Source organism: Ancylobacter sp. 3268 (genome assembly GCF_031456575.1).
GTDB lineage: Bacteria > Pseudomonadota > Alphaproteobacteria > Rhizobiales > Xanthobacteraceae > Ancylobacter.
The window spans coordinates 56,783-226,492 of the sequence record NZ_JAVDUX010000008.1 but is presented as its reverse complement, the minus strand read 5'-3'; the positions used below and the strand labels follow the sequence as shown (position 1 = coordinate 226,492).

Sequence of the window (169,710 nt, the reverse complement as noted above, 5' to 3'; positions counted from 1 at the left end):
GGCCATCCTGTCCCTGAAGCCCTGCCAATCAAGCCAGGCCGAAAGGCCCACTATGCATTAGAGTCAAACCGGACCACTCAATAGGGGCAGGCTAAACGCCGGCCTTGCGGAAGCTTCCGTGCTCGGCGGCCGCCAAGAAATAACGCAGATGGCGCAATTCGATCGAGGTGGAGGACGGCGCAGCCATCCGGGCTCCGGCGTGTTGAACGACTCCTGGATACTGAAACCCAAAGTTGCGATTACGTCGAGCGCCGCAGACGGATGGCATCGCTGCGGCTGAGACGCGCTGCTGGTTACTTGATGCCGAATTTTTTCGCCGCCAACAGCGATTTCCCGTCTATAATACGATCATGAGGCGTTGGCCGACTGAGATAAGCGGCCAAGCTGGTACGATAGCGTGCTTCGTGCGATTTCAGGGTGCTCTCGGGACTGTGCCGAGCACAAAAGAAAAGCGCGGAGAAGCGCACTTCACGTGCACACAAATTGCACACGCACCCCACTCAAGTCATTGAAAAATAAATATCATTTCTGCCATCCATCATAGGGGCCGTGGAAAATCTAAATGATTGATTTTTCGTCATTCTTTCCGCTACTTCAGAACGTCACGTCGCGGCGCGGGCAGTCGGTCTTCGCCACAATACGCTCCCGTTTTCGATTTTCGACGCGCGCATGCACCTGGTGCGCGCACGGATCGGGTAGCCTTCATTAGACTAAAATCCAGCTCCTGGAGAGCCTAGATCCGTCGGAAGGGGCAGTACGTCAACGAGACGTTCCTGCGCCGCAAGGATACCGAGGAAGGGGCGCTCGACATGGAGCGCCGCATCGCTCGCCAGGAGCCCGCCGTCACGCGCAGGTCGCATGACGCGAAACGCTTCCGCGTCTCGGACGTCCCTTGCGCCGGCGATTGTCGCCGTGAGGGAAAACCAAGCCGACGCGATTTGCATCCCGCGTCACCGCCGCCACCAGTGACATGCATCCATCCACCGGGAGCATCGACGTGAGACACCGTGGGCCTGAGCGGCCCCACGGTCTCGGAACTTTGCTTGGGCACAATGATCTTTGGCCGCGAGACGCGAAGCGCTAATTGCGACCAAGCTTCGGCAATCCGGTTACACATGCTGCGGGCGGTCGAGGACAGCATGGCGTGGCTGCGGTCACGGCGTCTGTCTAACTGATATTTCTATAAATATAGTAGATAAATATCCTAATCCGTGCGAAAGGAGAGTCTACCAAATCGTCGACCCGCCACGCAGAATGGAGGCGCCTATGAGCGGATTTAAGATCGTCGGCCTCAGCGGAGGCCTGTCGGCACCGTCGCGCACGCGCTCGCTGGTCGATCTCGTCACCTTGCGCATCGCGCAGGCCGCCGCAGCCGCCGACCTTTCCAACACCGTCGAGCTGATCGACATCGCGGCGCTGGAGGAGATCGGCCATCTGCGCGCCCGGCCCGGCAGCGCGGCGGTTGAGGCGGCGCTGCAGGCGGTGGAGGGTGCGGATTTCCTCGTCGCCGGCTCGCCGGTCTACAAGGGCTCTTATTCCGGCCTGTTCAAGCACTTCATCGACTTCCTCGACTATCGTGGCCTGATCGGCCTGCCGGTGGCGCTGCTGGCGACCGGCGGCAGCGATCGCCACGCGCTGGCGATCGAGCATCAGCTGCGGCCACTGTTCGCCTTCTTCCAGGCCCAGCCGCTCGGCACCGGCATCTTCTTCACCGAGCGGGACTTCGCCGACGGCGTGGTGGCACCGGGCGCGCCGGAGCAGCGCCTCGACCAGCTGGTGTCCGAGGCGGTGCGGGCGCTCGGCGCGCGCAGCCGCCATCGCCTCGCAGAAGCGACGGCGGCGTGAGATGGTGACCTGAGATGGCTCTGGCCGAACCGCATGCCGAAACCGAGGCGGGCGTTGTCGAAACGCCGAAGGCGCCACCGTCGGCCTTTCCTTTTGCCGCGGTCGAGGCGCGCATCGCCGGCTGGGTTCTCCCGGTGCTGCTGCTGGCGCTGTGGGAATATCTCTCCCGCATCGGCATGATCGCGCCCAATGTGCTGCCCGCGCCCTCGGCCGTCGCCGCAGCCGGCTGGACGGCGCTCAAATCCGGCGAACTCATCCGCAACATGTGGGTCAGCACGCTGCGCGCTCTTGCCGGGCTCGCGGTCGGCGGCGTCATCGGCCTGTTCTTCGGCATCGCCAACGGCCTGTCCGGCCTGTCGCGCCGCTATACCGACACCACCCTGCAGATGATCCGCAACGTGCCGCATCTGGCGCTGATCCCGCTGGTGATCCTGTGGTTCGGCATCGACGAGGAGGCCAAGCTCTTCCTCGTCGCGCTCGGCGTGTTCTTCCCGATCTACATCAACACGCTGCACGGTGTGCTCACCGTCGATCCGCAGCTCGTCGAGATGGGCCGTGCCTATGGCATGTCGCCCGCCATCCTGTTCCGGCGGGTGATCCTGCCCGGCGCCCTGCCCTCGATCTTCGTCGGGCTGCGCTTCGCGCTCGGCATCATGTGGCTGACGCTGATCGTAGCCGAAACCATCGCCGCCGATGCCGGCCTCGGCTACATGGCGATGCAGGCGCGCGAATTCCTGCTGGTCGATGTGGTGGTGCTGGCCATCCTCATCTACGCGCTGCTCGGCAAGCTCGCCGACGTGCTGACCCGATGGCTCGAACGGCTCTGCCTGCAATGGCACCCCGCCTTCCAGACGCCGCGGGAGTGAGCCTGATGACCATCGCTCCCTCCCCTTCCAGCTTCGCGCTGCCCGATACCCCGCGCGGCCTCGGCCTGCGGCTGGAACGGGTCGGCCGCCGCTTCGGCGCCAAGGTCGTGCTGGATCAGATCGACCTCGCCATCCCCGCCGGCCAATTCGTCACCGTCGTCGGCAAGAGCGGATGCGGCAAGTCCACGCTGCTGCGGCTGATCGCCGGCCTCGACCGGCCGAACAGCGGCCGTGTGCAGTTCGACGGATCACAGGAGAAGCCGCAGGACGTCGCGGCGACGCGTATCATGTTCCAGGAGCCGCGCCTGCTGCCCTGGGAGCGGGTGCTCGCCAATGTCGAAATCGGCCTGCCGTCCACGGTGAAGGGCGAGGCGCGCCATGCCCGCGCCCGCGCCATGCTTGCCGAGGTCGGGCTCGCCGACCGCGCCGGCGACTGGCCAGCGGTGCTGTCGGGCGGGCAGAGGCAGCGCGTGGCGCTCGCCCGCGCGCTGGCCAGCGGGCCGCGCGTGCTGGCGCTCGACGAACCGCTCGGCGCGCTCGACGCGCTCACCCGCATCGAGATGCAGGGCCTGCTCGAGCGGCTGTGGCGGGAGCAGGGCTTCACCGCCCTCCTCGTCACCCATGACGTCGCCGAGGCGCTGGCGCTGGCCGACCGCGTCGTGCTGATCGATCGCGGGCGGATCGCGCTCGATCTCGATGTCGATCTTCCGCGCCCGCGCCGGCGCGGCTCGACCGAACTCGCCCGGCTCGAAGGGCACATCCTCGACACGCTGTTTTCAACCTGATGTCCGAACGCCAACATCGAACGCCAACATCGAGAGACACCGATGACCGCCCTTACCCGCCGCACCCTTCTCGCCGGCACCGCCGGTCTCGCCGCCGCGCTTGCCGCCCCCGGCCTGCGCCCCGCCTTTGCCGCCGACACCGAGGTCCGGGTCGGCTTCCAGAAATACGGCACGCTGGTGCTGTTGAAGGGGCGCGGCATTCTCGAAAAGAAATTGGCGCCGCTCGGCATTTCCGTGAAATGGGCGGAATTCCCCGCCGGCCCGCAGATGCTGGAGGCGCTGAATGCCGGCGCCATCGACATCGGCCAGACCGGCGAGGCGCCGCCGATCTTCGCGCAGGCCGCCAGCGACAACCTCGCCTACCTGGCCAATGAGCCGCCGGCGCCGAAGGGCGAGGCGATCCTGGTGCCGCAGGACAGCCCGATCCAGTCGGTGAAGGACCTCAAGGACAAGACGGTCGGCCTCAACAAGGGCTCGAACGTGCACTTCCTGCTGGTCAAGGCGCTGGAGAAGAACGGGCTCGCCTATTCCGACATCACGGTGAAGTTCCTGCCGCCGGCCGATGCCCGCGCCGCCTTCGAGAAGGGCGCGATCGACGCCTGGGCGATCTGGGACCCGTTTCAGGCCGCCGCCGAGATCGCCATCAAGGCGCGCACCCTGACCACAGCGGAAGGGATCGTGCCGAACTACCAGTTCTATCTGGGCTCCCGGAAATTCGCCGAGGCCAATCCGAAGGTGATCGGCCAGCTCATCGAGGCGATCCGCGAGACCGACGACTGGATCCAGAAGGACCCGGCCGCCGCCGTCGCCGAACTCGCGCCCTCGACCGGCATCCCGGCGCCGGTGCTCGCCGTCGCGGTCGGCCGCCAGAGCTTCGGCGTCGCGCCGCTCACCGACAAGGTGATCGCCGACCAGCAGGCGGTCGCGGACACCTTCTTCGCCCTCGGCCTTCTGCCGAAGAAGATCATCGTCGCCGATGCGGTGCTGCGCAGCGGGCTCTAAGCCGCTGCGGCGAGGGCGCCGTTCGCGCCGCCCTCACCGCCAAGTCGCAGGATGCTGGAAGACCGGCCGCGCACGGCCCTGATAACGTCACGACCGGTTCAGGCGCCGCTCCAGCCACAGGCTGTAGCGCGAGCCGCCATAGCCGAAGGCGAAATAGATCACCGCCACGAACAGATAGGCCTCATCATAGAAGCCGAGCCAGGCCGGATCGGCGGCCGAGGCCTTGGCGGCGTTAAGCAGGTCGAAGATGCCGATCACCGCCAGCAGCGAGGTCGCCAGCAGGAAGCCGATGGCCTGGTTGACGAGGCCGGGAATGACGACGCGCAGCGCCTGCGGCAGCACGATGAGCTGCATGATCCGCCAATAGCCGAGGCCGAGCGTGGCGGCAGCTTCCCGCTGGCCGTCCGGCACCGCCTGCAACCCGCCGCGCACCACCTCGGCGATATAGGCGGCCCAGAACAGCGTGACCATGATGATCGCCCGCAGGATCTTGTCCATCGACTGTCCAGCCGGCAGCGCCAGCGGCAGGATCAGCATGGCGAAGTACAGGATCGCCACCATCGGGATGCCGCGCATCAATTCGATATAGGCGATGCTGAGCAGCCGCAGGCCGGCCATGTTCGACCGCCGCGCCAGCGCGAGCAGCACCGCCAGCGGCAGCGCCGTGGCGAAGCACACCGCCCAGATGATCAGCGACACCGGCAGGCCGCCCCATTGATTGGAGGAGACCGGCGCGATCACGCCCGGGAGCCCGGCCATCAGCAGCCAGCAGGCGATGATCACCGCCGGCCAGGCAATGGCGAGTTCCCGCCGCCAGCAGCGGGGCAGCGCGCTGGCGGCGAGCAGGCCGAGCATCAGCGCGCAGGCGAGCACCGGCCGCCATTGCAGCTCCGCCGGATAGAAGGCGAGCAGGATGAAACGGATCTTCGCCGAGATGAACGCCCAGCAGGCGCTATCGCCGGCGCGGCAATCGGCGGCATTCCCGCTCCAGGTCGCGTCGATCACCAGCCAGCGCAGCAGGGGCGGCACGAGGAGAGCCAGCAGCGCCACCGTTCCCAGCGTGACGAGGCTGTTGAACCAGGAACCGAACAGCCCGCGCCGCAGCATCGCGAGCACGGCGCCAAGCGAAGGTTCCGCCGTTCGCGGGCCGTCGAGATCGATCGCCGTCATGCCGGCGCCTCCCCGCGCAGGGCGATGCGGCGGTTGTAGAGGTTCATCAGCGCCGACACGCCGAGATTGATCGCGAGATACACCAGGATCAGGATCAGCAGCGCCTCGAAGGCCTGTCCGGTGGTGTTGGCGGTGGTGTTCACGATGCTGACGAGGTCGGGATAGCCGATGGCGACCGCGAGGCTGGAATCCTTGATCAGGTCGAGATAGTTCGAGGTGGTGAGCGGGGTGATGACCCGCAGCGCCTGCGGCAGCACCACCCGCCACATGATCTGCCCGTCGCGCAGGCCGAGCGCACGGGCCGCCTCCCACTGGCCGGCGCGTACCGACAGGATGCCGGCGCGCACGACCTCGGCGATGGCGGCGGAGAATTTCACCGTGAGCCCCGCGAGCAGCGCCGCGAATTCCGGCGTCAGGCTGGCGCCGCCGCGAATGTTGAAGCCCGACAGCGCCGGCGCCTCGAGGGCGACCGGCGCGCCCGACAGCAGCAGGATCGCCGCAAGGGCGGCCAGCATCGCCGCGCCCGAGCCGAGCACCGAGCGGAGCGTGTTGGTCGCCCGCCTGCGGCCGCGCAACAGATGGACGCCCCATCCGGCGAGGACGAGGATGGCCGCCGCCGCGCCCCACCCCGGCAGCCCGTCCACGACGAGGCGGGGCACGAACACCCCGCGATTGGTCAGGAACACCGCGTCGAACAGTACCAGCGCCTGCCGCGGTCCGGGCAAAGCGTGGGCGAGCGCGATCCACAGGAACAGTTGCAGCAGCAGCGGCGTGTTGCGCACGATCTCGACATAGACGCGCGCAAGGCCGGACAGCAGCAGGTTGCCCGACAGCCGGGCGACGCCCACCGCGACGCCGAGCACGGTCGCCAGCACGCAGCCGAGCACCGCGACCTTGAAGGTGTTCAGCAGGCCGACGAGGATGGCACGCGCATAGGTATCGCCGGCGCTGAAGGCGATCGGGCTCTCGCCGATCTCGAAATTGGCGGCGCGGTCGAGGAAGCCGAAGCCGGGACTGATGCCGATGCGCGCCATGCTCGCCACCGCGTTGGCGGCAAGCCCGTAGAACAGCGCGATGACGGCGAGGAAGACCGCGACCTGCGCGAGCGGTCGCGGCCCCCACCAGGTCGCGAAGTTCCTCAAGGCCCCGGCCTTCGCGAAGGCCGAGGCCGCTTTGACGACGCCGGTCACCGGATGATCAGCGGAACGGCGGCGAATAGAGCAGCCCGCCCTTGGTCCAGAGATTGTTGTAGCCGCGCTCCCAGCCCAGCGGCTTCAGGTGGCGGTCGAAGATCTCGCCATAGTTCCCGACCACCTTGATGATGGAATAGGCCCATTTCGGATCGAGGCCGATGGTCTCCGCCAGCGAGGGATCGACGCCGAGAAAGCGCTTGATCGCCGGGTCGTCCGACTTCAGGAACTCGTCGACATTCTTGGAGGTGATGCCCCACTCTTCGGCCTGGATGGTGACATTGACGGTCCAGTTGACCAGTTCCAGCCAGCGGTCGTCGCCGCCGGCGATGGCGGGGGCGAGCGGCTCCTTGGACAGGCGCTCGGGCAACAGGATGTAGTCGTCCGGCTTCTTCAGCTGGGTGAGCTTGCCCACCAGATCCGACGAATCCTGCGTGATCGCGTCGACGCGACCGGCTTCCAGCGCGGCAATGAATTCGCTGGTGTCCTCGATCGTCACTGGCGTGAACTTGTGGCCGCTCTTGCGGAAGAAGTCGGCAATGTTGAGCTCGCCGGTCGTGCCGCTCTGCACACCGATGGTGGCGCCGTCGAGCTCGGCGGCGGTCTTCACGCCGGTCTCCTTGCGGGCGAGGATCGCCTGCCCGTCATAGAAGATGGTCGGGCCGAAATGGAAGCCGAGCTTCAGCGCGCGGCTGATGGTGACGGTGACGCCCGAAAGCAGCACGTCGAACTCGCCGGCCTGAAGCGCCGGCAGGCGCTGCTGCGGCGAGGAGGTGGTGAACTGCGCCTTCTCCGGATCGCCGAACACGGTGATCGCCAGCGCGCGGCCATAGTCGATGAAGAAGCCCTGCCACTTGCCGTTGCTGTCGGGCGCGAAGAAGCCCGGCGTCGTGCCGACGCCGACTCGGATCGTGCCGCGCTCCTTGATCCTATCGAGCGTCGGCCCGGCGAAGGCCGCGCCCGAGGCGAGGCCGGTGGCGGCGATGAGCGTGGTGGCGACGAGCGCGCGCCAGCCGCGCGGAGAGGAATGCACTGCCATGATCGACCCTTTGGGGTTGGAGATCGGCCCGCCCTGCCCTGTCCGGGATCGGGCAGGAACGGACGGTCCCGTATTGGTGGAAAGACGTTTCGCTGCGGTCAGGCGGCCCGTTCGGTGCGCGCCCGGTCGGGGAACGGCAGGTCGTAATGGTCGCGCAGCGTCGTGCCCTCATAGTCGCGACGGAACAGGCCGCGCCGCTGCAGGATCGGGATCACGCCGTCGACGAAATCCTCGAGCCCGCCCGGCAGATAGGCCGGCATGAAGTTGAAGCCGTCGGCGGCGCCGTTGCTGAACCATTCCTCGATGCGGTCGGCGAGCTGGTCGGTGCTGCCGACGAAGGTCTGGTGGCCGCGTGCGCCGGCCAGCCGGTGCAGCAGCTGGCGGATGGTCAGCTTCTCGCGCTTCGCGAGCTCGATCACCAGCGCGGTGCGGCTGCGATGGGTCTCCACCGTCTCGGCATCGGGGAAGGCGTCGAGCGGCACCGGCGCGTCGATCGGATAGGAGGACAGGTCCACGCCGCTGAACTGCCGGAGCTGGCGCAGGCCATATTCCGGCACCGTCAGCTCGTTCAGCTCCTCCGCGAGTTTCTTCGCCTCCGCCTCGGTGCCGCCGATGATCGGGCTGATGCCGACGACGATCTTCACGTCGTCGGGGTTGCGGCGGTTCTCCACCACCTGCCGCTTCAGCTCGCGATAGAAGGCCTGCCCGTCCTCCAGCGTGCGCTGGGCGGTGAACACGACTTCCGCATGGCGGGCGGCGAAGGCGACGCCGGTCTCCGACGAGCCGGCCTGGATCAGCACCGGCCGTCCCTGCGGCGAGGGCGGCACGTTGAGCGGCCCGCGCACCTTGAAGAACTCGCCCTCATGCACGACGGGCCGGATGCGGCCGGTGTCGGCATAGATGCCGGCCTCGCGGTCGTGCACGATGGCATCGGGCTCCCAGCTGTCCCACAGCTTCTTCACCACCTGCACGAAATCCTCGGCGCGGCGGTAGCGGTCGCGATGGGCGAGCACGCCGTCGAGGCCGTAATTGCGCGCCGCGTTCTCGCTGCTGGTGGTGACGATGTTCCAGCCGACGCGCCCACCGCTCAGAAGGTCGAGCGAGGCGATCTTGCGGGCGACGTTGAACGGCTCGTTGAAGCTGGTGGAAATGGTGGCGGCGAGGCCGATATGGGTCGTCACCGCGCTCAGCGCGCCGTGCAGCGCCACCGGATCGAGTTGCTCGACGGGGCGCAGCTTCACATTGTCCGACAGCGCCGGCGTGTCGCCGAAGAACACGGCGTCGAGCTTGCCGCGCTCGGCGATGCCGGCGACCTTGCGCTGGTAGTCCAGCGAGGTGAGCCGCACCGGCTCGGAGCGCGGATGGCGCCACGCCCCTTCATGGTTGCCGCCGGTGGAGACATGGACGTTGAAATGCAGCTGGCGGGGACGTGAGCTCATAATGCACCTGTGAAAATTCGGAGCCGCACGCAGCGTTCAGGCGTTGGAGGTCGGCACCCGCCAGCGCGACAGCCGGCGCTCGGCGGTCACCAGCAGCTGGTTCACCGCCAGCCCGATCAGGGCGATGGTGAGGATGCCGGCATACATTTTCGGGATCAGGAAATTGAACTGGGCGTAGTTGATCAGGTAGCCGAGCCCGCGTGTGGCCCCGACCATCTCGGCGGCGATCAGCACGAGGATCGAGCTCTGCGCCGCGAGGCGGAAGCCGGTGAACACCGAAGGCACCGCCGAGGGCAGGATGATCTTGGTGAAGATCGACGGCGCCGGCAGCGCCAGCGAGCGCGCCGATTTGATCAGCAGTGGATCGACGCTCTTCACGCCGCTGATGGTGTTGAGCAGGATCGGGAAGAAGCAGGCGAAGGTGACGATGCCGATCTTCGAGGCCTCGCCGATGCCGAGGAACAGGATGAACACCGGCAGCAGCGCCAGCGCCGAGGTGTTGCGGAAAAACTCCAGCGCCGAGGTTAGGAAGTCGCGCACCCGGGCATACCAGCCGATCACCAGTCCGAGCGGCACCGCCAGCGACACCGCGAGGCCGAAGCCGATCAGCGAGCGGATCAGGCTGCCGGCGATGTGGTTCTGCAGTTCGCCGCTGCGCAGCATCTGGACGATGACGCCGAGCACCTGGGTGAAGGGCGGAAACCACACCCGGTCGACCAGCCCCAGCCGCGGCAACGCCTCCCACAGCGCGAAGACGGCGATCAGCGACGCCGATTTCCAGGCGAGGCCGCGCAGTGTGCGAAACCCGGCGGACAGGCGGGCGGCGGAAATCCCCACCGACGATCCGCGATCCTCATCCGTTGCGATGATCGACATCGGCCCCTCCCTGCGGGCGCGCCCGGCCGGGCGTCACTCGCCGCCCTTCCAGTAGGGGTTGAAGGCGTTGGAATAGACCTTGGTCAGGTCGAGCGCGCTGCCGTCGATCTCGCCGCGCGAATTAAGCCAGTCGACCCACATGGCGAAGTCCTGCTTCTTGATCCAGCCGCCTTCGGTCGCGATGCCGAGACTCTGCCAGTATTTCAGCGGCGCCAGGCCGGTGCCGCGCCCCTTGGCTTCGAGATATTTCGAATAGACCTCGACGACCTCGGCACGCTTGTCCTCCTTCTCCTTCTGCTGGCTCCAGGCGATGGCGCGGGCGATGCCGGAGACGAGGTGCTTGGTCGTATTGGGGTTCTTGGCGATGAAGTCGTTGCGCAGCACGCCGGTGTTGTCGTTGTAGCTGCCGAGCAGGTCGACGTTGCGGGCCAGCGCCTTGATGCCGCCGCGGGCGAGCGCCGCGTCGCGGAAGGTGAAGCCGAGGCTGGCGGCGCTGATCTGGCCGTTGCGCAGCGTCTGCTCGACATTGGGGGTGGGCAGCGGCACGAAGGTGACCTGCTTGATCTCCTCCGGGGAGAGGCCGCCCTTGACGAGATAGATGCTGCTCACCGCCTCCTGGTTGGCGCCGAGCGTGTTGACGCCGATCTTCTTGCCGATCAGGTCGCGGGCCGTGTTGATCTTGCCATCGTCGAGCGCATAGAGGCCCGGCGAGGTCAGCTCGTTGGTGCCGCGCCAGCTCACCACCGAGGTCAGCGGCGCGCCGGCGGCCACGATGTTGAGCACCGCGCCGTTGAACGCCGAGGCGATGTCGACCTGTCCGGTGGCCGCCGCCTGCAGGTTGGCCGGGCCGCCCTGCACGTCGCCGACCCGCTCCAGCGTGATCGGCGCGAGATAGCCGAGCGCATCGGCCAGCTCCAGCGGGCTGATGTCGGCGCCGGTGGACGACTGATAGCGGATCACCTTGGTTTCCAGCTCGTCCGCCGCCGAGGCCGGGGCGATGGAGACGATGGCCGATGTGAGGAGCGCTGCGGCGCTCGCCGCGAGAAACAGGCGGCGGCTTTGGATGACGCGCATCATATGTGCTTTCAGTTGGAGGACGCGGCCTGCGAACGCTGACGCGGCGGCGTCGGGTCGGACCAGAATGTCGGGGAGGTGGAGGCGCGGGGGCGGGCGACCTCGCCGCGCATGAGTTCCCAGACCTCGTGCCGATAACGGGCGAAGTCGGGATGCGAGCGGATGTCGGCGTCGAGATCGGCGCGCGGCAGGTCGACGTCGACCATCGCCTTGATGCGCCCCGGCCGCGAGGTCATCACCGCCACCCGCTGGCCGAGATAGACCGCCTCGTCGATGGAATGGGTGATGAAGACGACGGTGGTCCGGCTGCGCTGCCACAGCGCCAGCAGTTCCTGCTGAAGCAGTTCCCGCGTCTGCGCGTCGAGCGCGCCGAAGGGTTCGTCCATCAGCAGGATGTCCGGCTCGTAGACGAGGCTGCGCGCAATGGCCACGCGCTGCTTCATGCCGCCGGACAGCTCATGAGGGAATCGGTCCTCGAAACCCTTCAGCCCCACCAGTTCCAGCGCCGCGCGCGCCTTGTCCCGACGCTCGTGCCGGGATAACCCCCCGGCCGCCTCCAGCGTGAATTCGACATTGGCCTGCGCGGTGCGCCAGGGCAGCAATGCGTATTGCTGGAACACGATGCCGCGCGACAGGCTCGGCCCCGTCACTTCGCGCCCGTCGATGCGCAGCGAACCCGCGGTCGGCGTGGCGAGGCCGGCGAGGATCTCCAGCAGCGTGGTCTTTCCGCAGCCGCTGGGGCCGACGATGGTCAGGAACTCACCCGCCGGCACGTCGATCGCCACGCCGCTCATGGCGACGAACTCCTCCCCCGGCGCATCGCGCAGGGGAAAGGCGTGGCGATCGATGCGCAGGGCGATCTTGGGGGGCGCGGCGCCATCGGAGGAAGAAGCGAAAATCGTTGACATGGATCAGTACATTAAATCTATAGACTATAGAGTCAATGCACCTCTCCGCTATTTTCGCAAGGGAAGAAGACACATGGCGCGCCAGGGCCAGATGAAGCTGAACGCCTTCCTGCATCCGACCGGCCATCACGTCGCCGCGTGGCGGCATCCATCGGCGGTCGCCGATGCCGGCGTGAACTTCGACCATTATGTCGAGTTGGCCCGCACGGCGGAGCGGGCGAAATTCGATGCCGTCTTCCTCGCCGATTCGGCGGCGGTGCGTGACCGGAACATCGAATCCGCCAGCCGGACGGCCCGCTATGTCGTGCATTTCGAGCCGATCACGCTGTTGTCCGGCATCGCGGCGGCCACGCGGCATATCGGGCTGATCGCCACCGCCACCACCACCTATAACGAGCCGTTCCACATCGCCCGCAAATTCGCCTCGCTCGACCACATCAGCAAGGGCCGGGCCGGCTGGAACCTCGTCACCTCCTCCGGCGAGGCCGAGGCCGCCAATTTCGGCCGCGACAGCCATCCGGCCCATGCCGACCGCTACGACCGCGCCCGCGAATTCGCGCGGGTCGTCACCGGGCTGTGGGACAGCTGGGAGGACGACGCCTTCGTCCGCGACAAGGAAAGCGGGCTGTATTTCGAGCCGTCGAAGCAGCACGTGCTCAACCACAGGGGCCCGCATTTTGCGGTGCGCGGCCCGCTGAACGTCGCCCGCGCGCCGCAGGGCCGGCCGGTGCTGGTGCAGGCCGGTTCGTCGGAGGCCGGCCGGGAACTGGCGGCGGAAACCGCCGAGGTCATCTTCACCGCCGCCCAGACGCTCCAGGAGGCACAGGCCTTCTACACCGACGTGAAAGGGCGGCTCGCCCGCTACGGCCGTCGCCCCGACCATCTGAAGATCCTGCCGGGCGTCTCGCCGATCATCGGGCGCACCACCGAGGAAGCGGAGGAGAAGTTCGCGCAATTGCAGGAACTGATCCATCCCGCCGTCGGCCTGTCGCTCTTGTCGCAGATGCTCGGCGGCTTCGATCTGAGCGGCTTCCCGCTCGACGGCCCGCTGCCCGACCTGCCGGAGAGCAATGCCGCCAAGAGCCGGCAGAAGCTGCTGGTCGACCTTGCACGGCGAGAAGGCTTCAGCATCCGCCAGCTCTATCAATGGATCGCCGGCGCGCGCGGCCACTGGGCCATCCGCGGCACGGCGAAGGACATCGCCGACCAGCTGGAAGCCTGGTTCGAGGGCGATGCCGCCGACGGCTTCAACGTCATGCCGCCCACTCTGCCCGGCGGGCTCGACGATTTCGTCGATCTGGTTGTCCCCGAACTGAGGCGCCGCAAGCTGTTCCGCGGAGAGTATGAAGGGCGCACGCTGCGTGAAAATCTCGGCCTGCCCTATCCCCACCATCCCGCCGCCAGCGTGGGTCACCGCACCGCAGCCGTCGGCTAGATTTCCCCCGAAAGCCCCGCATAACCGAGCCCGGTCCCCGCATGAGCATCGCTTCCGAATTCCTCTGGTATATTCCCAACCAGGACAGGCCCGGCCATCGTGGCGACAACGCCGCCGAGGACCATAACAGCCTGGACACGCTGACTGAGCAGGCCAGGGCGCTGGAGGACCATGGCTGGACCGGCGCGCTGATCGGTACCGGCTGGGGCCGACCGGACACTTTCACGCTCGCCACCGCACTTGCCGCCCGCACCACCCGCTTCGAGCCGCTGATCGCCATCCGCCCGGGCTATTGGCGGCCGGCGCAATTCGCCTCCGCCGCCGCCACGCTCGACCATCTCACCGGCGGCCGGGTACGGGTTAACGTCGTATCAGGCCTCGACAATCTCGCCGCCTATGGCGACAGCGAGGGCGACCAGGCCCACCGCTACGGCCGCACCAAGGAGTTCATGCGCCTCGTGCGCCGGCTATGGACCGAGGAGGACGTCACCTTCGCCGGCGCGCATTTCCGCGTGGAGGGGGCGACCGTGGTACCACGGCTCGCCGCGCGCGGCGCGCGCCAGCACCCTAAGCTCTATTTTGGCGGCGCCTCAGAGGCGGCCGAACGGGTCGCCGCCACCGAGGCCGACGTGCAACTGTTCTGGGGCGAGCCGCGCGACGGCCTCGCCGAGCGCATCGCGCGTTTGAAGGCGCTGAGCCGCGACCTCGACCGCGATCTGCCGCCGCTCGAATTCGGCCTGCGCATCACCACGCTGGTGCGCGACACCACCGAGCAGGCCTGGGCCGATGCGGAGGCCAAGGTCGCCGGAATGGCGAAGACGCAGGGCGCCGGCTGGCACGATCACCGGCGGGCGGTGGCGGTCGGCCAGCAGCGGCTGCTCGATCTCGCCGCGCGGGGCGAGGTGCTCGACGACAATCTCTACACCGCTCCGGGCCGGTTCGGCGGCGGCGGCGCCGGCACGACGTGGCTGGTCGGCTCGGCGGCGGAGGTCGCCGGCTCGCTGGAGAAATACCGCGCGCTCGGCATCACCCAGTTCGTGCTCTCCGATACTCCCTATCTGTCCGAGATCCGCCGGCAGGGCGAGCAATTGCTCCCTTTGCTGCGGGACTGAACGCGCAGCACCGTCCGTTCGGGGGCGGCCGAGCACAGGGATGCAGCGAAAAGGCGGGCTTGGTGAACACAGCTGCCGGAACAGGAAAACAAGTCTCCAGAAACGGGCGCCACAAAAGAATATAAATCTTCCAATCCGAATTGATTTATACATGGCGACGGCAATGATGATGGGCTTCGGGGGATAGAAAATGACCCATCGCCGTCTGCTGCATCTCAACATCAACATCCTGCACGCGGGTTTCTACGCATCGGCGTGGCGTTCGCCGGAAGCCGATCCGCATGCGACCTTCGACATTGGCCACTACGTGCGCTGCGCCGAGATTGCCGAGCGCGGCACCTTCGACGCGGTGTTCCTCGCCGACCGGCCGGCGCTGGAGGACAAGCCCGACCTGCGGCCGTTCCTGTCGCTGGAGCCGACCGTGGTGCTCACCGCCATCGCCGCGGCGACCTCGCATATCGGGCTGATCGCCACCGCCTCGACCAGCTACAACGAGCCCTACAACATCGCCCGCCGCTTCGCGACGCTGGATCTCGTCAGCGGCGGGCGCGCCGGCTTCAATGTCGTCACCACCGCCGATCCCAATGCGGCGGCGAATTTCGGCCAGTCGCTGCCCGAGCACGGCGCGCGCTATGCCCGCGCCAAGGAGTTCACCGAGGTGGTGAGCGCCCTGTGGGACAGCTGGGAGGACGACGCCTTCGTCGGCGACAAGGCCGGCGCCCGCTTCCTCGATCCCGCCAAGATCCACCGCATCGATCACAAGGGGCGGTTCTTCGAGGTCGCCGGCCCGCTCAACCTGCCGCGCTCGCCTCAGGGCCGGCCGATCCTGGTGCAGGCCGGCGGCTCCGGCGACGGGCGCGACCTCGCCGCCCGGCATGCCGATGTGGTGTTCAGCGTCGGCGAGGACATCCCGCGCGCCCGCGCCTATGCTGACGACCTGCGCGCCCGCGCCGCCGCACATGGCCGCGATCCGCGCTCCATCGTGGTGCTGCCCGGCCTCGCCACCGTCATCGGCTCCACCGAGGAGGAGGCGAGGCGCCGGCAGGAGGAGCTCGGCGCGCTGATCCCGCTCGACTATGCCATCGCCCGGCTCGGCGTCACCTTCGGGCAGGACCTGTCGCATCTCGAACTCGATGCGCCGGTGCCGGACCTGCCGATCCCGGTCAATGGCAGCACCACCTTCGCACAGGCGACGCTGAATTTCGCGCGACAGGGCAACCTCACCTTCCGCCAGCTGCTCTACAAGCTCGGCGGCGGCATTGGCCATCGTGTGATCGTCGGCACGCCCGAGGCCATCGCCGATGACATCGAAGAATGGTTCACCGCCGGCGCGGCGGACGGCTTCAACCTGATGCCGGACGTGCTGCCGACCGGCCTCGAGGCCTTCGTCGACCATGTGGTGCCGATCCTGCGCCGGCGCGGCCTGTTCCGCACCCATTACGCCGAGACGACGCTGCGCGAGCGCTTCGGCCTGCCCCGTCCGGCCAACCGCTATGCCGCATCAGCGCAGGCGGAAGAGCGGCAGCGGGTGAGCGCGTGAGGGTGGAGAGCCTGATAAGCCAACCGATGGAACGGCGCGATGGAGAATGCGACGTCGCCCTTCCCAATCGGGATGACGAGAGCTTCACCGCTCTCGTCATCCCGGACGGCCGACAGGCCGATCCGGGATCGCGCAAACATGGCGAGCGATCCCAGCTCTGCGGCTACGCCGCCGGCCGGGATGACGGTCTTCTTCCTCCCTCTCCCCGTCGGGGAGAGGTGGCCCGCGCAGCGGGTCGGTGAGGGGGGACGACATGGGGAGGCAAAGAAGCCCCCTCACCCCAACCCTCTCCCCAATGGGGAGAGGGAAACTCGTCCGCCACAAGCCGGCGGTCGAGCGTGACGGCAAATCGGTGCCGGCTCCCAAAACCCGGCGCCCAACACAGGACCCCGCATGCACCAGTTCCTGCGCCTTTCCCGTGTGCTGCTGCGCACGCTGGCCCGTGCGGTGCCCACCGTGATCGGCATCGTCATCCTCGATTTCTTCCTGCTGCGCCTCGCGCCTGGCGACGCTGCCGATGTCATGGCCGGCGAATCCGGCGCCGCCACCGAGGAAACCATGACGGCGCTGCGCGCGCGCTTCGGGCTCGACCTGCCGGTGCTGGACCAGTTGCTCGCCTATCTGTCGAACCTCGCCCAGTTCAGCCTCGGCTATTCGCCGCGCTACAACATGCCGGTGGCCGACCTCATCCTGCAAAGGCTGCCCAGCAGCCTCGCCCTGATGGGGATCTCCCTTCTTCTGGCCCTCGTCATCGGCGTCGCGCTCGGTGTCGTCATGGCGACGCAGGCCGGGCGGTGGCCCGACCGCATCCTCTCAGTGCTGGCGCTGCTGTTCTATTCGGTGCCGAGCTTCTGGATCGGGCTGATGCTGATCGTGCTGTTCTCCGTGAAGCTCGGCTGGCTGCCGAGCGGCGGCGCCGGCGCCATCGGTACGGACGCCACCGGCATCGCCGCGCTGCTCGATCGGGCGCGCTACATGCTGCTGCCGGCCTTGTCGCTGTCGCTGTTCTATGTGGCGGTTTATGCCCGGCTCGCCCGCGCGGCGATGCTGGAGGTGCGCTCGCAGGACTTCATCCGCACCGCCCGGGCCAAGGGCCTGTCGCCGGCCGCCGTCACCCTGCGCCACGCGCTGCGCAACGCGCTCTTGCCGGTCACCACCATTGCCGGCGTGCATCTCGGCGGGCTGATGGGCGGCGCCGTGGTGGTCGAGACGGTGTATTCCTGGCCCGGCCTCGGCCGCCTGGCCTATGAGGCGGTGATGAGCCGCGACTTCACCGTGCTGCTTGGCGTGCTGCTGCTGTCTTCGGTGCTGGTCATCCTCGCCAATGTGCTGGTCGACCTTCTCCAGGCCTGGCTCGACCCGCGCATCGAGGCCGCGCCATGAGCCGCACGCAGCTCACCCTCGTCAGCGACGGCCTGGCGCTGCCTGACGTCGCCGCTCCGCCCGTGCCGCCGGCGCAGGCCCCCGTCCCCGCACGCCCGGCGCCGCTCGACGCCTGGAGCAACGTGCACGCCGCCGATGCGATTCGGGCGTCGAGCGCGCAGGCGCAGCGGATGCCGGCGGATTCGCGGCGGGCCCTCAAGGCCTTCCTCCGCAATCCGACGGCGATGACCGGCCTCGTCTTCCTGGCGCTGGTGGCCGCCGCCGCCCTCGCCGCGCCGGTGCTCTATCCGGACGATCCGCTCGCCATGGTCGCCCGTCCGCTCATCTGGCCGGGACAGGACCCGGACTATCCGCTCGGCACGGATTCGCTCGGCCGCGACGTCGCCGCCGGCCTGTTCCACGGCGCGCGGGTGTCGCTGATGGTCGGCCTCATCGCCACCGCCATCGGCCTCGCCGCCGGCACGCTGGTGGGGGCGCTGGCCGGCTATTTCGGCGGCCGGCTCGATGCGGCGCTGGTGCGGCTGATCGAGATCTTCCAGTCGATCCCGAGCTTCATCCTGCTGGTCGTGCTGGTCGCCATCGCCCAGCCGACCGTGGCCACCATCACCGTGGCGATCGGCCTCGTCACCTGGCCGACCATCGCCCGGCTGGCGCGCGCCGAGTTCCGCGCCATCCGCGCCAAGGAGTTCGTCGCCGCCGCGAAGAGCCTCGGCTATGGCCACACCCGCATCATCCTGCGCGAGATCCTGCCCAATGCGCTGCCGCCGCTGATCGTCACCGCCTCGGTCATGGTGGCGACCGCCATCCTCAATGAGAGCGCGCTCTCCTTCATGGGCATGGGCGACCCCAACGTGGTCAGCTGGGGCTCGATGATCGGCGCCGGGCGCGAATTGCTACGCACCGCCTGGTTCCTCACCGCCCTGCCCGGCCTCGTCATCGTGTTCACCGTGCTGGCGCTGAACCTGATCGGCGACGGACTGAACGACGCCCTCAACCCGCGCCTGTCGGCGGAGCGCTGAACGAGCTGCGAAAGACCATGGCCGCCATCCTCGACGTCCGCCACCTCTCCATCGCCTTTCCCCGCGCCGTGCCGGTGCCCGACCTCTCCTTCACCGTCGACGAGGGCGAGACGCTGGCGCTGGTCGGCGAATCCGGTTCCGGCAAGTCGCTCACCGCCCTCGCCTTGATGCGCCTGCTGCCGCCAAGCGCCCGCCTCGGCGGGGCGTCGCGGATCCTGTTCTCCGGCCGCGATCTCGCGCATCTGCCCGAGCCGGAGATGCGGCGGCTGCGCGGGCGCGAGATGGCGATGATCTTCCAGGAGCCCATGACCTCGCTCAACCCGGTGATGACCGTCGGCCGGCAGATCGCCGAGGTGCTGGAGCTGCATGAGGGCCTCTCCCGCCGCGCCGCCCGCCGGCGTGCCGCCGAACTGCTCGACCTCGTGCGCATCCCCGAGGCGCATCGCCGGCTCGACGCCTATCCGCACCAGTTCTCCGGCGGGCAGCGCCAGCGGGTGATGATCGCGGTGGCCATCGCCGCCCGGCCGCGCCTGCTGATCGCCGACGAGCCGACGACGGCGCTCGACGTCACCATCCAGGCGCAGATCCTCGAACTGCTCGACGAACTGCGCCGAGACCTCTCCATGGCACTGCTGCTGATCACCCACGACCTCGGCGTCGTCGCGCAATGGGCGGATAGGGTGATCGCCCTCTATGCCGGCCGCAAGGTGGAGGAAGCCCGCCCGCGGCTGATCTTCGGCACCCCGGCGCATCCCTACACGCAGGGCCTGCTCGCCGCCTCGCCGCGCCTGCGCGCCGACTATCACTACAGCGACGGCCCGCTGATCGAGATTCCCGGCAGCATCGTCTCGGCGGCCTGCGAGACCGGCTGCCCCTTCGCGCCGCGCTGCCCGGTCGCCCGCCCGGCCTGCCGCGCGGCGATGCCGCCGCTGCTGCCGCAGGGCGACGGCCATTTCGTCGCTTGCCCCGTCACCACGTTGCGGGAGGCGCCGCATGGCCATCCTGTCGGTCTCTGACCTCTCCACCCATTACCGGCAGTCCGGCGCCACGCTGCGCGCCGTCGACGGCGTGTCCTTCGCGATCGAGAAGGGCGAGACGGTCGGCCTGGTCGGCGAATCCGGCTGCGGCAAGTCGACCCTCGGCAAGTCGATCATCCGCCTCGTCGAGCCGAATGCCGGCAGCATCCGCTTCGACGGCGCGGAGATCACCGGCCTCTCCGCCGGGCAGATGCGCCCGCTGCGCCGCCGGCTGCAGATGGTGTTCCAGGACCCGTTCGGCTCGCTCAATCCGCGCCACACGGTGGGCGAGATCCTCACCGGCCCGCTCGCCGTGCACGGCATCGCCACCAAACGCGAGCGGCGGGAGAAGGTGCGCGACATGCTGCATCGCGTCGGCCTGCCGCCGGACGCGACGGGACGCTACCCGCATGAATTCTCCGGTGGCCAGCGCCAGCGGCTCGGCATCGCCCGCGCGCTGATCCTCGAGCCGGAGCTGATCATCTGCGACGAGCCGGTCTCCGCCCTCGACCTGTCCATCCAGGCGCAGATCCTCAATCTGCTGGTCGGGATGAAGCGCGCGCTCGGCCTCTCCTACCTGTTCATCTCGCACGACCTGTCGGTGGTGCGCTATTTCGCCGACCGCGTGCTGGTGATGTGTCTCGGCCGCATCGTCGAGACCGGCGACCGCCGTGCCCTCTATGAACGCCCGCTGCACCCCTATACGCGCGCGCTGCTCGCCGCCGTGCCGGACGCCTCGCGCGGCCGCGAGGCCACGAGCCTGCCGGGCGAGCTGCCGGGCGCCGGCAACCTGCCCTCCGGCTGCCGCTTCCATCCGCGCTGTCCGCTGGCGACGGAACGCTGCCGCCGCGAGGACCCGCCCTTGCGTGACCTCGCGCCGGGGCGCAGCGTCGCCTGCCACCATGCCGACATCTGAATGCCGCCTCATCGACTGGAGACTCCCATGCCCGCCTATCGCTATCTCGGCCGCTCCGGCCTCAAGGTTCCCCCGCTGACCCTCGGCACCATGATGTTCGGCGGCCCGACCGACGAGGCAACGGCTCAGCGCATCATCCGCAAGGCCTACGACGCCGGCTTCAACTTCCTCGACACCGCCGACGTCTACACCGGCGGGCGCTCGGAGGAGATCGTCGGAGCCGCGGTGAAGGCGGATCGCGACCGCTTCACCATCGCCACCAAGTTCACCAATCCTGTCGCCGGCGCCAACGGCGTCAACCAGAGCGGCTCCTCGCGCAAATGGATCTTCGAGGCGGTCGACAACAGCCTGCGCCGGCTCGGCACCGACTATATCGACCTCCTCTATTTCCATAAGGCCGTCGTGGACGAGCCGCTGGGCGAGGCGGTGCGGGCGGTGGCGGACCTGATCCGCGCCGGCAAGCTGCGCTATTTCGGGGTGTCGAACTTCCGCGGCTGGCGCATCGCCGAGGTAGCGCATCTCGCCGACCAGTTCGGCATCGACCGCCCGGTCGCCAGCCAGCCGCTCTACAACCTCGTCAGCCGCACGGCGGAGGTCGAGCAGTTGCCGGCGGCGCAGTTCTACGGGCTCGGCGTGGTGCCCTACAGCCCGCTGGCGCGCGGCATCCTCACCGCCAAATACGACCCGAGCCAGCCGCCGGCCGCCGACAGCCGCGCCGGCCGCAACGATCCCCGCATCCGCGAGACCGAGTGGCGGCCGGAATCGCTCGCCATCGCGCAGGAGATCAAGCGCTACCTCGCCAATCGCGGCATCGCCCCGGTGGATTTCGCCATCGGCTGGGTGCTGAACAACAAGCTTGTGAGCTCCGCCATCGCCGGCCCCCGCACCGAGGAGCAGTGGGACAGCTATGTGAAGGCGCTCGACTACGCCTTCACTGCCGAGGACGAGGCGCTGGTGGAAGGGCTGGTGGCGCCCGGCCACGCCTCGACGCCGGGCTATAACGATCCGGCCTATCCGATCGAGGGCCGGGTGCCGCTGATCGGCGAGGCGACGAGGCCGGAACGCCTCCCCCGCCCGCCGGTGCCGCTCAAGGCCGGCGCGGCGTGAGGGGCGCTGCTGTCCGCGCGGCGGCGGTCCGCCTCGGAGGGAGGACCTCCCACATTCCGATGCGGACGGTGTGGTCGAGCGCGGTGTGCCGAACGCGGTTGGGCGCATGTCGGGGCCAGCGCAAGCCGCCGCGCGTCCACTCTAATCGTCGTAGTGCCATTCGCGGAGCAGCATGTCGAGGAAACGCTGGGCGGCCGGCGACAGACGGCCGCTGCGGCGCTGCACGACGCCGATCGGACGGGAAACCTCGGGATCGATCAGCGGGCGGGTCATGATGAAGGGGTGGTCGGATTGCGGCGTCGCGAGACGTGGCAGCACGGAAACGCCAAGGCCGGCCTCCACCAGACCGAGCGAGGTCGACAGGTGGGTGACCTCGTAGAACCATTGCAGCCTGAGGTTTGACCGGGCGAGCGCGGCATCGAGCAATGTCCGGTTGCCGCTGGTGCGCCCCACGGTGATGAGCCGGTGCGGCTCAAGCTCCGACCAGCGCAGCGGTCCCTCCACCGCCAGCGGATGGTCGCGCCGGCAGGCGAGCACGAAGGGGTCGTCCATCAGCGGCGTGAACTGGAGCTGCGGGTCGGAGGAGGCCATGAGGCTGATGCCGAATTCGACCTCGCCGCGCGCCACGCTCTGCAGGCCGTCATTGGCGGTGAGGTCGAGGATGCGGAAGCGGATCTGCGGATAAATCTCGTTGAAGCGCTTGATGACTCCCGGCAGGAAATAAAACGCCGCCGTCGGCAAGCAGGCCATGGTGACGACCGCGTTCTGCCGCTGGCCGAGCTCGCGCACCGAAAATAGCGAGCTCTCGAACTCCTCGAGCATCCGCTTGACCAGCGGGATCAGCTCGCGCCCGAGCGCGGTGGGCGCAACACGGCGCGTCGTGCGCTCCAGAAGCGCGGCCCCGACCGCCTGCTCCAGCTTCTGGATGCGCCGGGTCAATGCCGGCTGTGAGAGATTCAGCGCCTCAGCGGCCTTGTGGAAGCCCTCGAGCTCGACCACGGCGAGGAAGGCGCGGAGATCCAGTATGTCGCAATTGATATTCAAATCACATCAATCCTGACGATCTTTGCATTTAATGCTGATCGAACCTGCCGATACAAGCATGAATAGCGACTATTCATGCGAGGATCGTATCAGATGCACAAGAGTTCCGACATGCGCATCCCCGCTGTGCTGATGCGGGGCGGCACGTCCCGCGGCCCGTTCATCCTCGAAAGCGATCTGCCCGCCGACCCCAAGCTACGCGAGTCCGTGCTGCTCGCCATCATGGGGTCGCCCGACACGCTGCAGGTCAACGGCATTGGCGGAGGCAACCCGCTGACCAGCAAGGTGGCCATCATCTCGCCGTCGCAGCGGCCGGGCGTGGATGTCGAGTACCTGTTCGCTCAGGTCTCGGTAGATCGGCCGATCGTGGACATGACGCCGAATTGCGGCAACATGCTCTCCGCTGTCGGTCCCTTCGCGATCGAGAGCGGGCTGCTGCCGGCGGGCTCGGGCCAGACCACGGTGCGGATCTTCAACCGGAACACCAGCAAGACGATCGAGGCCGTCGTCCAGACGCCCGACGGAAATGTTACTTATGGCGGCGACACCGAGATCGATGGCGTGCCGGGGCGCGCGGCGCCGATCAAGCTCACCTTCCTCGACGCCAACGGCTCGAAGACCGGCAGTCTCTTTCCCACCGGTCACGCGGTCGAGACGATCGAGGACACCCCGGTGACGCTGATCGACTATGCCATGCCGATGATGCTTATCCAGGCTGCGGAACTCGGGCTGGCCGGCACCGAAACGCCGGAGGAGCTCGACGCGAACCGGCCGCTCTTCCGCAAGCTGGAGGCGCTCCGCCGCGAGGCCGGTCGTCGCATGGGGCTCGGCGATGTCTCCAATGCGGTCGTGCCGAAGATCGGGCTGATGGCAGCGCCGGTCCGCGCCGACGGCACGATCACCTCGCGCTACCTCGTGCCCCACCGCACCCACCGCGCCCATGCGGTCACCGGCGCGCTGTGCGTCGCCGTGGCCGCCGCGACGCCGGGCACGGTCGCCCATGCCGTGGCGCGTCTGCCGGCTGCCGGGAAGCCGCTCATCATTGAGCATCCCAGCGGCAAGATCGATGTCGATCTCGAACTGGACGCGGCCGGCGAAGTGCGCCGCGCCAGCCTGATCCGTACCGCCCGCCGCATTTTCGAGGGCACGGTGATCGTGTCCATGGAGGAAGAAGCGGGTGAAGGCGAGCTTCAAGCCCACCGCGCCTGAACGCAGCTCTGCCACAATACCAACGATACAAGAACCGGAGGAAAGTCATGTTGAACCGTCGCCATTTCTCGCTGCTGCTGGCAGCCGGCTGCCTTGCCGCCACCCTTCCCGCCGCCCAGGCGCAGGACGCCTTTCCCGTACGCCCCGTGAAGCTGGTCGTGCCCTATGCCGCAGGTGGCGGCACCGACGCCATTGCCCGCCTTGTCGCCAACGGTGTGGGTGAAAAGCTCGGCCAGGCCATGGTGGTCGAAAACAACGGCACGTCCGGCGGCAATGTCGCTTCCCAGCGCGTGGCGAGCGCCGACCCGGACGGCTACACGGTGCTGATGGCCAATCAGGGGCCTATGGTCGTCAATCCGCATCTGTTCAAGAGCCTGAAGCTCGACCCGCTCACCGCCTTTGATCCGGTGACGCTGATCGCGCGCACACCGCTCGTGGTGGTCGTCTCCAAGAACTCCAAATTCAAGAGCTTCGAAGACATCATCGCCTTCGGCAAGGCAAACCCCGGCGCGCTCACCTATGGTTCGGCCGGCAATGGCTCGGCGAGCCATCTGGCGACGGCGCTGCTGCTGTCGCAGGCCGGCATCAGCGCGGTGCACGTGCCCTACAAGGGCGCGGGCCCGGCGCTCAACGACATGCTGGGCGGACGCGGCGACTTCATGGTGACGACGCTTCCCTCGGTGCTGGGCCTGGTCGACAGCGGCGAGATGGTCCCGCTCGCCGTGACCACCAAGGAGCGGGTCGCCAAGCTGCCCAACGTGCCGGCGGTCGCGGAGCGTGGTTACCCCGACTACGAGTCCGCTGCCTGGTACGGTTTCGCCGTGCCCAAGGGCACGCCGCAGCCGGTGATCGACAAGCTGCGTAACGCGACGCTCGAAGCGCTCGCCACGCCGGTGATCAAGGAGCGCCTGAGCGCCGAGGGCACCACCATCGTCGGCGACACGCCGCAGGAATTCGCCGCGATGATGAAATCGGAGAGCACCCGCTGGTCGAAGTTCCTCGGTGAGGCCGGCATCTCCATCGACTGACGTTGCGCGCCCCGGCTTGGACCGGGGCGCAATCACGCCATGCGGCGGGACGACGTCGCCGCGCCAACGACGAGCCCGGCACCGCATGGCGGAAAGGACCCGGCCGCCGTAACGCCACCACGCGCCAAGGGCTGGAGCCCGGCGAACGCTCAGGGAGGGCATCATGACGGAAGTGGCACGCGGGACCGCGGGCTCGGCCAAGCAGGCGGGAGCCGTTTCCCGCAAGGAACTGGGGGCTGCGGCGATCCTCGTCGCGCTCGCCGTGCTGGGCTTTGCCCTCTCCTCCGAATTGCCGCGCGGCACGCTGCGCTCGGTTGGCGCCGGGATGCTGCCGCAGGCGCTCTCCATTCTGCTCGGACTTTGCGCCATCCCCATCCTCGTCGGTGCGCGACGCGGCGCTGGCGGATCTGAGGAACTCACATTCTCGCTGCGCGGGCCGATCCTCGTGCTTTCGGCCACCGCGCTTTTCGCCCTGACGATCAAGAGTTCACATTTCGACGGCTGGAGCACGCCGGAACTCGGCCTCGTGGTGGCCGGACCGCTCGCCATCATCGTCGGCGGCCATGCCTCCCCGGAGGTCCAGCTGCGTCCACTGGTGACCCTGGCGCTCTTCCTCACACCCTTCAGCCTGGTGCTGTTCGGCGACCTTTTGAACCTGCCGATCCCGATCATGCCGCGCTATGTGCAGGAGGTGCTGCTGGCGGGCTGGAGCTATCGCGGCGCGCTGAGGCTCGCCGCCGTCCTGATGGTCGGCGCCGGCTTGCTGGTCCTGTTCACCGGACGCCGCGCCTCCGCCAAGGCCCCGACAGCGACGAAGGGAGGCTGAGTCATGTTCGATCTCATCGGCAATCTCGGCCTCGGCCTCGCCGTCGCCTTTTCGCTCAAGAACCTCGTCCTGTGCCTCACCGGCTGCCTGGTGGGAACGCTGGTCGGCATTCTGCCGGGCGTCGGGCCGATCGCCACCATCTCGATGCTGCTGCCCATCACCTTCGGGCTCGATCCGGTCGGGGCGCTCATCATGCTCGCCGGCATCTATTACGGTGCGCAATATGGTGGCTCGACCACCGCGATCCTCGTCAACATTCCCGGCGAGGCGACGGCGGTGGTGACGACGCTGGACGGCCACCAGATGGCGCGGCGCGGGCGGGCGGGTGTCGCCCTCGGCATCGCCGCCATCGGCTCCTTCATCGCCGGCACCTTCGCGACCCTACTGATCGCGGCGCTGGCCAAGCCTCTGACAAGCCTCGCTTTGGTCTTCGGTCCGGCGGAGTATTTCTCGCTGATGGTGATGGGCCTCGTCTTCGCCGTCGTGCTGGCGCACGGGTCGATCATCAAGGCCATCGCCATGATCCTCTTCGGCATCCTGCTGTCTACGGTCGGCATCGACCTCGAGACCGGCGAAGCCCGCATGACCCTCGGCATGGAATTCCTGGCGGATGGAATCGATTTCGCCGTGCTCGCCATGGGCGTGTTCGGCGTCGCCGAGATTCTGCGCAATCTCGACAATGTCGAGACGCGGGACGTGGTGAAGCAGGCCATCGGCCGGCTGTTGCCGGGCCGCGCGGAGATGCGCCAGTCGGCAGCGCCGATCGCGCGCGGCACGATCATCGGCTCCATCCTCGGCATCCTGCCGGGCAACGGGGCCGTCCTCGGCCCGTTCGCCGCCTACACGCTGGAGAAGAAAATCGCCAAGGATCCCAGCCGCTTCGGCAAGGGCGCGATCGAAGGCGTCGCGGGGCCGGAGAGCGCCAACAATGCCGGCGCGCAGACCTCCTTCATCCCTCTGCTCACCCTCGGCATTCCGCCCAATGCGGTGATGGCGCTGATGGTCGGCGCGATGACCATCCACGGCATCGTGCCGGGCCCGCTGGTGATGACCAATTCGCCGGACCTGTTCTGGGGCATGATCGCCTCGATGTGGATCGGCAACCTCATGCTGCTCATCATCAACCTGCCGATGATCGGCCTGTGGGTAAAGCTGCTGAAGGTGCCCTATCACCTCATGTTCCCGGCGATCCTGATGTTCTGCTCCATCGGCATCTTCTCGATCAATTCCGAGCCGGTGCAGGTGCTGCTGATCGGGCTGTTCGGCTTTGCCGGCTACCTCCTGGCTAAATTCGGCTTCGAGCCGGCGCCGATGCTGCTCGGTTTCGTTCTGGGCCGCTTGATGGAGGAGAATTTCCGGCGCGCCCTTCTGGTCTCGCGCGGCGACATGGCGACCTTCATAGAGAGCCCGATCTCCGCCGGCCTGCTCGCCATCGCGGCCATCATGCTGGTGGTGGTGCTGCTGCCGAGCTTCCGCCGCGGGCGCGAGGACGTCTTCGCCGAGTAGCCCTCACCGCCGGGCGGGGGCGCATCGCAGTTGCCCCCGCTCCGCATTCCCTGACGGATTTCGACCATGACCGCCAGTGCCGAGCCGCCGCCGAATTCGCCGGTCATCCGGACCATCGCCATGCCCGCCGACACCAACCCGGCAGGCGATATTTTCGGCGGCTGGCTGATGGCGCATATGGATCTCGCCGCCGGCAATGTCGGCACGCGCCGTGCCAAGGGACGCGTTGCCACCGTGGCGGTGGAAGCCATGAGCTTTCTCAGCCCGGTTCTGGTCGGCGACGAGGTGAGCTTCTATGGCGAGGTCCTGTCGGTGGGACGCACATCGCTCCGCATCCGCATCGAGGCCTGGCGTCGCCCCCGTGAAGGCGAGGCGTTGAACAAGGTGACGGAGGCGACCTTCACGTTCGTGGCGATCGGCACCGACCGCCGGCCGCGGCCGATCGACGGGCAATGAGCCCTATTGAGGAAGGCGCTGTGGACGCGAACCGGGCATTGCAAGCTCGATGATCGGCGGAACGCTGACTTAAGAATCCTCGACATCGATCGCACGAATGGCCTCACGCCTGTCGGCCCGAGTTCCTTCCTCTCCGCACTCCTGGATGAAGTCGAGAAAGGCCCGGACCTTCGCCGGCGGGAGATGCCGCGAAGGGTGGTAGGCATAGAGCGGATACGACTCCTCGGACCAATCCGGCAAAATCCGCACCAGGTCGCCGCGCGCCAGAAACGGAGACAGGCCAACCCGAAGGCCCTGGAAAACACCCTGGCCCGCCACGCAGGCGGACACCGCCACCGATGGATCGTCCAGCACCAGCCGGCCCGAGACCTTGACCTCCACGACCTTGCCGCCGCGATGAAACTCCCACGGGAAAGGCAGTCCCGTCTGTGGATCACGGAAAAGCAGCGCCTCGTGATGGACGAGATCGTGCGGCGAACGCGGCTCGCCATGGCGCGCGAGATAAGAGGGCGCCGCCACGGTCAAGACCTGCGTTTCCAGAAGCTTGCGCGCGATCAGCGATGATGCGTCAGGCGGACCGAAGCGCACGGCGACATCAACGCCCGCCATCATCTCCTCCCGATAGTTGCTGGTCGAGACGTCGACCGACAGCAGCGGATAGCGCGCGAGGAACTGCTGGAGGCTGGGCGCGAGCACCATACGCGCGAACCACGGGTCCACAGAAACCCGCAGCCGCCCGCGTACGACGGCCGCGGCACCGGCGGCCTCGGCGACGGCCTCATCGAGGCCGGCAAGAAGCGGCATCACCTGAGCGTGGAAGCGGCGCCCTTCCTCGGTGAGGCTGACTTCGCGCGGGTTGCGGTCGAACAGCCGCACCCCGACGCGGGTCTCCAGACGCGCGACGGCGCGGCTCACCCCGGAAGGCGTGAGGCCGAGCATTTCCGCCGCGCGGGCAAAGTTGCCCGCTTCGGTGACCGCAGCGAGGACGCCTACGCCGGTGAGCAGTCGCGTATCGAAACTCAAGCTGGTCCCCGCGCGAACGAGCCGTGATTTCTGGTCACCATAGCGCTGATATTTATGCGCGTGAATCACATCATCGCGCGACCTACAACGGCGTCGACAGAGTGGAGACGATCACCCGTCCACCCGAGGGAAGGATTTGGTCTCGTGACGGACGGATCGCTGCGCCTGAGCCCAGCCAGGACGCCATCACGGTATGTCATCTGCTCACCCGCATCGGTAACACCTTTCGATCTGGAGCGATCAGATCACCCGCTGCTAGCTATGCCGGGCTCGCCCGAGCACAGACATCAACCTGCTGTAACATCGAGAGAACACCATGTTCGCCATCACCGGAATCACCGGCAAGGTCGGCGGCGCGCTTGCCCGCTGTCTGCTCACCGAGGGCCTTCCCGTCCGCGCCGTCCTGCGCGATGCCGGCAAGGCAACCGATTGGACGGCGCTCGGCTGCGAAGCGGCCCTGGCCGAGATGGATGACGCGGCGAGCCTTGCCGCCGCGTTCCAGGGCGCCGAGGGCGTCTTCATCCTGCCGCCGTCCGAATTCGACCCCGAAACTGGTTTCCCGGAGGCACGGCGGGTCATCGAGGCGGTGCGTGCGGCGCTGGTCGAGGCGCGCCCCGGCAAGGTGGTCTGCCTCTCGACCATCGGCACCGACGCTCCCTATGAGAATCTGCTGACCCAGCGCACATTGCTGGAGCAAGCGCTGGCCGACATCGGCCTGCCGGTCACCTTCCTGCGCCCCGGCTGGTTCATGGAGAATGCGCAATGGGACGTCCCGGCGGCGCGGGACGAAGGTGTGCTGCGGAGTTTCCTGCAGCCGGCGGACAAGACCTTCCCGATGGTCGCGACACAGGATGTCGGGCGTACCGCCGCGGCCCTGCTGCGGGAGAACTGGAGCGGCATGCGCGTGGTCGAACTAGAAGGTCCCACCCGCGTTTCCCCGAACGACATCGCCCACGCCTTCGCCGCGGCGCTGGGGCGGCCGGTCTCGGTCGAAATCGTGCCGCGCGAAAGCTGGGAGCCGATTTTTCGGGCTCAGGGCACGCGCAATCCGCAACCGCGCATCCGCATGATCGACGGCTTCAACGACGGCTGGATCGCGTTTCATGACCAGGGCCGCTCGGCCGTGAAGGGCACGACCACGCTGGAAAGCGTCATCGCCACACTGGTCCGTGCCAGCGGGGACCCGGACGCGGCCTGAATCGGCGCTGCGAACCTCGGAAACAGGCGGAGGCCGCAGCCTGCAGGCTATCCGCGAGAGGATCGACATGGAAACGATCGTCACACGGGGTGTGAGACCATTCCATGATCGGCCTCTGCACCTTCCGCTCCGCTCGCCCAGGGTCGCGCCGCGAACGGTCCCGAGCTCGCCGGAGGTGCTCGCAAGCAGGGAGCGAGTGCCGCGCCGATCGCCCTCGCCCGGCTGCTCGATCGGCCCGGCGTCTGATCGCCGCCAGGGCCGAATGCCGGATCGGCGTGGACCGAAGCCGGAACACCACGGCGGCGGCCGGCGGCCGCCATGACAAATGTTTAGTTCAACTAACAAGTCGGCATGACTTTCTAAATAGCGCTAATGGCCGATTTCCTCCATGGTCGCTCTCGAGCAGCAAGAAAACAACGCTGCCGCGCCGCGAGCCGCAGGGTCATTCCTGGCTCCGGTGGAGGAGTTTACGCCGCTTCCGATGACCCGCATCGCCTCGACGCCGGCCGACCGGCCGCGCGACGGCGATCTGCGCAGAACGCAATGACGCCTCGGCACGGCCGCGGCGTGAGCGCGGACCCATGTCCGCCTCCATGGCCGCCCATGTCCGCAACGCCCAACAGCATCGTATTGAGGATCGCCCGATGAATCTCTCGTCCCTACTCAACGCGCGCGCCGCCAAGGGCCGCCCGGTTCGCGCCGGCCTGATCGGCGCCGGCAAATTCGGCTCGATGGTGCTGGCGCAGGCGCAGCGCATCGAGGGATTGCAGATCGTCGTCATCGCCGATCTCAATGTCGGCAAGGCGAAGGAATCGCTGGCCCGCGTCGGCTGGCCGGCAGAGCGCTACACGGCGACCAGTGCCGGCGACGCGGTCAAGACCGGCAAGACCTTCGTCACCGACGATGTGAACGCCATGTTCGCCTGCGACGAGATCGAATGCGTCATCGAAGCGACCGGGCATCCGATCGCCGGCACCCGCCACGCGCTGGGCGCCATCGACGCCGGCAAGCATGTGGTGATGGTGAATGTGGAAGCCGACGTCATGGTCGGCCCGATCCTCGCCGAGCGCGCCCGCAGGAAGGGCGTCATCTATTCGATGGCCTATGGTGACCAGCCGGCGCTGATCTGCGAACTGGTCGACTGGGCGCGCGCCACCGGCTTCGAGATCACCGCCGCCGGCAAGGGGATGAATTTCGAGCCGCGCTATCGCTACTCGACCCCCGATACGGTGTGGGGCTTCTTCGGCTGGACCGAGGAGGAGGTCAAGGCCGGCGACTTCAACCCGAAGATGTACAACTCCTTCACCGACGGAACCAAGGCGGCGATCGAGATGGCGGCGGTGGCCAACGGCACCGGCCTCGATTGCCCGGATGACGGCCTCGCCTTCCCGCCGGCGGGCCTGCACGACTTGGCCAAGGTGTTCCGCCCCGCAGCCGATGGCGGGCGCATGGCACGCTCGGGCCTCGTCGACATCGCCGCCAGCCAGGAGCCGGACGGGCGCGAGGTCTACAACAACATTCGCTACGGCGTGTTCGTCACCTTCAAGGCGCACAATGAATATGCCCGCGCCTGCTTCAAGCAGTACGGCCTGCTGACCGATCCCTCCGGTTGGTACGCCTCGATGTGGCGCCCATTCCACATCATCGGGCTGGAGACCTCGGTGAGCGTGCTCTCGGCCTGCCTGCGCGGTGAGCCGACCGGCTGCTCCAGGGAGTTCCGCGGCGATGCCGTCGCCACCGCCAAGAAGGACATGCAGCCCGGCGAGGTGCTGGATGGCGAGGGCGGCTATGCGGTGTGGGCGAACGCCATTCCGGCGGCGCGCAGCCTCGATCTTCGCGCACTGCCGATCGGTCTTGCCCATAACGTCAAGCTGAAGCGGCCGATCAAGAAAGACCAGATCGTGAGCTTCGACGATGTCGAGCTCACCGCCGATCTCGATGTGGTGGGCCTGCGCCGCGAGATGGAAGACACCTTCCGCGCGGGCACCAGCGTCGCCGCCTGATCCGGCCGCGCGGCGGGGATCCGGCCCAAGGATCCCCGTTCGATGCATGAGGACATGATGACCCGTTCCGCTCCCGATCACGCCTTCGTCGTCATCGCCGAATTCCGGGTGAAGCCGGACGCCATGGAATCGTTTCTCGCGGCAGCCGAGGACGACGCCAGCCATTCGGTCGCCGACGAGCCCGGGTGCCGGCAGTTCGATGTCGTGCGGCCGACGGGCGAGGCCGACAGCGTGCTGTTCTACGAGGTGTATGACAGCCGCGCCGCCTTCGACGCGCATCTGCAAACGCCGCATCTGGCGCGCTTTCGCGCCGCCTTCCCGTCGCTGATCGTCGAGGAGCGGCCTGTCCGCTTCGGCGGACGGCAATATCCTTGATCCCGGCGCGCAGGAGCCGCCCGCCATGCCCGCAGCGCTTCCATCCATCGGTTTTATCGGCACCGGCATCATGGGCGGCCACATGGCCCGCCGGCTGTCCGGGGCGGGCTACCGGCTCCGCGTCTGGAACCGCACGGCGGAAAAGGCCGAAGCGCTGGCCGGCCATGGCATCGAGATCGCTCCGTCCGCCTCCGCGGCGGCCGCGGGAGCGGACGTCGTGATCTGCATGCTCAGTTCCGGCCCGGTATGCGACGCGGTGCTGGGCGGACGCGACGGTGCCCTCGCCGCCATGCGTACCGGCGCGACGCTGGTGGTGATGAGTTCGATCCCGGTCGAGACGGCACGGGCCCAGGCCGATGCCTGCACGCGGCGCGGGCTCGGCTATGTCGATGCGCCGGTTTCCGGCGGCGAGCGCGGAGCGCGTGAAGGCACGCTCGCCATAATGGCCGGCGGCGACGCCGGCACCATCGAGGAACTGGCGCCGCTTTTCGCGCCGCTCGGCCGAACCACCCATGTCGGGCCGGCCGGCTCCGGCCAGCTCGCCAAGCTGGCCAACCAGCTCATCGTCGCCTCCAACATCTGCGCGGTGGCGGAAGCGCTGCTGCTCGCCGAGCGCGGCGGCGCCGACCCGGCGCGGGTGCGCGAGGCCCTGCTCGGCGGCTTCGCCGATTCGACCGTGCTGCGCCAGCATGGCGAGCGCATGGTACGCGGCGACTTTACGCCGGGAGGCCCGGCCAAATACCAGGTGAAGGACACGTCGACGGCGCTGCGCCTGGCCCGTTCGCTCGGCCTCAGCCTGCCCGTCGCCGACGCCGTCGACCGCCTATTCCAGAATCTCGTCGATCATGGCGGCGCCGACATGGACCACAGCGCCGTGCTCGTCGAACTGCGACGCGCCAATCGCTCGGCTGACACTGCCCTCGACGCCTGACAACGTTCAATAATGTCAACAAGCCGGGACACAGAATCCCGATACGGAGGAAACGACATGACGGCCTTTTCGATCCGCGGCCTGCTAATCGCCGCCTCGCTTGCGCTCGCCGTTCCGGCCGGTGCCGAGACGCTGACCCTATCCACCCCGGATGCCGATACGTCCGAGATCACCCTTGCCGCCAATCACTTCGCCGAGCTGGTCAAGCAGAAGACCAAAGGCGAGCTGGAAATCCGGGTATTCCCGAACGGCACGCTCTATGGCGGCGACCCGGCGGCGGGCGTGAAGCAGCTGGCGAGCGGCTCGCTCGACATGCTGTTCAACGCCACCTCGCTCTACGCCACCTTCAATCCCAAATTCACCGCGATCGCCGTGCCCTATCTGTTCGACGACGTCGAGCAGCTGCGCGCCTATCTCAACAGCCCCCTCGGCGAGGAGCTGCGCGGCGATCTTTCCAAGATCGGCATTATGGGGCTCGATTTGTGGTCGCGCCCGCTGCGGCAGATCACCAATTCCAAGCGGCCCATCACCAGCCCCGACGATTTGAAGGGGCTGAAGCTGCGGGTTCCCAACAACCCCCTCTGGGTCAAGTTCTTCGGCGCCATGGGCGCCGCACCCACTCCGATGGCCTTCGCCGAGGTCTACAACGCCTTGCAGCTCGGCGTGGTGGACGGGCAGGAAAACCCGGTCAACGTGCCGGTGAGCGCCCGCCTGTACGAGGTGCAGAAATACCTCACCATCTCCAATCACATCGCCGATGCATGGGTGGTGGGCATCAACCCCCGCCGCTATCAGGCGCTGCCGGAGCCGTTCAAGACCGCGCTCAACGAGGCGGCGGCTGAGACCGAGGAGTGGAAGGCGAAGAACGATGCGGCCGATATCGCCAAGTCGATCGCCACGCTCGAGAAGAACGGCATGACGATGAACGAGCTCACCGCCGAGCAGCGCGCCGCCTTCGTCGCCGTCTCCAAAAGCCTCTATCCGGTCTTCCAGGGCCTGGTGAAGGATCCCTCGTTCTTCGACCGCACCACGGCCTTCACCGGCAAGAGCTGACCCTGACGGCGGCCTGCACAGGGCCGCCCTCTCCCTTCCCAGTGGACACAGGGTGATCTCATGTCCCCCAGCCGTTTCACGCTTGGACGTTTCGTGCAGATCGTCGCCGACTACACCGCCGGCGCGGCCTGTGGCGGCATCCTCATCGTGGTGCTTCTCCAGGTGACAAGCCGCCTTGTCGGGCATCCGCTGCCCTGGACCGAGGAGGCGGTACGCTTCCTCTTCATCTGGATGGTGTTTCTCGGCCTGGCCGCCGGCTTCCGCACGGTCGAGAACGCACGGGTGATCGTGTTCCTCGCCATGGCACGCGAGGTAACGCGGTATCTGGCGGTGCCTATCTACGTCCTCTTCTGCGTCGGCTTCTTCATCCTGATCGGCTGGACGGGCATCGCCCTGGTCGAGCAGCAGATCATGATGAACGAGGAGGCCGCGACGCTGCCGCTGCCAATGTGGGTGATAGGCATCATCATGCCGCTGTCCTCCGCCATCGCCATCCTCGCCATCATCGAATCGGTACGCAGCCGTCGCGAGCTGATCGCGGTGCCCGAACCCGGCCTCATGCAGGACGAGTTCGCCCGCGAGATGCTCCATGCCGACGTTTCCGCGACCGGAGGGCACTAGCCATGATGAGCCTCATCCTGTTCGCCATCTTCATCGTGCTCAGCATGATCGGCGTGCCGCTGGCGATAGCGCTCGGCCTTGCCGGCGTGGCGACGCTGCTGATGTTCACCTCCATGCCGCTCGATCTGCTGACGCAGACCATGTTCTCGTCGATGAACTCGTTCCTGCTGGTCGCGGTGCCGCTGTTCATCCTGGTCGGCGCGGTGATGGAACGCGGGCGCGTCGCCGAGCGCATCTTCGACTTCGCCGAATCCATGGTTGGCTGGCTGCCGGGCGGGCTCGGCCATGTGAACGTGCTGTCCTCGGTGATCTTCTCCGGCGTTTCGGGCTCCTCGGTCGCCGATATCGCCTCGGTCGGTGCCATCGAGATCAAGGCCATGGAGCGCCACGGCTTTCCCAAGGGCTATGCGGTGGGCATGACGCTGTGCACCGCGACGCTGTCCTCCATCATCCCGCCCTCGATCCTGATCGTCATCGCCGGCTCCATCGCCAATGTCTCGATCGGCACGCTGCTGGTGGCGGGGCTGGTGCCGGGCCTGTTCATCGCCTTCGCCTTCATCGTGTTCAACCACTTCTATTCGGTGCGCTACGGCTACAACCCGCCCTCGAAATTCAACCTGCGCATGGTGTTCGTCACCGGCTTGCGAGCGATCCTGCCGATGCTGACGCCGCTGATCCTGATCATCGGCATCGCCAGCGGCGTGTTTACCCCGACCGAGGCGGCGGCGGTGGCGGTGCTCTATGTCGGCGTGCTCGGCGTGCTGGTCTACAAGACCATCCCGCTCTCCGAGCTGCCCGCGATCTTCATCTCGACCGCGCGCCTCTCCGGCAGCATCCTCTTCATCGCGGCGACCTCGCAGATCGCCGCCTGGGTCTTCGCCTATGAGGGGCTGCCGCAGCAGCTCTCCGCCGTCCTCGCGGCGATGGACCTCGGCCCGACCACCGGAATGCTGGCGATCTTCGTGTTCCTGCTGCTCATCGGCATCTTCATGGAAGCGATCCCGGCGATGTTCATCCTCATTCCGGTGCTGATGCCGCCGGTGGCGACGCTGGGCATCGATCCCATCCATTTCCTCATCGTGACGGTGATGACGCTGACTCTCGGCCTCGTGACGCCGCCGGTCGGCGTGTGCCTGTTCGCCGCGGCGCAGGTCGCGGAGATGCGGATCGAGGATGTGATCAAGGGCTCTCTGGCGCCGATGGCGGTGCTCACCCTCGCCATCTTCGCGCTGGTGCTGTTCCCGGTGCTGACGCTCGGGCCGATACGCGCCCTCGGCCTCTATTGAGCGCGGCGGAGCATGATGGACACAGCCGCAGAATTCATCGTGGTGATGGGCGTATCCGGCGCGGGCAAAAGCGAGATCGCCCAGCGGCTTGCCGGCGCGCTCGCAGCACCTTTCATCGAGGCCGACCGCCTGCACAGCGCGGAGAATGTCGCGCGCATGGCCCAGGGCATCGGGCTGACCGACGAGATGCGCTGGCCCTGGCTGGCGGCGGTCTGCGCCGCGGCGCGGGCGGAGCCGCAGCGCCCGGTGATCATCGCCTGCTCGGCGCTGCGCCGCGTCTATCGCGACTTCCTGCGCCGCCAACTGGGCGATGTGGGCTTCGTGTTCCTCGACGGTCCGCGTGAACTCATCGCCGAACGGCTTCGCGGGCGGCCGGCGCATTTTGCCACCACCTCGCTGCTCGAAAGCCAACTGGCGACGCTGGAGCCGCCGACCGGGGAAGCCGATACCTTTGCCGTCTCGCTTACCCTGGCGCCGGCGCAGATCGTCGACGCGGTGCTGCGGCGGGTGCAGCCGGCGGAAGCTCCGTCGCGCTGAGCGCGGCGCGGGCATTGCGACGGCGCATCTCCCATCCGGCCCGCTCGGCCCGCAGCCAATCGAGGAACAGCCGCACCTTGCGTTGCCGCAGATGCTCGTGCGGGCATACGATCCACTGCGTCACCAGCCGTATCGGCGGCGGGACCGCCACCGGGCAGATGAGCCGCCCGCTCTCCAGCTCGCGCTCCATCATCAGCGTGCTCTCGAGCGCGATGCCCATGCCGCCGGCGGCGGCGTCGATGGCCATGTGGCTGCGGTCGAACGACACCCGCGCCCAGCGCTCGCCCGGCTCCACCCCGGCAAGCGCGAACCAGCGCGGCCATTGCGCCTGCGATTTCACCGAATGGATCAGCCGGAAGCGCGGCAGCTCGGCGGCGGTGAGGCTGCCGGCCGGGGTGTAATCGGGCGAACAGGCCGGGAAGAAGTCTTCCTCAGCCAGGCCTTCGACGAACATGCCGGGCCAGCGCCCGTCGCCGTGACGAATTTCGATATCCACCACCTCGCGCCGGAAGGTGGTCGGCTCGTTGGTGCCGTCGATGCGGACGTCGAGATCGGGATTGCGGTCGAGAAAGGCGCCGAGCCGTGGCAACAGCCATTTGTTGGAAAGCGTCGGCGTCGCGCGCACGGTCAAGGTGGTGACCGAGCGATAGCCGCGGATGAGATTGGTCGCCTCGGCGATCCGCTCGACCTCGTCGGTGATGGTGGAGAAGTAGCGCTCGCCCGCCTCGGTGAGCATGACGCGGCGCCCGACCTTGCTCATCAGCGTCAGGCCGAGCTGGGTTTCCAGCATCTGGATCTGCTGGCTGACGGCGGAGGGCGTGACGCTCAGTTCCTCCGCCGCCTTGGAAATGCTGCCGAGGCGCGCGGCGGTATGAAACACGAAGATGGCGCGGATAGGCAGTTGCATCGCACACCGCTGGCTTTGATGACCCATCATAGAAGGCCCTGGCGGTTCCCGGCAAACGCCAACGAAACCCTCCGCCCGATGCTTCAGCGGCACGGCAGGAGATGCCGCGCCGACCGGAGCGGGCAGCCAGGCGTCTGCGGAAAGCGGGCATCGTCCGCGCCGCGCCCGCACGCCTCGCGCGACGCGCTTTACGAGCCGCGCCGCACGACGTCCGGCAACACCGCGCGGGCGCCGATCACGAATATCCGCACCGCATCAGCGATGATGTCGTCGAGATCCCGGGGCGCCGGCGCCTGGTACACATAGCGGCGGATCGCGATGTAGAAGATGCGGCCGTGCAGGCCCCAGAACATTTCCGTCTCACGCTCGGTGAGCGGCGCCTGCGCCACGTCCGGCAGGCCGAATTCGGCGCGCAGCTCGGCGCAGGCGGGCTCGATGACTTCGCGCCGGACGATGTCGAGGTAGCGGCTGGTGATGTCGACGGCCCGCAGGCCGGAGAACACGAAGATCCTCACCCAGTCATGGTCGAAGACCTGCTCGACATATTCCCGGTAGAACTGCTCCAACCGCTGGTCGAGCGGCCGTGACCGGTCGGCGATCAGCGGGCCCCAGGACGCCTTCCAGCGGCTGACATACACATGCTCGTAGACGCGCTCGATCAGCGCCTCCTTGCTGGGGAAATGGCGATAGATCGCCGAATGGGTAATGCCCATGCGCTTGGCGAGCTCGCGGGTCTGCCCCTCGAAGCCCTGCTCGGCGAAAAAGCGGATTGCCGCGTCCAGAATGGCCTGTTCGCGTTCCGGCGCCCGCATGTTGCGCCGGCGGGGGCGCGTCACCGTCAGCTCGTCCTCAGAAATCGTCATTCGCCTTCTCGTTATGCATTAACAAATATAACGATTTGATTTGCCTGCGCAATCTTGTGACCATTTGGTCATTTTATCTTGACGCCTCCCTCCTGTCGTGCGTTCATTTTGAGACCAGATGGTTACAAATCTGGACGGAAACGCAGCCAGGGAGTTCGGCGCCTTGAAAGCCCGAGCCTTCGATTATATCCGCCCCGCCACCGTCGCGGAGGCGCTTGCCGCCTTTGCCGAAGCGGAGGGCGACGCCAGCTATATCGCCGGCGGGCAGAGCTTGGTCCCGGCGCTGGCGCTGCGGCTGCAGGCGCCGGCGCGGCTGATCGACATCGGCCATATCGCCGCGTTGCGCGGCATCGCCGTCGAGGACGGCTGGCTGCGGCTGGGGGCGCTGACGCGCCATGTCGAGGCCCATGATCACCCGCTGATCGCGGCACATGCTCCGCTGCTGGCGCTCGCCGCCCCCCATGTCGCCCATCCGGCGATCCGCAACCGCGGCACGCTCGGCGGCAGCGTCGCCCTCGCCGACCCGGCGTCGGAATTCCCGGCGATGATGCTCGCCATGGAGGCGGAGATCGAGATCGCTGGGCCGGCCGGCACCCGGCGCGTGCCGGCCGAGACCTTCTTCCAGGATCTCTACCAGACGGCGCTCGAACCCGGCGAACTGCTCGCCGCGCTGCATATTCCCGTCGCGCAGCCGGAACATCGCTGCGCCTTCGACGAAATCGCCCGCCGCCGTGGCGACTATGCTCTGGTCGGCTGCGGCATCCGGCTCGCCCTGCCGCGGGACAGGGTGGAGGAGGCCCGCATCGCCTTCCTCGCCGTGGGGCCGACACCGATGCGGGCGCGGGCGGCGGAGACGGCGCTCGCCGGCGCCCGCCTCGACGCCGACGCCATTGCCCGGGCCCAGGCCGCGCTGGCGCAGGATCTCGATCCGCCGGAGGACAGCGAGGTGCCACCGGCGATGCGGCTGCATCTCTCCCGCGTGCTGCTCGGCCGCCTGCTCGGCCGGTTGCGCGGCCAGATCGCGGAGGCGGCATGAGCGCCCCCCTGCACGTCACCCTCACCGTCAATGGCGAGACGCTGAGCCGCCTTATCGAGCCGCGCGAGACGCTGGCCGATTTCCTGCGCCGAGATCTCGGCCTCACCGGCACCCATACCGGCTGTGAGATGGGGGTGTGCGGCGCCTGCCTCGTCCTGCTCGATGGCGTGCCGGTGCATGCCTGCCTGATCTTCGCGGTGCAGGCCGCCGGCGCCAACATCGCCACTGTGGAAGGATTGACGGAAAGCGCCGCCGTCACCGATCTCCAGCGCGCCTTCCATGAGCGCAACGCCCTGCAATGCGGCTTCTGCACACCGGGCATGCTGATCGCGGCGCAGGGGCTGCTCGACCGCACACCGATGCCGAGCCGCGCGGAAATCCGCGATGCCCTGTCGGGAAACTACTGCCGCTGCACCGGCTATGAGGCCATCGTCGACGCCATCGAGACCGTGGCGCGCAAACGGGCGGCGGGCGAGGCCGCGCCGCGCTTTGCGGAGGAGCCGGCATGAACGCCCCTCTCGGCAGCCTCGACCGCCCCAACTCCTATATCGGCCGCGCGGTGACCCGGCCGAACGCCAAGCGCCTGCTGGTCGGGCGCGGGCGCTATGTCACCGATCTCACATTGCCGCGCATGCTGCATGCCGCCTTCCTGCGCAGCCCCTATGCCCATGCCCGCATCGCCTCCATCGACGCGGAAGCCGCGCGCGCCATGCCGGGCGTGCGGCTCGTCGCCACCGGCGCCGATCTGGCGAAGCTGTGCGCGCCCTGGGTCGGCACGCTCGATCATTTCACCGGCATGAAGTCGGCGCCGCAATGGCCGTTGCCGCTGGAGGAGGTGCTGTGGTCCGGCCAGGCGGTGGTCGCCGTGGTCGCCGATACTCGCGCCCAGGCCGAGGACGCCGTCGAGGCCGTCCTCGTCGCGTTCGAGGAACTGCCGGTGGTCGCCGACATCGACGCCGCCCGCGAAGCCGGTGCCAACCGCGCGGCGGCCGGGATCGAGGACAATCTGTGTTTCCGCAGCCGTCTCGACACCGGCGGCATCGACGCCATCTTCGCCGGGGCCGCCCATGTGGTCGAGGAGGAGTTCCACTTCGGCCGCCATACGGCGGTGACGCTGGAGCCGCGCGCCATCCTCGCCGACTGGGACGCCAGCGAGGGCAAGCTCACCGTCCATCACGCCACCCAGACACCCTATCAGTTCCAGGACCTGTATTCCCGCCATTACGGCATACCGGAAGCCAGCGTGCGGGTGATCGCGCCCGATATCGGCGGCTCGTTCGGCATGAAGCTGCATGTCTATCACGAGGACATGGCGGTCATCGGCCTCAGCCTGCTGTGCCGCCGGCCGGTGAAATATGTCGCCGACCGCATGGAATCCTTCGTCTCCGACATCCACGCCCGCGACCACCGGGTGCGCGCCCGCATGGCGGTGGATGCCGGGGGAACCATCCTCGCCATGGATGTCGACGACGTCACCGCCATCGGCGCCTTCTCCGCCTATCCGCGCACCAGCGCGGTGGAGGGCAACCAGGTCATCCGGCTGATGGGCGCGCCCTACGGCTTCCGCAACTACCGGGCGGAGCTGGCGGTGGTGTTCCAGAACAAGGTGCAGACCAGCCAGTATCGCGCCGTCGGACACCCCATCGCCTGCACCGTCACCGAGCGACTGATCGACATGGCGGCCGTCCGCGCCGGCCTCGATCCGGCGGCGATGCGCGAGAAGAACCTCATTCCCGACGACGCCTATCCCTGCTCCTCGCCCACCGGCTACCGGTTCGAGGCGCTGTCGCACCAGGCGAGCCTCGCCAAGCTGAAAGCGCTGATGGACTATGACGGACTGCGCGCCGAGCAGGCGGCGCTGCGGGCGCGCGGCGTGTATCGCGGCATCGGCCTCGCCGCCTTCGTCGAGATTTCCAATCCGAGCCCGGCCTTTTACGGCATTGGCGGCGCCCGCATCTCGGCGCAGGACGGCGCCACCCTCAGCATCACCCCCTCCGGCGAGGTGCGCTGCCTGATTTCGGTGACCGAGCAGGGCCAGGGCACCGAGACCATCATCGGCCAGATCGTCGCCGATCAGCTCGGCGTGGCGCGGGAGAAGGTGCGGGTCGTCACCGGCGACACCGAGACGACGCCGCATGGCGGCGCGACCTGGGCCTGCCGAGGCGCCGGCATCGGCGGCGAGACGGCGCTGCAGGCCGCCCGCCGGCTGCGCGACAATGTGCTGGCGCTCGCCGCCGCCATCCTGCAGGCCCGGCCCGGCGATCTCGACCTGCGCGACGGGCTCATCGTCGATGCGCTCTCCGGCGCCGAGCGGATCCGCCTCGCCGAGGTGGCGCGCATCGCCTATTTCCGTTCGGATACGCTGCCGCCGGATGCGAGTGCGCAGCTGTCGATCACCCATCACTACGCGCCGCAGGGCTACCCCTTCGCCTTCACCAACGGCATCCAGGGCTGCCATGTCGAACTCGATGTCGAAACCGGCCTGGTCAAGATCCTGAAGCACTGGGTGGTGGAGGATTGCGGCCGCATCATCAACCCGCTGCTGGTCGACGAGCAGGTGCGCGGCGGCGTGGTGCAGGGACTCGGCGCCGCCTTCTTCGAGGAATGCCGCTACGACGCCGGCGGCCAGCTCACCAACGGCTCGCTCGCGGATTACCTCGTGCCGATGGCCGGCGAGATGCCCGACATCGTCGTCGGCCATATCGAGACCCCGACCGCCGACACCGCGCTCGGCGCCAAGGGCTGCGGCGAGGCCGGCACCGCCGCCGCCGCCGCCGCCGCGCTCAATGCCGTCAACGACGCCATGGCTCCCTTCGGGGCCAGCATTGCCCAGATACCGATGACACCGGCGCGACTTCTAAAGTCGTTCGGCAAGATCTGACGCCAAGCCACTGACAACGCACAAAACAACAATGACAAAAATGAAAATCCGCGGAGGAAACCATGACCAAGGGCCTGCCTACGCTTCCCATCACCCGCCGGCACGCGCTGGCCGGCTTCGCCGCCGGCACCGCCACGCTCGCCATGCCCGGCCTGCTGCGCGCGCAAAGTGAGACCATCCGCATCGGCTTTCCCACCCCGTTGACCGGCCCCTATGCCGCCGAGGCGAAGGACCAGGTGCGCAGCGCCGAGCTTGCGGTGAAGCTCGCCAACGACAAGGGCGGCATAGGCGGACGCAAGGTCGAGCTGCTGGTGCGCGACGACAAGATGAACGCTGGCGAGGCCGCCACCCGCACGCTTGAGCTGATCGAGAAGGAAAAGGTCCACGCCGTGGTCGGCTCGCTGTCGAGCGCGGTGCAGCTGGCGATCAACGAGGTCACCCGCGCCCGCGGCGTGATCTTCGTCTCGATCAGCCAGTCCGACACCATCAACGAGGTCAAGGACTTCAGCCGCTTCACCTTCCACGAGGCGCTGAACCCGCACATGACCACCGCCGCGGTCGCCAAGCACACCTTCAAGCCCGGCATGAAGATCGCCTATCTCGTCGCCGACTATGCCTTCGGCCATGAGATCCTGCGTGGCTTCAAGCGGGCGCAGGCGGCGATCGGCGCCACCAGCGTCGGCGAGATCCTGCACCCGATCGGCGCGCCCGACTATTCGACCTTCATGCCGCGGTTGCGTGCCATGAAGCCGGATATCCTCTGCATCTGCAATTTCGGTCGCGACCAGGCCAATTCGATCAAGCAGGCGGTGGATTTCGGTCTCAACAAGCAGGCCAGGATCGTGGTGCCGGTGCTGCTCTATACCCAGCGCCTCGGCATCGGCGCCGAGGCGTTCGAGGGAGTGATCGGCGGCGCCAACTACTATTGGCGGCTCCAGGACACCCTGCCCTCGGCGAAGGCCTTCAACGACGCCTACCGGGCCGCCTATAACGGCGCCTACCCCACCGATTACGGCGCCTATGGCTATACCGGCGTCTCCTCGCTGCTGCTCGCCATGGCGAAGGCGGGCGGCACCGACACCGACAAGGTGGTCGCAGCCCTTGAGGAGCTGAAATACGACGTCGCCAAAGGCCCGCAGCATTACCGCAAATGCGATCACCAGTCGGTGCAGTCGGTGCTGGTGCTGGAAGCCAAGGCCAAGGCCGATACGCCTGAGGAGGCCGATCCCTTCCGTATCCTCGCGGTGGAGCCGGCGTCGGAGGACATCCTGCGCAGCTGCGCCGAGCTCGGCTTCCCATCGTGAACCGCCACCTCGTCAGGGAGGCGCTGTGATGGATACCGAACTCATCGCCATGCAGTTGTTTTCCGGAGTCGCGCTCGGCGCGATCCTGGTCATGGTCGCGCTCGGCCTGTCGATCATCTTCGGCATGCTGGGCGTGGTGAACTTCGCCCATGGCGCCCTGTTCATGGTCGGCGCCTATGCCGGGCTCTGGATCGCTTCGCTCACCGGCAGCTTCTGGTGGGGGCTGCTCCTGGCCCCGCTGCTCGTCGGCGCCTTCGGCATGCTGATCGAGCGGGTGCTGATCCGTCCGCTCTACAAGCGCTCCATCGACGATCCGCTGCTGCTCACCTTCGGCCTCGCCTATGTGCTGGTGGAGGCGGTGCGCATCCTGTTCGGCAATGAAGGCATGCCCTTCCCCACCCCGCCGGAATTGTCCGGCGTCGCCGATCTCGGCATCGGCTACTTCCCGATCTACCGGCTGTTCGTCGTCGGCGTCGTCGCGGTGGTTCTCGTGCTGCTCTGGCTGGGGCTGGAGAAGACCAGGTTCGGCCTCATCGTTCGGGCCGGCGCCCGCGATCCCCAGATCATGCGGGTGCTCGGCGTCGATGTCGCGAAGGTGTGGCTCCTGGTGTTCGGCCTCGGCGTCGGGCTCACCGCGCTCGGGGGCGTGCTCGCGGCGCCGATGCGCAGCGTCGATCCGGAAATGGGGGCGCTGGTGCTGGCGGAGGCCTTCGTCGTCACCGTCATCGGCGGCATGGGCTCGCTGGTCGGTGCGGTGGTCGCTGGCCTGCTCATCGGCATCGCCATCAGCATGACGGCGCTGTTCGCCCCGGAAATGGCGACCATCGTGATGTTCGCCCTGATGGCCCTCGTGCTGCTGGTCCGCCCGCAAGGGCTGTTCGGCAAGCCCGGACGGGCATGAGGAGATGCCGGCATGACCGCTTCCGTCCACTCCGTCGCGCAGGTCATGGCCGGGCCTACCGGCCATCGCGGCTGGCGCGCCCGCCTCACCGCCTGGCGTGTGCCGCTCTCCATCCTGGTGCTGTGCCTGCTGCCCTGGGTGCTGCCCTCGCAGGCGCTGGCCGTCAACGTGCTGATCTACGGCCTGCTCGCCGTCGGCTACAATCTGCTGTTCGGCTATACTGGCCTGCTGTCCTTCGGCCATGCCGCCTTCTTCGGTGCCGGCGCCTATGCCGCCGGCATCGGCATCAGCCGGTTCGGCCTGCCGTGGTTCGCGGCGATCCCGTTCGGCATGCTGGTCGGCGGCGCCCTGGCCTTCGCCGTCGGGCTGCTGTCGATCCGCACCCGCGGCATCTATTTCTCGATGGTGACGCTGGCACTTGCGCAGCTCGTCTATTACGCAGCGCTGCAATCGTCCTCCATCACCGGCGGCGAGAACGGCCTGCGCGGCTTCACCGTCTCCCGGATCGAGTTGTTCGGCTGGTCGGTCGATTTCCTCGATCCGATCAAGAAATACTACGTGCTGATGGTGTTCGCCGCCGCGGCGCTGTGGCTGGTGTCGCGCGTGCTCGCCTCGCCCTTCGGCGCGGTGATCGAGGCCATCCGCGAGAACGAGACCCGGGCCCGCGCCTGCGGCTACGATGTCGAGCGCACCAAGGTGATGGCCTTCACCCTGTCGGGGCTGGTCTGCGCACTGGCCGGCACGCTGTTCGCGCTGCACCTCGCCATCGTGCCGCTGGATACGCTGGGCATCCAGACCTCCGGCATGATCGTGATGATGACGCTGCTCGGCGGCGCCGGCAGCTTCTTCGGTCCCTTCGTCGGTGCCCTCGCCTTCCTGCTGATGGAGGACGTGGTGGCGCTGTGGACGCCGCACTGGCAGATCGTCGTCGGCACCGTATTCATCCTGTTCGTGCTGTTCCTGCCCAAGGGCATCTGGGGCACGCTCCTCGCCTGGAGGGTCGGCCGATGAGCGCGCCGCTTCTCGCGGTCGAGAATATCGGCCGGCGCTTCGGCGGCTTCGTCGCGCTGGAGGGCGTCACCGCCGCCTTCGAGCGGAACAAGGTCACCGCGATCATCGGCCCCAACGGCGCCGGCAAGAGCACCTTCTTCAACCTGCTCTCCGGCGTGCTGGCGCCCTCCACCGGCGCGATCCGCTTCAAGGGCCGCGACATTACCGGCACGCCGCAGCACCGCTTCGTGCATCTCGGCATCGCCCGCTCCTATCAGATCACCAACATCTTCCCCGAGCTGTCGGTGCACGAGAATGTCCGCGTCGCCGCGCAGGCGTTCCGCAGCCGCTACAATATCTGGCGCAACCGCGCGGCGATGGCCGAGCTCGACGCCAGCGCCGATGCCGCACTGGCGGCGGTGGGGCTTGCCGGCCGGGGCGCGGTGACGGCGAAGTTCCTCGCCCATGGCCAGCAGCGGGCGCTGGAGATCGCCATCGCGCTGGTCGCCGATCCCGAATTGCTGCTGCTCGACGAGCCGACCGCCGGCATGGGACCGGAGGAAACCCGCGACATGGTCGCGCTGCTGGAGAAGCTGGCGGCCGATCGCACCATCCTGCTGGTCGAGCACAAGATGAAGATGATCCTTGGCCTCAGCGACCGCATCCTGGTGCTGCATCACGGCCGGCTGATCGCCGATGGCAGCCCGCAGCACATCCAGACGGACCCGGAGGTCCGCCGCGTCTATCTGGGACAGAACGATGGCTATGCTTGAGATCGAGGGCCTCAACGCCTGGTATGGCGCCAGCCATGTGCTGCACGGCCTGTCGCTGGCGGTGGAGCCGGGCGAGATCGTCGCGCTGGTCGGCCGCAACGGCGCCGGCAAGACCACCACCATCCGCTCCATCATGGGGCTGATGCCGAAGGCGACCGGCGCGGTGCGTTTCGCCGGCACCGAGCTCCTGGCGCTGCCCGCCCATGCCCGGTTCCGGCTCGGCCTCGCCTATGTACCGGAGGAGCGGCGCATCGTGCCGGGGCTGTCGGTGCGGGAGAACCTCCAGCTCGGCCTTCTCGCCGCCAGGGGATCCATCGACGAGCGGGCGGCCATCGACGAGATCGCCCGCACCTTCCCGCGGCTCAAGGAGCGGCTGGACCAGCAGGGTGTCACCCTGTCCGGCGGCGAACAGCAGATGCTCGCCATCGCCCGCGCCATGATCGCCGGCCCGCGCATGATCCTGCTCGACGAACCCTCGGAAGGCATCATGCCGGTGCTGGTCGAGGAGATGGGCGCGCTGTTCCGTCGCCTGCGCGACGAGGGCGTGACGCTGCTGCTGGTCGAGCAGAACGTCGAATGGGCGCTGCGGCTTGCCGACCGCGCCGTCATCATCGACCAGGGCGAGATCGTCCACCGCAGCACTGCGGCAGCGCTGCTCGCCGACAAGGCCATTCAGGAACGCTACTGCGCGGTCTAGAGCATTTTCGAGCGAGGAGGATACCGGATCGCGGCAGGAGACTGCGCTCCGGAAAAACGTGGACGGCTTCGGAGGACATCAATGGATATTACCGGCGAACACCGCATCGCGGCATCGCGCGAGGCCGTCTGGGCCACGCTGTTCGACGTCGAGGCGCTGAAGGCCTGCATTCCCGGCTGCAAGGAGCTTGAGCGCACCTCGCCGACCAGCTTCAAAGCCAAGGTGCAGCTCAAGATCGGCCCGGTCTCGGCCACCTTCGCCGGCACGGTCGAGTTGCAGGACATTGATGCGCCACAGGGCTGCCGCATCGTCGGCCAGGGCAATGGCGGCGTCGCCGGCTTCGCCAAGGGCGCATCGGAAGTGACCCTCGCCGCCGATGGAGAGGAAACCGTGCTGAGCTACGTCGCCAGGGCCGAGATCGGCGGCAAGCTCGCCTCGCTGGGCGGGCGCCTGGTGCGGGCGACCTCGCGCAAACTGGCCGACCAGTTCTTCTCAAGCCTCACCGAGCGGCTGGCCGCGCCATGACCGATGCGGACCTCCAGCGCTTCGTCACGGCTCAGGACCTGGTGATCGGGCAGGTCGAGGCGGAGCTGGCGGCCGGCGAGAAGCGGACCCATTGGATGTGGTTCGTCTTTCCGCAGCTGATCGGCCTCGGCTCCTCGCCGAACGCCCGGCGCTTCGCCATCGCCGATCTCGACCAGGCGCGGCGCTATCTCGCCGATCCCGTCCTTGGCGAACGCCTGCGGCGCCATGTGCGCGCGCTGCTCCGGCACCAAGGCATGCCGATCGGGGAAATCCTGGCCAAGCCTGACGATCTCAAGTTCCGCTCCTGCCTGACGCTGTTCCGGGCGGCGTCGACGGCGCCGGACGACACCCGGCTTTTCGACGCCGGGCTGCGCCAGTTCTATCAAGGCGCGCCCGATCCCGGCACGCTCGAACGGCTGCCCGCGTCCTGAGCGGCCTGCGCCCCCACGCAAAGGTATCCGGCGAGGCACCCGTGGCGAAGCGAGCGTGGGGGAGATCGACCAGGGTGCCGCCGCGCGCGGCGAAGCCGATAAGGCTCATCGCGCTGTCGACCGGCGGCGCCAACGCCGGCGAGGATTCACGGCAGGACATGTTTCAAAATGGCCTGCTGCCGCAGCACCACCTGGCGAAGGATGTGGCTCGCCTTCACGTGATCGGTATAGATCGCTGCCGAACCGGCACGGCCGGCCAGCAGGCGCTTGGCGAGCGAGGCATCGTCCCGCGTCACCCGCACCGCGAATGGCGCGGCCTCGACCGCCCTCGGCTCCAACGCGGTCCCCGACGGCGCCGTCTGCCCGCCGGCGATCGCCTGGAGCACCGTTTCCACCCGGCCGGCGAATAGCTGACCAAGGAGAAACCTGAAGCTCAGCTCGACCTCGTGCCCGGGCTCGACGGAGCGGCGTCCATCTGCGGCACCTCGACGACCATAAGCGTCTCCGACGCGTCGATGAATGCCATTGCCGACGATCGCGAGGTTGGGTCAACTTGGCCGGGACGTCTCGCCGCCCCCGGCTGGACTCTCGCTTTATTCATGCATATACAGTACCTGTTTAAAAAACAGGCGCACCGTGGCGTGAAAATAGCCATTTTCCCGACCGTGCGCCGCCTTCCGTCCACCCCTCGAGCGGGGCCGCTGATCCTCCCTTTCAGCGCAATGCATTTGGAGCAGGCCTTGTCAGCCTTTGCACGCCTGCGACTGTTTCGACCGATCCTGGCCGGTGCCACGCTGCGTGATCGCGCCCTGGCCTGCTTCGGTGCCTTGATCGGAATCGGCCTGTCGGCGGTGATCGGCGGCGTCGCCGCGGCGGATTTCAACCATCTGGTATGGATCGTCCCGCCGATGGGCGCGTCGGCGGTGTTGCTGTTCGCGGTGCCGGCGAGCCCGATGGCGCAGCCCTGGCCGGCCATCGGCGGCAACGTGATCTCCGCCGCCATCGGCGTCGCCGTCGGCCATTTCATGCCACTCACCGCGCTCTCGGCCGGGCTGGCCGTGGCGCTGGCTATCGGCATCATGTCGCTGCTGCGGTGCCTCCACCCTCCCGGCGGCGCCGCCGCGCTGGTCGGGCTGTTCATCGGCGGATCGTCGAGCCTGCTGTTTCCCTTCGTGCCGGTCGGGCTGAATGCCGTCGTGCTGGTGGCAAGCGCCTGGCTCTATCATCGGGTGTCCGGCCACAGCTACCCGCATGTCGCCGCCCCGCCGCAGCCGGCCCGCGCGCGGGATTTGCCCTGGACCATCAGCAAGGCCGACATCGCGGCGACGCTGGCAGAGTTCGGCGAGGCCTTCGATATCGGGGCGGAGGATCTCGAGGAGCTGGTCCGCCATATCGAAAGGCGGGCGGTCGCGCGTTCCTACCATCAGCTGAACTGTGCCAACCTGATGGTGAAGAACGTCATCAGCGTGCCGGAAGACGCCTCGCCCGACCAGGCCCGTGCCCTGCTGGTCAAGCGCGACATCCGCCGGCTGGCGGTGGTCGATGCCGAGGGACGCCTCGTCGGTTCCATCGGCCTGCGCGAGCTCGTGCGGCCGGCGGCACAGGTGCGGGAGGCGATGACCCCGGCGGCCGCGGCGGCGCCCGCATCGCCGGCGATCGATCTCTTGGAACGCTACGCCCGCGACCGGGTGCACGCGGTGTTCATCGTCGATGCGGACCGCCGGCCGGTAGGAGTGGTCACGGAGGCGGACTGGCTCCACGTACTGACGCGCGGCCTCGGCTAGGCTGCGGCCTCCGCGCACACCGGATGCTGAGGCGGGCCGCCCTCAGTTCGGCGCGGGCAGCGACAGCGAGGGTCCGCCGGCACCCTGTGGCGCGAACAACACCGATTGCAGGCTGTGGGCGATCCGCAAGGCTCGCAGCTTCAGGGCCTGCGCCGCTGCCGGTTCCATGAGCTCGTCGGCGGTCTGGCCCCACAGGGCGAGCCAGCGCCCGAACAGCGCGGGAGAGATGCGGTCGCGATGCTTGAAATGCGCCGGCACCGGCCGGCCCTTGTACCGGCCGCTGGCCAGCATCACCGAGGACCAGAAGGCCGCCAGCGTGTCGAGATGCGCCGGCCAGTCCGACACCGCATCGGCGAAAACCGGCCCGAGCTCGGCATCCGTGCGGACGCGGGCGTAGAATGCCTCGACCAGTGCCTTCAACCCCGGCTCGTCCAACCGACAAACCGTCATGATCCGCCTCACCATTACCGACACTTCATCTATATGCCGGCGGAAAAACATGCAAACATCGTACATCCTTTTCACGCGGAGCCGACATGCGCCTGACGCGCTACACCGATTACGCGATGCGGGTGCTGCTGTATCTCGGCTCGCACCCGGATCGGCTGTGCTCGATCGCCGAGATCGCCCGCGCCTACGCCATTTCGCAGAACCACCTGATGAAGGTGGTCAATGATCTGGTGAATGCCGACTATCTGCAGAGCGTGCGCGGCCGCTCCGGCGGCGTCCGGCTGGCGCGGCCGGCCGGCGACATCAATGTCGGTGCGCTGATCCGGCATACCGAGGACGATTTCGACCTTGTCGGCTGCGGCAGCTGCATCATCTCGCCGGCCTGCGGCCTGACATGCGTGCTCGACGAGGCCTTGCAGGCCTTCCTCGCGACTCTCGATCGCTATTCGCTAGCCGATGTGTTGAGCAGGCGCGGCGACTTCCGGCACCTTTTGAAGGCATCGTAGTCGTCGCGCCCGTGCCGGCCGACGGTGGAGGCGCCGCCGCCGATCGGGTTACGTCGGCGCGCAAAATGTAATCTGTAATTATTGATATGAGATGACTGATGCGATAACGTCGCCGCAATAAGGAGCGGACGCCACGCTCCACGCAAAAACCCATGGGAAGAGGAAAACGATGCCGAAACATGCCCTTACTGCGCTTGCTCTCTGCCTCGGCCTTGCGGTGCCGAGCGTGGCGCTCGCCGAGTGGAAGCCGAACCGTCCGGTGGAATTCGTGGCGGCGGCCGGTCCCGGCGGCGGCACCGACACCTTCGCCCGCGTGGTGCAGTCGGCGCTCAGCAAGAACGAGTTGCTGACGACGCCGATCATCGTCAGCAACAAGGCCGGCGGCTCGGGCGCCGAAACCTTCATCTACGCCAAGTCGAACAAGGGCGATCCCTACAAGCTGTATTTCGGCACCCAGGACGCCTATGTACTGCCGCTGGCCAACAAGCTTTCCTACGGCCTTAAGGACCTCACTCCCGTCGCGGCGATGGTGTTCGATCCCTTCATGCTGTGGGTGAACCCCAAGACCTCCGGCATCGAGGACGTGAAGGGCTTCATCGCCAAGGCGAAGGAAAATCCCGGCCAGCTCAAGCTCGGCGGCGCCAAGGCGAAGGAAGCCGACGAGACGCTGATGACGCTCGTCGAAAACGCGGCCGGCATCGACCTCACCTACATCCCCTACAAGAGCGGCAGCGAGGCGGCGATCCAGGTCGCCGGCGGGCACATCACCGCCAATGTCAACAATCCCAGCGAGAGCGTCGAGCAGTGGAAGGCCGGCGTTCAGAAGCCGCTCTGCGTCTTCGAAAACGAGCGCCTCGCCGACACCACCGTGATCGCCGACGGCATGTCCTGGCATGACATCCCGACCTGCAAGGAAGCCGGCATCGCTGTCGACAGCTTCGCCCAGCCCCGCACCATCTGGGCGGCGGCGGACCTGCCGCCGGAAGCACTGGCCTATTACACCAACCTGTTCACCAAGGCGGCGGCCGCGCCGGAGTTCAAGGCCTACCAGGAGCGCGGCGCCCAGATCCCGCGCCTGCTGACCGGCGACGCCTTCAAGGACTTCATCAAGAAGCACGAGGCGAGCTACGTCGAGATCTACAAGCGCAACGGCTGGCTGCGCGCCGAGCAGTGAGGCACTTCGAGGTCGTCCCGCGCTCGTTCCCCCCGCGGACGATCCCCTTGCGGACGGCGCTCAGTCGCCGTCCGTCCTTCCCTCCCGCCGCGTCGGAGTGAGGCATATGGATATTTCGCGCAGCACCATGGACATCGCCGCCGCCTGCGTCACCGCCGCCGTCGGCGCGGTGGTCTGCTACGGCGCCACGCTGAACGGCATCGCCTGGGGCGCTTCGGGGCCGGAGCCCGGCTATTTCCCCTTCTATGTCGGCTGCCTGATCATCATCGGCAGCGCCGGCACCATCGTGCAGACGCTGCTGCGCCGCAATGCGGCAGGGCACATGCCCGGACATGCCGACGCGGATTCCTTCCTCGATGGCGGGCGGCTGCGCACCATCGTCGCCTTCTTCCTGCCGATCGTCGCCATGGTCGCGGTCTCGGCCTGGCTCGGCCTCTATGTCGGCATGGCGCTCTACATCTTCTACGCCCTGCGCATCGCCGCCGGCTTCCGCACCCCCACCGCGCTGCTGGCGGCGCTGGCGGTGGTGGCGGTGAACTTCGTCATCTTCGAGAAGCTGTTCATGGTCCCGCTGCTCAAGGGGCCGATCCTCGAAGCCTTCGGCATCTACTGACGAACAAAAAACCGCGGCAAAAAACTCGAGGGACGCGCCATGGGCAATTTCGGGCAATTGATGGACGGCTTCGCCGTCGCGCTCACCGCCCATCACCTGATGATCATGGTGGTGGGCGTGCTTCTCGGCCTCGTGGTCGGCGTGCTGCCGGGGCTCGGCGCGCCGAACGGCGTGTCGCTGCTGCTGCCGCTCACCTTCACCATGGACCCGATCTCGGCCATCATCCTGCTTACCTCCATGTATTGGGGGGCGCTGTTCGGCGGATCGACCACCTCCATCCTGTTCAACATTCCCGGCGAACCGTCCTCCGTCGCCACCACCTTCGATGGCTATCCGCTGGCGAAGCAGGGGCAGGCGGCGCGGGCGCTCACCCTGGCCTTCACCTCGGCCGGCATCGGTGCGCTCACCGGCGTGCTGGTGATCACCCTGTTGTCGGGCTGGGTGGCGAATTTCGCGCTCCGCTTCGGCGCGGCGGAATATTTCGCCGTGTACTTCATGGCCTTTGCCAGCTTCATCGGCATGTCCGGCGGCTCGCCGTTCAAGACGCTGGTATCGATGATGCTCGGCTTCGCCGCCGCCACGGTCGGCATCGACACCATCTCCGGCGAAGCGCGCCTCACCTTCGAGTTCGACGAACTGATCGGCGGCATCTCCTTCCTCATCGCCGTCATCGGCCTGTTCGGCCTCGGCGAACTGCTGCTCACCATGGAAGAGGGACTGAAGTTCGAGGGCGTGAAGGCCAGGCTCGATCTCCGCGTCATCGCGCGCACCGTCGCGGAAGTGCCGCGCTACTGGGCGACGCTGGTCCGCAGCGCCCTCATCGGCTGCTGGATGGGCATCACCCCCGGCGGCCCCACTGCCGCGTCCTTCATGAGCTATGCGCTGGGGCGCCGCTTCTCCCGCCGCGGCCGCTTCTTCGGCAAGGGCGAGCCGGAAGGCATCGTCGCCCCCGAGACCGCCGATCATTCCGCCGGTTCCTGCGCGCTGCTGCCGATGCTGGCGCTCGGCATTCCCGGCTCCGCCACCGCGGCGGTGATGATGGGCGGGCTGATGATCTGGGGCCTGTCGCCCGGCCCGATGCTGTTCACCTCGCAGCCGGACTTCGTCTGGGGCCTGATCGCCTCCATGTATATGGGCAACATCATCGCCGTGGTGCTGGTGCTCGCCACCGTGCCGCTGTTCGCCTTCATCCTGCGCGCCCCCTTCACCGTCGTCGGGCCGCTGATCACCGTCGTCTGCGTCATCGGCGCCTATACCGTGGCCAACCACATGTTCGACGTCTGGCTGGCACTCGGATTCGGCCTCGTCGGCTACGTGTTCAAGAAGCTCGATTACCCGCTGGCGCCCTTCGTGCTCGCCATGGTGCTGGGCGACAAGGCGGAAGACGCCTTCCGCCAGGCCATGCTGACCTCGGACGGCTCGCCGGCGATCTTCTTCTCCAACGGCCTCGTCGCCACCATGATGGGCCTGGGCCTGCTGCTGCTGTGCCTGCCGGTGATCGGGCTGCTGCTCAAGGGCCGCAGCGCGACCACGCCCAAGGACGGCGCCGCCCCGGCGCCGGAAGGGAGGTCGGCGTGATCGACTTCCCGACACAGGCGGTTCCCGCCTATCCTGCCGCCGGGAAACGCACAGGCCCGCAGAAGCCGCCAGGAACAGACCGCATGTCCTCGCCCATCGTCCGTCATTCTCTCCACGAATCCCTCGTCGCGCCGTTGCGCGAGATGATCCTGCAAGGCGAACTGCGGCCGGGCGAGAAGGTGCCGGAAGAGCAGCTGTGCGAGCGCTTCGGCGTGTCGCGCACGCCGATTCGCGAGGCGCTGAAGGTGCTGGCGGCGGAAGGGGTGCTGCAGATCCTGCCGCATCGCGGCGCCATCGTCGCCCGCATCACCGAGGAGCAGATCGAGGAACTGTTCCCGATCATGGCGTCGCTGGAGCGTCTTGCCGGGCTGCTCGCCTGCCAGAATGCCACCGATGCCGATGTGGCGCGGATGCGCGCGCTGCACGAGCGGATGATCGCCTGCTACGAGGCCGACGACGAAGTGGAGTATCTGCGCCATAACCGGCTGATCCACGAGGGCTTCTTCACCATCGCCGGCAACGCTACCCTCTCCGCCTTCTATCAGCAGATCCTCACCCGCATCCACGCCTGCCGCTTCGTGGTGCGCAAGAGCCGCGAGCACTGGCAGGCGGCGGTGGCCGAGCACGCGCAGATGATCGAGGCACTGGAGGCGCGCGATGCCCCGCGCCTCGCCACCATCCTCGAAACCCATGTCACCGGCACCACGGTGGGCATCGCCCGCGCCTTCGTCGGCCGCCTCAAAGCCGGCGGCGAGGCGCAAGCCGAACCGGCCAGGCCGAAGCCGCGCGGGCGCAAGCCGACGGCCGCGCTCACCGGTTGAGCGCGCAGCCAGCCTTCCGGGGCCTGCGCTCGGCGCCATCTGTAATTATTGATTTGTTATGCGGGCTTCTCCCGCGGAAAGGCTCGAAACGATGACCGATGTTCTGGACCATTCGCGGGAAAAGCCGGCCACCCAGCGCCAGGACGACACCGCCGCGCAGCCGCGCCCGCTCCCCCTCGCCGGCGTGCGGGTACTGGATGTCAGCCAGGTGATGGCCGGCCCCTATAGCTGCATGCTGCTGGGCGATCTCGGCGCCGACGTCATCAAGATCGAACCGCCCGGCACCGGCGACCAGACGCGCGGCGCCATGGGGTTCAAGATGAAGGGGCCCGACAGCATGGGCTTCCTCAACATGAACCGCAACAAGCGCTCGGTGGCGCTGAACCTCAAGAGCGAGGCCGGCCGCGAGCTGTTCTACGAACTGGTCAAGAGCGCCGACATCCTGGTCGAGAACTATCGGCCGGGGGTGATGAAGAAGCTGAAATGCGACTACGAGACCGTGCGCCAGCGTAATCCGCGGCTGGTCTACGCCTCCATCTCCGGCTTCGGCCAGTCCGGCCCCTGGGCGGGACGGCCCGGCTTCGATCTGATGGCGCAGGCCATGTCCGGCGTGATGAGCGTCACCGGCCATCCCGGCGGGCCGCCGGTGAAGGCCGGCGTGCCGGTCGCCGATATCGGCTGCGGCCTGTTCGCCACCTATGCGGTACTCGCCGCCTATATCGGCGCCAAGGCCACCGGCGAGGGCCAGTATATCGACGCCTCGCTGTTCGAGGCGGCGCTCGCCTTCTCAGTGTGGGACATCTCGGAATATTGGGGCCGCGGCACCCAGCCGATCCCGCTCGGCACCGCCAACCGCATGAGCGCGCCCTATCAGGCGGTGAAGTCCAAGGACGGCTATTTCGTCATGGGCGCCACCAACCAGAAGCTCTGGCTGCTGCTGTGCGAGACGCTGCAGCGCCCGGATCTGGTCGAGGATCCGCGCTTCAAGACCAATCCCGATCGTCTCGCCCATCGCGAGGTGCTGATCGAGGAGTTGGAGAAGACCTTCGTCACCCGTACCTCGGATGAGTGGGTGGAGGCGTTGCTCGCCGTCGGCATTCCGGCCGGCACGATGTACACTTATCCCGAGGCGTTCGAGAGCGAGCACGGCCGCCATCGGCAGATGCGCATCGAGATCGATCATCCGAACGAGGGCAAGGTGTCGAATATCGGCTTTGCGGTGAAGCTCACCGGCACGCCGCAGCAGGTGCGCCGCCACCCGCCGCTGCTCGGCCAGCACACCGACGAGGTGTTGAAGGAGATCGGCCTCGACAGCGCCGCCATCGAAAACCTCACCGCTCGCGGAGCCTTCGCGTCATGAACGTCGTCGCCAAGCCCGAGGTTGCCAAGCCCGAGGCCGCCAAGCCCGAGGCCGCCAAGCCCGAGGCTGCCAAGCCCGAGGCCGCCAAGCCCGAGGCCGCCAAATCCGGTTCGGCCCGATCCGGGGCCGCCAAGCCCGAGGCCGCCCGGGCGGAGAGCGGCGAAGGCACCGTGCGCCTGTCCATCGAGGGGCCGGTCGCCCGTCTCACCTTCGATCGTCCCTCCGCCCGCAACGCCATGACCTGGCGCATGTATGAGGAACTCGCCGAGGCCTGCCGCGTCATCTCGGCCACCCGGCAGGTACGGGTCGCGGTGCTGCGCGGCGCCGGCGGCAAGGCCTTCATCGCCGGCACCGATATCGAGCAGTTCCGCGCCTTCTCCTCCGGCGGCGACGGCATCGCCTATGAGGAGAAGGTCGAGCACTATGTCGGCACGCTGGAAGCGCTCGCCGTACCCACCGTCGCGGTGGTGGAAGGCTGGGCGGTCGGCGGCGGCATGGCGCTGGCCAATGCCTGCGATTTCCGGCTGGCGACACCGGGCTCCCGCTTCGGGGTGCCGATCGCCCGCACGCTGGGCAACTGCCTGTCGGCCTCCAATGTGCAGCGGCTGGCGGCGACGCTGGGCGTGAGCATGGTCAAGCGCATGCTGCTGCTTGCCGAGACGCCGAAGGCCGAGGAATTGCCGCCGGACTATGTGACGGTGGTGCCGCCGGATGAGCTCGACGCCCGCGTCGAGGAACTGTGCGCCCGCCTGGTCTCGCACGCGCCGATCACGCTGCGCGTCACCAAGGAGATGTTGCGCCGCCTCGCCCACGATCCCGATGCCGCCGATGCCGATCTGGTGCGCGAGACCTATGGCTCGGCGGATTTCCGCGAGGGTGTCGAGGCGTTTCTCGGCAAGCGCCCGCCGGCTTGGCGCGGCGAGTAGCCGGCGCACCATACCGCGCGGCTGAACGCCCCCGCGGCGATTCGGCTCCCGTCAGACCAGCGATATGTCCGCGGCCCCGTCCGCGGGCTTTGTTTTTGCGGCTCCATCCGTCTTCGGGGAGGCCGGCAGCGCGGCGCCGCCACCCCGGTGCACCCCACAGGGCACGCGCCATGCAGTTTTCCTAAAGGAACATATTGTTCGCTTCCGGCGACGATGCTTTGATGGCGTCACATTGGGTCGGATCGCTGTCGGAGGCGCCGTGATGGACATGAAGACCGGCGAGGGCGACGGCGTCGATCTGGGCGGCCGGGTCAAGGGGCTGCGCAGCCGTGCCGGCCTCACCATCAAGGAGGTGGCGGCACGCTCCGGCATCTCGCCCTCCGCCATCTCGAAGATCGAGAACAACCTGCTCTCGCCGACATATGACAACATCATCCGCCTCGCCCAGGGGCTGGGGATAGACATCTCCGAACTGTTCTCCGCCGCCCGCAAGCAGGCGCCGCACGGCCGGCGTTCGCTGACCCGCGTCGGCCAGGGCGACTACATCCGCACCCGTGCCTATACGCTGGAAATCCTGTGCTCGGACCTCACCGCCAAGCGCATGCAGCCGATGAAGGCGCGGCTGCGCGCGCATGAGACGCGCGAATTCGGCGCGCTCGTCGCCCATGCCGGCGAGGAGGTGGTGCTGGTCTTGAAGGGACGGGTAACGCTGCTCACCGAATTCTACGCCCCCGTCACCCTCGACGAGGGCGACAGCGTCTATTTCGACAGCACTATGGGACATGCGCTGCTCAGTGCCGGTGCCGATGATGCGGAGATCTTCTGGGTCTGCGCCGCCGATCAGAATCTCGATTTCGCCGAAACTCCCCCCGAGCCCACTTGACAGTTTCGTATTAGGAATAAAAAATTCTTATAAGAAACGTCTCGTCAATTATCTACCAAACAAATATAGTTTTACCATCCAATTCCAGAGGATGTTCACATGACCGAACAGGTCGGCAGCCGCCGCGCCTTTCTAACCGCCGGCTCGCTCGCAGGAGCGACCGCGGCCCTCGCCGCCAGTTCCGTAGTCGCCACGCCGGGTTCGGCGCTGGCGCAGGAAGCCGGCGGATCGCTGAAGGCCATTCGCGACCGCGGCGAGCTGCGCATCGGCGTCGCCCCCGGTGAACCGTGGTTCTACAAGGACCAGCGCAGCGGCGAATGGTACGGCCTCGGCTGGGGCCTCGGCGTCGCGGTGGCCAAGGAGCTCGGCGTGAAGCCGGTGCCGGTCGAGACCACCTGGGGCAATGCGGTCGCCGCGCTTCAGGCCGGCCAGTTCGATGTCATGTTCACCATGGACGCCACGCCGCAGCGGGCGCTGGCGGTGGATTTCCCGGTGCAGCCGATGTTCTGGTACGCCCAGGGCGTGCTGCTCGCCGATGGAGTCAGCGTCACCTCGTGGGAGGAGATGAACAAGCCGGAATTCCGCATCGGCGTCGTGCTCGGCACCTCGCCCGACCGCGACATCACCGTGCGCCTGCCCAAGGCCACCATCGAGCGCTTCCCCAGCGCCGACGAGACCGGCGCCGCCTTCATCGCCGGCCGCATGGACGGCGTCTCGCTGTTCCACCCGGCGCTGGTGATGCTGCAGTCGCGCCTCAAGCGCGGCAAGGTCATCCTGCCGCAGCCGCTGCGCGAATCGCCCTCCTCCGCCGCGGTGCCGAACGTCGCCGACAAGAGCTGGCGCGATTGGCTCGGCGTCTGCCTCGGCTATTTCTACGCCACTGGCCAGACCCAGAAGATCTTCGAGGACTACCTCGCCTTCCGCGGCATCGACCCGGCCGCGACGCCGGCGATCATGCGCGAGCGCTGGAAGTCCTGATCATCCGCCTGCCCCGGTCGGCGCGCCGCGAGACATCGGCGCGCCGATCTGCTTTTGCGCTTCCCCGATCCCGGCAAGGCGGATCCGAATGCAATATGTATGGGACTTCCGACCGGTCTGGCTCAATTTCGGCGTGCTGCTGGAAGGCCTGGTCAACACGCTGAAGCTCTCCGGCTTCTCGATCGGCCTCGGCCTCGTCATCGGGCTGGTTCTGGCGCTGGGACGGCTGGCGCCGACGCGCTTCCTCTCGCTGCCGGCGACCGTGATCATCGAGTTCTACCGCAACACCCCGCCGCTGGTGCATTTCTTCTGGTATTTCTACGGCCTGCCGATCCTCACCGGTATCAGCCTCTCGCCCTTCGCGGCGGCGGCGGCGGCGCTGTCGGTGCAGTCCGGCGCCTTCTTCGCCGAAGTGTTCCGCGGCGGCATCATCTCGGTGGAGCGCGGCCAGTGGGAGGCCGGACGTGCCATCGGCATGGGCCATGCGCAGCTGATGCGCCGGGTCATCCTGCCGCAGGCCTTCCGCCGCATGATCCCGCCGCTGATGGAGCGCTCCTTCGAGCTGGTGAAGACCACGTCGCTCGCCGCCACCCTCACCTATGGCGAGCTGGTCTACAAGGCGATGGTGCTGGCGACCCAGACCTACCGGCCGATGGAGATCTACTCGACCGTCGCGGTGATGTTCTTCACCGTCCTGTTCCTCGCCAGTCTCGGCATGCGGGCGGTGGAGCATCGCCTCGCCCGCCGAACGGCACGGTGAGCGCCATGAATTATTCCTTCCAGTTCGGCGAGATCCTGGCGAACGGCGATCTGCTGCTGCGTGGGCTAAAGCTCACCGTCCTGCTGTTCGTGCTCGCCTTCTCCGGCGCGCTGATGTGCAGCCTGTTCATCGGCCTCGCGCGCGGCTCCTCCCGCCGCCTGCCGAACCTGATCGCCACCGCCTATATCGAACTGTTCCGCAACACCCCGGTGTTGGTGCAGCTGATCTGGTTCTACTACGCCCTCCCCGCCTTGTCGGGCTGGCAGCCCACCGCCTTCACCGCCGCCGCGCTCGGGCTGTTCCTCAACACCTCCGCCTATTGCGCCGAGATCTGGCGCGCCGGGCTGCAATCGCTGCCGGCCGGTCAGTGGGAGGCCGGGCGCGCCATCGGCATGAGCGAGTGGCAGCTGCTGCGCCGCGTGGTGGTGCCGCAGGCGCTGGCGCGCATGGTGCCGGCCTTCACCAATCGCGGCGTCGAGCTCGCAAAAATGACGTCGATCGCCTCCACCATCACCGTGCAGGAGCTGATGTACGAGGCGAAGATGCTGAGCACGCAGACCTTCCTGCCGCTCGAGACCTTCACCGTCGTCGCGGTGATCTATTTCGTCCTGATCTATCCCGGAACGCTGGCCGCCTATGCGCTTGAGCGTCGCCTCAACTCGAAGGGAGCCTGAGCGCCATGGCAAACGTCCCACCGGCAAACGTCCCACCGGCAAACCTCCTACCGGCTGACGCCGCACCCGTCCTCGCCGTCGGAGGGCTGCGCAAGAGCTTTGGTACCAATGAGGTGCTGAAGGGCATCGACCTGAAGGTCGGCGCCGGCGAGCGCATCGCCATCCTAGGCTCCTCCGGCTCCGGCAAGAGCACCTTCCTGCGCTGCATCAACTTCATGGAGACCCCGAGCGCCGGCCGCATCGCCCTCGACGGCACGCCGATCGGCACCGCGGGCCGCGACGGCACCCTCACCGCCAGATCGGGCGAGCTGCGCCGGCTGCGCACCCGCGTCGGCATGATCTTCCAGCAGTTCAACCTGTTCCCGCATATGACGGTTCTGGAGAACGTCATGGAAGGCCCGGTGACGGTGAAGGGCCTTCCCAAGGCCGAGGCCCGCGCCAAGGCACAGGACTATCTCAAGCGCGTCGGCCTTGCCGACAAGGCGGACCAGTACCCGCAGCGCCTCTCCGGCGGCCAGCAGCAGCGCGTCGCCATCGCCCGCGCGCTGGCCATGGAGCCGGAGATCCTGCTGTTCGACGAGCCGACCTCCTCGCTCGATCCGGAGCTGGTCGGCGAGGTGCTCGACGTCATCCTCGGCCTCTCCAAAGAGGGCCGCACCATGCTGCTGGTCACCCACGAGCTCGGCTTCGCCTATCACTTCGCCACCCGCGTGCTGTTCCTGCATGAGGGGCGCATCCATGAGCAGGGCACGCCGGACGAGGTGCTGAAAAACCCGCGCGAGGAGCGCACGCAGGCCTTCCTGCACCGCTTCTCCGCCTTCCATTTCTGAGTGAGAGCGACAATGGCCGAGGAAAAGGGCGCGCAGACCCCCGTCGAGGACCCGCGCAACCATGATCTGTGGATCTGGCTCAATGGTCGGCTGGTCAAGCGTGCCGAGGCGCTGGTGTCGATCTTCGATGCCGGCTTCGGCCTCGGCGACGGCGTGTGGGAAGGCATCCGCATGGCCAAAGGCCGGCTGGTGCTGGTCGACGACCATCTCGACCGTCTCTATGAGGGCGCCAACACCATCGCCCTCGACATCGGCCTGACCAGGCCGCAGATGAAGGCGGCGCTGGAAGAACTCTGCGCCGCCAACGCCATCACCGATGGCGGGCATATCCGCCTGATGGTGACGCGCGGCGAGAAGCACACTGTGCATCAGGACCCGCGCAACGCGCTCGGCCGGCCGACCATCGCCATCACCGCCGAGTTCAAGCTGCCGGACCCGGAGATCAAGAAGGCCGGCATCAAGCTGTTCACCTCCAGCTTCCGCACCTCGGGACCGGACAGCTTCGACCTGCACCTCAATTCGCACAGCCGTCTGAATTTCATCCGCCCGCTGCTACAGGCGATCGCCGCCGGCGCGCATGAGGCGCTGATGCTGGATCCCGCCGGCTTCGTGGCCAGCTGCAACTCGACCAACTTCTTCCTCGTGAAGCGCGGCGAGGTGCTCACCTCCACCGGCCGCACCTGCTTCAAGGGCATCACCCGCCGCAAGGTGATCGAGCTCTGCGGCAAGGAGGGCATCGCCTGCCGCGAGACCGACTTCACCCTCGCCGAGGCCTACAATGCCGACGGCGCCTTCGTCACCGGCACCTTCGGCGGCATCACCCCGGTGCGCAGCCTCGACGGCCGCGCCATCGGCGCCGCCCTTCCCTGCCCGTTGACCGCCCGCCTGTCGGACCTTTATGACCGCACCTTCCTCGGCTGAGACGATGGCGGACACCGGGCCCACCGCCGCCGTCTGCCGCTTCGCCGCCGGTTTCGACGGCGCGGCGATCCCGCCGGCGATGCGGGCCAAGGCACGGCTGCACATCCTCGACGCCATCGGCTGCGGCCTCGCCGGCGCGCCGACCGGCATGCAGCAGGCCATCCTCGCCGCGACGCGGAGCGAGGCACGTCCCGGCCCGTGCCGGGTATTGGGCGAGCGCGAGAGCTTCGGCCCTGTCGCCAGCGCCTTCGTCAATGCCGCGGCGATGAACGCGCTCGATTTCGACGACGGGCTGGAGGACGAGCACGGCCGCGGCATGGGCCATCCCGGCGCGAGCCTGGTCGCCGCCGCGCTCAGCGCCGCCTTCGAGCGGCCGGTGTCCGGCGCCGCCTTCGTCACCGCCGTGGCGCTGGCCTATGAGGTGAACAACCGGCTGATCCGCGCCATGCAGCCGAGCCTCGAGCGCTTCCGCCTCGTCTATGGCGTGTGCCAGCACCAGGCCATCGGCGCCGCCATCGCCTATGGCCGGCTGATGGGCCTCGACGCCGAGGCCATGGAGAACGCGCTCGGCTTCGCCGGCAGCTTCGCCAATGTGCCGAGCCTCAGGAAATACAACTGGGAGCACCGGCCGCTCATCACCTTCAAGGATTTTCTCGCCCCGGCGGCGGAGGCCGGCGTGCGCGGCGTCGCCCTGCACCGCGCCGGCCTCGTCGGTGCCAAGGCGGTGCTCGACGGTCCCTGCGGCCTGTGGCGGATGCTCGGCTCGGACCAGTTCGAGCCGGAGCGACTTGCCGACGGCCTCGGCGAGAGCTGGACGCTCGGCTTCAACACCATCAAGCCCTATCCCGCCTGCCGCTGGATGCACGCCACGCTCAGCGCCTATGAGACGCTGCTGACCGACCACGCGATTCCCCCAGAGGCGATCGAAGCCGTCACCGTGCACACCGACGCGGCGCTGCTGCGCGATTTCATGGACGCCGCTCCGCTCAGCATCAACGACGCGCAGTTCTCCTTCCCCTACACCATGGCCGCGCTCGCCTTGCGGCTCGAGCGCCCGCACTGGTACGACGCCGCCAACAGGGCCTCGCCGGAGCTCAGGGCTCTTGCCGCCCGCGTCACCGGCGCCGTCGATGCGGAGGCGAGCGCGCTGATGAGCGGCCAGCGCCGCCCTGCCGGCCGCGTCGACATCCAGTTGAAGGACGGCACCCGGCATCGCTCGCCGCTGGCGGTCGATGCGCCGGGCGGGGTGCGCCTGCCGCTGCCGGACGCGGCGGTGAGGGACAAGTTCCGCGCCAACGCCGCCGTCACCCTCGGTGCCGAGGGAGCGGACGATCTGCTCGAACTGATCGACCTCATCGAGACGGTGCCGGATTTCGGCGCCGCCCTCGCCGCCCGGCTCTAGATCGCTGGACTGCCCGTTCCACCGCGGCTTCCGGATGAAAATCGGCACGGCATCGACGAATTCTGTCGCCTGATCGGCATGGAACGCGGTATCGCGGCCCGGCCGCAAGGGCGAGGGTCGGGGCGGCGCGCGACGAGGTGGATTTCCAACGATCCCACCGGCAAACCGGGCCGGCGGGACGGCCAGCAGGGATGTTGCCGCCATGACGGAGAAGACCAGGATCGGCATTCTGAAGCCGGGCCGCGCGCCCGAGCAGCTGCTCGCGGCGCAGGGGGATTACGACGCCTGCTTCCGCCGGCTCCTGGCCGACGAGGCCTTCGTCTTCTCCACCTACGATATCGAGAACGGTGCGTTCCCCGATGGGCCCACCGCCGCCGACGCCTGGATCATCACCGGCTCGCGCCATGGCGTCTATGAGGATCATGCGTGGATCGCGCCGCTGGAACAGTTGATCCGCGATATCCGCGCCGCCGGCCGGCCGCTGGTCGGCATCTGCTTCGGCCACCAGATCGTCGCCCAGGCCCTGGGGGGTCGGGTGGAGCGGGCCGCTGGCTGGATCGCCGGGCCGCAGCTCTATCGCGATGTCGACGGAAACACGTTTTCGATCAACGCCTGGCATCGCGACCAGGTGGTGGAGCCGCCGCCGGAGGCGGAACTGTTCGCCACCGGCGAGGGCTGCGCCTTCGCCGGCCTGCGCTATCCCGGCCCGATCCTCACCTTGCAGCCGCACCCCGAGTTCGGCAGCGACTATGTGCTCGGCCTGCTGGCCGAACGCGGCTCGACGCTGCCGGAGCCGTTGCAGGCGCATGTCGGGACCGCGAACCGCCGGCCGCCCGATCTCGGCTATCTGGTGCCGCTGCTGAAGGACGCGCTGAGGGCGGACACCGCCCGCAACCACGCCGCCGCTTGAGAGGCGCGACGTCTCCGCCGCCAGCGGGGTGACAGCGGATCGTCATCGCCCCGACATCGTTCCGCCGTATCGGAGCCTGTCGTCCGCCGATGCGGGAGCCCGCTTTGCCGCAACTCACCGCCCGCCACCTCACCAAGGCGTTCGATGGCGTCCGCGCCGTCGATGCCGTGAGTTTTTCGATCCCCGACGGTGCCTTCCTGGCGCTGCTCGGCCCTTCCGGCTGTGGCAAGACCACGCTGCTGCGGATGATTGCCGGCCTGGAAACGCCCGATGGCGGCGAACTCCTTTTCGACGACGTCGCCATCGCCGGTCCGCGCGGCATGCTGCCGCCGGAGGCGCGCCGGCTCGGCATGGTGTTCCAGTCCTATGCGCTGTGGCCGAACATGACGGTACGCGGCAATATCGAGTTCGGCCTCAAGGTGCAGAAGCTCACGCCGGACGAGCGCCGGCGGCGGATCGAGGAGGTGATGGAGGTGGTCGGGCTCGCCGGCTATGCCGCCCGCCGCCCGCACGAGCTGTCGGGCGGCCAGCGCCAGCGTGTGGCCCTCGCCCGCTCGCTCGCCCTGCGGCCCGGCCTGATCCTGCTCGACGAGCCCTTGGCCAATCTCGATGCGCATCTGCGCGAGGCGATGCTGGCCGAGTTTCGCCGCCTGCACTCGGTCTCGGGCGCCACCTTCATCTTCGTCACCCACGACCAGGAGGAGGCGATGGCGGTGGCCACCCATGTGGCGGTGATGCATCGCGGTCGGCTGGAACAGGTCGGCACGCCGGAGGATCTGTACCGGCGGCCGCAGACCGACGTCGTCGCCCGCTTCATCGGCCGCGGCCGCACCTTGCCGGTGGAGGTGCTGGCATCGGCGGACGGGCTCTGCACGCTCGATCTTGCCGGCACGGTGCTGAAGGTCGCCGGCCATGCCCCACCCGGCCCGGGCTGGCTGTGCTTCCATGCCTCCGATCTCGCGCGCGCGCCGCAGCGCGGCCAGCTCGCCGGGCAGCTCGCCGGGGAGGTGGTGAACCAGATCTTCCAGAACGGCGTCTATGCCAGCGAACTGGCACCGCTCGGCATCGATGTCGAGACCCTCAGCCTCGCCTTGCCCGAACGCCTCGCGCCGGGCACGCGGGTCGAGGTCCGGCTGTCCGGCGGCTGGGTGATCCCGCGCCGGCCCTCCGCCGCCCCGGCCCTCGCCGGCGGCCCCCCGGCGACGGCGCGCAGCCCGACCTGAGCGGCTTTGGCACCGGCGTCATCGAACCGCAACAGAACCGCAGTCGATCCGTCGTACGGCGCCGATATCAAGCCGGTTTCCGCGAAACGATGCAGAGTGATCGAGATGTCCCTTCGCGCCCTCCTCGCCGCCGCGCTCCTCGCCGGCACCGCGTTCGCCGCTCCTCTCGCCGCGCGAGCCGAGACGATCACCGTCTACACCTCGCAGCCGCAGGACCAGATGGCGGCGGTGATCAAGGCGTTCAACGCCGAATATCCCGACATCAAGGTCGAGCTGTTCCGCTCCGGCACCACCGAGGTGATGGCGAAGCTCCAGGCCGAGCAGGCCGCCGGCAGGAGCCCGGCCGACGTGGTGCTGATCGCCGATACCGTCGCCATGACGCAGCTGAAGAATGACGGCCGGCTCTACGCCTTCACCGACGCGCCGGTCGAAGGCATCAATCCCGAGGTGATCGACAAGGACCGCACCTATTTCGGCACCAAGCTGATCACCACCGGCATCGTCTACAACACCGATCTGGTGAAGACGCCGCCGCAATCGTGGAAGGATCTCGAAGCTCCCGAGGCCGCACGGGCGACGATCATGCCGAGCCCGCTCTATTCCGGCGCGGCGGTGATCCATCTCGGCACCATGCTGCAGCAGCCGGCCTTCGGCTGGGATTATTACAAGACCCTCGCCGACGAGGGCGCGGTGGCCGGCCAGGGCAACGGCACCGTCATCGAGGCGGTGGCACGCGGCGAGAAGGCCTATGGCGTCATCATCGAGTACATGGCGCTGAACGCCAGGGCGAAGGGCTCGCCGGTGGGCTTCGTGTTCCCGCAAGAGGGGGTCAGCGTCATCACCCAGCCGGTCGCGATCCTGAAGGACAGCGACTCCATCGAGGCGGCCAAGACCTTCGTGAAATGGCAGCTGTCGAAGCCGGCGCAGGAGCAGGCGGCGGCGCAGGGCTATTTCCCGGTGCGGGAAGGCGTCGCCCCGCCCAAAGGCTATCCCGACCCCAAAACGCTGAAGGTACTGCCGGCCGATGCCGCCCTGATGCTGAAGGACGACAGGAAGAACAAGGAAAGCTTCGCCGATCTCTATGGCGGCTGAGACGGCAATCCCCCGCATCCGCCGGGGACCGGGCACGGCGCCGGGGCCGATCGGCGGCGAGCGCCTGCTGCTCGGCCTCGTCCTCGCCTATGTGCTGTTCACCACCTTCTGGCCGCTGGCGGAGCTGTTCGCAGCGGCGCTGCAGCCTGGCGAGGACGGCCGTGCCCTCGGCCTGATGGCCGAGGTGCTGGCGAGCCGCGCCACCGCGCGGGCCCTGTGGGGCTCGCTGGTCACCTCCGGCCTCGCAATGGTGCTGTCGACCGCGCTCGGCGTCGCCCTCGCCTTCGCGGTCGGGCTGATCCGGCTGCGCAGCGCGTCGGCGCTGGTCTTCCTCATCCTGACGCCGCTGCTCGTCCCCTCCCAGACCATGGCGCTCGCCTGGATCGAGCTCGCCGGCGCCGGCTCGCCGATCCTCGGCGCGCTCGGGCTGGCGCCAGCGCCGGGAACCGCCAATCCGCTCTATTCCACCGGTGGCATCGCGCTGGTGATGGGCATCGAGCACATGCCGCTGGTGTTCATCGCCACCCGCGCCGCGCTGCGCACCGTGCCGGCCGATCTCATCGAGGCGGCGCGGGTGATCGGCGTGCCCCGCCACCGCATCGCCGCCGGCGTGGTGCTGCCGCTGGTCGCCCCCTCCATCCTCGCCGGCGCCCTGCTCGCCTTCACCGCCGCCATCGGCAATTTCGGCGTGCCGGCACTGCTCGGCATTCCCGGCCGGGTCTCGGTACTGACCACGCTGATCTATCAGCGGCTCAACGGCTTCGGCCCGTCCGCCGCCGGACAGGTGGCGGTGCTGGCCCTGATCATGACCGTGCTCGCCGCCACCGCGCTCGCCCTGCGCAGCCTCGCCATGCGCCGGCTCGCGGTGCCGCTGCCGGCGGGCCGGCCGTTCGAGCCGTCCCGTGCCTCGGCTGTCGGCGAGATCCTCCTCTGGCTGGTGGTGCTGGTGATCGCGGTGGTGCCGCTCGCCGCCCTGATGATGACGGCGCTGCTGCCGGCGGTCGGCGTGCGCTTCGGCCTCGATACCGCCAGCCTGGCGCAGTTCGCCGCCGTGCTCGCCAATGCCGCGGTACGTCGCGCCTTCGCCAATTCGCTGCTGCTCTCGCTCGCTTGCGCGCTGGTCGCGGTGGTCGTCGCGGTGCCGTTCGCCTATCTCGCCGTCCGCCGGCCGGGCGGGCTGGTCCGCGCGCTGGATGTGGGGGTGGAGGCGCCTTGGGTCGTGCCGGGCACCGTGGTGGCGCTCGGCATGATCCTCGCCTTCCTGCCGCCGCTGCCGCTCGTCGGCGTGTCGCTCTACGGCACGCTGGCGATCCTGCTCATCGCCTATCTCGCCCGCTTCCTGCCGCTGGTGCTGCGGCCGGTGGCGGCGGCGGCGCAGACGGCGGATCCGGCGCTGGACGAGGCCGCGCGCATCGTCGGAGCCGGGCTGGCGCGGCGGCTCGCCTGCATCTTCCTGCCCGGCGTGCTGCCGGCCGCCGTCGCCGGCGCCGTGCTGGTGGTGATGACGGCGCTGAACGAGCTCACTTTGTCGGCGCTGCTCTGGTCCTCGGGGCACGAGACCATCGGCGTCATGGTGTTCGCGCTGCAATATGAGGGCAATTCCACCGACGCCGCCGCTTTGGCGGTGCTGTCCACCGGCCTGGTGTTCGCGCTGTGCGCGGCGGCGAATGCCGGCGCCCGCTGGATGCCGGAGCGGATATTGCCCTGGCGGCAATAGGCACGCGGCGGCGCATTTCCGCCACCCGCTTCGCCGGCCGGCCATTTTTGAGGGAACCCCCGCCGCACTTCCCGCTTGTTCCAGGGATACGCCGTGATGTGCGAAATCAGCGAGAGGTACACGCATGCACCGTCGAGACATCCTGCTGGGAATGGGCCTTGCGGCCATGGCGCAGGCCCCCATTCTCGGGATGTTGATCACCGAGGCTCGGGCGCAGGCCGACCTCGGCAAGCCCACCGCCTTCGACGCCGAGACGGTGCGCCGGCTGGCGCGCGAGCTGGCGGCCAAGCCCTTCGCCGCCCCCAATCGTGATCTGCCGAAGGAAATCGACAAGCTCAGCTATGACGACTACCGCAACATCCGCTTCAACAGTGATCGCGCGCTGTGGCGCGGCCAGGGCACGCCGTTCGAAGCGCAGCTCTTCCATCGCGGCTTCCTGTTCCGCGACCGGGTCGACCTCTCCGTCGTCGCCGACGGCAAGGCGCAGAAGCTGCCCTACAGCCCGGACATGTTCCGCTTCGATCACGGGCTGAAGCCGCCCGATCCCAAGATCGACCTCGGCTATTCCGGCTTCCGCCTGCACAGCCCGATCAACCGGCCGGACTATTTCGACGAGATCGCCGTCTTCCAGGGCGCCAGCTATTTCCGCGCCGTCGGCAAGGGGCAGACCTATGGCACCTCGGCGCGCGGCCTGTCGGTCAAGACCGGCGACGCGGGCGGCGAGGAATTTCCCGCCTTTCGGGAATTCTGGCTCGAACAGCCGCGGCCGGGCACCGATTCCATCGTGGTTCACGCATTGCTGGACAGCCCGAGCGGCGCGGCCGCGCACCGCTTCACCATCCGTCCGGGCGACACCACCCTGATGACGGTTGAGATGACCGTCTACCCGCGAGAGGACATCGACCAGGTCGGCATCGGCTCGCTGACCAGCATGTTCATGTTCGGCCCCAATGACCGCAACGACATCGACGATTTCCGGCCGATGGTGTGCGACGCCAACGGGCTGTCCATCGCCACCGGCAATGGCGAGCAGCTGTGGCGCCCGCTCAGCAACCCGCAGCGGCTGCAGATCTCGTCCTTCGCCGTGTCCGATCTGCGCGGCTTCGGCCTGATGCAGCGCCAGCGTTCGTTCTTCGATTATCAGGATCTCGAGGCACGCTACGAGCGCCGGCCGAGCGTGTGGATCGAGCCGATCGGCGACTGGGGCAACGGCTCGGTGGTGCTGGTGGAAATCCCGACCCCGGAGGAGGTGCATGACAACATCGTCGCCTTCTGGCGCCCGCGCGAGCCGCTGCGCAAGGGACGTGAATACGCCTCCACCTACCGGATGCACTGGGGATGGGACGGGCCGAAGCTCTCCGAGCTCGGCCGCTTCGGCGCCACCCGCGTCGGCGGAACGTCGGAACGCCGGCTTTTCGTGCTCGATCTCGTCGGCGACAAGCTGAAGGACCTGCCGCCGGAGGGGGTTTCCGCGCGTGTGACCACCGACAAGGGCGAGATCAGCGACATCGTGGTGCAGAAAAACCCCGAGATCGAGGGCTGGCGCCTCTCCTTCGCCCTCGCGCCGGGCGGCAATGAGTCGGCCGAACTGCGGGCGGAATTCCTGCGCGGCGACGAACGCCTCGCCGAGAGCTGGGTCTATCGATGGACGGCGTGACCCCGCTCCGGCCGGAGCTGGAGGACGCCGCGCGTCCCGCCCCAGTCCCAGCCCCAACCTCCGCCCCCGCCTTGCCGCCGGACGCGCCGCTGGCCATGCCGGTGCAATCGCTGCGCACGGTGCCCAAGGCCGAGAAGCTGCCGCGCCGGGCCTCGCTGTTCGTCCGCCGGCTGCTGGTCATCGGCGGCGCGGTGGTGCTGACGGCGTTCGCCGCGCATGAAATGTATCTGGTGCTGGAGGTCGGCGGGCTGACGCTGCTGGAAAGCCTCGTCCTTGGCCTGTTCGTGGTGCTGTTCGCCTGGATCGGGTTTTCGTTCACCAACGCGCTCAGCGGCGCGCTGACCATGCTGGCCCGCCCCGAGGACGGCCTCGGCATCGATGCCGAGGCGCCGCTGCCGACGCTGTCGGCGCGCACCGCCATCCTGATGCCGACCTACAATGAGGACCCGTCCCGCATCTTCGCCGGCCTGCAGGCGACCTATGAATCGCTGCAGGCAACCGGGGCGCAGGACGCCTTCGATTTCTTCATCCTCAGCGACACCACCGATGCCGATGTCTGGATCGCCGAGGAAGCCGCGTTCCTCGCCCTGCGCCGACGCACCGGCGGCGATCGGCGCATCTTCTACCGCCGCCGGCCGCGCAATACCGATCGCAAGGCCGGCAATGTCGCCGATTGGGTGACCCGCTTCGGCGCCGCCTATGATCACATGCTGGTGCTCGACGCCGACAGCGTGATGACGGGCGACTGCATCGTCCGCCTCGCCGGCGCGCTGGAGGCCAGCCCCCGTACCGGCCTCATCCAGACTCTGCCGGTCATCGTCGGCGGCCGCACGCTGTTCGCCCGGCTGCAGCAATTCGCCGGACGGCTCTACGGGCCGCTGATCGCCTATGGCCTCGCCGGCTGGCACGGGCCGGACAGCAATTACTGGGGCCACAACGCCATCATCCGCACCCGCGCCTTCGCCGAATGCGCCGGCCTGCCGCATCTTTCCGGCCGCAAGCCGTTCGGCGGCCACATCCTCAGCCATGATTTCGTCGAGGCGGCGCTGATCCGCCGCGGCGGCTGGGGCGTCAACATGGTGCCGTGGCTGGAAGGCTCCTACGAGGAGGGCCCGCCCTCGCTCACCGATCTCGCGGTGCGCGACCGCCGCTGGTGCCAGGGCAACCTGCAGCACGCCGCCGTGCTGCCGACGCGCGGCCTCAACCCGCTCAGCCGGCTGCACATGCTGGTGGGCATCGGCTCCTATGCCACCGCGCCGCTGTGGCTGATCATGCTGCTCGCCGGCCTGTTCACCGCCTTGCAGGCCCGCTTCGTGCCGCCGGACTATTTCCCCTCCGAGTTCTCGCTGTTCCCCAATTGGCCGGCGCAGGATCCGATCCGCGCCGCCTGGGTGTTCGTCGGCACCATGGCGGTGCTGCTGCTGCCGAAGCTGATCGCCTATGCGCTGATGCTGTTCCGCGCCCCGCTGCGCCGCGGCTTCGGCGGCGGCATCCGCGCCTTTTTCGGCCTGCTGGTCGAAACGCTGATCGCCGGCCTGCTCGCCCCTGTCACCATGCTGGCGCAATCGGCGGCGGTGGCCAGCATCCTCGCCGGCCGCGACGGCGGCTGGCAGCCGCAGCGCCGCGACGACGGCAGCGTCGGCGCCCGCCAGACGCTCCTCCACTTCCTGCCGCATACGCTGTTCGGCCTCGTCCTCGCAGCCGCCGCCATCGCCATCTCGCTGCCGCTGTTCTTCTGGATGAGCCCGGTAGTGCTCGGCCTCGTGCTCGCGGTGCCGCTGGTGCTGTGGACCGGCGCGAGACGGCCGCTGCTCGCCGGGGTGCTGAAGACGCCGGAGGAGATCACGCCGCCGCCGGTGCTCACCCGCGCCAAGGCGCTGGCGCGCGAGCTCGGCACCGCCGGGCCGCCGGGCGAGGCGACGTCCCGTCTCGCCGGCGATCCCGTCCTGCTCGCCGCCCACCGCGCCATGCTGCCCGACTTCGGCGAACGCCCGCCCGGCGATTACAGCCCCGAGCGCCTCGTCGCCCGCGCCAAGCTGCACGATGCGCCCGATCTCGCCACCGCGCTCGGCCATCTCAGCCCGCGCGAGAAGGCCGCGGCGCTCGGCGATACCCAGGCGCTCGAGCGCCTGCTCGCCCTCGCCGCCCGCCCGGCTGCCATTGGCCAGCCGGCGGCATAAAAATCCGGGTGCCGCGAAGGAACAGGCAAGGGGGCACCGCCGTTGTCCAGCGTCCTTTCCCAGCGACGGTGATCCCCTTGACGCGCAAGATTCTTCCCGGCTCGGCCTTCCCCCTTGGTGTGACGGTCGACGGCAGGGGGACCAATTTCGCGCTGTTTTCCGACAACGCCACCGGCGTCACCCTGTGCCTTTTCGACCGCTATGGCGAGACCGAGCTGGAGCGCATCGACCTCCACGAATGCACCAACGGCGTCTGGCACTGTTACCTGCCCGGCGTCGGCCGCGGCCAGGTCTATGGCTGGCGGGTGCATGGCCCGTGGGCGCCGGAGGCCGGCCATCGCTTCAACCCCAACAAGCTGCTGCTCGATCCCTATGCCCGCATGCTGGTCGGCAACATCGAGTGGGACGACGCGCTTTACGGCTACACCATCGGCGCCGGCGACGACGCCGACCTGATCATGGATGAGCGCGACAGCGCCGCCTTCATGCCGAAGGCGCGGGTGGTCGCCGGCACGCCGCTCGCCGACACCCAGCACCCGCGCATCTCCTGGCCGAAGACGGTGATCTATGAGGGCCATGTGCGCGGCCTCACCATGCGCCATCCGCTGGTGCCGGAGGCGATCCGCGGCACCTTCACCGCGCTCGGCCAGCCGGAATTCGTCGATTACCTGCAAAAGCTCGGCGTCACCGCGCTGGAGCTGCTGCCCGTCCACGCCTTCGCCCAGGACCGCCACCTCGTTGATCGCGGCCTCTCCAATTACTGGGGCTACAACACGCTGGCCTTTTTCGCCCCCGAGCCGCGCTATCTCGGCGAGGACGGGCTCGATGCCATCGGTGAGGCGGTCGACCACCTGCATCAGGCCGGCATCGAGATCATTCTCGACGTGGTCTACAACCACACCTGCGAGGGCAACCATCTCGGCCCGACGCTGTCCTTCAAGGGCATCGACAACGCCTCCTACTACCGGCTGCTGCCCGGCAATGGCCGCTATTATGACGACATGACCGGCTGCGGCAACGCGGTGAACACCGATCACCCGCGCGTGCTGCAGATGGTGCTCGATTCCCTGCGCATGTGGGTCTCGGTCTATGGCATTGACGGTTTCCGCTTCGATCTCGCCACCACGCTCGGGCGCCGTCCCACCGGCTTCGATCCCGGCCACGCCTTCTTCCACGCCATCCTCCAGGATCCCACGCTCGGCGGGCTCAAGCTGATCGCCGAGCCGTGGGATGTCGGGCCGGGCGGCTACCAGCTCGGCGCCTTCCCGCCCGGCTTCTCGGAGTGGAACGGCGACTACCGCGACAAGGTGCGCGAGTTCTGGTGCGGCTCGGAGGGCGTGCTGCCCAGCTTCGCCACCCGCTTCGCCGCCTCGCAGGACATCTTCTCGGAGGGCAAGCGACGGCCGTGGTCGAGCGTGAACTTCATCACCGCCCATGACGGCTTCACCCTGCACGACCTCGTCACCTACAACGACAAGCACAACGAGGCCAATGGCGAGGACAACCGCGACGGCCACGACGACAATAAGAGCTGGAACTGCGGCGCCGAGGGCGAGACCGAGGATGAGGGCATCAACGCGCTGCGCCGCCGGCAGAAGCGCAATCTGATGGCCACGCTGTTCCTGTCCCAGGGCGTGCCGATGCTGCTCGCCGGCGACGAGCGCTCCAATTCGCAGTCCGGCAACAACAACGCCTATTGCCAGGACAACGACATCAGCTGGATCGACTGGTCGGACGAGGATCCGGAGCTGCCGAACTTCGTCTCCCGCCTCGCCGAACTGCGCAAGCGGCATTCCTCGCTGTCGCGGCCGGAGTTCCTCACCGGCTCGCGCAACGAGATGGGCCAGCCGGATGTCGCCTGGTTCAACACCTCGGGCGAGCGCATGAGCGAGGAGAACTGGGCCGATCCGCACTCGAAATGCCTCACCGTGCGCCTTGCCCCGGCTCTGGCCGAGGAAGCATCGCTGCTGATCATGCTCAACGCCTCCCATGTCGATGTCGATTTCATCGCTCCGGCGGTGCAGTCGGGCAGCTGGGAGGCGATCCTCGCCACCGGCGATGATCTCGAAGGCGCCAAGCTGGGCGGCGGCGCCACCTTCACCATGCCCGCGCGTACCCTGCTGGTGTGGGAATGGCGGGCATGACGCATCCGGCACGCCGCTTCGGCCCGCTGCGCGACGGGCATGACGTCACCTTCCGCCTCTATGCTCCCGATGCCCGCCGCGTCGATCTGCTCGTGGACGGCATGATCCCCCTGCCGATGACGCGGCGGGGCGACGGGTTCTTCGATGTCGAGCTGGCGGGGGTGGAGCCCGGCCACCGCTACCGCTTCCTCGCCGATGGCGTCCTCGTGCCGGATCCCGCCTCCCGCATGCAGGAGCGCGATCCGGATGGCTGGAGCGTTCTGGTGGCCGATCCGCCGCCGCGCATCGGCAACGCCATCCGCCCGTGGCACGAGGCGGTGATCGCCGAGGTGCATGTCGGCACCGCCACGCCGGAGGGCACGTTCCGGGCGCTGCTCGACCGTCTCGATCACTATCGCGACGCCGGCTTCACCGTCATCGAGCTGATGCCGGTCGCCGATTTCCCCGGCGCGCGCAACTGGGGCTATGACGGCGTGCTGCTCTATGCCCCCGACCGCAGCTATGGCACGCCCGACGAGTTGCGCGCGCTGGTCGACGCCGCCCATGCGCGCGGCCTCGGCATCATGCTGGACGTCGTCTACAACCATTTCGGCCCGAGCGGGAACTACCTGCCGGCCTATGCCTCATCCTTCTTCCGCGCCGATATCGCGACGCCGTGGGGGCCGGCGATCGATCTCGAGAGCGAGACGGTGCGCGACTTCTTCACCGAGAACGCCGCCTGTTGGCTGGCCGATTTCGGCTTTGACGGGCTGCGCTTCGATGCCGTGCACGCGCTGGCCACCGCCGGCGCCGAGATATTCCTCACCGAGATCGCCCATGCCTGCCGCGCCGTGCGGCCGGATGCGTGGCTGGTGCTGGAGAACCACGACAACATCGCCGGCTGGATGACGCGCGACGACAGTCTGTTCACCGCCCAGTGGAACGACGACTGGCACCATGCCTTCCATGTGCTGGCGACCGGCGAGCGCGGCGGCTACTACGCCCCCTATGCCGGCGATCCGGTCGCCGCCGCCGCCCGCGCACTGACGGAGGGCTTCGTCTTCCAGGGCGAACCCTATCCCGATGCCGAAGGCCAGCCGCGCGGCACGCCCTGTGCGACGCTGGCGCCCGACGCCTTCGTCAGCTTCGTGCAGAACCACGACCATATCGGCAACCGCCCGCTCGGCGACCGTCTCGCCGGCACCCTGGCGCCGGAACGGCTGGCCCTGCTGCGCCTCGTTCTGATGCTCTCGCCGGAGATCCCGTTGCTGTTCCAGGGCGAGGAAGCGCTGCTGCCGACGCCCTTCCCGTTCTTCTGCGATTTCGAGGGCGATCTCGCCGAGGCGGTGCGCACCGGCCGGCGCTCGGAGTTCGCCGACTTCTTCCGCGATCATGATGACGGGCAGTTTCCCGATCCGCTGGATGAAGACACGTTCCGTGCGGCGGTGCTGGCCCCCGAGGACTTCGCCACCGGTCACGCCCGGCGGGAATTGGCGGCGTTCCGCGCCCTCGCCGATCTGCGCCGGCAGCATGTCTGGCCGCTGGCCGCCAGCGGCTGGCGCGACGCACAGGCCTCCCGCACCGGCGACGCCATCGCGGTCCGCTGGCGCTTTGCGGCCGGCACGCTGGTGATGGTGCTCAATCCCGGTCCGTCTCCGGCGTCGCTCGCCCGGCCGGCCGGCACCGAGACCCTGGCGTCGCTCGCGGTCACCGGCACGGTCGAGCCGGCGGAAACCGCGGCATTGACCCTCGGCCCGTTCTCCGCCGCCGTCTGGCGGCTGCCCGCGGCATGAGGCCCCCATCATGAACCCGTCCGCCGCCGCACCGCCCGAGCTTCTCGCCACCTATCGGCTGCAATTCCATCGCGGTTTCACCTTCGCCGATGCCGAGGCGCTGGTGCCTTATTTCGCCCGGCTCGGCATCAGCCATCTCTATGCCTCCCCCATCACCATGGCGGTGCCCGGCTCGACCCATGGCTATGATGTCGCCGATCCGACCCGCATCAATCCCGAGCTCGGCGGGGAAGACGGGTTCGAGCGCCTCGCCGCCGCCCTCGCCACGCAGGGCATGGGCGTACTGCTCGACATCGTGCCGAACCACATGGCCGCCTCCAGCCACAACCCGTTCTGGATGGGCATGCTGGAATTCGGACCGTCCTCGCCCGACGCCCGGCTGTTCGATGTGAACTGGACATCGGGCCCGCTGCTGCTCCCGGTTCTTGGCGAGCCGCTGCAGGCCACCCTCGCTGCCGGCGCCCTGTCGCTGCGCGCGGATTATGATACCGGGCGCATCGTCGTCGCCTATGCCGACCGCGTCTTCCCGCTGAGGCCGGAAAGCGTCGCCGGGCTTCTGGATGCCGCTGCCGGCATGCGGCCGGGCTGGGCCGAGATGGCATCGGACTTTCGCGCGCTGTCGGCCGCATCATCCACCTCACTGCACCGGGCGCGCGAAGCCTTGCGGTCCCTCGACACCACTGAGCGCGCCGCCCTCGAGGCCGTACTCGCCGAGGCCGATCTTGCGGCGCTGCTTGAGGCCCAGCACTGGCGCCTTGCCTGGTGGCGCACCGCAGCACATGACCTCAACTATCGGAGATTCTTCAATATTACCGATCTTGCCGGCGTGCGCGTCGAGGATCCGGAGGTGTTCGAGCTCGTCCACCGCCTGCCGCTCGACCTGCTTCGCCGCGGCCTGATACACGGCCTGCGCATCGACCATATCGATGGCCTCCTTGACCCTGGCGCCTATTGCGAACGGCTGAGGCAAGCAGTCGGTGAAGGTATTCCAATCTTCCTGGAGAAGATCCTCGAACCCGGAGAGACCCTGCGCCCATGGTCCGTCGACGGCACGACAGGCTATGAAAGACTGAACGATATCAACGGCTTGTTTATTGACGCGCAAGGGTATGCAGCACTGGAAGACGATTTGCGCGCCCGGCATCTCCTCATCGGCACGCCGGCCAGTCGCCTCGCCGACGCCAAGCGTACCGTGCTGGAAACCAGCCTCGCCGCCGAGGTCGATGTGCTCGTCGGCTTGGCCCGTGAGGGCCTCGATGCCGACATCCATGCCGGAGACATCACCGAGGCCGCGATCCGGCAAGCGGTGCTGGCCCTGCTAACCCATTGTCCTGTCTATCGTTCCTACGCCACCTTCGATGCCCATGACGATGAGGACGAAGCCGTCTGGGACGCCATCCGCACCCGGATCGAAGCGGTCGAGGATCCGCTCACCGCCGCCGCCGGCCGCCTGCTGGTTGATCGGCTGAAGCAGCCCCAGAGGGAGAGCGACCGGCTGTTCCGCCTGCGTTTCCAGCAGCTTAGCGGGCCGACGCTGGCAAAGGGCTTCGAAGACACCGAACTCTATCGCACCCCGGTCCTGCTTGCCGTCAACGAAGTCGGCGGCAGCCTCGACCATCCTGCGAGGAACTTCGAGGAACTGCATGAAATATCGCGACAACGTGCCATCGACGAGGCCCGCGACCTCACCCCGCTCGCCACGCACGACACCAAGCGAGGACCTGGAACCCGCGCCCGCCTCGCGGCGCTGAGCTTCGCCCCAGAGCGTTGGCTCGACTTCCTCGAAGCTGCGAGGCCGGCATGCGAGCACCTGTCCGCCGGCAACGGCCACGACGCCGCTCCCGACGCTCTCGACCGTCATCTGATCCTCCAGACACTGCTCTCCGCCTGGCCGATAACAGCGGAACGGATGGCGACCTATCTCACCAAGGCCCTGCGCGAAGCCAAGCGCCACACCAGCTGGGAGCGGCCGAACGAAGCCTATGAACGTGCCGGCATCGATCTCGCCTCCCGCTTGATCGAAACCTCCGAGGCGGCGCCCTTCCGTGCCGATCTCGAGCGTCTGCTCGCCGCGCTGAACCCGGCCGCACGGATCGTCGGCCTGGCCCAGCTCGTGCTGCAGCACACCCTGCCGGGCACGCCGGATATTTATCAAGGCACTGAATTGCCAGATTTTTCTCTGGTCGACCCCGACAATCGGCGCCCGGTCGACTGGCCGTCCCGCTCGGCCTGTCTCGACGGCATCGGCACGCCCGATCCTGCCGATGCCGAGCATTTTGCCCTGTTGCGCCTGCTGCTCGCACAACGCCGCCGCAACCGGGCCTTCGCCCATGGCGACTATCGACCCCTCGAAACCGGCTCGTCGCCATGGCGCTGGTTCGGTTTCGAGCGGCGCCACCAGGGGCACGTCCTGCGTGTCATCGTCCCCACGCGCATACCCTGGCGCGATGCGCTGCCCGCGACCATCGCCCTCGAGACCGCGGAGATGTGGGACGGCGACTGGAACATCGCCGGGCCATGTTCCGTCGAGAAGGGTTCGCAACGCCTTGAGCTGCCGACGTCCTGGCCCTTTATCGTCGCCGAGAAGGCCTGATCCGCCTTACCCGCTCGGGTCCGCGCCATCGGCACGTGCTTGCCCCTTGGAGCGGCAAGCGCCCGATGTCGCGGCCTCAGGGAAGCGGATCCTCCCGCTGCCGGCCGCGGGAGGATCCCGCTGTCAAGCCCGGGCATAAACGGTGCGAAACTGCTCCTCGGTTATGAAGCCGTCCGCCATGTCCTCACGGATCAGCTCCAGATCGCGATCGGCCGGCGCGCCCCAGCCGCCACCGCCCGGCGACGAGATCTTCACGCGGTCGCCCGGCCGCACCGGCACATTGGCGAATTTGGAGGGAGAAACCTTGTTGAAAGCCTGGGTCGCGGTCAGCCACTCGTCGCTGCCCCGACGCTTGATGAACAACTCTGCCTTTGCGCCTTCGCCGCCCCCGTGGATGCCCCAGGGCGAGACCTTCTGGCGGTCGCTCATATAGCTGAAGGTCATGTCGGTATCGGTGCAGAGCAGCGTCTTGGTCAGCGCGAGACCGCCACGGAACTGCCCCGGCCCGCCGGAGCCGTCCACCAGCCGGAATTCCTCCATATGCCAGGGGAAACGGAACTCGAACACTTCGACCGGAATATGCGGGCAATTGCCGTTGATGCCGCCCACGGCGTCATTGCCATCGGCAAAGCTGCGCCCGCCCCAGCCGACCGGGGTCAGATCGTAGCAGCAGAAGAACTCGCCGGTCTCGGTATCCGTGCCGCCGAACAGGAAGTTTGAATGGCTCGCACCGTCGGTGGCGGCGGAGCGCTCCTTCACCGCCGGCGCCAGCGCGCCCATCACCGCATTGGCGATGCGGCAATGGCTCTCGGTATTGCCGCCGACCGAGGGACCGGGAAAGTTGACATTGAGCATGCTGCCAGGCTCGGCGAGGATCCTTATCGGCCGGAAGCAGCCGGAATTCTTGGGAATGGTGGAATCCGTCAGCTGCAGCAGCGCGTTGTACGCGGCGCCATGCGCCACGCCGAGGGTGGCGTTGATCGGCCCTTTCGCCTGCGGCGAGGAGCCGTGATAGTCGATGATGACATCGCTGCCGCTCACCGTGACCTCGACACGGATCGTGTAGGCCTTGTCCTCGATGCCGTCGTCTTCCATGACGTCCTCGAAGCGGTAGCGTCCGTCCGGGATCTTCTCGATCTCGGCACGCATGCGGCGCTCGGCATAGTCCATCAGCGCGTGCACGTGCTCGCCGAAGGCTTTGACGCCGTGCTTGGCGGCCAGTTCCTTCATGCGCCGCTCGCCGAGATCGATGGACGCGATCAGCGCGCGGAAGTCGCCATAATTGTAGCGAGGCGTGCGCACATTCGCGAGCAGCAGCCGCCAGACATCGTCGACGTCCTTGCCGGCGCGGATGATCTTGACCGGCGGCACCCGGAGCCCCTCGTGAAAGACCTCGGTCGCCTCGCCGGCGAACCCTGCGGGCGCCATGCCGCCGACCTCGCAGACATGGCCGATGGCCACGGCGAAGCCGATCAACTCGCCCTCGAGGAACACCGGCTTGAAGAAAGTGTGCTCCGGCGTGTGAAGCCCGCCGCGATAAGGGTCGTTGTGCAGGATGACATCGCCCGGCTCCAGCTCGTCGAGCGGAATCTCCTGCACGCAGGAGCGCAGCAGCAGCGGCATGCCGCCGATCATCGAGGGACAGAAGTCGCCGGTGGCGATCAGCTCGCCCGTCGGCAGGGCGAGACCGCAGGTGAAGTCCAGCGATTCCGAGAAGATGGTGGAATAGGAGGTGCGCATCAGCGTCACCCCCATGTCGCGGCAGATCGAAACGAGGATGCCGCCGACGATGTTCAGCGAAACCATGTCCATGTGCAGGGCCTCCTAGTTGGCCGAGATGAGGAGATTGCCGTAGCGGTCGACGCTGAGCGTCATGCCGGGATTGACCACGGTGACGGAGGCGTTCTCCTCCACCAGGGCCGGCCCCTCGACGAGATGCCCCTCCTTCAGGTCCGCCCGGTCATAGACCGGCGTGTCGCGCCAGCCGCCGGCGAACCAAACCGGGCGGCGCGAACGCACCGACGACGTACCGTCGGCCGACCCGACCTGGGGAAATTCCAGCGCCCCGGTGCGGGCCGTGCCGGTGACAAGGAAGTTGACGATCTCGACATGGTCGGCGAGCCGAAAACCGAAGCGCGCCTCATGCTGGGCGTGGAAGGTCTCGAGTATGGTGGCGACTTCCTCGTCGGAGAAGCTCTGCGCCTCGACCGGGATCTCCAGCTCGTAGTTCTGGCCGAGATAGCGCATCTCGACGCTGCAGGTGATGCCGGCATCCGCATGGCCCTGCGTCGCCAGCTCGGCGCGGCATTCCTCGATCAGCGAGGCCATCGCCGCCGCCGCCCGCGCGCGGTCAAAGCGTCGCGAGTTGAGCTGCACGGTGCGGTAGCGATCGACGCGCGCATCCGCCATGGTGAAGCCGAAGGCGGAGAACTGTCCGGGGAAGTTGGGCACCAGGCCGTTCGGAATCGAGGCCTCCTCCATCAGATCGCTGACATGCAGCGGCCCGGCGCCACCGAAGGTGACCAGGGTGAAATCGCGCGGGTCGAGCCCCTGTTCGGTCAGTACGGTGTGTAGCGCGCCCACCATGTTGTTGTTGGCGATGCGCACGATGGCGAAGGCCACCTCCTCGATGGACTGGCCCAGCGCTTCGGCGATCGGCTGCACCGCCTTGGCGGCCGCCTCGCGGTCGAGCGCCATCGATCCGCCGAGGAAATTGTCAGGGCTGATGCGGCCCAGCAGCACATTGGCATCGGTGACGGTCGGCAGCGTGCCGCCACGCCCGTAGCAGGCCGGGCCCGGATTGGCGCCGGCACTCTCCGGCCCGACCACCAGCATGCCGCCGGCATCGATCCGCGCGATGGAGCCGCCGCCGGCGCCGATGGTGCGGATGTCGATCATCGGGATCTGGATCGGACGGCCCCACTCGATCTCGAAATCGGTGGTGAACTTCTCCTTGCCGTCGACCACGGTGGAGACATCGGTAGAGGTGCCGCCCATGTCGAGCGTGACGAGATTGCGAAGGCCCAGCAGCTCGGAGGTGCGCTTGGCGGCGATCACCCCGCCGGTGGGACCGGACACCGCGATCTGGATCGGCCCCTCCACCGCCCCGGCGAGGCTCATCTCGCCGCCATTGGAACGCATCACCACCACCGGTGCGCGCATGCCGTTGGCGTCGAGCTCGGCACGCATCGAGCCGAGCTGGCGCGCCACCACCGGTTTGATGAAGGCGTCGCAGATGGTGGTGGAGGCGCGGAAATGCTCCTTCCACTTCGGCAGCACGTCGTAGGAAATCGACACCGGCACGCCCGGCAGGTGCTCGGCGAAAATCTCCTTCACCCGCCGCTCATGCACCGGCGTGAGGTAGGAATGCAGCAGCACCACCGCGACCGCCTCGATCTCGCCGGCTTCGCGCAGCTGGCCGGCGAGGTGCGCGACACCCTCCTCGTCCAGCGGCTCGGCCACGCTGCCGCTTGCGTCGATCCGCTCGCGGATCTCGTGCGCGTCGCGGCGCTTGAGGAAGGGTTTCGGCTTTACCCAGGCAAGGTCGTAGTGGTGCTTGCGGTTGCCGCGGCCGATGAAAGGGATATCGCGAAACCCCGCCGTGGTGACATAGGCGACGCGGGCTCCCTTGCCCTCTAGCAGCGCGTTGGTAGCGACCGTGGTACCCAGGCGCACCGCCTCGATGGCATCGAGATCGCCGAACGTCCGCAGCCCGGTCATGATGCCCTGGATCGGGTTTTCCGGCGTCGACAGGTTCTTCCAGGCCTTGAGGGTGCGGCCGACTTCGTCATAGGCGACGAAGTCGGTGAAGGTGCCGCCGATGTCGACGCCGAATCTGGTGCTCATCGTTTCTGCCCTTTGTCTCGAATATCGGAAGGATGGTGATCACGGCGACGGCGCGGCATCGCCTGCCAGCTCGGGGGATAGGGTGCGGCCGGCCAGGGCCTTTGCGGCCGGGGTGGCACGCGGCCAGACGAGCTCGCGCCCGTTGGAGAGGCCATTGGGACGGAAGATCAGGATCAGTGCCATCAGCACGCCGAGGCCGATCTCCTGGCTGCCCAGCGGCAGCCCGATATCGATGGCCCCGAGCGAGACGCCACGCTCGGCGACCCGCAGCAACTCGACGATGATGGTCACCGCGAACACCCCGGCCACCGCGCCCGACAGGCTCGACATGCCCCCCACCACCAGCATGGCGAGGGTGATGAAGGTGAGCCCGAGATAGAAGGGGTCGATGGTGAGGATGCCGAGGAACTGCGCATAGAGCCCGCCCCCGGCGCCGGCGATGGCAGCGCTGAGCACGAAGGCGACCAGCCGCATCCGCCTCACCTCCACCGCCGAGGCGCGCGCGGCCACTTCGTCGTCGCGCGAGGCGCGCAGCATCAGGCCAAGGCGGGAGACCTGGAACAGATAGGCGACGATCACGGCGCCGGCGGCGAAGCCGACCGCCACCCACGGCCCCACCACCGTCGGGATGCCGATGATTGAAGAGGAACCCGCGGTGACGGAATCCCAGTTGGCATAGACGCTGTTGACGATCATCAGCACCGCGAAGGTGGCGATGGAAGCGGCGGTACCGGAAAGCCGCATCAGCGCGATGCCAAGCAGCAGGGCGACCAGTGCCGGCAGCAGCGTCGCGCCGATGATGGCGAAGGCGAAGGGATACTGGTTTTCCTGCAGGAACACCGGCAGGCCGGACAGCATGATCTGCTTGAAGCCCGGCTCGGCCGAGGCCCAGGCGGCCGCATAGGCGCCGACGCCCATGAAGCCGATATGGCCGAAGGAGATGATGCCGGAATTGCCGATGAACACCCACAGCCCGACGACGACCACGAGGCGGATGAACATCTCGGTCAGCGTCACCTGCACCGTCTCGTTGCCGGTCAGCACGCCCAGCCCGGCGGCGACGGCCAGACCGGCGACCAGCAGTGCCGGCGTCTGGTGGCGGATCAGGAAATCGCGCATCGCAGCCGCTCCTCACACGCGCTCGAAGCTGGTGCGCGAGGGCACCAGCCCGGCCGGCCGCACCAGCAACACCAGGATGACGAAGGCGAAGGCGAAGGCATCGCGAAAGGCGCGCAGCTCGGGCGGCAGATAGGCCTGGAGCATGGTCACGATGATGCCGATGGTGAAGCCGCCCACCACCGCGCCGACCAGGCTGCCCATGCCGCCCACCACCACCGCCACGAAGGCGAACAGGGCGAGCGGCAGCCCCATGGTGTGGCTGAGCGAGCCGGATTGCGTGGTGTAGAGCAGCGACACCGCCGCGGCGAGGATGCCGCTGATGGCGAAGGCGAGGCCGATGACGAGGTTGCCGCGCACGCCGAGATAGGTCGCCATGCGGAAATCCTCGGCGGCGGCGCGCATCTGGATGCCGTAGGGAGTCTTCCGCAGGAACAGCGTCAGCGCGGTCATCAGTACCAGCGTGACCACGAGGATGATCAGCTGCAGCATCGGCACCCGGAGGTCGCCGATCAGGATCTGGGTGTTGGCGCCGCTCCACAGGTCCACCGCCTTGGGCCGCGCGCCGTAAAGCATCATCACCCCGTTCTGGATGATGTAGCTGACGGCGAAGGAGGCGATCATCAATGTCGGCGAGGAAGCCCGCCGCAGCGGCCGGAACACCAGCACGTCGGAGAGCAGCGCCGCCACGACGACGATGAGGCAGATCAGCGGCGTCATCACGACGAGCGGCAGATCGCCGATGAGCAGGCGCGCCGTCACGTCGGCGGAAGGGACGATCAGTGCATAGGCGCCGATGGTGATGTAGTCGCCATGGGCGAAGTTGATCAGCCGCAATATGCCGAACAGCAGCCCGATGCCGAGCGCGGTCAACGCATAGATGCTGCCGAGGCTGACGGCGTCGATGAGGTTCTGCAGGAACCCGATCATGGGGCCACTCCCTCCAGGGTCGCCGGGGAGCCGAAGCCGAAATAGGCGCTGCGGATCGCCTCGCCATCGGCGAGATCGGCGGCGCGGCCTTCCAGCTGGATGCGCCCGCCGCGCAGCACATAGATGCGGTCGGCATGCTTCAGGATGCGGTTCGAGCTCTGCTCGTTGATGATGAGCGTCAGGCCCTCGCGCCGCCGCAGGTCGAGCAGGATCTCGTAGATCTGGTCGACGATGCGCGGGGCGAGGCCGAGCGAGGGCTCGTCGACCAGCAGCAGGCGGGGCCGCGTCATCACCGCTCGGGCGACCGCCAGCATCTGCTGCTCCCCGCCCGACAGCCGCCCGGCGGGGAAGTTCAGTCGTTCGCGCAGCCGGGGAAACAGCTCGAGCAGCCGCTCATGGTCGGCCTTGGCCTCGGCGCGGCCCTTGTGGATGAAACCGCCGATCCTCAGGTTCTCGTCGACCGTCAGCGTACCGAAGATGTGCCGCCCCTCCGGCACCAGCGAAAGGCCCTGCCGGGCGACGAGTTCGGGCCGGAGACCCACCACCTCGGCGTCGCCGAAACGGATCGAGCCGCGCCAGGGCGCGACGCCGCCGGCGACCGCTGCCAGCAGGGTCGATTTGCCGGCGCCATTGGGGCCGATGACGCAGACCACCTCGCCCTGCGCTACGGTGAGCGACACCTCGCGCAAGGCGACGAGATCGCCATAGCGCACATGCACGTCGTCAACGGTGAGGAGCGCGCCCATCAGGCCTCCATGCCGAGATAGGCGGCCATCACCGCCTCATGTTTCTGGATTTCCGCCGGCGAACCCTCCGCAAGCGTCTTGCCGCCGTCGAGCACATGCACCCGGTGGCTGATGCCCATCACCACCCGCATATTGTGCTCGATCAGCAGCACGCCGGAGGTGAAGGTCCTGGGTATCGCGGCAACGAGGGTCATCAGTTCCTCGCACTCGGCGTCAGACATGCCGGCCGCCGGTTCGTCGAGCAGGATGAAGGCCGGCGACAGCACCAGCGCCCGGGCGATGCCCAGCCGGCGCTGATCGGTGTAGGCAAGGGTGCCGGCCTTGGCCCGCGCCTTGTCGGCAAGGCCGATCCAGCCCAGCATCGCCATCGCGTGCTCGCGCGCCGCCTTCAGGCCGAGGCCGAGACCGACGCCGGTAACCTCGACGTTCTCAGCCACGGTCATGTCCTTGAACAGCCGTCCCGCCTGAAAGGTGCGGGCGATGCCATGGGCGCGGAAGCGCGCCGCGGACCAGCCGGCGGTGTCCTCGTCACCGAGCATCACCCGCCCCTCGGTCGGCCTCTGGAAACCGGTCAGGCAGTTGACCAGCGTGGTCTTGCCGGCACCGTTCGGTCCGATCAGCCCGAGGATCTCGTGGCGCGCCAGCCGGATGGTGACATCCGAAATCGCCAGCAGGCCACTGAAGCGCACCGACAATCCCTCGGCGGCGAGCATCGCCGCATTGGTCAGCGCGCGATCGACGCCGAGCGAAGGCGGCTCGATGAAGGCGGGAATTTCGCTCATCCGGGCATCCTGCGGTTGCGGGCCGGCCGGCGGGGCGCCCGCCGGCCGGAAGCGGCGCGGCGGCTACTTCTTCAGGCGGTAGAGCACCGCGTCGGGAATGGCCTGGCTGATCGTCCACTCGCCGACCGAGGTCTCCTTGTCGCCGTCATAGGAGACGACGAACATCGGGTTCCGGGTCTGGATGTGCAGCTTGGGCGAGAAGGAGCGCGGACCGATCACGGTGGGGAAGTCGCCCATCTCGTTCAGCGCCCCCACCACGGCCTTGCTGTCGGTGGTGCCGGTCTTGACGGCGGCGGCCGCCCACATCTGCAGGAAGGCATAGATCGGGTAGGCATATTGCGTGGTCGGCGGCTTGCCGTATTTCTTCTCGAAGGCGGCGGTCAGCGCGTTCACGTCCGGGCGCGGATCGTCCTTCACCAGCGCCTGCACGGGCAGGTAGAAGTCCTTCAGTCCCGGCACCGAATTCACCCAGTAGGTGCCGTCCATCGCGGTCGCCGACAGCACCGGAATGGCGATGCCCGCCGCCCGCAGCTGGCGCAGCGCGCTCGCCGCCGCCGGGTTGGCCGAGCACAGCATCACATGGTCGACACCCTTGGTGCGGATCGCTTCCGACAGGCGGGTGACCTGCGAGGAGATGGTCGCGTCCTGGCTCTTGAAGGAATCCTGCCCGACCAGTTCGCCCTTCTTCAGCGGCAGCATCCATTCATAGCCGGCGCAGGCGGACTTGTTGTATTCGAGCGTCTCGTCGACCAGCATGTAGCCCTTGCGCAGGCCCTTCTTCTCATAGCCCCACTCAGCCATTACCGCGCCCTCGAGCTGGGCGGCATTGTTGGCGGTGAAGGAGAGCGGGCCGACGCCGAGCACGCCGGCCTTGGGGTCGGAAGCGCCGATGAACACCGAGATGATGCCCGCCTTCTGCGCCTGCAGCGCGGCGGGCGCGCCATAGTCGTAATCCGCAGAGACCAGCAGCATGTCGGCGCCGGCGTCGACCAGCTGCTTGCCGGCCTTGGCGCCCTCGACGCGGTCGGTCTTGGTGTCGGCGGTGATGACTTTGATCTTCTTGCCGAGCACGCCGCCCTTGGCGTTCTGCTCCTCCACCCAGAGCTGGGCCATCTTGGTGGCCTCGCCGTCATAGGCCTCCATCCAGCCGGAGAAGGCGACGGCCATGCCGAGGGTGATCTCGTCGGCGGCGCGGGCCGGCTGCAGGGGCAGCAGGGTGACCACGCTGCCGAGCAGCGCATAAAGCAACTTTCTCATCCGGTCTGCTCCATCAGCAACAGGGGGCACGCCCATGGCGCGCCGTTCACATCAAGGGGAACGTCATTTCACCGGAGGCCACCCATAGGCAGGCAGCGCTCCCCGCAGACGGAAGGGCGGAGCCGTCAGCCGGCGGGGGCAGATGCCCGCCGGGCCGCGCGGTCGGCCTGCCAGGTCACGCACCATTGCGAGCAATAGGTCTTGCCGTTCTGGATCACCCAGGAGGCGCGGGCGTCCGGGGTGTCGTAGAGCAGCACGCCGCAGTTCGGGCACTTCTCATAGGCTTCGATGTAGAGGCGGTTGGCCGAGAAACGCATGGTCTTCTCCTGGGTCCGGGTCCGGCTCTTCAGTTCGCCGGCGCGCGACGGGCGGCGGTCGCTTCGTGGTCGATGTCGAGCGTCTCGTCCTCGATGCTGCCGGTGAGCACGACGCCGTACAGGTCGCGGGCGCGGGCCTCGGTCTCGTAGCCTTCGAGGACGTCTTTCAGCACCCGGCGCGGATCGCGCTGCCGGGGGTCGCCATAGCCGCCGCCGGAGGTGTGGTTGCCGCGCACATAGGCGCCCTTCTCCAGGCGAAGGTTGACGATGTTGGGCAGCTCGGTCTCCCGGCCATCGGCCTCCACCCGGAAATGCCGGGCGCAGGTGCCGTCCTGCCCGCCACGCACGCCTTTCGGCGGGTAGTGGGTGCCGTCGCACGGCCAGAGCACATCCATGGCGAACCTGGTGGGGCCGTAGGCGAGTTCCATCGCCGGCGCGCCGCGAAAGCGGCCGGCCCCGCCGGTGCCCGGAAGGATGCGCAGGAAATGGAAGCGCATCGGATGCTTGAGCTCGTCGATCTCGACGCTGTCGCGGTACATCAGCCCGCCGACCACCGGCAGCGCGTAGGTCGGCCAGCCATCCGCCGCCGGCGCGCCCGGTCCGCCGGCGCCGGTGATGATCAGCTGGTTGACGAAGGCGCCGTCGTCGCTGCGGTCGTCCTTGCCGGAGATCACCGCAAAGCCCGCGCCCATGCCGACGCCCCCCTCCGCCAGCCCCCAGCCCTCGCCGATCTGCGCGAAGGACGACTGCACGATGTTGATCAGCCGATCGGCGATATTGGTGGTGGCGACCGAGCAGCTATGCGGGAATTTCGGCCGGCCGGCCACGGCGCCGTCCCGCAGATGCACGTTGATGCGGCGGAAGGAGCCGGAATTGCGCGGCACGGTGGAATCGATCGAGTTGAACACCCCCGCCACCGTCGAGGAGGTGGCACAGGCCTCGCTCTCGTTGAATCCGCAATCGACATTGTCGACATTGTCGGTGAGATCGAGATCGATCACGCCCTCATCGGGCTGGATCCTCACCGTCACCTTCAGCGGGATGCCGTCCGGCAGCAGGGTGCCGAACGGGTCATGCGCGCCGCTATTGGTCAGCGTCGCCGCCGGCAGCTTGCGGATCGCCTGCACCATGCGCTGCTCGGAATAGTCCAGCCAGTCGCGGATGAAGGTCTTGATGCGCTCCTTGCCGTATTTGGCGCAGAGCTCCTTCAGCCGCCGCTCGCCGACGCGGGCACAGCCGATGCCGGCCAGGAAGTCGCCATACCATTGCGAGGGCACGCGGATGCGCGAGCGGCACATGCGCACGACGTTCTCGTCCGTCGCGTAGTCGCGCTGCACCCGCACCGCCGGGAAGATGAGGGCGCCTTCCTCATATTGATCGCGGGCGGTCGCGGAGTAGGTGGTGGGCAGCGCATTGCCGATATCGGCCTGGTGCGCTTTGGCGACGGTGGTGAACAGATGCTCGCCCTCGAAGAATACCGGCACCAGAAAGGTGTGGTCGGCGGCATGGGTGTTGCCGGAATAAGGGTCGTTGTGCAGGTAGCAATCGCCCTCGCGAATATCGGCGCCATGGAAGTCGGCCATGGCGCGGGTCTGCATGTGGCTGCCGAAGATGTGGATCGGCAGGCCTTCGGCGGAGGCGAGCAGTTGATTGTCGCCGGTGCAGATCGAGCAGCTGAAGTCGCGGGCGCTGTTGATCACCGCCGAGCGGGCGGCGCGCAGCAGCGTATGCGTCATCTCGCGCACGATGCCGTCGACGCGGTTGGCGATGATCGCGGTCAGATAAGGGTCGAACTCGGCATGCGTACCGGCGGTCATGGGCGGTTCCCCTCTCAAGCGATGCGCAGCAGGTAGTTGCCGGTGGCGCTGACCTCGGCCGACATGCCGGGGTAGACGACCAGCGTCGTGGTCGGCTCCTCGACGATGGCCGGGCCGCTGATGAGGAGACCGGGCGCAACGTCGGCGGCCTTGTAGATGGCGGTGGGGAGCGGCGTGCGGTCGCCGAAGAAGCAGTCGCGCATCCCGGTCGGCGGCCCGGCGGCAAGGCGCCCGACGGCGGCCTCGGGCTCCGGCGGCTTGGCGAGGTTCACCACCAGCCGGGCCTTCCAGTTCACCACCTCGACCGGGCTGCCGGGATCGCGCACGGCGAAGACGCGCTCATGCACCTGGTGGAAGGCCTCGACCAGCGCGGCGCGATCGCCGTCGCTCTCGAAGCGCCGCACCGGCAACGACGTGTCGAGCTCCCACACCTGGCCGAGATAGCGGGCCTCGGCCACCAGATCGATGCGGTAGTCTCCCTTCGCGCCCGGCAGGGTGGCGCGAAATGTCTCCAGCCTGGCCTCCAGACCCGCCAGCACCTCGTTGACGCTGGCGGCATCGAAGCGATTGGTCAGCGTGACAAGGCTCGCCGTCTCCTCCGCGACGATGTCGGCGAACTGCATGCCGGAGGCCGAGAGCGCCGAAGCGACCTTGGGAAGGATCACCCGCTCGCAGCCGAGTTCCTTGGCGATGGTCATGATGTTGATACCGGCCGCGCCGCCGCCGGCGACGATGGTGCTCTCGCGCGGATTGACGCCCTCATTGACCGTGATGTCGGCGATGGCCCGCATCATCAGGTCGCTGGCGAGGCTGAGGATGCGGAACGCCGTCTCCTCGACGGAAAGGCCGATGCGCTCGGCCACCGTCAACACCGCGCGCCGCGCGGCGTCGACATCGAGCCTCATCCGGCCGCCGAGGAAATAATCGGGATCGAAATAGCCGAGCACCACGGCGGCATCGGAGACGGTCGGCAGCGTGCCGCCGCGCCCATAGCAGGCCGGGCCCGGCTCGGCGCCGGCCGATTGCGGCCCCACGCGCATCAGCCCGCCCTCGTCGATCCAGGCGATCGACCCGCCGCCGGCCCCGATGGAGCGCATGTCGACGGCGGAGATGCCGAGCAGGTCGCCGGTATAGGCCGGCCCCAGCCAGGTGTCGCGGGTGAAGGTCAGCCGCCCGTCGCGGACCAGCCCGACGTCGAAGGTGGTGCCGCCGGTGTCGCAGATGATGACGTCGTCGCCGAGAGTTTCGAGCGTGGAGAAGGTCAGCCCGGCGATCGGCGCCATGGCCGGCCCGGAGCCGACCGTGTAGATCGGCTTCTCGACCAGCGCGTCGATATGGTTGCAGCCGCCTTCGGTGGTGCTGACCAGCACCTGCCCGGCAAAACCTGCCGCCGTGAGATCCTTCTCCAGCCCGCGCAGGTGATCCTGCATCAGCGGCTTCAGCGAGGCGTCGATGGCGGTGGCCGACGCGCGGCGATATTCGCGCACCACCGGCACCAGCCGATGCGACAGCGTGTAGGGCACGCCCGGCAGCAATTCGTCCAGCAATTCGGCGAAGCGCATTTCGTGCGCCGGATTGGCGATGGACCACAAGAGGCACACCGCCACCGCCTCGAAGCCCCGCGCCTTGAGCTTGGCGATCACCTCGCGCGCCTGCGCTTCGTCAAGCGGGATCGTGGCGACACCGTCGGCGCCGACGCGTTCGGTCAACTCGAAAGTGTGGCGACGGGCGATATAGGGATCGGGGTAATCCTGGCTGAAGTCGTGCGGGTTGAACTTACCGCCCTCCTTCAGCAACAGCGTGTCGGGAAAGCCGGCGGTGGTGACGAAGGCGGTCTTCGCCACCGTCTTGGTGACGATGGCGTTGGTGGCGCGGGTGGTGCCGTAGATCAGCAGCTCGGCCTCGGCCAGCAAGGTCTCCAGCGATATGCCGAGCTGCAGCGCCGCCGACTCGATGGCGTCGCGCATGCCGAGGAAGATGCGGCTGCGCGTGGTCAGCGCCTTGCCGATGATAAAGCTGCCGGTACCGTCGCTGACGATGACATCGGTGAAGGTGCCGCCCGTATCGACGGAAATGCGATAGGCCATGAGACGTTCCTCGACACGGCGCGGGCGACGTGGGCCGGGCATCCAACTCGCCTCGAAACCCGGAGCGAGGAAAGTTTAGCCGGCACGTTCCGACGCGTTTGTCGCTGAACGAACAAAGAGCTGGACGAAACCGCCCTATACAGGGCAGGCGCCGAATCTGCATATTTTTTGTACAGTCAATGTCGGTAATGGCCGGCTTTGCCCATTGCCCGGCTTGGTCTTGCGCGAAGTTTGGCCTGTCCCGCCACCCGTGCCGGCCTTAGAGTCCGCATCCGGCCTGCCCCACGCTGCTTCACTGGGATGACCGCACGTGAACGAAGCCCCGATTGTCGTGAGCCGGTTCGACGTCGCCCCCCTGCATCCCGCCCGTCGAGGGCAGGCATGGGCCGAGGCTCAGCACGAATATTTCTACGCCGTCGATCTCAGCGCCGGCCCGGACTTCGCGAGAGGCTGGGTGCAAAGCATCGACATCGCCGGCATCCGGCTCGCCAGATACCATTCCGATCCGGTGTTCGTACGACGCACGGCACCGCTGATCGCCCAGAAGCCGGAAGACTTCTACTTTCTGCCGGTGCTGCTGGACGAGGGCCTGTCCTTCCGCCAGCGCGGCCGGCACGCCGATCTGGCGCCGGGGCGGTTTGCTTTCGTGAGCTCGCTGGAAGCCTATGATTATGATCAGCCGAAGACAGCGACCTTCCACAGCCTCCGCTTTCCCGGCCCCGCCATGCGCGAGCGCACGCCCAGCATCAATGATTGGACGGCGCATGATTTCGGCGACCACGTCATGGTGCGCCTCTTCCTGGATTTCGCCAATTCGTTCTGCAGCCACGGCATTTCCATCGACCCGGCGATCGGCCACCGCATCACCGGGCACATGCTCGATCTGCTGGCCCTCGTCATTGCCGGCGCCGACAGCAACTGTGACGAGACGGCGGTGCGCCTCGCCCATCGCCAGCGCGCGCTGCAGGTGATCGACGGCCGCTTCCGCGACCCCGATTTCGGCGCTGGCGACGTCGTGCGCGCGCTGAAGCTGTCCGAGCGCTACCTTCAGAAGATCTTCGCCGATCACGGCGAAACGCTTTCGGCCGCGATCCGCAGCCGCCGCCTCCTGGAAGCACGCCGGCTACTCGATACGCGCGATGTGACGCGCGCCTCGATCTCCTCCATCGCCTATGCGGTCGGCTTCGCCGAACCTGCCTATTTCAGCCGCGTGTTCCGCGCCGCGACAGGCATCTCGCCACAGGAATACACCCGGCGCGGCTAAGCCGCCCTACCCTGTCCGCGCGACCACCTGGCGCGGCAGCAGGACGAGCACGACACCGGCCAGGATAAGCAGCGTGCCCGCCAGCTTCAGCACCGGCACCGTCTCGCCGAAGACCAGCGCGCCGAGGCCGATGGTGAACACCGGGTTGAGCATGGAATAGGGCACGACGGCATTCACCGAATTGCGCGCCAGCAGACGATACCAGACACCATAGGCCAGCACCGACGACACCAGCGCACTATAGACCACCGCTCCCCAGCCGTGCCAGCCGACGCTTGCAAGGCCGGTCCAGGAATGGCGCTCGAACAGCAAGGTGGCGATCGCCAGCTGCGGAATGGTGAACAGCGCCGACCAGCCGGTCAGCGCCATCGCATCCAGCGGCGGCATCATCTTCACGACCAGATTGGTGACCGCCCAGCCGGCGGCGCTGGCAATCAGCAGGCCGAGCGCCAGCGGGCCGGGAAAAGTCGGCCCGAGGGCCAGTACCACGACGCCGCCAACCGTCATGGCAAGCCCCGCTGCCCGCACCACGCCGAGCGGCTCGCGGAACACCAGACAGGCAAGCAGGCTGGCCATGGGCGCGCCGAGCTGCACCAGCACCGCGCTGGTCCCGGCCTCGGTGAGGCCCAGCGCGATGAAAAGAAACCCGAAATGCATGGCCCCGAAAGTGACGGACACCAGCATGACCCACGGCAGATGCCGGCGGGTGATGCGCCGGAACGGCACCAGCAGCGCCGCCACCAGCGTGAACCGCAGCAGGCTCATCAGCAGCGGCGGGATTTCCGCCACGCCGAGCTTTACCAGCACGAGATTGGCGGACCAGCAGGCGACCACCGCCACCGCCAGGAGCTTGTCGATCGGGGACATAGCGGAAACTCGGCCGCACCGGGATGGCCGAGGCCGCCCCGCTTCGGCAGGCGCGCCCAGCGCGCCGGGTCAGCGCGGCAAGGCGGCGAGAGTGGCGTCGAGAGCAAGACGCAGGCGGCGGGTGAGCTCGCCGATCTCCGCCTCGGTGATGATCAGCGGCGGCGACAGCACGACGCAGCCCTGCAGCGGCCGCACGACCACGCCGGCCGCCAGCCCGGCCATATAGAGCTGCTGGCTGAGCCCGCCCGGTGCCAAAGAGGGCGAGGCCGCCGCCGGCCCGCCTTCCCCAGGCGGGGCGATCTGCACGGCACCGGCCATGCCGAAGCAGCGGGTCGCGGTCACCAGCGGGTGATCTTCAAGACTTGCCAGTGCCTTCTGCCAGACCGGCATGACCGCTTGCACATGGCCGAGGATGTTGCGCCGCTCATAGATGTCGAGGACCTTGAGGGCGACGGCGGCGGAGACCGGATGGCCGCCATAGGTACCGCCATGGTTGAAGATGCCGGCCGCGTTGGCCCCCTCTTCCAGCTGGCTGTAGAAATCGTCCGACATCACCACCGCCGAGATCGGCTGATAGGCGCCGGACAGGCCCTTGGCGCAGCTGATGCAGTCCGGCTCGATGCCGAGCGTCTCGCTGCCCCACATCTTGCCGGTGCGGCCGAAGCCGGTGACGACCTCGTCGGCATAGAGGCGGATGCCATAGCCGTCGAGCAGCGCCTTGATCTTGGTGAAATAACCCTGCGGCGGCGGGAACATGCCCGACGACACCGAGACCGGCTCGGCGATGAAGGCCGCGACGGTCTCCGGGCCGGCCGCCTCGATGGTCTGCCGCAGTTCCTCGACAAGGCGGTCGGCATAGGCGGTCTCGGTCTCGCCCGGCAGCGCCCCGATCGGCCAGGTAGGATGCGAGACGAACAGGCTGTCGCCGGTGGGGATGCCGAACGCCTCCTGCAGCGCCGCACTGCCGCCCAGTGCGGTGGTGGCGATGGTGCCGCCGTGATAGCTGGCACGGCGCGAGATGATCTTGCGGCGCGTCGGCTCGCCGGCAACCCGGTTCGCATACCAGGTGAACTTCACCAGCTGGTCATTGGCCTCCGAGCCGGTGGTGGCGAACATCACATGGCCGCCGCGTACCGGCGCCACCGCCGCCAGCCGCTCGGCCAGCTCCATCACCACCGGCACGGTGCGGTGGATGCCCGAGGGATACATCGGCAGGGCGCGCAGCTGCTCCACCGCCGCCTCGATGAGCTCCTCGTCGCTGAAGCCGAGATTGACGCAATAGAAGGTCGAGACCGCCTCGATATAGTCCTTGCCCTGCTCGTCGAAGGTGTAGATGCCCTTCCCTCGTACGAACATCAGCGGGCGTTCCTCGCGCAGCTTCTGCAGGTTGGAGAACGGCAGCAGGGCCAGATTGCCGGGGTGGTTGGTGCCCCGCGCCAGGACATTCATCGTCGCGCCTCTCGTTTTGTGTGATCACAGTCACGACAAGGCTATCGGCGCGGCGAGACGGCGGTCAAGAGAGAATGTCGTCATCAGTATTCGTCAGCGTAAAAACGGATGGAGCCGCGCCTTTCGACACACGGACCGCACCCAGCTCACCATCTGTGATCACGAACGAGGCCAGCTAGGAAGAGCGCCCATCCAGCGTCCAGCCGAGTCGCCGGTAGAGATAGCGCTGATAGGTGAGGATGTCGGAGCGGCGCAGGTCGCGCATGCGCTCGCCATCGCGCGAGCGGGCCACCCAGGCCATTTCCATCATGATGTGAGTGGAGAATTCGAGGAAGGAATAGTCCTCGTCAGCATCGCGGCACAGGGCAAGCGCCACCACCGGCGCCATGCGCACGCGCAGGCGATGGATCAGCGCCCTCATCAGCGGCGAGCCGCAGCGGTCTCCGACGAAGAACGACCAATCGTTGAAACCCTGGATATGCGCGCGCATGTGATCGGTGAAGGCCATGCCGAGCCGCTCCGGCCGCACCGCCTCCGAGAGAGCCTGCAACTTGGCGAACTCCTGCTCGCTTGCGCGCCGCACGAACAAAGCCGCCGCATCGCCCTCGATGAGCACCCGCATGCGGAAAATGTCGTCGCAGTTCTGACGGCTGAGCTCGGGCACCTGTATGACACGCGTCGGCGTGATCTCCAGCGCCTCCTCGGCCACCAGCGAGGAGACGGCATCGCGCGCCGGCTGCATGCTGGTGCCGAAGCTGGCAGCCAGCGAACGCAGCGACACCTTCGCACCGGGCAGGAGCTCGCCCATTAGCAGGCGCTGGCGCAAGGCGTCAGCGATCTGACCGGACAGCGTGTGGGCCGCCTTGCCTGCATCCGGATCCCTCATGACACCCCACCCCGAGACAACGCCGCGCCGCACCCGACCAATGCTGGCTATATCATGGATTTTGTTGAGGGAATGATCGACACCCCATTGCGCAGGCGATGTGATCACACGCGGACATCGATCAACCTGAACACTGGCGCGGCACAGCAGATGCTTGCTCAGCTTTGCATCCGCTATCGCATATTTTATGTTCACGAACAGTAATTGACACCGTTTTGAGCACCCGTATAGTTCGTCTCGACACCCTGTGATCACATAGGGGCTGCACCAGAGCACCCGTACTTTTCCTCTGCCGCCTTCTGGCGACGGTGCCCGCGATGTTGCGTGGCGCCGGGTCGGGCGACGTCAACACTCGTGCAAAGCGGACCGCGACATGAACCTCCCGATCCAGTCCCCCACGGCCTCGGACACGTCCGCCTTCGCCGCCGGCGCCGCCTATGTCGACGGCGCCTACATGCCGCTGAGCGAAGCCCGTATCCCGGTCACCGACTGGGGCTATCGCCGTTCGGACGTGGTCTATGACGTGGTCAGCGTCTGGGACGGCTCGTTCTTCCGCATCAACGATCATCTCAAGCGCTTCCGCGCCTCGATGGAGTTCTCGCGGCTGGTGCCGGCGGAGAGCGACGACGACATCCGCGCCATCCTGCACAGGCTGGTGGCGCTCGCCGGCCTGCGCGAGGCCTATGTCGCCATGGACTGCCTGCGCGGGCGCCCGGCGCCGGGCACCCAGTATCACCCGAAGAATGCCCGCCCCTATCTCATCGCCTATGCCATCCCGTTCATCTGGCTGATGAAACCGGAAATCATCGAGCGCGGCGCCCATATGGTCATCGCCTCGACGCCGCGCATTCCGGAATCCTCGGTCAATGCGCGGGCGAAGAATTTCCACTGGGCCGACATGACCGCCGCGCTGTTCGAGGCGGACGAACAGGGGGCCGACAACCCGATCCTGCTCGACGCCGCCGGCAACGTCACCGAAGGGCCGGGCTACAACGTCTTCTGCATCACCAACGGGGTGGTCGCCACGCCGGACCGCAACGTGCTCGGCGGCATCACCCGGCTATCGGTGATCGAGCTGTGCGCCGAGCTCGGCCTTCCCTGCGAAGTGCGCGATGTCAGCGTCGACGAACTGCGCGACGCCGACGAGATCCTGGTTTCCTCCACCGCCGGCGGGCCGATCGGCGTCAGCCGCCTCGACGGGCGCATCCTGAACAATGACCGCCCGGGCCCGCTGACCCAGAAGCTGCGCGAGACCTATTGGGAAAAGCGCAAGCAGGGCTGGCACGGCGAGCCGGTCGACTACACGGCCGTCTGACACCGAGGCCCTTTCCGGAACGAGCCGACAACAAGCCTTCCACACAGATTTTCCAAGAAACAAGACCTTTCCAACCTTCCAGAGGATTGCCGCCGTGACGAAAGCCCGCCGTATTCTTCTCGAGACCATGGCATTGCTTGCCGGAGGCGTGCTCATCGCCACCTCCGCGATGGCCCAGAGCATCCCCGCCCCCGGCCCGACGGTCGAGGCCATCAAGAAGCGCGGCGAGCTGAATTGCGGCGTCGATGCCGGCATTCCCGGCTTCGCTTTCCAGGATGCCAGCGGCGCGTGGAAGGGTTTCGACGTCGATTACTGCAAGGCGCTGGCGGCAGCGGTGCTGGGCGATCCCGCGAAGGTGAAATATGTCGGCACCACCGCCAAGGTGCGCTTCACCGTGCTGCAATCCGGCGAGATCGACGTGCTCGTGCGCGATTCCACTCTCACCTTCGCCCGCGACATCGATCTCGGCCTCACCGAGGTGGCGGTGAATTTCTATGCCGGCCAGGGCTTCATGGTGCGCAAGAGCCTCGGCGTGAACACGGCCGCCGAGCTCAGCGGCGCCACCATGTGCATGCTCACCGGCGCGACGCTGGAGCTGAACATCGCCGACTTCGCCCGCTCCAAGGGCACCGTGATCAACTCGCTGCTGTTCGAGAAGTCGGAAGAGGCCTTCGCCGCGGCGGAAAGCGGACGCTGCGACGGCTATTCCGACGACACCGGCTCGCTCGCGGCCGCCCGCTCGACGATGAAGGTGCCGGACGACTGGGTGATCCTGCCGGAAGTGATCTCCAAGGAGCCGCTCGGCATCCACACCCGCGATGGCGACTATCGCTGGTCGGACATCGTCTTCTGGGTCGATGCGGGGCTGAAGACGGCCGAGGAATTCGGCATCACCAAGGAAAATGTCGACGAGAAGAAGAGCTCGAACGACCCCTTCGTGCGTCGCCTGCTCGGGTTGGAAGGCGATTTCGGCAAGAAGCTCGGGCTCGACAACGAGGCTTTCGCGCGCGCCATCAAGGCGGTAGGCAATTATGGCCAGATCTACGACGCCTCGTTCGGCCCCAAGGCGCTCGGCCTGCCGCGCGGCATCAACAATCTGTGGAACCAGGGCGGCCTGCACTACCCGCTCCCGTTCCGTTGAGATCCGCGAATGGCCGGAAAGTCGCGTAAAGGCGGTTCTTCGCTCTGGCCGATGAAAGCCCCCCACGCCCTGCTGCTGCAGGGCGTGGCTGTCCTCATCGGGGGCCTCGTCATCGGCTGGTTCGCGCAGAACGCCGCCAGCAACCTCGCCCGCCGCAGCATGGAGCTCGACTTCGGCTTCCTCGGAAGCGCTGCCGGCTTCAGCATGCCGTTCCAGATCCTGTCCTTCGCGCCGACCGACACCTACTTCCTGGCGCTGGTGACCGCTTTCGCCAATACGCTCCTTGTGTCGGCACTGGGCGTGGTCACCGCCACCGTGCTCGGCCTCGGTCTCGGGGTGCTGCGCCTGTCGCCCAACTGGCTCCTCTCCACCGTCTCGGGCGCCATCGTCGAGTTGGTCCGCAACACGCCGCAGCTGCTGCAGATCGTGTTCTGGTATGTCGGCGTGCTGCAATTGCTGCCGCTGGCCCGGCAGAGCCTGTCCTTCGGCGACATCGCCTTTCTCAACATACGCGGCCTGTTCCTGCCGGCGCCCGTTGGCGGTCCCTGGAGCAGCGCCCTCATCATCGCCTTCTTCGCCAGCCTCGCGCTGGTGCCGCTCGCCCGTCGCCACCTTGCGCCGGAATCGCATCGGAGCGGGCTGTTCTGGCTGATCCCGCCGCTGCTGCTCCTTGCGCTCGTCCTGAGCGTTGATGGCTGGAGCCTGCCGGCGCTGAAGGGTTTCAACTTCGTCGGCGGCATGGTGCTGCCGCCGGAGCTGGTGGCGCTGTGGGCCGGCTTGTCGCTCTACACCGCCGCCTTCATCGCCGAGATCGTGCGGGCATCGGTGGAGGCCATCGGCAAGGGCCAGGTCGAGGCGGCGCGCAGCCTCGGACTGAAGCCATGGCTGACCCTGCGCCTGGTGGTACTCCCGCAGGCATTGCGGCTGATGATCCCGCAAATGACCAACCAGTATCTCAACCTGATCAAGAGTTCCTCGCTCGGCGCCGCCATCGCCTATCCGGAAATCGTGCAGATCTTCGCCGGCACGGTGCTGAACCAGTCTGGCCGCGCCATCGAGGTGATGGTGATCGTGATGGGCGTGTTCCTGATGATCAACCTTGCCGCCTCTGCCGCCCTTGCGCAGCTGAACCAACGCGTCGCCCTGAAAGAACGCTGAGCCATGACCGAGAACACTGCCGGAGCCGGCGCTGCGATCATCGACGGAGCGGCCATCGTTGGAACGGGCAAGGATGCCGCAACCAAGCGATCGGTGGGTAAGGCGTTCAGGAGCGGCGCGACGGCCACGGAGAGAACGCGCCGCTGGCTGCGCGCCAACCTGTTCAGCTCGCCGCTGATGGGCACGCTGACGGTTCTCACCCTGCTCCTGCTGGGGCTGACGCTACCGCCGCTGTTTCGCTGGGCGTTTCTCGACGCCGTGTTCGAAGGCCCCAACCGAAGCGTCTGCGGTGCCGGCGCCTGCTGGGCCTTCGTCGCCGACCGGCTGGAGCAGTTCGTCTATGGCCGCTACACCCTGTCCGAGCGCTGGCGGGTGGATCTGGCGCTGCTTGTCCTCGCCGGCTTTGCGGCAGCGGCGCTGTGGCCGCGCAATTCCCATCGCACGCTTGCGGTGATGCTGCTGGTCACGCTGTGCCCGGCGGTCGCCGCCGTGCTGCTGGTCGGCGGCGTGTTCGGGCTGCCCTTCGTGCCGACCGACCAGTGGGGCGGGCTCTCGCTGAACATCATCCTCACCTTCGCCACCGTCGTGCTGGCGCTGCCGCTCGGCGTGGTGCTCGCTTTAGGGCGGCGCTCGCAATTGCCGGTGATCCGCTGGAGCTGCACCGCCTTCATCGAGATGCTGCGCGGCGTGCCGCTGCTCACCGTGTTGTTCATGGCCATGGTGATGCTGCCGATGTTCCTGCCGGAAGGCGTCACCTTCGACCGGCTGGTACGGGCGATCATCGGCCTGTCGCTGTTCGTCGCCGCCTATTTCGCCGAGATCATCCGCGCCGGGCTGCAAGGCATACCCAAGGGGCAGTACGAGGCGGCGGCGGCGATCGGGCTGGGCTTCTGGGGCGCGCACCGGCTGATCGTGCTGCCGCAGGCGTTCCGGCTGGTGGTGCCGGGCATCGTCAACACGGTGATCGACCTGTTCAAGGACACCACGCTGGTATCGATCATCGGCCTGTTCGATCTGCTCGGCATCGTCGGCCAGTCAATCAAGGATCCGAACTGGCTCGGTCTCGGCCGCGAGGGCTATGTCTTCGCCGCGTTGATCTTCTTCGTCTGCTGCTATGCGATGTCGCTGCTCAGCCTCAGGATCGAGCGGCGGATCCGCAGCGCCAGCCACTGAACGCGCCGCTTCGGCATTCAGGCGACCACCCCGCGATGCCCACAAGGCCGCGCTCACGTGGCGCACCTTCGGCATGTGGGCGGCCGGCGCACAGGGGATGGATGACCGCGGCGACATCCCCTATCAATGGCGCAAGACGATCCCCTTTGCCTTGCCATCGAGAAGAGAAAGAAGCCGCTCCATGAAGTCGCGCGCCGCTGTCGCCTGGGAAGCCAAGAAGCCCCTGACCATCGAGACCATCGAGATCGGCGGGCCGAAGCCCGGCGAAGTGCTGGTCGAAATCATGGCCACCGGCGTCTGCCACACCGACGCCTACACGCTGGACGGCCTCGATTCCGAGGGCAAGTTCCCGGCGATCCTCGGCCATGAGGGCGCCGGCATCGTGCGCGAGATCGGCGCCGGCGTGACCTCGCTGAAGGTCGGCGACCATGTCATCCCGCTCTACACGCCGGAATGCCGGCAGTGCAAAACCTGCCTGTCGCAGCGCTCGAACCTGTGCACCTCGATCCGCGCCACCCAGGGCCAGGGCCTGATGCCCGACCGCACCACGCGCTTCTCCTGCGAGCGCACGGGCGGACAGGGCGGCGAGATCTTCCACTACATGGGCTGCTCGACCTTCTCGAACTTCACCGTGCTGCCGGAGATCGCGCTGGCCAAGGTCCGCGAGGACGCGCCCTTCGACAAGATCTGCTACATTGGTTGCGGCGTCACCACCGGCATCGGCGCGGTGGTCTATACCGGCAAGGTCTGGCCGGGCGCCAATGTCGTGGTGTTCGGGCTCGGCGGCATCGGGCTGAACGTCATCCAGGGCGCCCGCATGGTCGGCGCCGACAAGATCATCGGCGTCGACATCAACCCGGCCAAGGTCGCCATGGCCAGGAAGTTCGGCATGACCGACTTCATCAACCCCACCGAGGTCGGCAACGACAAGGTGGTGCAGGCGATCCAGGACCTCACCGACGGCGGCGCCGACTTCACCTTCGATTGCACGGGCAACGTCAACGTCATGCGCCAGGCGCTGGAGGCCTGCCATCGCGGCTGGGGCACCTCGATCGTCATCGGCGTGGCGCCGGCGGGGGCGGAAATCTCCACCCGTCCGTTCCAACTGGTCACCGGACGCAACTGGCGCGGCAGCGCCTTCGGCGGCGCCCGCGGGCGCACCGACGTGCCGAAGATCGTCGACTGGTACATGGAGGGCAAGATCAACATCGACGACCTGATCACCCACACCATGCCGCTCGACGAGATCAACACCGCGTTCGACCTGATGCACGAGGGCAAGTCGATCCGCTCCGTGGTGATCTACTGATGGCGGCGGCGATGGAGACCGTCTCCAAGGCGAAGTCGCATGGCGGCGTGCAGGGCGTGTACCGTCATGACTCAAAGGTCACCGGCACGCCGATGACCTTCGCGGTGTTCGTGCCGCCGCAGGCCGCCAACGGCCCGGTGCCCGTGCTGTGGTATCTGTCCGGCCTTACCTGTACCCATGCCAACGTCATGGAAAAGGGCGAGTACCGCGCCGCCGCCGCCCGTGACGGCGTCATCATCGTCGCGCCCGACACCAGCCCGCGCGGCGAGATGGTGCCCGACGAGCCGGACAACTGGCAGTTCGGCTCCGGCGCCGGCTTCTATCTCGACGCGACGCAGGAGCCTTATGCCGCGAACTACAGGATGTACTCCTACATCGTCGAGGAACTCACCGCGCTGATCGCCGCCGAGTTCCCCGCCGACATGGCCCGGCAGGGCATTTTCGGCCATTCCATGGGCGGGCACGGCGCGCTGACCATCGCGCTGAAGCATCCGGACCGCTTCAAGAGCTGCTCGGCCTTCGCGCCGATCGTGCAACCCTCGACGGCGGACTGGTCGCGGCCGGCGCTGGAAAAGTATCTCGGCACGGACGAATTGGCCTGGCGCAGCTACGATGCGGTGGCACTGATCGAGGACGGCAAGCGCTTCCCGGAACTGCTGGTGGACCAAGGGGCGGCCGATCCGTTCCTCAAGACCGGCCTGCGCCCGGAACTGCTGGACGATGCCTGCAAGGCGGCCGGTATCCCCCTCACGCTGAACCTGCGCGAGGGCTACGATCACTCCTACTTCTTCATCTCGACCTTCATGGCTGACCATATCGCCTGGCACGCCAAGCGGCTCGGCCTGTAGAGCCGGTCCGGTCCCTGAAAGCGGATGACGAGATCGCCGGCAGCGTTTCTCCGCCGCCGGCGACGATGCGCCTCACGCATCGGGTGCGACGGTATGGCCGGCGAGCAGCTCGAGCGCCTTGACCAGCGCCGAGTGATCGAGCGCCGCGCCGCCCTGCGCCGCCACCGCGCTGAACAGCTGCTGCGCCACCGCGGTGGCCGGCAGCGCCATCTGCAGCTGCCGCGCGCCGTTCAGCGCCAGGTTCAGGTCCTTCTGGTGCAGCTCGATGCGGAAGCCGGGATTGAACGTCCGCTTGACGATCCGCTCGCCATGCACTTCCAGGATGCGCGAATTGGCGAAGCCGCCCATCAGCGCCTGCCGCACCTTGGCCGGATCCGCCCCCGCCTTGGAGGCGAACAACAGCGCTTCCGACACCGCCAGGATGTTCAGCGCCACGATGATCTGGTTGGCCACCTTGGTGGTCTGGCCGTCGCCATTGCCGCCGACCAGGGTGATGTTCTTGCCCATCTTCTCGAACAGCGGCTTCACCGTCTCGAAGGCTTTCTCCGGGCCGCCGACCATGATGGTCAGCGACGCCGCCTTGGCGCCGACCTCGCCGCCCGACACCGGGGCGTCGAGATAGTCGCAGCCGAGTTCGTTGATCTTCCGGGCGTATTCCTTGGTCTCCACCGGGGCGATGGAGGACATGTCGACGACGATCTTGCCCGGGGTCAGGCCGGCGGCGATGCCGCCCTCGCCGAACAGCGCCGCGCCGACATGCGGGGTATCGGGCACCATGGTGATGATGATGTCGGCGTTCTTCGCCACCTCGGTGGCGTTGGCGCAGGCGATGCCGCCCTTGCCGGTCAGCTCCGCCGGAACCGGCTTGATGTCGTACAGATACAGCGTGTGACCGGCGTCGATCAGGTGCCCGGCCATCGGGTGGCCCATGATCCCAAGACCGACAAATCCTACATTCGCCATCGTCAAATCCTCATGTCGTTCGGAAACAAGCGACGCTTACGCCTTGAATTTCCTGGCGATCGCCTCGGTGGAACGCGCGAGCAGGCCGGTATCGATGCCGACTGCCGTGAAGGTGCAGCCGGCCGCCATGTAGCGGCGCGCCAGCGTCTCGTCGCCGGTGAGGATGCCGGACGGCTTGCCGGCGGCGACGATGCGGTGGATCGTCTTCTCGATCAGTTCGACGATGACCGGGTTGCCCTGATCGCCGAGATAGCCAAGATCGGCCGAGAGGTCGCCCGGCCCGATGAACAGGCCGTCAATGCCCGGCACCGCGGCGATGGCCTCCAGATTGTCGAGGCCCTGCTGCGTCTCGATCTGCACGAGGAGGCACAGCTCCTCATGCGCGCGCTGGTGATAGTTCTTCACCCGGCCGAAACGCGTCGCCCGCGAAGCGCCGGCAAAGCCGCGCACCCCGTCCGGCGCGAAGCGGGTGGCCGCCACCACCGCCTGCGCCTGCGCCACCGTCTCGACCATCGGCACCAGAAAGCTGAGGGTGCCGATGTCGAGATAGCGCTTCATGACGATCGGATCGTTGACCGGGATGCGGACGACCGGATGCGTGGTGTCGCCAGCCATCGCCTGAAGCTGCGCCATGATGCCCGGCACGTCGTTGGGCGCGTGCTCGGCGTCGAGCAGCAGCCAGTCGAAGCCGGAACCGGCGAGGATCTCGGTGGCGGTGGTGCTCGCCATCGAGTTCCAGAAGCCGATCTGCTGCTGGCCGGCCAGGATGGCGCGCTTGAAGGGATTGACGGGCAGGTCCACGGGAAGGTCCTTTCGGAGTAAGGGCAACACAGGTGGAAGCGAAGCGGGCGCTCTATTCGGCGAGAGCCTGCTTGCGGGTCTTCAGCACGGCGGGGGACAGCATGGCGAGCAGCATCACCGCGACCACGCCCAGCAGCACGGCGCTGATCGGACGGGTGAGGAACACCGACGGATCGCCGTCGGAAAGCTGCATGGCGCGGCGGAAATTCTCCTCCAGCTGCGGCCCCAGCACGAGGCCGAGCAGCAGCGGCGCCGGCTCGACGCCGACCTTGATGAAGAAGTAGCCGACCACCGCGCAGCCCAGCATCAGCCAGACATTGAAGGCACTGTTGGAGATGCCGTAGGTGCCGATGCAGCAGAACAGCACGATGGCGGGAAACAACAGCCGATACGGAATCTTCAGCATCGACACCCACAACCCGACCAGCGGCAGGTTGATGATCAGCAGCATCAAATTGCCGGTCCACATCGAGGCGATGACGCCCCAGACCAGTTCCGGCTGCTCGGTCATCACCTGCGGGCCGGGCTGGATGCCCTGCATCATCAAGGCGCCGATCATCAGCGCCATCAGCGCGTTGGCCGGGATGCCCAACGTCAGCAGCGGGATGAACGAGGTCTGCGCGCCGGCATTGTTGGCGGCCTCCGGCCCGGCGACGCCCTCGATGGCGCCCTTGCCGAAGCGCGAGGGGTCCCTCGCCAGCTTCTTCTCCAGCGCATAGGCGGTGAAGGGCGGCAGCGCCGCTCCTCCGCCCGGCAGCACGCCGAGCGCCGAGCCGATAGCGGTGCCGCGCAGCATGGCGGGAAATGCCGCCTTGAGGTCGGCGCGCGAGGGAATGAGGTCGCGCAGCTTCTGGCTCACCACCTGCCGCACTTCCGGCCGCTCCAGATTGGCGATAATCTCGGCGAGGCCGAACATGCCCATCGCCACCGGCACGAAGTCGAGGCCGTCAGCCAGCGCCGGAACGCCGAAGGTCATGCGGGCGATGCCGGAATTGACGTCGATGCCCACCGTGCCGATCAGCAGGCCGAGGAACACCATGGCCAGCGACTTCGCCACCGAGCCATGGGCGAGGATCACCGCCGCGAACAGGCCGAGCACCAGCAGGCTGAAATATTCCACCGCGGTGAACTTCAGGGCGAGCGCTGCCAGCGGCAGGCTCAACACCGCGATCACCACCGTCGCCACCGTGCCGGCGAAGAAGGAGGAAATGGCCGCAATGGCGAGCGCCGGGCCGGCGCGGCCCTGCTTAGCCATCTCGTGGCCGTCGAGACAGGTGACGACCGAAGAGGTCTCGCCGGGCACGTTGACCAGGATCGCCGTGGTCGAGCCGCCATACTGCGCGCCGTAGAAAATGCCGGCGAGCATGATCAGCGCCGAGGCCGGTTCCAGCCCGAAGGTGAAGGGCAGCAGCAGCGCCACGGTCGGGATCGGCCCGATCCCCGGCAGCACGCCGATGGCGGTACCGATGACCACGCCGATCAGGCAATAGATCAGGTTGTTCAGCTGCAGGGCGGTGGAGAGGCCGAGCAGGAGGTTGTCGAACAGTTCCATGGCGTGCCTGCACTGCTCACCAGGGCCAGATCGCCACCGGCAGAGCGAGTGCCTTCACGAAGAGAAGGACCGCAGCGGCGGAGACGAACAGGCCGAACAGGATGACTTCGAAGAAGCGGCTCTCGCGGCTGGCCACCGCCGCGATGACGATGGCGGCGAAGGAAGCCGCCGCCAGGCCCGCGCTCTCGATCAGCAGCGCGAACACACCGACCGAGGCGCCAACGCCGAGGATCGGCCGCAATTGCACCCGCTCGATGCCGGCATAGGAGCGCGCCAGCCCCCGCCCGGTGAAGAACAGGCCGAAACCGAGCAGCACCAGCGCAATGGCGCGCGGCATGTAGCCCGGCCCCATATCCGCCGCGGTACCGCCGGCGAGCCGCCAGGTGGCGGCGAAGGTGCCCGCCGCCACCGCGATGAGGAAGAGGCCGAACAACAGGTCCGGCCAGTCGAAGCGCCGGGTCATGGCGTGCGCCCGGCTCAGTTGGTCTTGATGTCGGCGGCGCGCACGATGTCGCCCCAGCTCTTGATGTTCGTGGTCAGCCAGGTCTTCACCGCCTCCGGCGTGCCGGGACGAACCGAGCCGCCCTGCTCGGCCACCTTGGCCTGGATCTCCGGCATGGCGAGGATCTTGTTGAGTTCGGCATTGAGTTTGGCGACCACTTCCGGCGGCGTCTTGCCGGTGGTGAGCAGGCCCTGCCAGGTGCCGGCATCGTCGAGCGGCAGCTTGGCTTCCTTGAAGGTCTGGACGTCGGGCAGCGCGGCGAGCCGCTCGTCGCCGGTCACGGCGATGCCGACCAGTTGCTTGTTGGTGACGAAGGGCAGCGTCGCGGTGGCACCGTTGATGATCACGTTGCTCTCGTCGGACACCACGGCGCGCGAGGCGGCGGCGCCGCCCTTGTAGGGCACGTTCTTCCACTCGATGCCGAGATCGCGGGCAAGAGCCACCGCGGTGATGTGGTTGAGCGCGCCGACGCCGGAATTGGCCACCGCCAGCTTGCCGGGATTGGCCTTGGCATAGGCGACCAGCTCGGAAATGTTCTTGGCCGGCACCGAGGGATTCACCGCCAGCACGTACGGACCGAACATCACCATGCCGACCGGGGCGAGGTCGTTCTCGACATTATAGGAGAGGTCGGGGAACAGGCTCGGCGCCACGGCGAGCGATCCGATATCCATCAGCAGCAGCGTGTGGCCATCCGGCCGTGCCTTGGCGACGGCGTCGGCGCCGATATTGCCGGCGGCGCCAGGCTTGTTCTCGACCACCACCGGCTGGCCGACTGCCTCGGAAAGCTTCGGCGCGATGAGGCGGGCGAGAATATCCGAGGTGCCGCCGGGCGCGAAGGGCACCACGATGCGGACCGGACGGTCGAACGACTGGGCGGATGCCAGCGACGGCGCGAGCGCCGTAAGGGCGAGAGCGGCGGCAGCCGCCTTGAAGAGACGAAGGCTCATTGGCGTTTCCTCCAAAAAGGGGCGAAGGGCGTCGTTGCGCCTCTTGGATCGTTGGGAGGCCAGGGTGAGCCTCCAAGCAGCAATCTAGGTTAGGTTCGATGCCACAATGAGTTGTTCTTGGCATTGATTGATGCCATTTTTGGATCGATGTTCGAGCTCAGCCACCTACGCTGCTTTGTCGCCGTCGCCGAAGAGCTGCATTTCGGCCGCGCCGCCGCACGCCTCAATCTCACCCAGCCGCCCCTCAGCCGGCAGATCCAACTGCTCGAGCATGCGCTGGGCGTGCGCCTGCTCGAACGCACCAGCCGCTCTGTGGCGTTGACGCGGGCGGGCCACAACTTTCTGCCCGAGGCGCGCCGGCTGCTGCGCCTCGCCGAGGGCGCGGCATTGGCGGCGCGGCGCACCGCCAGCGGCGAGGCCGGCGCCCTCACCCTCGGCTTCACCGCCGCCTCCGGCTACGAGTTCCTGCCGCGCCTCATCAAGGCGTTCCGCGCCGAAGCGCCGGACATCGACCTGGTGCTGAAGGAGATGGTCTCGACCGACCAGTTCGAATCGCTCACCGCCGGGCGGATCGACGTCGGGCTGGTGCGGCCCACCTTCAACCGGCGCGAGCTTCAGTCGTTCTGCGTGGTACGCGAGCCGCTGCTGCTCGCGGCCCCGGAGGATCACCCGCTCGCCACCGCGGCGGAGGTCCGGCTTGCGGACCTCGAAAGGCAGGCGATGGTGACCTACTCGCCCTATGAGGCGCGCTATTTCTATGACCTCGTCGCGACGCTGTTCGCCTCGGCGGCGATTACGCCCCACTATGCCCAGCACATCAGCCAGGTGCATTCGATCCTCGGCCTGGTCAAGGCGGGCATCGGGCTCGCCCTGGTGCCGCGCGCCGCCCGCAACCTGCGCTTTGAGGGCGTGGTCCTGCGTCCGCTGGCGCTCGATGCACCCGCCCCCGTCGAACTGCACGCGGTCTGGCGCCCGGCCAACACCAATCCGGCCATCGCGACACTGTGCCGGACGCTTGACCATCTCGCCGACGCGATCCCTCCGGGCTGAGGCCGAGCGCGTGGCTCGCTTACGGCCGATTCCGCTTCTGCCCCGGAACGGCCGCCCTCCCACGAACGTTACGTTGGCAGCCTGGACAGGAGGAAACAATGAACGAACGCGAGGACCGCATCCGTGAGCAGGCGTACCGGCTTTGGGAAGCGGATGGCTGTCCCTCTGACCGTACCGAACATTATTGGTTCGAGGCCGAGAAACTCATTGCCGCCGAGGATGCGTCGAATGCGGCAGCGGCATCCCCGCGTCCGGAGGTCGATCCCAATGTCGCCATGGAGAGCCAGGAGCACGAGCCGGTCAGCGAAATCGAAACCATCCGCCGCACTCTCGAAGTTCCTCCGAAGCGGCGGGGCAAGCGTTCGCCGGCAGCCGATCGCGAGGGAGCGATGAGCGGGCTCAGCGGAGCGAAGCTGGAAGACTGACAACAGCCCCATTGCCGCAGTGCCGGGCGCCGCGCGCCCGGCAGGAAGTATTGGCCCTGCGCCACCGCTCGCACTAATTTATGCGGATTGATGGCGTGGCTGGAAGCGGGTAGCCGCCGGTGGCCATCCATCCCAAGAAACGACGAGGAGGAACCGGCATGAATACCGCCAATCTGCAGATGGAAGGCACGCTGCTCGCCCTGGCCGCCTTGTGCGAAGCGCTCCAGCGCAAGGGGGTGATGACCGGCGACGAGATCGCCCAGGCGCTCACTTGCGCCGAGGCGGGCATCTCGTCGCGCGCGCCGGGCATGAGCGAAGCCAATCGGGAAGCCATCCGCTTCCCGATACGCTTCCTGCGGCGCGCGATGGAGCGCGACGGCTCCGCGCTCGACTATGCCGCCATCGCCGCCGGCGTGGGGCGGACACGAGACGGCGCACGCTCAGGACCAGCCGAATAGTCCGACCTTCCGCTTCGTCCTCATGGTCCGATGGTCGCCTCCGGCCATCGCTCTGCGGACCGGATGATGACCGATACGGGGATCGTAACCCGCACGCTCCTTGCCGGATCACGGCTCCGCTCAACGGCGTCGTCGGCCGAGGTCGCCAATCTCCTTGAGCGCTTCTGCGCGGACCGCATAGTGGTAACCGATGCACGGGGTGCCCGGTCCGCTGTGTAGCCGGCTTGCGACGCGCCGTGCATCGAGGCTCCGGCAGGAAGGCGTGACCGCGCCGCCAGGCTATGGCGGGCGCTTCGGCTGCAGATACCGGGGGCGGAAACGTAGCCGCTGCGCGGATTGCCGAACGGCGCCGGCACACGCCGGAGAAGCGCTGGAATCCGCCCCGGTCGGCCGGCGCGATAGCGGTCCGCGGTCCATGACGCGGATCTCCGGTTCTTTCGTCATCTCGACATGGATAGGCGAGCCGTCCGGTGCGTGCATCGCGGCGCTTTCAATCAGCTTCGCCGCGGCGGGCCGCGCCCGACGCCACCTGTGGGCCCCGCCCCACGACAACTGCGGCGGACCGGCGCAAACGCTGCCGCATGAGGGCTTTGAACCCCGCACCAAGAGCAGACCGGCCATGCGACAACCGCATGCCCGCATAAGTTGACGCAGCGCGGCCAACGATATCACGAGTACCGTGGCCGATTGGTGACAGTGAGGGCGGCTCCTCACGCCTTTGTCTTTAGAAGCAGGCGAAATCGAAAAGAAATTTTGCTAGCTATGTGAAAGAAAGTCGCTCCCAACGCGGGCATAAGACTCGCCTGAGCATCTACATGACCCTCGGTAGCCTCATGCACGTGAATTCGCGTCTTCACTTCGCGCTGGATTTCGACGGAACCATCTGCCCCATCGATACCACCGACTTCCTGCTGGAGAGTTTTGCCGAGCCGGAATGGCGGGCCATCGAGGACCGCTGGCAGGCGGGGGAAATCTCGTCGCGCGCCTGCCTTGCGGCACAGGTCGCGCTGATCCGCGCCAGCGAGGAGGAGGTTCGTCGCGCCCTCGCTACTGTCACGCTGGATCCCGACGTGCCGCTCTTCGTCGACGCCGCACGCCGGTATGGCGCCGATGTCTCCGTGGTCTCCGACGGGTTTGACGTCTCCCTGCTTCCCTTGCTGGCCGCCGCCGGCCTCGATTTGCCGGTCACCTGCAACCAGATGCTGCCGGTCGGCGAGAACCGCTGGGCGGCGCGCTTCAGCAATGGCGCCGAAGGCTGCGGCAGCGGCACCTGCAAATGCGCCGCCACCGGCTCCAGGCAACCTCTGGTGCTTATCGGCGACGGACGGTCCGATTTTTGCCTTGCTCGGCGCGCCGATTTCGTTTTCGCCAAAGGGAGCCTTGCCGCCTTCTGCGTGGACGAGTCGTTGCCGCATCTGGCGATCACCGGCTTTGCCGACGTCCTTGCTTTCCTGCCCGCACTCATCGCGGAGATGAGCCCCACCCTGCCGGTATCCACCGGAACTTCGTTCGAGGATCTCAATGCTTGACCGTAACCTGACTTCCACCCAGACGTCGAGCGAGAGCGAACGCGAGCGCCTCTACGCGCTTGAAGCCGAATACTGCTCCTATGGAGACACGGTTCACTATACGGAAGTGCCGAAGATCTTCGAGCGATGCGAAGGTTCGTTCATTTACGACGACGACGGCCAGCAGTTTCTCGACCTTCAGATGTGGTATTCGGCGGTCAACTTCGGCTACGCCAATCCCCGCCTCAATGAAGCCCTGAAGCGTCAGATCGACCGGCTGCCGCAGGTCGCCAGCCAGTATCTCCACAGGGAGAAGATCGAGCTCGCCGCCGAGATCGCCATCGGCGCGCAGGAGCGCTTCGGCCAGAAAGGCCGCGTGCATTTCAATGTCGGTGGCGCGCAGGCGGTCGAGGATTCGCTCAAGATCGTGCGCAACGCCTCGAACGGGAAGAGCCTGATGTTTGCCTTCGAGGGCGGCTATCACGGCCGCACGCTGGGCGCCTCCGCCATCACCTCGTCCTATCGCTACCGCCGCCGCTATGGCCATTTCGGCGAGCGCGCCCAGTTCATCGAGTTCCCCTATCACTTCCGCGGCCCGCGCGGCATGTCGAAGGAGGAATATGGCGAGCTCTGCGTGAAGAAGTTCGAGCGCCTGTTCGAGAGCGAATATAACGGCGTGTGGGACCCCAAGGTCGGCCAGGCGGAATATGCCGCCTTCTATGTCGAGCCGATCCAGGGCACCGGCGGCTACGTGATTCCGCCGCCGAACTTCTTCCCCGAACTGAAACGCGTGCTCGACAAGCACGGCATCCTGTTGGTGGTGGACGAGATCCAGATGGGTTTCTACCGCACCGGCAAACTGTGGTCGATCGAGCATTTCGGCGTCACGCCCGACGTGCTGGTGTTCGGCAAGGCGCTGACCAACGGCCTCAACCCGCTCTCCGGCATCTGGGCGCGCGAGGAGCTGATCAACCCGACCGTGTTCCCGGCCGGTTCAACCCACTCGACCTTCAACGCCAATCCGCTGGGCACCGCGGTGGCGCTCGAAGCCATGCGCATGATGCGCGAGGATGATTACGAGACCACCGTCCCGGCCAAGGGCGCCTATTTCCTTGACGGCCTGAGGGCGCTCAAGGAGAAGCACAGGATCGTCGGCGATGTCGACGGCCTGGGCCTCGCCCTGCGCATCGAGATCTGCGAGCCTCATGACAGCTATACGCCGTCCAAGAAGCTGGTCGACCTCATGGTCGACGAGGCGCTGAAGGGCGATCTGGTCCATGGCGGCGAGCGCTATGGCCTGGTGCTCGACATCGGCGGTTACCATAAAAACGTGATCACGGTGGCGCCGGCGCTCACGATTTCCTATGAGGAGATCGATCTCGCTCTCGCCCTGCTCGATCAGCTCTTCGAGCGGGTTACACCCCGGTGACCTCGATGCGCATACGCCTCCTCGATACGGACGGGTCGCTTGCGGCCCAGCCCGGCTTGGTTGCGGCATGCACTCAATCGGGCGGCGACGTCATCGCCGCTCGCGACCTTGCCCCTCGTCTGCGGCTGCTCGCCTCGGAAGAGGCGCTCACCGCGCTGGACGCGCGCCTCGGCGCCCCCGCCGCGGGCGACATCCACTTCATCGGCTCGGGCGATTTCCACCACCTGTCGCTGCTGCTCGTGAAGCGGCTGAATCAGCCGGTGAGCATCATCCATTTCGACAACCACCCGGACTGGATCCGCTTCCCCTCAAATCTGAACTGCGGATCGTGGGTGGCGCGGGCACTGGAACTGCCCCAGGTGCTGCGGGTCGTCACGCTCGGCCCGGCCAGCGCCGACATTGAGGCACCGCAGCTCCGTGGCGGGGCGGTCGGCGCGCTGCGCTCGGGACGCCTCGAACTGCACCCTTGGTTCGACGGCGCCACCTTCTATGCCGGCCCCTCCTTTGAGAATGCCGGCGCGCACGGCACCGGCGGTCTCGCGCGCAATGGTCTGCGCTGGCGGGGTCTGGCGGAGGATGACTGGAGCGGTCGCGTCGCCGGCATCGCCGATCGGCTGCCCGACGCGCCGGTCTGGGTCAGCCTCGACAAGGACGTGCTCACCTCCGCCGAGGCGGTGACCAATTGGGATCAGGGCCAGCTGCGGCTCGATGCCGTGCTGGAGGCGATCGACCTCATCGCCGCCCGGCGCCCGGTCATCGGCATGGATGTCTGCGGCGATTACTCGCCGGAGGGATCGCTGGGGATCGTCCGCTCGCTGCTCGCCCGGCTCGACCGCGACCAGCGCCCCGTGCCGCCGGACGCCGGCATCGCCGTCAACGAAGCGACCAATCTGCGCATCCTCTCGGCGATGGAGGCGGTGCTGCAATGACCCTGGAGCTCGTTGCGCTGTTCGCGCTCTCCGTCGCCTGCGACGTCATCGGCCAGATTGCCTTCAAGCTGGGGGCAGACAATATTCCCGCGCCGGAAGGCGGCCGATGGGGCGCCTTCCTTCGCTCGCTGGTGGCGACTCCCTGGCTGCTGGCCGGAATCGGCATATATGTTGCCGAATTCGTCATCTGGATTCGTATCCTGGCACTGGTGCCGCTTTCGATCGCTTTTCCGCTCGCCAGCCTGAACATTCTCGGTGTCCTGGCTGCCAGCCATCTGTTTCTCGGCGAGAGACTGGGCCGGAACCATTGGGCAGGAGCGCTGCTCATCATGGCGGGCATCGTTCTTGTCGCCAGCGAGTTGTGAGGAAGGCACGTGGTGAAGGCCGTGGCCGATCATTCCATTCTTTACGAGCGCGGTCCGGTCGGCGTGCTGCTCATCCACGGGCTTGGCGGCACTCCGGTGGAGATGCGGGACATTGCGCGCCGGCTCGCGGCGGCCGGCTACAGCGCCATGTGCTGCCAGCTGGCCGGCCATTGCGGCACTGAGGACGATCTGACCGCCACCGGCTTCGAAGACTGGTACGACAGCGCCGTCGACGCGCTGCACGAGCTTGAGAAGCGTTGCTCGACCATTCTCGTTGGCGGGCTCTCCATGGGCGCCGTGCTGGCGGCGCTGGTGGCGGCGCGCCAGCCGCAGCGCGTGCGCGGCCTCGTCATGCTGGCGCCGACCCTGACCTATGATGGCTGGTCGATCCCGAAATACAGCTTCCTGCTGCGGCTGTTCATCAACACGCCTTTCGGCCGGCGCTACCGCTTCGAGGAGCGCGAACCCTACGGGCTGAAGGACGAGCGCACCCGGGCGATGGTCGCCTATTCGATGCGCCACGGCAGCAGCGCCGAGGCCGGCCTGCTCGCCACCCCGGCCATGGCGCTGCGGGAACTGTGGCGGCTCACGGCGAAGATCAAGCCGATGCTGCCGCTCATCCGCCAGCGCACGCTGGTCGTGCACGCGCGGCACGACGACATCGCCAGCCTCGACAATGCGATCACGCTGCAGCGTCGCCTCGGCGGCGTGGTCGATACCATGGTGCTGGAGGACAGCTACCACCTCGTCACCGTGGACCGGCAGCGTCACCTCGTGGGCGAGCGGGTGGTTGAGTTCGTCGGCCGCATCGCCCGGGACATCGAGACCGAGCGCGCCGAGCCGACGGGCTGGGCGAGTCCGGCCACCGCCGCCAAGCTTGGAGCCGCTGCGGCGGCAGAGGCGGGTGCGGTATCGGGCGCGCTGGAGCCCCCCGACCTTGTGCCCGGCCTTGGATCGGCCGCGCTGGCCTCCGTCGGAGCGGGCCATGGCTCATGAGCCATTATCGCTCAGCTTGCCGGCCGGCGAGAGGCACGCCTCCCGGCGAGCGACGGATCCCCAAGATGCCGGCGTGACGGCGGCCTCCAGGGGGGCCGGCGGCGCGCGTCGTGTCCATATCCATGCCGGCGTCTCAGCTCTGTCCCGACAGGACTGGACGTTGTGTCGCCCGGACGATGCCGAGGGCTGGGACTATCTCGTCGCCTGCGAAACAGGGACGCCCGCGACCTTCCGCCTGTCGGCGGCGAGCGTCGACGATTCCCATGGCTTTCTCGGCGCCCTGCCGCTGTTCACCGTGGGCTATCCGCTCGACACCCCGTTCCAGGACGAGAGCGAGGCGCCGCCCTCCACCTCGCTGTCCGGCCGTCTCGCTCGCCTGGGGCGCTCCGCCGCCCGCGCGCTGCTGCGTGGTCAGGAATGGCGGCTGCTGGCCATCGGCTCGCCTTTCGCCGAGAATTGCCCGGTCGCGTTGCGGCCCTCGCTCGGCAAGCAGGAGCGCGACACCGTTCTCGCGGATTTGCTGCGAGGTGTCGAGGCGGAGGCTCGGCGACAGAAGGCCGGCCTGATCGCCGTCAAGGACATCGATCCGCCGGAAATGGAACGGATCGGCCCCGCCCTCGCCGCGGCCGGGTATGTGCCGCTGGAAAGCCTGCCGCACGCGGTGCTGGACCTTGCCGGCACTTCCGGGGTCGACGACTGGCTGGCCCGGCTTTCCCCGGCCACTCGCAAGGACCTGCGGCGCAAGCTGAAGCGCGCCGACCGGGTGACGGTCGAATGGCGCAATTCCATTGCCGGGCTGGAGGACGAGGTTCGCGCCCTCTATGACGCGACCCGGGCGCAGAGCCATGTGCGTTACGGCGATTTCGAGGATCTGCCCGCCGGCTACTTCGAGCGCATCGCCGCCGTCCAGCCGGAGCGCACGCTGTTCGCCTTCTATCGGATCGACGGCCGGCTGGCCGCCTTCAACCTGCTGCTGGTCGAACCGGACCGGATCATCGACAAGTTCCTCGGCATGGCCTATCCGCTGGCCCGCGACCATGATCTCTATGCGGTGAGCTGGGCGGAAAACGTGAAACTATGCCAGCGCCTCGGCCGGCGCTTCCTGCAGACGGGGCAGACCGCCTATGCCTCCAAGCTGCGCTATGGCAGCGGCCTGCGCCCCTCCACGATCATGGTGAAGCATCTGAATCCCGTCCTGAACATGCTGGTGCGCCTCGCCGTGCCGTGGCTTGGCTTTCCGCGCTGGGATCCCGATCTCGTCGCGCATCAGCGTCGTGGGCGCGCAGGATGATCGCCACCTCGCTCCGTTTTCCCGTTCTGGTCGGGGTGTATCTGCTGGTCGACACCGGCACGCAGATCGCCTTCGAGGCGACGTCGCGCGCCATCGGCGACATGCCCATCAGCCCGGCCTTCCTGCAGGCGGTGGCGCAGTCGCCGGCAAGCTGGGTGGCGGCGCTCATGTATTTCGCCACCTATGCCTCGTGGATCCTGATCTTGAAATACTGCTCGCTGGGCAAGGCGTTTCCGCTGACGACGCTGAGCTATGTCACGGTGCCGCTGGCGAGTTGGCTGATTTTTAACGAAGGCGTGGGGCTTGTGCCGGCGGTGGGAATCGCACTGATTCTCGCTGGGGTCTGGCTGATCGGGCCCCAGGACGAACAAGGGGCTGATCAAGCCCATCCAGCCGCGCCGGAAACAGCGGCGTCTTCCACGGGAGTGAAATCATGCGCCGATCTCTGATCCTGCCCGCCCTGGCGGCCCTGTCGCTCGTCGCCGCCGCCACCGCCGCCAAGGCCGCGCCGGAAGACATTAGCGGCGTGTGGCTGACCGATGACGGGCAAGGCGCGGTCGAGATCGCGCCGTGCGGCGGAGCGGTCTGCGGACGGATCGTGTGGCTGAAGACGCCGACGATGAACGGCCAGCCGCTGCGCGACGCGCGCAATCCCAACGCCTCGGCGCGCAACCAGACGATCTGCGGCCTGCGCGTGCTCGGCGACCTGCAGCCCAAGGGCAACCGCTACGAGGGCGGATGGATCTACGATCCGGAAACCGGCAGCCGCTACCGCCTCTCCGCCGAACCCAGGAAGAACGGGCGGCTGGCGATCATCGGCTTCGTCGGCCTCGAGGCGCTTGGCGAAACGATGGAATGGAGCCGCGCGCCGGCAAGCCTCGGCCGCTGCAGCTGAAGGCTTCCGCGGGAAGGCCGCTCTATAGCCGTCCAGGGTGCCTGAAGCCGCGTTCCGAGACGCCGTTGGCCGCTATACCGGGACGGCATGGCGGTGGCGCGGATGCGCCGTCGGCGACGCGGATCGGCCTGCGTGCCAGCGTCTCAACTGTTGCCACAGTCACGCCTTAGCCTTGCCAAGGTGATCGGCCGTCAGCGTTGCCGTGACGCGACCGGAGGGTGACGCCATGCCCAGTATAGCCAAATGCCGACCCACCTCTCCCGATGCGCGACCATCTGCCCGCGCAGGGCGGGGCGTGTTTCGCGTGATTGACCGCGCCACCACCAGCAGGCCGCCTTAGGCGCCGCATCAAGGAGCGGAGCGCCGGGTTTCCCGCGCTTCTCCGCAGCACAACGAAGCTGCGAAAGGGGAGAACGTCATGGAGCACCTTGTCCCACAATCCTCGTCCGATCCCTTCGCCTGGATGCGGGCGGCACAGCTTGAGGCGATGGACGAGTTGCGCGGCGTCCAGGCGCGCGCTCTGGATCTGTTCGGCTTCGGGTCCCACGAATGCCCTTATGACGTCATCGCCGCCGGACCGCATTGGCGGCTCCGTCGCTATCGCGGCGGTGGCGATGCCCCGCCGCTGCTGTTCGTGCCGGCACCGATCAAGCGCCCCTATGTCTGGGACCTCACCCCGAAAGTCAGCGTGGTGCGCTTTTGCCTCGAGCGCCCTTTCGCGGTGCATCTGCTCGAATGGCTCCCCCCGAAAGGCAGCGACAGCCCGGCCGGCATCGCCGACTACGTGCAGGCACTGCTCTCCGCCTCCCGCACCGTTGCTGACCGGCATTCCGGCAAAGTCCCCATCATCTTGGGGCATTCGCTCGGCGGCACGCTCGCCGCCATCGCCTGTGCTCTTCAGCCGGGCGCCACATGCGGCCTGGTACTGCTCGGCGCCCCGCTCAGCTTCGCGCCCGGCTCCAGCGCGTTTCGCGATGTCGTCGTCGAGCAGAAGACCGAAACGCCGGAGGACAGCGCCGTCCCCGGCTCGCAATTGTCGCAATGCTGCGCCCTGCTCGCGCCGGCGACCTTCGTCTGGTCGCGCTGGATGGATGCCGCGCTCAGCGTCGCCGATCCGGCCGCGCTGGACCTCCACATCCGTGTCGAGCGTTGGGCGCTGGACGAGGTGCCGCTCCCCGGCCGGCTGGTGCACGAGATCGTTCGATGGCTCTACCGGGAGGATCGCTTCCGCCGTGGCCGCATCGAGCTTGAAGGACGCCGGCTCGGCCCGCCGGATCTGCGCGTGCCCGTGCTCGCCCTGGTCAACCCGTCGGACGAGATCGGTCCCCGCGCCGCGGTCGCGCCGTTTTTCGTCGAGATGGCGACTAACGATACCTGCATCATCGAGCACCCGCCGGAGGTCGGCGTCGGGCTCCAGCACCTCGCCATCCTCGCCGGGCGGCGGGCGCATGCCGAGACCTGGCCGCAGATCGCGGCCTGGATCGACGCCCGCGCCGGCAATGTCAGCCCGGCACCGCCAGCCCGCCGGCGATGAGCCTGGCCCAGACGTCCTCGGCGGTATCGGCGAACTGGAACAGCTCGCACTCGCTTTCGTCGATCATGCCGTTGTCGACCAGGGCTCGGAAGTTGATCACCGAGCGCCAATAGGTCTCGTCGAACAGCACGATGCACACCGGCTGCGACTTGTTGGTCGCCCGCAGATTGAGGATTTCGAACAATTCGTCGAGCGTGCCGAAGCCGCCGGGAAACATCACCAGCGCCTGCGCCCGCATGGCAAGGTGCATCTTGCGCATGGCGAAGTAGTGGAACCGGAAGGTGAGCTGCGGCGTGGTGTAGGGGTTTGGACCCTGCTCATGCGGCAGGCTGATGTTGAAGCCGATGCTCGGTGCCGCGGCCTCGAAGGCGCCGCGATTGGCGGCCTCCATCAATCCCGGGCCGCCGCCGGTGGCGATCACATTGTCCCGCACCCCGCCATCGCCCAGGCCGAGCGCCCCGCCGCGCTCGGAGGCAATCCGCCCGAAGCGGCGCGCCTGCTCATAGAAAAAGGGCTGCCGCCCCGGCCCATTCTCGCGCACGCGCGCCGAGCCGAACACCACCACGGTGGAGCGAATGCGCCAGCGCCGCAGTTCCTCCTCAGCCTTGGCATATTCGAGCAGGAAACGTACGCCCCGCATCGAATCGCCGAGGAGGAAATCCTGGTCAAGGGCCGGAAGCCGGTAGCTCGGCAGCGCCGTCCTGTCGTCGCTCACGTCATGTTCTCTCTCTGATCACCGGCCAGCCGGCAGGGCCGATCGTCGTACATCGGCTTGGTAGAGCGAAACGATGGCGGATGCAGCCGTGGAATGCCGCCACGACGTCGGAATTGATCGGTCCGCCCTCCCGACCGTGCCGGGCGCCTGACCCGCGACGACCTCCGCCGCGGTGCTTCGGTGTCGCTGCTGCCGGCTTCGTGATCGGCATCGACGCGGCTGCGGCATGCCTCCTCTTGCCCTTCGACCACCTCCACCTACATCAGCGCGGCGAGCCGCAAATGGCCGCCAGAGGTGCAGATATGCCGTCGCGTTTTATCCGTTTCGATCCCGACACCATCCATTTGCTCGACCGATGCATGACCAAGGCGCAGGAGATCGCCGCAACCCTGGAGACGGAAACCGACAGCCCGGATATGCGCACCCGCCTGGCCTCGGCTCTCATCGAGGCCTTCGGCCTCGGCGAGAAGGACGAGGAGCATCTGGTGGAATTTGCGCTGCGGGTGCTGCCGGCCTATCGCGAGCGGCAGCTTCGTCAATGAACGCGCTTCATCCGGCCCGGCGGAAGAGCCAGGATGCGTAACGCGGCGTCCGGAATGGGCGGTCGCGGCACGGCCGGCGGGCGCGGGGCGCGGGCGACAGCGGGGCCGTGGCTGTAACACGCCCTCCCCGCACGCCGGGCACATGTCGAGCCGGAAAGCGTGCCGTTATTCGGCGGGCTGGCCCGCCTCGGCGAGAACGGGCCTGCGCTCGACATTGGCCGCCGCGGCCGCCGCCAATGTGCCCTCGAAGACCTTGCCGATGATCGGGCCGACACCGCCGCTCCTGGTAAGTTTCGGCCATATGGCGGCGTTGCGTATCATCGCCTCCAGGGTCTTGCGAATGAGGAAGCCCGACGGGGCGACATGCCCCTGCCCCCAATTGCAGGAGAAGTACCAGATGCCGCCGGCGACATGCCTGTTCACCGACGCCTGCGGCAGGCTGCGGATCTTCCCCGTGATGGAACGCAGGAACGGCTCGGCATGCTTTTTAACATGGCCGTCCGAAAGGTTTTGCGTATAAAGAACCGTGTTGCCGCGATAATATTTACTGTATAAATGGACCAGACTTGCGCCGGTAAGCTTGGGCAAATTATTGTAGATGTCCGTTTCCGACGTGAGGCCAAAGCATAGGTTTGCGTATTTCCCGACAATGGTCTTCTCGTATTTCCGAATGTCGGTCTGGGGATTCCACACATAGGTGAGCGATTGCGGATAATGCACCGCCATGGCCATGGCCGCGAACCCGCCGCCGGAAGGTCCGCAGAAGATCAGGCGCGAGGCCTGTGTCGCGTGGGCGATCTTGTCGATGATCGGACGAAGAATCTGCTGCAGCGGCATGCCGGTCGCGCCCGCATACCAGCCGATGCTGAGGCTTTCATCGGCATAGAGAGACGGGTCGGAGAAGGAAACGAAACTCGCTCCCAGCCCGCTCATGACACGGATGCCATGAAACACCGGAACGGTGGGGTAGGATGTCCGCGAGATCAGTCCGTTGAAGAAAATCAGAAGCGGTCGGCCCTTTTCAGCCGAGAGATAAAAATCAATCGGGAAGCGCTCTCCCCAGACCGAATGAACACCATCTTTCAAATCGGCGGATACGAACTCGTCCACGTTCCGATGATTGGAGACGTCAGCCTGATAAAATTCCAACGACCGCCCGCGAATATTTTCGTCAAACATTATGCGCCCCGCCGCCTTCTTTCCTGAAACGCCAATGCAACGTCAGCAATTCGCATTTCGGCAAAAATTTCTATAATAAGATCTATATTACGTCTGATACCGGCAAGAAGTTTATGTGGATTCCCAAGTTATGGAACCATTTCCCTAGAGACAAGGCAATAGGAACAAAGGCCACGCCTACCGTCCCGAACGGAGTTTTCCGCCGCGCGCACCGTGCCGCGGAACGGGGCTCCGCGATCGAGCGAGAGAGCACGCCATCGCGCAGCGTCACATTCGGAACGCATTGAAGCGCTACACGATTCATGTCGCAGTTGCGGCCACGCCCTGTCGGAAGACGCAGGGCTTCTTCACTCAAATCGACGCTCCAGCGTCAGCCGCCGACTTCCGTCGGACCGGCACAAGGGACTTATGCACACTCACAACTCTCGCCGACCCGCCACTTCCTCCCAGCCCAGCCCTGCGCCCACCGTCATCCGCTCCAGCCCTGACTGGAAACCCGAGCCTTGCGGCCTGACGCGCGAGCAGATCCGCGCCATCGTCATCGAACAGATCGGCTGACGCGCGCCCGCTTGCAGGCAAGACCCCGCAGATTGGCCGCCAAGACGCCCTTGATCCCATCAACGGCTTGAACCGGCGGCCGGCTGCCCCTTATAGCAGTCCTCCAGCACCCGCCGGTGCGAGACGATGGAGGCCCGCTTGGACGGCGAAGAACTCAGAAAAATCCTGTGCCGCCTGGAAGCGGGAATGGTGCTCAGCGTGCCGGATGCGTGGATCGAGCGCACCATCGCCGGGTCCCGCGTCACCCGCGCCCGTCTCGTCGATGACATTGCGCGCCAATATCACTGCATCTGTCATCAGGATCCCGGCGCCCAGAGATTTGAAAGGCTCGACTTTCCGGCAACGGGATGAAGCGAACGTCAGGGGCAACCGGGCGCAGCCGGCGTTGCCGCGGCGCGGCGCCACGACGTCGAGACCGCCGCTCGGCTGGTGCAGGTGGCACCGACTGGCGTCGCAGGCGGGAGACTCCCCCGTAAGCTGGGCACCGGCAGCACGAGCAGGACTGTAGATGGCAGCCGGGACAGCTGCGCGACGAAGCAATCCAAGCAACATTGCCGCTTTTTAACGCTCCGGACGCCTTTGAAATGGCCTCGCAATTCGGCTGCGAAGCTTTATCTTTTGATTCGTGAGCAAGAAGAACCTGATCAAGCTGAAGGTCGCCAGGGGCCGGCCACTTGAGCAAGTAGCGGCGCTGCCATTTCGGGTCACATCCGAGGGGCGGCTAGAGGTGATGCTTGTGAGCTCTCGCGATACACATCGCGCGGTCATCCCGAAGGGGTGGCCAATGAAGAAGCACCGGGACTGGAAAGCCGCGGAAATCGAGGCGCGGCAAGAGGCTGGCCTGATCGGCACCATCGGCCGCAAACCCATTGGCGACTACCGCTACTGGAAACGGCTCCAGGGCCATTTCGCGCTGGTGAAAGTCGCGGTCTTTCCCCTTGCCGTCTCCCGGCAGCTTGACGAGTGGCCCGAGCGCCATGAGAGGGAGCAGCGCTGGATGTCGCCCGGCAGCGCGGCTCTGCTGGTCGACGAACCTGATCTGGCCACGCTGATCACCGATTTCGCGACGTCCTCTACGTGGATCAAATCGGCTCCCCGCTCGCCCTCCAGGCCGTCCGACCGGTCGCAGCAGGAACCGTCACTTCACCCATAGCCGGCGGAAGCCTCCTGCATTCATTGCCGGCGCTTTTCCGGACGTCACGGCGGCGTTCGGGCATCGGGAAGAGCGGAGGCGTTGGAAGGCCCCTACTGGGCTTTCACCCATAGCGGCACGATGGCGAGCAGCGGCGGCAGTGCGAACGCCCACATATCCACGCCGATATAGAGCCCGGCCGCGACGAGGCATCCGAGCGCGAAGGCCGCGACCGAAGGAACCATCCGCTTTATCCGCGCGATGGCCTCACGCCGGGCGTCGGCCGGTACACGCTGGATGAGCGAGGCCACGTCCAGCATGATCTGGGTCGTGGTCAGGGTCATCACCGTAGTGGGTGGCGCACTGGCAAGATAAAGCCGATGGGTGGCGTTCTGCATCGCCATCGCCCCCACCAGCACCATGCCGGTCGCGAGCGCGTCCCAGGCGTCGCCATCCGCGAAGGGACCGAAATGGATCGCCAGCGCCGCGGCAAGGATCAGCAGCGCGGCCTTCAAGCACAGCAGGATGCGGAAGGCCGGCAGCGAGCGGTTCTGCAGCGCGCCGGCCAGAAGCTGCGTCAGCACGACCACGCCACAGAACACCGGCAGCGCCAGCAGTTTGGCCACCGCTCCCGACGTGCCGTGTGTAAGCGAGGCACCGAAGGTGACGAAGTTGCCGGTCACATGCGTGGTGAACAGCCCATGCAGGGATAGGAAGCCGAGGGTATCGACATAGCCGCCGTTGAGGCTCAGCAGCAGAGGCGTGCGTTTCAGTTCCATCCGCCAAGCCTATCACGCGCCACCGGGCGGGAAAGCCGATCCGACATCATGTGCCCGCATTCCCTCGTCGAATCGCCCACTCCGGCGCGCGGCACGGCCCCGCCCGCGCCTCGCAAGGGCGTTCGAGCCCGCTTTCCTGCCGACGAGCCCGCCGCTCACGATCCCCGTTCGAACGGATATGGCGAGCCGGCAGTTTTATGGCTATTGACTTCCGTAATCGGCCGCACACTGCCGCCCCGTCTTCCAAGGACCGCTGAATGATCGATCCGTTCGCCTTGATTTCCGGTTTCGTCATCCTCTGTATTGCCGCCTTGATAGCCTTTGTGGTCAGGAGACTTGTTCCTGCAGCCCTGCTCATCGGCGCCCTGGTGGTGCTTGCCTCTGCTGCCGCCGTGAAGTTCGGCATGTTCGATGATTTCGCGCCGCTGCTGGTCATTTACGTAAATGGCGGCCTGATGGGCGGCCTGGGCGGCTTCCTGTTCGCCAAGAAGGCGGCCGAGCAGCGCGACTGAAGCTCCCTCCTCCGCATCGGCGGGCGGCTTCGCATGAGCCTGTCTCACGCGAGCGGGAGATAGGCCTCGACGAGCTCCGTCCAGAAGGCGGCGCCGATCGGCAGCAGGTCGTCGTTGAAATTATAGCCGGGATGGTGGAGCGGCCGGTCCTTTTCGGAGCTGCGCCCGCCGAGGAAGAAATAGCTGCCCGGCCGCTCCTTCAGCATATAGGCGAAGTCTTCGCTCCCCATGCTCGGGCGGGGCATCTCGGTCACCTGCCCGGCGCCGGCAAATCGCACCGCCAGGTTCCGCAGGAAGTCGGTTTCGGCCGTGTGGTTGATGGTGGCGTCGTAGCTGCGCAGATAGTCCACGCTGGCGCGCATGCCATAGCTCTCCGCCTGCCGTTCGGCGATCAGCCGGATCCGGCGCTCCAGTTCGTCGCGCACCGCCGGATCGAAGGAGCGGATGCCGACGACCAGCTCGGCGCGTTCCGGGATGACGTTGCTGGCCGATCCGGCATGGAAGGCGCCCACCGTCACCACGGTCGGATCGAGCGGGTGGATGTTGCGGGAGACGATGGTCTGCAGCGCCATGACGATGGAAGCGCCGGCGACCACCGGGTCCGCCGTCGACTGCGGCTCCGCCCCGTGGCCGCCGAGCCCGTGGACGGTGATGCGGCACTCGTCCACCGCCGCCATGATCGGCCCGTCCCGGAAGGCGAATGTGCCGAAGGGCAGATCCGGGTCGTTGTGGAGCGCGAACACAGCGTCGCAGGGGAAGCGGTCGAACAGCCCCTCCTCGACCATGATGCGGGCGCCGCCGAAATTCTCCTCCGCCGGCTGGAAGATGAGGTGCACGGTGCCGTCGAAGTTGCGACGCTCGGCGATGGCACGGGCGGCGCCCAGCAGCATGGCGGTGTGGCCGTCATGGCCGCAGGCATGCATCAGGCCCGGCGTGGTGCTGGCATAGGGAAGGCCGGTCTCCTCGAGGATCGGCAGCGCGTCGATATCGGCGCGGATGCCGATCGACCGCCGGCCGGTGCCGTTGGACAGCGTGGCGACGAGCCCGGTCCTGGCGAGGCCGCGCGACACCGTGTAGCCGAGGCCGGCCAGTTCGCGGGCGATGAGGTCCGAGGTCCGCACCTCCTCCAGCCCGAGCTCGGGATGGGCATGCAGGTCCCGGCGCAGCGCGACCAATTCCGGCATCGCATTGGTGAGCAATGCGCGAACGTTCATCTCAGGCACTCCGGCATCTCAGGCACTCCGGGTTGGGATCTTGTTCTCGAAATAGCGGAACGCCAGCACCAGCAGGGCGGTGAGGCAGAGATAGATCAGCGCCAGCAGCAACAGCGGCTCATAGGTGAGATAGGTCACCTGGCGGATCTTCGAGACCACGGCATAGACGTCGATCACCGTGATGGTGGCGACCAGCGGCGTCGACTTCAGCTGCAGCACCGTCTCGCCATTGAGGGTGGGAAGCGCCCGGTGCACCGCCCGCGGCAGCCAGATGCGCCGGAACACTTTCCACCGGCTCATCCCATAGGCGCGGGCGGCCTCCAGCTCGCCTTTCGGCACGCCGGCGAAGGCGCCGCGCATCACCTCGCCCTCATAGGCGGCGAAGGACAGCGTCAGTGCGGCGACGCCATAGGGCCACGCCTCGCGCAGCAGCGGCCAGAGGAACGACTGCCGGATCGCTGGAAATTGCGGAAACAGCGAGCCCAGCCCGTAATAGAGCAGCCAGAGTTGCAGCAGCAGCGGCGTGCCGCGGATGACGGTGCAGAAGCCCTTGGCGAGCAGCTTCAGCGGCCACGGGCCCGTCACCTGCACCAGCCCGATGGGCACCGCGAGCAGAAAACCGAGAAAGCAGGTGCCGAACAGCATCAGCAGGGTGACGCCGACGCCATGGGCGAGGCGGCCGGCATATTCCGGCAGCCAGTCCCACCGCATGAACCAGACCACGCAAAACACGATGGATACGGCGATCGCCATCAGCACCACGCGGTGCGGCTTGAGGAAGCCGCGGCCACTCGGCAGCCGCGTGAGCGCTGTGGCCTCGACCGTGCTCTCCTCGGGCGGCAGCTCGACCAGCGAATCCGGCTCGGCCGCCTTTTCCCCGGCGCTCATCGCGTCGTGGCCCAGCCGCGCCGGGCGCGGGCCTCGATAAGGCGGATGATGACGTTCGAGACCAGCGTCAGCGCCAGGTAGAGCACGCCGGCGGCGCAGAAGAACAGCATATAGGCCTTGGTGCTGCCCGCCGCCTGCCGGGTCACCAGCGTCAGCTCGCTGAAGCCGACCACCGCCAGCAGCGCGGTATCCTTGGTGGTGATCAGCCAGAGGTTGGAGAGGCCCGGCAAGGCGTGCGGCAGCATGGCCGGCAGCGTGACCCGCCGGAGCGCCAGCAGCGGCGACATGCCGAAGGCGCGGGCGGCCTCGATCTGCCCCGGCGGCACGGCGAGGATGGCGCCGCGCATCACCTCGGTGGCGTAGGCGCCCTGGACGATGCCGATGACGAAGATGCCCGCCGCCAGCCCGCTGATGTCGACCGTACCATAGCCCGCCGCCTGTGCGAGGCGGTTCAGCAGGTCGGTGCCGGCATAATAGAGCAGCAGGATGAGGACGAGCTCGGGCACGGCGCGGACCACCGTGGTGTAGATCTCCATCAGGTCCTTCACCACCGGCCCGCCATAGAGCTTGCCGAAGGCGCCGCCGGTGCCGAGCACCAGCCCCAGCGAATAGCCGCCGATGGCGATCTTGATGGAGCTCATCAGCCCGGCCAGCAGCACCCCGCCCCATCCGGGCGGGTCGAACGCCAGCAGGCCCCAGTCGATCATGGATGCGGGATCGGCCGCCATGGCTCCGCCTCGCCCTCGAGGAAAGGAGGCCGGCGCGCGGCGCCGGCCCGGCTCGCCTGCGATCAGCCGCCGTAGATGTCGAAGTCGAAATACTTCTTCGAGAAGGTGTCATAGGTGCCGTTGGCGCGGATCGCCTTGATCGCGGCGTTGACCTTGTCCTTCAGCTCGGTGTCGCCCTTGCGGAGGCCGACGCCGACGCCGGCGCCGAGCACTTCGGGATCGTCCTTGACGTTGCCCTTCAATTCGCAGCACTGCTTGCCCTGGTCGGACTTCAGGAAGGCGTCGAGCGCGATGGCATCGGCCTGCACGGCGTCGAGGCGGCCGGCGGCCAGGTCGTTATTGGCCTCGTCCTGCGTCTGATACTCCTTCACCGTCGCCCCGGCGCTGCCGAAATACTTGTTGGCATAGTCCTGGTGAATGGTGGCGACCTGGACGCCGATGGTCTTGCCCTTCAGCCCCGCCGGTGTCGCGTCGAATTTTTCGCTCTTCGGTCCGATCACCCCGGTCGGGGTGTTGTAATACTTGTCGGAGAAGTCGATCGTCTTCAGACGCTCCGGGGTGATCGACATCGAGCCCACGATCATGTCGATCTTCTTGGAGGTCAGCGCCGGGATGATGCCGTCCCAGGCGACCGGGGTGATGACGCAATCGAGCTTGGCCTGCGCGCAGATCGCCTGCATGAACTCCACCTCCCAGCCCTCCCACTTGCCGGTGGCGTCGGGCGAGGCGAAGGGCGGGTAAGGCTCGGCGGCGAAGCCGACCTTGAGCGGCTCGGCCGCGGCGGAGGCGAGGCCGGCAAGGCCGAGGACGGCGGCAAGTGCGATGGCTTTCAACGCGTTCTTCATGGGTAGCCCCTCTGGATTTTCGGTTTTTTCAGTGGCTGGAATGGATGAACTTCTTCAGCCGCTCCGATTTCGGCGCGCCGAAGATCTGCTCCGGCGGTCCCTGCTCCTCGATCAGGCCGTGGGCGAGGAACACGATGTGGTTGGCGACGTTGCGGGCGAACTTCATCTCATGCGTGACGAGGAGCATGGTGCGCTTCTCCCTCGCGAGATCGCCGATCACGCCGAGCACTTCGCCGACCAGTTCCGGGTCCAGGGCGGAAGTGGGCTCGTCGAACAGCATGGCGTGCGGCTGGATGGCCAGCGCGCGGGCGATCGCCGCCCGCTGCTGCTGGCCGCCGGAGAGGAAGGCCGGGTAGGCGTCGCGCTTCTCGAACAGCCCGACGCGGCGCAGCAGCGCCTCCCCTCGGTCGATCGCCTCGGCCTTCGATACGCCGAGCACATGCACCGGCGCCTCGATGACGTTCTGGATGATCGTCATGTGCTGCCATAGGTTGAAGCTCTGGAAGACCATGCCGAGGCGCGCACGCAGGCGCTGCACCTGCCGGCGGTCCGAGGCGGCGAGGCCGCCAAGGCCGTCCTGCTTCAGCGCGATCGGCTCGCCCCGGATCGCCACCGATCCCTCGCTCGGCACTTCCAGCATGTTGATGCAGCGCAGGAAGGTGGACTTGCCCGAGCCGGAGCCGCCGATGATGGCGATGACGTCGCCCTCATAGGCCGTGAGCGAGATTCCCCTCAGGACCTCAAGCGCCCCGAATCGCTTGTGCAGGTTCTTGACGGCGATCGCCTCCGCCCGATCCGTCATCGGAGCGGCACCTTCGATGCCCGGCATATAGAAGTCCGGCCCATGCCACGCCTTCCCCGCTTGGCGGAACGGTCGCATTCCGGCGGCGAGGCTCGCCCGTCGCCTTCTTCCCTCTCGCCCATGGTTGCACTTTATGCGACAGTTGCTCAAGCGTATAACAACAGCGTTCGCGACTTTTTTATGCAGCGTCAAAAAATCAGCATTTCCAATCGGGGAGCAGGAGATGTCCGGCTTCGGGCTTCAGGAAACGTCGGAGCTGGGGTGCCTCGCCTGCCCTTGCCTGCGGCGCGCGGCATGAGCCGGCGCAACTTCCATCGCGGGACGGAGGCCGAGCGCCGCCACGACCTGATCGAGGCGACGCTGGAGGCCATCTCCGAGACCGGGTTGCAAGGGGCGACGGTCCGGCAGATCGCGGTCAAGGCGGGCGTGACGCCCGGACTGATCCGGCACTATTTCGATTCGAAGGAGATGATCCTCCAGGAAGCCTACAGGGTGGTGATCGCGCGGCTGACCGAGAAGGCGAAAGCGGTGACCGGCACGCCCGAGGAACGCCTGGCGACCTTCATCCTCATCAACCTTACGGAGCCGGTCGCCAACAGCGCCAGCCTGTCGCTGTGGGCCTCGTTCATCAGCCGGGTCGGGGTCGATCCGGCGCTGGCGGCGATACATCGCGAGGGTTACCTCAGCTTCCGCCATACCCTCGAGGAACTGCTGGCTGAGTTCCTGGCGGCGAGGGGCGAGGCCGCCGCCCCGGCGCGATGCCGGACGCTTGCCATCGCGATAAACGGCATTCTCGACGGCCTCTGGCTGGAGGGCTGCCTCGCGGGAGAGCTTTTCGAGGACAGCGAACTCGTCGCGATCGCCTTTTCATCGATCGGTGCACTGATCGGCCACCCGATCGGCCCGCCGGCCGCAACCGAGCAAGACCGGAAGGACTCCGATGCGCTATGCATCCATCACCGATAGGCTCGCCAGCCTCGGCTCCGAAAAATGGGCGATTCACGTCGAGGCGCGCCGCCGCAAGGACAGCGGCGAGCCGATCATCGAGCTGACCATCGGCGAACCGGACCTGCCGCCCCACGAGATGCTTATCGCGGAGGCCACGCGCGCCATGCTCGCCGGCCGCCACCGCTATTCGAACGGCCGCGGCGAGCAGATCCTGCTGGATGCCCTGATGCGCAAATATGCGCGGCGCCAGCCCGGCGTGACCCGCGACAACATATTGTGCTTTCCCGGCACGCAGACGGCGCTGTTCGCGGTGATGCTCGGCCTTGTCGAGACGGGAGACGCGGTACTGGTCGGCGACCCGCTCTACGCCACTTATGAAGGCGTCATCCGCGCCACCGGCGCCCATCAGCTGACCGTGCCGCTGCGCCCGGAACACGGCTTCCACATGCAGGCCGCCGACCTTGAGCGGGCCATCACTCCGCAATGCCGGGTGTTGCTGCTCAACACCCCGCACAATCCGACCGGGGCGGTGCTGACGGCCGGCGAGATCGCCGCCATCGGCGAGATCTGCCGCCGGCACGATTTGTGGATCGTCTGCGACGAGGTCTACGAGGATCTGGTGCTGTCCGGCACGTTCGCCTCGCCCTTCGACGATCCGCAACTCGCCGAGCGCACCATCGTCTGTTCGTCGATCTCCAAGTCGCACGCCGCCCCAGGCTTCCGCAGCGGCTGGGCCATCGGGCCGGTGGAGTTCACGCGCAGGTTGCTCTCGGTGTCGGAGACGATGCTGTTCGGCGGTCAGCCCTTCATCGCCGACATGACCGCCCACGCGCTCGACAACCCGGTCGATACCGCCGCGCGGATGCGCCAGTCCTACCGGCGGCGCGTCGACCTCATCGTCACGGCGCTGGCCGATGCTCCGGGGCTGGTGGCGTTTCCGCCGGAGGCAGGCATGTTCATCCTCGTCGATGTGAGCGGAACCGGGATGAGCAGCGCCAACTTCGCCCGGGCGCTGCTCGACGAGGAGCAGGTCGCGGTGATGCCAGGCTCGTCCTTCGGCGCCGGAGCGGCGGATTTCATCCGCATCAGCCTCACCGTGCCGGATGAGGCCATCGACGAAGCTTGCCGGCGCATGGCGGCGCTGGCGGCGCGCTCGACGGTCAGGGAGGCGGAGCGGGCATGAGCGGCACGAAACCGAGCCAAGCGAGGACGGTAGGGGAAGCGTTGATCGACCTGCTCGCCGCCAATGGTGTCGAGGTGGTGTTCGGCATTCCCGGTGTCCACACGGTGGAACTCTACCGGGGACTGGCCGGCTCGACGATCCGACACATCACACCCCGGCATGAGCAGGGCGCCGGCTTCATGGCCGATGGCTATGCGCGCGTCACCGGCAAGCCCGGCGTGGCGCTGGTGATCACCGGCCCAGGCCTCACTAATACCATCACCGCCATGGCGCAGGCGCGTCAGGATTCGGTGCCGATGCTGGTGATCTCCGGCGTCAACCGTCGCAACTCGCTCGGCCAGGGGCGCGGCCTGCTGCACGAATTGCCAGACCAGTCGGCGATGATGAAGAGCTTCGCGCTGGCATCGCACACGCTGGTGGATCCGGCCGAACTGTCGGCGGTGATCGCACAGGCCTTTGCGATCATGGGATCGAGCCGGCCGGGTCCGGTTCACATTGAGGTCCCGACCGACGTGATGCCGCTGCCGGCCGGCGATGTCGCGCTCCGACCGACGGTGCCCGCCCGGCCGGGCGCCGACGCCGCAACGCTGGAACGGCTCGCCGCGCTGTGCGACGGCGCGACCCGCAGCGTGATCCTGTGTGGCGGCGGCGCGGTGTCGGCCGGTGCCGCAATCACAGCTCTGGCCGAGAAGCTGGACGCACCGGTCGTGCTCACCACCAATGCAAGGGGACTGCTGGCCCGCCATCCGCTCCGCGTCCCCGCCAGCCCCAGCCTGGCGGCGGCCCGCACGCTGATCGCCGAGGCCGATCTGGTCATCGCCCTCGGTACCGAGATGGGTCAGACCGATTACGACATGTATGCCGACGGCGCGTTCCCGGCGCTGATGAACTTCGTTCGCATCGACATCGATGCGCTGCAACTTTCGCGCGCGCCGCGCGCAGACCTCGCCGTACTCTCGACGGTGGAAGCCGTGGTCGCGGCGCTGCTGCCGCGGCTCACGGCGCGGATCGGCAACGGCGCCGCGCGGGCGAAATCGGCGCGGGAGGCGGCCTGGAATGGCCTGTCGGCGAAGATTCGTACCGAGATCGAGATTATCGACAGCATTTACCTCGCACTGCCAGACGCCATCATCGTCGGCGACTCCACCCAACCGGTCTATGCCGGCAACCTCTATCTCGACATCGACCGCCCCCTGTCGTGGTTCAATGCCGCTACCGGCTTCGGCGCGCTTGGATACGGCCCGCCGGCAGCGATAGGCGCGGCAATCGGGGCACCAGGGCGCCCGGTCATATGCCTGACAGGGGATGGCGGCTTCCAGTTCTCCCTCGCCGAGCTCGGTTCGGCGGTGGATGCCGGCGCGCAGGTGATCTTCCTGGTGTGGAACAATGACGGCTACCAGGAGATCGAAAACTACATGCTGGAATGCGGTATTGAGCCGGAGGGCGTGAAGCCCTCCGCCCCCGATTTCGCAGCCATTGCCGGGGCTTTTGGCCTGCCGGCTCTGCGTCTCGCCGACATGGCCGAACTGGGTCCGGCACTGGCCGCAGCGGCGGAGCGCAAGGGGCCGAGCCTGATCGAAATCCACCAGACGCGGACCCGGGGCGCCAGTGCAAACTAGCGGCGCCCGGGACGCCGCGCGGCTCAGTTGCGACGAGCCCTGATGTCCCGCATCACCTCGCGCGCGGCGTTGAAGCCGGGAATCCCGGAGACGCCGCCGCCCGGATGCATGGACGAGCCGCAAATATACAGCCCCTTCACCGGGGTGCGGTAATCGGCATAGCCGGAGACCGGCCGCTGGAAGAACAATTGGTCGGTCGACAGCTCGCCATGGAAGATATGGCCCTGCGGCAGGCTGACGATGTTCTCGATGTCCGGCGCCACCAGCAGCTGCGCCTCAATCACGTCGTCACGGAAGCCAGGGGCGTATTCCTCGATGGTGTCGAACACCGTCTTGCGGAAGTTCTCCTTCTCGCTCGCCCAGTCGCCGCCCTTCAGCGTGTAGGGCGCGTGGCCGCCGAACAGGTTGACGACATGCTTGCCCTGCGGCGCCAGCGTGGTGTCGACCATGGTCGGCACCACCGGGGTGATGAAGGGGCGCGAGGAATACCAGCCATGCTTGGCGTCGTCATAGGCCCGCTCGAGATAGTCGATGTCGGGGGCGATATGCATGTAGGTCGGATAGTCGAAATTGCCGAGCGTGCCCTCGCGCCGCACGCGGTCGAGGATGCGGTATTGCGGCGGGCGCTCGCAGGCGATGTTCATCTTGAAGGCGGTGGAGAAGGTGCGGTAGCCCTTGATCTCGCGCACCACTTCCTCCGGCAGGTGTTTCTCGCCGACGAGGTCGAGATAGAGGATCTTGGCGCTGGCATTGGAGATGATGGTCTTCGCCTGATAGCTCTCGCCGGTCGCGGTCTCGACCGCGGTCGCCCGCCCGCCTTGAATGCGCACCTGTTTGATCGCCGCGCCGGTGACGATGTCGACGCCCTTCTCGCGGGCCGAGGCGGCGAGCGCCTGGGTGATCGAACCCATGCCGCCCTTGATGAAGCCCCAGCCGCCGGCGCCCTCATGCTCGCCCATGATATGATGCATGATGACATAGGCCGAGCCCGGCGATTTGGGCCCGGCGAAGGTGCCGATCGAGGCGTAATAGGCGAGCACCGCCATGACGCGCTCGTCCTCGAACCATTCGCGCAGGAAATCGTAGGCACTCATCGTCAGCATGTCGACGATGCGGTACATCTTGCGGCCGATCTTGCGGTGCCGCCACAGCAGCGAGGCGCCGTCCTTGAAGGTGCGCCAGTCGCGCCGGGTGGGGTCGACCGGCGTCTCCCACAGCAGCTTGCGCACGATGTTCGCCGCTTCGCTGAGATAGCGGTCGAACTCGGGGTAGATCTCCGCGTCGTGCTTCGAGAATTTCGCGAAGCTCGCCTGCGACTTCTTCACATTGTCGGAGAACAGGATGTAGTCGTCGCCGTCCAGCGGCGAGACCATGTCCGAGCAGGGCAGCACTTCCAGCCCGTGCTTCTTCAGCTCCAGCTCGCGGATGATGCGCGGGTGCAGCAGGCTCATCAGATAGGAGAAGATCGAGGCGCGGAAACCGGGCGCGATCTCCTCCGTCACCGCCGCGCCGCCGACCACGTCGCGCCGCTCCAGCACCAGCACCTTCTGCCCGGCCTTGGCGAGATAGTTGGCACAGACGAGGCCGTTATGTCCGGCGCCGATGATGATGGCGTCGTAGCTCTTGCCCACGGTGACGTCGGCCGTACTCATTGGCTGCTTCCTCGGTGGTTTACTGGTGATCCTATGTGCCCGCTAAGGGCCGCGCTCCCTCTCCCCGTCGGGGAGAGGGCTGGGGTGAGGGGTCTGCAACGCCCGCAATCGCCAGAACCCCCTCGCCCAATCCGCTTCGCGGGGCCACCTCTCCCCAATGGGAAGAGGAAAGACAGCCGGCCCCTCGGCGTTCGACGGCCGTATCGGCGCGGATCGGCGCGGCCTATTCGGCCGCGACTCCGCGCAGCGGCTCCTTCGGCTCAAGCCCGTCGCGGACCATGTCCTGGAACGACTTCACCGCATATTCGTATTTTGGCGACAGCGGACCGCGGGTGTAGATGCCCGCCTCCAGATTGCGCTGCACGCCGGTGATGATGTCGAGATCCTCGGTGACGATCTGCGCCGACCACTCCGCCGAGCGGCGGTTCTCCTCCGCCTTCTCGGGCGAGACGTCGGTGAAGAAGTACCAGTTGATGTGCCGGATGCGGCCGGGGCCGAGCGGCTCGATGGTGGCGATAGAGGAGCCCCAGTCATAGAGGTTCAGCATCAGGAAGGGGAAGCGGTAGAAGTAGAGGCCGCGCGTCAGCCCGCCCTCGCGCTTGGGCGCGTGCAGGTGGAAGAACTTCTCCCGCGCATAGGTGTCGATCCGGTAATTGTCGATATCCATCGACTCGCACAGGCCCGGATGCATGGTCCGGCAGTGGTAGCATTCGAGATAGTTCTCGCCATAGGTCTTCCAGTCCACCGCGCAATCGCGGTCCTTCGACATGAAATAATGCTGCTGTTCCAGCGGGTAGTCAGCGGCCATGTCGTGGATCGGGCCGAGCCATTCGACCAGGCTCTCGCCGCCGCGTTCCAGCCGCAGGAAAACGAGGCCGCGCCATTCCTCCGCGTCGATGGCATGGAGCCCCCAGGCCTGTGGATCGAAGGTGATGCCCTCGCCGAAGTCCACCGCCTTGTTGAGCCGGCCCGCGCGGGTGTAGCTCCAGCTGTGATAGGGGCAGACGACGAGCTTGCCGCAATGGCCCTCTCCCTCGCCGAGCAGCTGGGCGCCGCGATGTCGGCAGACATTGTGGAAGGCGCGCACCACGCCGTCATCGTCGCGTATGACGAACACGGGATAACCCGCCAGCGTGCCGGAGATATAGTCGCCCGGCGCCTTCAGCCGCTCCGACCAGGTGAACAGCATCCAGTTGCGGGCGAAGATCTCCTTGCGCTCGCGCTCGTAGAGCGCGGGGTCGCAATAATCGCGCGCCGGCAGCGTCCAGTCGAACGAGGCCTTCGCTTGCACTTGGGTGGTCATGTCAGTCCTCCCGGAGCTTCATGGCTCGGCCGGGGTGACGCCCGGCCGGCTTGGGTTCAGTTACGATAGGAGGGATCGATCTCGTCGAGCATGCGCAGATGAGCGGCCCATTCGAGAAGCAGATCGCCGTCGTCGAAATTCATCTGGTTGTATTGCGCGCCGACCTTCTCGCAGACGTCCTGCGGCGGCAGCACGATCTCGCGGCCCATGGACAGGGTGGCGACCTGCACCTCGCAAGCGCGCTCCAGATAGAACATCAGGTTGAACGCCTCGGCGACGGTGCGGCCGACCGTCAGCAGCCCGTGATTGCGCAGCAGCAGGCCGCATTTGTCAGTGCCGAGATCGGCGATGATCCGCTCGCGCTCGTCGAGGTCGAGGGCGATGCCCTCGTAATCGTGGATGCCGAGCCGGCCATAGAATTGCAGCGCGATCTGGTTGAGCGGCAGCAGCCCCTCCTTCAGCGAGGCCACCGCCATACCGGCGCGGGTATGGGTGTGGATGACGCAGGCGGCATCGTGGCGCGACATGTGAACGGCGCTGTGGATGGTGAAGCCGGCCGGGTTCACACGGTGCGGGCTGTCGTCGATCTTGTTGCCATCGACATCGATCTTCACCAGCGAGGAGGCGGTGATCTCCTCCCAGCGATGGCCATAGGGGTTGATGAGGAACCGGCCCGGCTCGCCCGGCACCCGCACGGTGCAATGGGTGTAGATGAGGTCGGTCATCTTGAAATGCGCAAGCAGGCGGTAGCAGGCGGCGAGTTCAACGCGCTGCTGCCATTCGGCGGCGGTCATGTCCCGGCGCAGGCTGGTGACGGGCATCGCTGTCTTCCTCTCTCGTTCACACGGCCTCGGCCGCCGTCGCGGGTGCGGTGACGTTCGCGGCGGCCTGCCAGTCCTCGCCGGCCCAGCGGCGCAGCAGCAGCGCCTCCTCCCAGCGGTCGGACAGTTCCTTGCCGTTCACGTCGGTGATGGCATAATCGCGCGGGCCTAGCTCGCACAGGAAGATGCACTCGGCCTCCGCCGCATGGCGCGCCTGCCACAGCGCGAAGCCGCGCCGCCACCAGTCGCGGAACACCTCGATCCACGGCCGGTGCTGCGGGAAATGCAGCGGCAGCTGGACCTGGCAACGATTGGCGACGCGGCCCTGAAAGGAATCCGACCGCTCCAGCAGCCGGGTGACCTGCGCCTGATAGTCAGCGCTGATCGGCAGCATCATCTCGCGGTCAACGACATAGTGAGAGAGATCGGCGGCCAGCCGCATCTCGGGGATGGCCTCGAGCAGCAGCAGCGTCGAAAACATGTCGTTGGTGATGCAGTTGCGGTGGGTCTCGAACTGCAGCGGCACGCCCTCCTCGCGGCCGATCCGCATCCACGCCTCGATCACAGGCACCATCTCGGCCACAGAAAGCGGCATCACCTGCCCGATGACGATGACGAAGGGCGAGCCGATATCCTTAGCCAGATGCAGGGCCGGCCGCAATTCCTCGATCGAACGGGGAAAGGCGGTGAGCAGCCCGGAGAGTCCGGTGCGGGCGAACTCCGGCACGGTGGCGCGCGCGGCAACGATGTCCATGGCGCCGAGATCGATCGCCATGCCATCGAAGCCGGCCGACTTCACCCGGTCGAAACGCTCGGCCACCGGCCGCTCCGGGACGCCGGGGCGGCGCAGCTCAGTGGCCCAGAGCGACTGGTACACCTTCAGCGGCATGGTCTTACGCCTGTTTCGCGGCGCGCGGGCGCGGCGCGACCGGCTCGAGGTCGGTGTCGTCCATGATCCAGATCTTGTCGTCCGGATAGTCCGCCTCGGTGCGGCCGTTCCAGAACGCCTTAATGACCGCCAGTTGGAAGCCGAGATAGGTCATGGAATGCGGCTTGCGGCCCTTCTCGACGAAGATCGTGCGGTGCAGGTCGGGCAGCCGGTGGAACGGCACGCCCGGGAAGGCGTGATGGGCGGTATGGAACTGCATGTTCCAGCACATCCAGCGCATGATGGCGTTGGTGCGGGTGGTACGGGTGTTTTCGGTGATCTGGTCGACATGCGGCAGGCCGAGATGCTCGATGGTGTTCTGCAACTGATGCACCGGCTTCATCACCAGCATGGGCAGCAGCCAGAGCTTCACCGCGATCCAGCTGCCTGAGAGCACGGAAAGCACGGCGATGAGGCCATAGCCGGCGAGGTGCCAACGCGCCTCGCGGATCACCTTGGGGTGCTGGTCGGCTGGGATATAGGTCTCGCTGACGATGCCGAGCGAGAAGCGGATCACCCGCCGCACCCGCGTGTACCAATAGGTGGGGCCGAGCACCCAGAGCAGATAGGACAGCATCGAATAGCGCTCGCGCCCGAGCTCGCCGTCGCCATCCCAGTCCTGCGTGTAGCGGTGATGGGCGAAGTGCTGGATCTGGTCGAAATCGCGGGGATAGATCAGCACGAAGCCGAACAGGCGGCCGAAGATCTCGTTGAGCTTCTTGGTCCTGAAGACCGTCGAGTGGCTCATCTCGTGCTGGCCGGCATAAAGAAAGTTGATCAGCACGCCGTGGGCGATGAAGAACGGCACCGCCCACCACGTGCCCCAGAAATACCAGAGCGCCGCGCCGGTGACCGCCAGCGCGCCGAAATGGCTGCCGAGTTGCACAAAGCCCGATAGGTCGGATTTGACGCTCAATTCCTTGAGCCGGCCCGGACTGATCATATCCTTGCGGCCGAAAACCTCGTCCATTTCACTCCTCCTCGAATTCCGGACGACGCTGGAAAGCCATGCGGAGCAGCAGGACCAGCGTGGTGATGACGATGAGCACCACCGAGATGGCGGCGATCGCCGGGTCGACATTGTCGCGCAGCCCCATCCACATCAGGCGCGGCAGGGTGATCGCATCGACGCTGGTTATGAACAGCGTGACGCCGATCTCCTCCCAGGACAGGACGAAAACCAGCAAAGCGGCGGTCATGACGCCGAAACCGATATTGGGCAGGATAACGTGGAAGATGCGCTGGGCGACGGTCGCCCCCAAACCCCGCGCGGCGAGGTCGATGCGCCGGTCCACCTGCGCCAGCGCCACCAGCACCATCACCACCGCGAAAGGCACGGCCATCACGATATGCGCCAGCGTCACGCCGATGACGCTGTCGAAGCCGATAGCCTGCGAGAACCGCGACAGGCCGGTCAGCAGGAAATACAGGGTCATCGCCGAGACCACCGGCGGCACGATCATCGGCAACAGCACGAAGCCGACCAGCGCCTGCGAGAAGCGCGGCTGCAGCATCCAGATGCCGAGCGCGAAGCTGGTTGCCAGCACCGTCGAGATCACGCTGGTGAGGACGCCGACCTTGGTGCTGAGCAGGATGGCACTCAACCAGTCGGGATTGTCGATCAGCTGTCGGTAATGGGTGAGCGACAGGCTGCCCTGCGGCAGCGAGAGCATCCGGCTGGGCGTGAAGGAGATCGGCACCACCGCCAGCAGCGGCAGCAGCAGGAACGCACCGACCAGCAAAGCGAGGGAGACAGCGAGAGGCCCGGGGCGGTGGATCGTCATTTCCCGCCCCCTGTCATTGCCAGTCCGGCAAAGCGCGACAGCAGGGCCATCAATCCCGCGACGATGAGGACCAGAACCACGCTGATCGCCGCCCCGAGCCCCCAGTCCGGGCTCTGGAACATCCTGAGATAGACGAGTTCGGCCACCATGATCGAGCGTCCGCCACCGAGAATGGCCGGCGTGACGAAGAAACCGAGGCTGAACACGAAGACGATCAGCGTCGCACCCATGACACCGGGTAGCGTCAGCGGCAGGAACACCGACCAGAAGATGCGCAGGCGGGAGGCGCCCATGCCGCGGGCGGCAAGCAGCACCCGCTCGTCCACCGCGCGCATGGCCGAAGCGAGCGGCAGCACCGCAAACGGGATGAGCACGTGCACCATGCCGGCGATCACGCTCGGCTCGTTGCGCACGAGTGCCAGCGGGCTGTCGATGAGGCCGAGTGCCTGCATCCAACTATTGAACAGGCCGCGATTGGATAGCAGTGCCAGCCAGCCAAAGGCGCGGGTCAGCAACGAGATCCAGAACGGCACGAAGATGCAGATCTCGATGATGCGCCGCTGCAGGCGCGAGCCGCGCACCCAGACATAAGTGATGGCATAGGCGGCCGCGACCGCAATGACCGTGACGATGAGGCAGACGCGGAAGGTGCGCGTGAACACCGACACCACCAGCGGGTCGCCAACGAGGCGCTGATACTGGCCGGTGCCGAGTTCCGGCAGCGTGACGCTCCAAAGCGCGACGCCGAGGAACGGCAGGGCATAGGCGCACGCCAGGAACAACACCAGAGGTGCCGTCAGGGCTAGGGCGGGCCAGATTGCCGTTCGGTTGCGCATGGTCGTGGCGGTTCGACTTCGGGGGTTGTCACTACTTTCCCTCTCCCCGACGGGGGAGAGGGTTGGGATGAGGGGTCTTCACGTTCAGCGATCGCGAGAACCCCTCACCGACCCGCTTCGCGGGCCACCTCTCCCCAATGGGGAGAGGAGTTACCATCCGCATCTACGCCGAGATCACCTTGGTGAACTCGTCCAGCGCGGCGCCGTAATTGTCGGCGTACCAGGGCATGTCGAGCGCGACCTGGGTCTTCATGTTGGCGGGATCGACCGGGTTGTAGCGGCGCTGGTCGGCCGGGATCAGCGCATCGGTCGCCGGGTTGGCCGGCCCCTGCCCCAGCATGTCGAACATGACCAGCTGGCGCTCGGGCACGGAGGTTGAGGCGATGAACTTCATCGCGTTCTCCTTCCCGCCGGGATTGTTCTTGATCACCGCCAGCGCGCCCGGCGACAGAAGGCCCTGGTTCCAGGTGAACTTCACCTGCCCGCCTGAATCCTTCTCGATCAGCGAGGCGCGGGTCGACCAGATCAGCCCCATCGCGGCATCACCGCCCAGCATCAGTTGCTGGCTTTCGGCGCCGCCGCCCCAATAGGCGACCACGTCGGGCTTCAGCGCCGCGATCTTGGCGTGGGCACGCTTGAGGTCGAGCGGGTAGAGTTTGTCGGGCGCCACCCCGTCCGCCAGCAGCGCCGCCTCCCACATGCCAGCGCCCCATTTATACATGGTGCGCTTGCCGGGATATTTCTTCACGTCGAAGAAATCGGCCATGCCGGTCGGCGGGTTGGCGCCGAATTTCTGCGCGTCATAGGCGATGACATAGGAGAAGAAATAGGTCGACGCCGCGTATTCCCACTCGAAGCCGGGCCGCATCTTGGACTTGTCGACGACCTTGTAGTCGATGGGCTCGATCATGCCCTGCTTGCCGAGCGAGATCGCCGAGAAAGGATCGGCATCGACGAGGTCCCAGGTCGGCTTGCCGCTCTTGAATTGCGCGGCGATGGCACCTTCCGTCGGGCCGGTGCCATCCTCCTTGACGACGATGCCGGTCTCCTTCTCGAAGGGCTGGCCATAGGCCTTGTCATAGGCCTTGAGGGCGTCGCCGCCCCAGTTGACCAGGACAAGTTGCTTCACCTGCGCCAGCGCCTCGGGCGAGCGCATGAGCAGTGGTGCACCGCCGAAGATCATGGCGGCGAGCTGGGTGAAGCGGCGGCGGCTGATTTCTCCCCGAGCCGCCTTGGCCGCGAGGATGTCGAGGCAGTCTTTCTGGAATGCGTCGTTCACGGCGTGCTCCTGCTGTTTTCAGCTTTGCTCTGGAAGAAGGAAGCCATTTTCGAAGGACCAGGTGACCCAGAAGTCCGGTCCGCGATCGAGGACGCGGCCGGCCGCTTCGCTCGGCAAGGTCACGGTCAGTTGAGTGCCATTGCGCGTGGCGAATGCCAGGCGCATGGCGGCGCCGAGATAGGTGGTATGGGCCAATCGGGCGGCCACGCCGTTGCCCTCCGCCGGCGGCTCGGCGCTGACCGACATGTGCTCGGGCCGCACCGCCAGCACGGCGCGGCCATTAACCTGCTCGTGCCGCGGTGCTCGCAGTCGCGCGCCTTCGAACAGGCCGCTGGTACCGAGCGAGCAGTGGCCTACCTCATCGACCGGCAGCAGGTTGATCTCACCGAGGAACTCCGCCACGAAGCGGCTCTGCGGTCGCTCGTAAATGTCGCGAGGCGCTCCGACCTGCAGCAATCGCCCATGGTTGAAGATGGCAATGCGCGAGGACAGCGACAGCGCCTCGCTCTGGTCATGGGTGACGAAGACGAAGGTGGTGCCGAACTCGCCATGCAGGCGGGCCACCTCCTCCTGCATGCGCCCGCGCAGATGCTTGTCGAGTGCCGAGAACGGCTCGTCAAGCAACAGCACGGGCGGCTCGAACACCAGGGCGCGGGCCAGCGCCACGCGCTGCTGCTGGCCGCCCGATAGCATGGCCGGGCGCTTCTTCTCATGCCCGACAAGGCCGACGCGGGCGATGATGGCGTCGACCCGCCGGGCAATTTCCTCGCGCGCCATGCCGCGCACCTGCAGCGGGAAAGCGATGTTCTGGGCGACGGTTTTGTGAGGGAACAGCGCATAGCCCTGAAAGACCATGCCGTATGACCGATCCTCGGCGCGGCTATGGGTGATATCCACCCCATCGCTCAGCAGCCGTCCCGTGCTCGCGGCCTGGAAGCCAGCCAACACCATGAGAAAGGTCGTCTTTCCCGAGCCGGACGGACCGAGCAGCGTGAGGAATTCGCCGGGCGCGACGTCAACCGTGATGTCCTTCAGTGCCGTGAAATGGCCGAAGGACTTCCCGATCCCGATCGCCTGTATCCCGACAGCCTTGATGGTCACGTGTGATGAGCGCTCCCTCGAACAGCGTGAATGCTAAACGCGGGTTTCACTCACCTCAAATGAAGAATTTTTCTATTTCAAGTGAATCGAATTCACTCCATTGGTGACCAGCTAAGCATGGACGCGAACGCCTAAGGATGCAGCAGCACCGTTGTCTGCACGAGACGGGACTTCAGCCAATCCGCGAAAGCCTGGATCGCCGGGTTGCCGGCCCGTGCGCGCTCGGTGACGAAATAATAGGAGCGGCTGGAGCGGATCGCGAGGTCGAAGGGACGGACGAGACGACCGGTGTCCAGCATGTGTCGGCAGACAAAATTGTCGCCGATCGCGATGCCCTGCCCGGCTATGGCCGCCGCCAGCACGAGGTTCATGTCGGAGAAGATCACACCCTGCTCGACGTTTGGCCCGACGATACCGGCCGCGGCGAACCAATTGAGCCAGTCGCCAAGGCCATCGAGATGCAGCAACACGGTGCGGAAGACGTCGACGGGCTCGCCAAGGCCGCCGATCTGGTTGAGCAGCGCCGGACTGCACACCGGCATGAAATCGACGGCGCTAAGCAATTCCACCGAATGACGCGGCCAGTCACCGTCGCCATAGGCGATGAAGGCATCGACACCCGGCGCATCAACATCATCGAGCCGCTGCGGCGTCACCACCCGCAACGTCACATCGGGATAGAGCTGCTTGAACTCGGCGACGTGGGTGCACAGCCAGAAGGAGGCGAAGCCCGGCGTCGAGCTGACGGTGATGGCCCCCTGCAACACCCCGCGATCGCCATATTGCACGGCGGCGTCGGTGAGCACGGTGAGCGCCTTGCGGACGTCGGCAGCGTAGCGCTTGCCCTGCGGCGTCAGCGCCACCCCCTTGCCGGCACGCTGCAGCAGCACGAAGCCGAGATCCTGCTCCAGAAAACGCAACTGATGGCTGACGGCACTGCGAGTGATGTTCAGTTCCGCCGCCGCCTGCCAGATGGTGCCGTGCCTGGCAAAGGCTTCGAGCGCACGCAGAGCTTGGGTGGATGGCAACCGCATTGGATACTCGTCTCGACCTGCGCCGCCGAAGGCCGCATTGAAATCTGGGAAGGGCTTTCGGAATCGGAGCGATGAACCCCAGTTCCGTCAAGGACAGTCGCTCCCGAGGCAGCTGGAACCGTGCACAGCCGAGCCGAGGCCGATCGTCCGGCACCAAGCCGTGAACTGACATGGCTCAGAGCGCGTACCGCAGCACGCAGCTCCGGGGACGCGCGGACTGCGAATGAACATGGCTCGCCACTCGCACAAGCCGACGCGCTCCGAATGGCGGCAAGCCGAGGCCGGATCGGCGAACTGCGGACAGTACGGTCAGCAACACGACACGACCGATGGACAAGACGGCACAATGAATGGCGCGATACAGATCGCTTGTCGTCGCTTGCCTGCCGCCACGGCAACCAGCCTTTGACTGCCGCGCCCTATTTCAGCCCGGCAAGCGAGCGCGCCTTGGCCACAGCCCGCATGCAGCCTGCCTCGTCGCCGGCCGCCTGCAGGTTTTGCGCCTCATTCAGAGCCCCCTCGGGGCCTGAGACAGGTGCTTGGAGACCGGCTGCCGCCAGCGACCCAGGCGTCGGGTCGTGCGAGTCCTGTGCCGCGACGGACTGTTGCTGCGTCTGCGGCTGAGCGGGCTTCGGCAACACCCGGCTGAGCTCGTGCTGCGTTTTTGCGATGGCCTCGACGCATTTCTCCCAATTCTGGGCCGCCGCCGGCCCGGCGCCCGCGAGGCCCGCGGACATGGCCAATCCACAGAATATGGATAACCTCGAAAAGGATCTGGTGAGCGTGTGTGCAGCCGCCATGGAGTCAATATCCCTAGTCTGCGTCAGAGGGGCGCGATGCGCGACGATAGAAGCCAGCTCGCCATTCCTCACTGCGATCCGGCTTCAAGCCGCAAAGATAGGTGCTAAATCAATATCTATTTAGTTCGGTTGATCTCGGGCAAATCGAAGCTCCGCCAATCCGGCACTTCCGACACGTCGGGGAATTCCACTCCGAACGGCCGAGTGGCGTCTATGCCTACGGAAGACGAGTAGCCGCCGTCCGTATAGGGATCGAGCGGCGCCGTCGCGGTGCGATCGACAACGAATACGTCCTCGCGCGGCTTCACTCGGAACGACTTCGCCCATTCCACTTCCGAGGACCTGCGGATGTCGATGTCCGGATCGACCACCACCACCCATTTCGGGTGAAGGTTCGAGGCCATCGCGGCCAGGATCGCATGCCGGGCCTCGCCCTCATAGCGGGGCGTCATCGCGATCACGACATAGGTCTGCACGCCACCTGAGCTGGTGATCGAAATGTCGGAGATCGTTGGGAACTGGGCCTGGAGTTGGCGCAGTATCGATGCCTCGAATGGGATCTGCTTGAGGACATGGTTCTCTGTGATCGGCTTGCCGGTGAGCAGCCCCTGGAAGATCGCATCCTTGCGATGAGTAATCGCGGTCACCTTGGCGGTGGGCTTGAGCGAGGCGGGCGTGTAGTAGCCCGTGTACTCGCCGAGCGGCCCTTCCACACGCTGATCGTCCGAATCCACCACGAACTCGATGATGAACTCCGCATGAGCGGGCACCTTAAGAGTGCTGGTCACGGCTTTCACAAGTTCGACGGGCTCGCCGCGCAGCCCACCCGCGACGAACCAGTCATTGGTGGCATCGCCCGACTGAACCTGGCAGGCATACGCAATGATGGGGTCGACACCGATGACGATCGCCCCATGCAGTGGGACCTTCCGCGCCACGGCCTTGGCAATATTCTTTCCGAAGCGGTGATTGGTCGCGGAGAACACCCCCAGCGTATGCGCGTCGTGAAGCTGAAAGCGATAATTGCCGATATCGGGCACGTCGGTGTCGGGGTCTTCCGAGACCACGATGCCGGCGGTGATGTAAGGGCCGCCATCCTTCGGACTGTAAGTTGGCACAGGAAGTTTGGTGAGATCGATATCGTCGCCGGTCAAGACGATCTCCTGGCACGGCGCCGGACCCTCGAAGTCGACGGGGCCGATCGGCGTGTCGATGCCCTTCGTCACGCGATCATGAATGGTGTCCTCGGTGGATTCGAACGCCATCAGCGCGAGGCGCCGGTTGCCATAGAGGCCGGCAACCAGAGGAAACTCGGTACCATTGTCCTTGAACATGAGCGCCGGTCCCTCGACCGAACTGTTCTTGGCAAGTGCCTTCGCAACGTCATACTGCAAGGCGATAGGCCGCGTAATATCGACGAGTTCGCCGGACTGCCTTAAGGTCGAGAGGAAAGCTCGCAGGTCTTTATAGGCCATGATCCACCGTTCTCACCTATCGCTGGTGCGTGATTAATGCGCAGCTTTCCTTTCGAGGTAAAGACAGAGGATGTCCGCGCGGCGGTGCGTGTCGGCGTGTCGGTCGGCCTGCCCCTTCTAGCGCTGTATATGCTCGGGCAGATTCATTTCGCCGTCTATGCGGCGTTCGGCGCGCTGGCCTCTCTCTATGGCCATAGCGAGACGATTCAACGCCGCGTCGAAACCCAGATCGTGGCGGGCGCCGCGCTTGTCGCCATCCTCACCGCCGCAGCGGTCTATTCAGCGGCGCAAGGGCCCGAATGGCTTTTGTCGCTGATGCTGCCAATCGTGGTGGTGGGAACAGGCACACTCGGCACCGTGATGGGATGGGTACCGCGTGGCGAAATCTTCTTCATTCTCGTGCTGCTGGTCATCGCTGGGATTCCGTTGACGGCAAACGAATTGGTGCCTGCCATCGCCGTGGGCGCAGGCGGAGCGGGCTTTTCGATCCTGCTGACAATGCTGGAGGCGAACGACAAGTTGGATACCCGCACCCTGCTGCATGGCGTGCGCCGGCGTGCGCGGATTGGCTCTGCAACGCTGGAACGAACGCGTCACGCGATCGTGATTACCCTCGCGGCATTGGCTGCGACAGCCGCCTGGTTGAGTGCTCAGGCTTTCGACATCGGCCATCCTTTCTGGGCGCCCATCGCGGTAGCCGCGTTGATGCCGGCCCTCACGCCGGCAGATGCCATGCGCCGGACGATCCACCTGATGACGGGCACGCTCGGCGGCGTTGGCATCGCCGCGGTGCTGTTCGTGCAGGAGCCCAGTCCTCTTGCCCTGATCCTCATCATCGCGCTTTGTCAGGCGGTTGCGGAGCTTTTCCTGGCCCGCAATTATGGTGTGGCGCTTCTATTCATCACCCCGCTAGCCATCGGCATGAGCAATCTCGGCCGTGGGCTCCCTTGGTCGCCGTTGTTGCTGGAGCGGCTGATCGAGGCAGGGCTCGGAGCGGCCATCGCCCTGGTGGCGATCATCGTTGGCAGCGTGGCCATCGCCAACATGGCCGCACCGCACATCGACAGAGAGGCCTAAGCGTGTCCTTGGCCATCGCTGGCGATACCGTCTGCGAGTTCCCCGGACGGCAATCGCGGACGCAGTTCAATGCCATTGCGGTGCGGCGGGATCGCTTGCCTTGCGCACTCCAATCGGATCAGTATCTCGCACGCCAAGGGAGGGCCAAATGGCCGGTGCATATTCGCTGAAGCATGAGATCTACATTTCCGCCGATGGAGAAAAGGTCAGAAAAGCGCTGAGTACCGCCGAAGGCTTGCGGGGGTGGAATACTCCGGACGTCGAAGGAAGCGGCGAGGTCGGAACGCTTTGGAATTTGAAATATTCTGGTCGGCCTGAATTTTCCTGGCGTATAGATCAGGACGATCCGGAAGAAATTCTCTGGACATGCACCAAGGGCCCCGGCGACGCAGTCGGCACCACGGCAACTTTCTCTTTTGGTTCGACCGAGGATGGCCGGACCCGTGTTCGTGTCACCCATGGCGGCTGGCCTCATGACGAGGCTAATTTCATCAAGTGCAACACCATCTGGGGTGCGCTGATGCATCACCTGCGCGAATACGCCGAATCCGGCGTGTCGGAGCCGGCCTTTTCCTGATCCGACCCGGAGATTCTCCCACATGGCGTCCCAGCAGTCGCTTCCTGATTTCGTAAGGGACATGGAAGCCGCGGGCTTTCTCGTCCGCATTACCGATGAAATCCGCGTCGATCAGATTCCCACAACACTCGAGGCCAACCCGACCAAGGCCGTGTTGATCGAGAAGGTAAAGGACTGCGAATTCTCTATCCTCGCCAACGCCTATTCCAACCAGGACATGTATGCCTGGGCCATGGAATGCGACAAGACGCAGACCGGCCGCAAAATGGTCGAGACGGCGAAGTCGCGCGCCAAATGGGAAGTGGTCGAAACAGCCCCCTGCAAGGAGGTGATCCTGAAAGGCGAGGATGTCGACCTGACGCGGCTCCCGCTGTTCCTGCATCACGACCGCGACGGCCACGCCTATACCAACGACAATCTGTTCATCTCGAAGCACCCCGATACCGGCGTCTATGACTGGGGCATCTACCGCTCCATGTTCCGCTCCAAGAACGAAAAGTCGGTCGACATGACCTGCACCTCCCACCGCCAACGCATCCATGCGATGGCCGCGGCGGCGAAGGGGCAAAACCTCGAGGTCGCCATGGTCATCGGCGGGCCGATCCTCGACAAAATCTCGGCTCTGGTCGGCGTACCCGGCGATACCGACGATTTCGAAGTTCTGGGCGGCTTCTACGGTGCGCCGGCGAAGATGGTAAAGTGCGAGACCATCGACGTGATGGTTCCCGCCAATGCCGAACTCGTCCTCGAATGCGAGTTGATGGCGACCGAGGGGATGAACTTCGACGAGGGCCCCTATGGCGAGTATACCGGCATGTATGGCGGTGGGATGAAGCACAATTATCGCCTCAAGGTGAAGGCGATGACCTACCGCCAGAACCCGATCTACCAGCACTGCACCATCGGCGGCATGCATCCCTGGTACACCGACAACATGCTGCAGTTGCCGGCCATCGAGGCCGACCTCTATGGCGCGCTCCGCCTGGCCGGCATCGATGTGTTGGAGGTACGCAGCCCTGCCGGCGGGCTCTCGAACATCGCCTATGCCAAGATCCGGCCGCTGGGGGCCGGCGACGCCAAGCAGGCGCTGGGCCTGATGCTCACTTGCTCCAAGCAGGGCCTACCCAAGGTGGCGATGGTATTCAACGACGATGTCGACATCTGGGACGACCAGGCGGTGCTCGCCGCCATGGCGTTCCGCTACATGCCGGACCGAGACACCGTCATCATCAAGGACTGCAACACCATGACGGTCGATCCGAAGTGCGCCGAGCCCGGCGTCGCCTCCAAGATCGGCATGGACTGCACCAAGCCGATGGGCGCCGGCTGGAACCCGGATGAGTTCATCAAAAGCGCGGTGACCGATCTCGGCGAACCGCCGGCCGATCTCAAGCCGATGACCGAGGACGAGATCGCCCGCGAGATGGAGGCCTTCATCGGCGCCGAGCCGCGCGCGTGGCTCGACATCCTCAAGCACTTCCACGGGCAGCCCTACAAATTCATCTACGGAGCGTTCGGCGGCCTGCGCCACAGGCTCGGCCGCATGAACGACGCCCCGTGGTACCGCTACACCCTGTCCGACCGCCCCTTCGCCTTCGAGGCGAAACCGGCAGCCCTGTCGAATTTCGACCCTCGGCATGTCGGCTCGACACACGCATGATGGCGCAAGGAATCTGACCATGGGGCAAACACCCCGGCGCATGGTGGTGGGCATAACCGGTGCCACCGGTATCGTCTATGGCGTGCGGCTCCTGAAGGCGCTCAGGGAGCTGCAGATCGAGAGCCATCTCGTGGTTTCCAAAGCGGGCGAGATGACGCGAGCTTACGAGACGGATCTGTCCTCCGAGGAACTGCGAAGCCTCGCGGATGTCGTTTATTCGCCCAACGACATCTCCGCGCCGATTTCCAGCGGCTCCTTCAGGACCATGGGAATGATCGTGGCACCGTGTTCGGTGCGCAGCATGAGCGACATCGCCCATGGGGTCACCTCCGGTCTGATCAGCCGGGCGGCAGATGTCTGCTTGAAGGAGCGCCGCAGGCTCGTCCTGATGCTGCGGGAGACGCCCCTTCACGCTGGCCACCTGAAGAGCATGCTGGCGGTCACCGAAATGGGCGGCATCATCGCGCCACCTGTCCCGGCCTTCTATTCCCGCCCTCAGTCTCTGGACGATATGATCACTCATACCATCGGCAGGGTCCTCGATCTGTTCGATCTGGACCTGAAAGCCTTCCCCCGCTGGGGGGAGGAAGAGGAAGAATCAACAGAGGGGTCGACCTTGCCGATCGCAGAGCTGACGGCAGGCCGATAAGCCGCCGCGACAGTCCGCGCGGGAGGCTCGCCGATGGGGCCTCGCAAGTTGACTGTCGCGAGGGCAGCACCGGTGCTGCCTGCACGGCACGACTCCCAACGCCTCAAGCGCTGACAGAGAGACTGCCTGTCGCCCACCTCTCCCACTTATTGGAGCCTTTGATGCACTTCGCCCTGACCGCCTATGACCGCCCGAATGCCCTTCCCCTGCGCCTTGAGGTCCGCCCGGAGCACCTCGATTATCTCCGCGCGATAGCCGGCAGCCTCGTCTTTGCCGGCCCGATGCTTGACGCTGAAGGAAAGCCCTGCGGCTCGATCATCGTCTATGATGCGGAGGACAGGGCGGCTGCGGAGAAGTTGGTGAACGACGACCCCTACAGCAAGGCTGGGCTGTTCGAGCGGGTAGAGTTGAAAGGTTTCCGGGTTGTCGTGAAAGATGGGGTGGTCAACGCGTGAGGAGCGAACGCCGCCACCCAAACAACGATGCTTCTGAAAGATATTTCCCCTACCCTTCAGAGCGCGGCGCTTCGTAATACGCGATCTCCCACGGACGATGAGGTGTGGTAGTTGGACATCGGCATGAATGCATCCGCGCCCTAGACGCTTTCGGCCCCCGCCGATAGACGAGCAAGTCGGGGGACACCGGTGCGACTTAGGCGGCGACCGATGCGCCGATTTCGCTGGCCCTGAGCGCGATCCGCTTTCGAATGCTGACCGGCAGCTGACGGGCCGACTTCACGCGGGGCAGATCCATCTCGGCAATCGTCTGCTTCGGCTCGCCATAGAGCGCCTCGAACTCGGCATAATTGTCGAACCGCCGCCGGGCCATATTATCCACGAAGGTCTCCGCGGGGACGCCCTCGGCAAGCACCAGCGCATGATCCTCCAGTTCGATGTGGTAATAAGTGAACCTAACCTCTGCCGGCCGATGGCGCGTCACCGACGTGCCGTTGACGAGCGCACCGGCCTGGACGAGCAATCCATCGATCAACAATGCGTGGTCGGGTGATACGAACAGGTCGTAACGGGGCAGGTTGTCGTCGAGGGCACCGGCGGCGATCTGGATCGGCCACACGCGAGCCGGCTCCCCAAACTGGCGATGCATCGTCTGGCGACCGATCCAGCGCACGGGCCGCGTCTCGCCAGCGGCGGTAAGCACCAGATCGCCGATGACGAGATCTTCCACGAGGCGCTCGCCCTCGGGTGTCGCGATATGGGTGCCGGTGAGGAAACACATCGGGGCGACGAAGGCGCCGGTGGATGTATCGACATAGGCGCTTGGATCTTCCGCGATCAGCAGCGCAAGGCTCTGGTCCATATCCGCAAGATTGAACGTCACGCTGCCCGTGGCGTCGTCGCCATATATGAGGACAGCGTTACCCGTGTCGGCATCGTAGGCGAAGCTGGCATAGGTCAACCCGATAACGTTCAGCGAATCCCCGTAGCCAAAACCACTGACCGTGAAGCTTGGCTTCTCGGAGCCGGAGGACGTAAATTCATAGGTAAAGCTTCCGGGTTCTTCGCCGATGAAATCCACGGAATGGCTGCTCAATATTTCATAATTGAAGCTGCCTGGATGGACGGTGATACTGGATGAATCACCCACTTCGTAGCGCAGACTGCTGCCCACCGACAGACTCAATCCATTCTGCCATATATAGAGGTTAGCACCATTGATCGCTTCGAATGTCGTATGCGCCAGAACATCGACACCGAGGCGGGTAAATACCACCGATGCATCGATGCCATCCACGATCAGCGTATAGCTCTCGCCGATGTCAACGACGTTGATCGTAGTGGCGGAATTGGGATCATACCCGACTGAACCAGAACCTACGGTCTTATCTGAGTCGCTGAGGTCAATATCGATTGTGGCCATAGTTTCCTCCCCTGCATGGTAACGGGAGGTCCCACATCGTCCCCACCCGATTTGGCGTGGGCACATCATCCAGTTGGGTGATCCTGAGGCAACTAATTATCGAGAAATGCTTCCGACTTGTTTTGAATATGTGTCTTTTTCACCACCATGACGCTCTCTCCGCCACGCTGCCCTCCGCCCTCCCACCCTTCCAGGAAAGACCGCCGCCCTCGTCGTCCCAGCACACTCCTGATGGTGCTCATCTTTGAGGGACGCGACACAGCAGGAATGTTCGACCGCTGCATGGCACATATGCAGAAGGCTGCAAATCTACGCCACCGATATCAGTGCAGATGCCTGCGTGGTGAACTCATGCCGCAAACCTACTCTGCCTCCGCAAATAGAAGATCTGAGCTGTCAAACCAGCGATGAGAATGACAAGAAGACTGGCTTGGGAGCCTAGGAGAAGCGGCGATTTCAGATCTGTAACCAAGGGGTGGCCATCCGGAACACGGCGCAGAATTTCAGTAACGGTCGGCAACATCAGCAGAAACGCCGTCAGGCTGAGGAAGATCGTTTCAAGGTATGTACCCGCACGTCCAAAGCTCGAAATCCGCCCTACACCGTAGCCAGCAAGGAGGAGCAGGGTCGTCACCGCGCCGATGCCGTAGCTGACCGTCTCATGCGCAACGAGGAACACCGTGGTCGCCCCGATCAGCATCGAGACGAAGTAAGCAACACCCGCCGCTGACCGCGGCACAATCCGTCCATGGCGGGCAAACATATAGAGAGCCAGCGGAATGGCGGGCAGACTACCGAGCGTGTGAACCCAACCAAGGGGAGAAATTCCAAACACATCGATTTCCTTTGAGTTTAGCCGATTCCGACTGGTAGGTAGCAAACTGAAACAAGCCCATCGACAGCTTCCACAACCGGCTCGGTTTGTTCGAGCCATGAAGGATCATTCCTGCACGCATCGACGGGGCGGGCGCCGTCCGAACTTCCTGGTGCCCCGTCACGGCCCGGCGCCTTGGCGACGATCGGAGAGCGCGCACGAACCAGGATGGCGTCGGAGGTGGAAGTTGGATTGCCCATATCCATGCCTACCTCCTAGTAGGAAGTCTGTCAAATCGCTTGAGGAGAAAACGTTCCCGCCAGCAATCATTCCGGCCGAGCGGTTCAGGCAAGTTCCCCAAGATGCCGCCGGACCCATTTGGCTTCTTCCGATGCCGTACGCCGGAAATGTCGTTTGAAGTCACGACTGAACTGGGCCGGGCTAGCGTAGCCGACCGATGCCGCAATCTCCGCGACCGTCCTGTCATGGCGCGCGATCATCAGGCGTGCCTCATGCAGGCGCATCGCCTTCACATATTGCATGGGACTGCTACCTGTCAGCGTCTTGAAATGGACGTGGTAGGAGGGAACGCTCATGCCTGCTTCACTCGCCAGCGCGGCGACCGTGACCTGCGAGGTGTAGGTTTCTCGCAGCCGGGTGAGGCTCTGCACGATCCTCCCGGATGTACCTCGCTGCTGCAGGGCAGAGATCATCGCGCCACCTTGGGGGCCAATGAGCACACGGTAGTGCAACTCGCGCAGGATACTGCCGCCCAGAACGGCAAGCTCGACAGGATCGCGCAGCGCTCGCAGCAGGCGCAACACGACATCTTCGATACTCCGCTCCATTCGGCTCGACACTAGCCCCCTCACCCGGTCTGCCACCGGTTCGGAACGCCCTGTGCTCACTTGCGAGGCGATCTCGGCGGCCAGACGCATGTCGAACTCGACATAGACCGCAAGCAGGGGCCGCGCAGGGCTGGCCACGGATTCCATCCGGAATGGAACGGGGACCGGCACGGCGAGATAGTGCTCTTCGTCGTAGAGATAGACTTCCCCGTCAAGCAGACCTTGCTTGCGCCCTTGCAGGACGAACACTGCACCCGGCTTATAGAGCACGGGGATGTCGTGAAGGACCGCTTCGGTCCTGAGAATCCGGACTCTATCGAGCGCTGTCGGATTGTAGCCGTGGCAAGGCGCGAGGAATCCTGCCAAGTCGACCAGTTCGCAACGTTCCGGTCTCTCGTCGTCCGCCTTCATAGGATTTGGCAAGACATTCATAGTTTTCACGGTCGATGGCTGCCCCTCCGAAAATTATCTGTCATGGGCACCGCCCTATCAAGGAGAGACCATCAATCATGACACCCAAGATTTTATTCATTACCGGCGCGAACTCTGGTTTCGGCTTCGCAATCGCGGCGGCAGCGATCCGCCAGGGTCATAAGGTCATCGGTACCGTCCGCTCGGAACAGGCACGCACGACCCTCGTCAAACGCCTGCCGGCAGCGCGGCCCGTTCTGTGTGACGTGACGGAGTTCGACCGGATCGACAGCGTCGTCGCACAGACCGAAGAGGATCATGGACCGATCGATGTGCTGATCAACAATGCCGGCTACGGTCATGAGGGTATACTGGAGGAGTCGCCTATCGAGGAGATGCGACGTCAGTTCGACGTCAATGTCTTCGGCGCAGTCGCGGTCGCCAAGGCCTTCCTGCCGCGGTTCCGCCAGAGACGCAGCGGCTTTATCATCAACGTGACGTCGATGGGCGGCATGATCACCATGCCCGGCATTGCCTATTACTGCGGGAGCAAATTCGCCCTTCAAGGCATTTCCGAGGTCATGCGCGCGGAGATGGCACCGTTCGGCGTCCATGTGACGGCCTTGTGCCCCGGCTCCTTCCGGACGGACTGGGCGGGACGCTCGATGATCAGGACCGAGCGGGCGATCGCTGACTACGACGCGCTGTTCGATCCAATCCGTCAGGCAAGGCAGGCCAAGAGCGGCCGGCAGCTTGGCGATCCTGACAAGCTTGCGGCGGCCGTCATGCATCTGGTTGAATCGGACAACCCACCACCCCAACTCCTGCTCGGCAGCGACGCGCTGGGACTGGTGTCGGACAGGATCGAGCGCCTCGGGCGGGAGATCGAGGCCTGGAGGTCCGTGACCATGTCAACCGATGGCTGAAAACGTGGGATCAGGACAGGACTGAGAGGTGTTCCCACCCGCCCTTCATCCGGTCCGCAAATTCCGCTGCATGCCGGGACCTTTCTCTGGGCCGTTTTAAGGGCAATTGTCGACCTCGGCCCCAGAAATAGCCGTGCGCAACCGAAACAGGCGGGATTTCACGGCTTCGGTGTTAGGCGCGGCGATGAGGCCGTCAACCGGCAGCAGCGGCCATTACGAACCTTGCAGTCGGGCGATCAGATCTGTCGCACAGCATCGCGTGGATGGGTTAGTATGTGTCCTTCACGGAGCTCGCCAACGATGCCAGCCAGTGAGGTCCAGCCAGTCACGCTATCGGGCGAGCGCCTGCAGGTGACGGCACTGTTCTACGACATCGTTGGATCGGTGGAATTGATCACCCGCCTGGATCCGGAATTGGTCGCGACCATACAAAGGTCGCTGCACAACGAGGCGATATCCGCGATCCAGAAGTTTGGCGGCACCGTCCAGCAATTGCAGGGCGATGGTGGATGCGCCTATTTCGGCATTCCAACCCCTCAGGAGGATGCGGCCGAGTGTGCCGTCAATGCCGCCCTGGACCTGATCGCCCGGTGCAAACGACTACAACATGGGCAAGGCGAACGGTTGAAGGTTCGGATCGGCATTGCCACCAGCATGGTGGTCGTGGCGGCAACCCGGGGCACCAGCCTCCCCGGCCAGATCGAGGTGATCGGGATCGCTCCTGCCCTTGCGGCCCGCATCCAGGCGGATGCCGCTCCGAACAGCGTCGTCGTTGCCGATCCGACCTATCGTCTGACGCGCGGCGCTTTCGAATTCGAGCGGCTCGGAGAACACCTGCCGAAAGGTTTCTCCGAGCCAGTCGGTCTTTGGAGAGCGACCGCGCACAAGCCGATAGCCGATCGCTTCTCGGCAAGCCGCCGCGTCCACGCTCCGCTCATCGGCCGTGAGAAGGAACTGGAGTTCTGCCGTCAGCATTGGGCATTGGCTGGGGAACGAAAGGGGCGGCTTGTCGCGATTCACGGCGAAGCCGGCATCGGCAAGTCGCGCTTGGTCGCCGAACTTCGAAATGACATGTCGGCGTCTGTCCACGTCATCGTGCTCCAATGCAAGCCGCGCGGGGATATTCGTCCTCTTCACCCATTTCTGGACCATCTGGAACACGAACTGGGAGCTGCGGCCGGCGGCACCGAATTGTACGCACGCGTCCACGCTTATCTTCGCAGCCAACAACTCGACGTGTCGGAAGAAGGTGCGGAGGCCATCGCGTCCCTTTACCGACAACATATCGGCGTGCCGGCATCGGTCGACCTCGGCCTCGCGGCGGAGGACAACCGCGTGCGGAGCCAGAACGCGATGCTGCGCCTTCTGTGCGGACGTACCCATCCTTGCTTGATCGTCATCGAGGATTTCCACTGGGCCGACAGCCTTACCGCGGCGGTCGTGCAGCGGCTTCCGGCAGCCATTGGTGCCCTGCCCATACTGGCGGTGGTCACCGTTCGCGATGAGACAGGAGTTGATGGTATCGAAGGCGCCAACGTCTTCTCGCTGCCGCTTTCCCACCTCGACGCCGACGCGACATCGCAGCTTTGCCAGTCGATCTGGGGGGCCGATGCCCCCAATGATCTTGCTGCCTTTGTTCATGAGCGGAGCGATGGTGTCCCGCTTTTCGCCGAGCAGTTGACCTGCCTGCTCATGGAAACATCAGACAAGCAAACGCCCTCCTCCTCGTCGATCGATTGGAACCAGGCACTCCCTGCCGGTGGCATCTTGTCGTTGCAGGATCTCGTCGCGGCCCGTCTGTCCACCCTCGGCCCGTTGCGCAGGCTCGCCCAGGTCGCAGCAACCATCGGCCGCGAGTTCGATCTCGACCTCCTCGGCCTTCTCGTGGATTCCGAAGCCTTGGCGCTTCCGCTCGAACAAGCGGTGCGACAACTGGTGCGCGCTGGCATCTTCTCCGCGGGATCCACAGAGGCAGAGGCAACCTACCGCTTCCGACACGTGCTGATCCAAGAGGCCGCTTATGGAAGCCTGCTGAAGGCCGAGCGACGTCAATTGCAGGCACATATCATCCAGCTCGTCACCACGGGGGCCGTCCCTCCTCTCACCGACGACCTGCTCGCCTGGCACTACGAGCAAGCCGAGCGCCCGCTCGATGCGGCGCGATGCGCGATACGGGCCGCGGCTGGGTGCATTGCGCGTTCGGCCATGATCGAAGCGGACCGACTGTTGAATTTCGCCCAGCGGCAGCTGGAACAGATGGCCCCGGACATCGCCCATGACTTGCAGTTGGACCTGCTTTCGGCGCGCGGCCCGGTGGCGGCGGCGCTATTCGGCAGGGGCTCGCCGCAGGCCAGTGCGGTGTACGATCAGGGTGTCGCGCTTTGCGGGACGTCGGCTGCGCAGGATCGGGCGAGATGGTTCCCGCTCTATTGGGGCTGGTGGTTCACGGCGCCGAGCTACGAAGCCCAGAGGGCCCGCTCGGACATCATCGTCCGCGACCTCGAGACGACCGCCGATCCGGAAGTGCGGCTGCAATCGCTCCACTGCGCGTGGGCAACGAATTTCGACGCCGGCCGGCATGGCTATTGCCTCGATTGCATCAAGGCCGGACTGGCCCTCTACAACGAGCACCGCGCCCGCCTGGGCGGCTTTCGCTATGGTGGCCATGATGCCAAGGTCTGCGGCCTCGGCGAGCGCGCCCTTGCGCTGTGGTTCACCGGGGACGAGGCGGGTTCGGCCCACGCCATGAAGCAGGCGCTCGACTGGGCCGAACGGCTCGCCCATCCCGACAGCGTTTTCCACGCACTCGACTATGCCGTGGGGCTGTCGCGCTACCGGCATGATCTGCATGGCGCCATCTCCGTGGCCGAGCGCATGCGCGCCATCGCCGAGGAGCGGGTGCTGCCGGGCGGACGGGCCAAAGCGAAGCTGTTCGGGGGATGGGCCCGCGCCCTGCTCGGCGACGAGAAACAGGGCCTCGCCGAATTCAACGAAGGTTTCGCCTTGCAACGGGACATCGGCACGGAGGAAAACCTCCCGATCTACCAGGACATGGAAGCCGAACTGCTGGCGCAGGCTGGCGAGTTCGACGAAGCGCTGGCCATCGTGGACAGGGCAATCGCCGGCAGCGGCCAAAGCGGGCAGGTCTTCTGGCTGCCGGAACTCCATCGACGCCGCAGCCGCCTGCGCCACGCGCTGGGGGCGAGCGCAGAAGAGGCTGCCGCCGATCTCCACCGCGCCATCCAACTGGCGGAAAGCCACGCCGCCACCGCACTCGTCGCGCGCGCCCGGGCGGATCTCGGACAGCTCGGCCTTGCCGATGTTCCACCCCCATGATTACCGCCGATCCGCTCACGCCGGCCGGCCTGGTCGCCTCGCTGGCGCGTGAGCGCGCGCGCCCCGCCCTGTCGCCGGCCGAGAGCGACGCACGCACCGCGGCCCTCGTGCGCGGCGTTCTGGACCGGCGGCACCGCTTCGGCATCACCCGCCTCGGCTCGATTACGCGGCTCGATCGCACCGGCATCGTAGTGACGCAGGTGGTGCGCCCGCTTGCCCTGTCCAATGTCGTCTCGCAGGGCAAGGGCCTCGATCCCTGGCGCGCGGCTGCCTCGGGATTGATGGAGGCGCTGGAGAGCTGGTCCGGTGAGCAGATCGACCCGGCGCGGCTCACGACGCGGGCGGCCATCGACATGGAGGGCGAGCTGCGCCGGCTCTATGCCGGCAGCCTCGTCCATCGCAGCGATCCCGGCTGGGACCGGATCGCGCTGCGGTGGATCGACGGCTGGGACCTGTTCACCGACCGCTGCCTGCCGGTGCCGGCGGCGCTGGTGGATACTGTCTACACCTACCCCTCGCCGCATCCGGTGGCGTTTCCGCGCACCACGACCGGGCTGGCGGCGGCCGGAACGCTGCATGACGCCATCATCCATGCCGGTCTCGAGGTTCTGGAGCGGGCCGGCGTCGCCGCCGTCGCCCACGAGCCGCATTTCTTCGACCGCGCGCAACTTGCCGGCCCGGCGATCGGCGGGCCGCTATCGGCACGCCTGCTAGCCCGTCTCGACGACGCCGGGCTTGTCGCCGGCATCTGGCGCGTCGAGGCGGAGCATGGGCTTCCCATCTATTGGTGCCACGTCGTGGAGAAGGAAGGGACAGAAGAAGTCGCCCCGCTGCCCGGCGAGGGGTTCGGCTGCGATTTCACCCATGACGCCGCGCTGGCAAAAGCGCTGATGGAGGCCTGCCAGGCGCGGGCGACGGCAATCGCCGGCGCGCGGGAGGATATCACCCGCCGCTTCTACCCTGACCGGCACGATCGCAGCCGCATCGAGGACTGGCGCCGCCGGATTCTCGGTAGCGCCGCCCATTCCACGCCGCCGCGGGAGGTGACGGCACCTGCAGGCGCGGCCGAAGCGCTCGACCGTCTGCTCCGGGCGCTTGCGAGCACCGGTGCGCAGGCCGCGCTCGTCGTGCCGCTGTTCCACCTCCTTGAGCCGGAGATTTACGTTCTGCGGCTTGTCGCGCCGCCGCTGCGCCATGTTCCCGCGGGGATGGCCTGATGACATCGCGGGAGGACATCGTCGTATTCCTCGGTCCCACTCTGCCGCGAGAGCGCGCGATGGAGTGCCTGGAGGCGACCTATCTGCCGCCCGCCGAGCAGGGCTCGCTGGTCCGGGCCGTGCGGGCGCTGAAGCCAAGGCTGGTGGTGCTGATCGACGGCAGCTTCTCCCGCGTGCCCGCCGTCCGGCACAAGGAAATCCTCTGGACCCTGGCGCAGAATATCCCGGTGTTCGGCGCCGCGAGCATCGGCGCGGTGCGCGCGGCGGAACTGGCCGCCGTGGGCATGCAGGGCCATGGGCTGATCTATCGCTGGTACCGTCGTACGCCTTTGGCGGATGATGACGAGGTGGCGGTGGCGATGATGCCGACCGAACTCGGTGCTGCGCCGCTCAGTGACGCCCTCATCAATATCCGCCTGACATTGGGCGCCGCCCGCCGCGCCGGGATCCTCAGCGAGGCGCTGAGGCGTGCCATGGAGACCCTCGCACGCCGCACCTACTTCATCGATCGGCTCTATGCGCCGCTCATCGCCTCGGCCCGGAACAGGCTGCCAGTCGAGACCCATGCCGAGCTCGACAACTTCGAACGCTGGTGGCCCCACCACGCCATCGACCAGAAACGGGCCGATGCCATCGGCCTGCTGCGGCGGCTCGCGGCCACACCGGACGTGCCCGGCCCACCGGCCGTGCGGACGGCCTTCCGCCTCACCGAAGCCTGGGCCTATGACCTCGACGCCGCCGGCCTTCTCACATCGGACATAGCCGACATCCCGTAAGTACAATCGCGATCATGACAGCGACGGTGCAACATGCCAGCCTGTGCAACGCTGGGTGGAGACCGACCATGTATGGCGGGAGCGCAGTGCGAGCGACGACACACGCTGACATCGCCCGGCTCGGCACGCGTTTCCTCGTCTTTCCCCAACCCTCCTTCATTCCCGGCTATGAGCGCCCCGAAACCGTCTGGATTTCCACGCCGCTCGGCGGCGTGACCGCCGGGCCGGCGGATCATCGCATGTATGTCGTCGATCCCGTCGGCATGAAGCTGCCCTACCAATCCCCCTATCTCCCGCCTTACACGGGGCGCACCTACCCGCCCGTCATGCCCGGACCGGACGGGCATTTCGACCGGCTGCCGATCGGCTCGCGGGAATTTCAGGCCGCTCACGTCTTCGCCTGCGTGCGGCGGGTGCTCGACATCTGCGAAAGCTATTGGGGCGAGGAAATCCCGTGGTTCTTCCAGCCGACCTATGAGCGGCTGGAGATCGTACCGCAGCTCGACTGGGACAATGCCCAATCCGGCTTCGGCTTTCTCGAGCTCGGCGAGGAGCGCATCCGTACCGATCCGCAACCTTTCGCCCTCAACTTCGATGCTGTGGCCCACGAAGTCGGCCATCTCGTGCTGTTCGGCGCCATGGGGGTGCCGCGGCGCGAGCCTCCACGGGAATATTTCGCCTATCACGAGGCGGTCTCAGACTTCATCGCCCTGCTCGGCCTGCTGCATTTCGATACCGCGCTCGACCTGATCCTCCGGCGGACCCGCGGCAATCTGCTGCTCACCAACGAGTTCGACCGCCTCGCCGAGCTGAGTGACGAGAAGGAGGTACGGCGCTTCAATCATTCGCTCAAGATGGCGGATGTCGGCCGCGAAGTGCACGACCTTTCCAAGCCCTTCGCCGGCGCGCTGTTCGACACGCTGATCGAGATCTACCAGCTGCTCCTGTTCGAGCGCGGCCTTTCCGATCTCGACCCCCGCACCTTCTGGAACCTGCGCAGCGAATTACCGGAGGAGCGGCTCGAACAGGAGCTTTCCGCATCGCTGATCGACACTGAGCGCCGCCATTTCGCGGCGAAGGCCGTGCTTGAGGAGGCGCGGGACGTTCTCGGTAGCACCTTGCTGGGTTCGTGGCGGCTGCTGGACCCTGCGCAGCTGACCTATGCCGACGCCGCCGAGGCTCTGATCCGCACCGCCGGCAAGGGCGGTGCCCGCCGCTTTGCCGACCGCTTTGAAGCCTGTCTCGCCTGGCGTGGCGTTCTGCGGGCGCCAGGACGGATATGGCCCTTAAGGCCTTGAGAGGAAGGGACCGCCTGGCGGTTCGGGAACAGCGAAGGAGTGACCACCATGCTGTCAGACACGACGCCGGCGCCACCGGAGCCCCCCGTCTACCGGCCCGACGAGATCCTGCTCTACGGCGTGAAGCTCAATGCCGGCTACAACTTCGCCGACATACCGTTCGACCTCGGCGGCGGACCGGAGCGACCCGGCATCGTCCTGCGTCTCCAGGCCCACAAGGCGGAAGACGCGCCGGATGCGCGGCCGCTCGGCGACGAACGGGTGTCCTTCGTCGTTGCCTATGGCTATGCCTTCGAGGGCAGCTGCTACCGCTTCGACCGCCCGCGCCTGTTGCTGCTGGCGCCGGCCGTCGCCGGCCGCAAGGCCGAGGGCTGCGGCTTCGACGAGTCGTACCAGATGTGGCGCATCACCTCGAAGACCATGCTGCTCGACGCCTCCATCGCCACCGGACTGGCGGAAGAGCTGATCCTCGCCGCCAATCTCCCCGGCAATCGCCTGCCGAACACCTATGGAAATCACATGGAGCTCGCCCATCGCAGCGGGCGGCTCAACCGAGGTGGCGGATCGTAGCGGAGCATGAGAGCGGCAGGCCGTAACCGGGCCTGCCGGGATGGCGATCAGCCGCCTTGCCGCTCCCGCTCGCGGATGGCGGCGAGATTGCCCTGGAGGCGTCTCGCCATGAGCCGCATCACTGAAAGAGCCATCGGCGGGAACTCGGCCAGCAGCGACAGGAACACCTCCTTGCGCAGCTGCAGGGCCTCGACGGATGTGGTCGCGACGACGGTGGCCGAGCGGGGATCGCCGGTGACGAGCCCCATCTCGCCGACGATGGCGTGATGCGCGACGGCCGAGGCGCGTACCGGCGGCCCGCCATCGGCTTCGATCAGTATGTCGACCGATCCGGAGACCAGCACATAGGCGACCTCGGATTCGTCGCCCTGGCGGAAGAGGACGTCGCCGGTGGTGAAGACGACGCGTTCGCTGGTGAAGGCGAGCAGCTTCAGCTGGGCCGTGTCGAGATCGGCAAAGATCGACACCGAGCGCAGGGCGCGGATTTCCTCCTCGCGCTCGGGTGAGACGCCGCCTGCCGGCGGCGGCGTCTCGGCGGGAGCCGGGGCGTCGGCGGGTGCCACCGTGCCCGCCGCATCCTGCACGGCGGCCAGCCGCGCGCCCTCGAACGCGACATGCAGGTCGTAGCCGGGATCGCCGCTCAGATCGCCGCCCGCCACGACCAGCGTGCGGCCGGCCATGGCGGCGCGGATGCGGCCGAGGATCTGCTGTCCCTCGGTGCGGCTGAAGGCCCCGAAAGCATGGTTGAGGATAAGCAGCTCGGGCTGCTTGATCAGGCCGCGCGCCAGACCGAGCTGTGTCTTCATCGCCGGAAACAGCAGCCGGCCAGCATAGCCCGCTGGCTGTTCGAGACCCCATCGATAGACATCGGCATCGAGGCCGAGTTCCTCCAGCGTTTCGCGGATCACGGTATCGGCAGCATCCTGCGCACCCGATCCAAACAGCAGATTGTCGCGCAAAGGCGCGGTGGCGCAGTATTCGCGCGGGTCGTAGAAGGCGATCGACGTATCGGACGCCGAAACGGCCCATGCGTGGAAAGCCGCGCGCGCCGCCAGCAGGCGCTTCTCCATGTCGCCCTCCAGCAGACCGAGGCGATGGCGCGGTTCGACATAGAGAAAGGCAAGCCCGAGCAGCCGCGTGCGATCCCCCTCGAGGGCGGCGCCAGCCTCGAAACGGCCGAGCACTTCGCGATATCCGGCAAAGTCCTCGCTCTCGATGAAGGAAAAGCGTTCGAACAGCACATGGCCGGGCGGGAGGTCGCGGAAGATCTCGACCATCGTGGCCGCCATCCGGTGCCCGATCTCGATCAGCGGCGCCAACAGCTCCAGCCCTGCGAGCAGACGGCGGACCGGCGCGTGGCCGGCGAGATCGGCCCCGACGAAGGCGGGATCGTTCGGCACGCCGAACAGGATGTTCTCGCCGATGGTCGCGTTGCGGATGTAGCGCTCCGGCGCATAGGGCTCGATCGCCGCACCGGCGCCGCGCGCGGCAAGCGCATTGCCTATGCGGGTGCGCAGCTCGAAAATGCGCCTGATGATCTCACCCGGCGCCTCGACATCCAGCTTGCGCGCAAGGCCGAGACGAAACACCGGCTCGGCCAGCCCGACGATCCGCAGCACCGCCAGCAATCTGCCTGACAACTCAGCATCGTCGACGGCAGCGGCGCGAGACGGATCGATGGCCCAACCGGAGCCCCCCTCCTCCCCGGCCGCCACGCGCCGCAGACTGTAGAGGATGTTGTCGCGCAGGCTGCCGTCGAGGATCACCGGCTCGGGGCCGATATAGGTGATGAGGCGGCCACGGGCCTCGCGGGACAGGGAAGCCAGCGGAACGCCGGCCAGCGTCAGCGTGCCGTCGCGCGCCGTGAGCCCGCCGCCCAGCAACTGGGCGAGGATGCCGGCTCCTTGACCCGCTTCTCCCGAAAGGGCGATGTGCCGTTGCATCGGCAGGGTGAGAGTGAGGCGATCCAGCACGCAGTCCCCGGTCGGGGTCACCACGGTGAGGCCGCGCGCCACGATGGCGCCTTGGAAGGGAAGAGCTGCGACCTCGCCACCATCCGCGGCCGGCGGGCGCGTGAAGTCTTCGCGCTTCAGCCCGAAATGCTCGACCACCTGCTGGAATTTCGCCTCGACATCGAGCCGCTGCTGGTCCCAGTCGATGAGGTCCTTCACCGGCGGCGGCAAATCGCGATAGGCGGCGATGACGGCGATGAGCTGGCCGAGATCGAGGCGCCCGGTGAGGGCGAAGAAGCCTCCCACCGCGTAGAACAGGAAGGGGGTGATCTGCGCCAACAGGTTGTTGAGCATCTTGACCGCGAATTTGCGCTCATACAGCCGGTAGCGAATGCCGAAGAGATGCTCCAGCAGTTGCGATACCTGGCTCTTCTCGACGGCGGACGTCCCGTGATTTGCGATCTCGCCGATGCTCTCCACGACCTCGCCGATCTTGCCGGCAAAGGCGCGCGACACGACCTGGCGCTGGCGGCCAAGCCGGATCTGCTCGCGCCGCAGCCGCGGAATGATGGTGCCCTGCACGAGGATCATGCCCAGCGCGATCAGGCCGAGCCAAAGGTTCTGCACCAGAATGAACAGCAAAGCGGTCAGCGCCTGCCCGCCGAGGAACACCGGCTGGACGAACGCGTCGCCGACGAAGCCGCCGATCGGCTCGACCTCGTCCTTGATGACGGTCGCGGCCTCGGAGGGCTTGATGCGCTGGAACGCCTCGGGCCTGAAGCCGAGCAGCGCCGAGAACAGGTCGAAGCGCAGGCGCTGGAGCAGCCGCTCGCCCAACGCACCCTTGCGCATGTTGACGACGTATTTGAACCCGCCATTGATCAGCACCAGCAGCAGGAATATCCCGGACAGGACGAAGAGATAGGAGATCCGATCGAGCCACACGCCCTCGAAAAGCGTGCGGGTGCCGCCAAGCGCCGCCGGCAGGTCTAGCGTGACATGGAACAGACGGGCGGTTTCCTGTCCCGCGGGGAACGCCCTTCCCTGCAAGGCATCGGAGATGATGTATTTCGGAAGGTCGAGGGAGAGATAATAGAAGGGAAGCGACAGGCAGACGATGACCAGGATCTTCACCTGCTCGCGCCGGCTATTTCTCCAGATATAATCGAATATTCCGATCATATCTTCAAGCTGCATGCAAAGAGGAGCCGGCCGGCGCTCTCCCCCGCGCCGTCGCGCGGACAAGCGGGCGCCCGAGCCGCGAGGACCGCTCTTGCCGGCCCGCCGGCGGGAGATTCTGCGAACGCAATACGGGACATGGCCTGCCCAGCGCAGCTTTTCCAGCGTCATCATAGCAGATCGCGCCGACCGGTGGCAGCGTAGGGGTCGACGCCGCCCCGTCCACCTGGCGGCGCGACGCCACTCCTGCGAACCGGAGGCAACATCTTCCGCCGCCGCGCCGGTGCGACTATGATCGGCGGTGTCTGAATGAAGCTTTGTTCCGCTGGGTGCGGTGGCTGCCATGCCGGTCGCAGGCCGAAACGAACTCCCCTCGCAGCCGCTCGCCATCCGCCGGGCAGCCGCCGATGTGCGCCGGCGCGACGTCCTCGCCTCCATGGTCGCCTTGTGCACCCTGCCCATGGGCATTGCGTCGGCGCGCGCGCAACCCTCTGCCTTGCCGGTGATCGGCTATCTCGGCTCCGAGAGCCCGGAACGCTATGCCAGCCGCCTCGGTGCCTTCGCCGAGGGCCTGGCCGAGGCCGGCTATGTCGAAGGCCGCGACGTCTCCATGCTGTTCCGCTGGGCAGACGGAACCTATCACCAGCTGCCGGCGCTGGCCAAGGAACTCGCGGCCGCCGGCGTCACGGTGATGGTCGCGCCGGGCGGCGCGGAAGTGGCGCTGGCGGCGAAATCCGCCACCAGCGCCATCCCGATCGTGTTCGAACTCGGCGGCGATCCGGTGGCGCTGGGCCTCGTGGCCAGTCTCGCCCGGCCGGGCGGCAACATGACCGGGGTGACGAGCCTGAGCGTCGAGGTCTCGCGCAAGCGGCTGGAATTCATGCGCGAGCTGTTCCCGCAGGAGAAGCTCTTCGCGGTCGCGGCCAATCCGACCAGCCCGACGGCGACATCCCAGCTGGCCAATCTCGACGCCGCGGCCGCGGCGCTCGGCGTCGAGCTGCGGGTACTGAACGCCAATAATTCAGAGGCGTTCGAGGCGCTGTTCACCGCGACACGCGATATGGGCGCCGGCGGGCTGGTTTTCACCTCCGATCCCTATTTCGCCTATCGCAGCCGGCGGCTTGCCGAACTCGCCACGCAACATAGCGTCGCGACCATCACCCAGTCGCGCGACTTCCCGCTGGCCGGCGGCCTGATGAGCTATGGCGGTGACTTCCTGCAATCGCACCGCCACACCGGCATCTATGCCGGCCGCATCCTCAAGGGCGAGAAACCGTCCGATCTACCGGTGCAGCGTGTCACCAAGGTGGAGCTGTTCATCAATCTCAAGGCCGCGCAGGCGCTGGGACTCTCCGTTCCGCCCGCCCTGGTGGGCAGCGCCGACATGGTGATCGAATAATACGGACAGCCCGTCGAACCTGCCCTCCCGTGAGGCGGCGGACAAACCGGGAGAGCGACCAAAGGGACCTGACGGTGACCAGAGGACCTACCTCTCTACGCTCTTCGCTGTTCACGAAATACTTCCTCGCCCTGTTCGTGGCGGCGGTGGTGCCGCTTCTGGTCGCCGGCGGCAGCGAGGCCTGGTTCGGCTATCGCGACCAGCGCGACCGGCTGAGCGACCTGCTCGATTCCGAGGCGCGGCTGGCGGCCTTCAAGATCCAGTACTTCCTGCAAGGAATCAGCGACCAATTGGAGTGGATGGTACAGTTGCCCTGGTCGCCCGGCGCCGACGAGCGAAGACGGCTCGACGGGCTGCGGCTGTTGCGGCAGGTGCAGCCCGTGATGAGCCTGCGCCTCGTCGACGGCGCCGGCCGCGAGCGGCTCTTCGTCTCGCGCATCGGCCTGAACCGCGTCGAGAGTGGCGACGACTATTCCGACGATCCCGCGGTGATCGGCGCGACCGCCCACGGGGCCTGGTTCGGGCCGGTGATCTTCCAGGGCGGCTCCGAGCCTTTCATGACCGTGGCGGTGGCGGGAAATCGCTCGGCCGCGGGCGTGGCCATCGCCGAGGTGAACCTGAAGTTCATCTGGGAAATCATCTCCGCCATTCACGTCGGCCGGACCGGGGAAGCCTTCGTGCTCGACGCACCCGGCCGCCTGGTGGCCCATCCCGACATCAGCCTGGTGCTGCGCGCCGACGATGCCTCCGCCCGGCCGCTTCAGCTCCTGCGTTCCGCGATCATGGAGCGGCCCGGCCAAGCAGCCGCCGGCCGCGACACCGGGGGGACCGCAGTAATGGCGGCGATGGCGCCGATCCCGATGGTGGAATGGAGCGTCATCGTGAAACAGCCGGTGACGGAGGCGTTCGGGCCGATCTATGCGGCGCTGTGGCGGACCGGCATCCTGCTCGTCGCCGGCACGCTCTTCGCCGCCTTGCTGGCCTACTGGCTGTCGCAGCGCATGATCGGGCCGATCCACCAGCTGGAAGACGGGGTCGCCCGCATCGGCGCCGGCCAGTTCGACCATCGCATCCGGCTCGCCACCGGCGACGAACTCGAACGCCTCGCTGGGCGGTTCAACCGGATGGCCGGGGAGCTCGCCGTCTCGCAGGAGCGCTCGCAGCGGATCAGCCGGCTCAAGCGCTTCCTTGCGCCGCAGGTCGCCGAGCTGATCGAGCGCAGCGGCGACGAGAGGGTTCTCGACGGACGCCGGGTCGAGGTGGTGGCGGTGTTCTGCGACCTGCGCGGCTTCACCGCCTTTTCCGCGCAGGCGCAGCCGGAAACCATCATCGGTGTGCTCGGCGCCTATTACGACGCGGTCGAACGGGTGATCGCGATGTATGAGGCGACGCTCACCAGCTTCTCGGGCGACGGCATCATGGCGCTGGTGAATGCGCCGGTCGCCTGCCCGGACCCGGCCCAACGCGCGGTCTCCATGGCCCGCGCCATGCAGGGCTGCGTTCAGGCCCTTCTCGTCGAGTGGCGCGCCGCAGGGCACGAACTCGGATTCGGCGTCGGGCTGGCGATGGGGCCGGCGACGGTGGGACGGATCGGCTCCGAGGGCCGCCTGGACTATACGGCGGTGGGCAATGTGGTGAACCTCGCCTCCCGACTGTGCGCGAGCGCGAAAGATCGAGAGATCCTGCTCGACCGCACCGTCGCCCGCGCGGTTGGCGACACCGTCGCCCTCACCGAATTGGAAGCGCGGCCTTTGAAGGGATTTGCCCGGCACGTTCCCGTCTTCGCCGTCGACACGCAGCGACACGAGGTTCCCGGGCACAGCGCATCTACGGCGATCGGAGACAGGGAGCTTCGGTCCGGAGCATCGGCCGATGGCGGCGGCCGCCTTCGATAAATCGACGCGGGAAAGTGCAGGCCGGCAAAGCTAGCTTGAATGCGCGTGGGTTCGGCGTGCGGATGGACGCCATGTCTCGTTGCAGCGCTGCGACGCATTTTCGCCCGAAGGCAGGAAGGTGGGCGGATTATTCCTCGGCGGCGGCGGTACGGATGAGCGCCCCGAGCAGGCCCTTGCGCTTGGCCTCGTAGTAATAGCCGCTGGCATAGAGCTGCACCGCCCGCCTCTCGTCGCGGCCTGCAACCCGGTACGCATTGGCAAGATAGGCGGCCGCATAGGCCATGTTGACCTCGGCGTCGAGAAGATCCCTCGGCGCGCCACGGAAGCCGAGCCCACGCGCGGTATCGACGCGAATCTGCATCAATCCCCAATAAGGGCCATGGCGCTTGCTCGGGTCGAAATTGCTCTCCCGCCAGGCGACGCGGCGCAAAAGCCGCGCGGGAACGTCGAAGCGCTGGGCGTAGCGCTCGATCAGCAACTCGATGCGCGGGGGCGCGCGGTCGGACGTCGCCCGGCCGGTGACGGGCTCGGGAGTGTCTTCGATGGCCCGCGCGGCATCCTCCGCAGGAGGGCTCGGATCCTCGCTGGCGGCGGCGTCGCGCAGCGCCGTGGTCCCGTCCGGCGCGGCCTCCTCCAGTGGGGCCACCTCTGCCGGCGCATACGACATCGGCGCGCCAAGGCGCCGGGGCGGCAGCGGCACCAGCGATGCCATGACGATCTCGCGCTTCTCGGCGAGGCGCTTTGGCGGCAGGGGAACGGATGAGGAAATCGCGGTGGAGGGGATCGCAACGGCAGCGGCCGGCTCGCCGGGCCGGGACGCCGACGGGGAAACCGCGATCTCCCGGCGGAAGACTTCGGTCTCGGCGCTTGCCAGAGCCCAAGCAACGAACCTCCCGCCGGGCGGTGCCCCGTGCGGCGGTTCCGTCAGCCAAACCGCATAGGAAGGCGCCACAAGGCCGACGGAACTGCGAGCGACAGGCATCAGGATCATGACCGGCACAGCCGCATCGGCAGATGGCCAGAAGAGCTGAGACGTGGACGCCGACGGCTCCGCCAGAGCCGCATGAGCCGGCGGCACCGGCCCGGGCTCATCGGCAGCCCATGCCGGCGGCGATGCGCCGGAAAAAGCGGCGCAGACAAGCGGGCCTGCCAGCGCGAGCACCGCGACCGCCAGAGGCCTTCCGCCCAACCATCGCTGTGTTGCTCGCCATTCCACGCCGCTGCCTAGCACAATTCGCTAAAGGTTGAAACGCTGCAGGCCCGCTTCCAGCCGTCGCGGGAGCGAGGGGAACGGGCCGCCCGCACCTTGGCGAGGTGAAAACCGGCGCGCGGCGCAGCTGATCGCGAACGCGTACCCGTTCCAGGCGGCAGAGCCCGGCGGGCCGCGAGCGACCGAGATGAAACCATGTGGGCGCGTTTCCAGCGAGACCCGCCGCCATCTAATCGAGGATCCCAAGGCGGTCTATGGCGAGGCGGCCGAACTCGTGCCCTCGTCAGGCGGTTCCTCTACGACCAGTCCACCTTCGCCGAGAGGCGATGAACGGGCGCGGCAGCAACCCTT

Annotated in this window: 155 protein-coding genes and 1 pseudogene; 99 read left to right on the top strand and 57 right to left on the bottom strand. The window is 66.9% G+C overall.

The window, feature by feature from the left end; genetic code table 11:
* Positions 1 to 1,266: 1,266 nt before the first annotated feature.
* Genes J2X65_RS13730 through J2X65_RS13715 form a run of 4 tightly spaced genes read left to right on the top strand, consistent with a single transcriptional unit; the run spans position 1,267 to position 4,498 of the window.
* Positions 1,267 to 1,845 carry an NAD(P)H-dependent oxidoreductase gene (locus J2X65_RS13730; protein WP_310201877.1) on the top strand — a complete coding sequence of 193 codons (579 nt, stop codon included), beginning with the start codon at positions 1,267 to 1,269 and terminating at the stop codon, positions 1,843 to 1,845.
* A 14-nt stretch (positions 1,846 to 1,859) separates the two neighbouring features.
* Entirely contained in the window at positions 1,860 to 2,711 is an 852-nt protein-coding gene (locus J2X65_RS13725; protein WP_310201875.1) for an ABC transporter permease subunit, read from the top strand.
* 5 nt (positions 2,712 to 2,716) lie between these two features.
* A complete protein-coding gene (locus J2X65_RS13720; RefSeq protein WP_310201873.1) occupies positions 2,717 to 3,496 on the top strand; it encodes an ATP-binding cassette domain-containing protein in 780 nt (259 codons plus the stop codon).
* A 42-nt stretch (positions 3,497 to 3,538) separates the two neighbouring features.
* Entirely contained in the window at positions 3,539 to 4,498 is a 960-nt protein-coding gene (locus tag J2X65_RS13715; protein WP_310201871.1) for a sulfonate ABC transporter substrate-binding protein, read from the top strand.
* Positions 4,499 to 4,585: 87 nt separating this feature from the next.
* On the opposite strand, the gene J2X65_RS13710 is transcribed toward J2X65_RS13715, so the two are convergent.
* The 7 genes from J2X65_RS13710 to J2X65_RS13680 all read right to left on the bottom strand — a co-directional run bounded on the left by J2X65_RS13710 (position 4,586) and on the right by J2X65_RS13680 (position 12,194).
* The gene (locus J2X65_RS13710) at positions 4,586 to 5,668 is read right to left on the bottom strand and encodes an amino acid ABC transporter permease (RefSeq protein WP_310201869.1); all 1,083 of its coding nucleotides are present in this window, start codon (positions 5,666 to 5,668) and stop codon (positions 4,586 to 4,588) included.
* On the bottom strand, positions 5,665 to 6,858 hold the full coding sequence (locus J2X65_RS13705; RefSeq protein ID WP_310201867.1) for an ABC transporter permease subunit: 1,194 nt from the start codon (positions 6,856 to 6,858) through the stop codon (positions 5,665 to 5,667). Before J2X65_RS13705 ends, J2X65_RS13710 begins: the two co-directional genes overlap by 4 nt.
* A 7-nt stretch (positions 6,859 to 6,865) precedes the next feature.
* Entirely contained in the window at positions 6,866 to 7,897 is a 1,032-nt protein-coding gene (locus J2X65_RS13700) for an amino acid ABC transporter substrate-binding protein (RefSeq protein ID WP_310201865.1), read from the bottom strand.
* 98 nt (positions 7,898 to 7,995) lie between these two features.
* Positions 7,996 to 9,336, bottom strand: a complete 1,341-nt coding sequence (locus J2X65_RS13695) for an LLM class flavin-dependent oxidoreductase (protein WP_310201863.1) — start codon at positions 9,334 to 9,336, stop codon at positions 7,996 to 7,998.
* A gap of 36 nt (positions 9,337 to 9,372) precedes the next feature.
* The gene (locus J2X65_RS13690; protein WP_310201860.1) at positions 9,373 to 10,212 is read right to left on the bottom strand and encodes an ABC transporter permease; all 840 of its coding nucleotides are present in this window, start codon (positions 10,210 to 10,212) and stop codon (positions 9,373 to 9,375) included.
* 33 nt (positions 10,213 to 10,245) lie between these two features.
* Positions 10,246 to 11,289, bottom strand: coding sequence for an ABC transporter substrate-binding protein (locus J2X65_RS13685; protein WP_310201858.1), 1,044 nt, complete (start codon positions 11,287 to 11,289; stop codon positions 10,246 to 10,248).
* An 8-nt stretch (positions 11,290 to 11,297) separates the two neighbouring features.
* The gene (locus J2X65_RS13680; protein WP_310201856.1) at positions 11,298 to 12,194 is read right to left on the bottom strand and encodes an ABC transporter ATP-binding protein; all 897 of its coding nucleotides are present in this window, start codon (positions 12,192 to 12,194) and stop codon (positions 11,298 to 11,300) included.
* Positions 12,195 to 12,267: 73 nt separating this feature from the next.
* Between J2X65_RS13680 and J2X65_RS13675 the strand changes: the two genes are divergently transcribed.
* From J2X65_RS13675 to J2X65_RS13640, 8 genes are all read left to right on the top strand, one after another.
* Positions 12,268 to 13,629 carry an LLM class flavin-dependent oxidoreductase gene (locus tag J2X65_RS13675; protein ID WP_310201854.1) on the top strand — a complete coding sequence of 454 codons (1,362 nt, stop codon included), beginning with the start codon at positions 12,268 to 12,270 and terminating at the stop codon, positions 13,627 to 13,629.
* 41 nt (positions 13,630 to 13,670) lie between these two features.
* Positions 13,671 to 14,741 (top strand): LLM class flavin-dependent oxidoreductase, encoded by a 1,071-nt coding sequence (locus J2X65_RS13670; RefSeq protein ID WP_310201852.1) that lies wholly within the window; start codon positions 13,671 to 13,673, stop codon positions 14,739 to 14,741.
* A 190-nt stretch (positions 14,742 to 14,931) separates the two neighbouring features.
* The gene (locus tag J2X65_RS13665; protein WP_310201851.1) at positions 14,932 to 16,281 is read left to right on the top strand and encodes an LLM class flavin-dependent oxidoreductase; all 1,350 of its coding nucleotides are present in this window, start codon (positions 14,932 to 14,934) and stop codon (positions 16,279 to 16,281) included.
* Between the two features lie 393 nt (positions 16,282 to 16,674).
* The gene (locus J2X65_RS13660; RefSeq protein ID WP_310201849.1) at positions 16,675 to 17,664 is read left to right on the top strand and encodes an ABC transporter permease; all 990 of its coding nucleotides are present in this window, start codon (positions 16,675 to 16,677) and stop codon (positions 17,662 to 17,664) included.
* A complete protein-coding gene (locus J2X65_RS13655) occupies positions 17,661 to 18,683 on the top strand; it encodes an ABC transporter permease (RefSeq protein WP_310201847.1) in 1,023 nt (340 codons plus the stop codon). The genes J2X65_RS13660 and J2X65_RS13655 overlap by 4 nt, the downstream gene beginning before the upstream one ends.
* Before the next feature lie 17 nt (positions 18,684 to 18,700).
* Positions 18,701 to 19,699, top strand: coding sequence for an ABC transporter ATP-binding protein (locus tag J2X65_RS13650; RefSeq protein ID WP_310201845.1), 999 nt, complete (start codon positions 18,701 to 18,703; stop codon positions 19,697 to 19,699).
* Positions 19,677 to 20,615, top strand: a complete 939-nt coding sequence (locus tag J2X65_RS13645) for an oligopeptide/dipeptide ABC transporter ATP-binding protein (RefSeq protein ID WP_310201843.1) — start codon at positions 19,677 to 19,679, stop codon at positions 20,613 to 20,615. Before J2X65_RS13650 ends, J2X65_RS13645 begins: the two co-directional genes overlap by 23 nt.
* A 27-nt stretch (positions 20,616 to 20,642) precedes the next feature.
* On the top strand, positions 20,643 to 21,722 hold the full coding sequence (locus tag J2X65_RS13640; protein WP_310201841.1) for an aldo/keto reductase: 1,080 nt from the start codon (positions 20,643 to 20,645) through the stop codon (positions 21,720 to 21,722).
* Between the two features lie 141 nt (positions 21,723 to 21,863).
* Here the strand turns inward: J2X65_RS13640 and J2X65_RS13635 are convergent, their stop codons facing one another.
* Complete coding sequence (locus J2X65_RS13635; protein ID WP_310201838.1) at positions 21,864 to 22,766, bottom strand: LysR family transcriptional regulator; 903 nt, start codon at positions 22,764 to 22,766, stop codon at positions 21,864 to 21,866.
* A 93-nt stretch (positions 22,767 to 22,859) separates the two neighbouring features.
* Between J2X65_RS13635 and J2X65_RS13630 the strand changes: the two genes are divergently transcribed.
* From J2X65_RS13630 to J2X65_RS13610, 5 genes are all read left to right on the top strand, one after another.
* Entirely contained in the window at positions 22,860 to 23,975 is a 1,116-nt protein-coding gene (locus J2X65_RS13630; RefSeq protein WP_310201836.1) for a 4-oxalomesaconate tautomerase, read from the top strand.
* A gap of 47 nt (positions 23,976 to 24,022) precedes the next feature.
* On the top strand, positions 24,023 to 25,003 hold the full coding sequence (locus tag J2X65_RS13625) for a tripartite tricarboxylate transporter substrate binding protein (RefSeq protein WP_310201834.1): 981 nt from the start codon (positions 24,023 to 24,025) through the stop codon (positions 25,001 to 25,003).
* A 163-nt stretch (positions 25,004 to 25,166) separates the two neighbouring features.
* The gene (locus tag J2X65_RS13620) at positions 25,167 to 25,829 is read left to right on the top strand and encodes a tripartite tricarboxylate transporter TctB family protein (protein ID WP_310201832.1); all 663 of its coding nucleotides are present in this window, start codon (positions 25,167 to 25,169) and stop codon (positions 25,827 to 25,829) included.
* Positions 25,830 to 25,832: 3 nt separating this feature from the next.
* The gene (locus J2X65_RS13615; protein ID WP_310201830.1) at positions 25,833 to 27,335 is read left to right on the top strand and encodes a tripartite tricarboxylate transporter permease; all 1,503 of its coding nucleotides are present in this window, start codon (positions 25,833 to 25,835) and stop codon (positions 27,333 to 27,335) included.
* 66 nt (positions 27,336 to 27,401) lie between these two features.
* Positions 27,402 to 27,791, top strand: a complete 390-nt coding sequence (locus tag J2X65_RS13610; protein WP_310201828.1) for an acyl-CoA thioesterase — start codon at positions 27,402 to 27,404, stop codon at positions 27,789 to 27,791.
* A 69-nt stretch (positions 27,792 to 27,860) separates the two neighbouring features.
* Here J2X65_RS13610 and J2X65_RS13605 read toward each other — a convergent pair whose 3' ends face one another.
* Positions 27,861 to 28,814 (bottom strand): LysR family transcriptional regulator, encoded by a 954-nt coding sequence (locus J2X65_RS13605; RefSeq protein ID WP_310201827.1) that lies wholly within the window; start codon positions 28,812 to 28,814, stop codon positions 27,861 to 27,863.
* 316 nt (positions 28,815 to 29,130) lie between these two features.
* Here J2X65_RS13605 and J2X65_RS13600 point away from each other — a divergent pair, with 316 nt between their 5' ends.
* The 9 genes from J2X65_RS13600 (at position 29,131) to J2X65_RS13560 (ending at position 36,818) form a co-directional block, all read left to right on the top strand.
* Complete coding sequence (locus tag J2X65_RS13600; RefSeq protein ID WP_310201825.1) at positions 29,131 to 30,012, top strand: NmrA family NAD(P)-binding protein; 882 nt, start codon at positions 29,131 to 29,133, stop codon at positions 30,010 to 30,012.
* Positions 30,013 to 30,400: 388 nt separating this feature from the next.
* The gene (locus J2X65_RS13595; protein WP_310201823.1) at positions 30,401 to 30,559 is read left to right on the top strand and encodes a hypothetical protein; all 159 of its coding nucleotides are present in this window, start codon (positions 30,401 to 30,403) and stop codon (positions 30,557 to 30,559) included.
* Positions 30,560 to 30,656: 97 nt separating this feature from the next.
* Positions 30,657 to 32,015, top strand: coding sequence for an SAF domain-containing protein (locus tag J2X65_RS13590; protein ID WP_310201821.1), 1,359 nt, complete (start codon positions 30,657 to 30,659; stop codon positions 32,013 to 32,015).
* 42 nt (positions 32,016 to 32,057) lie between these two features.
* Positions 32,058 to 32,390 (top strand): putative quinol monooxygenase, encoded by a 333-nt coding sequence (locus tag J2X65_RS13585; protein ID WP_310201819.1) that lies wholly within the window; start codon positions 32,058 to 32,060, stop codon positions 32,388 to 32,390.
* Between the two features lie 25 nt (positions 32,391 to 32,415).
* Positions 32,416 to 33,321 (top strand): NAD(P)-dependent oxidoreductase, encoded by a 906-nt coding sequence (locus J2X65_RS13580; protein ID WP_310201817.1) that lies wholly within the window; start codon positions 32,416 to 32,418, stop codon positions 33,319 to 33,321.
* Positions 33,322 to 33,378: 57 nt separating this feature from the next.
* A complete protein-coding gene (locus J2X65_RS13575) occupies positions 33,379 to 34,374 on the top strand; it encodes a DctP family TRAP transporter solute-binding subunit (RefSeq protein WP_310201815.1) in 996 nt (331 codons plus the stop codon).
* 60 nt (positions 34,375 to 34,434) lie between these two features.
* Positions 34,435 to 34,995, top strand: a complete 561-nt coding sequence (locus tag J2X65_RS13570; RefSeq protein ID WP_310201813.1) for a TRAP transporter small permease — start codon at positions 34,435 to 34,437, stop codon at positions 34,993 to 34,995.
* A 5-nt stretch (positions 34,996 to 35,000) separates the two neighbouring features.
* Positions 35,001 to 36,281: a TRAP transporter large permease gene (locus J2X65_RS13565; protein WP_310201903.1), complete on the top strand. Its 1,281-nt coding sequence runs from the start codon at positions 35,001 to 35,003 to the stop codon at positions 36,279 to 36,281.
* Between the two features lie 12 nt (positions 36,282 to 36,293).
* Entirely contained in the window at positions 36,294 to 36,818 is a 525-nt protein-coding gene (locus J2X65_RS13560) for a gluconokinase (RefSeq protein WP_310201811.1), read from the top strand.
* Here J2X65_RS13560 and J2X65_RS13555 read toward each other — a convergent pair.
* Positions 36,745 to 37,725 (bottom strand): LysR substrate-binding domain-containing protein, encoded by a 981-nt coding sequence (locus J2X65_RS13555; protein WP_310201809.1) that lies wholly within the window; start codon positions 37,723 to 37,725, stop codon positions 36,745 to 36,747. The genes J2X65_RS13560 and J2X65_RS13555 overlap by 74 nt on opposite strands.
* 188 nt (positions 37,726 to 37,913) lie before the next feature.
* Entirely contained in the window at positions 37,914 to 38,537 is a 624-nt protein-coding gene (locus J2X65_RS13550) for a TetR/AcrR family transcriptional regulator (RefSeq protein WP_310201901.1), read from the bottom strand.
* A 214-nt stretch (positions 38,538 to 38,751) separates the two neighbouring features.
* Here J2X65_RS13550 and J2X65_RS13545 point away from each other — a divergent pair, with 214 nt between their 5' ends.
* From J2X65_RS13545 to J2X65_RS13500, 10 genes are all read left to right on the top strand, one after another.
* Positions 38,752 to 39,624: an FAD binding domain-containing protein gene (locus J2X65_RS13545; protein WP_310201807.1), complete on the top strand. Its 873-nt coding sequence runs from the start codon at positions 38,752 to 38,754 to the stop codon at positions 39,622 to 39,624.
* Positions 39,621 to 40,133 (top strand): 2Fe-2S iron-sulfur cluster-binding protein, encoded by a 513-nt coding sequence (locus J2X65_RS13540; protein ID WP_310201805.1) that lies wholly within the window; start codon positions 39,621 to 39,623, stop codon positions 40,131 to 40,133. Before J2X65_RS13545 ends, J2X65_RS13540 begins: the two co-directional genes overlap by 4 nt.
* Positions 40,130 to 42,505 carry a xanthine dehydrogenase family protein molybdopterin-binding subunit gene (locus tag J2X65_RS13535; protein WP_310201803.1) on the top strand — a complete coding sequence of 792 codons (2,376 nt, stop codon included), beginning with the start codon at positions 40,130 to 40,132 and terminating at the stop codon, positions 42,503 to 42,505. The genes J2X65_RS13540 and J2X65_RS13535 overlap by 4 nt, the downstream gene beginning before the upstream one ends.
* Positions 42,506 to 42,567: 62 nt before the next feature.
* Positions 42,568 to 43,809, top strand: coding sequence for an ABC transporter substrate-binding protein (locus J2X65_RS13530; RefSeq protein WP_310201801.1), 1,242 nt, complete (start codon positions 42,568 to 42,570; stop codon positions 43,807 to 43,809).
* 28 nt (positions 43,810 to 43,837) lie between these two features.
* Positions 43,838 to 44,710 carry a branched-chain amino acid ABC transporter permease gene (locus tag J2X65_RS13525; RefSeq protein WP_310201799.1) on the top strand — a complete coding sequence of 291 codons (873 nt, stop codon included), beginning with the start codon at positions 43,838 to 43,840 and terminating at the stop codon, positions 44,708 to 44,710.
* A 45-nt stretch (positions 44,711 to 44,755) separates the two neighbouring features.
* Positions 44,756 to 45,721, top strand: coding sequence for a branched-chain amino acid ABC transporter permease (locus J2X65_RS13520; protein ID WP_310201898.1), 966 nt, complete (start codon positions 44,756 to 44,758; stop codon positions 45,719 to 45,721).
* Positions 45,718 to 46,473, top strand: a complete 756-nt coding sequence (locus J2X65_RS13515) for an ABC transporter ATP-binding protein (protein ID WP_310201797.1) — start codon at positions 45,718 to 45,720, stop codon at positions 46,471 to 46,473. The genes J2X65_RS13520 and J2X65_RS13515 overlap by 4 nt, the downstream gene beginning before the upstream one ends.
* Positions 46,466 to 47,170, top strand: a complete 705-nt coding sequence (locus tag J2X65_RS13510) for an ABC transporter ATP-binding protein (RefSeq protein WP_310201896.1) — start codon at positions 46,466 to 46,468, stop codon at positions 47,168 to 47,170. The genes J2X65_RS13515 and J2X65_RS13510 overlap by 8 nt, the downstream gene beginning before the upstream one ends.
* Positions 47,171 to 47,251: 81 nt before the next feature.
* The gene (locus J2X65_RS13505) at positions 47,252 to 47,695 is read left to right on the top strand and encodes a carbon monoxide dehydrogenase subunit G (protein ID WP_310201795.1); all 444 of its coding nucleotides are present in this window, start codon (positions 47,252 to 47,254) and stop codon (positions 47,693 to 47,695) included.
* Positions 47,692 to 48,126 (top strand): DUF1810 domain-containing protein, encoded by a 435-nt coding sequence (locus J2X65_RS13500; RefSeq protein WP_310201793.1) that lies wholly within the window; start codon positions 47,692 to 47,694, stop codon positions 48,124 to 48,126. Before J2X65_RS13505 ends, J2X65_RS13500 begins: the two co-directional genes overlap by 4 nt.
* 146 nt (positions 48,127 to 48,272) lie before the next feature.
* Here J2X65_RS13500 and J2X65_RS13495 read toward each other — a convergent pair whose 3' ends face one another.
* Positions 48,273 to 48,512: a hypothetical protein gene (locus J2X65_RS13495; protein ID WP_310201791.1), complete on the bottom strand. Its 240-nt coding sequence runs from the start codon at positions 48,510 to 48,512 to the stop codon at positions 48,273 to 48,275.
* Between the two features lie 354 nt (positions 48,513 to 48,866).
* Here J2X65_RS13495 and J2X65_RS13490 point away from each other — a divergent pair, with 354 nt between their 5' ends.
* Positions 48,867 to 49,910: an HPP family protein gene (locus J2X65_RS13490; RefSeq protein ID WP_310201789.1), complete on the top strand. Its 1,044-nt coding sequence runs from the start codon at positions 48,867 to 48,869 to the stop codon at positions 49,908 to 49,910.
* A 42-nt stretch (positions 49,911 to 49,952) separates the two neighbouring features.
* On the opposite strand, the gene J2X65_RS13485 is transcribed toward J2X65_RS13490, so the two are convergent.
* Positions 49,953 to 50,360 (bottom strand): group III truncated hemoglobin, encoded by a 408-nt coding sequence (locus tag J2X65_RS13485; RefSeq protein ID WP_310201787.1) that lies wholly within the window; start codon positions 50,358 to 50,360, stop codon positions 49,953 to 49,955.
* 86 nt (positions 50,361 to 50,446) lie between these two features.
* On the opposite strand from J2X65_RS13485, the gene J2X65_RS13480 reads away from it, so the two are divergent.
* The 23 genes from J2X65_RS13480 (at position 50,447) to treY (ending at position 79,074) form a co-directional block, all read left to right on the top strand.
* Complete coding sequence (locus J2X65_RS13480) at positions 50,447 to 50,866, top strand: Rrf2 family transcriptional regulator (RefSeq protein WP_310201785.1); 420 nt, start codon at positions 50,447 to 50,449, stop codon at positions 50,864 to 50,866.
* Between the two features lie 169 nt (positions 50,867 to 51,035).
* Positions 51,036 to 52,040, top strand: a complete 1,005-nt coding sequence (locus J2X65_RS13475) for a tripartite tricarboxylate transporter substrate binding protein (protein ID WP_310201783.1) — start codon at positions 51,036 to 51,038, stop codon at positions 52,038 to 52,040.
* 106 nt (positions 52,041 to 52,146) lie between these two features.
* The gene (locus tag J2X65_RS13470) at positions 52,147 to 52,653 is read left to right on the top strand and encodes a tripartite tricarboxylate transporter TctB family protein (RefSeq protein ID WP_310201781.1); all 507 of its coding nucleotides are present in this window, start codon (positions 52,147 to 52,149) and stop codon (positions 52,651 to 52,653) included.
* Positions 52,654 to 52,692: 39 nt separating this feature from the next.
* Positions 52,693 to 54,231 (top strand): tripartite tricarboxylate transporter permease, encoded by a 1,539-nt coding sequence (locus J2X65_RS13465; protein ID WP_310201779.1) that lies wholly within the window; start codon positions 52,693 to 52,695, stop codon positions 54,229 to 54,231.
* 83 nt (positions 54,232 to 54,314) lie between these two features.
* Complete coding sequence (locus J2X65_RS13460; protein ID WP_310201777.1) at positions 54,315 to 55,052, top strand: GntR family transcriptional regulator; 738 nt, start codon at positions 54,315 to 54,317, stop codon at positions 55,050 to 55,052.
* 91 nt (positions 55,053 to 55,143) lie between these two features.
* The gene (locus J2X65_RS13455; protein WP_310201775.1) at positions 55,144 to 56,412 is read left to right on the top strand and encodes a CoA transferase; all 1,269 of its coding nucleotides are present in this window, start codon (positions 55,144 to 55,146) and stop codon (positions 56,410 to 56,412) included.
* A complete protein-coding gene (locus tag J2X65_RS13450) occupies positions 56,409 to 57,338 on the top strand; it encodes an enoyl-CoA hydratase (protein ID WP_310201773.1) in 930 nt (309 codons plus the stop codon). The genes J2X65_RS13455 and J2X65_RS13450 overlap by 4 nt, the downstream gene beginning before the upstream one ends.
* A 262-nt stretch (positions 57,339 to 57,600) precedes the next feature.
* Positions 57,601 to 58,221 (top strand): XRE family transcriptional regulator, encoded by a 621-nt coding sequence (locus J2X65_RS13445; RefSeq protein ID WP_310201771.1) that lies wholly within the window; start codon positions 57,601 to 57,603, stop codon positions 58,219 to 58,221.
* A gap of 99 nt (positions 58,222 to 58,320) precedes the next feature.
* Entirely contained in the window at positions 58,321 to 59,199 is an 879-nt protein-coding gene (locus J2X65_RS13440; RefSeq protein ID WP_310201769.1) for a transporter substrate-binding domain-containing protein, read from the top strand.
* A gap of 88 nt (positions 59,200 to 59,287) precedes the next feature.
* Positions 59,288 to 59,959 carry an amino acid ABC transporter permease gene (locus J2X65_RS13435; RefSeq protein WP_310201767.1) on the top strand — a complete coding sequence of 224 codons (672 nt, stop codon included), beginning with the start codon at positions 59,288 to 59,290 and terminating at the stop codon, positions 59,957 to 59,959.
* Between the two features lie 5 nt (positions 59,960 to 59,964).
* Complete coding sequence (locus J2X65_RS13430; protein WP_310201765.1) at positions 59,965 to 60,633, top strand: amino acid ABC transporter permease; 669 nt, start codon at positions 59,965 to 59,967, stop codon at positions 60,631 to 60,633.
* A gap of 5 nt (positions 60,634 to 60,638) precedes the next feature.
* A complete protein-coding gene (locus J2X65_RS13425; RefSeq protein ID WP_310201763.1) occupies positions 60,639 to 61,463 on the top strand; it encodes an amino acid ABC transporter ATP-binding protein in 825 nt (274 codons plus the stop codon).
* Between the two features lie 12 nt (positions 61,464 to 61,475).
* Positions 61,476 to 62,384, top strand: a complete 909-nt coding sequence (locus J2X65_RS13420; RefSeq protein WP_310201761.1) for an aminotransferase class IV — start codon at positions 61,476 to 61,478, stop codon at positions 62,382 to 62,384.
* A gap of 4 nt (positions 62,385 to 62,388) precedes the next feature.
* On the top strand, positions 62,389 to 63,786 hold the full coding sequence (locus J2X65_RS13415) for an MmgE/PrpD family protein (RefSeq protein WP_310201759.1): 1,398 nt from the start codon (positions 62,389 to 62,391) through the stop codon (positions 63,784 to 63,786).
* Positions 63,787 to 63,988: 202 nt separating this feature from the next.
* On the top strand, positions 63,989 to 64,696 hold the full coding sequence (locus tag J2X65_RS13410) for a type 1 glutamine amidotransferase (protein ID WP_310201757.1): 708 nt from the start codon (positions 63,989 to 63,991) through the stop codon (positions 64,694 to 64,696).
* 104 nt (positions 64,697 to 64,800) lie between these two features.
* Positions 64,801 to 65,919 carry an ABC transporter ATP-binding protein gene (locus J2X65_RS13405; RefSeq protein ID WP_310201755.1) on the top strand — a complete coding sequence of 373 codons (1,119 nt, stop codon included), beginning with the start codon at positions 64,801 to 64,803 and terminating at the stop codon, positions 65,917 to 65,919.
* 105 nt (positions 65,920 to 66,024) lie between these two features.
* Entirely contained in the window at positions 66,025 to 67,011 is a 987-nt protein-coding gene (locus J2X65_RS13400; RefSeq protein ID WP_310201753.1) for an ABC transporter substrate-binding protein, read from the top strand.
* A complete protein-coding gene (locus J2X65_RS13395) occupies positions 67,001 to 68,728 on the top strand; it encodes an iron ABC transporter permease (RefSeq protein ID WP_310201751.1) in 1,728 nt (575 codons plus the stop codon). The genes J2X65_RS13400 and J2X65_RS13395 overlap by 11 nt, the downstream gene beginning before the upstream one ends.
* Positions 68,729 to 68,852: 124 nt before the next feature.
* Positions 68,853 to 70,385, top strand: coding sequence for a glucan biosynthesis protein G (locus J2X65_RS13390; protein ID WP_310201749.1), 1,533 nt, complete (start codon positions 68,853 to 68,855; stop codon positions 70,383 to 70,385).
* The gene (gene mdoH / locus J2X65_RS13385) at positions 70,373 to 72,565 is read left to right on the top strand and encodes a glucans biosynthesis glucosyltransferase MdoH (protein WP_310201746.1); all 2,193 of its coding nucleotides are present in this window, start codon (positions 70,373 to 70,375) and stop codon (positions 72,563 to 72,565) included. The genes J2X65_RS13390 and mdoH overlap by 13 nt, the downstream gene beginning before the upstream one ends.
* Positions 72,566 to 72,633: 68 nt before the next feature.
* On the top strand, positions 72,634 to 74,709 hold the full coding sequence (gene glgX, locus J2X65_RS13380; protein ID WP_404977704.1) for a glycogen debranching protein GlgX: 2,076 nt from the start codon (positions 72,634 to 72,636) through the stop codon (positions 74,707 to 74,709).
* A complete protein-coding gene (gene treZ / locus J2X65_RS13375; protein WP_310201742.1) occupies positions 74,706 to 76,481 on the top strand; it encodes a malto-oligosyltrehalose trehalohydrolase in 1,776 nt (591 codons plus the stop codon). The genes glgX and treZ overlap by 4 nt, the downstream gene beginning before the upstream one ends.
* 10 nt (positions 76,482 to 76,491) lie before the next feature.
* Positions 76,492 to 79,074 (top strand): malto-oligosyltrehalose synthase, encoded by a 2,583-nt coding sequence (treY, locus tag J2X65_RS13370; protein WP_310201740.1) that lies wholly within the window; start codon positions 76,492 to 76,494, stop codon positions 79,072 to 79,074.
* Positions 79,075 to 79,197: 123 nt separating this feature from the next.
* Here treY and J2X65_RS13365 read toward each other — a convergent pair whose 3' ends face one another.
* The 10 genes from J2X65_RS13365 to J2X65_RS13320 form a co-directional block, all read right to left on the bottom strand.
* Positions 79,198 to 80,886: a hydantoinase B/oxoprolinase family protein gene (locus J2X65_RS13365; RefSeq protein ID WP_310201738.1), complete on the bottom strand. Its 1,689-nt coding sequence runs from the start codon at positions 80,884 to 80,886 to the stop codon at positions 79,198 to 79,200.
* Positions 80,887 to 80,898: 12 nt separating this feature from the next.
* Positions 80,899 to 82,920 carry a hydantoinase/oxoprolinase family protein gene (locus J2X65_RS13360; RefSeq protein WP_310201736.1) on the bottom strand — a complete coding sequence of 674 codons (2,022 nt, stop codon included), beginning with the start codon at positions 82,918 to 82,920 and terminating at the stop codon, positions 80,899 to 80,901.
* A 39-nt stretch (positions 82,921 to 82,959) separates the two neighbouring features.
* Positions 82,960 to 84,039, bottom strand: coding sequence for a branched-chain amino acid ABC transporter permease (locus J2X65_RS13355; protein WP_310201734.1), 1,080 nt, complete (start codon positions 84,037 to 84,039; stop codon positions 82,960 to 82,962).
* A 12-nt stretch (positions 84,040 to 84,051) separates the two neighbouring features.
* Positions 84,052 to 84,966, bottom strand: coding sequence for a branched-chain amino acid ABC transporter permease (locus tag J2X65_RS13350; protein WP_310201732.1), 915 nt, complete (start codon positions 84,964 to 84,966; stop codon positions 84,052 to 84,054).
* Positions 84,963 to 85,712 carry an ABC transporter ATP-binding protein gene (locus J2X65_RS13345; protein ID WP_310201730.1) on the bottom strand — a complete coding sequence of 250 codons (750 nt, stop codon included), beginning with the start codon at positions 85,710 to 85,712 and terminating at the stop codon, positions 84,963 to 84,965. Before J2X65_RS13345 ends, J2X65_RS13350 begins: the two co-directional genes overlap by 4 nt.
* Entirely contained in the window at positions 85,712 to 86,494 is a 783-nt protein-coding gene (locus J2X65_RS13340; protein WP_310201728.1) for an ABC transporter ATP-binding protein, read from the bottom strand. Before J2X65_RS13340 ends, J2X65_RS13345 begins: the two co-directional genes overlap by 1 nt.
* Before the next feature lie 63 nt (positions 86,495 to 86,557).
* Entirely contained in the window at positions 86,558 to 87,751 is a 1,194-nt protein-coding gene (locus tag J2X65_RS13335; protein WP_310201727.1) for an ABC transporter substrate-binding protein, read from the bottom strand.
* Between the two features lie 125 nt (positions 87,752 to 87,876).
* Positions 87,877 to 88,068, bottom strand: coding sequence for a hypothetical protein (locus J2X65_RS13330; RefSeq protein WP_310201725.1), 192 nt, complete (start codon positions 88,066 to 88,068; stop codon positions 87,877 to 87,879).
* Positions 88,069 to 88,097: 29 nt separating this feature from the next.
* A complete protein-coding gene (locus J2X65_RS13325) occupies positions 88,098 to 89,885 on the bottom strand; it encodes a hydantoinase B/oxoprolinase family protein (RefSeq protein WP_310201723.1) in 1,788 nt (595 codons plus the stop codon).
* Positions 89,886 to 89,899: 14 nt separating this feature from the next.
* Positions 89,900 to 91,972, bottom strand: a complete 2,073-nt coding sequence (locus J2X65_RS13320) for a hydantoinase/oxoprolinase family protein (protein WP_310201721.1) — start codon at positions 91,970 to 91,972, stop codon at positions 89,900 to 89,902.
* Between the two features lie 310 nt (positions 91,973 to 92,282).
* On the opposite strand from J2X65_RS13320, the gene J2X65_RS13315 reads away from it, so the two are divergent.
* Entirely contained in the window at positions 92,283 to 93,236 is a 954-nt protein-coding gene (locus tag J2X65_RS13315; RefSeq protein ID WP_310201719.1) for a helix-turn-helix domain-containing protein, read from the top strand.
* A gap of 6 nt (positions 93,237 to 93,242) precedes the next feature.
* Here J2X65_RS13315 and J2X65_RS13310 read toward each other — a convergent pair whose 3' ends face one another.
* The 3 genes from J2X65_RS13310 to J2X65_RS13300 form a co-directional block, all read right to left on the bottom strand.
* Complete coding sequence (locus tag J2X65_RS13310) at positions 93,243 to 94,103, bottom strand: EamA family transporter (protein WP_310201717.1); 861 nt, start codon at positions 94,101 to 94,103, stop codon at positions 93,243 to 93,245.
* 69 nt (positions 94,104 to 94,172) lie between these two features.
* Complete coding sequence (locus J2X65_RS13305; protein ID WP_310201715.1) at positions 94,173 to 95,552, bottom strand: aminotransferase class III-fold pyridoxal phosphate-dependent enzyme; 1,380 nt, start codon at positions 95,550 to 95,552, stop codon at positions 94,173 to 94,175.
* 175 nt (positions 95,553 to 95,727) lie between these two features.
* Positions 95,728 to 96,438 (bottom strand): GntR family transcriptional regulator, encoded by a 711-nt coding sequence (locus J2X65_RS13300; protein ID WP_310201713.1) that lies wholly within the window; start codon positions 96,436 to 96,438, stop codon positions 95,728 to 95,730.
* Between the two features lie 373 nt (positions 96,439 to 96,811).
* Between J2X65_RS13300 and J2X65_RS13295 the strand changes: the two genes are divergently transcribed.
* From J2X65_RS13295 to fghA, 6 genes are all read left to right on the top strand, one after another.
* Entirely contained in the window at positions 96,812 to 97,753 is a 942-nt protein-coding gene (locus J2X65_RS13295; protein WP_310201710.1) for an aminotransferase class IV, read from the top strand.
* Between the two features lie 127 nt (positions 97,754 to 97,880).
* Positions 97,881 to 98,894 (top strand): amino acid ABC transporter substrate-binding protein, encoded by a 1,014-nt coding sequence (locus tag J2X65_RS13290; protein WP_404977707.1) that lies wholly within the window; start codon positions 97,881 to 97,883, stop codon positions 98,892 to 98,894.
* A 51-nt stretch (positions 98,895 to 98,945) separates the two neighbouring features.
* Positions 98,946 to 100,052: an ABC transporter permease subunit gene (locus J2X65_RS13285; RefSeq protein WP_310201705.1), complete on the top strand. Its 1,107-nt coding sequence runs from the start codon at positions 98,946 to 98,948 to the stop codon at positions 100,050 to 100,052.
* A 3-nt stretch (positions 100,053 to 100,055) separates the two neighbouring features.
* Positions 100,056 to 101,225: an amino acid ABC transporter permease gene (locus tag J2X65_RS13280; RefSeq protein WP_310201703.1), complete on the top strand. Its 1,170-nt coding sequence runs from the start codon at positions 100,056 to 100,058 to the stop codon at positions 101,223 to 101,225.
* A gap of 181 nt (positions 101,226 to 101,406) precedes the next feature.
* Positions 101,407 to 102,534, top strand: a complete 1,128-nt coding sequence (locus J2X65_RS13275; protein ID WP_310201701.1) for an S-(hydroxymethyl)glutathione dehydrogenase/class III alcohol dehydrogenase — start codon at positions 101,407 to 101,409, stop codon at positions 102,532 to 102,534.
* 11 nt (positions 102,535 to 102,545) lie between these two features.
* Positions 102,546 to 103,382: an S-formylglutathione hydrolase gene (gene fghA, locus J2X65_RS13270; protein ID WP_310201894.1), complete on the top strand. Its 837-nt coding sequence runs from the start codon at positions 102,546 to 102,548 to the stop codon at positions 103,380 to 103,382.
* 72 nt (positions 103,383 to 103,454) lie between these two features.
* Here fghA and J2X65_RS13265 read toward each other — a convergent pair whose 3' ends face one another.
* Genes J2X65_RS13265 through J2X65_RS13245 form a run of 5 tightly spaced genes read right to left on the bottom strand, consistent with a single transcriptional unit; the run spans position 103,455 to position 108,150 of the window.
* The gene (locus tag J2X65_RS13265; protein ID WP_310201699.1) at positions 103,455 to 104,345 is read right to left on the bottom strand and encodes a 2-hydroxy-3-oxopropionate reductase; all 891 of its coding nucleotides are present in this window, start codon (positions 104,343 to 104,345) and stop codon (positions 103,455 to 103,457) included.
* Positions 104,346 to 104,381: 36 nt separating this feature from the next.
* The gene (locus tag J2X65_RS13260) at positions 104,382 to 105,146 is read right to left on the bottom strand and encodes an HpcH/HpaI aldolase/citrate lyase family protein (protein WP_310201697.1); all 765 of its coding nucleotides are present in this window, start codon (positions 105,144 to 105,146) and stop codon (positions 104,382 to 104,384) included.
* A 52-nt stretch (positions 105,147 to 105,198) separates the two neighbouring features.
* Entirely contained in the window at positions 105,199 to 106,698 is a 1,500-nt protein-coding gene (locus J2X65_RS13255) for a tripartite tricarboxylate transporter permease (RefSeq protein WP_310201695.1), read from the bottom strand.
* A gap of 16 nt (positions 106,699 to 106,714) precedes the next feature.
* Positions 106,715 to 107,161 carry a tripartite tricarboxylate transporter TctB family protein gene (locus J2X65_RS13250; protein WP_310201693.1) on the bottom strand — a complete coding sequence of 149 codons (447 nt, stop codon included), beginning with the start codon at positions 107,159 to 107,161 and terminating at the stop codon, positions 106,715 to 106,717.
* A 14-nt stretch (positions 107,162 to 107,175) separates the two neighbouring features.
* On the bottom strand, positions 107,176 to 108,150 hold the full coding sequence (locus J2X65_RS13245; protein WP_310201690.1) for a tripartite tricarboxylate transporter substrate binding protein: 975 nt from the start codon (positions 108,148 to 108,150) through the stop codon (positions 107,176 to 107,178).
* Between the two features lie 147 nt (positions 108,151 to 108,297).
* Here J2X65_RS13245 and J2X65_RS13240 point away from each other — a divergent pair, with 147 nt between their 5' ends.
* From J2X65_RS13240 to J2X65_RS13230, 3 genes are all read left to right on the top strand, one after another.
* Positions 108,298 to 109,200, top strand: coding sequence for a LysR family transcriptional regulator (locus tag J2X65_RS13240; RefSeq protein WP_310201893.1), 903 nt, complete (start codon positions 108,298 to 108,300; stop codon positions 109,198 to 109,200).
* A 98-nt stretch (positions 109,201 to 109,298) separates the two neighbouring features.
* Positions 109,299 to 109,625: a DUF2934 domain-containing protein gene (locus tag J2X65_RS13235; protein ID WP_310201688.1), complete on the top strand. Its 327-nt coding sequence runs from the start codon at positions 109,299 to 109,301 to the stop codon at positions 109,623 to 109,625.
* Positions 109,626 to 109,783: 158 nt separating this feature from the next.
* Complete coding sequence (locus tag J2X65_RS13230) at positions 109,784 to 110,083, top strand: hypothetical protein (protein WP_310201686.1); 300 nt, start codon at positions 109,784 to 109,786, stop codon at positions 110,081 to 110,083.
* 135 nt (positions 110,084 to 110,218) lie between these two features.
* On the opposite strand, the pseudogene J2X65_RS13225 reads toward J2X65_RS13230, so the two are convergent.
* Positions 110,219 to 110,430 (bottom strand): annotated as a pseudogene (locus J2X65_RS13225) (N-acetylglucosaminyltransferase); the annotation flags it as partial.
* A 468-nt stretch (positions 110,431 to 110,898) separates the two neighbouring features.
* Between J2X65_RS13225 and J2X65_RS13220 the strand changes: the two are divergent.
* From J2X65_RS13220 to J2X65_RS13180, 9 genes are all read left to right on the top strand, one after another.
* Positions 110,899 to 111,612, top strand: coding sequence for an HAD-IB family phosphatase (locus J2X65_RS13220; protein WP_310201683.1), 714 nt, complete (start codon positions 110,899 to 110,901; stop codon positions 111,610 to 111,612).
* Positions 111,605 to 113,020, top strand: coding sequence for an aminotransferase class III-fold pyridoxal phosphate-dependent enzyme (locus J2X65_RS13215; protein ID WP_310201681.1), 1,416 nt, complete (start codon positions 111,605 to 111,607; stop codon positions 113,018 to 113,020). Before J2X65_RS13220 ends, J2X65_RS13215 begins: the two co-directional genes overlap by 8 nt.
* 5 nt (positions 113,021 to 113,025) lie before the next feature.
* The gene (locus tag J2X65_RS13210) at positions 113,026 to 113,949 is read left to right on the top strand and encodes a hypothetical protein (RefSeq protein ID WP_310201679.1); all 924 of its coding nucleotides are present in this window, start codon (positions 113,026 to 113,028) and stop codon (positions 113,947 to 113,949) included.
* Entirely contained in the window at positions 113,946 to 114,314 is a 369-nt protein-coding gene (locus J2X65_RS13205) for an EamA family transporter (RefSeq protein ID WP_310201677.1), read from the top strand. The genes J2X65_RS13210 and J2X65_RS13205 overlap by 4 nt, the downstream gene beginning before the upstream one ends.
* Before the next feature lie 9 nt (positions 114,315 to 114,323).
* Positions 114,324 to 115,310, top strand: coding sequence for an alpha/beta fold hydrolase (locus tag J2X65_RS13200; protein ID WP_310201675.1), 987 nt, complete (start codon positions 114,324 to 114,326; stop codon positions 115,308 to 115,310).
* Between the two features lie 160 nt (positions 115,311 to 115,470).
* On the top strand, positions 115,471 to 116,601 hold the full coding sequence (locus tag J2X65_RS13195) for a GNAT family N-acetyltransferase (RefSeq protein WP_310201673.1): 1,131 nt from the start codon (positions 115,471 to 115,473) through the stop codon (positions 116,599 to 116,601).
* Complete coding sequence (locus tag J2X65_RS13190) at positions 116,598 to 117,050, top strand: EamA family transporter (protein ID WP_310201671.1); 453 nt, start codon at positions 116,598 to 116,600, stop codon at positions 117,048 to 117,050. Before J2X65_RS13195 ends, J2X65_RS13190 begins: the two co-directional genes overlap by 4 nt.
* Positions 117,035 to 117,496 (top strand): DUF2147 domain-containing protein, encoded by a 462-nt coding sequence (locus J2X65_RS13185; RefSeq protein ID WP_310201669.1) that lies wholly within the window; start codon positions 117,035 to 117,037, stop codon positions 117,494 to 117,496. The genes J2X65_RS13190 and J2X65_RS13185 overlap by 16 nt, the downstream gene beginning before the upstream one ends.
* A 418-nt stretch (positions 117,497 to 117,914) precedes the next feature.
* The gene (locus J2X65_RS13180; protein WP_310201668.1) at positions 117,915 to 119,030 is read left to right on the top strand and encodes an alpha/beta hydrolase; all 1,116 of its coding nucleotides are present in this window, start codon (positions 117,915 to 117,917) and stop codon (positions 119,028 to 119,030) included.
* Here the strand turns inward: J2X65_RS13180 and J2X65_RS13175 are convergent.
* Positions 118,999 to 119,670: a TIGR00730 family Rossman fold protein gene (locus J2X65_RS13175; protein WP_310201891.1), complete on the bottom strand. Its 672-nt coding sequence runs from the start codon at positions 119,668 to 119,670 to the stop codon at positions 118,999 to 119,001. The two genes, J2X65_RS13180 and J2X65_RS13175, sit on opposite strands and share 32 nt — an antisense overlap.
* A 275-nt stretch (positions 119,671 to 119,945) precedes the next feature.
* Between J2X65_RS13175 and J2X65_RS13170 the strand changes: the two genes are divergently transcribed.
* Positions 119,946 to 120,287, top strand: a complete 342-nt coding sequence (locus J2X65_RS13170; RefSeq protein ID WP_310201666.1) for a hypothetical protein — start codon at positions 119,946 to 119,948, stop codon at positions 120,285 to 120,287.
* A 165-nt stretch (positions 120,288 to 120,452) separates the two neighbouring features.
* Here J2X65_RS13170 and J2X65_RS13165 read toward each other — a convergent pair whose 3' ends face one another.
* Positions 120,453 to 121,466, bottom strand: coding sequence for a hypothetical protein (locus J2X65_RS13165; RefSeq protein ID WP_310201664.1), 1,014 nt, complete (start codon positions 121,464 to 121,466; stop codon positions 120,453 to 120,455).
* A gap of 696 nt (positions 121,467 to 122,162) precedes the next feature.
* Between J2X65_RS13165 and J2X65_RS13160 the strand changes: the two genes are divergently transcribed.
* Both J2X65_RS13160 and J2X65_RS13155 read left to right on the top strand, forming a co-directional pair.
* Positions 122,163 to 122,375, top strand: a complete 213-nt coding sequence (locus J2X65_RS13160) for a hypothetical protein (protein WP_310201662.1) — start codon at positions 122,163 to 122,165, stop codon at positions 122,373 to 122,375.
* A gap of 433 nt (positions 122,376 to 122,808) precedes the next feature.
* A complete protein-coding gene (locus J2X65_RS13155; RefSeq protein WP_310201660.1) occupies positions 122,809 to 123,177 on the top strand; it encodes an NUDIX hydrolase in 369 nt (122 codons plus the stop codon).
* 92 nt (positions 123,178 to 123,269) lie between these two features.
* Here J2X65_RS13155 and J2X65_RS13150 read toward each other — a convergent pair whose 3' ends face one another.
* Positions 123,270 to 123,935, bottom strand: a complete 666-nt coding sequence (locus tag J2X65_RS13150; RefSeq protein ID WP_310201658.1) for a YoaK family protein — start codon at positions 123,933 to 123,935, stop codon at positions 123,270 to 123,272.
* Between the two features lie 257 nt (positions 123,936 to 124,192).
* On the opposite strand from J2X65_RS13150, the gene J2X65_RS13145 reads away from it, so the two are divergent.
* Positions 124,193 to 124,447: a hypothetical protein gene (locus J2X65_RS13145; protein WP_310201656.1), complete on the top strand. Its 255-nt coding sequence runs from the start codon at positions 124,193 to 124,195 to the stop codon at positions 124,445 to 124,447.
* Positions 124,448 to 124,491: 44 nt separating this feature from the next.
* Here J2X65_RS13145 and J2X65_RS13140 read toward each other — a convergent pair whose 3' ends face one another.
* The 5 genes from J2X65_RS13140 to J2X65_RS13120 form a co-directional block, all read right to left on the bottom strand.
* Positions 124,492 to 125,661 (bottom strand): M20 aminoacylase family protein, encoded by a 1,170-nt coding sequence (locus tag J2X65_RS13140; RefSeq protein ID WP_310201654.1) that lies wholly within the window; start codon positions 125,659 to 125,661, stop codon positions 124,492 to 124,494.
* 18 nt (positions 125,662 to 125,679) lie between these two features.
* Positions 125,680 to 126,549 (bottom strand): ABC transporter permease, encoded by an 870-nt coding sequence (locus J2X65_RS13135; protein WP_404977703.1) that lies wholly within the window; start codon positions 126,547 to 126,549, stop codon positions 125,680 to 125,682.
* Positions 126,546 to 127,277, bottom strand: coding sequence for an ABC transporter permease (locus tag J2X65_RS13130; protein WP_310201652.1), 732 nt, complete (start codon positions 127,275 to 127,277; stop codon positions 126,546 to 126,548). The genes J2X65_RS13135 and J2X65_RS13130 overlap by 4 nt, the downstream gene beginning before the upstream one ends.
* A 62-nt stretch (positions 127,278 to 127,339) precedes the next feature.
* Positions 127,340 to 128,122, bottom strand: a complete 783-nt coding sequence (locus J2X65_RS13125) for a transporter substrate-binding domain-containing protein (RefSeq protein ID WP_310201650.1) — start codon at positions 128,120 to 128,122, stop codon at positions 127,340 to 127,342.
* A gap of 28 nt (positions 128,123 to 128,150) precedes the next feature.
* Positions 128,151 to 128,924, bottom strand: a complete 774-nt coding sequence (locus J2X65_RS13120; protein ID WP_310201648.1) for an ATP-binding cassette domain-containing protein — start codon at positions 128,922 to 128,924, stop codon at positions 128,151 to 128,153.
* A 294-nt stretch (positions 128,925 to 129,218) separates the two neighbouring features.
* On the opposite strand from J2X65_RS13120, the gene J2X65_RS13115 reads away from it, so the two are divergent.
* The 3 genes from J2X65_RS13115 to J2X65_RS13105 are packed head-to-tail and all read left to right on the top strand — an operon-like array spanning position 129,219 to position 132,674.
* The gene (locus tag J2X65_RS13115) at positions 129,219 to 129,890 is read left to right on the top strand and encodes a TetR family transcriptional regulator C-terminal domain-containing protein (protein WP_310201887.1); all 672 of its coding nucleotides are present in this window, start codon (positions 129,219 to 129,221) and stop codon (positions 129,888 to 129,890) included.
* Positions 129,865 to 131,055, top strand: coding sequence for a pyridoxal phosphate-dependent aminotransferase (locus J2X65_RS13110; protein WP_310201646.1), 1,191 nt, complete (start codon positions 129,865 to 129,867; stop codon positions 131,053 to 131,055). Before J2X65_RS13115 ends, J2X65_RS13110 begins: the two co-directional genes overlap by 26 nt.
* Complete coding sequence (locus tag J2X65_RS13105; RefSeq protein ID WP_310201644.1) at positions 131,052 to 132,674, top strand: 5-guanidino-2-oxopentanoate decarboxylase; 1,623 nt, start codon at positions 131,052 to 131,054, stop codon at positions 132,672 to 132,674. Before J2X65_RS13110 ends, J2X65_RS13105 begins: the two co-directional genes overlap by 4 nt.
* A gap of 23 nt (positions 132,675 to 132,697) precedes the next feature.
* Here the strand turns inward: J2X65_RS13105 and J2X65_RS13100 are convergent, their stop codons facing one another.
* From J2X65_RS13100 to J2X65_RS13045, 12 genes are all read right to left on the bottom strand, one after another.
* Positions 132,698 to 134,326 carry an NAD(P)/FAD-dependent oxidoreductase gene (locus J2X65_RS13100; RefSeq protein ID WP_310201641.1) on the bottom strand — a complete coding sequence of 543 codons (1,629 nt, stop codon included), beginning with the start codon at positions 134,324 to 134,326 and terminating at the stop codon, positions 132,698 to 132,700.
* A 223-nt stretch (positions 134,327 to 134,549) separates the two neighbouring features.
* On the bottom strand, positions 134,550 to 135,629 hold the full coding sequence (locus J2X65_RS13095) for an aromatic ring-hydroxylating dioxygenase subunit alpha (protein WP_310201640.1): 1,080 nt from the start codon (positions 135,627 to 135,629) through the stop codon (positions 134,550 to 134,552).
* A gap of 56 nt (positions 135,630 to 135,685) precedes the next feature.
* Positions 135,686 to 136,450: a class II aldolase/adducin family protein gene (locus tag J2X65_RS13090; protein WP_310201638.1), complete on the bottom strand. Its 765-nt coding sequence runs from the start codon at positions 136,448 to 136,450 to the stop codon at positions 135,686 to 135,688.
* 19 nt (positions 136,451 to 136,469) lie between these two features.
* On the bottom strand, positions 136,470 to 137,339 hold the full coding sequence (locus J2X65_RS13085) for a sugar phosphate isomerase/epimerase (RefSeq protein ID WP_310201637.1): 870 nt from the start codon (positions 137,337 to 137,339) through the stop codon (positions 136,470 to 136,472).
* Between the two features lie 4 nt (positions 137,340 to 137,343).
* The gene (locus J2X65_RS13080) at positions 137,344 to 138,348 is read right to left on the bottom strand and encodes a fatty acid desaturase (RefSeq protein WP_310201635.1); all 1,005 of its coding nucleotides are present in this window, start codon (positions 138,346 to 138,348) and stop codon (positions 137,344 to 137,346) included.
* A 1-nt stretch (position 138,349) separates the two neighbouring features.
* Positions 138,350 to 139,162: an ABC transporter permease gene (locus J2X65_RS13075; RefSeq protein WP_310201633.1), complete on the bottom strand. Its 813-nt coding sequence runs from the start codon at positions 139,160 to 139,162 to the stop codon at positions 138,350 to 138,352.
* Positions 139,159 to 139,998 carry an ABC transporter permease gene (locus J2X65_RS13070; protein ID WP_310201631.1) on the bottom strand — a complete coding sequence of 280 codons (840 nt, stop codon included), beginning with the start codon at positions 139,996 to 139,998 and terminating at the stop codon, positions 139,159 to 139,161. The genes J2X65_RS13075 and J2X65_RS13070 overlap by 4 nt, the downstream gene beginning before the upstream one ends.
* Positions 139,999 to 140,161: 163 nt before the next feature.
* Positions 140,162 to 141,277, bottom strand: coding sequence for an ABC transporter substrate-binding protein (locus J2X65_RS13065; RefSeq protein ID WP_310201629.1), 1,116 nt, complete (start codon positions 141,275 to 141,277; stop codon positions 140,162 to 140,164).
* Between the two features lie 18 nt (positions 141,278 to 141,295).
* Entirely contained in the window at positions 141,296 to 142,378 is a 1,083-nt protein-coding gene (locus J2X65_RS13060; RefSeq protein WP_404977702.1) for an ABC transporter ATP-binding protein, read from the bottom strand.
* Between the two features lie 131 nt (positions 142,379 to 142,509).
* Positions 142,510 to 143,412, bottom strand: a complete 903-nt coding sequence (locus tag J2X65_RS13055) for a LysR substrate-binding domain-containing protein (protein WP_310201627.1) — start codon at positions 143,410 to 143,412, stop codon at positions 142,510 to 142,512.
* Between the two features lie 419 nt (positions 143,413 to 143,831).
* Positions 143,832 to 144,149: a hypothetical protein gene (locus J2X65_RS13050; RefSeq protein WP_310201625.1), complete on the bottom strand. Its 318-nt coding sequence runs from the start codon at positions 144,147 to 144,149 to the stop codon at positions 143,832 to 143,834.
* A gap of 179 nt (positions 144,150 to 144,328) precedes the next feature.
* Positions 144,329 to 145,687 (bottom strand): UbiD family decarboxylase, encoded by a 1,359-nt coding sequence (locus J2X65_RS13045; RefSeq protein ID WP_310201623.1) that lies wholly within the window; start codon positions 145,685 to 145,687, stop codon positions 144,329 to 144,331.
* Between the two features lie 36 nt (positions 145,688 to 145,723).
* Here J2X65_RS13045 and J2X65_RS13040 point away from each other — a divergent pair, with 36 nt between their 5' ends.
* The 5 genes from J2X65_RS13040 (at position 145,724) to J2X65_RS13020 (ending at position 150,105) form a co-directional block, all read left to right on the top strand.
* Positions 145,724 to 146,764 (top strand): FUSC family protein, encoded by a 1,041-nt coding sequence (locus J2X65_RS13040; protein WP_310201621.1) that lies wholly within the window; start codon positions 145,724 to 145,726, stop codon positions 146,762 to 146,764.
* A 148-nt stretch (positions 146,765 to 146,912) separates the two neighbouring features.
* Complete coding sequence (locus J2X65_RS13035; RefSeq protein ID WP_310201620.1) at positions 146,913 to 147,341, top strand: SRPBCC domain-containing protein; 429 nt, start codon at positions 146,913 to 146,915, stop codon at positions 147,339 to 147,341.
* Between the two features lie 22 nt (positions 147,342 to 147,363).
* Positions 147,364 to 149,001 (top strand): UbiD family decarboxylase, encoded by a 1,638-nt coding sequence (locus J2X65_RS13030; RefSeq protein WP_310201619.1) that lies wholly within the window; start codon positions 147,364 to 147,366, stop codon positions 148,999 to 149,001.
* A 19-nt stretch (positions 149,002 to 149,020) separates the two neighbouring features.
* Complete coding sequence (locus tag J2X65_RS13025) at positions 149,021 to 149,650, top strand: UbiX family flavin prenyltransferase (protein ID WP_310201617.1); 630 nt, start codon at positions 149,021 to 149,023, stop codon at positions 149,648 to 149,650.
* 161 nt (positions 149,651 to 149,811) lie between these two features.
* On the top strand, positions 149,812 to 150,105 hold the full coding sequence (locus J2X65_RS13020) for a YciI family protein (protein ID WP_310201615.1): 294 nt from the start codon (positions 149,812 to 149,814) through the stop codon (positions 150,103 to 150,105).
* A gap of 196 nt (positions 150,106 to 150,301) precedes the next feature.
* Here the strand turns inward: J2X65_RS13020 and J2X65_RS13015 are convergent, their stop codons facing one another.
* From J2X65_RS13015 to J2X65_RS13005, 3 genes are all read right to left on the bottom strand, one after another.
* A complete protein-coding gene (locus J2X65_RS13015) occupies positions 150,302 to 151,528 on the bottom strand; it encodes a Hint domain-containing protein (RefSeq protein WP_310201613.1) in 1,227 nt (408 codons plus the stop codon).
* Positions 151,529 to 151,877: 349 nt separating this feature from the next.
* Positions 151,878 to 152,363 (bottom strand): hypothetical protein, encoded by a 486-nt coding sequence (locus J2X65_RS13010; RefSeq protein WP_310201611.1) that lies wholly within the window; start codon positions 152,361 to 152,363, stop codon positions 151,878 to 151,880.
* Positions 152,364 to 152,686: 323 nt separating this feature from the next.
* The gene (locus J2X65_RS13005) at positions 152,687 to 153,622 is read right to left on the bottom strand and encodes an AraC family transcriptional regulator (RefSeq protein ID WP_310201609.1); all 936 of its coding nucleotides are present in this window, start codon (positions 153,620 to 153,622) and stop codon (positions 152,687 to 152,689) included.
* A 77-nt stretch (positions 153,623 to 153,699) separates the two neighbouring features.
* Here J2X65_RS13005 and J2X65_RS13000 point away from each other — a divergent pair, with 77 nt between their 5' ends.
* From J2X65_RS13000 to J2X65_RS12975, 6 genes are all read left to right on the top strand, one after another.
* Positions 153,700 to 154,527 carry an oxidoreductase gene (locus J2X65_RS13000; protein ID WP_310201606.1) on the top strand — a complete coding sequence of 276 codons (828 nt, stop codon included), beginning with the start codon at positions 153,700 to 153,702 and terminating at the stop codon, positions 154,525 to 154,527.
* A 300-nt stretch (positions 154,528 to 154,827) separates the two neighbouring features.
* Entirely contained in the window at positions 154,828 to 157,863 is a 3,036-nt protein-coding gene (locus J2X65_RS12995) for an AAA family ATPase (RefSeq protein WP_310201604.1), read from the top strand.
* Complete coding sequence (locus J2X65_RS12990) at positions 157,860 to 159,080, top strand: YcaO-like family protein (protein WP_310201602.1); 1,221 nt, start codon at positions 157,860 to 157,862, stop codon at positions 159,078 to 159,080. Before J2X65_RS12995 ends, J2X65_RS12990 begins: the two co-directional genes overlap by 4 nt.
* Positions 159,080 to 159,856, top strand: a complete 777-nt coding sequence (locus J2X65_RS12985; RefSeq protein WP_310201600.1) for a TfuA-like protein — start codon at positions 159,080 to 159,082, stop codon at positions 159,854 to 159,856. The genes J2X65_RS12990 and J2X65_RS12985 overlap by 1 nt, the downstream gene beginning before the upstream one ends.
* Before the next feature lie 68 nt (positions 159,857 to 159,924).
* Positions 159,925 to 161,154, top strand: coding sequence for a hypothetical protein (locus J2X65_RS12980; RefSeq protein ID WP_310201599.1), 1,230 nt, complete (start codon positions 159,925 to 159,927; stop codon positions 161,152 to 161,154).
* 48 nt (positions 161,155 to 161,202) lie between these two features.
* A complete protein-coding gene (locus tag J2X65_RS12975; protein WP_310201597.1) occupies positions 161,203 to 161,724 on the top strand; it encodes a hypothetical protein in 522 nt (173 codons plus the stop codon).
* 47 nt (positions 161,725 to 161,771) lie between these two features.
* On the opposite strand, the gene J2X65_RS12970 is transcribed toward J2X65_RS12975, so the two are convergent.
* The gene (locus J2X65_RS12970; RefSeq protein WP_310201595.1) at positions 161,772 to 164,858 is read right to left on the bottom strand and encodes a cyclic nucleotide-binding domain-containing protein; all 3,087 of its coding nucleotides are present in this window, start codon (positions 164,856 to 164,858) and stop codon (positions 161,772 to 161,774) included.
* A gap of 406 nt (positions 164,859 to 165,264) precedes the next feature.
* Here J2X65_RS12970 and J2X65_RS12965 point away from each other — a divergent pair, with 406 nt between their 5' ends.
* Positions 165,265 to 166,254, top strand: coding sequence for an ABC transporter substrate-binding protein (locus J2X65_RS12965; protein ID WP_404977706.1), 990 nt, complete (start codon positions 165,265 to 165,267; stop codon positions 166,252 to 166,254).
* Positions 166,255 to 166,328: 74 nt separating this feature from the next.
* Entirely contained in the window at positions 166,329 to 168,149 is a 1,821-nt protein-coding gene (locus J2X65_RS12960; RefSeq protein ID WP_310201593.1) for an adenylate/guanylate cyclase domain-containing protein, read from the top strand.
* A gap of 127 nt (positions 168,150 to 168,276) precedes the next feature.
* Here the strand turns inward: J2X65_RS12960 and J2X65_RS12955 are convergent, their stop codons facing one another.
* Positions 168,277 to 168,861, bottom strand: a complete 585-nt coding sequence (locus tag J2X65_RS12955; protein WP_310201591.1) for a transglycosylase SLT domain-containing protein — start codon at positions 168,859 to 168,861, stop codon at positions 168,277 to 168,279.
* Positions 168,862 to 169,710: the final 849 nt, after the last annotated feature.

What these genes read in the sequence shown, in the direction of transcription:
- J2X65_RS13430 (WP_310201765.1), top strand. Translation starts at nt 59,965, where the DNA reads ATGAATTATTCCTTCCAGTTCGGCGAGATCCTGGCGAACGGCGATCTG.
- J2X65_RS13030 (WP_310201619.1), top strand. Translation starts at nt 147,364, where the DNA reads ATGGCGTCCCAGCAGTCGCTTCCTGATTTCGTAAGGGACATGGAAGCC.
- J2X65_RS13520 (WP_310201898.1), top strand. Translation starts at nt 44,756, where the DNA reads ATGGCCGGGCCTACCGGCCATCGCGGCTGGCGCGCCCGCCTCACCGCC.
- J2X65_RS13425 (WP_310201763.1), top strand. Translation starts at nt 60,639, where the DNA reads ATGGCAAACGTCCCACCGGCAAACGTCCCACCGGCAAACCTCCTACCG.
- J2X65_RS13335 (WP_310201727.1), bottom strand. Translation starts at nt 87,751, where the DNA reads ATGAGAAAGTTGCTTTATGCGCTGCTCGGCAGCGTGGTCACCCTGCTG.
- J2X65_RS13190 (WP_310201671.1), top strand. Translation starts at nt 116,598, where the DNA reads ATGATCGCCACCTCGCTCCGTTTTCCCGTTCTGGTCGGGGTGTATCTG.
- J2X65_RS13320 (WP_310201721.1), bottom strand. Translation starts at nt 91,972, where the DNA reads ATGGCCTATCGCATTTCCGTCGATACGGGCGGCACCTTCACCGATGTC.
- J2X65_RS13185 (WP_310201669.1), top strand. Translation starts at nt 117,035, where the DNA reads ATGCGCCGATCTCTGATCCTGCCCGCCCTGGCGGCCCTGTCGCTCGTC.
- J2X65_RS12955 (WP_310201591.1), bottom strand. Translation starts at nt 168,861, where the DNA reads ATGGCATCGCTGGTGCCGCTGCCGCCCCGGCGCCTTGGCGCGCCGATG.
- J2X65_RS13395 (WP_310201751.1), top strand. Translation starts at nt 67,001, where the DNA reads ATGGCGGCTGAGACGGCAATCCCCCGCATCCGCCGGGGACCGGGCACG.
- J2X65_RS13355 (WP_310201734.1), bottom strand. Translation starts at nt 84,039, where the DNA reads ATGCGCGATTTCCTGATCCGCCACCAGACGCCGGCACTGCTGGTCGCC.
- J2X65_RS13300 (WP_310201713.1), bottom strand. Translation starts at nt 96,438, where the DNA reads ATGAGGGATCCGGATGCAGGCAAGGCGGCCCACACGCTGTCCGGTCAG.
- J2X65_RS13025 (WP_310201617.1), top strand. Translation starts at nt 149,021, where the DNA reads ATGGGGCAAACACCCCGGCGCATGGTGGTGGGCATAACCGGTGCCACC.
- J2X65_RS13440 (WP_310201769.1), top strand. Translation starts at nt 58,321, where the DNA reads ATGACCGAACAGGTCGGCAGCCGCCGCGCCTTTCTAACCGCCGGCTCG.
- J2X65_RS13630 (WP_310201836.1), top strand. Translation starts at nt 22,860, where the DNA reads ATGCACAAGAGTTCCGACATGCGCATCCCCGCTGTGCTGATGCGGGGC.
- J2X65_RS13240 (WP_310201893.1), top strand. Translation starts at nt 108,298, where the DNA reads ATGTTCGAGCTCAGCCACCTACGCTGCTTTGTCGCCGTCGCCGAAGAG.
- J2X65_RS13625 (WP_310201834.1), top strand. Translation starts at nt 24,023, where the DNA reads ATGTTGAACCGTCGCCATTTCTCGCTGCTGCTGGCAGCCGGCTGCCTT.
- J2X65_RS13105 (WP_310201644.1), top strand. Translation starts at nt 131,052, where the DNA reads ATGAGCGGCACGAAACCGAGCCAAGCGAGGACGGTAGGGGAAGCGTTG.
- J2X65_RS13685 (WP_310201858.1), bottom strand. Translation starts at nt 11,289, where the DNA reads ATGATGCGCGTCATCCAAAGCCGCCGCCTGTTTCTCGCGGCGAGCGCC.
- J2X65_RS13100 (WP_310201641.1), bottom strand. Translation starts at nt 134,326, where the DNA reads ATGAGTACGGCCGACGTCACCGTGGGCAAGAGCTACGACGCCATCATC.
- J2X65_RS13205 (WP_310201677.1), top strand. Translation starts at nt 113,946, where the DNA reads ATGACCCTGGAGCTCGTTGCGCTGTTCGCGCTCTCCGTCGCCTGCGAC.
- J2X65_RS13005 (WP_310201609.1), bottom strand. Translation starts at nt 153,622, where the DNA reads ATGAATGTCTTGCCAAATCCTATGAAGGCGGACGACGAGAGACCGGAA.
- J2X65_RS13265 (WP_310201699.1), bottom strand. Translation starts at nt 104,345, where the DNA reads ATGGCGAATGTAGGATTTGTCGGTCTTGGGATCATGGGCCACCCGATG.
- J2X65_RS13215 (WP_310201681.1), top strand. Translation starts at nt 111,605, where the DNA reads ATGCTTGACCGTAACCTGACTTCCACCCAGACGTCGAGCGAGAGCGAA.
- J2X65_RS13475 (WP_310201783.1), top strand. Translation starts at nt 51,036, where the DNA reads ATGCCGAAACATGCCCTTACTGCGCTTGCTCTCTGCCTCGGCCTTGCG.
- J2X65_RS13295 (WP_310201710.1), top strand. Translation starts at nt 96,812, where the DNA reads ATGAACCTCCCGATCCAGTCCCCCACGGCCTCGGACACGTCCGCCTTC.
- mdoH (WP_310201746.1), top strand. Translation starts at nt 70,373, where the DNA reads ATGGACGGCGTGACCCCGCTCCGGCCGGAGCTGGAGGACGCCGCGCGT.
- J2X65_RS13250 (WP_310201693.1), bottom strand. Translation starts at nt 107,161, where the DNA reads ATGACCCGGCGCTTCGACTGGCCGGACCTGTTGTTCGGCCTCTTCCTC.
- J2X65_RS13660 (WP_310201849.1), top strand. Translation starts at nt 16,675, where the DNA reads ATGCACCAGTTCCTGCGCCTTTCCCGTGTGCTGCTGCGCACGCTGGCC.
- J2X65_RS12990 (WP_310201602.1), top strand. Translation starts at nt 157,860, where the DNA reads ATGATTACCGCCGATCCGCTCACGCCGGCCGGCCTGGTCGCCTCGCTG.
- J2X65_RS13020 (WP_310201615.1), top strand. Translation starts at nt 149,812, where the DNA reads ATGCACTTCGCCCTGACCGCCTATGACCGCCCGAATGCCCTTCCCCTG.
- J2X65_RS13360 (WP_310201736.1), bottom strand. Translation starts at nt 82,920, where the DNA reads ATGAGCACCAGATTCGGCGTCGACATCGGCGGCACCTTCACCGACTTC.
- J2X65_RS13110 (WP_310201646.1), top strand. Translation starts at nt 129,865, where the DNA reads ATGCGCTATGCATCCATCACCGATAGGCTCGCCAGCCTCGGCTCCGAA.
- J2X65_RS13500 (WP_310201793.1), top strand. Translation starts at nt 47,692, where the DNA reads ATGACCGATGCGGACCTCCAGCGCTTCGTCACGGCTCAGGACCTGGTG.
- J2X65_RS13075 (WP_310201633.1), bottom strand. Translation starts at nt 139,162, where the DNA reads ATGACGATCCACCGCCCCGGGCCTCTCGCTGTCTCCCTCGCTTTGCTG.
- J2X65_RS13715 (WP_310201871.1), top strand. Translation starts at nt 3,539, where the DNA reads ATGACCGCCCTTACCCGCCGCACCCTTCTCGCCGGCACCGCCGGTCTC.
- J2X65_RS13720 (WP_310201873.1), top strand. Translation starts at nt 2,717, where the DNA reads ATGACCATCGCTCCCTCCCCTTCCAGCTTCGCGCTGCCCGATACCCCG.
- J2X65_RS13180 (WP_310201668.1), top strand. Translation starts at nt 117,915, where the DNA reads ATGGAGCACCTTGTCCCACAATCCTCGTCCGATCCCTTCGCCTGGATG.
- J2X65_RS13610 (WP_310201828.1), top strand. Translation starts at nt 27,402, where the DNA reads ATGACCGCCAGTGCCGAGCCGCCGCCGAATTCGCCGGTCATCCGGACC.
- J2X65_RS13640 (WP_310201841.1), top strand. Translation starts at nt 20,643, where the DNA reads ATGCCCGCCTATCGCTATCTCGGCCGCTCCGGCCTCAAGGTTCCCCCG.
- J2X65_RS13080 (WP_310201635.1), bottom strand. Translation starts at nt 138,348, where the DNA reads ATGGACGAGGTTTTCGGCCGCAAGGATATGATCAGTCCGGGCCGGCTC.
- J2X65_RS13015 (WP_310201613.1), bottom strand. Translation starts at nt 151,528, where the DNA reads ATGGCCACAATCGATATTGACCTCAGCGACTCAGATAAGACCGTAGGT.
- J2X65_RS13085 (WP_310201637.1), bottom strand. Translation starts at nt 137,339, where the DNA reads ATGCCGCTGAAGGTGTACCAGTCGCTCTGGGCCACTGAGCTGCGCCGC.
- J2X65_RS13710 (WP_310201869.1), bottom strand. Translation starts at nt 5,668, where the DNA reads ATGACGGCGATCGATCTCGACGGCCCGCGAACGGCGGAACCTTCGCTT.
- J2X65_RS13690 (WP_310201860.1), bottom strand. Translation starts at nt 10,212, where the DNA reads ATGTCGATCATCGCAACGGATGAGGATCGCGGATCGTCGGTGGGGATT.
- J2X65_RS13415 (WP_310201759.1), top strand. Translation starts at nt 62,389, where the DNA reads ATGGCGGACACCGGGCCCACCGCCGCCGTCTGCCGCTTCGCCGCCGGT.
- J2X65_RS13535 (WP_310201803.1), top strand. Translation starts at nt 40,130, where the DNA reads ATGAACGCCCCTCTCGGCAGCCTCGACCGCCCCAACTCCTATATCGGC.
- J2X65_RS13515 (WP_310201797.1), top strand. Translation starts at nt 45,718, where the DNA reads ATGAGCGCGCCGCTTCTCGCGGTCGAGAATATCGGCCGGCGCTTCGGC.
- J2X65_RS13680 (WP_310201856.1), bottom strand. Translation starts at nt 12,194, where the DNA reads ATGTCAACGATTTTCGCTTCTTCCTCCGATGGCGCCGCGCCCCCCAAG.
- J2X65_RS13125 (WP_310201650.1), bottom strand. Translation starts at nt 128,122, where the DNA reads ATGAAGAACGCGTTGAAAGCCATCGCACTTGCCGCCGTCCTCGGCCTT.
- J2X65_RS13595 (WP_310201823.1), top strand. Translation starts at nt 30,401, where the DNA reads ATGGTCGCTCTCGAGCAGCAAGAAAACAACGCTGCCGCGCCGCGAGCC.
- J2X65_RS12970 (WP_310201595.1), bottom strand. Translation starts at nt 164,858, where the DNA reads ATGATCGGAATATTCGATTATATCTGGAGAAATAGCCGGCGCGAGCAG.
- J2X65_RS13365 (WP_310201738.1), bottom strand. Translation starts at nt 80,886, where the DNA reads ATGGACATGGTTTCGCTGAACATCGTCGGCGGCATCCTCGTTTCGATC.
- J2X65_RS13540 (WP_310201805.1), top strand. Translation starts at nt 39,621, where the DNA reads ATGAGCGCCCCCCTGCACGTCACCCTCACCGTCAATGGCGAGACGCTG.
- J2X65_RS13560 (WP_310201811.1), top strand. Translation starts at nt 36,294, where the DNA reads ATGATGGACACAGCCGCAGAATTCATCGTGGTGATGGGCGTATCCGGC.
- J2X65_RS13550 (WP_310201901.1), bottom strand. Translation starts at nt 38,537, where the DNA reads ATGCGGGCGCCGGAACGCGAACAGGCCATTCTGGACGCGGCAATCCGC.
- J2X65_RS13465 (WP_310201779.1), top strand. Translation starts at nt 52,693, where the DNA reads ATGGGCAATTTCGGGCAATTGATGGACGGCTTCGCCGTCGCGCTCACC.
- J2X65_RS13165 (WP_310201664.1), bottom strand. Translation starts at nt 121,466, where the DNA reads ATGTTTGACGAAAATATTCGCGGGCGGTCGTTGGAATTTTATCAGGCT.
- J2X65_RS13230 (WP_310201686.1), top strand. Translation starts at nt 109,784, where the DNA reads ATGAATACCGCCAATCTGCAGATGGAAGGCACGCTGCTCGCCCTGGCC.
- J2X65_RS13565 (WP_310201903.1), top strand. Translation starts at nt 35,001, where the DNA reads ATGAGCCTCATCCTGTTCGCCATCTTCATCGTGCTCAGCATGATCGGC.
- J2X65_RS13460 (WP_310201777.1), top strand. Translation starts at nt 54,315, where the DNA reads ATGTCCTCGCCCATCGTCCGTCATTCTCTCCACGAATCCCTCGTCGCG.
- J2X65_RS13485 (WP_310201787.1), bottom strand. Translation starts at nt 50,360, where the DNA reads ATGACGGTTTGTCGGTTGGACGAGCCGGGGTTGAAGGCACTGGTCGAG.
- treZ (WP_310201742.1), top strand. Translation starts at nt 74,706, where the DNA reads ATGACGCATCCGGCACGCCGCTTCGGCCCGCTGCGCGACGGGCATGAC.
- J2X65_RS13570 (WP_310201813.1), top strand. Translation starts at nt 34,435, where the DNA reads ATGTCCCCCAGCCGTTTCACGCTTGGACGTTTCGTGCAGATCGTCGCC.
- J2X65_RS13305 (WP_310201715.1), bottom strand. Translation starts at nt 95,552, where the DNA reads ATGAATGTCCTGGCGCGGGGCACCAACCACCCCGGCAATCTGGCCCTG.
- J2X65_RS13155 (WP_310201660.1), top strand. Translation starts at nt 122,809, where the DNA reads ATGAAGAAGCACCGGGACTGGAAAGCCGCGGAAATCGAGGCGCGGCAA.
- J2X65_RS13445 (WP_310201771.1), top strand. Translation starts at nt 57,601, where the DNA reads ATGGACATGAAGACCGGCGAGGGCGACGGCGTCGATCTGGGCGGCCGG.
- J2X65_RS13095 (WP_310201640.1), bottom strand. Translation starts at nt 135,629, where the DNA reads ATGACCACCCAAGTGCAAGCGAAGGCCTCGTTCGACTGGACGCTGCCG.
- J2X65_RS13140 (WP_310201654.1), bottom strand. Translation starts at nt 125,661, where the DNA reads ATGAACGTTCGCGCATTGCTCACCAATGCGATGCCGGAATTGGTCGCG.
- J2X65_RS13480 (WP_310201785.1), top strand. Translation starts at nt 50,447, where the DNA reads ATGCGCCTGACGCGCTACACCGATTACGCGATGCGGGTGCTGCTGTAT.
- J2X65_RS13055 (WP_310201627.1), bottom strand. Translation starts at nt 143,412, where the DNA reads ATGCGGTTGCCATCCACCCAAGCTCTGCGTGCGCTCGAAGCCTTTGCC.
- J2X65_RS13620 (WP_310201832.1), top strand. Translation starts at nt 25,167, where the DNA reads ATGACGGAAGTGGCACGCGGGACCGCGGGCTCGGCCAAGCAGGCGGGA.
- J2X65_RS13050 (WP_310201625.1), bottom strand. Translation starts at nt 144,149, where the DNA reads ATGTCCGCGGGCCTCGCGGGCGCCGGGCCGGCGGCGGCCCAGAATTGG.
- J2X65_RS13235 (WP_310201688.1), top strand. Translation starts at nt 109,299, where the DNA reads ATGAACGAACGCGAGGACCGCATCCGTGAGCAGGCGTACCGGCTTTGG.
- J2X65_RS13330 (WP_310201725.1), bottom strand. Translation starts at nt 88,068, where the DNA reads ATGCGTTTCTCGGCCAACCGCCTCTACATCGAAGCCTATGAGAAGTGC.
- J2X65_RS13290 (WP_404977707.1), top strand. Translation starts at nt 97,881, where the DNA reads ATGGCATTGCTTGCCGGAGGCGTGCTCATCGCCACCTCCGCGATGGCC.
- J2X65_RS13695 (WP_310201863.1), bottom strand. Translation starts at nt 9,336, where the DNA reads ATGAGCTCACGTCCCCGCCAGCTGCATTTCAACGTCCATGTCTCCACC.
- J2X65_RS13455 (WP_310201775.1), top strand. Translation starts at nt 55,144, where the DNA reads ATGACCGATGTTCTGGACCATTCGCGGGAAAAGCCGGCCACCCAGCGC.
- J2X65_RS13040 (WP_310201621.1), top strand. Translation starts at nt 145,724, where the DNA reads ATGCGCAGCTTTCCTTTCGAGGTAAAGACAGAGGATGTCCGCGCGGCG.
- J2X65_RS12980 (WP_310201599.1), top strand. Translation starts at nt 159,925, where the DNA reads ATGTATGGCGGGAGCGCAGTGCGAGCGACGACACACGCTGACATCGCC.
- J2X65_RS13450 (WP_310201773.1), top strand. Translation starts at nt 56,409, where the DNA reads ATGAACGTCGTCGCCAAGCCCGAGGTTGCCAAGCCCGAGGCCGCCAAG.
- J2X65_RS13045 (WP_310201623.1), bottom strand. Translation starts at nt 145,687, where the DNA reads ATGGCCTATAAAGACCTGCGAGCTTTCCTCTCGACCTTAAGGCAGTCC.
- J2X65_RS13700 (WP_310201865.1), bottom strand. Translation starts at nt 7,897, where the DNA reads ATGGCAGTGCATTCCTCTCCGCGCGGCTGGCGCGCGCTCGTCGCCACC.
- J2X65_RS13575 (WP_310201815.1), top strand. Translation starts at nt 33,379, where the DNA reads ATGACGGCCTTTTCGATCCGCGGCCTGCTAATCGCCGCCTCGCTTGCG.
- J2X65_RS12995 (WP_310201604.1), top strand. Translation starts at nt 154,828, where the DNA reads ATGCCAGCCAGTGAGGTCCAGCCAGTCACGCTATCGGGCGAGCGCCTG.
- J2X65_RS13590 (WP_310201821.1), top strand. Translation starts at nt 30,657, where the DNA reads ATGAATCTCTCGTCCCTACTCAACGCGCGCGCCGCCAAGGGCCGCCCG.
- J2X65_RS13670 (WP_310201852.1), top strand. Translation starts at nt 13,671, where the DNA reads ATGAGCATCGCTTCCGAATTCCTCTGGTATATTCCCAACCAGGACAGG.
- J2X65_RS13345 (WP_310201730.1), bottom strand. Translation starts at nt 85,712, where the DNA reads ATGGGCGCGCTCCTCACCGTTGACGACGTGCATGTGCGCTATGGCGAT.
- J2X65_RS13175 (WP_310201891.1), bottom strand. Translation starts at nt 119,670, where the DNA reads ATGCGGGGCGTACGTTTCCTGCTCGAATATGCCAAGGCTGAGGAGGAA.
- J2X65_RS13145 (WP_310201656.1), top strand. Translation starts at nt 124,193, where the DNA reads ATGATCGATCCGTTCGCCTTGATTTCCGGTTTCGTCATCCTCTGTATT.
- J2X65_RS13275 (WP_310201701.1), top strand. Translation starts at nt 101,407, where the DNA reads ATGAAGTCGCGCGCCGCTGTCGCCTGGGAAGCCAAGAAGCCCCTGACC.
- J2X65_RS13220 (WP_310201683.1), top strand. Translation starts at nt 110,899, where the DNA reads ATGACCCTCGGTAGCCTCATGCACGTGAATTCGCGTCTTCACTTCGCG.
- J2X65_RS13000 (WP_310201606.1), top strand. Translation starts at nt 153,700, where the DNA reads ATGACACCCAAGATTTTATTCATTACCGGCGCGAACTCTGGTTTCGGC.
- J2X65_RS13675 (WP_310201854.1), top strand. Translation starts at nt 12,268, where the DNA reads ATGGCGCGCCAGGGCCAGATGAAGCTGAACGCCTTCCTGCATCCGACC.
- J2X65_RS12975 (WP_310201597.1), top strand. Translation starts at nt 161,203, where the DNA reads ATGCTGTCAGACACGACGCCGGCGCCACCGGAGCCCCCCGTCTACCGG.
- J2X65_RS13120 (WP_310201648.1), bottom strand. Translation starts at nt 128,924, where the DNA reads ATGACGGATCGGGCGGAGGCGATCGCCGTCAAGAACCTGCACAAGCGA.
- J2X65_RS13280 (WP_310201703.1), top strand. Translation starts at nt 100,056, where the DNA reads ATGACCGAGAACACTGCCGGAGCCGGCGCTGCGATCATCGACGGAGCG.
- J2X65_RS13525 (WP_310201799.1), top strand. Translation starts at nt 43,838, where the DNA reads ATGGATACCGAACTCATCGCCATGCAGTTGTTTTCCGGAGTCGCGCTC.
- J2X65_RS13505 (WP_310201795.1), top strand. Translation starts at nt 47,252, where the DNA reads ATGGATATTACCGGCGAACACCGCATCGCGGCATCGCGCGAGGCCGTC.
- J2X65_RS13255 (WP_310201695.1), bottom strand. Translation starts at nt 106,698, where the DNA reads ATGGAACTGTTCGACAACCTCCTGCTCGGCCTCTCCACCGCCCTGCAG.
- J2X65_RS13340 (WP_310201728.1), bottom strand. Translation starts at nt 86,494, where the DNA reads ATGAGCGAAATTCCCGCCTTCATCGAGCCGCCTTCGCTCGGCGTCGAT.
- J2X65_RS13655 (WP_310201847.1), top strand. Translation starts at nt 17,661, where the DNA reads ATGAGCCGCACGCAGCTCACCCTCGTCAGCGACGGCCTGGCGCTGCCT.
- J2X65_RS13410 (WP_310201757.1), top strand. Translation starts at nt 63,989, where the DNA reads ATGACGGAGAAGACCAGGATCGGCATTCTGAAGCCGGGCCGCGCGCCC.
- J2X65_RS13725 (WP_310201875.1), top strand. Translation starts at nt 1,860, where the DNA reads ATGGCTCTGGCCGAACCGCATGCCGAAACCGAGGCGGGCGTTGTCGAA.
- J2X65_RS13400 (WP_310201753.1), top strand. Translation starts at nt 66,025, where the DNA reads ATGTCCCTTCGCGCCCTCCTCGCCGCCGCGCTCCTCGCCGGCACCGCG.
- J2X65_RS13390 (WP_310201749.1), top strand. Translation starts at nt 68,853, where the DNA reads ATGCACCGTCGAGACATCCTGCTGGGAATGGGCCTTGCGGCCATGGCG.
- J2X65_RS13420 (WP_310201761.1), top strand. Translation starts at nt 61,476, where the DNA reads ATGGCCGAGGAAAAGGGCGCGCAGACCCCCGTCGAGGACCCGCGCAAC.
- J2X65_RS13350 (WP_310201732.1), bottom strand. Translation starts at nt 84,966, where the DNA reads ATGATCGGGTTCCTGCAGAACCTCATCGACGCCGTCAGCCTCGGCAGC.
- J2X65_RS13135 (WP_404977703.1), bottom strand. Translation starts at nt 126,549, where the DNA reads ATGAGCGCCGGGGAAAAGGCGGCCGAGCCGGATTCGCTGGTCGAGCTG.
- J2X65_RS13470 (WP_310201781.1), top strand. Translation starts at nt 52,147, where the DNA reads ATGGATATTTCGCGCAGCACCATGGACATCGCCGCCGCCTGCGTCACC.
- J2X65_RS13150 (WP_310201658.1), bottom strand. Translation starts at nt 123,935, where the DNA reads ATGGAACTGAAACGCACGCCTCTGCTGCTGAGCCTCAACGGCGGCTAT.
- J2X65_RS13600 (WP_310201825.1), top strand. Translation starts at nt 29,131, where the DNA reads ATGTTCGCCATCACCGGAATCACCGGCAAGGTCGGCGGCGCGCTTGCC.
- J2X65_RS13285 (WP_310201705.1), top strand. Translation starts at nt 98,946, where the DNA reads ATGAAAGCCCCCCACGCCCTGCTGCTGCAGGGCGTGGCTGTCCTCATC.
- J2X65_RS13555 (WP_310201809.1), bottom strand. Translation starts at nt 37,725, where the DNA reads ATGCAACTGCCTATCCGCGCCATCTTCGTGTTTCATACCGCCGCGCGC.
- J2X65_RS13645 (WP_310201843.1), top strand. Translation starts at nt 19,677, where the DNA reads ATGGCCATCCTGTCGGTCTCTGACCTCTCCACCCATTACCGGCAGTCC.
- J2X65_RS13130 (WP_310201652.1), bottom strand. Translation starts at nt 127,277, where the DNA reads ATGGCGGCCGATCCCGCATCCATGATCGACTGGGGCCTGCTGGCGTTC.
- J2X65_RS13070 (WP_310201631.1), bottom strand. Translation starts at nt 139,998, where the DNA reads ATGCGCAACCGAACGGCAATCTGGCCCGCCCTAGCCCTGACGGCACCT.
- J2X65_RS13730 (WP_310201877.1), top strand. Translation starts at nt 1,267, where the DNA reads ATGAGCGGATTTAAGATCGTCGGCCTCAGCGGAGGCCTGTCGGCACCG.
- J2X65_RS13665 (WP_310201851.1), top strand. Translation starts at nt 14,932, where the DNA reads ATGACCCATCGCCGTCTGCTGCATCTCAACATCAACATCCTGCACGCG.
- fghA (WP_310201894.1), top strand. Translation starts at nt 102,546, where the DNA reads ATGGAGACCGTCTCCAAGGCGAAGTCGCATGGCGGCGTGCAGGGCGTG.
- J2X65_RS13585 (WP_310201819.1), top strand. Translation starts at nt 32,058, where the DNA reads ATGCATGAGGACATGATGACCCGTTCCGCTCCCGATCACGCCTTCGTC.
- J2X65_RS13510 (WP_310201896.1), top strand. Translation starts at nt 46,466, where the DNA reads ATGCTTGAGATCGAGGGCCTCAACGCCTGGTATGGCGCCAGCCATGTG.
- J2X65_RS13530 (WP_310201801.1), top strand. Translation starts at nt 42,568, where the DNA reads ATGACCAAGGGCCTGCCTACGCTTCCCATCACCCGCCGGCACGCGCTG.
- J2X65_RS13090 (WP_310201638.1), bottom strand. Translation starts at nt 136,450, where the DNA reads ATGCCCGTCACCAGCCTGCGCCGGGACATGACCGCCGCCGAATGGCAG.
- J2X65_RS13650 (WP_310201845.1), top strand. Translation starts at nt 18,701, where the DNA reads ATGGCCGCCATCCTCGACGTCCGCCACCTCTCCATCGCCTTTCCCCGC.
- J2X65_RS13310 (WP_310201717.1), bottom strand. Translation starts at nt 94,103, where the DNA reads ATGTCCCCGATCGACAAGCTCCTGGCGGTGGCGGTGGTCGCCTGCTGG.
- J2X65_RS12985 (WP_310201600.1), top strand. Translation starts at nt 159,080, where the DNA reads ATGACATCGCGGGAGGACATCGTCGTATTCCTCGGTCCCACTCTGCCG.
- J2X65_RS13035 (WP_310201620.1), top strand. Translation starts at nt 146,913, where the DNA reads ATGGCCGGTGCATATTCGCTGAAGCATGAGATCTACATTTCCGCCGAT.
- J2X65_RS13245 (WP_310201690.1), bottom strand. Translation starts at nt 108,150, where the DNA reads ATGAGCCTTCGTCTCTTCAAGGCGGCTGCCGCCGCTCTCGCCCTTACG.
- J2X65_RS13210 (WP_310201679.1), top strand. Translation starts at nt 113,026, where the DNA reads ATGCGCATACGCCTCCTCGATACGGACGGGTCGCTTGCGGCCCAGCCC.
- J2X65_RS13115 (WP_310201887.1), top strand. Translation starts at nt 129,219, where the DNA reads ATGAGCCGGCGCAACTTCCATCGCGGGACGGAGGCCGAGCGCCGCCAC.
- treY (WP_310201740.1), top strand. Translation starts at nt 76,492, where the DNA reads ATGAACCCGTCCGCCGCCGCACCGCCCGAGCTTCTCGCCACCTATCGG.
- J2X65_RS13615 (WP_310201830.1), top strand. Translation starts at nt 25,833, where the DNA reads ATGTTCGATCTCATCGGCAATCTCGGCCTCGGCCTCGCCGTCGCCTTT.
- J2X65_RS13435 (WP_310201767.1), top strand. Translation starts at nt 59,288, where the DNA reads ATGCAATATGTATGGGACTTCCGACCGGTCTGGCTCAATTTCGGCGTG.
- J2X65_RS13325 (WP_310201723.1), bottom strand. Translation starts at nt 89,885, where the DNA reads ATGACCGCCGGTACGCATGCCGAGTTCGACCCTTATCTGACCGCGATC.
- J2X65_RS13580 (WP_310201817.1), top strand. Translation starts at nt 32,416, where the DNA reads ATGCCCGCAGCGCTTCCATCCATCGGTTTTATCGGCACCGGCATCATG.